The 164014-nt window shown below is 71.9% G+C and carries 139 protein-coding genes and 1 pseudogene; 92 read left to right on the forward strand and 48 right to left on the reverse strand.

The window, feature by feature from the left end:
• From PKE79_RS09195 to glgX, 3 genes and pseudogenes are all read left to right on the forward strand, one after another.
• A pseudogene (locus PKE79_RS09195) lies at window positions 1-1007 on the forward strand (fucose isomerase); the annotation flags it as partial.
• A gap of 34 nt (window positions 1008-1041) precedes the next feature.
• Window positions 1042-1938, forward strand: coding sequence for a ribokinase (locus PKE79_RS09200; protein ID WP_271173399.1), 897 nt, complete (start codon window positions 1042-1044; stop codon window positions 1936-1938).
• An 82-nt stretch (window positions 1939-2020) separates the two neighbouring features.
• On the forward strand, window positions 2021-4177 hold the full coding sequence (glgX, locus tag PKE79_RS09205) for a glycogen debranching protein GlgX (protein ID WP_271173400.1): 2157 nt from the start codon (window positions 2021-2023) through the stop codon (window positions 4175-4177).
• Window positions 4178-4198: 21 nt separating this feature from the next.
• On the opposite strand, the gene glgP is transcribed toward glgX, so the two are convergent.
• Window positions 4199-6769 (reverse strand): alpha-glucan family phosphorylase, encoded by a 2571-nt coding sequence (gene glgP, locus PKE79_RS09210; protein ID WP_271173401.1) that lies wholly within the window; start codon window positions 6767-6769, stop codon window positions 4199-4201.
• A gap of 226 nt (window positions 6770-6995) precedes the next feature.
• Between glgP and PKE79_RS09215 the strand changes: the two genes are divergently transcribed.
• From PKE79_RS09215 to glgB, 11 genes are all read left to right on the forward strand, one after another.
• Window positions 6996-8729, forward strand: coding sequence for a dihydroxyacetone kinase family protein (locus PKE79_RS09215; RefSeq protein ID WP_271173402.1), 1734 nt, complete (start codon window positions 6996-6998; stop codon window positions 8727-8729).
• Window positions 8730-8754: 25 nt separating this feature from the next.
• Entirely contained in the window at window positions 8755-9210 is a 456-nt protein-coding gene (locus tag PKE79_RS09220) for a ribose-5-phosphate isomerase (RefSeq protein ID WP_374727757.1), read from the forward strand.
• A gap of 3 nt (window positions 9211-9213) precedes the next feature.
• Window positions 9214-10008, forward strand: a complete 795-nt coding sequence (locus PKE79_RS09225) for a triose-phosphate isomerase family protein (protein WP_271173404.1) — start codon at window positions 9214-9216, stop codon at window positions 10006-10008.
• Window positions 10009-10027: 19 nt separating this feature from the next.
• Window positions 10028-10738, forward strand: a complete 711-nt coding sequence (locus PKE79_RS09230; protein WP_271173405.1) for a GntR family transcriptional regulator — start codon at window positions 10028-10030, stop codon at window positions 10736-10738.
• Between the two features lie 154 nt (window positions 10739-10892).
• Window positions 10893-11849 (forward strand): sugar phosphate isomerase/epimerase family protein, encoded by a 957-nt coding sequence (locus tag PKE79_RS09235; RefSeq protein WP_271173406.1) that lies wholly within the window; start codon window positions 10893-10895, stop codon window positions 11847-11849.
• A complete protein-coding gene (locus PKE79_RS09240) occupies window positions 11846-12823 on the forward strand; it encodes a 3-hydroxyacyl-CoA dehydrogenase family protein (protein ID WP_271173407.1) in 978 nt (325 codons plus the stop codon). Before PKE79_RS09235 ends, PKE79_RS09240 begins: the two co-directional genes overlap by 4 nt.
• Window positions 12820-13587 carry an SDR family NAD(P)-dependent oxidoreductase gene (locus PKE79_RS09245; protein ID WP_271173408.1) on the forward strand — a complete coding sequence of 256 codons (768 nt, stop codon included), beginning with the start codon at window positions 12820-12822 and terminating at the stop codon, window positions 13585-13587. The genes PKE79_RS09240 and PKE79_RS09245 overlap by 4 nt, the downstream gene beginning before the upstream one ends.
• Before the next feature lie 175 nt (window positions 13588-13762).
• Window positions 13763-15121 carry an MFS transporter gene (locus tag PKE79_RS09250; protein WP_271173409.1) on the forward strand — a complete coding sequence of 453 codons (1359 nt, stop codon included), beginning with the start codon at window positions 13763-13765 and terminating at the stop codon, window positions 15119-15121.
• Between the two features lie 10 nt (window positions 15122-15131).
• Entirely contained in the window at window positions 15132-16478 is a 1347-nt protein-coding gene (locus PKE79_RS09255; protein ID WP_271173410.1) for a four-carbon acid sugar kinase family protein, read from the forward strand.
• A 112-nt stretch (window positions 16479-16590) separates the two neighbouring features.
• A complete protein-coding gene (locus PKE79_RS09260) occupies window positions 16591-18603 on the forward strand; it encodes an alpha-1,4-glucan--maltose-1-phosphate maltosyltransferase (RefSeq protein ID WP_271173411.1) in 2013 nt (670 codons plus the stop codon).
• The gene (gene glgB, locus PKE79_RS09265; RefSeq protein WP_374727759.1) at window positions 18600-20822 is read left to right on the forward strand and encodes a 1,4-alpha-glucan branching protein GlgB; all 2223 of its coding nucleotides are present in this window, start codon (window positions 18600-18602) and stop codon (window positions 20820-20822) included. The genes PKE79_RS09260 and glgB overlap by 4 nt, the downstream gene beginning before the upstream one ends.
• Window positions 20823-21073: 251 nt before the next feature.
• Here glgB and PKE79_RS09270 read toward each other — a convergent pair whose 3' ends face one another.
• From PKE79_RS09270 to PKE79_RS09290, 5 genes are all read right to left on the reverse strand, one after another.
• Window positions 21074-22759 carry a glycoside hydrolase family 13 protein gene (locus PKE79_RS09270; protein WP_271173412.1) on the reverse strand — a complete coding sequence of 562 codons (1686 nt, stop codon included), beginning with the start codon at window positions 22757-22759 and terminating at the stop codon, window positions 21074-21076.
• A gap of 58 nt (window positions 22760-22817) precedes the next feature.
• Window positions 22818-24491 carry a glycoside hydrolase family 13 protein gene (locus tag PKE79_RS09275; protein ID WP_271173413.1) on the reverse strand — a complete coding sequence of 558 codons (1674 nt, stop codon included), beginning with the start codon at window positions 24489-24491 and terminating at the stop codon, window positions 22818-22820.
• Between the two features lie 77 nt (window positions 24492-24568).
• On the reverse strand, window positions 24569-25468 hold the full coding sequence (locus tag PKE79_RS09280; RefSeq protein WP_374727760.1) for a carbohydrate ABC transporter permease: 900 nt from the start codon (window positions 25466-25468) through the stop codon (window positions 24569-24571).
• Window positions 25468-26379 carry a carbohydrate ABC transporter permease gene (locus PKE79_RS09285; protein WP_271173414.1) on the reverse strand — a complete coding sequence of 304 codons (912 nt, stop codon included), beginning with the start codon at window positions 26377-26379 and terminating at the stop codon, window positions 25468-25470. The genes PKE79_RS09280 and PKE79_RS09285 overlap by 1 nt, the downstream gene beginning before the upstream one ends.
• The gene (locus PKE79_RS09290; protein ID WP_271173415.1) at window positions 26376-27674 is read right to left on the reverse strand and encodes an ABC transporter substrate-binding protein; all 1299 of its coding nucleotides are present in this window, start codon (window positions 27672-27674) and stop codon (window positions 26376-26378) included. The genes PKE79_RS09285 and PKE79_RS09290 overlap by 4 nt, the downstream gene beginning before the upstream one ends.
• A gap of 117 nt (window positions 27675-27791) precedes the next feature.
• Here PKE79_RS09290 and PKE79_RS09295 point away from each other — a divergent pair, with 117 nt between their 5' ends.
• Complete coding sequence (locus tag PKE79_RS09295; protein ID WP_271173416.1) at window positions 27792-29012, forward strand: ROK family protein; 1221 nt, start codon at window positions 27792-27794, stop codon at window positions 29010-29012.
• Window positions 29013-29099: 87 nt separating this feature from the next.
• On the opposite strand, the gene PKE79_RS09300 is transcribed toward PKE79_RS09295, so the two are convergent.
• The 3 genes from PKE79_RS09300 to PKE79_RS09310 all read right to left on the reverse strand — a co-directional run bounded on the left by PKE79_RS09300 (window position 29100) and on the right by PKE79_RS09310 (window position 30914).
• Window positions 29100-29366 carry a GlsB/YeaQ/YmgE family stress response membrane protein gene (locus PKE79_RS09300; protein WP_271173417.1) on the reverse strand — a complete coding sequence of 89 codons (267 nt, stop codon included), beginning with the start codon at window positions 29364-29366 and terminating at the stop codon, window positions 29100-29102.
• Between the two features lie 115 nt (window positions 29367-29481).
• Window positions 29482-30336, reverse strand: coding sequence for an endo alpha-1,4 polygalactosaminidase (locus PKE79_RS09305; RefSeq protein ID WP_271173418.1), 855 nt, complete (start codon window positions 30334-30336; stop codon window positions 29482-29484).
• A complete protein-coding gene (locus PKE79_RS09310; protein WP_271173419.1) occupies window positions 30336-30914 on the reverse strand; it encodes a hypothetical protein in 579 nt (192 codons plus the stop codon). The genes PKE79_RS09305 and PKE79_RS09310 overlap by 1 nt, the downstream gene beginning before the upstream one ends.
• Before the next feature lie 30 nt (window positions 30915-30944).
• On the opposite strand from PKE79_RS09310, the gene PKE79_RS09315 reads away from it, so the two are divergent.
• Complete coding sequence (locus PKE79_RS09315) at window positions 30945-32006, forward strand: VanZ family protein (RefSeq protein WP_271173420.1); 1062 nt, start codon at window positions 30945-30947, stop codon at window positions 32004-32006.
• 13 nt (window positions 32007-32019) lie between these two features.
• On the opposite strand, the gene PKE79_RS09320 is transcribed toward PKE79_RS09315, so the two are convergent.
• Complete coding sequence (locus PKE79_RS09320; protein ID WP_271173421.1) at window positions 32020-32154, reverse strand: LAVTG motif-containing sortase-dependent surface protein; 135 nt, start codon at window positions 32152-32154, stop codon at window positions 32020-32022.
• An 81-nt stretch (window positions 32155-32235) separates the two neighbouring features.
• Between PKE79_RS09320 and PKE79_RS09325 the strand changes: the two genes are divergently transcribed.
• Entirely contained in the window at window positions 32236-32763 is a 528-nt protein-coding gene (locus tag PKE79_RS09325; RefSeq protein ID WP_271173422.1) for an adenine phosphoribosyltransferase, read from the forward strand.
• A 78-nt stretch (window positions 32764-32841) separates the two neighbouring features.
• Window positions 32842-34350: a nucleobase:cation symporter-2 family protein gene (locus PKE79_RS09330; RefSeq protein WP_271173423.1), complete on the forward strand. Its 1509-nt coding sequence runs from the start codon at window positions 32842-32844 to the stop codon at window positions 34348-34350.
• Window positions 34351-34594: 244 nt separating this feature from the next.
• Here the strand turns inward: PKE79_RS09330 and pucL are convergent, their stop codons facing one another.
• The 4 genes from pucL to PKE79_RS09350 are packed head-to-tail and all read right to left on the reverse strand — an operon-like array spanning window position 34595 to window position 37048.
• Window positions 34595-35512, reverse strand: a complete 918-nt coding sequence (pucL, locus tag PKE79_RS09335) for a factor-independent urate hydroxylase (RefSeq protein ID WP_271173424.1) — start codon at window positions 35510-35512, stop codon at window positions 34595-34597.
• Between the two features lie 3 nt (window positions 35513-35515).
• Complete coding sequence (uraH, locus tag PKE79_RS09340) at window positions 35516-35827, reverse strand: hydroxyisourate hydrolase (RefSeq protein ID WP_271173425.1); 312 nt, start codon at window positions 35825-35827, stop codon at window positions 35516-35518.
• Entirely contained in the window at window positions 35824-36372 is a 549-nt protein-coding gene (uraD, locus tag PKE79_RS09345; protein ID WP_271173426.1) for a 2-oxo-4-hydroxy-4-carboxy-5-ureidoimidazoline decarboxylase, read from the reverse strand. Before uraD ends, uraH begins: the two co-directional genes overlap by 4 nt.
• A gap of 52 nt (window positions 36373-36424) precedes the next feature.
• Window positions 36425-37048 (reverse strand): helix-turn-helix domain-containing protein, encoded by a 624-nt coding sequence (locus PKE79_RS09350; protein ID WP_271173427.1) that lies wholly within the window; start codon window positions 37046-37048, stop codon window positions 36425-36427.
• Between the two features lie 176 nt (window positions 37049-37224).
• On the opposite strand from PKE79_RS09350, the gene PKE79_RS09355 reads away from it, so the two are divergent.
• The 12 genes from PKE79_RS09355 (at window position 37225) to add (ending at window position 51120) form a co-directional block, all read left to right on the forward strand.
• On the forward strand, window positions 37225-38898 hold the full coding sequence (locus PKE79_RS09355; RefSeq protein ID WP_271173428.1) for an NCS1 family nucleobase:cation symporter-1: 1674 nt from the start codon (window positions 37225-37227) through the stop codon (window positions 38896-38898).
• Window positions 38898-39650, forward strand: coding sequence for an aspartate/glutamate racemase family protein (locus tag PKE79_RS09360; protein ID WP_271173429.1), 753 nt, complete (start codon window positions 38898-38900; stop codon window positions 39648-39650). The genes PKE79_RS09355 and PKE79_RS09360 overlap by 1 nt, the downstream gene beginning before the upstream one ends.
• Window positions 39647-40999, forward strand: a complete 1353-nt coding sequence (gene allB, locus PKE79_RS09365; RefSeq protein WP_271173430.1) for an allantoinase AllB — start codon at window positions 39647-39649, stop codon at window positions 40997-40999. Before PKE79_RS09360 ends, allB begins: the two co-directional genes overlap by 4 nt.
• The gene (locus PKE79_RS09370) at window positions 40996-42153 is read left to right on the forward strand and encodes an acetamidase/formamidase family protein (RefSeq protein WP_271173431.1); all 1158 of its coding nucleotides are present in this window, start codon (window positions 40996-40998) and stop codon (window positions 42151-42153) included. Before allB ends, PKE79_RS09370 begins: the two co-directional genes overlap by 4 nt.
• Entirely contained in the window at window positions 42146-43723 is a 1578-nt protein-coding gene (locus tag PKE79_RS09375) for an AtzH-like domain-containing protein (protein ID WP_271173432.1), read from the forward strand. Before PKE79_RS09370 ends, PKE79_RS09375 begins: the two co-directional genes overlap by 8 nt.
• A gap of 46 nt (window positions 43724-43769) precedes the next feature.
• Complete coding sequence (locus tag PKE79_RS09380; RefSeq protein WP_271173433.1) at window positions 43770-45014, forward strand: pyridoxal-phosphate-dependent aminotransferase family protein; 1245 nt, start codon at window positions 43770-43772, stop codon at window positions 45012-45014.
• Window positions 45011-46303 carry an allantoate amidohydrolase gene (locus PKE79_RS09385; RefSeq protein WP_271173434.1) on the forward strand — a complete coding sequence of 431 codons (1293 nt, stop codon included), beginning with the start codon at window positions 45011-45013 and terminating at the stop codon, window positions 46301-46303. Before PKE79_RS09380 ends, PKE79_RS09385 begins: the two co-directional genes overlap by 4 nt.
• 116 nt (window positions 46304-46419) lie before the next feature.
• Window positions 46420-47478, forward strand: coding sequence for an ABC transporter substrate-binding protein (locus PKE79_RS09390; RefSeq protein WP_271173435.1), 1059 nt, complete (start codon window positions 46420-46422; stop codon window positions 47476-47478).
• Window positions 47479-47545: 67 nt separating this feature from the next.
• Window positions 47546-48358 (forward strand): ABC transporter ATP-binding protein, encoded by an 813-nt coding sequence (locus tag PKE79_RS09395; protein WP_271173436.1) that lies wholly within the window; start codon window positions 47546-47548, stop codon window positions 48356-48358.
• Window positions 48348-49232 carry an ABC transporter permease gene (locus PKE79_RS09400; RefSeq protein ID WP_271173437.1) on the forward strand — a complete coding sequence of 295 codons (885 nt, stop codon included), beginning with the start codon at window positions 48348-48350 and terminating at the stop codon, window positions 49230-49232. Before PKE79_RS09395 ends, PKE79_RS09400 begins: the two co-directional genes overlap by 11 nt.
• Complete coding sequence (locus PKE79_RS09405) at window positions 49229-50065, forward strand: ABC transporter permease (protein ID WP_271173438.1); 837 nt, start codon at window positions 49229-49231, stop codon at window positions 50063-50065. The genes PKE79_RS09400 and PKE79_RS09405 overlap by 4 nt, the downstream gene beginning before the upstream one ends.
• Before the next feature lie 20 nt (window positions 50066-50085).
• Entirely contained in the window at window positions 50086-51120 is a 1035-nt protein-coding gene (gene add / locus PKE79_RS09410; RefSeq protein ID WP_271173439.1) for an adenosine deaminase, read from the forward strand.
• A 3-nt stretch (window positions 51121-51123) separates the two neighbouring features.
• Here add and PKE79_RS09415 read toward each other — a convergent pair whose 3' ends face one another.
• Complete coding sequence (locus PKE79_RS09415) at window positions 51124-52557, reverse strand: NCS2 family permease (protein ID WP_374727779.1); 1434 nt, start codon at window positions 52555-52557, stop codon at window positions 51124-51126.
• Between the two features lie 172 nt (window positions 52558-52729).
• Between PKE79_RS09415 and PKE79_RS09420 the strand changes: the two genes are divergently transcribed.
• Complete coding sequence (locus tag PKE79_RS09420) at window positions 52730-53482, forward strand: SDR family NAD(P)-dependent oxidoreductase (protein WP_374727761.1); 753 nt, start codon at window positions 52730-52732, stop codon at window positions 53480-53482.
• Here PKE79_RS09420 and PKE79_RS09425 read toward each other — a convergent pair.
• The 4 genes from PKE79_RS09425 to PKE79_RS09440 form a co-directional block, all read right to left on the reverse strand.
• A complete protein-coding gene (locus PKE79_RS09425) occupies window positions 53467-56193 on the reverse strand; it encodes a molybdopterin-dependent oxidoreductase (protein ID WP_271173441.1) in 2727 nt (908 codons plus the stop codon). The genes PKE79_RS09420 and PKE79_RS09425 overlap by 16 nt on opposite strands.
• A complete protein-coding gene (locus PKE79_RS09430) occupies window positions 56190-57026 on the reverse strand; it encodes an FAD binding domain-containing protein (protein ID WP_271173442.1) in 837 nt (278 codons plus the stop codon). The genes PKE79_RS09425 and PKE79_RS09430 overlap by 4 nt, the downstream gene beginning before the upstream one ends.
• Window positions 57017-58399, reverse strand: coding sequence for an 8-oxoguanine deaminase (locus PKE79_RS09435; RefSeq protein ID WP_271173443.1), 1383 nt, complete (start codon window positions 58397-58399; stop codon window positions 57017-57019). The genes PKE79_RS09430 and PKE79_RS09435 overlap by 10 nt, the downstream gene beginning before the upstream one ends.
• Window positions 58400-58484: 85 nt before the next feature.
• Window positions 58485-59585 carry an XdhC family protein gene (locus PKE79_RS09440; RefSeq protein ID WP_271173444.1) on the reverse strand — a complete coding sequence of 367 codons (1101 nt, stop codon included), beginning with the start codon at window positions 59583-59585 and terminating at the stop codon, window positions 58485-58487.
• 74 nt (window positions 59586-59659) lie between these two features.
• On the opposite strand from PKE79_RS09440, the gene PKE79_RS09445 reads away from it, so the two are divergent.
• Window positions 59660-60214, forward strand: a complete 555-nt coding sequence (locus PKE79_RS09445) for a nucleotidyltransferase family protein (protein ID WP_271173445.1) — start codon at window positions 59660-59662, stop codon at window positions 60212-60214.
• A gap of 63 nt (window positions 60215-60277) precedes the next feature.
• On the opposite strand, the gene PKE79_RS09450 is transcribed toward PKE79_RS09445, so the two are convergent.
• The 5 genes from PKE79_RS09450 to PKE79_RS09470 all read right to left on the reverse strand — a co-directional run bounded on the left by PKE79_RS09450 (window position 60278) and on the right by PKE79_RS09470 (window position 69120).
• Complete coding sequence (locus tag PKE79_RS09450; protein WP_271173446.1) at window positions 60278-65086, reverse strand: lamin tail domain-containing metallophosphoesterase family protein; 4809 nt, start codon at window positions 65084-65086, stop codon at window positions 60278-60280.
• 154 nt (window positions 65087-65240) lie between these two features.
• On the reverse strand, window positions 65241-66170 hold the full coding sequence (locus tag PKE79_RS09455; RefSeq protein WP_271173447.1) for a 2-hydroxyacid dehydrogenase: 930 nt from the start codon (window positions 66168-66170) through the stop codon (window positions 65241-65243).
• Between the two features lie 66 nt (window positions 66171-66236).
• Complete coding sequence (purQ, locus tag PKE79_RS09460) at window positions 66237-66944, reverse strand: phosphoribosylformylglycinamidine synthase subunit PurQ (RefSeq protein WP_271173448.1); 708 nt, start codon at window positions 66942-66944, stop codon at window positions 66237-66239.
• Window positions 66941-67189 (reverse strand): phosphoribosylformylglycinamidine synthase subunit PurS, encoded by a 249-nt coding sequence (gene purS, locus PKE79_RS09465; protein ID WP_271173449.1) that lies wholly within the window; start codon window positions 67187-67189, stop codon window positions 66941-66943. The genes purQ and purS overlap by 4 nt, the downstream gene beginning before the upstream one ends.
• Before the next feature lie 104 nt (window positions 67190-67293).
• A complete protein-coding gene (locus PKE79_RS09470; protein WP_271173450.1) occupies window positions 67294-69120 on the reverse strand; it encodes a gamma-glutamyltransferase family protein in 1827 nt (608 codons plus the stop codon).
• A gap of 142 nt (window positions 69121-69262) precedes the next feature.
• Between PKE79_RS09470 and PKE79_RS09475 the strand changes: the two genes are divergently transcribed.
• From PKE79_RS09475 to PKE79_RS09505, 7 genes are all read left to right on the forward strand, one after another.
• Window positions 69263-70534, forward strand: a complete 1272-nt coding sequence (locus PKE79_RS09475; RefSeq protein ID WP_271173451.1) for an ABC transporter substrate-binding protein — start codon at window positions 69263-69265, stop codon at window positions 70532-70534.
• 109 nt (window positions 70535-70643) lie between these two features.
• On the forward strand, window positions 70644-71678 hold the full coding sequence (locus PKE79_RS09480) for a carbohydrate ABC transporter permease (protein WP_271173452.1): 1035 nt from the start codon (window positions 70644-70646) through the stop codon (window positions 71676-71678).
• Entirely contained in the window at window positions 71675-72562 is an 888-nt protein-coding gene (locus PKE79_RS09485) for a carbohydrate ABC transporter permease (RefSeq protein ID WP_271173453.1), read from the forward strand. The genes PKE79_RS09480 and PKE79_RS09485 overlap by 4 nt, the downstream gene beginning before the upstream one ends.
• Before the next feature lie 8 nt (window positions 72563-72570).
• Entirely contained in the window at window positions 72571-73986 is a 1416-nt protein-coding gene (locus tag PKE79_RS09490; protein ID WP_271173454.1) for a GH1 family beta-glucosidase, read from the forward strand.
• Window positions 73987-74106: 120 nt separating this feature from the next.
• Window positions 74107-75141 carry a LacI family DNA-binding transcriptional regulator gene (locus tag PKE79_RS09495; RefSeq protein WP_271173455.1) on the forward strand — a complete coding sequence of 345 codons (1035 nt, stop codon included), beginning with the start codon at window positions 74107-74109 and terminating at the stop codon, window positions 75139-75141.
• A gap of 38 nt (window positions 75142-75179) precedes the next feature.
• Window positions 75180-75785: a GNAT family N-acetyltransferase gene (locus tag PKE79_RS09500; protein WP_271173456.1), complete on the forward strand. Its 606-nt coding sequence runs from the start codon at window positions 75180-75182 to the stop codon at window positions 75783-75785.
• A gap of 15 nt (window positions 75786-75800) precedes the next feature.
• On the forward strand, window positions 75801-76154 hold the full coding sequence (locus tag PKE79_RS09505; protein WP_309299969.1) for a PLD nuclease N-terminal domain-containing protein: 354 nt from the start codon (window positions 75801-75803) through the stop codon (window positions 76152-76154).
• 3 nt (window positions 76155-76157) lie between these two features.
• Here the strand turns inward: PKE79_RS09505 and PKE79_RS09510 are convergent, their stop codons facing one another.
• On the reverse strand, window positions 76158-76547 hold the full coding sequence (locus PKE79_RS09510; RefSeq protein ID WP_271173458.1) for a VOC family protein: 390 nt from the start codon (window positions 76545-76547) through the stop codon (window positions 76158-76160).
• Entirely contained in the window at window positions 76544-76960 is a 417-nt protein-coding gene (locus PKE79_RS09515) for an MmcQ/YjbR family DNA-binding protein (RefSeq protein WP_271173459.1), read from the reverse strand. The genes PKE79_RS09510 and PKE79_RS09515 overlap by 4 nt, the downstream gene beginning before the upstream one ends.
• Window positions 76961-77041: 81 nt before the next feature.
• Here PKE79_RS09515 and PKE79_RS09520 point away from each other — a divergent pair, with 81 nt between their 5' ends.
• Window positions 77042-77467, forward strand: a complete 426-nt coding sequence (locus PKE79_RS09520) for a GNAT family N-acetyltransferase (protein WP_271173460.1) — start codon at window positions 77042-77044, stop codon at window positions 77465-77467.
• 181 nt (window positions 77468-77648) lie between these two features.
• Here PKE79_RS09520 and PKE79_RS09525 read toward each other — a convergent pair whose 3' ends face one another.
• Window positions 77649-79034 (reverse strand): uracil-xanthine permease family protein, encoded by a 1386-nt coding sequence (locus PKE79_RS09525; RefSeq protein WP_271173461.1) that lies wholly within the window; start codon window positions 79032-79034, stop codon window positions 77649-77651.
• A gap of 230 nt (window positions 79035-79264) precedes the next feature.
• On the opposite strand from PKE79_RS09525, the gene PKE79_RS09530 reads away from it, so the two are divergent.
• A complete protein-coding gene (locus tag PKE79_RS09530) occupies window positions 79265-81286 on the forward strand; it encodes a BCCT family transporter (RefSeq protein ID WP_271173462.1) in 2022 nt (673 codons plus the stop codon).
• Here PKE79_RS09530 and PKE79_RS09535 read toward each other — a convergent pair.
• Window positions 81253-82146, reverse strand: a complete 894-nt coding sequence (locus PKE79_RS09535; RefSeq protein WP_271173463.1) for a phosphoribosylaminoimidazolesuccinocarboxamide synthase — start codon at window positions 82144-82146, stop codon at window positions 81253-81255. The two genes, PKE79_RS09530 and PKE79_RS09535, sit on opposite strands and share 34 nt — an antisense overlap.
• A 51-nt stretch (window positions 82147-82197) precedes the next feature.
• Window positions 82198-82392, reverse strand: a complete 195-nt coding sequence (locus PKE79_RS09540; protein WP_271173464.1) for a hypothetical protein — start codon at window positions 82390-82392, stop codon at window positions 82198-82200.
• Here PKE79_RS09540 and PKE79_RS09545 point away from each other — a divergent pair, their 5' ends adjacent.
• From PKE79_RS09545 to PKE79_RS09555, 3 genes are all read left to right on the forward strand, one after another.
• Complete coding sequence (locus PKE79_RS09545; RefSeq protein WP_271173465.1) at window positions 82393-84252, forward strand: DEAD/DEAH box helicase; 1860 nt, start codon at window positions 82393-82395, stop codon at window positions 84250-84252.
• A gap of 385 nt (window positions 84253-84637) precedes the next feature.
• Window positions 84638-85696 (forward strand): DUF998 domain-containing protein, encoded by a 1059-nt coding sequence (locus tag PKE79_RS09550; protein ID WP_271173466.1) that lies wholly within the window; start codon window positions 84638-84640, stop codon window positions 85694-85696.
• A 44-nt stretch (window positions 85697-85740) separates the two neighbouring features.
• Window positions 85741-86157, forward strand: coding sequence for a DUF2695 domain-containing protein (locus PKE79_RS09555; RefSeq protein WP_271173467.1), 417 nt, complete (start codon window positions 85741-85743; stop codon window positions 86155-86157).
• 64 nt (window positions 86158-86221) lie between these two features.
• Here the strand turns inward: PKE79_RS09555 and purD are convergent, their stop codons facing one another.
• Window positions 86222-87493, reverse strand: a complete 1272-nt coding sequence (purD, locus tag PKE79_RS09560; RefSeq protein ID WP_271173468.1) for a phosphoribosylamine--glycine ligase — start codon at window positions 87491-87493, stop codon at window positions 86222-86224.
• A 48-nt stretch (window positions 87494-87541) separates the two neighbouring features.
• Window positions 87542-88294: a helix-turn-helix domain-containing protein gene (locus PKE79_RS09565; RefSeq protein ID WP_271173469.1), complete on the reverse strand. Its 753-nt coding sequence runs from the start codon at window positions 88292-88294 to the stop codon at window positions 87542-87544.
• A gap of 61 nt (window positions 88295-88355) precedes the next feature.
• Here PKE79_RS09565 and PKE79_RS09570 point away from each other — a divergent pair, with 61 nt between their 5' ends.
• The 7 genes from PKE79_RS09570 (at window position 88356) to PKE79_RS09600 (ending at window position 93697) form a co-directional block, all read left to right on the forward strand.
• Window positions 88356-88886 (forward strand): VOC family protein, encoded by a 531-nt coding sequence (locus tag PKE79_RS09570; RefSeq protein ID WP_271173470.1) that lies wholly within the window; start codon window positions 88356-88358, stop codon window positions 88884-88886.
• 4 nt (window positions 88887-88890) lie between these two features.
• Window positions 88891-89259: a sterol carrier family protein gene (locus tag PKE79_RS09575; RefSeq protein ID WP_271173471.1), complete on the forward strand. Its 369-nt coding sequence runs from the start codon at window positions 88891-88893 to the stop codon at window positions 89257-89259.
• A 62-nt stretch (window positions 89260-89321) separates the two neighbouring features.
• On the forward strand, window positions 89322-89645 hold the full coding sequence (locus tag PKE79_RS09580) for a potassium transporter Trk (protein ID WP_271173472.1): 324 nt from the start codon (window positions 89322-89324) through the stop codon (window positions 89643-89645).
• Window positions 89646-89680: 35 nt separating this feature from the next.
• Window positions 89681-90820 carry a phosphoribosylformylglycinamidine cyclo-ligase gene (gene purM / locus PKE79_RS09585; protein ID WP_271173473.1) on the forward strand — a complete coding sequence of 380 codons (1140 nt, stop codon included), beginning with the start codon at window positions 89681-89683 and terminating at the stop codon, window positions 90818-90820.
• Window positions 90821-90826: 6 nt separating this feature from the next.
• Window positions 90827-92299, forward strand: a complete 1473-nt coding sequence (gene purF, locus PKE79_RS09590; RefSeq protein WP_271173474.1) for an amidophosphoribosyltransferase — start codon at window positions 90827-90829, stop codon at window positions 92297-92299.
• Window positions 92300-92340: 41 nt separating this feature from the next.
• Window positions 92341-92703 carry a TIGR02611 family protein gene (locus PKE79_RS09595; protein ID WP_271173475.1) on the forward strand — a complete coding sequence of 121 codons (363 nt, stop codon included), beginning with the start codon at window positions 92341-92343 and terminating at the stop codon, window positions 92701-92703.
• A 79-nt stretch (window positions 92704-92782) separates the two neighbouring features.
• Window positions 92783-93697, forward strand: coding sequence for a CPBP family intramembrane glutamic endopeptidase (locus tag PKE79_RS09600; RefSeq protein WP_271173476.1), 915 nt, complete (start codon window positions 92783-92785; stop codon window positions 93695-93697).
• A 3-nt stretch (window positions 93698-93700) separates the two neighbouring features.
• On the opposite strand, the gene PKE79_RS09605 is transcribed toward PKE79_RS09600, so the two are convergent.
• Window positions 93701-94099 carry a pyridoxine 5'-phosphate oxidase C-terminal domain-containing protein gene (locus tag PKE79_RS09605; protein ID WP_438822810.1) on the reverse strand — a complete coding sequence of 133 codons (399 nt, stop codon included), beginning with the start codon at window positions 94097-94099 and terminating at the stop codon, window positions 93701-93703.
• Between PKE79_RS09605 and PKE79_RS09610 the strand changes: the two genes are divergently transcribed.
• Complete coding sequence (locus PKE79_RS09610) at window positions 94092-95132, forward strand: aldo/keto reductase (RefSeq protein ID WP_271173478.1); 1041 nt, start codon at window positions 94092-94094, stop codon at window positions 95130-95132. The genes PKE79_RS09605 and PKE79_RS09610 overlap by 8 nt on opposite strands.
• A 7-nt stretch (window positions 95133-95139) precedes the next feature.
• Here PKE79_RS09610 and PKE79_RS09615 read toward each other — a convergent pair whose 3' ends face one another.
• Window positions 95140-96135, reverse strand: coding sequence for a LacI family DNA-binding transcriptional regulator (locus tag PKE79_RS09615; protein WP_271173479.1), 996 nt, complete (start codon window positions 96133-96135; stop codon window positions 95140-95142).
• Between the two features lie 117 nt (window positions 96136-96252).
• Between PKE79_RS09615 and PKE79_RS09620 the strand changes: the two genes are divergently transcribed.
• The 9 genes from PKE79_RS09620 (at window position 96253) to PKE79_RS09660 (ending at window position 107497) form a co-directional block, all read left to right on the forward strand.
• Window positions 96253-97383 carry a Gfo/Idh/MocA family protein gene (locus PKE79_RS09620; protein ID WP_271173480.1) on the forward strand — a complete coding sequence of 377 codons (1131 nt, stop codon included), beginning with the start codon at window positions 96253-96255 and terminating at the stop codon, window positions 97381-97383.
• A complete protein-coding gene (locus PKE79_RS09625; protein WP_271173481.1) occupies window positions 97380-98108 on the forward strand; it encodes a cupin domain-containing protein in 729 nt (242 codons plus the stop codon). The genes PKE79_RS09620 and PKE79_RS09625 overlap by 4 nt, the downstream gene beginning before the upstream one ends.
• Entirely contained in the window at window positions 98105-99193 is a 1089-nt protein-coding gene (locus tag PKE79_RS09630; protein ID WP_271173482.1) for a Gfo/Idh/MocA family protein, read from the forward strand. The genes PKE79_RS09625 and PKE79_RS09630 overlap by 4 nt, the downstream gene beginning before the upstream one ends.
• Before the next feature lie 44 nt (window positions 99194-99237).
• Complete coding sequence (locus PKE79_RS09635; RefSeq protein WP_271173483.1) at window positions 99238-100266, forward strand: ABC transporter permease; 1029 nt, start codon at window positions 99238-99240, stop codon at window positions 100264-100266.
• Window positions 100260-101189, forward strand: a complete 930-nt coding sequence (locus PKE79_RS09640) for a carbohydrate ABC transporter permease (RefSeq protein ID WP_374727762.1) — start codon at window positions 100260-100262, stop codon at window positions 101187-101189. The genes PKE79_RS09635 and PKE79_RS09640 overlap by 7 nt, the downstream gene beginning before the upstream one ends.
• A 44-nt stretch (window positions 101190-101233) precedes the next feature.
• Window positions 101234-102901: an ABC transporter substrate-binding protein gene (locus PKE79_RS09645; protein ID WP_271173485.1), complete on the forward strand. Its 1668-nt coding sequence runs from the start codon at window positions 101234-101236 to the stop codon at window positions 102899-102901.
• Between the two features lie 62 nt (window positions 102902-102963).
• Window positions 102964-103668: a hypothetical protein gene (locus PKE79_RS09650; protein ID WP_271173486.1), complete on the forward strand. Its 705-nt coding sequence runs from the start codon at window positions 102964-102966 to the stop codon at window positions 103666-103668.
• A complete protein-coding gene (locus tag PKE79_RS09655; protein WP_271173487.1) occupies window positions 103661-105760 on the forward strand; it encodes a beta-galactosidase in 2100 nt (699 codons plus the stop codon). The genes PKE79_RS09650 and PKE79_RS09655 overlap by 8 nt, the downstream gene beginning before the upstream one ends.
• Window positions 105761-105802: 42 nt before the next feature.
• Complete coding sequence (locus PKE79_RS09660) at window positions 105803-107497, forward strand: CBM35 domain-containing protein (protein WP_271173488.1); 1695 nt, start codon at window positions 105803-105805, stop codon at window positions 107495-107497.
• Between the two features lie 58 nt (window positions 107498-107555).
• On the opposite strand, the gene PKE79_RS09665 is transcribed toward PKE79_RS09660, so the two are convergent.
• Both PKE79_RS09665 and PKE79_RS09670 read right to left on the reverse strand, forming a co-directional pair.
• Complete coding sequence (locus tag PKE79_RS09665) at window positions 107556-108131, reverse strand: HdeD family acid-resistance protein (RefSeq protein ID WP_271173489.1); 576 nt, start codon at window positions 108129-108131, stop codon at window positions 107556-107558.
• Between the two features lie 123 nt (window positions 108132-108254).
• Entirely contained in the window at window positions 108255-109013 is a 759-nt protein-coding gene (locus PKE79_RS09670) for a MerR family transcriptional regulator (protein WP_271173490.1), read from the reverse strand.
• Between the two features lie 177 nt (window positions 109014-109190).
• On the opposite strand from PKE79_RS09670, the gene PKE79_RS09675 reads away from it, so the two are divergent.
• On the forward strand, window positions 109191-110084 hold the full coding sequence (locus PKE79_RS09675; protein WP_271173491.1) for a DUF4097 family beta strand repeat-containing protein: 894 nt from the start codon (window positions 109191-109193) through the stop codon (window positions 110082-110084).
• Window positions 110084-110692: a PadR family transcriptional regulator gene (locus tag PKE79_RS09680; protein ID WP_271173492.1), complete on the forward strand. Its 609-nt coding sequence runs from the start codon at window positions 110084-110086 to the stop codon at window positions 110690-110692. Before PKE79_RS09675 ends, PKE79_RS09680 begins: the two co-directional genes overlap by 1 nt.
• Before the next feature lie 3 nt (window positions 110693-110695).
• Here PKE79_RS09680 and PKE79_RS09685 read toward each other — a convergent pair whose 3' ends face one another.
• Window positions 110696-111247 (reverse strand): universal stress protein, encoded by a 552-nt coding sequence (locus PKE79_RS09685; protein WP_271173493.1) that lies wholly within the window; start codon window positions 111245-111247, stop codon window positions 110696-110698.
• A gap of 154 nt (window positions 111248-111401) precedes the next feature.
• Here PKE79_RS09685 and PKE79_RS09690 point away from each other — a divergent pair, with 154 nt between their 5' ends.
• The 6 genes from PKE79_RS09690 to PKE79_RS09715 all read left to right on the forward strand — a co-directional run bounded on the left by PKE79_RS09690 (window position 111402) and on the right by PKE79_RS09715 (window position 118529).
• Complete coding sequence (locus PKE79_RS09690) at window positions 111402-111590, forward strand: DUF3073 family protein (RefSeq protein WP_271173535.1); 189 nt, start codon at window positions 111402-111404, stop codon at window positions 111588-111590.
• Window positions 111591-111701: 111 nt separating this feature from the next.
• Window positions 111702-112097 (forward strand): fluoride efflux transporter FluC, encoded by a 396-nt coding sequence (locus PKE79_RS09695; protein ID WP_271173494.1) that lies wholly within the window; start codon window positions 111702-111704, stop codon window positions 112095-112097.
• Window positions 112094-112459, forward strand: coding sequence for a fluoride efflux transporter FluC (locus tag PKE79_RS09700; RefSeq protein WP_271173495.1), 366 nt, complete (start codon window positions 112094-112096; stop codon window positions 112457-112459). Before PKE79_RS09695 ends, PKE79_RS09700 begins: the two co-directional genes overlap by 4 nt.
• Before the next feature lie 120 nt (window positions 112460-112579).
• Window positions 112580-115912 carry an efflux RND transporter permease subunit gene (locus tag PKE79_RS09705; RefSeq protein WP_271173496.1) on the forward strand — a complete coding sequence of 1111 codons (3333 nt, stop codon included), beginning with the start codon at window positions 112580-112582 and terminating at the stop codon, window positions 115910-115912.
• Window positions 115913-116367: 455 nt separating this feature from the next.
• Window positions 116368-118278: a DEAD/DEAH box helicase gene (locus PKE79_RS09710; protein ID WP_271173497.1), complete on the forward strand. Its 1911-nt coding sequence runs from the start codon at window positions 116368-116370 to the stop codon at window positions 118276-118278.
• A gap of 65 nt (window positions 118279-118343) precedes the next feature.
• Window positions 118344-118529 (forward strand): hypothetical protein, encoded by a 186-nt coding sequence (locus tag PKE79_RS09715; RefSeq protein ID WP_271173498.1) that lies wholly within the window; start codon window positions 118344-118346, stop codon window positions 118527-118529.
• Window positions 118530-118534: 5 nt separating this feature from the next.
• Here PKE79_RS09715 and PKE79_RS09720 read toward each other — a convergent pair whose 3' ends face one another.
• Complete coding sequence (locus PKE79_RS09720; protein WP_271173499.1) at window positions 118535-120745, reverse strand: MMPL family transporter; 2211 nt, start codon at window positions 120743-120745, stop codon at window positions 118535-118537.
• Window positions 120746-120913: 168 nt separating this feature from the next.
• On the opposite strand from PKE79_RS09720, the gene PKE79_RS09725 reads away from it, so the two are divergent.
• Entirely contained in the window at window positions 120914-121297 is a 384-nt protein-coding gene (locus PKE79_RS09725; protein WP_271173500.1) for a hypothetical protein, read from the forward strand.
• A 33-nt stretch (window positions 121298-121330) separates the two neighbouring features.
• Here PKE79_RS09725 and PKE79_RS09730 read toward each other — a convergent pair whose 3' ends face one another.
• A complete protein-coding gene (locus PKE79_RS09730; protein WP_271173501.1) occupies window positions 121331-121519 on the reverse strand; it encodes a hypothetical protein in 189 nt (62 codons plus the stop codon).
• 188 nt (window positions 121520-121707) lie between these two features.
• Here PKE79_RS09730 and PKE79_RS09735 point away from each other — a divergent pair, with 188 nt between their 5' ends.
• The gene (locus PKE79_RS09735) at window positions 121708-122226 is read left to right on the forward strand and encodes a hypothetical protein (RefSeq protein ID WP_271173502.1); all 519 of its coding nucleotides are present in this window, start codon (window positions 121708-121710) and stop codon (window positions 122224-122226) included.
• 28 nt (window positions 122227-122254) lie between these two features.
• Here the strand turns inward: PKE79_RS09735 and PKE79_RS09740 are convergent, their stop codons facing one another.
• Window positions 122255-122737 (reverse strand): hypothetical protein, encoded by a 483-nt coding sequence (locus tag PKE79_RS09740; RefSeq protein ID WP_271173503.1) that lies wholly within the window; start codon window positions 122735-122737, stop codon window positions 122255-122257.
• 551 nt (window positions 122738-123288) lie between these two features.
• On the opposite strand from PKE79_RS09740, the gene PKE79_RS09745 reads away from it, so the two are divergent.
• On the forward strand, window positions 123289-124206 hold the full coding sequence (locus tag PKE79_RS09745) for an aldose 1-epimerase family protein (protein ID WP_271173504.1): 918 nt from the start codon (window positions 123289-123291) through the stop codon (window positions 124204-124206).
• A gap of 4 nt (window positions 124207-124210) precedes the next feature.
• Here PKE79_RS09745 and PKE79_RS09750 read toward each other — a convergent pair whose 3' ends face one another.
• Window positions 124211-125266 (reverse strand): Rv2578c family radical SAM protein, encoded by a 1056-nt coding sequence (locus PKE79_RS09750; RefSeq protein WP_271173505.1) that lies wholly within the window; start codon window positions 125264-125266, stop codon window positions 124211-124213.
• Window positions 125267-125372: 106 nt separating this feature from the next.
• On the opposite strand from PKE79_RS09750, the gene PKE79_RS09755 reads away from it, so the two are divergent.
• Window positions 125373-126356, forward strand: coding sequence for a M15 family metallopeptidase (locus tag PKE79_RS09755; protein WP_271173506.1), 984 nt, complete (start codon window positions 125373-125375; stop codon window positions 126354-126356).
• Between the two features lie 10 nt (window positions 126357-126366).
• On the opposite strand, the gene PKE79_RS09760 is transcribed toward PKE79_RS09755, so the two are convergent.
• From PKE79_RS09760 to PKE79_RS09785, 6 genes are read right to left on the reverse strand one after another with little or no spacing between them, the layout of a single operon-like run.
• On the reverse strand, window positions 126367-127206 hold the full coding sequence (locus PKE79_RS09760) for a siderophore-interacting protein (RefSeq protein WP_271173507.1): 840 nt from the start codon (window positions 127204-127206) through the stop codon (window positions 126367-126369).
• A gap of 22 nt (window positions 127207-127228) precedes the next feature.
• Entirely contained in the window at window positions 127229-128041 is an 813-nt protein-coding gene (locus tag PKE79_RS09765; RefSeq protein WP_374727763.1) for an energy-coupling factor transporter transmembrane component T, read from the reverse strand.
• Window positions 128038-129741, reverse strand: a complete 1704-nt coding sequence (locus tag PKE79_RS09770) for an ABC transporter ATP-binding protein (protein WP_271173508.1) — start codon at window positions 129739-129741, stop codon at window positions 128038-128040. The genes PKE79_RS09765 and PKE79_RS09770 overlap by 4 nt, the downstream gene beginning before the upstream one ends.
• A 45-nt stretch (window positions 129742-129786) precedes the next feature.
• A complete protein-coding gene (locus PKE79_RS09775) occupies window positions 129787-130353 on the reverse strand; it encodes an ECF transporter S component (protein ID WP_271173509.1) in 567 nt (188 codons plus the stop codon).
• Window positions 130354-130373: 20 nt separating this feature from the next.
• Window positions 130374-131360: a pirin family protein gene (locus tag PKE79_RS09780; RefSeq protein ID WP_271173510.1), complete on the reverse strand. Its 987-nt coding sequence runs from the start codon at window positions 131358-131360 to the stop codon at window positions 130374-130376.
• The gene (locus tag PKE79_RS09785; protein WP_271173511.1) at window positions 131357-131695 is read right to left on the reverse strand and encodes a GNAT family N-acetyltransferase; all 339 of its coding nucleotides are present in this window, start codon (window positions 131693-131695) and stop codon (window positions 131357-131359) included. The genes PKE79_RS09780 and PKE79_RS09785 overlap by 4 nt, the downstream gene beginning before the upstream one ends.
• 86 nt (window positions 131696-131781) lie before the next feature.
• On the opposite strand from PKE79_RS09785, the gene recQ reads away from it, so the two are divergent.
• The 6 genes from recQ (at window position 131782) to PKE79_RS09815 (ending at window position 143200) form a co-directional block, all read left to right on the forward strand.
• Window positions 131782-133776, forward strand: coding sequence for a DNA helicase RecQ (recQ, locus tag PKE79_RS09790; RefSeq protein ID WP_271173512.1), 1995 nt, complete (start codon window positions 131782-131784; stop codon window positions 133774-133776).
• Window positions 133777-133917: 141 nt separating this feature from the next.
• Complete coding sequence (locus PKE79_RS09795) at window positions 133918-137385, forward strand: choice-of-anchor G family protein (protein WP_271173513.1); 3468 nt, start codon at window positions 133918-133920, stop codon at window positions 137383-137385.
• A 141-nt stretch (window positions 137386-137526) separates the two neighbouring features.
• The gene (locus PKE79_RS09800; RefSeq protein ID WP_271173514.1) at window positions 137527-138276 is read left to right on the forward strand and encodes a DUF5819 family protein; all 750 of its coding nucleotides are present in this window, start codon (window positions 137527-137529) and stop codon (window positions 138274-138276) included.
• Window positions 138273-139463, forward strand: coding sequence for an HTTM domain-containing protein (locus tag PKE79_RS09805; RefSeq protein ID WP_271173515.1), 1191 nt, complete (start codon window positions 138273-138275; stop codon window positions 139461-139463). Before PKE79_RS09800 ends, PKE79_RS09805 begins: the two co-directional genes overlap by 4 nt.
• Window positions 139464-139538: 75 nt before the next feature.
• A complete protein-coding gene (locus PKE79_RS09810; protein WP_271173516.1) occupies window positions 139539-140963 on the forward strand; it encodes an HNH endonuclease in 1425 nt (474 codons plus the stop codon).
• A gap of 170 nt (window positions 140964-141133) precedes the next feature.
• Window positions 141134-143200, forward strand: coding sequence for an acyl-CoA dehydrogenase family protein (locus PKE79_RS09815; protein WP_271173517.1), 2067 nt, complete (start codon window positions 141134-141136; stop codon window positions 143198-143200).
• 10 nt (window positions 143201-143210) lie between these two features.
• Here PKE79_RS09815 and PKE79_RS09820 read toward each other — a convergent pair whose 3' ends face one another.
• Both PKE79_RS09820 and PKE79_RS09825 read right to left on the reverse strand, forming a co-directional pair.
• Complete coding sequence (locus tag PKE79_RS09820) at window positions 143211-145262, reverse strand: SpoIIE family protein phosphatase (RefSeq protein ID WP_271173518.1); 2052 nt, start codon at window positions 145260-145262, stop codon at window positions 143211-143213.
• A gap of 10 nt (window positions 145263-145272) precedes the next feature.
• Window positions 145273-145830 carry a MarR family winged helix-turn-helix transcriptional regulator gene (locus PKE79_RS09825; protein WP_271173519.1) on the reverse strand — a complete coding sequence of 186 codons (558 nt, stop codon included), beginning with the start codon at window positions 145828-145830 and terminating at the stop codon, window positions 145273-145275.
• 84 nt (window positions 145831-145914) lie between these two features.
• Between PKE79_RS09825 and idi the strand changes: the two genes are divergently transcribed.
• The 13 genes from idi to PKE79_RS09890 all read left to right on the forward strand — a co-directional run.
• Window positions 145915-146460, forward strand: coding sequence for an isopentenyl-diphosphate Delta-isomerase (idi, locus tag PKE79_RS09830; RefSeq protein ID WP_271173537.1), 546 nt, complete (start codon window positions 145915-145917; stop codon window positions 146458-146460).
• Window positions 146460-147506 (forward strand): polyprenyl synthetase family protein, encoded by a 1047-nt coding sequence (locus tag PKE79_RS09835; RefSeq protein ID WP_271173520.1) that lies wholly within the window; start codon window positions 146460-146462, stop codon window positions 147504-147506. Before idi ends, PKE79_RS09835 begins: the two co-directional genes overlap by 1 nt.
• Complete coding sequence (locus PKE79_RS09840) at window positions 147503-148375, forward strand: phytoene/squalene synthase family protein (RefSeq protein ID WP_271173521.1); 873 nt, start codon at window positions 147503-147505, stop codon at window positions 148373-148375. The genes PKE79_RS09835 and PKE79_RS09840 overlap by 4 nt, the downstream gene beginning before the upstream one ends.
• Window positions 148372-149916 carry a phytoene desaturase family protein gene (crtI, locus tag PKE79_RS09845; RefSeq protein WP_271173522.1) on the forward strand — a complete coding sequence of 515 codons (1545 nt, stop codon included), beginning with the start codon at window positions 148372-148374 and terminating at the stop codon, window positions 149914-149916. The genes PKE79_RS09840 and crtI overlap by 4 nt, the downstream gene beginning before the upstream one ends.
• The gene (locus PKE79_RS09850) at window positions 149913-150242 is read left to right on the forward strand and encodes a lycopene cyclase domain-containing protein (protein WP_271173523.1); all 330 of its coding nucleotides are present in this window, start codon (window positions 149913-149915) and stop codon (window positions 150240-150242) included. The genes crtI and PKE79_RS09850 overlap by 4 nt, the downstream gene beginning before the upstream one ends.
• Complete coding sequence (locus PKE79_RS09855) at window positions 150239-150541, forward strand: lycopene cyclase domain-containing protein (RefSeq protein ID WP_271173524.1); 303 nt, start codon at window positions 150239-150241, stop codon at window positions 150539-150541. The genes PKE79_RS09850 and PKE79_RS09855 overlap by 4 nt, the downstream gene beginning before the upstream one ends.
• Complete coding sequence (locus PKE79_RS09860) at window positions 150531-151391, forward strand: prenyltransferase (protein WP_271173525.1); 861 nt, start codon at window positions 150531-150533, stop codon at window positions 151389-151391. Before PKE79_RS09855 ends, PKE79_RS09860 begins: the two co-directional genes overlap by 11 nt.
• Window positions 151392-151423: 32 nt before the next feature.
• Window positions 151424-152590 (forward strand): ferrochelatase, encoded by a 1167-nt coding sequence (locus PKE79_RS09865; protein WP_271173526.1) that lies wholly within the window; start codon window positions 151424-151426, stop codon window positions 152588-152590.
• A gap of 134 nt (window positions 152591-152724) precedes the next feature.
• Window positions 152725-158826 (forward strand): Ig-like domain-containing protein, encoded by a 6102-nt coding sequence (locus PKE79_RS09870; RefSeq protein ID WP_271173527.1) that lies wholly within the window; start codon window positions 152725-152727, stop codon window positions 158824-158826.
• Window positions 158827-158853: 27 nt separating this feature from the next.
• On the forward strand, window positions 158854-159816 hold the full coding sequence (locus tag PKE79_RS09875; protein WP_271173528.1) for an AAA family ATPase: 963 nt from the start codon (window positions 158854-158856) through the stop codon (window positions 159814-159816).
• Window positions 159813-161075, forward strand: coding sequence for a DUF58 domain-containing protein (locus PKE79_RS09880; protein ID WP_271173529.1), 1263 nt, complete (start codon window positions 159813-159815; stop codon window positions 161073-161075). The genes PKE79_RS09875 and PKE79_RS09880 overlap by 4 nt, the downstream gene beginning before the upstream one ends.
• On the forward strand, window positions 161072-163411 hold the full coding sequence (locus tag PKE79_RS09885) for a transglutaminase TgpA family protein (protein WP_271173530.1): 2340 nt from the start codon (window positions 161072-161074) through the stop codon (window positions 163409-163411). Before PKE79_RS09880 ends, PKE79_RS09885 begins: the two co-directional genes overlap by 4 nt.
• Window position 163412: 1 nt before the next feature.
• Window positions 163413-164014, forward strand: a 602-nt coding sequence (locus tag PKE79_RS09890; protein WP_271173531.1) for an RDD family protein, incomplete at its 3' end; no start/stop codon positions are given.

The raw sequence follows: 164014 nt of genomic DNA on the forward strand, positions 1-164014 counted from the left end.
TGTTCGACGAGGGCTGCATGGGCATGTACAACGCCATCTTCGACGACGAGCTGCTGAACCCGACCGGCATCTACAAGGAGCGTCTGTCGCAGTCCGCGCTGTACGCCGAGATGCTCGCCGTTCCCGACGACGAGGCGGACGCGGTCGGGGCCTGGCTCCGCGACCGCGGCATGTCCTTCCGGCTCGGGACGGATGAGCGGACCGAGCTCACCGAGGCGCAGCTGCGCTGGCAGTTCAAGATGTACATCGCGGCCCTGCGCATCGCCGACGACTTCGGGCTCGACGCCGTCGGCATCCAGTACCAGCAGGGCCTGAAGGACCTGGTCCCGGCCTCCGACCTCGCCGAGGGGCTTCTGAACTCGACCGAGCGTCCGCCCGTGCTCTCCCGCGACGGCGACCGCGAGCTGTTCGCCGGTCGTGCTCTCCCGCACTTCAACGAGGCCGACGAGGGCGTCGCCGTCGATGCGCTCGTGACCGACCGGGTGTGGACGGCGATGGGACTCGTGCCCGACAACACCCTGCACGACGTCCGCTGGGGCGAGGACTACGAGGGCGACTTCGTGTGGGTCTACGAGATCTCCGGCTCGGTCCCCGGATCGCACCTGGGCGGATGGCACAAGGCGGAGGGCTGGCGGCAGGACCCCGTGTTCTTCCCGGCCGGCGGGTCGACGATCAACGGCGTGTCCCGGCCGGGGGAGCTCGTCATCTCGCGAGTATTCATCGCGGACGGCGTGCTCCAGGCCGACATCTTCCGCGGAACCGCGATCGAGCTGCCCGAGGAGGAGACCGCGCGCCGGAAGCAGGCGACCAACCCCGAGTGGCCCATCGCGCATGTCGTGCTCCACGGCATCACGCGTGACCAGTTCATGGCCCGGCACAAGGCGAACCACGCTCAGGTGGTCTACGCGCCCGACGCCGCCACGGCCGACCGGGCGCTCGTCGCGAAGGCGGCCATGCTCGACCGCATGGGCATCCGCGTGAATCTCGTGGGGGACGTGCGCCTGTGACCGGCGAGACCGGGCGCGCACTAGCGTGGACGTCGTGAACCGCACGGGCCCCATCGTCGTCCTCGGCAGCGCCAACATGGACCTCGTCACGCGGCAACCGCGTCTCCCCGAGCCGGGCGAGACGATGACCGGCTCCGACTTCTCGACGGGCGCCGGCGGCAAGGGCCTCAACCAGGCCGTCGCCGCCCGCCGCGCCGGAGCCGAGGTCGCGTTCGCGGGCGCGGTCGGCGACGACGGGTTCGGGCGCGAGCTGCGCGCCTTCCTGGAGGGCGAGCGCATCGCGACCGACGCGCTGCGGACATCCGCCGCGCCGACGGGCATCGCCCAGGTCAGCGTGCTCGACGGCGGCGAGAACAGCATCGTCATCGTGGCGGGCGCGAACGGCGAGGAGGAGCTGACGGATGGCGACCGCGCGCTGATCGCGTCGGCTGCGGCCCTCGTCGTGCAGCTCGAGCGCCCGCTCGCCCTCGTCGAGCGCGCCCTCGCCGCAGGCCGGCAGGCCGAGGCGCTCACGGTGCTCACCCCCGCCCCGGTCGACGCCGAGGCGGCGCGACTGCTGCCGCTCGTGGACATCCTCGTGCCGAACGAGTCGGAGGCGCTCGCGCTGTCGGGCGCGTCCGACGTCGAGACCGCCGCGCGGCGCCTCAGCGCGGAGGCGGGCACGGTCATCGTCACGCGAGGGTCGAAGGGCGCGCTCATCGCACGCGGCGGCGACATCGTCGCCGCGGTCGCGGCGCGCGAGGTGGAGGCCGTCGACACGACGGGCGCCGGTGACACGTTCGTCGGCGTGCTCGTCGCGTGGCTCACCCGCGGCGAGCCGCTCGAGGCGGCGGTCGAGGCGGCGACGGCGGCTGCCGCGATCGCGGTGACCCGGCCCGGGGCCGCGCCCGCGATGCCGACGCGCGAGGAGATCGATGCCGCGCTCGAGTGACCGGCGCGCATTGTGTCCGTACTGTGGCCATCCGGTTACCGGAACGGCGGGTTCTGTCATCTGAGCCTGGGACAATCGCCCTGTGAGCCCGGAGATCTGGACCCGCATGGGTGAGACAGCCGCCATCTGGCCAGGACGCAACTGGCCGCTCGGAGCGACCTGGAGCGAGGAGTCGACGAACTTCGCGGTCTACGCGCCCAACGCGACGCGCGTGTGGCTGTGCCTCTTCGACGAGAACAACTCCGAGACGCGGCACGAGCTCACCGAGCACTCCCAGAGCATCTGGCACGGCGCCCTTCCCGGCATCCGCCCCGGGCAGCGCTACGGCTACCGAGTCGACGGCCCGTGGGATCCGGCGCAGGGCCTCCGGCACAACCCGCAGAAGCTCCTCCTCGACCCGTATGGCCTCGCCACGAGCGGCACGATCATCGCCGAGCAGCCGATCTTCGGCGTCCGCGAGGACGACCCCGCCGTGCGCGACGACACCGACTCGGCCGCGTACACGGCGCGGAGCGTCGTCGTGGACCCCTCGTTCGACTGGGGCGACGATGAGCCGATGAAGACGCGCTGGCGCGACACGGTCATCTACGAGCTGCACGTGAAGGGGTTCACGAAGCTGCACGACCGCATCCCCGAGCACCTGCGCGGCACCTATGCGGGCCTCGCCGAGCCGGCGGTCGTCGAGTACCTCCGCGACCTCGGCGTCACGGCCGTCGAGCTGCTGCCCGTGCAGCAGTTCTTCTCGGAGCCGGGCCTCCTCGAGCGCGGGCTCGTCAACTACTGGGGCTACAACACCCTGTCCTACTTCGCGCCCGACGCGGCGTACTCGTCGTCGGGCGATCGCGGCGAGCAGGTCGACGAGTTCAAGCGGATGGTGAAGGCGCTGCACGGAGCGGGGATCGAGGTCATCCTCGACGTCGTCTACAACCACACGGCGGAGGCCGGCCCCCACGGGCCGACCCTCTCGTTCCGCGGGCTCGACGACCGTGGCTTCTACAAGCGGCTGATCCCGGAGAACGGCGGGTTCGACGACACCTACTGGGATGTCACGGGCTGCGGCAACACCGTCAACACGGGCGACCCCTACGCGCTGCGCCTCATCCTCGACTCGCTGCGCTACTGGGTCACCGAGATGCACGTCGACGGGTTCCGGTTCGACCTCACCTCGGCGCTCACGCGCACGGGATACGACATCGACTTCGCGTGCGCGTTCCTCATCGCGGTCGACCAGGACCCGGTGCTGCGTCACGTCAAGCTCATCGCCGAGCCGTGGGACGCGTCGATGGACGGCTACCTCGTCGGCCGCCTGCCGCAGCCGTGGGTCGAGTGGAACGACAAGTACCGCGACACCATCCGCGACTTCTGGCGCGGGCACGCGCAGATCAAGGACGTCGCGACGCGGCTCGCGGGCTCGAGCGACCTCTACGCCGACGACGGGCGCTCCGCGTACAACTCGGTGAACTTCATCACGGCGCACGACGGCTTCACCGTGCGCGACCTCGTCAGCTACGACCACAAGCACAACGAGGCGAACGGCGAGGACAACCGCGACGGCACCGACAACAACCGGTCCTGGAACCACGGCGTCGAGGGCGAGACCGACGACGCCGAGATCGTCGCGCTGCGCCGCCGCCAGGCCGCGAACCTCATGATGACGCTCTGCCTGTCGAACGGCGTGCCGATGATCACCGCCGGCGACGAGCGCGGCCGCACGCAGCGCGGCAACAACAACGCCTACTGCCAGGACAACGAGATCTCGTGGATGGACTGGCGCCCCGACGACGCGTGGCTCGACGTGTACGAGCTCACCAAGGCGGCGCTCAGGCTCCGGCGCGAGCACCTGGCGCTGCGCCAGCGGCACTGGTTCGAGGGGTCGCCGACGATCAAGGGCGGCCCGGCCGACCTCGTCTGGCTGCATCCCGAGGGGCGCCGCATGCGCACGGCCGACTGGGCGGATGGCGGGCTCAGGACCATCGGGATGTTCCTGTCCGGCGGTCCGCTGCGCGAGCCGGGCCCGCACGGCGAGCAGCTCGTCGACCACTCGTTCCTGTTCTGGTTCAACGCGGGCGAGACCGAGGTGACGATCACGTTCCCCGAGAACGAGTGGATCAGCATGGGCGACGTCGTGCTCTCGACCGATGAGGCAGTGCCCCCGGGCACGCGCGTCACGGTGGAGGCGCCGCTCGTCATGGCGCCGCGCACCGTGGTCGTGATGCAGTCGCTGCAGGCTCCGCTCTGACGCGGGCCGGGCCGCTCGACCCTACGCGGTGGCGACCAGGCCCAGCTCGGCGACCGAGGCGAGGTGCTCCTCCTGGGGCACGACGCGCACGGTGTACCCGAACGCCCCCGAGCGGTCGAGGGTGATCCCGCCCGCGAAGCAGACCCGTCCGCCCTCGTAGCTCTCCACCGCCGAGAGCGCCGTGTACGTCGGGTCCGCGATCTCGTCCTCGCCGACCGCGCGCCCCGAGACGAGCTGCACCGCGACATCCGCCGGCCGCAGGTCGCCCAGCGCGACGAACGCGCGCACCGACAGCTCGGCGCCGACCTCGGCGGCGTCGCCAGGGCCACTCGACTCGACGTGCTCCACGCGCACCGCGTGCCATCCGGCCGCGACGCGCGCCTTCCAGGCCGCGAGGTCGATCGCCGCGGCGAAGCCGTCGTCGAGCGCCCGTCCCGACGTCGCGGCCGGCGCGTAGAGCTCGGTGACGTAGTCGCGCACCATGCGGGTCGCGAGCACCTTCGGGGCGAGCGACACGAGCGTGTGGCGCACCATCTCGAGCCAGCGGATGGGCAGCCCGTCGGCGTCGCGGTCGTAGAAGCGCGGCGCGATCTCGCGCTCGACGAGGTCGTAGAGCGCGGCGGCCTCGAGGTCGTCGCGCTTGTCGGGGTCGTCGAGGCCGTCGGCCGAGGGGATGGCCCAGCCGTTGTCCCCGTCGAACCACTCGTCCCACCATCCGTCGAGGATCGAGAGATTGAGCCCGCCGTTCAGTGCGGCCTTCATGCCGCTCGTGCCGCAGGCCTCGTAGGGGCGCAGCGGGTTGTTGAGCCAGACGTCGCAGCCCGGGTAGAGCGGCAGGGCCATCGCGATGTCGTAGTTGGGCAGGAACACGATGCGGTGGCGGACCTCGGGGTCGTCGGCGAAGCGCACGAGATCCTGGATGAGCTTCTTGCCGCCGTCGTCTGCGGGGTGCGCCTTGCCAGCGACGACGAGCTGGATGGGCCGCTCGGGGTCGAGAAGGAGGCGCTTGAGCCGCGCGGGGTCGCGGAGCATGAGGGTGAGGCGCTTGTACGACGGCACGCGCCGCGCGAAGCCGATCGTGAGCACATCCGGATCGAGCGCGTCGTCGATCCAGCCGAGCTCGGCCTCCGCTGCGCCGCGCTTGCGCCACGAGGCGCGCAGCCGATCGCGCGCATCGAGGACGAGCCGCTCGCGCATCGCGCGCTTGAGCTCCCACATGCGGCGCGACGGCGCGGTGTCGATCGCCTGCGCGAACTCCGCGGGGTCGCCGTCGGGGTCGGCGCCGAGCTCGGCCACGAGCTGCTGGAACTCGCGAGCCACCCACGTCGGGGCGTGCACGCCGTTCGTGATGGAGGTGATCGGCACCTCCGCCTCGTCGAACGCGGGCCACAGGCCGTGGAACATCTCGCGGCTCACGTGCCCGTGCAGCTGCGAGACCCCGTTCGCGCGCTGCGCGAGGCGGAAGCCCATCACGGCCATGTTGAACACGCCGGGGTCGCCGCCCGGGTAGCTCTCGGCGCCGAGCGCGAGGACCCGGTCGAGCGGCACGCCCGGCGTCGCGCCGTCGGATGCGAAGTACTGCTCGATGAGCGTGCGGGGGAAGCGGTCGATGCCCGCAGGCACGGGCGTGTGCGTCGTGAACACGGTCGAGGCACGGCACACCTCGAGCGCCGCGTCGATGTCGAGGCGCGGGCCCGCTGCGTCGACCGTGAGCTCGCGGATGCGCTCGAGCCCCTGGAACCCCGCGTGCCCCTCGTTGGTGTGGTACACCTCGGGCACGGGCGCGCCGGTCAGGCGGCTGTAGGCCCGCAGCGCGCGCACGCCGCCGACGCCGAGGAGCAGCTCCTGTCGGAGCCGGTGCTCGCTGTTGCCGCCGTACAGGCGGTCGGTGACGGCGACGTGGTGATCCGGGGCCCCCTCGACCGCCGTGTCGAGCATGAGCAGCGGCACGCGCCCGACCCTCGCGACCCAGATGCGCGCGACGAGATCGCGGTCGCCGGGCTGGGCGATCGAGATCGTCGCGGGCGTGCCGTCCGGCTCGCGCAGGGCCGTGATCGGCAGCTCGTCGGGGTCGAGCAGCGGGTAGCTCTCCTGCTGCCAGCCCTCGCGCGACAGGGCCTGCGAGAAGTAGCCGTGTCGGTAGAGCAGGCCCACGCCGACGATCGGGACGCCCAGGTCGCTCGCCGCCTTGAGGTGATCGCCCGCGAGGATGCCGAGGCCCCCGGAGTACTGCGGCAGCACCGCCGTGATCCCGAACTCGGGGGAGAAGTACGCGATCGCGCGCGGGCCATCCGCGACCTGGCGCTGGTACCAGCGGTCCTCGGCGAGGTAGCGCTCGAGGCTCGCCTCCGCCTGCCCGAGGCGCGCGAGGAAGCCGTCGTCGCCGGCGAGCTCCTCGAGCCGCTCGCGCGAGACCGATCCGAGCACGTGCACGGGATCGTGCGTCGCGGCCCACGCGTCCGGCGCGACCTCGGCGAAGACGTCCTGCGTGGCGGGATGCCAGGACCATCTGAGGTTCCCGGCGAGGCTGCCGAGCGCCGCGATCGGGGCGGGGAGGACGGGGCGGACGGTGAAGCGACGGATGGCGCGCATGCGCACACGGTAGTGCATGGACGTAGCCATGTCAGCACAAGGGGGTTGACACGAGGTGTCGGAGCGTGCGGGACCGGGAGCCCCTCCGCAGACATTGTGCGGGGCGAAGGGCGCCCCTGCGGGCGAGCCCATGTGCGGTGGTCGAGAGCAACGCTGGATGATGTGGAAAATATCCTATAGGATCGTGCTCGACCACGGATGACGACGTCCACGAGGAGGCGGCGCGATGACGCGACTGTTCAACGACCCTGCGGCGTTCGCCGACGAGATGACCGAGGGCTTCGCCGATGCGGCCGCGCGCTGGGTGCAGCGCGTGCCGGGCGGCGTGGTCCGCGCGACGGCGGCCGATGAGCCGACCGTCGCGCTCGTCGTCGGCGGCGGCAGCGGCCACTATCCGGCCTTCGGCGGCCTGGTCGGGCCCGGCCTGGCGCACGGAGCGGCCATGGGCAACCTGTTCGCCTCGCCCTCGGCGCAGCAGGTGTACTCGGTGGCAAAGGCCGCCGATCAGGGCCGCGGCGTCCTGCTGTCGTACGGCAACTACGCCGGCGACGTGCTGCACTTCACGCAGGCGCAGGACCGCCTGAACGCCGAGGGGCACGACGTGCGCACAGTGCTCGTGACGGACGACGTCTGGAGCGCCCCGGCCGATCAGCAGGAGAAGCGCCGCGGCATCGCCGGCGACCTCGTCGTGTTCAAGATCGCGGGTGCCGCGGCCGAGGCCGGCATGGACCTCGACGACGTCGAGCGCCTCGCCCGGCACGCCAACGCCCGCACGCGCTCGTTCGGCGTCGCGTTCGGCGGGTGCACGATGCCGGGGGCGGACGCCCCGCTCTTCGAGGTGCCGAAGGGGCGGATGGCCGTGGGCCTCGGCATCCACGGCGAGCCAGGGATCGACGAGGTGGACATCCCGACGGCCGAGGGCCTGGCCGAGATGTTCGTCGCGAAGCTGCTCGAGGAGCTGCCCGACGGCGTGACCGTCGCCGGGTCGCGCGTGGTGCCGCTGCTGAACGGCCTCGGAAGCGTGAAGAGCGAGGAGCTCTTCGTCGTCTACCGCACCGTGCACCGCCTGCTCGACGAGGCGGGCGCGACCGTGGTCGAACCCGAGGTCGGCGAGCTCTGCACGAGCTTCGACATGGCGGGCTGCTCGCTGACCCTGCTGTGGCTGGACGACGAGCTCGAGCGCCTGTGGGCGGCGCCCGCCGACAGCCACGGGTACCGAAAGGGAGCGGTCGCTCCGCAGCGTCGCGTCGAGGTCCACGTCGACGAGGAGGATGCGCAGCTGCCGATCGGCCCCGCGTCCGAGGCCTCGCGGGCTCTGGGCGACGTGATCGCGAGTGCCCTCGCCGATGTCGCGCAGGCCCTGGACGACGCCGCCGACGAGCTCGGCCGCATCGATCGGGTGGCCGGCGACGGCGACCACGGCATCGGCATGCAGCGCGGGTCGCATGCTGCTCGCGACGCCGGTCGCCGCGCGAGCGAGGCCGGCGCCGGCGCCCAGACGGTGCTCGCGCATGCCGCCGAGGCTTGGAGCGACAAGGCGGGCGGGACCTCGGGGGCGATCTGGGCCGAGATCCTGAAGACCGTCGGCACGGCCCTGACCGACGACGAGGCCGTCACCGCGCAGCGGGTCGCCGACGGCGTGCGCGCCGCGAGTGATGCCGTGCGGGCGTTCGGCAAGGCCGAGGTGGGTGACAAGACGATGGTCGACGCCATCGTGCCCTTCGCCGAGACGCTGAGCGCCGAGGTCGCCGCCGGCCGCCGCCTCGGCGACGCATGGGCCGCCGCGACCGACGCCGCCGAGGCGGCTGCCCGGTCGACCGCCGACCTCGTCGCGACGCTGGGCCGCGCTCGCTCGCACGGCGAGAAGTCGATCGGCACGCCCGACCCGGGCGCGGTGTCGTTCGCCCTCGTCTGCCGCACCGTCCACCGCGCCTTCGTCGACGCACCCGCGACGACGTGATCCCCACGAGACCGAAGGAGTGACCATGGCCCTGCGCCTCATCGTCGGCTGCGACGACGCCGGCTACCAGTACAAGGAGATCCTCAAGGGCGACCTCGAGGCGAGCGACCTCGTCGAGAGCGTCGCCGACGTCGGCGTCGACGCCGACGGGCACACGTCCTACCCCCGGATCGCGATCGAGGCGGCCGAGCGCATCGCGCGCGGCGAAGCCGACCGGGCCATCCTGATCTGCGGCACGGGGCTCGGTGTCGCGATCGCCGCCAACAAGGTCAAGGGCATCCGCGCCGTGACCGCGCACGACTCGTTCTCGGTCGAGCGCTCGATCCTGTCGAACAACGCGCAGGTGCTCTGCATGGGCCAGCGCGTGGTGGGCATCGAGCTGGCGCGCCGTCTCGCCGCGGAGTGGCTGACGTACACGTTCGACCCGTCCAGCGCGTCGAACGACAAGGTCAACGACATCTGCGCGTACGAGGGCGACTGAACCGTGGCGCGCTTCGTCGTCGGCGCGAGCCTGAAGGCCTACTTCGGTCGCGAGCGCACGATGACCTGGGCCCGCGCCGTGGATGAGCTGAGCCGAGCGCATCCCGCGGTGCGCTCGGGGGCGGTCGAGCCGTTCGCGATCCCGGGCTTCCTGTCGATCGCGGAGGTCGGGGCGGTCGCCGCCGACGGGCCGCTGCGCGTCGGCGCGCAGGACGCGCACTGGGACGACGGCGCGTTCACGGGGGAGGTGTCGCCGCGGCAGCTCGCCGAGTTCGGGGTGAGCCTCGTCGAGGTCGGCCATGCCGAGCGGCGTCGCCACTTCGGCGAGACCGACGAGACCGTCGCGCGGAAGACGGACGCCATCCTCGCCGCGGGGTTGACGCCGCTCGTGTGCGTCGGGGAGGAGAGCGAGGGGTCACCGCCGGATGCGGCGCGTGCGGCCGTGCGGCAGCTCCAGGCGTCGCTCGCCCCCGCGCTCGCCGCAGGACGCGACGGGCGGGTGCTCGTGGCATACGAGCCGGTCTGGGCGATCGGAGCGCCGGAGCCGGCGCCCGACGAGCACATCCGCGTCGTGTGCGCGGAGCTGCGCGCGGCGCTGCGGGCGATGGGGATGGCCGCCGATTCGGCCGTCCTCTACGGCGGCAGCGCCGGGCCGGGGCTGCTCTCGCGCATCGGCGCGGCCGTCGACGGGCTCTTCCTCGGTCGCTTCGCACATGATCCCGAGGCGTTCGGCCGTATTCTCGACGAAGCGGGATCCCTCGCCCAGAGCGACGGGGTCCGGCGGCCGGGAACGGAGTGAGCGCCGAGGAGGAGCACGCGTGAGCAGTCTGCCGCTGGGACGCGTCGTCGAGATCGAGCGGCGCGGTCTGCGAGACCGTGTCTACGATCTGATCCTCGAGATGCTGCTGACCGGCGAGGTCGAGCCGGGTGCCCGCCTGTCGATCGACTCGATGGCCCGCCTTCTCGACGTGTCGCCGACGCCCGTGCGGGAGGCGATGGTCCAGCTGGAGCGCACCGGCCTCGTGACCCGTGAGGCGCTGCGCGGCTACCGCGTGGCTCCTCCGCTCGCGCCCGAGGAGCTCGAGCAGCTGTTCGACGCGCGCCTGGTCATCGAGACGGCCGCCGCCGGCGGCGCCGTCAGGGGAGGCGCTGCCGCGGTGACCGCGCTGCGCGCAGCGCACGCGGGGCACGTCGACGCGGCCGAGGCGGTCATCGCCGCCCACGACGACGCGGGCGTGCCGCTCGAGGTGACGAAGGCCTATTTCGCCGCGGACGGCGAGTTCCATCGGCAGCTGTTCCTCGCGAACGGGAATCACTACCTGCTGGAGATGCACGACGGGCTCGGCGCCCTGACGCATCGGATGCGCCAGGCCGTCATGGGCGGGCCCGACGACGTCCGCGAGGCGGTCGCCGAGCACGAGACGATCCTCGACGCGGTCGAGCGCGGCGACGCCGAGGCGGCCGTCGCCTGCATGCGCGCGCACCTCGAGAAGGTGCGGGCGCGCTCCCTGCGCGACACCGACCGCTGATCCCGCGCGCACGGTCGCGCAGCCGCCGCGTCTGACGGCGGGGTCTCCGCTGATCCCTCGGATCCTCGGATCCGCCCTTGACGCGTCCTAGCAAAGATCCTATAGGATCGATGATGCGCCGCCGATGGCGCGAGAACGCAACGGAGCACACCACATGGCGACTGCATACGAGTACACCCGCGAGGGATGGCCGATCGCGACCTGCCTGCACGGGTTCCCCACGGTGGGGCGCGACGGCACGGCCCTGCACGACGCGGCCCCCGAGGTGTGGGACGACATGTTCGAGCAGATCGAGGAGGTCGGCTTCGACCTCGCCGAGCTCGCCGACAGTCACGTGCGCCCCGCCGATCTCGAGGCGAGCCGCCGCGACGAGCTCCTCGCGATCGCCCGATCGCACGGCGTGCGCATCCCCAGCGTGCACCTGCAGCGCCGGAGCGTGATCTGGCCGGGGCGCGAGGACGAGAACCTCGCGTACGCCCACCGCACGATCGACGCCGCGGCCGAGTGGGGCATGGACGTCTTCTCGACCGGCCTCCACCAGCCCTTCAGCGAGGCCCAGCGGGATGCGCTGTGGTTCTGGACCGCGCAGGGCCCGAAGGACCCGGATGACCCGGAGGTCTGGAAGGCGGCCGTGTCGCGTCTGCGGGAGCTGGGCCGGCACGCGGCCGAGGTCGGCCTGCAGATGTCGCTCGAGATGTACGAGGACACCTACGTCGGCACAGCCGACAGCGCCGTCCGGCTCATCGAGGACATCGGCCTCGACAACGTCGGCATCAATCCCGACATCGCGAACCTCATCCGCCTGCATCGCCCCATCGAGGACTGGCGCGAGATGTTCGCCAAGACGCTTCCGTACACGAACTACTGGCACGTCAAGAACTACACGCGCGACGAGGCGGGCGACGGATCGTGGGCCACGTCGGTCCCGACGAGCATGGAGCTCGGCCTCATCAACTACCGCCAGGTCGTGCGCGAGGCCATCAACGAGATCGGCTTCCGCGGCATCTTCCTCATGGAGCAGTACGGCGGCGACTCGCTCGGCGTCTGCGCCACGAACGCGCGATACCTCCGCACCCTCATCCCCCGCAACATCAAGGAGCGTCAGCAGTGACCACCATCGCCATCGTCGGATCGGGCTACATGGGCGGCGGCATCGCCCAGGTGCTCGCGCTCGCCGGCTACGACGTCCGCATCGCCGACGTCTCGGCGGAGATCGCCGCCGCCAACCTCGAGCGCCTCCTCACCGAGGCCGGGCAGTTCGTCGCAGACGGACTGTTCCCGGCGGACGCCGTCGAGCGGATCCAGGCGCGCCTCACGGCCGCCGCATCCATCGAGGAGGCCGTGGCGGGCGCCGACCTCATCGAGGAGGCCGTGCCCGAGAAGATCGAGATCAAGCACGCCACCCTGTCCCGCATCTCCGCCGCGGCCCGGCCCGACGCCGTCATCGGATCCAACACGTCGACGATCCTGATCGCGTCGCTCGCGACCGCCGTGGAGCATCCCGAGCGCTTCCTCGGGGTGCACTTCTCGAACCCCGCTCCGTTCATCCCGGGTGTCGAGATCATCCCCCACGAGGGCACCGACGAGGCCATCCTGCCGTTCGTCGAGGAGGTCGTGCGGGCCACGGGCAAGCAGACCGCGCGCGTGAAGGACTCGACGGGCTTCGTGCTCAACCGCCTCCAGTACGCGCTGTTCGCCGAGGCGTCGCAGCTCGTCGAGGAGGGCGTCGCGTCGGCCTCCGACGTCGACACGATCGTGCGCACGACGTTCGGCTTCCGCCTTCCGTTCTTCGGCCCGTTCGCGATCGCCGACATGGCCGGGCTCGACGTCTACGCCTTCTGCTACGAGTCGCTGCAGACCCGGTGGCCCGAGCGCTTCGCCACCCCGGCCGCCCTGCAGGAGCTCGTCGACGCCGGCAAGCTCGGCACGAAGTCGGGCGGGGGATTCCTCGACGTCCCCGCCGAGCGCACGCCCGAGCTGGTGGCCTACCGCAACAGGGCGTACGTCGCGATGCAGAAGCTGCTCGACGAGCTGGGCCCCGCCCCGATCGAACCCGCGGCGCCGGCCTCGGAGGTCGTCCGATGAGCGCGTTCCCGGCCGAGCGCACCGTGATCCTGACCGGCGCGGCGTCGCCGCGCGGCATCGGCCGCGCCACGGCGCACTACCTCGCCGAGCGGGGCTGGAGCATCGGCATCATCGACCTCGACGAGGCGGCCGCGCAGGGCGTCGCCGACGAGATCGCCGAGCAGCACGGCGTCACGGCCGCGGGAGCCGGGGCCGACGTCGCCGACGAGGCGCAAGTGCGCGCCGCCTTCGATGCGCTCGAGCCGCGGCTGCCGACGCTCGTCGCGCTCGTGAACCTCGCGGGCGTCTCGTCGCCGGATCCGTACCTCGAGGTCACGCCCGAGGAGTGGAACCGCGTCATCGCGATCAACCTCAACGGCGTGCACTACGCCACACGGCGGGCCGCGGAGACGATGACCGCGAACGGGCTCGGCCGCATCGTGAGCATGTCGTCGATCTCGGCACAACGCGGCGGCGGCACGTTCTCGAAGACCGCGTACTCCGCGGCCAAGGCCGGGGTCATCGGCTTCACCCGATCGGTCGCGCGCGAGCTCGGCCGTCTCGGCGTGACCGTGAACGCGATCGCCCCTGGCCCCATCGACACCGACATCATGGGCGGCACCCTCACCGAGGAGCGGAAGACGGCCATGGCCGCCGACGGCGTGCTGCCCCGCATCGGCTCCCCTCGCGACATCGCCGCGGGCGTCGCCTACCTGATCAGCGAAGACGCCGGCTATGTGACGGGCCAGACCCTGAACATCGACGGCGGCACCTACATGCACTGAGGAGTCCTCCATGACCACCGGCAGCTGGAGCAAGTCCCGCCTGGCGTTCCTCGCCCTCGGCATCGTCCTCGTCGGCATCGGGATCTGGCAGATCCTCGCGGTCTGACCCGCACCGACAACCTCGACCCGACACCCCTCAACCCGTCCGTAGCCATGCTCGAAGGAGAGTCCATCTATGGCTGACACCGCCACCCTGAGGACGGAGCCGCTCGCCAGCGCCGTCCGCAAGGCGACCCGGCACCTCATGCCGATGCTCGTCATCCTGTACTTCGTCGCGTTCCTCGACCGCACCAACGTCGGCTTCGCCGAGGCCGCGCTGCAGACCGACCGCGGCATCTCCGCGGGAGCGTTCGCGCTCGGCGCCGGCATCTTCTTCATCGGCTACGCGATCTTCGAGATCCCGTCGAACCTCGCGCTCAAGAGGTTCGGCGCCCGCTGGTGGCTCGCGCGGATCGCGATCACGTGGGGCCTCGTCGCGGCGGCGTTCGCGTTCACGACGAACGACACGATGTTCATCATCCTGCGGTTCCTGCTCGGCGTCACCGAGGCCGGGCTCTTCCCCGGCGTCATCATGTTCCTGGCCGAGTGGTTCCCGAACAAGGTGCGCGTGCGCATGTTCGCGATCTTCTACCTCGCTCAGCCGTTCTCGCAGATGCTCGGCGCTCCGCTCTCCGGCGGCCTGATCAGCTTCGGTGACCAGTACACGCCGTGGGCGGGCTGGCAGGTGATGTTCTTCAGCGAGGGCATGCTCGCGGTCATCGCCGGTGTGGCGGCGATCTTCCTGCTCATCGACACGCCGCAGAAGGCCAAGTGGCTGAACGACGACGAGAAGCGCGCCCTGATCGACGTGATGGCGCGTGAGGACGCCGTGCGCCAGGAGGACGGCCCGACCGGCATCTGGCGCGCGATGGCCAACTGGAAGGTCTGGTACTTCACGGTCATCTACTTCTGCCTGCAGATCGCGGTGTACGGCACCACCTTCTACCTGCCGCAGCAGGTGGCCGGGCTCCTGGGCCAGGACGTCGGATGGCAGGTCGGCCTCGTCACGGCGATCCCGTGGCTCGTGGGCCTGTTCGCCTGCTACTACTTCGGCAACAAGGCGGACACGGTGAGGCGCCGTCGCAACTGGGGCGCCACGTTCTACGTCCTCACGGGGGCGTTCATCGTCGGATCCGCGTGGGCGGGGGCGACGGACCAGCCGCTCCTCGGCATCCTCTTCATCACCGTCGCGGTCGCGAGCTTCCTCTCGGTGGGCCCGATCACGTGGTCCTTCCCGACGGCGTTCCTCACCGGCACCGCGGCCGCGGCCGGCATCGGCCTCATCAACTCCCTCGGCAACCTCGGCGGCTTCGTCGCCCCGCTCATGCGCACGGCCTTCAACGAGGCGATGCCGACCGAGAGCGGCGCCTGGGGCGTGGTCTCGCTCGGGGTGTTCGCGTTCCTCGCTGCCGCCATGATGCTCGGCACGCGCTTCTTCCGCGCGAAGGCCGACGACCTGCTCGACGACGCGCCCGCGCAGACCCCGGCCCACTGAGGAGGACCCCATGCCCCGCCCTGTCATCGTCCTCGACGACGACCCCACCGGCACGCAGACGATCCGCGGCGTCCCCGTCCTCACGCGGACGGACCCCGACGATCTGCGGTGGGCGTTCGATCAGGGCGGGGAGGGGTTCTTCATCCTCACCAACACCCGCAGCCTCGGACCCGCCGAGGCCGCGGAGCGCGTGGCCGGCGTGGCCGCCGCCGTTCGCGGAGTCGCGGCCGAGCTCGGCGTCGATCCCGTGTTCATGGCGCGCGGCGACTCGACCCTGCGCGGGCACTTCCCGCTCGAGACCGACGTGCTCGCGGCCTCCGAGCCGCGGCCCGTCGACGCCGTGCTGCTCGTCCCCGCCTACATCGACGCCGGGCGCATCACGGTCGACGGCGTGCACCTCGTCGTCGGCCCCGACGGCACGCGCACGCCCGTCGGCGAGACCGAGTTCGCGCGCGACGCGACGTTCGGCTTCCGCGAGTCGGCGCTGCCGCGCTGGGTCGAGGAGCAGACGGGCGGGCGCGTGCGCGCATCCGACGTCGCGCAGATCCGCCTGTCCGACATCCGCGAGGGCGGGCCGGATCGCGTGCGCGCCATCCTCGACGAGGCGCGGGACGGGCGGGTCGTGGCCGTCGACGCCGAGCACGACGCCGACCTGCGCGTCGTGGCGGAGGCGGTGCAGAGCGCGGAGGCGGACGGCCGGAGGCTCGTCTACCGGTCAGGGCCGTCCTTCGTGCGGGCGCGGCTCGGCCAGCGCGCGAGCAGCCCCGTGGCGGACCACGAGCTCGCGGCGCCGGAGGGCGGCGCACCAGGCGGGCTCGTGGTGGTCGGCTCGCACGTCGCGATGACGACCCGCCAGCTCGAGCGGCTGGTCGCGGACCGCGAGCTGCCGATCGTCGAGCTCGACGCGGCGCGCCCGTCGGACGCCGCGCACCGTCGCGCCCTCGCCGATGCGATCGTCGCGGCGCTCGAGCGCGGCACGGTCGTCTTCCGGACGAGCCGCGCCCTGCGGCGCGACGCCGACGCCGAGGGCAGCCTCGCGATCGCCCGCGAGGTGAGCGCCGCGGTCGTCGACGTCGTGCGCGAGGTGCTCGCGCGCCGGCAGCCCGCCTTCCTCGTCGCGAAGGGAGGCATCACGTCGTCCGATGTCGCGACCGAGGCGCTCGGGATGAGCCGCGCCGAGGTCGTGGGCACGGTGCTGCCCGGCATCGTCTCCGTGTGGCGCCCCGTCGACGGCCGTGCGCCGGGGCTGCCCTACGTGGTGTTCGCCGGCAACGTCGGCGGCGACGACGGCCTCGTGCGCGTCGTCGACCGCCTCGAGCAGGCGACCGCGCGGACCGGCCGCCGCTCCGCGGACTGAGCGGCGCACTCTACCGTGTCGACCGAACGCGATCGGGAACTCTCCGGACACCGTCGACACGCGCGGGAACGCGGGTAGTCGCCGGGTGCTCCGGATGGCTAGGTTGGGTGCCATGGTCGGACGCATTCCCGTGATCGACGTCCATCCGCTCATCGAGGGCGGCGAGCTGCCGGCGAAGGCGACTCGGGGCGAGCCCCTTCCCGTGCGCGCGACGGTCTTCCGCGAAGGCCATGACCGTCTCGGCGCCGAGGTGGTGCTGATCGATCCGGATGGCGCCCGGCGCCCGCCAGTCCGCATGCGCGAGATCGCGAAGGGCACCGACCGCTACGAGGCGTGGGTCACCCCCGACGTCGAGGGCGCGTGGACGTTCGAGGTGCACGGATGGTCCGACCCGCTCGCGACGTGGGAGCACGCGGCGAGCGTGAAGATCGCCGCCGGCGTCGACGTCGACCTCATGTTCCTCGAGGGGCGGCTGCTGCTCGAGCGCATCGACGCGGCGGCGCTGTCGGCCGCCGAGCGCGAGGTGCTGCAGGGCGCGCTCGAGGCCGCGACGGATGCGTCGCGGCCGGCGGAGGCGCGGATGGCCCAGCTCGCGAGCGAGGAGGTGCTCGCGCTGTTCCGCGCCCATCCGCTTCGCGACCTGCTGACGGTCGCGGGGCCCTACCCCCTTTACGCCGACCGCCCGCGCGCCCTCTTCGGCAGCTGGTACGAGTTCTTCCCCCGCTCCGAGGGCGCGAAGGTCGACAGGAAGACCGGGAAGGTCGTCAGCGGCACGTTCAAGACCGCGGCCAAGCGCCTTCCCGCGGTGGCCGCGATGGGCTTCGACGTGCTGTACCTGCCGCCCATCCATCCGATCGGCGAGATCAACCGCAAGGGGCCGAACAACACGCTCACGCCCGGGCCGGACGACGTCGGATCGCCGTGGGCGATCGGCTCGAAGGACGGCGGGCACGACGCCATCCACCCCGATCTCGGGACCTTCGCCGACTTCGACGCGTTCGTGAAGAAGGCGAACAAGCTCGGCCTCGAGGTCGCGCTCGACCTCGCGCTCCAGGCCGCCCCCGACCATCCGTGGGTGAAGGAGCATCCGGAGTTCTTCACGACGCGGGCCGACGGGTCGATCGCGTACGCGGAGAACCCGCCCAAGAAGTACCAGGACATCTACCCGATCAACTTCGACAACGACTTCGACGGCATCTACGCCGAGGTGCTGCGCGTCGTCCGGCTGTGGATGAGTCACGGCGTGCGGATCTTCCGCGTGGACAACCCGCACACGAAGACCGTGCAGTTCTGGGAGAAGCTCCTCGGCGAGATCCGCCGCACCGACCCCGACGTGCTCTTCCTCTCGGAGGCGTTCACGCGCCCCGCGATGATGCACACGCTCGGCGCGGTCGGCTTCCATCAGTCGTACACGTACTTCACGTGGCGCACCGCGAAGGGCGAGATCGAGGACTACCTGCGCGAGGTCGCGACCGAGAGCGACCACCTCATGCGGCCGAACTTCTTCGTGAACACCCCCGACATCCTCCACGGGTTCCTCCAGTACGGCGGCCCCGCGGCGTTCCGCCTGCGGGCGGCGCTCGCCGCGACGGGCTCGCCCTCGTGGGGCGTGTACGCGGGCTACGAGCTCTTCGAGCACGTCGCGGTCAAGCCCGGCAGCGAGGAGTACCTCGACAGCGAGAAGTACCAGATCCGCATCCGCGACTGGGAGGGCGCGGAGCGCGAGGGGCGCACGCTCGCGCCGTACCTCACGCGGCTCAACGAGATCCGTCGGGCGCACCCCGCCCTCCAGCAGCTGCGCAGCCTCGTCATCCACTGGACGGACGATGACCACGTGCTCTGCTTCTCGAAGTCCGATCGCCAGGGCGACACGGTCATCGTCGTCATCAACCTCGATCCGCACGGGACGCGCGAGACGATGGTCCACCTCGACCTCGCGGCGGCCGGCCTGCCCGAGGTGTTCGCCGTCCGCGACGAGATCACCGGCAGCGAGTGGACGTGGGGGCGCGACGCGTACGTGCGGCTCGATCCCGGCCACGAGGTGGCCCACATCCTCGCCGTGCGCGACCCGCACGCCGAGCCGGCGCCGAGCCCCGCCGCCGACATCCCGAGGGGAGCGTCATGACCGCGTCATCGCCATCCGTCCTGCCCATCGATCCGGCGATCCTCGCGCAGATCGCCCACGGCGAGCACGGCGATCCGCACGCCGTCCTCGGGCCGCACCCGCACGACGGCGGCGTCACGGTCCGGGTGCTGAAGCCGCTCGCGAAGTCGGTCACGGTGCGCTATCGCCTGCCCGCGCCGACGCGTAAGAACCCCGACGGATGGGCCGCGGTCGACCTCGCGCACGAGCACGAGGGCGTCTGGGCCGGGGTGCTGCCCGTGGCCGACGTCCCGGCGTATCGGCTCGAGGTCGCCTACGAGGGGTCGGAGCCGATGGAGCGCGACGACCCGTACCGGTTCCTGCCGACGCTCGGCGAGGTCGACCTCCACCTCATCGGCGAGGGGCGGCACGAGCAGTTGTGGACCGTGCTCGGCGCGCACGTGCACCGCTACGACGGCCTGGGCGTCGCGCCCGACGTCACCGGCACGGCGTTCGCGGTCTGGGCGCCGCGCGCCCGCGCCGTGCGCCTCAAGGCCGACTTCAACAGCTGGGATGGCCGCGAGCACCCGATGCGCCAGCTCGGCAGCTCGGGTATCTGGGAGCTGTTCGTGCCGGGCGTCGGCAGCGGCACGACCTACAAGTACGTCATCCTCGGCGCCGACGGCGTGTGGCGCGAGAAGGCCGACCCGATGGCCGCATGGGCCGAGGTGCCGCCGCAGACCGCGTCGCGCGTGTTCGACTCGGCGTACGAGTGGGGCGACGACGAGTGGATGGCGGCGCGCGCGTCGCGCGGCCAGGTCGACGCGCCGATGTCGATCTACGAGATGCACCTCGCCTCCTGGCGCCGCGACCGGTCGTACGCGCAGCTGGCCGACGAGCTCGTGCCGTACCTCTCCGACCTCGGTTTCACGCACGTCGAGCTCATGCCGGTCATGCAGCATCCGTTCGGCGGATCGTGGGGCTACCACGTGACGGGCTACTACGCGCCCGACAGCCGGTTCGGCGATCCCGACGGCCTGCGCCTGCTCATCGACCGCCTGCACCAGGCGGGCATCGGCGTCATCCTCGACTGGGTGCCCGGCCACTTCGCGACCGACCCCTGGGCGCTCGTCCAGTTCGACGGCGCACCGCTCTACGAGGACCCGAACCCCCAGCGCGGATGGCACAAGGAGTGGGGGTCGCACATCTTCGACTTCGGGCGCCGCGAGGTGCGGAACTTCCTCTACGGCAACGCGCTGTACTGGCTCGAGGAGTTCCACGCCGACGGGCTCCGGGTCGACGGCGTGGCATCGATGCTCTACCTCGACTACGCGCGCGAGCCGGGGGAGTGGACCCCGAACATCCACGGCGGCCACGAGAACCTCGAGGCCGTGCAGTTCCTGCAGGAGCTGAACGCGACCGCCTACAAGCGCGTGCCGGGCATCTCGATGATCGCCGAGGAGTCGACCGCGTGGCCCGGCGTCACGCAGCCGACGAGCGCGGGCGGCCTCGGATTCGGCTTCAAGTGGAACATGGGATGGATGCACGACACGCTGCAGTACCTGCAGCGCGACCCCATCCACCGTGCGTACCACCACGGCGAGATGACCTTCTCGCTGGTCTACGCGTGGAGCGAGAACTACGTCCTGCCGCTGTCGCACGACGAGGTCGTGCACGGCAAGGGCTCGCTGCTGCGCAAGATGCCCGGCGACCGCTGGCGTCAGCTCGCGACGCTGCGCGCGTACTACGCGTTCATGTGGGCCCACCCCGGCAAGCAGATGCTCTTCATGGGCTCGGAGTTCGGCCAGGAGGCGGAGTGGGCCGAGTCGCGCGAGCTCGACTGGTGGCTGCTCGACCACCCCGAGCACCGAGGCCTGCGTGACGCGCTCCGCGACATCAATGCGCGGTACCGCGAGTCGCCCGCGATCTGGCGATCCGACGCCGACCCCGGCTCGTTCGCGTGGGTCGAGGCCGACGATGCGGCGGGGAACGTGTTCGCGTTCGTGCGCCGCAGCGGGGACGACGAGATCCTCTCGGCGACGAACTTCGCGGCCATGCCGCACCACGGCTACCGCCTCGGCTTCCCGGGTGACGGGGAGTGGGAGGAGTGCCTCAACACCGACGCCGAGGCGTACGGCGGCTCTGGCGTGGGCAACCTCGGCGCGGTCACGGCGGTCGCCGGCGAGCACAAGGGATGGCCCGCGCACGCGGAGGTCGTGCTGCCGCCGCTGTCGACGGTGTGGTTCCGGCGCAAGCGCTGACGCGGGGTCGGCCGGGGTGTGCCCGGTGGGGTGGGCGTGTCTCGGTTGCCGTCGGTATGGACCGGGTATTTCGGCGTGGCGTGAGACATGGTGTGCCCGGTGGGGTGGGCGTGTCTCAACCGCCGTCGGTATGGGCGGGGTATTCCCGCGTGTCGTGAGACATGCACACCCGCGGCCACGCAAGCGTGTCTCACTCGTCGCGGGTATCCGGAGGCGGAACCCGCGACGAGTGAGACACGTGGGGGACGGCGTCAGCCGCGCTGGAGCCAGACGGTCGTCGCGCCGGGGAGCTCGTCGCCCTCGAGCGGCCAGCTCGAGAGGAGCACCTCGCCCTCAGGCAGCGGAACCGGGGTGTCGCCGAAGTTCGTGACGCTCGTCCAGCCGCCCGGGCGCGAGAACGCCAGCACGTCGCCCGTGGTGAGCTTCTCATCCCACGTCAGCGCCTCCGCCGCCTGGAGCTCGTGCCGCAGGCGGAGCGCCTCGCGGTAGAGGTTCAGCGTCGACGCGGGGTCGTCGTCCTGCGCCTCGACCGAGACCTCGGCGAACCAGGCCGGCTGGGGCAGGTGCGCGCCGTTCGGGCCGAAGCCGAACGACGAGCCGCTCGTCGTCCAGGGCAGCGGCACGCGGCATCCGTCGCGGCCCACCTCGACGCCCTTGTTGCGGAAGAACGACGGGTCCTGCCGCGCCTCGTCGGGGATGTCGCCGACCTCGTGCAGACCGAGCTCCTCGCCCTGATACAGGTACGCCGAGCCGGGAAGCGCGAACTCGAGCAGCGTCGCCGCGCGTGCACGGCGCACGCCGAGCTCGCGGTCGAGCTCCTCCTCGGGGGCGCCGCGGAGCAGCCAGTCCTTGCTGGGGATGGCCATGATCTCCGACGTCTCGACCTTCTCGGTCGGCGTCGGCAGGCCGTAGCGGGTCGCGTGCCGGACGACGTCGTGGTTCGAGAACACCCACGTCGTCGACGAGCCCGACGCCGCCGACAGGGCGAGGTTCTCGGCGATGATCGTCCGGAACTGCGCGGCGTCGAAGTCGGCCTGCAGCAGGTCGAAGTTGAACGCCTGGCCGAGTCCCTCGGCGCTCGCGTACCGCGGGCGGCGCGACGTCTCGACCCATGCCTCCGCGACGGCGATGCGCGGCGGGTCGTACTCGTCGAAGACCTTCCGCCAGTCGGCGTAGATGTCGTGCACCTCGTCGCGGTCCCACAGGGGGTGCTGACCGGGCTCGGTGATCGCCTTCATCTCCTCCTTGGAGGGCAGCTCATCGGGGAGGTGCTTGGCGAGGCCGTGCGCGACGTCGACGCGGAACCCGTCGACGCCCCGGTCGGCCCAGAAGCGCAGCGTCGTGCGGAAGTCGGCGCGGACCTCCTCGTTGTCCCAGTTGAGGTCGGGCTGCTCCTTCGCGAAGAGGTGCAGGTACCACTGCCCGTCCTCGACGCGCGTCCACGACGGGCCGCCGAAGATGCTCTCCCAGTCGGCGGGCGGCAGCTCGCCGTTCTCGCCGCGTCCGTCGCGGAAGATGTAGCGGTCGCGCGCGGGCGACCCCTTGGGCGAGCGCAGCGCCTCCTGGAACCACGCGTGGCGGTCGGAGGAGTGGTTCGGGACGAGGTCGACGATGAGGCGGATGCCCGCGGCATGGAGCTCGCGGACCATCTCGTCGAACTCCTCGAGGGTCCCGATCTTCGGGTCGACGTCGCGGTAGTCATCGACGTCGTAGCCGCCGTCGGCGAGGGCCGACGGATAGAACGGGCTGAGCCACACCGCATCGATCCCGAGGGCGCGCAGGTACGGGATGCGCGAGATGATGCCGCGCAGGTCGCCGATGCCGTCGCCGTTCGCGTCCGCGAAGGAGCGGGGGTAGATCTGGTACACGGCGGCCTGGCGCCACCAGTCGGCCTCGCCGAGGAGGGTGGGTTCGGATGTCGCGGTGAGCGTGGTCAAGGGATGTCTCTCCTCAATGCGGTGCGGATGGCGGGTCGTGCGGTGTGCGGATGGCGGGTCATGCGCGGGTCAGCCAGGCTGTCGCCGCGCCGGGGAGGAGGTCGCCGTCGAGCGGTGCGCTCGCGAGGACGACCTCCCCGTCGGGAAGGGCGACGGGAGCGTCGCCGAAGTTGGTCACGCTCACCCACCCGCCGGGGCGGGAGAAGGCGAGCACATCGTCTCGTCCGAGCTCATCGTGCCATGCGAGCGTCTCGTCCGACTGGAGCTCGCGGCGCAGTCTCAGGGCCGCGCGGTACAGGCTGAGGGTCGAGGCGGGATCGCCCTCCTGCGCCTCGACGGAGACGTCGCCGAACCAGGCCGGCTGCGGCAGATGCGCGCCGTCGGAGCCGAACCCGAACGATGAGCCCGAGCGTGCCCAGGGGAGCGGCACGCGGCATCCGTCGCGCCCGAGCCCGTCGTAGCTCCAGGCCGGCTGTCCGACGGACCGGTGGTACGCGGGATCCTGCCGCTGCTCGGCGGGGATGTCGCCGACCTCGTGCAGCCCGAGCTCCTCGCCCTGATAGAGGTACGCGCTGCCGGGGAGGGCGAGCAGGAAGAGCGTGGCGGCGCGCGCACGACGCAGCCCGAGCGCGAGGTCGACGCCGTCGGCTGGCGCGCCCGCGAGCATCCACTCGACGCCCTGCTTGACGCGGCGTCCGTTCAGCGGAGGCAGGCCGTAGCGCGTCGCGTGGCGCGTCACGTCGTGGTTCGAGAGGACCCACGTCGACGACGAGCCCGTGGCCGCGGACTGCGCGAGGTTGTCGGCCACGATGCGGCGGAAGGCGCCGGCGTCGAAGTCGGCCGTGAGCAGGTCGAAGTTGAACGCCTGGCCGAGGCCGGCGGGGGAGGCGTAGCGCGCGCGGCGCGCGGGCGAGTCGACCCACGCCTCGGCGACCGCCGTGCGCGGCGGGTCGTACTCGTCGAAGACCGCGCGCCACTGCGCATAGACCTCGTGCACCTCGTCGCGGTCGAGCAGCGGATGGCGCCCCGAATCGCGGTCGAGGGCGTCGAGCTCCGCCTGCGAGGGCAGCGGATCGGCGAGCTCCTTCACGAGCAGGTGCGCGACGTCGATGCGGAAGCCGTCGACGCCGCGATCCGACCAGAAGCGCAGCGTCGTGAGGAAGTCCTCGCGCACCTCCGCGTTGTCCCAGTTGAAGTCGGGCTGCTCCCTCGCGAACGTGTGGAGGTACCACTGGCCGTGGCCGACCGGCTCCCATGCGGATCCGCCGAACACCGACGGCCAGTCGGCGGGCGGGAGCTCGCCGTTCTCGCCGAGACCGTCGCGGAAGATGTAGCGGTCGCGCGCAGGCGAGCCCTTCGGCGCGGCCAGGGCCTCGCGGAACCACGCGTGCTGGTCGGACGAGTGGTTCGGCACGATGTCGACGACGACGCGGATGCCGGCCTCGTGCAGCGCAGCGACCATCTCGTCGAACTCGGCGAGCGTGCCGATGCGCGGGTCGACGTCGCGGTAGTCGGCCACGTCGTATCCGCCGTCCGCGAGCGCCGACGGATAGAACGGGCTCAGCCACACGGCGTCGACCCCGAGCGCGCGGAGATACGGCACGCGCGAGACGATGCCGCGGAGGTCGCCGATCCCGTCGCCGTTCGCGTCGGCGAACGACCGCGGGTAGATCTGGTAGACGGCGGCCTGGCGCCACCAGTCGGCGCCGGCGGGCGCGATCTGCTCTGACATGACGTGGGATCCCCCCTGGGAGCAAGGGGCGGATGAGCGGGCGCGGCCCGCTCATCCGCCCGTGGACGGTTCGGCGCTCAGCCCTTGACGGCGCCCTGCGTGACGCCCTCCATGACCCAGCGCTGCGCGAACAGGTAGGCGATGATCGCGGGCGCCATCGCCATGAGGTACGACGCGAACGCGACGTTGTAGTTGCTGCTGAACTGCGTCTGGAACAGGTTCTGGCGTACCGGCAGCGTCTGCAGGTTCGCGTCGGAGATGATGAGCGACGGCATCATGAAGTCGTTCCACGCGTAGAGGAACGCGAAGATGCCGACCGTGGCGCTCATCGGGGCGAGGAGCGGGACGATGAGCTTCCAGAACGTCTGCCACGTCGAGGCGCCGTCGATGCGCGCGCTCTCCTCGAGCTCGAGCGGGATCGACCGCAGGAACGCGGTGAACAGCAGCACGCTGAAGCTCAGCTGGAACATCGTCGCGAGCAGGATGACCCCGAGCGGGTTGTCGAGGCCGACCCGGCCCGTGAGCTGGATCTGCGGGAGGGCGACGACGGGGAACGGGATGAACATGGCCGCGAGCAGGTAGAAGAACGACCATCGGAACAGCTTCCGATCCCAGTTGCGGACGATCGCGTAGGACGCGAACGCCGCGAGGATGATCGTCGCGACGACGGTGCCCGCGGTCACGATGAGCGACATCGCGAAGCCGACCGGGAACTTCGTGAGCTGCCAGGCGTCGATGAACCCCTGGATGCTGAACGGCATCGGCAGCGAGAACGCGTTGCCGTCGACCGCCTGCGAGCTCGTCTTGAACGCCATCGAGACGGTGACGTAGAGGGGCAGGAGCACGGTGATCGCGCACAGGAACAGGATGACGGTGGCCGACCAGTTCACGCGCTCCATGCGGAAGCGCGGGGCCTTGCCGGCGGCGCTCGTGACGATGGCTCTCGTGCTGCCGGTGGGGGCGGTGTGCGTGGACATCAGAGTGCGCTCCTTCCGCGCGTCACCGACAGCTGCAGGACGGCGATGATGACGGTGATGATGAAGAACAGCGTCGCTGTCGCCATCTGGTAGGCGTAGTCGCCCGTCTGGAAGCCGCGGATGATCGTCATCGCGATCGTGCGGGTGGAGGTGCCGGGGCCGCCGTTCGTGAGGCCGACCACGATGTCGTACGAGTTCAGGAAGTTCTTGAAGCCGAGGATGACGTTGATGACGACGTAGCCCGCGACGAGGGGGAGCGTGATCCGCAGCAGCTGCTGCGGCTTGGACGCGCCGTCGATGTCGGCGGCCTCGTAGACCTCGCCGGGGATCGACAGAAGCCCCGCGATGTAGATGAGGAGCGTGCCGGGGATCGACTGCCACGCGGTCACGATGACGATGCCGAGCCAGGCGAGGTCGGGGTTCGCGAGGATGCTCTCCTCGAGGAACGGGATGCCGAGCGCGGCGCCGGCGCCGGGCAGCGAGTTCTGGAACAGGAACTGGAAGACGTACGCGATGATGATGCCCGACACGACCATCGGGATGACGAAGATCGCGCGGAGCCCCATCTTGAAGCGGATGCGCGCCGTGAGCCCCACCGCGAGGAGGAACGCGATCACGTTCACGACGACGACCGTCACGAGCGAGAACCCGAAGGTGAACAGGAAACTCGAGAGGATGGCCGGGTCGCTGAAGGCCGCGATGTAGTTGGTGAAGCCGATGAACTTCCAGTCGCCGAGGCCGATGGAGTCGGTGAAGCTGAAGACGATGCCGATGACGCCGGGAAGCGTGATCGCGAGCGTGAACAGCAGCAGCGACGGCAGCAGGAAGAGGTAGTAGATCGGCTCGACCCGCTTGCGGCTGCGGCGCACGCGGCGGTCGCCGCCGGTCACGATCGTCGTGGTGGTGCTCATTCTGCCGTCTCCTCGGTCGAGACCGCCGGCTGGCGGAAGGCGAGGCGGGCCCAGTCGGCGTCCATGGTCTGCAGGACCGAGGAGGCGTCCGCGCCGAGGACGAGCGACTGCGCGTAGTTCTCGGTCGGGATGGCCCGCGGGTTCAGGACGCCGGGGCCCTGGTAGACCGCGCCCTCGTTGTAGTAGCCGATCATCCCCTCGACGCGGGGGTCGCTCGGGTCGTCGCCGGTCGTCGTCGGCACGAAGCCGAGCTGCGACTCGTTGTACTCCTGGATGAGCTCGGGCTGGAAGAGGTGCTCGAGGAACGCGAGCGCGCCCTCCTTGTTCTCCGCCTCCTCGGGGATCATCGTGACGAGGTCCATGTTGACGCGCACCTTGAGGTCGGCCGGGTCCTCGGTCATCGGGAGCGGGAAGGTGCCCAGCTCGAGGTCGGGGTTCGTCTTCGCGATCTCGCTGAAGGCCCACGGTCCCTGCAGGTACATCGCGCCCTCGCCGTTCGCGAAGGCGACGTTGCCCGCGTCGTAGCCGCGGCTGCTCGCGTTCTGCTGCGTGTAGGCGCTCGCGAGGAGCTGCATCTTCTCGATCGGCTCGAGGAAGTCCTTCTGGAAGGACACCGGCGAATCCGGGCCGACGTCGGTGCCCTGCGCGGCGAGCTGGTCGTAGAAGTCGAGCACGTCGAGGGATCCGCCGATCGCGTAGTCGAACCATCCCTGGTTCGCCGTCCAGGCATCCGCGAAGGTCGCGTAGAACGGCGCGACGCCCGCGGCCTGCAGGGTGTCGCAGACCTCGATGAGCTCGCTCCACGTCTGCGGGACCTCAAGGTCGTGCTCCGCGAAGATCTCCTTGTTGTAGATGACCGATGCGGCCATCACCGAGTACGGGAGCGCGGTCGTGCGGCCCTCGCAGACGCCGTACTGGTCGAGGAGGGGCTGCATCTCGGGGCGGATGTCGGCGGCCGCCTCGGTCTCGGACAGGTCCGTGAGCGCGCAGCGCTGCACGAAGCGCGCGACCTCCTGGTTGTAGTTCGCGAGCATGAGGTCGGGCGGATTGCCGCGGACGAAGCTCGCCGCGATGACGTCGGGGCCCGACGTGTCCATGACCACCTCGTACTCGTCCTGTGACGCGTTGAACTCGTCGACCACCTCGGTCATGAACGAGATCGCCTCGCGCTTGCTGAACGTGAAGTGGACGGTCTCCCGTCCGCCGGCGGAGCAGCCGGCGAGCAGCGACGCGGTCACGGCGACGCCGATCCCGGCCGCGGCGACCCTCGTCGCTCTTCTCAGTCCCAAAGACATCGTCGTCCTCTCCTGCGTCTCGATTTATTCAGCGAGTAAATCTAGACTGCGAATATAACGGGGACACTCTCTCACCGCCAGTCGGGCGGCGTCAAGACCCCCAGTAAGGTCGAGGACATGGCTCACGGCACGGCGAACTCGCCCCAGGTGCTGCGCCGGATGAACTCCGGCGCGGTGGTGCGCTTCGCCCTGCGCGTCGCGGAGTTCACGGCGGCCGAGGTGATGGCGGAGACATCGCTCACCCGCGCGACGGTGCTCGGCGTGTGCGACGACCTCGTCGAGGCCGGATGGCTCGTCGAGCTCGAGGACAGCCGGGCCGCCGGCCTGACGAGCAAGGGGCGCCCGGCGCGGCGCTACCGTCTGCGCGACGAGGCGGGGGTCGTCGCCGGCATCGACGCGGGCGAGCACCGCTTCACCGCGATCGTCGCCGACCTCCGCGGGAAGGCGCTCGGCGAGGTCGGCGCCGACGCTCCCGCCGTCGACCGCCGCCCCGGTTCCGCGGCCGAGCGCAGTCGCGCCGAGGCGGCGGACGAGCGCCGCGCGCTCGCCGTGCGCCTGCTCGACGAGGCCCTCGCGGCGGCGGGGGCCCGGCGTGACGATCTGCTCGTCGGCGTTCCGGCGCCCGTCGACGCCGACGGGCGCTCGCCCGCGGGAGATCGGGACTACTGGAAGACGATGAACCCGGGCTTCGCGGACGCGCTCCCCGGCCCGTCCGTGGTCGTCGAGAACGACGCCAACCTCGCGGCGGTCGCCGAGCAGAGCCACGACGGTCAGGCCCACACGGCGAACGTCGCGACGCTGCTCTCGGGGGAGCGCCTCGGCGCGGGCGTCATCGTCGACGGCCGGCTGCTGCGCGGAGCGCGCGGCGGAGCGGGCGAGATGCGCTTCCTCGACATCGTGGAGGGAGCGGGGAGCCCCGACGGCGTCGGCGCGCTCGCCCGTATGTGGGCGCAGGACGCCCTCGCGCACGGTGAGCGGAGCGCCCTGGCCGAGCTGCCCGTCGACGAGATCACGGCGCGCGACGTCTTCCGCGCCGCCGCCGACGGCGACGCGCTCGCCGCGGGCATCCTCGATCGGCTCGGCGACCGCATCGCGCGGGTCGCGCTCGTCCTCGCGAGTCTCCTCGACATCGAGCGGGTCGTGATCGCCGGCGCGATCGCGGAGGCCGTCGAGCCGGTCCTCGCGCGTGCGCGGACGGTGCTCGCGGAGGAGTTCTACCCGCCCGTGCCCGAGCTCGTCGCGAGCACCCTGGGGCGCGACATCGTCGTCCGCGGCGCGGTCGAGTCGGCTCGCGTCCGCATCCGCGAGGAGCCGCTCGCCTTCGAGCCGCGCCGCTGACACGGCGATGGCCGGCGCATCCCCCGACGCGCCGGCCACCTGTGCCGCTCGATTCCCGGCACGCTCACATGCCGTGCACGCTCACACTCAGTTCGTCTTGCGTCGACCCGTGATGAGTCCCCAGATGAGGAGGACGATGATCGCTCCGCCGATCGCGAGCAGCCAGCTGCCGAGATCCCAGAACTGGTCGACACCCACTCCGAAGAGGGCCGTTCCGATCCATCCGCCGAGCAAGGCTCCGACCACGCCGAGGATGAGGGTGGCGATCCAGCCGCCGCCCTGGTTGCCCGGCAGGATGGCCTTCGCGATGGCTCCGGCGATGAGGCCGAGGATGAGGAATGCGATGAAGCCCATGACTGCTCCCTTCTCAAAGCGGTGCGCGGATGTGCGCCGCTGATGCAAACCTAGGGGCGACGGCGGCAGCGGCGCATGGGCTTGACAGCGATGACTCGGCGGCGGTAACCGGGCCTCAGCAGTGCGCGAACACGTGCGCGGGGTCGCCGCGCGGGGTCGCGTCGCGGTCGCGGAGGGTGATCGGATGGTCGCCCGCGCGACGGGCGCACGCCCATTCGAACGCGGTCCGCGTGATGCCGTCGCGCTCGACGACGCCCGTGTCGTCGTACTCGATCTCGAGGACGCGCCCCGGGTAGCGGTAGTCGGCGCACTCGTCGTGGAGCTCGCACTCCTCGGCGACGGCGAAGTCGAAGCCGAGCTCAGGGCCGGACGCCCCGAGCTCGGCGGTGTTCTTCTGCGCGACAGCCAGCCCGAGCCGGTGCGCGAGGGGGATGACCTCCGACATGTAGGCGAGCGCGTGGTCGAGGGTCTGCAGCCCGTGCGAGCGCTCGTGCTGATCGAGGTTGTCGGGCTCCACGGCGTCGTAGCCGTCGTCGGCGCACCCGCGCAGCCACGCCGACTGGATCTGGAGCAGCGCCTCGCGCGCGGCGGCGGTCCGGATGTCGAACAGGGCCTCGTTCCACTCCTCGTCGACCACGAGAGTGCCGTCCGCATCCCGCAGCAGCAGCTCGGGGTGGACCGCGTCCCACCACGCGGTCGTCCCCTCGAGGGCGGGGTCGGGCCCCGACGCGGGGTCCGGCTGGGTCTGGAAGAGGTTGACGTAGCAGACGCCGTAGGCCCCGTCCGCGGGCGCCTCGGTGCGGTCGCGCACGACGATCGTCACCTCCGGGGCGGGCGCGTACGCGCCGCCGAGCTGGTAGTCGAGCACGCCGTCCGGAGGGGGAAGGCGGATGCCGTCGTCGGCCGCCGCGCATCCCGCGACGAGCGCGGCGGCCGCGAGCAGCGCGGCGGCTCCGCCGGTCCGCCGCATCAGGCGGGCGGGAGCCGGAGGATGTTCGACTCGCCGACCTCGAGGTCGTCCGAGAGGCGGATGGTCCGGGCGAGGTCCTCGATCGCCGGCAGCAGCGTGCGGAAGCGCTCGCGGTCGGGCGAGGCCGCCTGCAGCGTCACAAGCTGCGTGCCGGTGTCCCACGTGTAGGTCGCCGAGAGGAGGGAGCGCTCGCCCTGCGGCATGTCGATGACGAGCTTCTCGCCCTGCCCGAGGAACGGCGACCGGAAGTCCTCGGTGTCGTCGTACTCGATCGGCATCATGGCGCGGGCGGTCCGCAGCTGCGCCGTGAGCTCCTGGACCTGGGCGATCGCGACGAGGAGCTCGGGGTCGTCCTTCCAGACCCACGCGAGGATCCGGCCATCCGATCGGCGCATCATCGCGCGCGCCGCGCGATTGGCGATCCACGCGAGGAATCCCGACCCGGGAGCTCCCTGCGGGAGGCCGGCGCTCCCGAGGAGCATGCGGATGGCCGCCTTCCGGTGGCGGCCGCCGCGGAGTCCGCGCCCGGTCACGGGCACCCAGCGGGTCGAGTCGGCGTCGGCGAGCAGGCGCGTCATGGGTCCAGGGTAGGGGCTCGGATAGCGTGGATGCCTGTGAACGGTCAGGTGCTCCCCGCTGTCGTCGCCGTCCTGCTCGGGGCGGTGTTCGCGGTGCTGCTGTTCGTGCCGTTCGTCGCCGTGCAGTATCGGCGGGAGGGCCGGCTCACCCTCCGGCAGCTGCTGCTGTGGGGCGCCTTCCTCGTCTACGGCCTCGCGCTGTGGACGTACACGCTGCTTCCGCTCCCCGACCCCGACGCGATCCGCTGCGCGGCGCCGCAGCTGCGGCCGTTCCAGTTCGTCGACGACATCCTCGACGACCCGGTCGGCTCGCTCTCCGCCCTGCGGCACAATCCCGCGGTCATGCAGGTCGCGCTCAACGTGCTCCTGTTCGTGCCGCTGGGGTTCTTCCTGCGCCTCATCTGGCGGCGCGGCGTGCTCGTCTCGACGCTCGTCGGGTTCGGGCTGTCGCTCGCGATCGAGACGACCCAGGTCACGGGCGTCTGGGGCATCTACCCCTGCGGGTACCGTCTGTTCGACGTCGACGACCTGCTCGCCAACACCGCGGGAGCCCTGCTCGGCGGCGCCCTGTCGCTCGCGGTGCGCCCGCTGCTCGCCCGCCGCGATGCACGGCCCGTGGCGGACGCCCCGCGCCCGGTGACGATCTGGCGGCGCCTGCTCGGCATGCTGTGCGACGCGCTCGCGGTCGCGCTGACCGGCGGTGCGGCGGGCATCGCCGTGAACGCGTGGCAGCTCTACGTCGCCGGCGTCCCGGCTGCGCAGCTGGATCCCGCCGCCCCGAACGTGGCGGCGACCGCCGTGCCCTTCGTCCTCCTGGCGGCGGTCGTCCTCGTGACGGGCGGCACGGTGGGCGACCACGCCGTCCTCGTCCGGTGGGAGGGCGGGGTGGGGCCCGCGCTGGCGGCCCGCGCGCTGCGCTACCTCGCGGGCATCGGCGGCTGGCAGCTCCTCGGCATGCTGACGTCGCCGCTCGACGCGCTGTTCGCCGTGGCGAGCATCGTCGCGCTCGTCATCGCGACCGAGCGCGGCGGACTGCCGGGCGTCGTCTCGAGGATGCGCCCGGTGGATGCGCGCGCAGGGGCTCGGGTCTAGGCGGCCCCGCGCGTCACTGCCGGCGGCGGAGGACCAGGAGCCCGGCGCCCGCGAGCACGAGCACCACGGCGCCGCCCACGATCCAGGGCACGAGGTCGTTGCCGGTGCTCGCCAGCGCGGTCGAAGCGGAGAGGAGGGTCGTCGTCACGCGCCCAGTCTGCCTCATGCCCGCCCCGAACCGGGAGCACCGCCCCCGCGGCCGTCCAGGCGGCGCCGGTAGCCTGGGCAGGTGAACGACGCCCTCGCCCGTGCCGAATCGCTCATCGACCTCACCCCGGACTACCCGGAGCCGGGCATCCTGTTCCGCGACATCTCGCCGCTGCTGGCCGACCCCGAGGCCCTCCGCGTCGCGTGCGCCGCGCTCGTCGAGCCGTTCGAGGGCCGGTTCGACATCGTGGGCGGCATCGAGGCGCGCGGGTTCCTCCTCGCGGGGTATGTCGCGGCCGTCGCCGGAGTCGGGGTGCTGCCGATCCGCAAGGCCGGGAAGCTGCCCAAGCCGGCGGCCGCCGTGTCGTACGACCTCGAGTACGGGTCGGCGGCGATCGAGGCGCCGGGCGTCCTCAAGCCGGGGGAGCGCGTCCTGCTCCTCGACGACGTGCTCGCGACCGGCGGGACACTCGCGGCCGCCCAGCAGCTCATCCGGGACCTCGGCGCCGAGGTGGTCGGGTCGGCCGTCGTGCTCGAGCTCGTCGATCTGGGCGGCCGGGCCGTCGCGGGCGACGTGCACACCCTCTTCACGGCGCACGAGTCCGCCTGACGCGGCGCGTGAGGCGCTCGTCATGAAGTGACTCCTTCACGAAACGCCGAGGCAACACCGCGTCATTAGCGTCGCGGCATGACGACCTCCTCCCGCGACGTGAACACCGTCGACTCGATCCCGCCGCTCGCGCGGCTGTTCCCTCTCGGCCTCCAGCACGTGCTCGCGATGTACGCGGGCGCCGTCGCCGTCCCGCTCATCGTCGGCGGCGCCATCGGCCTCGGCGGCGCCGACCTCGCGTACCTGATCAGCGCCGACCTGTTCGTCGCCGGCATCGCGACGATCGTCCAGTCGATCGGGTTCTGGCGGTTCGGCGTGCGCCTGCCGCTCATGCAGGGCGTCACCTTCGCCGCGGTCGGCCCCATGATCGCGATCGGAACGCAGCACGGCATCACGGCGATCTACGGTGCGACCATCGCCTGCGGCCTCTTCATGATCCTCGTCGCGCCGTTCTTCTCGCAGCTCCTGCGCTTCTTCCCGCCGCTCGTCACCGGCACCGTCATCCTCATCATCGGCCTGTCCCTCATGGACGTCGCGGCCGGGTGGGTGATCGACGGCGCGGAGGACGGCGCTGCCGACCCGCTGAACCTCGCCTTCGCGGCCGGGACCCTGCTCTTCATCGTCCTCGTCGAGCGATTCGCTCCGCGGGCGCTCGCCCGCATCTCCGTGCTCCTGGGGCTCGTCGTCGGCACCCTCGCCGCACTCGCCGTCCCCGGGATGGTCGACTGGTCGGGCGTGGCCGACACGGCGTGGTTCGGCATCGTCACGCCGTTCCACTTCGGACTGCCGACCTTCGAGATCGCCTCGGTCGTCTCGATGCTCGTCGTGGGCCTCGTCATCATGACCGAGACGACGGGCGACATGATCGCCGTCGGCGAGATCGTGGAGCGCCCCGTGGGCCGTCATCAGCTCGCCGACGGGCTGCGCGCCGACGGGCTCGGCACCGTCATCGGCGGTGTCTTCAACACCTTCCCCTATACGGCGTTCGCCCAGAACGTGGGGCTCGTCTCGCTCACGGGCGTGCGCTCGCGCTGGGTCGCGACGATGGCGGGCGGGATCCTCGTCGTCCTCGGCCTGCTGCCGCCGGTCTCGGCGATCGTCGAGGGCGTCCCGCGGGCCGTGCTCGGCGGCGCGGGGATCGCGCTGTTCGGGATGGTCGCGGCCAGCGGCATCCGGACGCTCGCGAAGGTCCGCTTCGACAACCGCAACGTGCTCGTCGTCGCGGTCTCGGTCGGCGTCGCCCTGCTGCCGACGGTCGCGCCGGAGATCTACGCGCGCTTCCCCGACGCGTTCACGCTCATCTTCGACTCGGGCATCTCTGCGGGCGCGATCGCGGCCATCCTGCTCAACCTCCTGCTGAACTCGCGCTCGGCGAAGGAGAGGTACGGCGCCGACCCGGTCGTGGGGTCGTATGACGGCGTGCGCTCGACCGCCGCGATCGCCCTCGTCTCCTCCGAGGCCGTAGGGGCGGGTCTCACCCCTGTGCGGTTCCGCGACGAGAGCGGTCACGAGCTGCCGGCCGTCGACAAGGACGGCAACCCCGTCGAGGCGCACGTCGCGGCGCCCGAGGGCGACCCCGGCCGCTGAACGGCCGCCCTCCCCGACCTGCGGGGGGGGCTCGCCGGGGTCGCAGTTCGCGTCCGTAAGGGGGCTTTTGGGGACGCGGAGTGCGACCTGGGCGAGGAGGGTCTTGTCCGGGTCGCACTTCGCGTCCGTAAGACGGCGTTTGGGGACGCGGAGTGCGACCTGGGCGGGAGAGGCGGGGGAGAAGAGAGGACGACGGACTGGAGGGAGGGGCAGACCGAGGGGCAGACCGAGGAGCGGCGTGACGTCAGATGAACGTCGGGACGTCGGCCCAGGCCGCAGGCGCGTCGTCTACGCCGTCGCGCACGACCGTCCCCTCGATGAGCCCGTAGGGGCGGTCGTCGGCGATGAACACCTCGCCCTCGTTCTCGAGGTCGAAGCGCGCGAGGTCGTAGAGGAAGTGGTGCCGGTTCGGCATCGCGAAGCGGATCTCCGCGAGCTCTGGCCGCGCCTCGATCGCCGCGCGCCCCATCGCGAAGAGGGTCTGCTGCAGGGCGAGCGAGTGCACGACGGCGAACCGCTCGAGGAGCACGGCCGTGACCTCCTCGTACACGCCGTTGTAGTCCACGCCCTCCGCGACCGCCTCGGGCAGGAAGCGCCAGCGCGCCGTGACCGACGTCGCCATGATGCGGTCGTCGGTCTCGGGGAGGGTCGTGAACGGCGTCCTCGGGAACCCCCGGAACTCCGATCCCGTCGATTTCAGGACGACGAGGTCCTTCACGCCGCCGAGGACGTGGGTGCCGCCATCCGCGACCTGGACGGCGGCGAGCCGCGTGCCCCGACCCGTGCGGACGAACGCGTGATCGTGGCCGGAGCCGTCGACGACGATGCGCTCCCACACGTGCTGCTCGGCCTGCCACAGCCCGCCCTCGACCCACTCGAACTCGGTCGTGAAGTGCTCGGCGAGGAGGGAGAGGAAGCGCTCGGGCGAGCCCACGCCGTGCGTCTTCGCGAACGCGAACACCGTGTTCTTCTGCGTGTCGGTGGCGATGACCTTCGCGTTGTCGCCGGTCAGGAACGAGTCGGCGAACGCCTCGCCGCGCAGCTGCGAGGTGACCGTGAGGTCCTCGATCTCGTGCCGGGCGGTGTCCCGCGTGATCCGCACGAGGCGGTTCTCGGCCTTGCCGTACTTGTGCGGTCCCAGGTGCACGGACACGTCGCTCATGGATCAGCTCCCTCGATAGGTGGAGTACGCGAACGGGCTCAGCAGGAGCGGCACGTGCGCGTGCGGCTCGCCGTCGACCCGGAAGGCGACGGCGACGGACGGATAGAACGCCTCGACGCCGCGCGCCGCGAACCACGCGCCGGTGTCGAAGACCAGCGTGTGCTCGCCCGCGCCGAGCGCTCCCAGCGCCGCGCGCCCGTCGGCGTCGGTCACGGCCGTCGCGACGACGGCGCCCGCCGTGCGCACGGCGACGGCCATGCCGGCCGCGGGGCGTCCGCTCGCGGCATCCAGCACATGCGTCGTCAGCGCGGTCATCGGGTCTCCTCGGATGGCGCGGTCTCCTCGGATGGCGCGGCGGCGGATGGTGCGGCGAAGGCCGCGCGGATGCGGGCGAGGGCGATCTCGAGGAGCTGCCCGCACGCCTCGCGGACCTCGGCGGCGTCGTCGTTCGCGAGCCGGCGGTCGAGCTCGCCGAGCATCTCGACGGGGGAGCGGCCCGCGGCGCGGATGAGGAACACCCGGCCGAAGCGCGCCTCGTAGGCCGCGTTGCCCTCGGCCATGCGCGCGGCGACCTCGGCGTCGGCGTCGGCCATCGCCGCCTGCTCGCGCCGGGAGGCGGCCGCCTCCGCACTGTCTCCCGTCGGACGATCGCCGATCCGCGGATGGCGCGCGAGCGCCGCGTCGAGCTCGCCCTCACCCCAGGTCGCGGCCTCCTCGGCCGCCCTCGCGAGCAGCGCGTCGAGCGACCCGTGCGGTCGGGACGCGACGAGCGCGTCGACCCAGCTCGGGACATCCGCCCACACCCGCGCGACCGCCGCGGCGTCGGGAGCGGGCGCGCGGTCGAAGTCCTCCAGGAGCATGCCGCCACGCTAGGGGCGGCGTATTTCGGCGCGGTAACGCGGGGCGGTTCGCTCAGTCGGCCGAGGGCGGATGGACGATGAGCCAGCGGGCGACGGCGGGTTCATCGCCCGTGTTGTGCAGGCGGTGCGGCTTGTCGCAGGGGTACCGGATGGTGTCGCCCGCGCGCAGCACGACGACCTCGTCCGAGAAGTCGATCGTGAGCTCGCCGGAGAGCACCTCGCCGACCTCGTACCCCTCGTGGCGGAAGAGCTGGTCCTTCGACGACGCCGTGCTGCCGGGCGGGTAGATCGACTCGAAGTAGTCGATGCCGGGGCTGTCGCCCGGAGCGAGGCGACGGAAGACGACGCCTCCGCCGAGCTCGAGGTACGCGGTGTCCGCGGCGCGCTCGAGAGCGTACGACCCGTCGTCGGGCCCCGTGGCGACCGACCCGGAGAGCACCGTGGCGAGCGGGACGCCGAGGGCGTCGGTGATCGCGATGAGGCGCGAGACGCTCGGCTGCATGACGCCGCGCTCGATCTGCGAGACCGCGCTCGTGGAGATCCCGAGGCGCCGGGCGAGGGCGGAGACCGAGAGCCCGGTGAGCGTCCGGGCCTCACGGAGCCGGCGCCCCACGAGGGTGCGCGGGTCAGGTGCGTCCCCGACGCCGGCAGCGGGTCCGGGGGCCGAGAGGGTCACGCCGACATGCTAGCCCGCGCCGCGAGCGAGCCGCGGTCGGGATTTACGCCGCCGAAACATGAGGGACACGGCGCGGGAAACGTGAAGGGATAACTTCACACCACGCCTCTCGTCCGGCAAGCCTCCATCGGCCGGAGCACCACCGACACCGCATCCTCCTCTCGAAAGGCACCATCGTGTCGCAGAGCAGCTCCCCCACCCGGCCGCAGGACGTCGTGGAGGCCGCGGGCCACCCCGTCGGCTCCGGCAACATGCGCCCCGGCTACGACCCCCGCCTCGCCAACGAGGACCTCGCCCCGCTGCGCCGCCAGCGCTGGACGAGCTACAACATCTTCGCGTTCTGGATGAGCGACGTGCACTCCGTCGGCGGCTACGTCACCGCCGGCTCCCTGTTCGCGCTCGGCATCGCGAGCTGGCAGGTCCTCGTCGCCCTCGTCGTCGGCATCCTCATCGTCCAGTTCTTCACGAACCTCGTCGCGAAGCCGAGCCAGCGCACGGGCGTGCCCTACCCCGTCGTCAACCGCTTCCTCTTCGGGGTCAAGGGCGCGAACATCCCGGCCATCGTCCGCGGCGTCATCGCGATCGCCTGGTACGGGGTGCAGACGTACCTCGCCGCCGAGTCCCTCACCATCGTCTTCCTCAAGTTCATCCCGGCGTCGGCCGCGCTCCTCGAGCCGAGCTTCCTCGGCCTCGACGCGCTCGGCTGGATCTCGTACGCGATCCTCTGGGTCGCGCAGGCCGCCGTCTTCTGGAACGGCATGGAGGCCATCCGCCGCTTCATCGACTTCGCGGGCCCCGCCGTGTACGTCGTGATGATCGTCCTCGCGGTGTATCTCGTGAGCCAGGCGGGCTGGGAGAACATCAGCCTCGACCTCTCGAGCGGCGAGCCCCTCGACCTGTGGGCCTCGATCCCCGTCATGCTCTCCGCCATCGCGATCGTCGTGTCGTACTTCTCGGGGCCGATGCTGAACTTCGGCGACTTCGCGCGCTACGGCCGCAGCTTCCGCGCCGTGAAGCGCGGCAACCTCTGGGGCCTGCCCGTCAACTTCCTCTTCTTCTCGATCCTCACGGTGGTGACGGCGTCGGCGACCGTGCCGGTCTTCGGCGAGCTCATCACCGACCCCATCCACACGGTCGAGCGCATCGACCACTGGTTCGCCATCCTGCTCGGCGGGCTGACCTTCGTCACCGCCACGGTCGGCATCAACATCGTCGCGAACTTCATCTCGCCGGCGTTCGACTTCTCGAACGTCGCGCCCCACCGCATCTCGTGGCGGATGGGCGGGATGATCGCGGCGGTCGGGTCGGTGCTCCTCACGCCCTGGAACTGGTACGCGAACGACCAGGCCATCCACTACACGCTCGGCATCCTGTCGGCCCTCATCGGCCCGCTGTTCGGCATCCTCATCGCGGGGTACTACGTGGTGGCGCGTCAGCGGATCCGCGTCGACGACATGTACACGATGTCCGAGCAGGGCGCCTACTGGTATCGCCGCGGCTACAACGCGAACGCGCTGTGGGCGGTCGCGGGCGCGGGCGTGCCGACCATCCTCCTCGCGATCGTGCCCAAGTCCCTCGTGTTCGCGGGAGCGATCGACCCCGCGTGGGGCGCGATCGGCGACTTCACGTGGTTCATCGGGTGCGGTCTCGGCTTCGCCATCTTCACGCTGCTCGAGCGCGCCCGACCGACCGTTCCCGTGTTCGACGGCGAGACCGCCGGCGTCTCCGACGGCACGGCAGAGGACGTGCTCGAGGAGTACCCCGACACCGCGACCGCCTCGCTGGCGGTCGCGCAGGCCGAGGCCGCGCTCGCGGCCTCCGACGAAGAAGAGGACGCCCAGGTCCGCTGATGCGCATCACCCTCATCAACCCCAACACCTCCCGGGCCATGACGGCCAAGATCGCCGCCGCGGCCCGGGAGGCGGCCGCCCCCGACGTCGAGGTCGTCGCCGTGTGCCCCGCGGAGGGCGACGGCCCGGCCGCGATCGAGAGTCACCTCGACGAGGTGCACGCGGCGGCCGCGGTCGTCGACGCCATCCGGCGCGACCAGGCGGCGGGCGGCAGCGACGGCTACATCGTCGCGTGCTTCGGGGACCCCGGCCTCGACGCCGCGCGCGAGCTCGTTGACGCACCCGTCGTCGGGATCGCGGAGGCCGCGATGCACGTCGCCGCCCTCACCGGGCGGACCTTCGGGATCGTCACGACGCTCTCGCGCACGCTCGGCCGCGCCCAGGACCTCGTGCTCCGCTACGGGTTCGAGCGCGCGTGCGTCGCCGCCTACGGCACGGGCATCCCCGTCCTCGACCTCGAGGAGGCCGACCCCGCGGCCGTCGAGCGCATCGCCGCGTGGTGCGAGCGCGTCGCGTGGGAGGACCGCGCCGACGCCGTCGTGCTCGGCTGCGCCGGCATGGCCGACCTCTGCGCGCACCTGTCCGAGCGCGTGGGCGTCCCGGTCGTCGACGGCGTCGCCGCGGCGGTCGGGCTCGTCTCGGCGATGGCGCGGATGGGCGTGGGCACGAGCAAGCGCGACGAGTACGCGACGCCGCCGCACCGCGAGCCCCTGGCGCGCGACGCGGCTGTCGCGGGGAGCGTGACCGCATGAGCGGCCCGGTCTCTGCCATCGCCGCGCGGCGCGTGTTCGTGGGCGGCGCCTTCGCGGCCGCCACCGTGCGCATCGCCGACGGCCTCGTGGCCGGCGTGGAGCCGTACGACCCCGACGCCGAGGTCGTGCTCGCCGACGCGGAGGTGCTGCTCCCTGGCCTCGTCGACAGCCATGTGCACCTCAACGAGCCGGGGCGCACCGCGTGGGAGGGCTTCGCCACCGGCACGGCGGCGGCCGCCGCGGGCGGCGTGACGACGCTCGTCGAGATGCCGCTCAACTCGGTGCCCGTCACGACGACGCCCGCCGCGCTCGCCGCGAAGCGGCGGGCCGCTGTCGGCAAGCTCGCGGTCGACGTCGCGTTCTGGGGCGGCGCCGTGCCCGAGAACCTCGGCGCCCTCGGCGCTCTGCTCGACGCGGGGGTCGTCGGGGTGAAGTGCTTCCTCGCCCCGAGCGGGATCGACGAGTTCGGGCACCTCGACGCCGCTCAGCTGGAGACGGCGCTCGCCGAGCTCGCCGCGCGCGACGGCCTGCTCATCGCGCACGCCGAGCTCGAGGAGCACCTGTCCGACGCCGCGGGCCCCGTGTTCACCGATTTCGTGGCATCCCGCCCTCCTCGCGCGGAGGTCGAGGCGATCCGCCTCGTGATCGAGGCGGCCCGGCGGACCGGGGCCCGCGTGCACATCGTGCACGTCTCGGCCGCGGAGGCGCTCGACCTCGTGCGCGCGGCCCGCGCCGACGGCGTCCGCATCACCGTGGAGACGTGCCCGCACTACCTGACCCTGCGCGCCGAGGAGCTGCCGGACGGCCAGGGCCGCTTCAAGTGCTGCCCGCCCATCCGAGACGGCGCGAACCAGGACGCCCTGTGGGCGGGCGTGCTCGACGGCACGATCGCGGTGATCGTAAGCGACCACTCGCCCGCGACCTTCGATCTCAAGGGCGTCGCCGACCTCGGGCTCGCGTGGGGCGGGATCGCGGGTGTGCAGACCGGGCTGTCGGCCGTGTGGACCGAGGCGCGCCGCCGCGGCCTGCCGCTCGAGGCCATCCTGCCGGCGTTCACGACCGGGCCAGCGGACCTCGTGCGCCTGGGCGACCGAGGCCGCATCGCCCCGGGAGCGCCGGCCCACCTCGTCGTGTTCGACCCCGAGGCCGAGTACGTGCTCGATGCCGCATCGCTCGCCTACCGGAACCCCATGTCGCCGTGGGAGGGCGCGCGTCTGCGCGGGATCGTCCGGGAGACCTACCTGCACGGCGAGCTCATCCACGCGCACGGCACCGGACTGCGCGCACGACGCGGGCACGAGGTGCTCGCCCCCACGACGACCGCGACCCTGACGGAGGCCAGCGCATGACCATCGACACCGCCGAGAGGAACCGGTTCGGAGCGGCCGCAGCGCCGGCGCGCTTCGCCGACATCCCGATCCTGCAGCCCGGTCGCGGCCTGCCCGACGGCGCGACGTACCTGCCGTCGTCGCCCGAGACCGTGCGGTGGGGGCGGCTCCCGAGCGGCGAGGACGAGCCCGTCCTCACGATCACGTCGGGCGAGACGATCATCGTCGACACGGTCAGCCACGAGGGGCTGCTGCCCGACCAGGGCCAGGACCCGGTCGCGTTCTTCGCGCAGCACGGCGTCCCCGCGGGCGCCGTCCTCGACGATGCGGTCGCGATCGCCGCATCGGTGCCGCGCGACCCCGTCGCCGACGGCCCGCACGTCGTCACCGGTCCCATCCGCGTGGAGGGCGCGCAGCCGGGCGACCTCCTCCGGATCACCGTCGTCGCGCTCGAGCCGCGGGTTCCGTACGGCGTCATCTCGAATCGACACGGCAAGGGGGCGCTGCCCGGCGTGCTGCCGCGCAGCGGCCGGACGGTCAGCGTCTTCGCCCCGGTCGAGGAGCGCGCAGCCCGCCTCGTCGGAGCGCTCCCCGCGACCGAGGGCGGAGCGCGCGACGTCGTCTTCCCGCTCGCGCCGTTCCTCGGCACGATGGGCGTCGCGCCGGCCGGGTCGGAGCGCGCGCATTCGGTCCCGCCCGGTGCGCACGGCGGCAACATCGACATCAACCTCCTGACGGCGGGCTCGTCGCTCTACCTCCCCGTGCAGGTTGAGGGCGCGCTCGCGTACGTGGGCGACCCCCACTTCGCGCAGGGCGACGGCGAGGTCGCGCTCACGGCGCTCGAGGCCTCGCTGCGGGCGACCCTCCGCTTCGACGTCGTGCCCGCCGCCGCGGCCGAGCGCGCCTTCGGACGCATCGCCGGCCCGCTCGTGCGCACGGCCGACCACCTCGTCCCGACGGGCCTCGACCCGGATCTCGACGAGGCGATGCGGGCGTGCACGACGGAGGCGATCGCGCTCCTGCAGGCGCGATGGGGAATGGACGAGCATCTCGCCTACGCCTACCTGTCGGCGGCGGTCGACTTCGACATCTCGCAGGTCGTCGACGTCGTGTGCGGCGTGCACGCGCGCATCCGCGAGGCCGACTTCGCCGCGATCGAGGCCGCCGATGCGTGACGCGACGGCCGTGCAGGCGCCACCGCGGATCCCGGGCGACGAGACGGTTCCGGCCGAGCTGCTCGACGCGTTCCACGCGTACGAGCGGGCCGTGGTCGCGAACGACCTCGATGCGCTCGATGCGTGGTTCGACGACGCCCCCGACACGCTGCGCGGAGACGAAGGCGGCCTCCTTGTGGGGCACGACGCGATCAGCGCGTTCCGCGCGCAGCGGGGCGGAGTCGCGCCGCGCGCCATCGAGCGGATCGAGCACCGTCCCCTCGCCGACGGGACGGCCCTGCTCGTCTCTGTCTCGCGCTTCGACGCGGGCGGGCGAGGGCTGCAGACTCAGATCTGGCGCCGCAGGGCGGCAGGATGGCGCATCGTCGCGGCGCACGTCTCCGCGCGGCCGCGGGCGTTCGACCGCGCGATCTGGCGTGAGGTCGGCGAGCCCCTCGCGCCGGCGGCGGCCGACGGCCCCCTCTCGGGCCTCTCGTTCGCGGTCAAGGACCTCTTCGCGATCGCCGGGAGCAGGGTCGGCGCGGGCAATCCCGCCTACCTCGACGAGGCACGGCCCGCCACGACGACCGCGCCCGCCGTGTCGACCCTGCTCGGCGGGGGCGCTGCGCTGCGCGGGATCGCGCGCACCGACGAGTTCGCCTACTCGATCGCGGGGGACAACGCGCACTACGGCACCCCGCCGAACGGGGCCCTCCCCGGGGCTCTCCCCGGCGGGTCGTCGAGCGGGCCCGCGTCGGCCGTCGCGCTGGGCCAGGCCGACATCGGCCTCGCGACCGACACCGCGGGCTCCATCCGCGTGCCGGCGTCCTATCAGGGGCTGTGGGGCCTGCGGACCACGCACGGCCGGGTCCCGCGACGCGGCGTGCTGCCGCTCGCCCCCGCGTTCGACACGGTCGGATGGCTCACGCGCGACGGCGAGACGCTCGAGCGGGTGGCCTCGTGGTGCCTCGACGGCGACGCCGAGGCGCCCCTGCCGTGGCGCTTCCGCGTCCCCGTCGAGGCGCTCGAGCTCGCCGAGCCCGCCGTGCGCGAGGCGTTCGAGGAGCTGCTCGCGGCGCTCGGCCGCACCGCGCCGATCGAGCGCGTCTCGATCGGCGACCTCGCGGCCTGCCACGAGCGGTTCCGCACGGTCCAGGCCGCCGAGGCCTGGCGAGTGCACGGGGCGTGGCTGGACGCGCATCCCGGGGCGCTCGGCGGAGCCGTCGCCGCCCGCTTCGCCGCCGCGGCGGAGGTGACCCCGTTCGCCGAGCAGGCGGCGCGCGAGCAGCTGCGCCCGTTCGCCGCGCGCGTGCGCGCGCTCGTCGGAGACGCGGTGCTGATCCTCCCCGTCGTCCCCGGCCCCGCGCCGTCCCGCACCGCCGAGCCCGACGAGATCGACGCCATCCGCACCGCCACCCTCCGGCTCACGGCTCCCGCCGCGGTGGCGGGAGCGCCCTCGATCTCGGCTCCGCTCCTGACCGTCCCGTCCGCCCTCGGTCGTGCTCCCGTCGGGGTGGGGCTCATCGGGCGGGCCGGCTCCGACCTCTCCCTCGTCCGCCTGGCGCGGGCGCTCGCCGACGCCGTGTCGTGAGCCCGCGCCGTCCCCTCCCGACCGCCCCACTCGGAAGCAGCACATCATGACGATCACCGCCCCGCTCGACCCGCCCGCCCGCCTCCTCATGGGCCCCGGCCCCATCTCGGCGTATCCGCGCGTCCTGCGCGCGATGTCGGCGCAGCTCGTCGGGCAGTACGACCCGTTCATGACCGCGACGATGCGCGAGACGCAGGAGCTCTACCGTCGCGTGTGGGCGACGCGGAACGACGCGACGCTTCTCGTCGACGGCACCGCGCGCGCCGGCATCGAGGCGGCGCTCATGTCGCTCATCCGCCCGGGCGACCGGGTGCTCGTGCCGGTCTTCGGGCGGTTCGGGCATCTGCTCGCGGAGATCGCGGAGCGCGCGCTCGCCGAGGTGCACGTCGTCGAGGTCCCGTGGGGCCACGTGGTGCCGACCTCGCTCATCGAGGAGGCCGTCGCGCGCGTGAAGCCGGCGGTGCTCGCGCTCGTCCAGGGCGACACCTCCACGACGATGAACCAGCCGCTCGACGAGATCGGCGCGATCTGCGAGCGGCACGGCGCGCTCTTCTACACCGACGCGACGGCCTCGCTCGGCGGGAACGCGTTCCTCGCCGACGCCTGGGGGGTCGACGCCGCCACCGCGGGGCTCCAGAAGTGCCTCGGCGGGCCCAGCGGCTCGGCGCCGCTCACGCTCTCGGAGCGCGCTGTGTCGGTCATCCGCTCGCGCTCGCGCGTCGAGGCGGGCATCCGCGAGGACGCCGACGCGAGCGCCGCCGACTTCGTCCGCACGAACTACTTCGACCTCGGCATGATCCTCGACTACTGGGGGCCGCGACGCCTCAACCACCACACCGAGGCGACCTCGATGCTCTACGCGGCGCGGGAGTGCGCGGCCGTGCTCCTCGAGGAGGGGCGCGAGGCGGTGATCGAGCGGCACCGGCTGGCGGGTGCCGCGATGCTCGCAGGGGTCCGCGGTCTCGGGCTGGGCGTCTTCGGCGATGTCGCGCACCGGATGAACAACGTCGTCGCGGTCGAGGTCCCGGATGGCGTGCCGGCGGACGCCGTGCGCGAGGCGCTGCTCGACGACTTCGGCGTCGAGATCGGCACGTCGTTCGGGCCGCTGCACGGCCGGGTCTGGCGGATCGGCACGATGGGCTACAACGCGCGCAAGGACGCGGTGCTCGTCACGCTCGCGGCGCTCGAGGCGGTCCTGCGCCGCTTCGGCGTCGCCGTCGCTGCGGGCGGCGGGGTCGAGGCGGCCGGCGACGTCTTCCGCGCCGCGGTGCGCGAGGAGGTGCTCGCATGATCGCCTCGCGACTCGCGCTCTCGACCGAGCAGATCGACGCGGCTGCCCGCCGCGTCATGGCGCGCTGCGAGGAGCTCGCGCGGATCAGCGCCGACAGCGGAGCCATCACGCGCGTGTACCTCTCGCCCGAGCACGCGCGGGTGAACGCGCTCGCCGACGCGTGGATGCGCGAGGTCGGGATGACCACCCGGCAGGACGCCGCGGGCAATCAGCTCGGGCTCCTCCCCGCGGCCGATCCCGACGCGCCCGTGCTCATGCTCGGCTCGCATCTCGACACCGTGATCGACGCGGGGCGCTTCGACGGCATCGTCGGCGTGCTCATGGCGATCGAGGTCGTGCGCATCCTCCGGGTCGCGTCGGCGGACGGCGGGTGGCGGTCGCCGTTCCCGTTCGGGATCGAGGTGGCGGCGTTCGCCGACGAGGAGGGCACGCGCTTCGGACGCGCGCTGCTCGGGTCGTCGGCCGTCGCGGGCACCTGGGACGACGCCTGGTGGGATCTGGAGGACGCCGACGGGATCACGCTCCGCGACGCGCACCGCGCCTTCGGACTGGACGCGGCCGCCATCCGCGACGCCGCACGCGCCCCCGGGCAGCTCGTCGGCTACCTCGAGGCGCACATCGAGCAGGGGCCCGAGCTCGATCGGCGCGACGAGCCGCTCGCCGTGGTGTCGTCGATCGCCTCGGCGCGGCGGTTCCAGGTGGTCGTCGAGGGCGAGGCCCGTCACGCGGGCGGCACGCCCTACGACATGCGGCGCGACGCCCTCCTCGGAGCCAGCGAGGCGGCTCTCGCTGTCGAGCGCATCTGCTCATCGGAGCACCACATCATCGGCACCGTCGGGCAGCTCGAGGCGTTCCCGGGGGCGGTGAACGTCATCCCCGGCGAGACGCGGATGAGCATCGACCTGCGCGGCGAGTTCGACGGCGCGCGCGACCGCGTGTGGGAGCGGATCTCCCGCGAGCTCGACGAGATCATGGGCAGGCGACGGCTCAGCTGGCACGCGCGCGAGGTGCACAGCGCCCCCGCGCTCTTCTGCGCACCGCTTCTGCAGGACGTCGTGCGCGAGGGCATCCGCGCGAGCGTCGCGAGCGCCGAGCCGGCGTCGCTGTTCAGCCCGGCCGGGCACGACGGGATGACGCTGGGCGCGCTGACGGATGTCGGGATGCTCTTCCTGCGCAATGCGGACGGCATCAGCCACCATCCGGCCGAGTCCGTCCTCGGCGGCGACGTCGCGCTCGGCATCCGCGCGCTCGCGGAGGCCGTCGCGCACCGCGGCGCCGAGCCGAGCTGACCGGCGTCCTGCCGCGTAACACCGGCGCAACAGGCGCGCACGTCGGCGAAATCTGAGGCCCGTACTGTCGCCGAGTACTCACCCGAGAGCACCACCACCTGCAGATGGAGACCCGCATGCCCGCTTCATCCCTTCGTGCCCGGCTCGGCGCATCCGCCGCGGTCGTCGCCCTGTCATCGCTCGTGCTCGCCGGATGCGCGGGCGAGCCCGCCGACGGCGCCGCCGGCGACGGCGAGAGCTTCGGCGAGATCTCGCTGCAGCTCAGCTGGATCCTCAACGAGGAGTTCGCGGGCGAGTACATCGCCGACAGCGAGGGCTACTACGAGGACGCCGGCTTCGACGCCGTGAACCTCGTGCCCGGCCCCTCGACCGGCACCGCCGAGCTGCTGAGCGGAAGCGTCGACATCGCGCTGAGCGACTCCGCCGCGGTCGGCACGGTCATCGCGAACGAGGGCGCCCCGCTCAAGATCATCGGCGCGACCTTCCAGGCCAACCCGTTCACGGTGCTCTCCCTCGCCGACGGCGGGAACATCGCCACGCCGGCCGACCTCGTCGGGAAGCGGATCGGCGTGCAGGACTCGAACACGTCGCTCTTCCAGGCGCTCCTCGCGGCCAACGGCATCGACCCCGCCGACGTCGAGGTCGTGCCGGTCCAGTACGATCCCGCGCCCCTCGTGAACGGGGAGGTCGACGGGTTCATCGCCTACCTCACGAACGAGGCCATCACGCTCGACCTCGCGGGGCTCGACACGGTCAACCTCGCCTTCGCCGACAACGGCCTGCCGTTCGTGGCGGAGACGGTCACCGTCACGGACGAGACGATCGAGACCGAGCGCGAGATGCTCAAGGCGTTCCTGGTCGCCGAGATCCGCGGCTGGACCGACGCGCTCGCCGACCCGCAGCGCGGCGCCGACCTCGCGATGGAGGAGTACGGCACCGATCTCGACCTCGACCCGGAGAAGACGCTCGCGGGCTCCGAGGCGCAGAACGCGCTGGTCGTCTCGGCGGACACCGAGGAGAGCGGCCTGTTCACGATCAGCGAGGAGCTCCAGGAGCGCACGATCGCGAGCCTTGCGGGGGCGGGCATCGACGTCACCGCCGAGGAGCTGTTCGACATGAGCCTCCTCGCCGAGGTCTACGAGGAGAACCCCGACCTCGTGGCGTACGCCGGCTGAGCGCAGCCCCCGGGCCGGCCGACCCGGCCGGCCCGTTCCCGGTATCCCGACAACCCAAGGAGCACACGTGACCGACACGGCCATCCCCGCGATCCCCGCGTCGACGGCGGGGACCGGGCTGCAGATCACGGGGCTGAACAAGGTGTTCCGCTCGGGGCGCCGCAGCGTCGTGGCTCTGCAGGACACCGACCTGCACACCGATCGGGGAGCGTTCCTCTCGCTCCTCGGACCGTCCGGGTGCGGCAAGTCGACCATCCTGCGGATCCTCGCGGGCCTCGAGGAGCCCACGAGCGGCACGATCCTCGTCGACGGACGCAGCCCAGAGGACCTGCGCCGCGAGAACCGACTGGGCATCGCGTTCCAGGACGCGGCGCTGCTGCCGTGGCGCAGCGTGCAGGCCAACATCCAGCTGCCGTTCGAGGTGGCCGGCCGGGCTGTCGACAGGGACTACGTGCGCGAGCTCATCGATCTCGTCGGCCTCACCGGCTTCGAGAAGGCGCGCCCCGCGCAGCTCTCCGGCGGGATGCGCCAGCGCGTCTCGATCGCGCGCTCGCTCGTCCTGAAGCCCGACGTGCTGCTGTTCGACGAGCCCTTCGGCGCGCTCGACGACATGACGCGGCAGCGGCTCAACCTCGAGCTGCTGCGCATCTGGACCGAGAAGCCCGCGACGACCCTGCTCGTGACGCACGGCATCTCGGAGGCGATCTTCCTCAGCGACAAGGTCGCGGTGATGAGCCCTCGGCCCGGCCGCGTCAAGGCGGTCATGGACATCGACCTGCCGCGGCCGCGCACCCCCGAGCTCATGCGCACGCCCGAGTTCCACGCGTACGTCGACCAGGCATCGGAGCTCCTGTTCGGAGGGGGCGACGATGAGCGCTGACGGGGTGGGCGGCGGCTCGGGCGACGCGCTCGCGGCGGTTGCGGCCCAGGCCCCGGACGGACGCGGCGCGCGCATCGCGTGGGAGGACGTGCGCCTCCCGTCCTGGCTCGTCGGCGCGATCGGGCTGGTGGGCGTGGTCATCGCATGGTGGGTGCTCGCCGAGACCGCGCTCGCCGGCGTGGGCGCCGGCGTCCGCGCCGTCCCCACGCCGCCGGAGGTCGTGGTCGGCATCGTCTCGGCGGGATGGGACTTCTACGCGCGCAACTTCGCGGTCACCCTCGCCGAGGCCGGCATCGGGTACCTGTGGGGCAACGCCATCGCCCTCGTGCTCTCGGCCGCGGTGCTCGTCGTGCCGCGCCTCGAGGGCCTCGTGATGCAGCTCGCGATCCTGACCTACTGCATCCCGATCGTCGCGATCGGCATCGTGCTCGTCGTCATCATCCCGGTGCCCCCTGCGGGGCAGCCGGCGGGCAACGCCGTGTTCCTCGCGGCGCTGTCGGTGTTCTTCACGACCGTCGTGAGCACGCTGCTCGGCCTCAAGGCCGCCGACCGCTCCGCTCTCGACGTCGTGACCGTCTACGGCGGCTCGCGTCTGATGCAGCTGCGCAAGGTCCGCATCGTCGCGGCGCTGCCATCCGTCCTGAACGCCCTCCAGGTCGCCGTGCCGGCCGCCTTTCTCGGCGCGGTGCTCGGAGAGTTCTTCGGCAAGGTGCAGTCCGGCGTCGGCCCGGCGATGATCGCCGCCCAGCAGGGCCTCGACGCGCCGCGCGTGTGGGGCCTCGCGCTCGTGTCGGGTCTCGTCGCGCTCGCCGGATTCGCGCTCCTCGGCGCCGTGGCGCGTCTCGTCGCGCCCTGGGCGAAGGGCGCGGCATGAGCGCGGGAGGCGCCGCGGCGGACATCCGGCGCGAGGCGCGCAGGGCCACCCTCCGCGCGCTCGGATCGAGTCTCGCGACCTTCGGCCTCACGCTCGCGGCGGTGCTCGTCCTCTGGCAGGGCCTGCTGTGGGCGACGGGCGTCTCGCCCTACGTGGGGAAGGGGCCGCTCGACGTCTGGACCTTCCTCGTCGCGGCACCCGAGGCGGCGGAGAACCGTGCGCTGCTGATGGGCCAGCTCGTCACCACGCTCCAGGACGCCGCGATCGGGTTCGTCGCGGGGCTCGTCGTCGCGCTGCTCGTCGCGATCGGGTTCCAGCTGAGCCGGGGGCTCGAGCACGCGCTCATGCCGCTCGCGATGCTGCTGCGCTCGGTGCCGCTCGTGGCGATGGCGCCCGTCATCATCCTCCTGTTCGGGCGCAGCGCGGCCACCGTCGCGGTGATCGGCGGCATCGTCGTGCTGTTCCCGGCGCTCGTCAACATCGTGTTCGGGCTGCGGCAGGTCTCTCCGCAGATGAGCGACGTCATCCACGTCTACGGCGGATCGGCGTGGACGGCCCTGCGGAAGGTCGCGCTGCCGAGCGCGCTGCCCTCGCTCCTCGCCGCCGTGCGGATCTCGGTGCCGGGGGCCATCACGGGCGCGCTGCTGGCCGAATGGCTCGCGGTAGGCGGCGGGATCGGCGGAGCCGTGGGCGCGTACAGCTCGCAGGCGCAGTTCTCCGCCCTGTGGTCGGCGGTCGTGCTCGTCACGGCCGCGGCCCTCGTGATCTACAATCTCGTGGCCGTCGTCGAGTCCGTCGTCCTCGCCCGGATGGGCATGGCGGATCGCGCCTGAGCTCGCATCGAAGGGAACCCATGACCACCGACCTCCGCGCGTTCGCGCGCGCCATGCCGAAGGCCGAGCTGCACCTCCACCTCGAAGGGACCCTCGAGCCGGAGCTGAAGTTCGCGCTCGCCGCCCGCAACGGCATCGCGCTCGCCGAGAAGACCGTCGAGGACGTCGTCGCCAGCTACGACTTCACCGATCTGACGAGCTTCCTCGCCGTGTACTACCCCGCGATGACCGTGCTGCAGACCGCCGACGACTTCCACGATCTCGCGTGGGCGTACCTCCAGAAGGCGAGGGAGCAGGGCGTCGTCCACGTCGAGATGTTCTTCGACCCGCAGGCGCACACGAGCCGAGGGGTGCCGTTCGCGGACGTCATCGCCGGCTACCGCCGTGCGGTCGTGCGCGCGCAGGATGAGCTCGGCGTCTCGGCCGAGCTCATCCTCTGCTTCCTCCGCGACTTCACGGCGGAGCACGCGATGTCGACCCTCATGGAGGCGCTGCCCTACCGTGCCTGGATCATCGGGGTCGGACTCGATTCGGACGAGCGCGGCAACCCGCCGGCGAAGTTCGCCGAGGTGTTCGCCCGTGCGAAGGCGGAGGGCTTCTTCACGACGATGCACTGCGACATCGACCAGCCCGGCTCGATCGAGCACATCCGCCAGGTGATCGAGGAGATCGGCGTCGACCGCATCGACCACGGCACGAACATCGTCGAGGACCCGGCGCTCGTCGCCGTCGCCCGCGAGCGCGGGCTCGGCTTCACGACCTGCCCCGTGTCGAACTCGTTCGTGACCGAGGAGATGAAGGCGGACGAGATCGTCCAGCTCCTGCGCGAGGGCGTGCGGGTGACGGTCAACTCCGACGATCCGGCCTATTTCGGCGGCTACGTCGCGGACAACTACATCGCCCTCGCGGAGCACGCGGATCTCTCCGCCGCCGACCTCGCCCGGCTCGCGATCAACTCCTTCGAGGCCGCGTGGCTCACGCCCGCGCGCCGCGCGGCCTACATCGCATCGGTCGTCGACTGCGCGCAGGCGCACGGCGTGCCGCTGCCGGAGTGAGCGCTACGCCCCGAGCAGCGCCCGGATCGGCTCGATCGTGAAGTACACGACGAAGAGCGCGCCGACGAGCCACATGAGCCAGTGCACGTCGCCGACCTTGCCGCGGGCGAGCTTCACGATGATGTAGGCGATGAAGCCCGCGCCGATGCCGTCGGCGATCGAGTACGTGAACGGCATGATGACGATCGTGAGGAAGGCCGGCAGGGCGACCTCGATGTTCTTCCAGTCGATGCCGGCGACCTGCGTGAGCATGAGGAAGCCGACGAGCACGAGCGCGGGGGCTGCGGCCTCGTAGGGCACGAGCGCGACGAGCGGCGCGAAGAGGGTCGAGAGCAGGAACGCGATGCCGGTGACGACCGACGCGAGGCCGGTTCGCGCGCCGTCGCCGACCCCCGCGGTCGACTCGACGAAGGCGGTGTTCGAGGACACCGAGCCCACGCCGCCCGCGACGGCGCCGAGCGAGTCGACGATGAGGATCTGCTTCGTGCGCGGCGGGTTGCCGTTCGCGTCGAGCAGCTTCGCCTCGGCGCCGATCGCGACCATCGTGCCCATGGTGTCGAAGAAGTCGGCGAGCAGCAGCGTGAAGACGAGCAGCACGAGGGTGACGATGCCGATGCTCTGCACCGAGCCGAGCAGGTTGAACTGCCCGATGAGGGAGAAGTCGGGCACGGCGATGACGCCCGAGAACGTCGGGGGCGAGTTGAAGCCGCCGGGGTTCTCGTCGCCGCGCGCGCCGATGTGGAGGGTGTTCTCGAGGAGGATCGCGAGCGCGGTCGCGACGAGGATCGAGATGAGGATGGCGCCCTTCACCCGGCGCGCGTGCAGGACGATCGCGAGGACGAGCCCCACGACGAAGACGAGGATCGGCCACGTGCCGAGGTTGCCGAGGGCGAGGATGGTCGCGCCGTCGCCGGTCACGAAGCCCGCGTTCGCGAGGCCGATGAGCGTGATGAACAGGCCGATGCCCGCCCCGATCGCGGTCTTCAGCGGCGTCGGGACGGCTCGGAAGACGGCCTCGCGGAACCCGGTGAGCACGAGGAGCAGGATGAGCAGGCCCTCGATCACGATGACGCCCATCGCGTCGGCCCAGGTCACGCCAGGGATCGCGGCGATCGAGTAGGTCACGACCGCGTTGAGGCCGAGGCCCGCCGCCATCGCGAGCGGGAAGTTCGCCACGACGCCCATGAGGATCGACATGATGCCCGCGATGAGAGCGGTCGCCGACGCGATCATGCTGAGGTTCGGAGCGTCGCCGCCGCCGAGGAACTCTCCCGTGCCATCCGCCGACGTGCCGATGATGAGCGGGTTCAGCACGACGATGTACGACATCGCGAAGAAGGTGACGAGGCCGCCGCGGATCTCGGTGCCGACGGTCGAGCCGCGCTCGGTGATGCGGAAGAAGCGGTCGAGGGCGCCGCGGGGCGCAGGGGTGCTCATCATAGGGTCATCGTTCCATCGGGGTGAGGGGTGGAGCCGCACGGGTCACGGGTTCAGGATGGCAGTTGCGGGCTGCGCGCGCATCGACCCGCCTGTCTTCGACAGGCGTAGTCTAGATGTCAGGGTTCATGCAAAGGCATGGATCTTCGCGCAGGAGATCGAAGGGAACATTATGTCATTCGACGGAAGGGTCGCCCTCGTCACGGGCGGCGGATCGGGCATCGGCGAGGCCATCGCGAAGGACCTGGCGGCCCACGGCGCGAAGGTCGTCGTGACCGACATCGACCTGGATGCCGCGCAGCGCGTGGCCGACGACATCGCCGCTGCCGGGGGCGAGGCCGCGGCGTTCCGCGCCGACACCTCGGTCGCCGAGGACAGCGAGAAGGCGGTCGCGTTCGCCAAGGAGACGTTCGGCCGCCTCAACTACGCGGTCAACAACGCCGGGATCGGCGGCCGCCAGGCGCCGACCGGCGAGATCGACGTGGACGACTGGAACCGCGTCATCGGCATCAACCTCGACGGCGTGCTCTACGGCATGCGGCACCAGATCCCCGCGATGCTCGAGGCCGGAGCCGGCGAGAGCGCGATCGTGAACATGGCGTCGATCCACGGGATGGTCGCCGCACTCGGCAACTCCGCGTACACGGCCTCGAAGCACGCGGTCGTCGGCCTCACGAAGAACGCCGCCGCCGAGTACGGCGCGCAGGGGCTGCGCATCAACGCGGTCGGGCCCGGCTACATCGACACCCCGCTCCTGCAGAAGCTGCCCGCCGAGGCGCTCGAGGCGCTCAAGGCCAAGCACCCGCTCGGGCGGCTGGGCCGGGCAGAGGAGGTCGCGAAGGTCGTCCGCTTTCTCCTCTCCGACGACGCGTCGTTCGTGACCGGCGGCTACTACCTCATCGACGGCGGCTACACCGCCGTCTGACCCTCCTGCAGCAGCCGCCACACGCGCTCGCGGGTGAACGGCTGATGGAAGGGGCGCCGGCCCATGGCGCGCGCGATCGCGTTGCCGATGGCCGGCGCCACGGGGTTGTAGGGGGACTCGCTCATCGACTTGGCCCCGAACGGGCCGAGCGCGTCGGCGGTGTCGGCGAAGAGCACCTCGGTGTCGGGGATGTCGGCCGACTGCGGAACCCGATACGTGCGGAACATCGGATTCCGCACGACCCCGTCCTCGACGAGCACCTCCTCGTAGAGTGCCCCGCCGATGCCCTGGGCGACGCCTCCCTCGACCTGGCCGCGGCACTGCGCGGGGTTCATGACGAAGCCCGCGTCGGCCGCGTGGACCGACTTCAGGATGCGGACGACGCCGGTCTCCGGGTCGACGGCGACGCGGACGGCGTGCACGTCGAACGCGAGGGAGCGGCGGTCGCCGTGCTCCTCGCCGGCCGCGGTGATCCCGTCGGGCCCCGCGAGCTCCGCGAAGGGGATGACGCCCGCCGGGGTCGCGACGCCCTCGGCCGTGGGCGCGCACTCCGCCGGGGAGACGCCCGTGCGCGCGCTAGCGAGCCCGACCATCCGCTCGCGCAGCGCGAGGCAGGCGGCGTGGAGCGCCTTGCCGGCGACGGTCGTGCCGGCCGACGCGAACGCGCCGGTGTCGTGCGGAACGAGCGCCGTGTCGGCGTGGGCGAGCCGGATCATGGAGAGCGGCACGCCGAGCGCGCTCGCCGCGATCTGCCGGTGGACGGTGGTCGTGCCGTTGCCGAACTCGGCCGTGCCCGTGCGCAGCTCGAAGACCGCGTCGGGCCGCAGCGATGCCGACGCGTGCGCCACGTGGCCGAAGGGCGCCATCGTCGCGATCATGGCGGCGGCCATCCCCTCGCCGACGAGCCAGCCGTCGGGCGCGGTCTCGCCGTCACCGCGCTGCATCGCCTCCTGCGCGAGGTCGAGGCACTGATCGAGCCCGTAACTGCCCCACACGAGGTCGTCCTCGACGTGGCCGTCGGCCGCGAGGATCGGGTCGCCCTCGCGCACGGCGTTGCGGCGCCGGACCTCGAACGGATCGAGACCGAGCCGCTCGGCGAGCATGTCCATGGCCGACTCGATGCCGAGCATGACCTGCCCGAGGCCGTATCCGCGGAAGGCCCCCGACGGCGGGTTGTTCGTGTAGACGACCTCGGCGTCGAGCCGGAGCACGGGCGTGCGGTAGATCGTGACCGACTCGGCGACGCCGTGGAAGAGCACGCCGAGCGCGTGGTTGCCGTACGCGCCGGTGTCGCTCAGCACGTCGAGGCGCATCGCCGTGAGCCGGCCGTCGGCATCCGCGCCCAGCTCGACGCTCACGCGCATCGGATGCCGCACAGGCGCGCGGAGGAACTCGTCCGCGCGGGAGAACTCGTATGCGACGGGGCGCCCCGTGCGCAGCACGGCGAGCGCGACGAGGTCCTCCGCGAGGAGCTCCTGCTTGCCGCCGAAGCCGCCGCCGACGCGGGGCGCGAAGACGCGGACGCGCTCGCGCGGCAGCTCGAGGATGCGCGCGAGCTCGTCGCGGGTGAGGAACGGGACCTGCGTCGACGAGCGGATGGTCAGGACGTCGCCCTCGAGCCATCCGACCGCGCCGTGCGTCTCGAGCTGCGCGTGCGACGTGCGCGACGTCTGCCAGGTGCCCGCGACGGTGACGGCGCTCGCCGCGAGCGCGGCGTCGATGTCGCCGCCCCGCCCCGTGTGGACGGCGCCGACGACGTTGCGCGCGGCATCCGCGACGCGGTCGTCGGGCGTGCGGTCGGGATGGATGGCCGGAGCACCCGGTGTGCGCGCGGCCTCGGGGTCGAAGACGGCGGGGAGCGGCTCGTAGGCGACCGCGATGAGGCCGCAGGCGCGCTCGGCCGCCGCCGCGGTCTCGGCGACGACGGCCGCGACGCGCTGGCCGATGTGCCGCACGACGTCGTCGAGCATGCGCGTGTCGTCGGGGTCGTCGGTGCGGTGCTCGTGGCGCCCCGTCGAGTAGCGGATGCCGGGCACGTCGCGGTGCGTGAAGACCGCCACGACGCCCGGCACCGCCTCGGCCGCGGTCGTGTCGATGGACGTGATGCGGGCGTGCGCGTGGGGCGACGACAGGACGCGCAGGATGAGCGCACCGTCCGGCACCTCGTCGAACGTGTACGGCTCGCGCCCCTGCACGATCCGGCGGGCGGCCTCCGGCACGACGGACCGGCCGACGCCGCCGGCCTCCTCCTGGGACGAGCCGGGCCCGGTCTCGCGCACGGCGGTGAGCGTCGACGCGATCGCCTCGCGGATCGGGCGGTATCCCGTGCAGCGGCAGAGGTTGCCCTTGAGGCGCCGGTCGAGGTCGCGCTCGTCGCCCGGGTGCAGGCACGACGCGGTCACGCTCATCCCCGGCGTGCAGAACCCGCACTGGAACCCGAACCCGGTCGCGAGCGCCTCCTGCACGGGGTGGAGCTCGTCGCCCGGAGCGAGCCCGGCCGCCGTCGTGACCGCGACGCCCTCCGCGCGCACGGCGGGGATGAGGCACGAGTGGACAGGGACGCCGTCGACGAGCACGCCGCACGCGCCGCAGTCGCCGGCATCGCAGCCCTTCTTCACCTCGGTGTGCCCGTGCTCGCGCAGGAGCGTGCGCAGGCACTGACCGGGGCGCGGATCGGCGTCGACGGGGGAGCCGTTGACCGTGAACCTCATTCCGCGTCTCCTTCCGCGAGGGCCGCGCGGCAGCGCTCCGCGAGGACGACCGAGACGCCGCGGCGCCAGTCGGCGGCGCCCAGGGGGTCGGTGTACCAGCCCTGGGCCCCGGCCACCGCGGCCCTCAGGTCGGCCGCGCTCGGGAGGGATGGCCAGCGCAGCACGACGGGGCGCTCGACGCTCGCCGTGATGCCGAACACCGCGGCTCCGCCCTCGTCCACCCGGCCGGTCACGACGGCGCCCGAGCGTCCGAGCTCGGCGAGCGCGATCCGACGCAGCGCGGCCCGCGACCGCAGGGCCCGCGCGGGGATGTCGATGGCGCGGATGATCTCTCCCGCACCGAGCGAGCTGAGGCCGTTCCCTGCCGGGATCTCGGCCACGGGCATCCGGCGCTCGCCTCCGTCGGGGGTCCAGATGAGCGCCTCGGCGTCGAGGGCCGCGCCGAGCGCGACCATGGCCGCCGCGGCGTAGGACTGGGCGATGTTGCCGCCGACCGTCGCGGTGTTCCAGATCTTGAAGGAGGCGAGGAGAGCGTGCGCGGCGTCGGCGAAGAGCGGCACGGCCGTCCAGGTCGGATCGGGGCGCAGCGCGTCGCGGCCCTCGGCGAACGCGACGAGGCGCGCGATGGGGCAGGTCGCCCCGATGCGCAGGCCGTCGGCCGACGGCTCGAGGTCGGGCCAGCCGAGCGTCGTGAGGTCGACGAGCCCCGTGATGAGCGGGCTCGGCGCGCTGAAGAGCAGCGTGCCGCCCGCGAGCGGCACCTCGCCTGGCGCGAGGGCGAGGTCGGCGCGCGAGCGTGCGCGCCGGTAGGTCTCGACGGCGTTCAGATCCATGACGCCCGCTCCGCCAGCGCGCGCGATGCGGCGGTCACCCGCTCGGCGATCCGCCCCTCGTCGGAGGAGACGAGCACGTCGTCCGCCACGACCGTGCGCCCGCCGACGAGAAGCCGCCGCAGCGGCGGCAGGGCGCCCAGGCCGAGCGCCGCGACCGGGTCGAGGATGCCGGCGTGCTCGACGCCCCCGATCCACCACACGGCGACGTCCGCGAGCAGTCCGGGCTCGAGCGCCCCGATCGCGTCCTCGCGCCCGAGGACGCGCGCGCCGCCGGCCGTCGCCATCCGAAGGGCGTCCCGCACGCTCATCCCGTCAGCGCCCGAGCGGAGCCGGCCCATGAGCACGGCCTCGCGGATCTCGACCCCGAGCTGCCCCGACTCGTTGGACGCCGCCCCGTCGACGCCGAGCCCGACGGGCACGCCCGCGTCGAGCATCGTGCGCACGGGCGCGATCCCGGCCGCCAGCCGCCCGTTCGACGACGGGCAGTGGGCGACCCCCGTGCCGGTGGCCGCGTACCGCGCGACGGCGGCGTCGTCGAGGTGCACGGCGTGCGCCATCCAGACGTCGTCACCCAGCCAGCCGAGGCCCTCGAGATACGCCGTCGGCGACATCCCGAAGCGCTCCGCGCAGAACGCGTCCTCCTCGGCGGTCTCGGAGGCGTGCGTGTGGAGGCGGACGCCCAGGGTGCGAGCCAGGGCCGCCGATTCGCGCAGCAGGTCGCCGGTGACCGAGAACGGCGAGCACGGCGCGATCGCGATGTGCACGCGCGAGTCCGGGCTCGGGTCGTGCCAGCGCTCGACCGCCTCCTGCGATGCGCGGAGGGCGGCGTCCGTCTCCTCGACGGCGGCGTCCGGCGGCAGCCCGCCCTGCGAGGCGCCGAGGTCCATCGACCCGCGGGTCGCGTGCAGCCGCACGCCGATCTCGTCGGCGGTCGCGACGAGCGCGCCGACGATGTCGCCGGAGCCCTGCGGGAAGACGTAGTGGTGGTCGGCGACGGTCGTGCAGCCCGAGCGGGCGAGCACGGCCATCGCGCCGGCGGCGCCCTCGCCCGTGAGGTCGGCGTCGATGTGCGACCACAGGGGGTAGAGCGCCGTCAGCCAGTCGAAGAGGATGGCGTCCTGAGCGCGCCCTCGGGTGAGCCACTGGAAGAGGTGGTTGTGGGTGTTCACGAGGCCCGGGGTGACCAGGCAGTTCGTCGCGTCGACGACCTCGGCGCCCGCGCGCAGCTCGGCCGGAGCGGCCCCCGCTCCCACCGCGGCGATGCGCCCGCCCTCGATGACCACGTGACCCGTGCGGTGCTCGGTCCCGTGCTGGTCGACCGTGACGACGTAGCCGCCCTCGATGATCGTGCGGGCGGGTGCGATGGTGCTCATGACGCTCCTGGGGTCTGTGACGGACGTCGCAGTCCCCGCCCTGACGTGCGCGGAGTCATGGTGATAGGACACGCTCACGCCGATCCTAGGAACCCCGTGTCACGGCGGTGTTACGCGGAGGAGCCGCGCACGCGGCCTCGGCCGCCGGGCGGTCGCGGTGCAGCGGCCCGGTCCGCTCGCGCAGCGGCGCGCCGGTTCCCCCATGCCGGGCGGCGAGGATCTCCGCGAGGATCGCGACCGCCGTCTCCTCGGGCGCCGAGCCGCCCAGGTCGAGCCCGAGCGGGGCGTGCAGCCGCGCGAGGTCGGCGTCGGAGACGCCCTCCGCCCGCAGGAGCTCGGCGCGCCGCGCGACGGTCGCGCGGGCGCCGAGCGCGCCGACGAACCCGATCGGCAGGGCGAGGGCCTGGCGGATGGCCGGAACGTCGAGCCGCGCGTCGTGGGTGAGCACGCACACGGCCGTGCGCGCGTCGACTGCGCTCTCCGGAAGGCGCGCGAGGTGCTCGTGCGGGAGGGCGACGACGAGGTCGTCGGCATCGGGGAACCGCTCGCGCGTGACGAGCAGCTCCCATGGATCGACGACGGTCACCGCGAAGCCCGCCGCCGCGCCGACACGGCAGAGCGCCGCGGCGTGCTCGGTCGCGCCGGCGAGGATGAGGCGCGGTCGCGGGGCGCTCGAGACCGCCAGCACCGCCGGACGGCCGACGACCCGCGTCTCGGCGAGGAGCGCCGCGGCGTCGAACGCGGCCGACGACGCGGGGCCGAGGTCGCGCGAGGCCACGATCCGACCGCGGTCCGCGCCCTCCAGGACGATCCCGGCGGTCGCCGCGCGGGCATCCGCCGCCCGCTCGAGCGCCCGCATCGCGACGGGGTCGGAGGCGCGGACCTCGTAGGCGATGACGTCGACCCGGCCGCCGCACGCGAGGCCCGCCGCGTGCGCCGTCCGGTCGTCGAAGCCGAAGGTCGCGGTGCGGGCGACGCCGTCGGCCAGCACGGCGTGCGCGAGGACGACCGCGTCGCCCTCGACGCATCCGCCCGAGATCGAGCCCACGACCTCGCCCTTATCCGTCACGGCCATCGACGCGCCGAGGCCCCGGGGCGCGCTGCGCGCGACGCGGGTCACGGTGATCACGGCGGCGCGTCGGCCGCGCGCGAGCCGATCGAGGAGAGCCGACGCGAGTTCGAGCATGCTCCACGCTATCCCTCCGCATGTTTCACGGAGAAGACAGGAGCGCTGTGAGATCGGCGCGCTACGGTCGGAGGATGGCGGGGATCTGCGGGATCGTGCTCGCGGGCGGCGCCGGCACGCGCTTCGGCGGGCCCAAGGCGCTCGCGCGCACGGCGGATGGCACGCCCTGGCTCGCCCGCGTCGTCGCGGCGCTCGAGGAGGGCGGCTGCGATCGCGTGGTCGTCGCCCTCGGAGCGCGGGCCGCAGCGGCGCGCTCCCTCGTGCCGGATCGCGCCGACATCGTCGTGGCATCCGACTGGCAGGACGGCATGTCCGCCACCCTGCGCTCCGCGCTCGCCGCGTCTGCGGGCGCGGACGCGGTCGTCGTCGCGACCGTCGACGTCCCCGAGCTGCCGAGCACGGCCGTCCGGCGCGTGCTCGCGGCCGCGGGCGATCCGCCGACCGCCCTCGCGCAGGCCGTCTACCGGGGCCGGCCCGGCCATCCGGCCGTCATCGGCTCCGCGCACGTCGACGCGCTGACGGCCTCGCTGTCGGGCGACCGGGGAGCGCGCCCCTACCTCGTCGCGAACCGCGTGCGCGAGGTCGAGTGCGGCGGCCTGTGGTCGGGCGAGGACATCGACACGCGCTGAGGGAGGCGAGAGACGCCGAAGTGGCCGGATCCATCGGGATCCGGCCGCTTCGGGTGCGCGGTGTCAGCTGCGGCGCGTGCGGGCGCGGGCGACGAGCGCCGTTCCGAGCGCGATGAGCGCGAGCGCGGCGGCCACGAGCGTCGCGGCCATCGTGATGCCGGTCGGCTCGAGCTCCCGCTGCTCGTCCGCGGTCGGCTCCTCGGGTGCGTCCTCGGGTGCCGTGTCCTCGGGGGCAGCCTCGGGCGTCGACTCGGCCGGCGGAACCGGCTGCTCCGACTCCGGGGCCTCCGATTCGGGCGACTGCTCCGGGGCAGGGGCCTGCGGCGCCGGCGTCTCGTCGGGGCGCGGAGCCTCGGGCGCGGGCGACCCCTCGGGCTTCGGCGTCTCCTCGGGCTCGGGGGTGCCCGCGGGCGCCTCCGGCTCGGGCGTCTCCTCGGAGTCCGGTCCGCCCGGGCCCTCGCCGAAGTCCGGCGTCTCCTCCGGCCGGGGCGTCTCGCCCGGCTGCTCGGACCCGGGCGTCTCACCCGGACCGGGCGTCTCACCCGGACCAGGCGTCTCGCCCGGCTCCTCGGTGCCGGGCGTCTCGCCCGGCTCCTCGGTCGCCTCGATGAGGGTGAAGGTGCGCACGGCCGAGACCTCGACGGCGCCGTGCGGGTCGCGCGTCTCCACGAACCAGCCGTGGTCGCCGAGCACCTCGAGCGGCCACTTGACCGCAGCCACGGCGCCGCTCTCGACGCCGGCGAGGGCGTCGATCTCGTTCGCGGTGAGGATCTCCGCCGTGAACCCGGAGGTCGCGAGCGTCTTGTCGCTCGGCGCGATCCCGAGATCCGCGTAGGGCACCTCGAAGTCCTGGTGCAGGTAGGGGTCCTCGGCGGGGCCCAGCAGGCTCGGCTCGTCGGAGTTGTAGCGCTGGAGCGACGGCGAGAACGTGCGCACGGCCATCCGCTGCCCGACGTTGTCGAACTGCAGCAGGCGCAGGAAGCCCTGACCGCCCTCGGGCAGGCCCTGGTAGTCGAACAGCATCGCGTGGACCTTGCGGTCGGCGACGCCGTCGCCGTCGTCGTCGAACTCGTCCACGCGCGTGAACGCGTCGTGGTAGTGCCCCGAGAAGACGAGCCGCACGTTGGGGTTGGTCGCGACGACCTCGTCCATGATCTGCTGCGGCACGGGTCCGAGTCCGCCCGTCGTGAGCATGAACTCGTGCAGGTTGATGATCGCGATGCGCTCGGGGTGCTGCGCGAGCACCTCGTTCATCCAGTCGATCGCGCTCTGCTGGGGGTCCCATCCCATGTAGAGCATGATGAAGTCGATCCCGCCCGCGGTGATGAGGTCGTAGTGACCGCGGTTGTCCTCGAAGCTCTCGCCGTACCAGGGCCGGTCGGCATAGCGCGCCTCGCCGAAGTACCGCGAGAAGTTCGCGTAGTCGCTCACGCCGTGCCCGACGTCGTGGTTGCCCGCGAGCACGCCGTAGGGCAGACCGGCGTCATCGAGCCGCGCGTACTGCGGGGAGGCGTTCAGCCACTGGTACTCCTGGTCGTAGTCGTCCACGACGTCGCCCGTGTGGATGAGGTACTGGATGTTCTGCGCCTCGCGCTGCCCCAGCACGTAGTCGTGGATCGCCGCCTGGTGCTGGGTGAACTCCTCGTTGTAGTACTGCGTGTCCGACTCCCACGCGATCGTGAAGTCGTACTCCGAGCGGGGCGTGTCGTCGGGGTGCGCGGGGGCGACCTGCGACTCGCGCGTCGAGAGGTTCGCGCCGGCGAAGCCCTCGGAGTGCTGCACGAGCGCCGTGATCACGCCGTCGTGCGCGGCGTCGGCCACGGGGATCGAGCCGGTGAGCGTGAACTCCTCGCCCTCCGCGGCCGTGAGGTGACGCGAGATCTCGATCCACGAGGCGCCGTCGGCCGCGAGCGCGTACAGGATGACCTGCGCGTGCGCGTCGGCCGAGCCCGACCAGGTGAGGCGCGCGGTCGCGCCCTCGCCCGCGTCGTCGGGGACGGCGACGTCGAACGTGTAGTACGGCAGCGCGTCGGTCGACGTCACGGGGGCGAGCCCCGTGGTCGTCGGCAGGTCCGCTGCGGCCGCTGCGGCACCGGCGGATGGCTCGGGCTCGGCCGACGGCGCGAGGTCGCGCTCGAGGGCCGACGCGTCGTGCGTCGTGCCGCTCGCCGCGGTCACCTCCTCATCGCCCAGCTCGAAGCGGTGCCCCTCGCGGAACGAGACGTCGAGCGGGTCGCCCGTGGGGTCGGTGACCGTCGCCTGCAGGATGACGTCGCCGGCCTCGACCTCGGCGCCCTCATCGGGGGCGAAGCCGTCGGCGCCCGGCTGCTCCTCGGGCACCGTGAAGGTCGTCGTGGACTCGCCCGCGTTGCCGACAAGGTCGGTCGCCGTGACGGCGAGCACGTGCTCCCCGGCTGCGAGCTCGACGGAGGAGGTCCGCGTGCCGAGCTCGACCGGCTCGCCGTCGAGGGTCGCGACGACCTCCGCAACGCCCGAGCCCGCGCCATCCGACACCTCGGCGTCCAGGACGATCTCGCCCTGGTACACGCGCCCGTCCTCGATCGCGGGTGCGATCTCGGGGGCCGTGTTGTCGACCGTGACCTGCGCGGTCGCGGCGTGCGTGCCGTCGGTCGCGCTCACCTCATGGGCGCCGTCGGCGGTCGCCGTCGTGTCCCAGTCGTGTGCGACCGCCGTGAACGCGTCGTCGGGGATCGCGAAGACCGACGCGAACATGTCGTTCTTGCCCGCGCTGTCGCCCATCTGGATGATCCGCGTCGGGTCGTCGTAGCCCTCGGGGCGCAGCGTGCGCCCATCCGGCAGGACGAGCCGCATGCCCGAGATGACGAAGTCGTCGTTGTTCTCGAACTCGTCGATCCACGGGCCCGCCTTCGTGCCCGCCCAGATGTCGACCGAGAGCGGCGCACCCTGCGCGATGTGCTCGAGCGGCACGGGGACGGCGATCGTCTCGGTGCGCTCGTACGTGCCCTCGTCGAAGATGTGCAGGATCTCCTCGCCGATCCGCACGCCGTTGCGGAAGTAGAAGTCGGTCTGCGACGTCTCGAACACGAACTGCGGCTCGTGCTCGAGCGACGCGCGCGTCGGCACCGACGTGCCGTCGATCGCGAGGTCGAGCGCGGGCGGGAAGTCCTCTCCCGCCGCCGACACGGTCGTCGTGCCGCCCACGAACTGCCCGTCCGACACATTGAGGCGGACGGGATCGGTCGACGCGCCCGCGACCGGAACGCGTCGCGTCTCCGTGCGGATCTCGTTGACGCCGTCGGTCGCGACGACGGTGTACTCGTACCAGCTCTTGCCCATGAGGTCGGCGGCGCCGACGGTGTGCCGGTAGGTCGCCTCGTCGTCTGCGGCGTGGACGAGGTTGACGACGCGCGACTCCGGGTCGACGTCGTTGCGGATCTCGAGCGAGACCGTGCGCACGCGCACGTCGTCGGTCACGGAGAGATCGACCAGGAAGCCGGCGGCCGGGTCGATCTCGGCGACGGTGCGGTCGGCGAGAGACGGCGCGACCGCGTCGTCGGCCACGACCGCGAGGCCGGACGGCACCTGATCGACCTGGACGCGACCCGGCGACGCCGCGCGCGCATCGACGATCGACTGCAGGGCGAGGTCGTCCGAGGCCGTGTAGCGGATGCCGCGATCGGCGTCGACGTCGTCGGCTCCCGCCATGTTGTAGTAGGCGCGGTTGACGCTGAAGCCCGTGTTCGTGCGGATGTCGAGACCGCGCGCCGAGCCGTTGGCCATGCCCGCCGAGGCGATCTCGACGAGGCTCTCGCCGGCGACGAGGTCGGTGCCGAACTTCGCGTTGAAGTCGGCGGCGCCGAGACCCGCGTTGCCGGCGTTCTTGATCCAGAGGACGAGCGTCTCGCCGCCCGGGATCAGGACGTCGCGCGGCGACGACGGCCACAGCGCCTCGTTGGTGTTCGTCTCGTAGTCCTGCGGGTACAGGTAGGTGATCGCGTAGTCCGCGAAGTCGATCGGAGCGCTCGTGGCGTTGTAGACCTCGATGAACTCGTAGCCGTCGGCGCCGCCGACGTTCTCAGAGTCGGGGAGCACCTCCGTGATCTGCAGCGGCGCGGTGACGACCGACGGGTCCGGCTCGAGCACGCCGATGTCGGCCGGATCGCCCGGCGTCGGCTCAGGCGTCGCGGTCGGCTCGGGGGTCTCGGTGGGCTCGGGCTCGGGCGTCGTCGGCGTGAGCTGCGCGGGCGAGACCGCGCCGGGGGTCATCGCCGTGCGGGTCGCCACGACCGGGGCGGGCTCGCCCACGGCGGATGGCACCGAGAAGTCGACGCCGAGATCGGTCGCCATCGAATCGGTCGGGTAGAACGACCAGGTGAGGATGCCGTGGGCGTCGCTCACGCGGATGCCGCGCCCGCCGCCGTTGGCCATCCCCGGCTGTCCGGTCACGCGGAGCACCTGCGTGCCCTCGGGCGTGCCGGTGGCCGCGCGGAACTCGTCCGCCGTGCGCGCGAAGGAGTCGAGCGTGCCGTCGCTGTTCGCGTAGCTCACCCACAGCACGACCGACCCGCCGGGGGCGATCGTCGCGTCGCCGTCCACCGTGAGCGCGACGTCGCGCGCCGTGTCGGCCGAGTCGACGTAGGTGTACGCGAAGGAGAGGCTCGAGAGCGGCACGGGCGCATCGGTCGGGTTGGTGACCTCGATGTACTCGAACTCGTCGGCTCCCGCGGGATTCGCGAGGATCTCCGACACGAACACGGGCGGCGTGGCACCTCCTTCCGCCGCGGTCGCCGAGACGGGGACGAGGGCAGCGCAGCCCGCGAGGATCACGGCGGTCGTCGCGAAGGCGAGCGACCGCGTGAGCCCCGGGCGCGCCGAACGATGTTCGGGCATGAGGGTGCTTCCGGGAGAGATGCGGGAGAGGGGCCGTCGAGACGGCGATGACCCGCACGCTAGCGATCCCGGTCAACCGCGCGGTGACGCCCGCTGTCCGAACGGTGAACGACAGGTGTCGAAAGAGGGGCCGCACCGAGGGGCGCGTCCGCGATCAGGTCCGGATGACGACGTTCTCGGGCTCCTCGCCCCGCGCCATCCGCTCGGCCTGCCGCGCGATCAGGCGCGCGATCCGCGGGCGCATCGCGCCGCTGTTGCCGCCGACATGCGGGGAGATGAAGACGCCGTCGAGCGACCAGAGCGGATGGCCCTCCGGCAGGGGCTCGGGATCGAACACGTCGCTCGCCACGCGGATACGCCCGCGGCGAACGTGCTCGACGAGCGCGTCGGTGTCGACGGTCGGCCCGCGGCCGACGTTCACGAGGAGCGCGTGCTCGGGGAGTCGCCCGAGGACAGCGGCGTCGATGAGGTGGCGCGTCTCCTCTCCGCCCGGGAGCGCGTTGACGAGGATCTCCGCGCCGGGAAGCAGCTCGTCGAGCTCGTCGAGCGCGTGGACGTGCAGCCCGTCCTCGTCGCGCGCGCGGGAGGCGACCGGCACGAGGTCGACCTCGAAGGCCGCGAGGCGACGCGCGATCGCCTTGCCGACGCCGCCGAAGCCGAGCAGCACGACCCGCCGGTCGGCGAGCCCGGGCATCCGGAAGCTGTGCCATTCGCCGCGCTCCTGGCTGTGCACCATCCGGTCGAGACCGCGCTGCGCGAGGATCATGAGCCCGACCGCGAGCTCGGCGGTCGCGGTCTCGTGGACGCTCGCCGCGTTCGCGTAGACGATCCCCGGAGGCAGGCGCTCCTCGACGCCGTCGAAGCCGATGGCCTGCGCCTGCACGAGACGGCACTCGAGCTCGGGCAGTCGCGCGAGCATTCGACCCTGGCGCATGTACGGCGGCACGACGATGTCGATGCGGTCGCGCGGCGGCGCATCCTGCCCGTCCCACAGGACGACGTCGATGTCGAGCGCGGGGTCGAGCAGCGCCGTCACGTCGGCGACGAGCTCGTCGGTGGGAACGGAGAGCGTCAGTGCAGTCACGCTTCGAGGCTACCGGCGCGGGCACGCCGAAGCCCCGGGGAGTGCCCCGGGGCTTCGGACGGCGCGCTACGCGGTCTGCGCGACGACGGCCGCGATGGCCGACTCGAAGAACCGCAGCCCGTCGATGCCCGAGCGCATGGCGGCGGGGGTGCCGGGGCCGAAGCCGGGCTCCACGGCGTGCTCGGGGTGGGGCATGAGGCCCACGACGTTGCCGCGCTCGTTCGTGAGGCCGGCGATGTCGTCGAGCGAGCCGTTGGGGTTCACACCGAGGTAGCGGAACGCGACCTGGCCCTCGCCCTCGATGCGCTTGAGCGTCTCGTCGTCGGCGATGTAGCCGCCGTCGGCGTTCTTGAGCGGGATGACGATCTCCTCGCCCTGCTCGAACGCGTTCGTCCAGGCGGTCGACGCGTTCTCGACGCGGAGGCGCTGGTCGCGGCGGATGAACTGCTGGTGCGCGTTGCGGATGAGGCCGCCGGGAAGGAGGTGCGCCTCGACGAGCATCTGGAAGCCGTTGCAGATGCCGAGCACCGGCATGCCCTTCGCCGCGGCGTCCGCGACCTCGGCCATGATCGGCGCATGCGCGGCGATGGCGCCCGCGCGCAGGTAGTCGCCGTACGAGAACCCGCCGGGGAGGATGACGGCGTCGACGCCCTCGAGATCGTGCGAGCCGTGCCAGAGCGCGACCGGCTCGGCGCCCGCGATCCGCACCGCGCGCTGGGCGTCGCGGTCGTCGAGGGATCCGGGGAAGGTGATGACCCCGATGCGGGCGGTCACTCGACCACCTCGATGTTCACGACGTCCTCGATGACGGCGTTCGAGAGGATCTCGTCGGCGACCGTCCTGGCCTCGGCGAGCACCTCGTCGGTGACCTCGCCCTCGACCGTGAGCTCGATGCGCTTGCCGATGCGGACGTTCTGGAAGGCGCCGTGGCCCAGGCGGGCGAGCGACCCGGTGACGGCCTTGCCCTGCGGGTCCAGCAGCTCGGCCTTGGGCATGACGTCGACGACGATGGTGGGCATGAGATGAGCTCCGGATGTCGCGGGCGGGGAATCGGGACCATTCTAGTCGCCGCGACCCGCGCCATCCGCCGCGCTGCCGTGGGCCGCTGGTCGCGGTGCTCCGCTCAGCGACCGACGGCGTAGCCCTGGGCGCCGCGCGGGTTCGCCGCGGCGCCGAGCAGCCCGGTCCGCGGGTCGCGCGTGACCGCGGAGAGGCGCCCGAGGGCCCATGCGCCGGCGCGGGTCACGGCGTGGCCGCGGCGCTCAAGGCCCGCGATGACGTCGTCGCCGAGTCGGTCCTCGACGACTGCGCCGCCGGGCGTGCCCGTCCGCGGCCAGAACGAGCCGGGGAAGGCCGTCGTGTGGAAGGCCGGCGCGTCGATCGCCTGCTGCGGCGACCATCCGCCCACGAGCACCCGGAGCAGGAAGAGCAGCTGCCACTGATCCTGCTGATCGCCCCCGGGGGAGCCGAGCGCCATGACCGGCTCGTCTCCCTCGAGCACGAGGGTCGGTGTGAGCGTCGTGCGCGGTCGCGCGCCGGGGCGGAGCGCCGACGGCGACGTCTCATCGAGCCAGGTCATCTGCAGGCGCGTGCCGAGGCAGAAACCGAGGCCGGGAAGGGCCGGCGACGACTGCAGCCAGCCGCCCGACGGCGTCGCCGAGATGATGTTGCCCCACCGGTCGACGACGTCGACGTGGCACGTGTCGCCGCGGGCGACCCCGCGGGCGTCGGTCTCGAGTCCGCTCTCGGAGGGACGGGCTCCCGGGACGGTCGGCTCGCCGACCCCCGCTGCGAGCTCGGCCGCGTCGCGGTGAAGCGGGCGGATGGTCGGCGCCGGGCGGCCGGGCAGGCGTCCGGGGCGCGGGGCGAGCGCCGCCCGATCGCCGATCAGGGCCCGCCGTTCCGCGGCATATGCGTCGGAGAGCATGTACGCGAGGTCGTCCGAGGAGAGCTGCTCGCCGTACCAGGCCTCGCGGTCGGCGAAGGCGAGCCCCAGCGCCTCGAGGATCGTGTGCGCTCCGAGCTCGGTCGACGGGTCGAGTCGGTCGTCGTCGAACCCCTCGAGGATCTTCAGGGCCTGCAGCAGGACGGGGCCCTGCCCCCATGGCCCGGTCTTCGCGATGGTCCGCCCGCGGAACGTCGCGGTCGTCGGATGCTCCCAGCTCGCCGAGAACGCCTCGACATCCGCGCGAGAGAGCACGCCGGCGTGATCGCGGCCGTCGGAGTGGCGGTGCGGTGTGCGAGCGAGCTCCTCCGCGGCGCGGCCGAGGATCTCGCGCCACCGCACCCGCGCGGCGTCGATCCGCGCGACGCGGGTCCCCGCGACGGCCGCGGCGTGGGTCGCGACCTCCTCGAGCACCGCCGCGTACTCGGGGTTCGTCACGATCTCGCCCGGGCGCGGGATGCGGCCGCCGGGCATCCACCGCTCCGCCGAGGTCGGCCAGTGGTCCCGGAAGAGCGCCGACACGCCCTCGATCGTCGTCACCACGTTGCGGAGGACGGGATGGCCCTCCCTGGCGTACCCGATCGCGTAGGCGAGAGCATCCGCCGGCTCCCATGTGCCGTGGTCGCGCAGGAGGAGGAGCCACGCGTCGACGGCACCCGGGACCGCCGCCGCGAGCGCGCCCGCGCCCGGGACGAGGTCGAGGCCCTCCGACCGGAAGTGCGCGACCGAGGCGGCCGCGGGCGCCGGGCCCTGGCCGACGAGCACGCGGGGAGGGGCGCCGGCAGGTCGGATGATCGCAGTCAGGTCGCCGCCGGGCCCGTTGAGGTGCGGCTCGACGACGTGGAGCGTGAAGGCCGCGGCGACCGCGGCGTCGAAGGCGTTGCCGCCGCGCTCGAGCACCGACTGGGCGACGCCGGTGGCAGTCCAGTGCGTCGAGGCGGCCATCCCGAACGTGCCGGTCAGGTCCGGTCGCGTCGTGAACGCAGCAGGTGTCGAGAACGCCATGTCCTCCACCCTCGCATCGAAATTTCGACCAGCGCCGTCGAAATATCGACTTGACGGATGTGAGAGCGCTCCCATATAGTCCGTGAGCATGTCGTGGGAGCGCTCTCATGACAGGTCCCACACCCACCACAAAGGAGTGACAGTGAACACTCGTGCCTTCCGCCGCGGAGCCGCCGCGGTCAGCGCCCTCGCCATCGGCGGTCTCGCCCTCGCGGGCTGCTCCGGCTCGTCGCAGGGCGCCGACGCCGCCGATCCCGACGCTCCCGTCGAGATCTCGATCTCGACCTTCAACGACTTCGGCTACACCGACGAGCTCCTCCAGGAGTACATGGACGAGCACCCGAACGTCACGATCGTCCACAACAAGGCGGCGACGTCGAACGACGCCCGCGCCAACTTCTTCCAGAAGCTCGGGAACACGGGCCTCGCCGACATCGAGGCGGTCGAGGTCGACTGGTTCGCCGAGATGATGGAGTACGCCGACCTCCTCGCGCCGGTGCCCGAGGACCTCAAGGGTCGCTGGCTCGACTGGAAGGAGGCCGCGGCGACCGACGCCGACGGCAACCTCGTCGCGTACGGCACCGACATCGGCCCGCAGGCGGTCTGCTACCGGTCCGACCTCTTCGAGGCAGCGGGCCTGCCGACCGATCGGGCCGAGGTAGCGGGCCTGTTCACGACCTGGGACGACTTCTTCGCCGTGGGCCAGGAATACGTCGACAAGACGGGCAAGCCGTTCATCGACTCCGCGAACTCGGTGCTGCAGGGCCTCATGAACCAGATCGAGGTCACCTACGAGGAGGCCGACGGCACCGTCGTCGCCACCGAGAACCCCGACGTCCAGGAGGCGTACGAGACGGTCGTCGAGAAGGCCGTGCCGATCTCGGCCTACGCGGGCCAGTGGAGCGAGGACTGGTACGCGTCGATGGCCAACGGCGAGTTCGCCGCGATGCTCTGCCCGGGCTGGATGCACGGCATCATCTCGGGTGAGGCGCCCGACATCGAGGGCTGGGACATCGCCGACGTCTTCCCGGGCGGCGGCGGCAACTGGGGCGGTTCGTACCTCGTGATCCCGGCGAACGGCGAGAACGTCGCGGCCGCGCAGGAGCTGGCCGACTGGCTGACGTCGCCCGAGACGCAGGTCAAGGCGTTCGTGAACGCCGGCACGTTCCCGAGCCAGCCCGAGGCCTACGAGGACGCCGAACTCACCGGCTTCTCGAACCCGTACTTCAACGACGCGCCGACCGGCGAGATCGGCATCGCTCGCGCCGAGGCCGTCGAGGTCTCGCCCGTGAAGGGGCCGAAGTACTTCCAGTTCCACGACGCGCTGCAGAACGCGGTCACCCGTGTGTTCGACGGCATCGAGGACGCCGACACGAGCTGGGACACGTGGGTCGAGGAGGTCTCGGCGTTCTGACGCCCCTCCGTCTCCCCGACGCGGGCGGCCGGCCCCGGCCATCCGCCCGCGTCGGGGGCAGGCGACCGCCAGCCCCGACCATCCGCCCGCTCCTTCCGAGGGAACCTCCGTGACCGTCACCGCCACTCGCCCGACGCGCGCCGACGCGCCGCCGCCGGATCGGCCCATCCGCGTGCTGTCCTTCTCCCAGCGCCTCAGCCGCTGGGACCTCAAGCTCTCGCCGTACCTCTACATCTCGCCGTTCTTCGTGCTGTTCGCGATCGTCGGCCTCTTCCCGATCATCTACACGGGCGTCATCTCGTTCATGGACTGGGACCAGGTGCGCCGATCGGGCGAGTTCATCGGCTTCGACCAGTACGCGTGGATCCTCACGCAGCCGAAGTTCTGGACGGCGCTCGGCAACACCTTCAGCATCTTCCTGCTCTCGAGCGTGCCGCAGCTCATCCTCGCGATGTTCATCGCGGCGATGCTCGACCGACACATCCGCGCGCGGACGTTCTGGCGGATGAGCGCCCTCCTGCCCTATGTCGTCGCACCCGTCGCGGTGGGCCTCATCTTCAACGCGCTCTTCGCGGACAGGTCCGGAGCGATCAACGGCTTCCTGTCGCTCGTGGGGATCGGTGCGATCCCGTGGCACGTCGAGCCGTTCTGGAGCCACGTCGCGATCGCCACGATGGTGAACTACCGCTGGACGGGGTACAACGCGCTCATCCTGCTCGCGGCGATGCAGGCCATCCCGCGCGACTACTACGAGGCGGCGACGGTTGACGGGGCGAACGCGTTCCGACAGTTCTGGAGCATCACGCTCCCGTCGCTCAAGCCGACGCTCATCTTCGTGATCATCACCTCGACGATCGGCGGCCTGCAGATCTTCGACGAGCCGCGGATGTTCGACCAGTTCGGGCGCGGAGGCTCGGCCCAGCAGTGGCTCACGATCACGCTGTACCTGTACGACATCGGGTGGGGCGAGTGGAACTTCGGGCGCGCAGCCGCGATGGCCTGGATCCTCTTCCTCATCATCCTGGCCATCGGCCTCATCAACCTGCTCATCACCCGGTCGCTCGTGCGCGACGAGGGGACTCGCGGGCGGCAGCTGTCGCGACGCGAGCGTCGAGCCCTGAAGCGAGCGGAGGCCCGCCGATGACCGCCACGTCCGCACTCGTCCTCAAGGAGGCACCGCGCCGGTCCCGTACGGTGCGCATCCGCGGCGCCCGGCCGGGCTTCTGGGTCTACGCCGGACTCGCCGTGGTCCTCGTCGCGAGCCTCTTCCCGCTGTACTTCTCGTTCCTCATCGGATCGGGCGACTCCACGACGCTCCGCGACCCCGCGCGGTCGTGGATTCCCGGAGGCAACTTCATCGCCAACGCGCTGAGCGTGATGAACGATCCCGCCGTGAACTTCTGGCTCGCGCTGTGGAACTCGCTCTGGAGCTCGACGGTCATCGCCGTGAGCGTCGTCGTGTTCTCGACGCTCGCCGGATGGGCGTTCGCGAAGCTGCGCTTCCGCGGCGGCAAGGTGCTCCTGTCGTTCGTCGTCGCGACGATGGCGGTGCCGCAGCAGCTGGGCGTCGTGCCGCTCTACATCCTCTTCAGCGAGATCGGATGGACGGGGCAGATCGGCGCGATCGTCGTGCCCGCTCTGACGAGCGCGTTCGGCGTGTTCTGGATGACGCAGTACCTCCAGCAGGCGGTGCCCGACGAGCTCATCGAGGCTGCTCGGATGGACGGCGCGTCGATGATCCGCACCTTCTGGACGGTCGGGGTGACGGCCGCGCGGCCCGCCGCCGCGATGCTGTTCCTCTTCACGTTCGTCACGGCGTGGAACAACTTCTTCTGGCCGTTCATCGTGCTCGACCGGCAGAACCCGACGCTGCCCGTGGCGCTCTCCCTGCTGCAGTCGAACTACTTCGTCGACTACTCGATCGTGCTCGCGGGGGTCGTGCTGGCGACGCTTCCGCTGCTGCTGCTGTTCGCGGTGGCCGGCAAGCAGCTCGTCAGCGGCATCATGGCCGGCGCGGTGAAGGGATGATGTCCTTCATGACCCGAACCTTTCCGGACCACTTCCTCTTCGGCGCGGCCACGGCGGCCTATCAGATCGAGGGCGCGGCGTTCGAGGACGGACGCACCGCATCGATCTGGGACGCGTTCGCACGCGTGCCGGGAGCCGTGATCGACGCCGACAACGGCGACGTCGCGTGCGACCACTACCACCGCTACCGCGATGACGTCGCGCTCATGAAGGACCTGGGCCTGCAGGCCTACCGGTTCTCGACGTCGTGGTCGCGCGTGCGCCCCGACGGCGGGGCGCCCAACGCCCGCGGCATCGACTTCTACAGCCGCCTCGTCGACGAGCTGCTCGAGGCCGGCATCCTGCCGTGGCTCACGCTCTACCACTGGGACATGCCGCAGGCGCTCGAGGAGAAGGGCGGATGGACCGCCCGCGACACCGTCGACCGCTTCGTCGAGTACGCGATCACGATGCACGAGGCGCTCGGCGACCGGGTCACGCACTGGACGACCTTCAACGAGCCGTGGTGCTCGTCGTTCCTGTCGTACACGGCCGGCGCTCACGCCCCCGGCCGGCAGAGCGTCCGCGACGGCCTGCTCGCGTCGCACCACCTCCTGCTCTCGCACGGGCGCGCCGTGCAGCAGCTGCGGGATCGCGGTGCGCAGGAGCTCGGCATCACGCTCAACCTCACGAACGCCGAGCCGGTGGACCCCTCGGATCCGGCCGACCTCGACGCCGCGCGGCGCATCGACGGCCAGTTCAACCGGTGGTTCCTCGAGCCCGTCTTCCACGCGACGTATCCCGGCGACATCGTCGAGGACATCCGCGCGGTCGACGCGGCCGCGGTCGACGAGTTCCAGGCGGCCGTGCGCGACGGCGACCTGGCGACGATCTCGACGCCCCTCGAGTTCCTCGGGGTGAACTACTACCACGGGGAGTACGTGTCGGGGCGGCCGTCGTCGACGCCCGTTCCGGGCGGCGACGCACCCACCGATCGGCACATCGAGCCCGCCTTCCCGTCGCACGAGGGGATCCACTGGCACGAGCGCGGGTACGAGCGGACGAACATGGGCTGGGAGATCGACCCGGCCGGGCTCACGCGGCTCCTGCAGCGCGTCTCGGACGAGTACGCGAGCGCGGCCGGCGTGCCCCTCTACGTCACCGAGAACGGCGCGGCGGGCGACGACGCCATCGCGGATGGCCGCATCGACGACGCGCAGCGCGTCGCGTTCGTGCGCGACCACGTCGAGGCGGGGGGCGCGGCGCTCGACGAGGGCGTGGATGTGCGCGGCTACTTCTACTGGTCGCTCATGGACAACTACGAGTGGGCGTGGGGCTACGCGAAGCGCTTCGGCATCGTGCACGTCGACTACGAGACGCAGCAGCGCACGGTGAAGGCATCCGGCCGCGCCTACGCGCGCATCATCGCCGATCGCGCGGTCTGACCCGCGCAGGGAGGCGCCGTGCTGCGGAGCGCGGCGCCTCCCGCGGGGTGCCCGGATGGCGGGGGTGCGCGGCGGGGCCCGGTCGCGAGAAGATGTCCTGAAGACAGAAGGAGCCTCCCGATGAGCGCGGATGCCGACGCGGGGCGCGTCCCGGCGACGCTGGAGCAGGTCGCCGCGCGCGCGGGGGTGTCGCGCTCGACCGTCTCGCGCGTCGTCAACGGCGGGGAGCGGGTGAGCCCCGAGGCGCTGGAGGCCGTGCGCCGCGCGATCGCCGAGCTCAACTACGTGCCGAATCGCGCAGCGCGCTCGCTCGCGAGCCGGCTGACGCATGTCATCGCGCTCGTCGTGCCCGAGGACACGACCCGCTTCTTCGGCGACCCGTTCTTCGCGGCGATCGTCACCGGGATCAGCAACCGCCTGTCGCGGTCGGATCACATGCTGAACCTCATCATCGCCTCGGACGACCCGGGCGACAAGGCGACGACGTTCCTCGCGGGCGGCAACGTCGACGGCGCGCTCGTGGTCTCGCACCACACGAGCGACACGTACATCGACCGGATCTCGGCCTCGGTTCCCGTCGTGTTCGGCGGGCGCCCCGCGCGCGAGCGCGTCGACGACTACTTCGTCGACGTCGACAACGTCGCGGGCGGCCGCGTGGCGACCGAGTACCTGCTGAGCCGAGGGCACCGCCGCATCGGCACGATCACCGGCCCGCCCGACATGCCGGCCGGCGTGGACCGGCTCACGGGCTTCCGCGACGCGCTCGCGGAGGCCGGGATCGAGGCGGGGCCGGTCGTCGACGGCGACTTCACCTCGGTCGGCGGCGCGGCCGCGATGCGCCGCATCATCGAGAGCGTCGACCGGGGCGAGGCCGAGTGGCCCGACGCCCTCTTCGTCGCGAGCGACCTCATGGCGCGCGGCGCGCTCGAGGTGCTCGCCACGGCGGGCAGGCGCGTCCCCGACGACATCGCGATCATCGGGTTCGACGACTCGCCCGTCGCGACGAGCGTCGCCCCCGCGCTCACGACCATCCGCCAGCCGTCGCTCGAGCAGGGCGAGGCGATGGCCGACATCCTCCTGGCGCGGCTCGCCGGGCAATCGCCGCCGCGCGTGACCATCCTGCCCGCCGACCTCGTCGTGCGCGACAGCGCGTAGGGCTGTCGGATGTCGGCGGTGCGCGGGATGCTGTCGACATGGACATCGAGGTGCGCCCCGCGACCGTCTTCGACGACGTCAAGGTGCTGCTGGGCCCGAAGCGCCCCGATGCGAGCGTGTGCTGGTGCCTGAGCCACCGCCTGCCCTCGAAGGTCAACAGCGCGCTGCACGGCCCCGAGCGCGGTGCCTTCGTGGCCGAGATGTGCGCATCCGACCTGCCGCCAGGCGTCGTCGCGTATGACGACGGCGAACCGGTCGGATGGGCGGGGGTCGCTCCCCGTGCGCACACGCAGTTCGCGCGGAGCACGAGGATCCCGCACGTCGAGGGCCCCGAGCCGTGGTCCATCTGGTGCCTGAGGGTGCGCCCTGGGCACCGCGGCCGCGGCATCCTGCCGCCGCTGCTCGACGGCGCCGTGGCGTTCGCGATCGAACGCGGCGCCGCGGCGATCGAGGGGTATCCCGTCGACAACGGCGACCGGAAGGTCGATCTGACGATGGCCTTCGTCGGCTTCCGGTCGCTGTTCGAGCGGGCCGGCTTCCGCAAGGTCGCCGACACCGACTCCGTGTCGGGCGGCATCCCGCGCGTGCTCATGCGGCTCGAGGTCGCCGGCTCGCGCTCGACGGCGGCGGAGGGCGGTCGCTAGCGTGAGAGCGTGCCGATGCTCTTCTCGCTCCTCGTCCTGGCCTTCTCGGTCGTCACGCTGATCGACATCATCACGCGCGAAGAGGGGCAGGTGAAGCACCTCCCGAAGTTCGGATGGGTGATCATCGCGATCCTCATCCCCCTGCTCGGCGGCGCCCTGTGGTGGGCGATCGGCCGCGAGTACCCCGAGCGCGTCGCGCGCCCCGCGCTCTTCACGCGACCCGCGGCCGAGCAGCCTCAGGCCGCGCCCGCGCGCCCCGTGGACACGCGCACGACGGAGCAGCAGCTCGCCGACCTCGAGCGCGAGGCCGAGGAGGAGCGGTTGCGCGCCGAGATCCTCCGCCGCAAGCGCGAGCGCGGCGAGGCCTGAGCCTCACGCGGTCGCGACGATCTCGGCCTTAAAGCCGCCCGGCCCCTCGATCCAGCCGGCGTAGTGGTCGGGGCCGCCCGCGTGCGGATACCGCTCCGAGTACAGGGGCGCCCACCGGTGCGCGGGCGCGGCCGCGATCACGGCGTCGACCTCCTCCTTCGTGCCGCCCTCGAAGGCGAGATGGTTGAGCCCGGGGCGACGTCGGTCGTGGAGGTGCCCCACGAGGTTGGGCGACTCGGTGAAGGTCAGGTAGGCGCCGTCGGACACGAAGGTGAAGCCGCCGTCCCACGCGGCGTCCAGCAGCCATCCGAGCCGCTCGAGCAGCCAGGTCCACTCCTCGCGCGCGTCGGCGGCGTCGGCGACCCAGATCTCGACGTGGTGCAGCCCGCTCATCGCTCCATCATGCCGTTCTCCTCGAGCCAGTCCCGCGCGATCCGCTTCGGCACGCGGAGCAGCCACGACTCGACGACGAGCTCGCGCAGCAGGTCGACGGGCGTCTCCGGGAGGCGCAGGAGCACCGCGGGATAGCCGTCGAAGTGCGGGATCGTGAAGGCGGCCCGCGGGTTCGCGGCGAGCACCTCGCGCTTGCCCTCCTCGCCGTCGACGCGGACCCCGAGCACCGCGTCGCCCGGCTCGTCGCCCTGCGCGCGCATCCACTCGAGGTCGCGCCCCCACACCGGTCGCGACCACGCGAACATCGTGCCGCCGATGATCCGCCAGCTCGGGCCCATGTGCCATCCGCCCTCGCGCTCCTCCGTGCGGGGGAGGGCGAGGGCGATCGTCCGCACATCGTCGAACGTGGACATGACACCAGTGTGGCCCCGATCGGGCCACCGGTGTGCGATCGGACCGGGAACCCGCTGCGGACGCCTTGCCAGACTGGGACGATGGACGACGCGCTGTACGAGTTCTCCGCCGACGCTGCCCGGATCGACGCGGCCTGGGCGCACGAGATGCTGAGCACCCACGCGTACTGGGCCGTCGGCCGCACGCGCGCACAGCAGGACGCGGCGAACGCGGGCTCACGCTGCTTCGGGGTCTACCGACGGGCCCGAGGCCGCCAGGTGGCGTTCGCGCGCCTCGTCACGGACGGGGTGACCTTCGGATGGCTCGCCGATGTGATCGTCGACCCGGCCGTGCGGGGCGAGGGCATCGGGAAGGGCCTCGTCGAGGGCATCGCGGCGGAGGCCGACGCCCTCGGCCTCAGACGGACGCTGCTCTTCACGAAGGACGCGCACGCGCTCTACGCCCGCAGCGGCTGGGAGCCCGTCGCACCGCCCGAGAGCTGGATGGTGCGCTGGCGGCACGAGTGAGCGTCACGCCGTGCCCGCGCGCCGTCGACCCCCCCACGCACCAACTGCCTGTGAGACTAGCGCCCGTCGCCGAGCCCGGTGCCGGGAGCACTAGTCTCGACCACCGCCGCTAGTCTCACCGAGCGGGTGATCACCGCCGCTAGTCTCACCGGGGGCGCCACTGGGGGCGTCACCGGGGGCGTCACCGGGGCGCGTCACCACCGGCGGCGTCGCCGTCGAGGGGGTCGCCGCCGAGCGGGCCGACGGCGGGGATCGGGCCGCCGTCGTCGGCGCCCGTGCGGCGCGCGCGGGCGATGAGGTTGCCCAGGTGGTAGATCGCGAGCGCGGCGACCGTGCCGAGCACGATGCCGCCGAACGAGAACGCCCCCGCATCCAGGCTGAAGCCCGCGATCGCGATGACGAGCGCGACGGCCGCCGTGTACTGGTTGACGGGGCGCGAGAAGTCCACGCGGTTGTCGACCCAGATCTTGATGCCGATGATGCCGATGAGCCCGTACAGCGCGGTCGTGGCGCCGCCCAGCACCCCGGCGGGGATGGAGTTGAAGACCTCGCCGATCTTCGGCGAGAAGGCGAGCAGGATCGCGAAGCCGCCGGCGATCCAGTACACGGCCGTCGAGTACACGCGCGTCGCGGCCATGACGCCGATGTTCTCCCCGTACGTCGTCGTGCCCGAGCCGCCGAAGCCGCCCGCGAGCATGGTCGCGGCGCCGTCGGCGATGAGCGCGCGCCCGGTGTGCCGGTTGACGGACGCGTCCGTCATCGTCGCGACGCCGCGCACGTGCCCGACGTTCTCGGCGACGAGCACGAGCACGACGGGCAGGAACATGGCGATCGTCGTCCAGGTGCCGGGCGAGACGAAGTCGGGCAGGTGGAACTCGGGCAGCCCGATCCACGGCGCATCCGCGATGAGCTCGGCCGGAGTCCGGTCCCCGCGCAGCGGATTCGGGATGTCGAACGAGCCCGTGAACGCCGCGTAGACGTATCCGACGACGACACCGAGGAAGATCGAGATGCGGCCGAGGAAGCCGCGGAACAGCACCGAGAAGAGGATGACCGCGACGAGCGTGATCGTCGCCGTCGCGCCGTCGGCCTGGAAGTTCGTCCACGCGGTCGGCGCGAGGTTGAACCCGATGAGCGCGACGATCGCGCCGGCGACGACGGGCGGCATGAGCGCGTCCACCCACCCGAGTCCGGCGACCTGGACGACGACGCCGACGAGGGCGAGCAGCAGGCCGACCGCGACGACGCCCGCGAGCGCCGAGCCGGTGCCGCCGGCCGCGACGGCCGCCGTGATGGGGGCGATGAACGCGAAGGACGAGCCGAGGTAGCTCGGCAGCTGGTTCTTCGTGACGACGAGGAACAGCAGCGTCCCGAGACCGCTGAAGAGCAGCGTGGTCGACACGGGGAAGCCGGTGAGCGAGGGCACGAGGAACGTCGCGCCGAACATCGCGACGACGTGCTGCACGCCCATCGCGAGCGTGGCGGGCCACGACAGCCGCTCGGTCGGCGCGACGACGGCGCCGGGGGCGACGGTGCGTCCGTCGCCGTGCACGGTCCACAGGGGCATGGTTCTCCTTCGGGAAGCGGGAGCGCGCGCCGATGCGGATGGCCGGCGCGGGAAGAGCGGATGGCCGGATGCGGCCTCTGAAACGCTAGCGCCTCGCGCGGGCGGGCGGTGCGGGCGCCGCGCGTGCCCCTGTGCGATCGGGCCGTCGTCGCTATCGTGAAGCGCAGCATACGGACGGACGCATACGGAACGCAGGACGCCCCGCGGGGCGACGACGGCTTGGGGGAGACATGACCCAGAACACCGGCGCAGCAGGTGCCGCGCGCAAGCGCGAGCCCGGCAAGGAGAGCACGAAGCGGATCCTCCGGGAGGTGGCGCATCCCGCGCTGATCCCCGGCATCGGGGTCGAGGACACCGGGAGATCGTTCAGCACGAACTGGACCGTGTTCGGCATCGCGGGCGTGCTCGTGTTCGCGGTGGTGCTGTGGGGCTTCCTCGCCCCCGACAGCATCAGCGAGGTCGGCGCGGCGTCGCTGGGCTGGGTGACCACGAACTTCGGATGGCTGTTCTCGCTGCTCGCGGTCGTCACGATCGTGTTCATGCTCGTGCTCGGCTACGGCCGCACGGGCGGGGTGCGTCTCGGCTCGGATGAGGAGGAGCCGGAGTTCTCGACGGTCTCCTGGATCGCGATGCTCTTCTCCGCCGGCATGGGCATCGGGCTGCTCTTCTGGGGACCGGCCGAGCCCCTGGGCTACTTCAACGACGTGCCGTACGGCTTCGACTCGGAGCCCGGCAGCCGCGACGCCATGCACGACGCGCTCGCGCAGTCGCTCCTCCACTGGGGGCCGATGGCGTGGGCCTTCTACGCGCTCGTCGGCGGCGCCATCGCGTACGCCGCGTACCGGCGCGGGCGCCCGCCGCTCATCTCCGCGATCTTCCATCCGATCTTCGGCCAGCGCACCGAAGGATGGGCCGGCGCGATCATCGACGTCTTCGCGATCATCGTCACGCTCTTCGGCACCGGCGTCACGCTCGGGATGGGCGCGCTGCAGATCGCGAGCGGCGTCGAGTACGTCACGGGCGCCGGGCCCTTCGGCAATGCGGGCCTCATCATCATCGTGACGGTGCTGACGGCCGCGTTCGTCGCGTCGGCGGTGTCCGGCATCAAGCGCGGGATCCGGGCGCTGTCGAACATCAACATGGTGCTCGCGTTCGTCATCGCGGTGATCATCTTCGTCGTCGGACCCACGCTCTTCCTGCTGAACATCATCCCGGCGAGCCTGTCGGCGTTCCTCGAGGACCTCTGGACGATGCTCATGCGCAGCGCCGCCCAGGGTGAGGCCGCCGGAGAGTTCGTCTCGACGTGGACCAACTACTACTGGGCCTGGTGGATCTCGTGGACCCCCTTCGTGGGCATGTTCATCGCGAAGATCTCGCGCGGCCGCACCCTGCGGGAGTTCGTCACGGTCGTCATCGTCGTGCCGTCGGCCGTGTGCGCCATCTGGTTCGGCATCCTCGGCGGCACGACGATGTGGCTCGAGGAGGCCGGCCGCGGGATCAGCGAGGCCGGCGCGCCCGAGGCCATCCTCTTCGCGGTGCTCGACGAGATGCCGTTCGGCGTCGTCCTGTCGGTGGTCGCGATGGTGTCCATCGTGCTCTTCTTCGTCACGTCGGCCGATTCGGCCGCGATCGTCATGGGCTCGATGAGCCAGCGCGGAAAGCCCGAGCCGTCGACGTGGGTCACGCTCACCTGGGGGCTCCTCCTCGGCGCGGCGGCGCTCGCGCTGCTCCTCGCGGGCGGCGAGACCGCGCTGTCGGGCCTGCAGTCGATCATGGTCGTCTCGGCTCTGCCGTTCGCCTTCATCGTCATCGGCGTCATGATCGCGTGGGCGAAGGAGCTCGGCACCGACCCCTATATGCTCCGGCGGCGCTTCGCGAAGGCCGCGATCGCGCAGGGCGTGCGGCTCGGCATCGCCGAGCACGGTGACGACTTCGTCTTCGGCGCGACCGAGGTGGCGGCCGACGAGGGCGCGGGAGCCGGTATCGACACGGAGGACCCTGCGCTCACCGAGTGGTACGAGACGGCCACCGAGCAGCATCCGATCGTGCCGCGGAGGATGTGCGCCGCACGCTCGACCCCGGGCACATCCAGCCGCGCGGTCCGGAGAACCCCCGGCACACCGCCTCGGGCGATGCGTCGCTCACGGTGGGTGAGGAACGGCGTGCGCAGCGTCGGCCCCGCCGGGAGGACGAGGAGGCCTGAGCCCGGCGGTCGCCGTCAGGCGGTCATGCGCTCCAGCAGCTCGCGGTAGCGCGCGACCGTCCGCTCGACGATCTCGGCGGGGAGCGACGGCGGCTCGCCCTGCTTGTCCCAGTTCGCGGCGAGCCAGTCGCGCACGATCTGCTTGTCGAAGCTCGCCATGCGCTCGGCGGGCGTCGTCCCGGTCTTCCACGACGCGGCGTCCCAGTAGCGCGACGAGTCGCTCGTGAGCACCTCGTCGGCGAGCCGCAGAACGCCGTCGTCGTCGAGGCCGAACTCGAACTTCGTGTCGGCGAGGATGAGGCCCTTCGCCTCGGCGGCTGCGGCCGCTCGGCGGTAGATCTCGAGCGAGCGGTCGCGCAGCGCGGCCGCGCGTTCCTCGCCGACGAGGTCGACGGTCTGCGCGTAGGAGATGTTCTCGTCGTGCTCGCCCATCGGCGCCTTGTACGCCGGGGTGTAGATCGGCTCGGGCAGGCGGTCGCCGTTCTGGAGTCCCTCGGGAAGGGGGATGCCGCACACGGTGCCGCTCTCGACGTACTCGGCCCAGCCCGATCCGGTCAGGTAGCCGCGCACGACGCACTCGACCGGGAGCATGTCGAGCGAGCGGACGATCATCGCGCGGCCGGCGACCTCGGCGGGGATCTCCTCGGATGCGAGGTGGTTGGGGACGCGCTCGCCGCCATCCGCTCCCGCGAGCTGGTCGAACCACCACAGGCTGAGCGTCGTGAGGAGCTCGCCCTTGCCGGGGATGCCCGGAGAGAGCACGACGTCGAACGCGCTGACGCGGTCGCTCGCGACCACGAGCATCCGCTCGGCGCTCTCGCCGTCCGGTGTGTCGGCCGGCACGTACAGGTCGCGGACCTTGCCGGAGTAGACGTGCTTCCAGCCGGGGATCTCGAGGGCGTCGCTCACGGGACCATTATCGCGGGTGCGGAGGAGGCCTCCGCACCCGCGTGATCGGCGTCACTGCACGGCGACGAACGCCGTGTCGGCGAAGAGCCCGGGGGTGACCGCGCTCTCATGTGCATCGCCGTCGAGCGCGCGGGGTTCGGCCCGGGGATGGTCTGACCCCGACGAGCGCGCCGCAGATCGGCCGATCCGCGGCGGGATCACGGCGAGGACGACGCGGAATCGGCCGGGGCCGCATACCGTGGACACATGGCTTCAACCGATCCGACCGACACGCCCATCGACGGCGAGGGCGAGAGCACGCCGACCTTCTCCGACCTCGGACTCGGCGACGCCGTCCTGAAGGCGCTCAAGGACGTCGGGTACGAGACCCCGTCCGCCATCCAGGCCCAGACCATCCCGCTTCTCCTCGGCGGGCGCGACGTCCTCGGCGTCGCGCAGACGGGGACGGGGAAGACGGCCGCGTTCGCGCTGCCCATCCTCGACCAGCTCGACACGACGCAGAAGACGCCGCAGGCGCTCGTGCTCGCGCCCACGCGCGAGCTCGCGCTGCAGGTCTGCGAGGCGTTCGAGAAGTACGCCGCGCGCATGAAGGGCGTGCACGTCCTGCCGGTGTACGGCGGACAGGGCTACGGCACGCAGCTGTCGGCGCTGCGCCGCGGCGTGAACATCGTCGTCGGCACCCCGGGCCGCGTCATGGACCACCTCGACAAGGGCACGCTCGATCTGTCGGAGCTGCGGTTCCTCGTGCTCGACGAGGCCGACGAGATGCTCAAGATGGGCTTCGCGGAGGATGTCGAGACCATCCTCGCCGACACCCCCGACGACAAGCAGACCGCGCTGTTCTCGGCGACGATGCCCGCGCAGATCCGTCGGATCTCGCAGCAGCATCTGAACGACCCCGAGGAGATCACGGTCAAGAGCAAGACGACCACCTCGGCGAACATCACCCAGCGGTACCTCATGGTGTCGTACCCCCAGAAGGTCGATGCGCTCACGCGCATCCTCGAGGTCGAGAACTTCGACGGGATGATCGTCTTCGTCCGCACGAAGAGCGAGACCGAGACGCTCGCCGAGAAGCTGCGCGCCCGCGGCTACACGGCCGCGGCGATCAGCGGCGACATCGCACAGGCCCAGCGCGAGCGGACGGTCGAGCAGCTCAAGTCGGGCAAGCTCGACATCCTCGTGGCCACGGATGTCGCCGCGCGCGGCCTCGACGTCGACCGCATCACGCACGTCGTGAACTACGACATCCCCATCGACACGGAGTCGTACGTGCACCGCATCGGCCGGACGGGCCGCGCGGGCCGCACGGGTGACGCGATCAGCTTCGTGACGCCGCGGGAGCGCCGCCTGCTCGGCGCGATCGAGAAGGCGACGCGGCAGCCGCTGACCGAGATGCAGATCCCGACCGCCGAGGACGTCAACGTCACGCGCCTCAGCCGCTTCGACGACGCGATCACGGCCGCGCTCGCCGACCAGGAGCGGATCGCGGAGTTCCGCGACATCATCGCGCACTACGTCAACCACCACGATGTCGTCGAGTCCGACGTGGCGGCCGCGCTCGCGGTCGTGGCGCAGGGCGACACGCCGCTCCTGCTGCCGCCCGACCCGCCCCGGCGCGAGCGGGCGCAGCGCGAGGATCGCGAACGCCGCTTCGACGACGACCGCGGCGGACGCGAGGAGCGCCGTCCCCGCGGCGGCGGTCAGTACTCCCCGTACCGCATCGAGGTCGGGAAGCGTCAGCGGGTCGAGCCGCGCCAGATCGTGGGCGCCCTCGCGAACGAGGGCGGGCTGCGTCGCGACGACTTCGGTCGCATCGACATCCGCCCCGACTTCTCGATCGTCGAGCTGCCGGCCGACCTGCCGCAGGAGACGCTCGACCGCCTCGCCGACACGCGCATCAGCGGCCAGCTCATCGAGCTCAAGCCCGACCCGCGTCCGTTCCGCAGCACGGGCGGACCGCGTGGCGGCGGGCGCTTCCGCGACGACCGCGACGGTGGCGGGCGCGGCGGCTACCGCGGGGATCGGGATGGCCGCGGCCGCGGATCGCGCGACGGCGGCTTCCGCGACCGCGACGACCGGCCCCCGCGCAAGCCGCGGCACTGACGCTCGCGCCGCGGCGCCGACGGCCGCGGCGCCGACGGCCGCGGCGGTGGCGGCGCGGTGGCCGTTCAGGTCGCGGTTGGCGGCGTTAATCGGCCGGGTTGGGCCGGTTACTGCGACCTGGGTCGGGTGCTGGCCGTTCGGGTCGCAGTTGGCGGCCTTGATCGGCCGGTTTGGGCCGGTTACTGCGACCTGGGTGGGGCGGCGCCGTTCGGGTCGCGGTTCGCGGCCTTGATCGGCGAGTTGTCGCCGGTTACTGCGACCTGGGTTGGGCGGCGCCGTTCGGGTCGCCGTTGGCGGCCTTGATCGGCCGGTCGGGGCCGCATTCTGCGACCTGGGTGGGGCGGTGGCTCCGCCTGACGTCCGACGCGCGTGCTTCGATGGACGCGTGAACGACGTCGACGCCCTCCGCTCAGAGTCCTCGGTAACGGCGGCGTCGTGGGTGTGCTTCATCGTCGGCGCGCTTGCGGGGTCGGCGCTGCTGTGGGGCGTCGCGCGGCCGCTTGCCGGAGAGGGGTCGATCGGCTTCCCCGCGGCGGCCGTGACGGCGCTCGTCGCCGCGGGTGCGTTCGCGATGAGCACCGTGCGCTTCCGCGGTGCGGAGACCGCGGGCATGCCGCCGTGGCAGACCGCCGTGTCGCGTGTCTCGGATGCCGCGGTCGCCCTCGCTGTGGCAGGCGTGAGCGCGCTGGCGGTGCTCTGCGCGGGGGAGGTGCTCGCGATCGGCCTGCACGGGCTCGAGGTGCCGCCGCTCGGCGGAGGGCTCCTCACGGGCATCGCCTCGGCGGCGAGCGGAGGCTTCGCGTATGGCCTCGGCATGCGCCTGCGCACCCGCGAGCTCGTCACCCTGCTCTTCGCGTTCCTCATCACGGGGACGCTGTTCTCGATGCTCACCGCGGCCGACCCGTGGTGGTGGGAGCGCAACTTCTCCCAGCTGGGCGCGGGCGGGCAGACGTCATGGGCCTTCAACGGCACGCTCGTCGTCGGCGGGCTCCTGCTCGCGACGGTCGGCTCGTACGTGGGCCGCGACCTCCACCGGATCCTCGGCGACGACGCGCTCGGCCGCATCGGATGGATCGTCGTGCTGTTCGCGCTCGCCGGCGCCGCGCTCGCGGGCGTCGGGCTGCTCCCGGTCCACCGCGCGCAGCTCGCCCACAACGTCGCGGCCTTCGCCCTTCTCGCCCTCCTCGGCGCGCTGGCGGTGGCGACCATCCGGATCATCCCCGGCCGCCCTCGCGCCCTCGCCGTGACGTCGGCCGGCGTGGCCGTGGGCCTCGTCGTCGCGGTCCTGCTGTGGCGGCCGCTTGCGATCTACTCCGCGACCGGTCTCGAGGCCGTCGCGGTGGGGCTCGCGTTCGTGTGGCTCACGACGCTCCTGCGCACGCTCGCTGCACTCGCCCCCGAGGGCTCGAGGCCCTCCGCACGCGTGCGTCTCGCCGTGCGCTGAGCTGCCGATCCGCCGATGTCGGCGGTCGGCCGTACGTTCTGCGCATGGAGACGAAGGATGTCGGCGATGAGGCCGAGCAGATCGTCCGGGCGCTGTCCGACGGTCTGACGACACCGCACGAGGTCGAGTGCCTCGTTTGCTACCTGAACCGGATGATGACCGAGTTCGGATGCGACGGGACGCTGCGGTTCGCGCGGCGGTTCAGAGACGAGCGCGCGCCGCGGGCGACGGGGCTCGAGGCGCGCCTGGAGGGGATGGGCGGCTTCTGCGACTGCGAGGTGCTCTTCAACGCCTACGCGCCCGCGCGCCACCTCTGGACACCCGAGCACTGGAGCGTCGACGACGACGGCGAGCCCGTGCTGGTCGAGGAGGCGGAGCCGGAGACGATCCCCGCGTGCGCGGGTGTGACGCGAGGCTCCTCCCAGCCCTGCCGCAACTGGGAGCGCGCCCGGCGATGGTGACGCGCACCCGCCGAGGGCAGCGCGCGCCTCCCGCCGTGCGCCTCCCGCCTGCCGCCTGTCGCGTCTACTGGGCGACGCGGGCCGCGATGTCGGTGCGGTGGTGGGAGCCTTCGAGACGGATCTCCGCGATGCCTCGGTAGGCGCGCTCGCGCGCCTCGCGGAAGTCGGCGCCGCGGGCGACGACGTTGAGCACGCGCCCGCCGGTCGCGATGAGTCCGCCGTCGTCGGCCTGCGCGGTCGCGGCGTGCGCGACATGCACGCCGGCGATGGCCTCGGCCTCGACGATGCCGGTGATCGGCCGACCCGTCACGGGCGACTCGGGGTAGCCCTCACTCGCGACGACGACCGTCACGGCGACGTCGTCGGAGAATGCGGGCGCCGGCTCGTCCTCGAGGGTGCCGGTCGCCGCCGCCAGGAGCAGGCGCGAGAGCGGCGTGACGAGGCGCGGCAGGACCACCTGCGTCTCGGGGTCGCCGAAGCGCGCGTTGAACTCGATGACGCGCACGCCCGCCTCGGTCACGATGAGTCCTGCGTAGAGGAGGCCGATGAAGGGGGTGCCCTCCTCGTCGAGGCGGCGGATGACCGGCAGCGCGACCTCGTCGGTCACGTGCTGGACGAAGGCGTCCTCGCCACCGAAGCGCTCGGCGAGCCACGGGAGCGGCGAGTAGGCGCCCATGCCGCCGGTGTTGGGGCCCTCGTCGCCGTCGAGCGCGCGCTTGAAGTCCTGCGCGGGGCTCAGGGCGCGCACGGTGTCGCCGTCGCTGAGGAAGAAGAGCGAGACCTCGGGCCCCGAGAGGAACTCCTCGACGAGCACGGGCCCGGTCGGCAGGTACTCGGCGGCGTGGTCGAGAGCCGCCTGTCGGTCGGAGGTGACGATCACGCCCTTCCCGGCGGCGAGCCCGTCGGCCTTCACGACGTGGGGCGCTCCGAACGCGTCGAGCGCGGCGGCGACCTCGTCGAGCGAGCGTGCGTGCGTGGCGCGGCCCGTGGGGACCCCGGCCTCCTCCATGATCCGCTTCGCGAAGGCCTTCGAGCCCTCGAGCGCGGCGGCGGCCTTGCCCGGGCCGAAGACGGGGATGCCGTGCTCGCGCAGCACATCCGCGACGCCGGCGACGAGCGGAGCCTCGGGGCCGACGATGACGAGGTTCACTCCGTGCTCGTTCGCGAACTCGGTGACCGCCGCGCCGTCGAGCATGTCGACGTCGACGATCTCGGCGTCGCGGGCGATGCCGGCGTTGCCGGGGGCGGCGAGCAGCTCGTGGCCCGCGTCCTCCGACTTCAGGGCGAGGATGATGGCGTGCTCGCGCGCACCGGAGCCGAGAACGAGGATCTTCACGCGCAGAAGCCTACCGAGGCGCTTCCGAGCGCGGAAACGCGATGACGCTCACGGCCCCGCGCGGTACTCCGACGGTGTGAACCCGAGGACCGACGAGAACTCGCGCGTGAGGTGGGCGTGGTCGGCGAAGCCGAACTCTGCGGCGATGTCACGCAGCGGGCGATCCGGCGCGAGCCGGACGGCCTCGGCCGCGTCCTGCAGACGGCGGCGGCGGATGATCGCGGCGGGCGGCAGGCCGAAGCTGCGGCGAGCGAGGCGGTCGAGCGAGCGGACCGAGCGGTGCATGCGCTCGGCGAGGTCGGCGACGCGCAGCAGCGTCGGATCCCCTTCGACCGTCTCGAGGAGCGCGTTCGCCGCGAGATCGTCGTCATCGAGCCGCTCGAGCACGCGGCGGAGCGCCTCGGTCAGGGCTTCGCGCGCGGTGTCCGGACGGTCGACCGCTCCCTCGACGGCGACCGGCTCCCACGCGTCGACCAGTGCGGCGAAGGGGCGGGTCGCGAGGTGACGCCCGGCCGCCGGCGTGAGCAGCGCGCCCAGCGCCCAGCCCGTGCCGCGCAGCTCGCGGACCCCGTGCGTCGTGGTCGGACCGTACAGCAGCGCGGCGCCGTCCTCCGCGACGAGATTCGCGACGGGGTAGCCGAGCACGTGCTGCGCGCGCACCTCCCCGTCGGGCAGATCCCACGAGGGCTGCCACCACTGGCGCATGACCGGCGCGAGCTCCGCCGAAGCCGCGACCCGCACCATCCGCACGTCTGGGCGCGGCGTGAGATCGCCCTTCCGGAACAGGGGGTCGTCGGCCACGCGTCCGAGTATGGCGCGAATCTTCAAGCGCGGCCTCGAGCCCCCGACCTAGCGTCGGGGCATGGCAGAGAACACGATCGCCGCGAACGGCGAGCACACCGACAACGGAACCCCTCGCACCGTCACCGCGCTCACGCCCTTCCTCGCACTGCGGGATGCGCGCAGTGCCGTGCGCTTCTACACCGAGGCGCTCGGCGCCCGGCAGCTGTACGCGGTCGAGATGCCCGGCGAGAGCGGCGAGTCCGTCGTCTCGCACGCGACGCTCGACTTCGGCGGGCGCGGGCGGCTCGAGGTGGGGGAGGCGATGGCGGCCTTCGGCACCGTCCCGCAGCCGGACGGCGACGCGGCGCACTTCTCGATCGCCCTCTACGTCCCCGACGTCGATGCCGTCGTCGCGCGCGCCGTGGCCGCGGGTGCGACGGTGCGCGAGGCGCCGCAGGACTTCGTCTCGGGCGACCGATTCGCCTCCATCCGCGACCCGTACGGCGTGCGGTGGTCGATCATGACGCGCATCGAGGACCTCTCCGACGAGGAGAGCGCCGACCGTGTGCTGACCTGGGCCGCCTCCTACGCGGAGGCGACCGTAAGCTGACGGGATGGCACGGAGGATCCCGACGGGCGACGGCCGCGACGCGATCGCGGCCGTGCGCGCCGCCGTCGCGCAGGGGAGCAGGCCGCAGCGGACCGACCTCGCCACGGCCGTCCGCTACCTCCTGCAGCTGCTCGAGGAGCGCGCGCCCGGCGGCAGCGTCGAGGTGCGCGTGCCGCCGTTCGGCGCCGTGCAGGTGATCGAGGGTCCGCGCCACACGCGCGGCACCCCGCCCAACGTCGTCGAGCTCGACCCGGTCACGTGGATCGCGGTCGCGACCGGCGAGCGCAGCTGGGAGGACGAGGCCGCAGCGGGCCGCATCTCGGCCTCCGGCACGCGCGCCGACATCTCGATGCTCCTGCCGGTCCTCTTCTGACGGTTCCCGGCTCGTCCCCCGATGGGAGACGGTTCCCAGGATGCCGGGGGAGAATACCGACCATGGCCGAGACCTCCGCAGCGCACACCGACGCCGATGTGGCGAAGGTGCGCCGCGCCCCGAAGTACAGCGTGTTCGCCGCGCTCGGGGCCGCCGTCGGCATCATCGCCGCGCTCATCCTGTCGACCGTGTTCGACGGCACGGGGGAGGCGAGCCCCTTCACGAAGGTCGTCTACTCGCCGTCGCAGGCGTTCGGCTTCATCATGCTGTGGTGCGTGCCCGCGGGTGTGCTCCTCGGGATGCTCGTCGCGCTCGTGCTCGACTGGACGATCGGCCGGCGCACGCGCGAGGTGCACGTCGCGCACGAGCAGGTCGACGAAGCCTGAATCCGGGCACAGCGAGCGGCCGCTATTCTTGTCCGGTGGTCTTCGATCCCACCGCAGCTGCGGCTGAAACCCCCTCATCCACCTACGCCCAGGCCGGCGTCGACACGGCTGCCGGCGACCTCGCCGTCGAGCTCATGAAGTCGTCGGTGCGCGCCACGCACGGCCCCGAGGTCCTCGGCGGTGTCGGCGGGTTCGCCGGGCTCTTCGATGCGAGCGCGCTGCGCGACTTCCGCCGCCCGCTGCTCGCGACGAGCACCGACGGCGTCGGCACCAAGGTCGCGATCGCGCAGGCCATCGACAAGCACGACACGATCGGCCAGGACCTCGTCGGCATGGTCGTCGACGACATCGTCGTGGTCGGCGCCCGTCCGCTCTTCATGACCGACTACATCGCGTGCGGCAAGGTCGTGCCGCAGCGCATCGCCGACATCGTGCGCGGCATCGCCGAGGCGTGCGCGGCGACGGGGACGGCCCTCGTCGGCGGCGAGACCGCCGAGCACCCTGGCCTCCTCGGCGTCGACGACTACGACGTCGCGGGTGCCGCGACGGGCGTGGTCGAGGCTGACCGCGTGCTCGGCGCCGAGCGCGTGCGCCACGGCGACGCCGTGCTCGCGCTCTCCTCGAGCGGCCTGCACTCCAACGGCTACTCGCTCGTGCGTCACATCCTCTCCGGCGCGGGCATCGGCTACGCCGACCGCTCCGACGACCTCGGCGCGACCTGGGGCGAGGCGCTGCTCGAGCCCACGCGGCTCTACACCTCGCCGCTGCTGCGCCTCATCGAGTCCCTCGGCGACGACGTGCACGCGCTCAGCCACGTCACCGGCGGCGGCATCGCAGCCAACCTGGCCCGGGTGCTCCCGGTCGGCACGTGGGCCGAGGTCGACCGCTCGACGTGGTCGCCCTCGCCCGTCTTCCGCGTGCTGAGCGACATCGCCGGCACCTCGCTCGAGTCGAGCGAGGGAACGTGGAACCTCGGCATCGGCTTCCTCGCGGTCCTGGCCCCCGAGCGGGTGGACGCGGCCGTCTCGGCGCTCGCCGCCGACGGGATCGGCGCGTGGCAGGTCGGAACGGTCAAGACCGGAGAGCGCCCCGAGGGCGCCTTCGAACAGGGCGCCAAGGGCGTCGACGGCGGTGCCGTCCGCCTGGTCGGCGCATACGCGGACGGAGCGAAGTAACCCCACATGTGCGGCATCGTCGGAGCGGTCGGGCGCGGCCCGGTCAACCAGGACATCTACGACGCCCTTCTCCTGCTGCAGCACCGCGGCCAGGACGCCACGGGCATCGCCACGGCCGAGCCGAGCGGCGTCATGCACATGAGCAAGTCGCGCGGGATGGTCCGCGAGGGCTTCCGCACGCGCGACATGCGCTCGCTCCTCGGGAACGTCGGCCTCGGCCACGTCCGCTACGCGACCAAGGGCACCGCCTCGAGTGAGGAGGAGGCCCAGCCGTTCTACGTGAACGCGCCGTACGGCATCATCCTCATCCACAACGGCAACCTCACGAACACCCGCGAGCTCACGCTCGACATGGCGCAGCGCGACCGCCGCCACCTCAACTCGTCGAGCGACACCGAGCTCCTGCTCAACGTGCTCGCGAACGAGCTGCAGGCGACGACGTCGCCCGTCGACCTCGACCCCGAGCGCATCTTCGAGGCCGTGGCGCGCACGCACAAGCGCATCGAGGGCGCGTACGCCGTCATCTCCGTCATCGCCGGGTACGGGCTCCTCGCGTTCCGCGACCCGTTCGGCATCCGGCCGCTCATCCTCGGGCGTCGCACGGCGGAGGACGGCGGCGACGAGTGGGTCGTCGCGAGCGAGTCGCTCGTCCTCGAGAACGCCGACTACGAGGTCGTCCGCGACGTCGAGCCCGGCGAGGCGATCTTCATCACGAACGACGGGCAGCTGTTCTCGAAGCAGTGCGCCGAGTCGCCGCAGTTGTCGCCGTGCTCGTTCGAGTACGTCTACCTCGCGCGCCCCGACTCGATCATGAACGGCATCTCGGTGTACGAGGCGCGCCTGCGGATGGGCGCGAAGCTCGCCGCGACGATCGAGAAGCACGTGCCCGAGGGGGCGATCGACGTCGTCATGCCGATCCCGGACTCGTCGCGTCCGGCGGCGATGCAGGTCGCGCGCGTGCTCGGCATCGAGTACCGCGAGGGCTTCTACAAGAACCACTACGTCGGCCGGACGTTCATCATGCCGGGCCAGGCCGTGCGCAAGAAGAGCGTGCGCCAGAAGCTCAACGCGATGTCGAGCGAGTTCAAGGGCAAGAACGTGCTGCTCATCGACGACTCGATCGTCCGCGGCACGACGAGCAAGCAGATCATCCAGATGGCTCGCGATGCGGGCGCCCGGTCGGTCACCTTCGCCTCGGCAGCGCCGCCCGTCCGCTACCCGCACGTGTACGGCATCAACATGCCGTCGAGCAAGGAGCTCATCGCGCACGGCCGGTCGATCCCCGAGATCGCCGCGGAGCTGGGCTGCGACCACCTCGTGTACCAGGAGGTCGAGGACCTCAAGGCCGCGATCCTCGAGGGAAGCACCGCGGGGCAGGGTCTCGACGACCTCGACATGAGCTGCTTCGACGGGCGCTACGTCACGGGCACCGTGTCCGAGGAGTACCTCGAATGGGTGGAGCAGACGCAGGGTTCCTGAGCACCCAGCACCCTTCGAGATATATCGTGTGGAATCCCGTCATGGAACGGGATGCGATTCAGGCGACCTCGACGGCGGGCGCCCACCTCGACGGGCCGGCTCCGCGGCCATCCGCCCTGGTGCGCGCCGGGCGCGCGACGCGCCGCGCGATCGGGCGCAGCCGCACCATCGAGCGCGCCTACCGGATCGCGGTCGGCACGGTGGGCGGCGTCCTCGCCGTCGGCGGCCTGCTGCTCGTACCGCTGCCCGGGCCCGGGTGGCTCATCGTCTTCGCGGGCCTCGCGGTGCTCGGCACCGAGTTCGGCTGGGCGAAGCGCGCGGCCGGATGGCTGAGGCGGCAGCTCGAGCGGTTCTGGGCATGGTGGAAGGCGCGCCGGGAGCGGAAGGCCGCCGCCGCGCGCTGACCTCCGCCGTGCGGGGGATCCCCGGAACTCCGCCCCGAGGGGGAGGCGCGCCGGGCGCGCGGCCGGGCACGCTGGGGGCATGACGAGCGCAGAGAGCATGCCGGAGACAACCCGCGTCCCGTGGGGCGCGATCGCGACCTTCCTCGTGACCGCCTTCGCCCTCGCCTGGGTGGTGACGCTGCCCCTGTGGCTCGGCGGAGAGGGGCTCCGCTCGCCGCTCGCGCTGCCGCTCATGGCCGCCATGATGTGGACGCCCACGGTCGCGGCGCTCGTCGCGACGTTCTTCGTGCGGCGACCGCGGCGGCGCGCGCACTACCTCGGGCTCGTGCCCTTCCGGCCGGTGGGTCGCAAGATCGCGCTGTTCCTCCTGTTCCCCGTCGCCTGGACCGCGATCGGCGTGGCGTCGCTGCTGCTCGCGACCGCACTCGGATGGGCGCACCCCGACTGGAGCCTGTCGCAGATCGCGCCGTTCCTCCCGGAGGGCATGACGACCGACGTCTACATGGCCGTCACGCTCGCCGCCATCCCCGTCAACACGGTCGTCGCGACCGTGTCGGCGTTCGGGGAGGAGCTCGGATGGCGCGGGTTCCTCACGACCGCGCTCGCGCCGCTCGGATTCTGGCCCTCGGCCATCCTCATCGGCATCGTGTGGGGGCTGTGGCACGCGCCGGTCATCCTGCTCGGCTACAACTTCGCGCGCCCGGATGCCGCCGGCCTCGCGCTCATGGTCGTGTTCACGCTGTTCGTCGGCGTCATCCTGCAGTGGTCGCGGTACTGGACCGGCAACGTGTGGCCCGCCGCGGTCGGCCACGGAGCGCTCAACACGGCTGCATCGGTCGTCGTGCTGTGGAACGGGCCGGGCGACGACGCGGCGATCGCGACCGTGCTCGGCGCGCCCGGCTGGATCGTGATGGGCGTCGTCATCGCGCTGCTCGTCGTCACGGGCCTGCTCGGCCGGCGCACGCGCACCGCGCTCGAGGCCGTCCCGGCCTGACGCTCACGCGCGTTCGCGCCGCCATCCGCCGGTGTCGCGCAGGTACACGACGCGCACGTGGTCGCGATCGTGCGCGGCCTGGAAGAACTCGACGCGATCCGGGCGGATGGCCCACGCCTGCCAGTCGGGATCGACTGCAGCCCCCGCGGTCGGGCGCGCGAGCCAGTCAGCCGCCGATTCGTCTGCGGAGAGCGCGACGGCCTCACCCGACACCTCGACCTGACGGCCGAGCGCCCGCCAGAACACGTGCGCTCCGACGACCGGGCGCTGCGCGAGATGGCGGCCCTTCCGCGCGCTGCGTCGGCCCGCGAAGTGCACGCCGCGCCCGCGGTAGCATCGCCCTGCCGGCGTCCTCGTCTGACGCGCCATCCCATCCGCCTCGCAGAGGAGCGCCATGCCCATCGCCGCCGACGACCCCCGCCTGCACGCGCCGCACGTCGCCTCGGCGTCGCGCTACGACGACGTGCCGTTCCTCCGCGCCGGCGCGAGCGGGGTGAAGCTGCCGCGCATCTCGCTCGGCCTCTGGCAGAACTTCGGGCGTGACCGCTCGATCGAGAGCCAGCGCGAGATCCTCCTGCACGCCTTCGATCGGGGCGTCGTGCACATCGACCTCGCGAACAACTACGGGCCGCCCTACGGCGCCGCCGAGTCGACCTTCGGCACGGTGCTCGACTCCGACCTGCGGCGCTACCGCGACGAGCTCTTCGTCACGAGCAAGGCCGGCTATGACATGTGGCCGGGGCCCTACGGCGACGGCGGCTCGCGCAAGTACCTCATGCGCTCGCTCGAGCAGAGCCTGACGCGCATGCGCACCGACTACGTCGACGTCTTCTACTCGCATCGCGTCGACCCCGAGACGCCCATCGAGGAGACGATGCAGGCGCTCGTCGACATCGTGCGCAGCGGCAAGGCGCTCTACGTGGGCATCTCGAACTACCCCGCGCCCCTCGCGCGGCGCGCCCACGAGCTGCTCGCCGGAGAGGGCGTGCGCCTGCTCCTGCACCAGCCGCGGTACTCGCTCTTCGACCGCACGCCGGAAGCCGAGCTCTTCCCGCTCCTGCGCGAGCTGCAGGTCGGCAGCGCCGTGTTCTCGCCGCTCACGCAGGGTCTGCTGACCGGCAAGTACATCGACGGCGTCGTCCCCGCCGACTCTCGCGCGGCGGGGAGCTTCTTCCTGAACGAGTCGGCGATCACCGACGACTACCTGCGGCGTATCCGGGGGATCGACGCGATCGCGCGGGAAGCCGGTGTGTCGATCCCGCAGCTCGCGATCGCCTGGGTGCTGCGCGATCCCGTCGTGACGACGGCGATCATCGGAGCCTCGCGTCCCGCTCAGATCGACGATGCGATCGGGGCGAGCCGCCTCGAGCTCTCGACCGAGGCGATCGAGGCCCTCGAGGAGTTCGCGGCGCCGAGGGGCGCCGCCACCGCCTGAGGCGCGCTCAGCGCGCGCCGGGCGGCGCGACCGACTCCCGCCAGACGACGCGCTGCAGCACGGCCTCCTGCTCGGGCGGCGTCTCACCGCGGATCGCCGCGATCAGGCGGCGCATGGAGTCGGTGCCGAGCCGCTGACGGTCCTGGAACACCGTCGTGAGCGACGGGATGAAGTGCGCGCTCATCGTGAGGTCGTCCCAGCCGGTGACGCTCACATCGCCCGGCACCGACCATCCGCGCGACACGGCCGCCCGGATCGCGCCGGCTGCGAGGACGTCGTTCGCGGCGAGGATCGCCAGCGGCGGGGCGTCGTCGGGCAGCTCGCTCACGCATCGGTTCGCGGTCATCCCGCTCCAGTCGCCGCCGACGACGCCGAGCGACTCCACGCCGAGCCGGTCGATCGTCGCGAGATAGGCGTCGCGTCGGGCGACGGCGGCGGGGAAGTCGGAGGGGCCGGCGACGTGGAGGAAGCGCCGATGCCCGAGCTCGACCAGCCGCTCCATCATCTCGACGACCGGGCGGGCGTCGCTGAAGGCCCCCGTCGCGTGCATCTCCTCGTCGAACTCGGAGAGCGAGAGGAAGACCGGCGCTGCGGCATCGGACGCGACGCGCGGGGTCCGCATGGGGTTGAAGGAGAGGACGCCCTCGTACTCGGTCGAGTCGATGAGCGACGCGAGCTCGCCCTCTCGCTCCTCGGGTGAGCGGGAGAGGCTGAGGACCTCCACGACGTAGCCGGCATCGCGGGCCGTCGAGACGGCGCCCTCGAGGACGGGGAAGAGGTTCAGGCCTGTCACCGGGATGACGACCGCGATGCGGCCGGTGCGCTGAGTGCGCATCGATCGCGCCGCCAGATTGGGGCGGTAGTTCAGGTCGGCAGCCGCCTTCAGGACCCGCTCGCGGGTCGCCTCCGAGATGCCGCTGCGCCCCGTGAACACGAACGACACCGTCGACTGCGACACCCCCGCTCGTCGCGCGACGTCGTGGCTGGTCGGGCGCTTCGCCATCCCTCGATCCCCCATCTTCGACATCCTGCCCCGAAAAACCTCTTGACCGAGCGGACGCGATGTGTCCATACTACCTACTACGTCTTAGTAATACGTAGTAGAACTTGCGAGGAAGCAATGCTCAGAATCGGGATCATCGGCACGGGCAGCATCGCGAGTGCCCACATCAGCGGGTATCTCGCGTTCCCGGAGGAGTGCGAGATCGTCGCGCTCGCCGACGTGATGCCCGGGAAGGCCGCGCAGAAGGCGGCGGAGTTCGGGCTGACCGACGCCGTGGGGTACGACGATCCTCTTCGCATGATCGCCGAGGCGGGGCTCGACCTCGTGAGCATCGCGACGCCGCCGTCGACGCACGCCGCGCTGTCGATCGCGGCCCTCGACGGGGGCGTGAACGTGCTCGTGGAGAAGCCGATGGCGCCGTCGCTCGAGGAGTGCGACGCGATGCTCGCGGCGCAGGAGCGCTCGGGCAGGGTGCTGTCGGTCGTGGCTCAGAACCGGTTCCGCGACGACCTCGCGACCCTGAAGGAGGTCGTGGAGTCGGGCCTGCTCGGCACGATCTCGCATGTGCGTGTGGATTCGGCGTGGTGGCGCGGTCTTCCGTACTACGACCTCTGGTGGCGGGGCACGTGGGAGAAGGAGGGCGGCGGCTGCACCCTCAACCACGCGATCCACCACATCGATCTGCTGCTGTGGCTCCTCGGTCGTCCGACCGAGATCACCGCGATGCTCGCAAACGCGCAGCACGACAACAGCGAGGTCGAGGATCTCTCGGTCGCCGTGTTCCGCTACGAACGGGGCCTGGCGCAGCTGACGAGCTCGGTCGTGCACCACGGCGAGGAGCAGGAGATCGTCATCCAGGGCGAGAAGGCGCGGGTCTCGCAGCCGTGGAAGGTCATCGCGGAGCGCGCGGATGGCGGCGGCTTCCCCGCGAAGGGCGGCGACGCCGATCTGGTCGCCGAGATCGAGGCGGTCGCGGCGGCGAAGGAGCCCCTGGGGCACTACGGGCACGAGGGGCAGATCGGGGATCTGCTCGGCGCGATCCGCGACGGGCGCGCGCCGATCGCGGATGGGCGGGATGGTCGCAACGCGATCGAGGTCGTCACGGCGATCTACAAGGCGGGCATCGAGCGCGCGTTCGTCGAGCTGCCCCTCAAGGCCGACGACCCCTATTACCGTGCCGGTCAGCTCGTCGAGCACGCTCCGCACTTCTACGAGAAGCAGGCGTCCCTCGTCGAGGCGGCATCATGAGCGCCTCATCGTTCCCGGGCGGCACCTCGCTGTCGCACCTCGACATCTACGACGGCGCGGCGCCCGACGGCATCTGCGGCGGCAGCCCGCACATGCATCTCGTGTCGACCGAGGCGTACCTCGTGGTCGAGGGGCGCGGCGCGCTGCAGACGATCGACGGCGACGGTTTCCGCGAGACGGACCTCGAGCCCGGGTCCGTCGTGTGGTTCACCCCCGGCACCATCCACCGCGCGGTGAACCGCGGAGGGCTGAAGGTGCTCGTGCTGATGAGCAACGCGGGTCTTCCCGAGGCGGGCGACGCCGTGATGACGTTTCCCGCCGAGATCGTCGGGAACGCCGACGCGTACGCCGAGGCGGCTTCGCTGGGCGAGGCGGAGGGTCGCGCCGAGCGCGCCGCCCGTCGCCGCGATCTCGCGGTGACCGGGTTCGAGGCGCTGCGCGATGCGGTCGTCGCGGGCGACCGCGGGCCCCTTGAAGACTTCCATGCGGCGGCCGGTGCACTCGTCCTGCATCGCGCCGCCGCATGGGGGCAGCTCGTGCGCGAGCGGCCGCTGGCCCAGGCGGAGCGCTCCCTCGCGCTCACCGAGGCGGTCGCGCGGGGCGATGTCGCCCACCTGCGCGAGGCCCGCGTGCACGAGGCGCCCTCGCCCGCGGGCGAGCGCGCCTTCGGAATGTGCGGACGGATCCGCGCCTACGACGTGACAGACCAGGAGAACCCCCGATGAGCCATCCGTACACCTTCGACCCGCTCCCGCAGCCCGCCGTCGCGCCGGGGGAGTTCGCCTTCGCGGCCGTCGGCCTCGACCACGGTCACATCTTCGGGATGACCGACGGGCTCATCGGCGCCGGCGCGACGGTGACCTGGGTATTCGACGAGAACCCCGAGCGCGCCGCCGCGTTCGCCGAGAAGTACCCGACGGCCCGCATCGCCTCCAGTGAGCAGCAGGTTCTCGACGACCCCGACGTGCGGCTCGTCGCGACCGCGGCGATCGCCTCCGAGCGCGCTCCCATCGGGTTGCGCGCGATCGAGGCGGGCAAGCACGCGTTCGTCGACAAGGCGCCGCTGACGACCTTCGCGCAGCTCGAGGCGGTGCGCGAGGCCACCGCGCGGACGGGCCTCAAGTACGCCGTCTACTACGGCGAGCGCGTGCACTCGGAGGCCGCGATCCTCGCCGATCAGCTCATCCAGCGCGGGGCGATCGGGCGGGTCCTGCAGGTGGTGTGCTTCGGCCCGCACCGCATCGGAGGGGGCCGGCCCGACTGGTTCTACGACCCGGCCCAGTACGGCGGCATCCTCTGCGACATCGGCAGTCACAACTTCGACCAGATCCTCCACTACACCGGCGCGGCGGACGGCCGCGTGTCGACCTCGACGATCGCGAACTACGCGCACCCCGAGACGCCGGGCCTCCAGGACTTCGGCGACGCGCACGTCATCCTCGACAACGGCGCCACGGGGTACGTCCGCGTGGACTGGTTCACACCGGATGGCCTGGGCGTGTTCGGCGACGGACGCACCCTCCTGCTCGGCACCGACGGGTACATCGAGCTGCGCAAGTACATCGACATCACGACCGACAACGGCGGCGGCCAGGTGCTCCTCGTCAACCAGGAGGGGCAGTACCGCTTCAACGCGAACGGCATGACCGGGTTCCCGTACTTCGGCCAGCTCATCCGCGACTGCATCGACGGCACCGAGACCGCCATGAGCCAGGCGCACGCGCTGAAGGCGGCCGAGCTCAGCCTGCAGGCGCAGGCCGACGCGACCGTCCTCACCTCGCCGTCCGAGGCCATCCTGCTCACTCCCTAGAGGCGACCCGTTCGCCTGAGAACCACGAGGATGTGGAGTTCCAAATGACGCAATCCGTTGACGCGCCCCTGCGGCTCGGGGATGCCCCGCCCGCAGGGGGCGCGACGCGCCTCATCACGACAGCGCGCGCGAAGCGGCGGCTGTTCCGGCGCGATCGCACGCCGCGCGCGAAGCAGACGTGGCGGCGCGCTCTCGCCCGCGACTGGCGCCTCTACACGTTCCTGATCGCACCGGTGATCTTCCTGCTCATCTTCCGGTACGTGCCGATGCTCGGCAACGTCATCGCGTTCCGACGATTCCGCCCCGGCGGCTCGATCTTCGGCGACGAGTGGGTCGGCTTCTACTACTTCGAGGCGTTCATCTCGAACCAGCAGTTCTGGACCGTGTTCTGGAACACGGTGATCCTCGGAGCCCTCACGCTGCTGATCACCTTCCCGCTGCCGATCGTCCTCGCGCTCATGCTCAACGAGCTGCGCTCGCGGCGGTTCAAGCGGATCGTCCAGACCATCTCGTACCTCCCGCACTTCATGTCGATCGTCATCGTCGCGGGTCTCGTGCTCCAGCTCACCGCGCTCAACGGCACGATCAACCAGGTCGTCGAGGCGATGGGCGGCGACCCCGTGCCGTTCATGCAGCGGCCCGAGTGGTTCCGCTCGATCTACGTCTCGTCGGAGGTGTGGCAGACCGTCGGATGGGGGACCATCCTCTACCTCGCGGCCCTCACGACGATCGACGATCAGCTGTACGAGGCCGCCCGCATCGACGGCGCGAACCGCTGGCAGCAGACCTGGCACATCACGCTGCCCGGCATCCAGCCGACCATGATGGTGCTCCTCATCCTCAACATCGGCTCGTTCATGGCGGTCGGATTCGAGAAGGTGCTGCTCCTGCAGAACCCCCTCATCTACTCGACGGCCGACGTGATCTCGACCTACCTCTACCGCGTCGGCATCCAGTCGGCCCAGTTCTCGTACGGAACCGCGATCGGCCTCTTCGAGGCGGTCATCGGCCTCGTGCTCGTGCTCGGCGCGAACGCCCTCTCTCGACGAATGGTGGGTACCTCGCTGTGGTGACCGAAGCCCTTCCCCAGAAGCCCGACATCGCGCACGTCCGCCGGGAGACCGGCATCATCCGCGAGTCGCTCGGGTACCGCGTGTTCCGCGTGGTCAACGCGATCGCCCTCGTGCTCGTGTGCGCCGTCACGCTCTACCCGTTCATCAACCTCGTCGCGAAGGCGTTCTCGTCCGAGGGGTACATCGCGGCCGGCGAGGTGAACCTCATCCCGCGCGGCTTCAACATCGACACGTTCCGCGTGGTCATGAGCGATGAGATGTTCTGGACGAACTACGGGAACACGTTCCTGTACACGATCGTCGGCACGATCATCGCGATGGCGATCACCACGACGTACGCGTACGCCCTCAGCAAGCCGTACCTCAAGGGGCGCACGTTCTTCGTGGGCATCGCGGTCTTCACGATGTTCTTCGGCGGCGGGCTCATCCCGAACTACATCCTGATCGCCAACTACCTCGGCTGGCGCAACAGCATCTGGGCGGTCGTCGTCCCAGGAGCGCTGAGCGTCTTCAACCTGCTCGTCATGAAGTCGTTCTTCGAGAACTTCCCCGAGGAGCTCGAGGAGGCCGCCGCGATCGACGGGCTCACGACATACGGCATCTTCTTCCGGATCGTGCTGCCGCTGTCGAAGGCCGTGCTCGCGACGATGACGCTGTTCTACGCCGTGAGCATCTGGAACTCGTGGTTCAGCGCCTTCCTCTTCATGGATGACAAGTCGCTCTTCCCCGTGACCATCTACCTGCGCAACCTCATCGCCGCGGCGACGGGCGCGCAGGAGGCCGTGGGCGACGAGGCCGCGCAGATCGCCTCGAACATCCAGGCCGTGACGATGCTGCTCACCGTCCTGCCCATCATCTGCTTCTACCCCTTCATCCAGCGCTACTTCGTCTCGGGCGTGATGCTCGGGTCGGTCAAGGGCTGATTCCCCCACGTCGAACGACGACGTTCACCTAGAGGAGAAACACAATGAGAATCACTCGCCACACCCTCGTCGGTGCTGCGGGCCTCGCCGCCGCCGCGGTCGCGCTGTCCGCCTGCTCCGCCACGCCGAGCGAGGAGGCCGTCGGAGACGACGGCGTCACGATCGACGAGGCGCACTCCGTGGGCGCCATGGAGGACTTCGAGGCCGGCGTCACCTTCAAGGCGACCGAGCCCGTGAACTTCTCCCTCATGTACCGGGATCACCCGAACTACCCGGTGAAGGACGACTGGTCGGTCTTCCAGCACCTCGAGGAGGACCACAACGTCACGTTCTCCCGCACCGACATCCCGATGGCCGACTACGACCAGAAGAAGTCCCTGCTCATCGGCAGCGGCGAGGCGACCGACATCATCTCGTCGACGTACGCCGGCTCGGAGACGCAGTTCGTCTCGGGCGGAGCGATCCTCCCTGTCTCGGACTACTTCGACTACATGCCGAACTTCCAGCAGAAGATCGAGGACTGGGGTCTGGAGGAGGACCTGCAGAACCGTCGTCAGGAGGACGGGAAGATCTATCACCTCCCTGGCCTCCGCGAGGTGCCGGACGTCCAGTACTCGGTCGTCATCCGCGAGGACCTCTGGGAGAAGGCGGGGATCACGGAGGACCCGGCGACCTGGGACGAGTACCTCGAGCAGCTCGAGCAGGTCAAGGAGGCCAACCCCGAACTCGACTACGCGATGTCGGACCGGTGGACAGACGCCACGCCCATCGGCTCGCTCCTGAACGTCATGGCTCCCAACTACGACACCGCAGCCGGATGGGGATACGCGAACACCTCGTACGACGAGGAGGCCGGGGAGTACGTGTTCACCGGCACGTCCGATGAGTACAGGGAGCTCGTGGCGGACGCCGCCGCGCTCGTCGAGGCGGGCGTCCTCGACCCCGAGATCACCCAGAGCGACGACCAGGCCGTGCAGAAGTTCATCTCGGGCACCTCCGCCGCGATCTCGGGCAACACCCAGGTGATCGCGGAGTACCGCCAGAAGTTCGCCGACTCGGGGCAGGGCGACGTCCCGATCCGCCTCATCTCCATCCCGGGCGGCCCCGCCGGCGACAACCTCCCGAGCGGTCGATTCACGTCGGGCATCCTCATCTCGAGCGAGGCCGCCGAGAAGCCGTACTTCAAGGCGCTCCTGCAGTTCGTCGACTGGCTGTACTACTCCGACGAGGGCCTCGAGTTCGCGCAGTGGGGCGTCGAGGGCGAGACGTTCACGCGCGAGGCGGATGGCACGCGCAAGCTCATGGACGACATCGCCTGGAGCTCCATCAACGCGGGCGCCCCCAAGCTGCTGAACGCCGACTACGGCTACAGCAACGGCGTCTTCCTGCTCGCCAACGGCTCATCCGAGGAGCTCGTGCTCTCGATGATGACCGACGAGATCGCCGAGTGGACCGCGCAGCAGCTCGAGAAGAAGGAGCAGCTGCCGACGGCTCCCGCGCCGCTGCTCAACGAGATCGAGCTCGAGCAGACCTCCCTCCTGCAGACGCAGCTCACGGACGCCGTCCACGCCGCGACCGCCTCGTTCATCACGGGGCAGCGCTCCGTCGAGGACGACTGGGACGCGTATGTGACCGAGCTCGAGGGACTGGGGTCGACGCAGCTCGTCGACACGATCAACGCGGCGCTCGAGCGCACGCAGAGCGAGGGCTGATCGGAGGCGGCCGGCCGTCCGCACCGGCCGGCCGCCTTCCCTCACGCAAGGGAGCTGAGGACATGGACACACAGAACCGCACGTCGTCGCGCGGCGACAGCGCCGACGAGATCGGCCGCGGGCCCCTCTCGCGGGGCGCGGCGGCCATCTACCGGATGATCGTGCTCGAGGCGCAGCTGCTGCTCGCCGCGCTGCCCTCGATCGTCGCGGTGATGCTGCTCGACCGCGACCCGTCGAATCTTCCCCTGTTCGTGATCGCGCTGCTCCCCGTCGCTCCCGCTCTCGTCGCCGGGGTCGCCGCGGTGAGGGTCCCTGGCACCGACCTCTCCCCGGGGCGGCACTTCTTCCGTGCGTATCGGCGCGATGCCGTCCAGACCCTTCGCTGGGCGACCCCTGCGACCGCGGCACTCGCGCTGCTCGTCTTCAACCTCATCCATCTCGACAGCGTCGACGGCGGCGGGGCGCTCCGGCCCGCGCTCGTCGTGCTCGGCACGCTCATCCTCGTGTGGGGCGGCCACATGGTCGTCCTCACCGCAGGCTTCCGCTTCCGCACGCGCGACGCCGCGCGCATCGCCGTCGTCCAGATCGCGTCGCAGTGGAGGTTCTCGCTGGGCGTCCTGTCCCTGCTGGTCGTGGCGGGGTTCCTCGTCCTCGCGGCGTCGGAGCTCCTCGTCCTGCTTCTCCTCTGGGCCTTCGCGGCCCTCCTCGCCCTCATGGCGCGCCCCGTGCTCGCCGACGTCACGAGAAGGTTCACACGCGATGCCTGAGCGGCGCCCCCGCCCCGTCCCGAAACGCTCTGTCCTCGGCCATCCCGTCGCCCCTCCGTCGCCTGCGCGCCTGCCGCGCCTCGACCGCATCGCGTACGGAGGCGACTACTCGCCCGAGCAGTGGGACGGCGATGTCTGGGACCGCGATCACCGGGCCTTCGACGCCGCGCACATCTCGACCCTCACGGTCGGGGTCTTCACGTGGTCTCTCACCGAGCCAGAGGAGGGGCGATTCGACTTCTCGACGCTCGACGCGATCATCCGGCGCGCGGCCGACGAGGGCCGCACCGTGTGCCTCGGGACCGGCACGGGCGCCATCCCGCCGTGGATGGCGCGTGCCTACCCCGACACGACGCGCGTCGACTTCGACGGCCGTCGGCACCGCTATGGACAGCGGCACAACGCGTGCTGGAGCTCCCCGGACTTCCGGCGGCTCGCCGCGCGGATGGCCGAGCGCCTCGCGGAGCGGTACGGAGACCATCCCGCCGTCGTCGCCTGGCACGTCGGCAACGAGTACGGCGGCCGCTGCTACTGCGACCTGTGCGCGGCCGAGTTCCGCCAGTGGCTGCGCCGCCGCTACGGCACGCTCGACGAGCTCAACGCGGCGTGGAACACGACGTTCTGGTCGCATCGGTTCACTGACTGGGACGAGATCGAGGCGCCGAGCGCGCTGACCGAGCACTGGGGCGGAGAGGGGAAGACCGCGTTCCAGGGCATCACGCTCGACTATCGGCGGTTCTCGACCGACAACGCGATCCGACAGTTCGCCGACGAGAAGGCGGCGATCCGGGCGCACTCCGACCGCCCCGTGACGACGAACTTCATGGGGTTCTATGAGCCGCTCGACTACCACCGCTGGGCGCCGCATCTCGACTTCGCCTCCTGGGACAACTACCCGCGTCGGATGGACGAGCCGTGGGGCACCGCGCTCGCGCACGATCTCATGCGCGGGCTCAAAGACGGGGCTCCGTTCTGGCTCATGGAGCAGACGCCGTCGGTCACGGCCTCGCGCGACGTGAACCCGCAGCGGAGACCCGGCATCATGCGGCTCTGGTCCTGGCAGGCTGTCGCGCATGGCGCCGACTCCGTGCTCTTCTTCCAGATGAGGGCCTCACACGGAGCCTGCGAGATGACGCACGGGGCGGTCCTCGACCACTCCGGGCGACTCGATACGCGCACGTTCCGCGAGGTCGCCGCACTGGGCGGCGAGCTCGCCTCGGTCGGCGACGCCCTGCTCGGCGCGCGGACCAGCGCGCGCTGCGCGATCGTCGTCGACTGGGAGTCCTGGTGGGCGGTCGAGATGGCGGACGGTCCCAATCGCCTGCTGAGGTACCTTCCGACGGTCACGGAGTGGGCGCGCCCCTTCTGGGAGGCCGGCGCGCAGCTCGACGTGGTGCCGCCGACCGCCGACCTCGGCGCCTACGACGTCGTCGCGGCGCCCCTGCTCCATCTCGTCGCGGGCGACACGGCTGAGCGGCTGCACGCCGTCGCCGAGCGAGGCGGAACGGTGATCATCGGCTGTCTGTCGGGGCGAGCCGACGAGGACGATCTGCGCTTCCTGGGCGACGTCCCCGGACCGCTTGCGCGGATGGCCGGAGTGCGGGTCGCCGAGACCGATGCCGCCGAGCCGGCCGTGGCGAATCCCGTGCGGTTCTCGGACGGGGCGACCGCGAGGGGCCGGATGGTGTTCGAGGTCCTCGTGCCGGAGGGCGCGGAGGTGATGGCGCGATACGGCGCCGACTACTACGCCGGAGAGCCCGCGGTGACGCGGAACGTCATCCGGGGCCCCGAAGGCGAGGGCCACGTCTGGTACGTGGGGAGCGTCCTCGACGAGGAGGGGATGACCCAGGTCGCACGGTCGGCGATCGAGCGCCACGGGCTCGCCGGCCCCTACGCCGGTGTCCCTGGTCTCGAGTTCGCGACGCGCGAGGCTCCGTCGGGCGCGGTCATCGACTTCCTGCTGCATCACGGTGCGGAGGCCGTGACGGTGCGCCTCCACGCCGACGGCACCGACCTGCTGACCGGTCGCGTGCTCCGCGAGGGGGAGGCCGTCGTGCTGAACCCGACGGACGTGATCGTCCTCCGCCGCTGACGCGGTGCTGTCCGCACCACTCGAGAGAAAGAGAGAATGCCCATGGCAACGACGCCATCCTCCGACGGCATCAGCCGACGCACTGTCCTGGCGGGCGGTGTCGCCGCCGTGCCCATCGTGCTCGGCCTCGCGGCCGGGCCCGCGCACGGCGCGGCCCCCGCCGTCCGGCCCCGTTCCCTCGTGGTCCAGCCGACGCAGCGCCGACAGGTGATCCGCGGCTTCGGCGGCATGACCCACGCGGGGTGGATCGGCGAGCTGACGCCGAGCCAGTGCGCGACCGCCTTCGGCAACGGCGTCGACGATCTCGGGTTCACGATCCTCCGGATCCCCGTCCCCGAGGACTCGGCCAATTGGGCGCGCGATCTCGCCTCGGCGCAGGCAGCGGTCGCGCAGGGCGCGCTCGTGTTCGCGTCGCCGTGGAACCCTCCGGCCGACCTCGTGGAGTTCTTCGAGCGCGCGGACGACGTGCCGCGCGGCAGCCAGTACGAGGCCGAGGCCGCGGCGCTCGTGAACGCGCACGTCGCGACGGACCTGTCCGGCTACCAGGGCGAGGGCTACGTGCAGTTCGACGGCGCGATGGGCGCGAGCGTCGAGTTCAGCGGCGTCATCATCGGGTCGTCGGGCACGAAGAATCTCGCCTTCCGCTACGCGGCGCCGACGGGCGACGTGCACGTCGACATCCACGTCGCCGGTGCGCTCGTGGCAGAGAACGTGCTCTTCCCCGCGACCGCAGCAGGACAGTGGTCGTGGAAGTCGATCCAGGCGGTCATGACGCCCGGGCAGTGGATGGTCAAGGTGGAGACACGGGGCGAGGGCGGCCCTGCGCTCGACTACCTCATGGCGGCCCCCTACACGCCGCCCGCGCAGGCGCGGCGCCTCCGGCACGACGCCTATGGCGCGTACGCGGACCACCTGAACGCGTTCGTGCACTACATGCGCGACAACGGGGTGGAGCTGTACGGCATCTCGGTCCAGAACGAGCCCGACTACGCGCACGAGTGGACGTGGTGGACGACGGAGGAGATGAACCGATTCCTGCGCGACTTCGCGGGGCGCATCGACTGCCGGGTGATCGCGCCCGAGTCGTTCCAGTACGTCAAGGAGGTGTCCGACCCGATCCTGCAGGACCCGGCCGCGCTCGCGAACGTCGACATCATCGGCGCGCACCTCTACGGCACCGCGTACGAGGACTTCCCGTACCCGCTGTTCGCGGAGAAGGGCGCGGGCAAGGAGCTGTGGATGACCGAGGTCTACCACCCGAACAGCTCCAGCTCCGCGGACCTCTGGCCCGAGGCGCTCAAGGTCGCCGAGCACGTCCATCACGCGATGACCGACGCCGAATTCCAGGCGTACGTCTGGTGGTACATCCGCCGCTTCTACGGCCCGATGCGCGAGGACGGCACGATCAGCAAGCGCGGTCGGATGCTGTCGCACTACGCGAAGTTCGTTCGCCCCGGGTTCACGCGCGTCGAGGCGCCGCGCGAGCCGCAGCCCGGCGTCCTCACCTCCGCGTACATCGGCCCGGACGGCCTTCTCGTGCTCGTCGCGGTCAACATGTCGGAGTCGACGGCGAACCCGTCACTCGCGGTGCAGGGGCGGCGCGTGCGCAGTGCGCGATCGTGGCTGACCGACGCCATGCGCGACCTCGAGGAGCAGCCGGTGATCACAGGGAAGGCGGGCGGCTTCGTCGCGACCCTTCCGCCGCAGAGCGTGACGACCTTCGTCATCCACTCCTGACACGACGAAGCGCCGGCCGCTCGAGAGCGCGGCCGGCGCTTCGTGTGTCGCGACGCGCTCAGCGCTCGAGCGTCGCGGCGCGGACGATCTGGATCACGCCGAAGACGAGCAGCGAGGCGCCGATGAAGAGCCAGAGCCACACGGCGGCGAGCATCGGCGAGACGAGCAGCACGATGCCCGCGAGGATGCTGACGATCGCGTACGCGATCGTCCAGCCCTTCGAGCGGACGACCGGGCTGAACGGGTCCTTGGGGCCGCCGAGCGCGAACAGGGTGACGACACCCTCGAAGATCCACGCGATGCCGAGGAACGTCGAGACGAAGACGCCGAGGAGGGCCGTCGTCGACGCGAGGTTCGAGAAGGCGACGATCGAGGCGACCACGAAGAGGACGCCGAGGAGCGCCAGGCCGACTCTCAGCCATCCGCTCAGCCCCTTCGAGACGACCGCGAGCGCGATGTCGATGATGCCCGCGACGAGGGTGTAGATCGCGATGAGAACCGTGACGGCGACGGCCGACTTGAACGGCCAGATGACGATCACGAGGCCCGCGATGAGCGAGATGACGCCCGTGACGATGGCGATCGTGCGCAGGGTGCGGGCGAGTCCGATGGGCTGGTGCTGGGTGTCCGTCACGGTTCCTCCTGGTGTGCGCCGATTCTCCGACTGCCTCGACGCTATCGCGCTGGCCGCGCGAAGTGCAGGAGCGCCCCGTGTCTCAGGGACACGGGGCGCTCTCTGCCATGCGCTGGCGCGCGATCACAGACGCGCGTCGGCGTAGACCGTCAGCGCGTCGCGCACGAACGTCGCGCCGGCCGTGCCGCCGTAGTTCGCGGCGAACCGGTCGTCGGCCACGTACATCTCGGCGAGACCGAGCACGTAGGCCTTGACGTCGCCGCCGGGCGCGGCCGCGGGGGTGCCGGGGATGCCGGTCAGCCACTCCACGTGGCGCTGCGCCAGAGCCTGTGCGTCGTCGGACGCGGGATCGACGCCGGCCTCGGCGGCCGCCGTCCAGTCGCGCGCGAGCTGCGACGAGCGCTCGCCCCAGGCGCTGCGCTCCGCGTCGCTCATCCCGCGCCACCAGGCGTCGCCCCGCGCGTACGCGTCGCGACCCCAGCGCTGCTCGACCTCGTCCTTGTACTGCGTGTGGTCGAAGCCGTCGAACATGTTCTCTGCCATGAGCTCCTTCCCCTCCTTCAGGGATCCGATGGTCGACGTCACCGCGCGGATCTGCCGCTCGAGTCGACCCTTCTCTTCCTCCAGCCACGCCAGATGCGTCTCGAGCGCGCGGGCCGGGCTCGTCTCGCGAGCCAGCACGTCGCCGATCTGCGGCAGGCCGAGCCCGAGCTCGCGCAGCAGCAGGATGCGCTGCAGGCGGACAAGGGCCGACTCGTCGTAGTAGCGGTAGCCGTTGTGGCCGACGCGCGACGGCGGCAGCAGCCCGATGTCGTCGTAGTGACGCAGCGTGCGGCTCGTCGTGCCCGTCAGGCGGGCGATCTGCTGGATCGACCATTCCATGGCGGCTCCTCTCCTCTGTCGTGGTGGTGAGAATCACGCTAGAGGTTGACGTCGCGTCAATGTCAACCGCCGATTTCCCGAAGACGCTTGCAGATCGAGATATATCGTGTTTGACTGCTTACAAGTCGAGATATATCTCGAGTCGGATGCCCGTGCCGGGGCAGACAGGAGCAGATCATGACAGACGAGAAGTGGGTCATCCATCCTGGGGAGACCCGCATCATCGACGTCGAGGGCGTCCGCCGCCTCAAGGTGGGTCTCATCGGCGGCCAGGTCGACATCATCGGGCACGACGAGCCGCATGCGCGGGTCGAGGTGCACGGCGTGACGGTCAAGGACCTCCGCATCGAGCTCACGGGAGACGAGCTCGAGATCGACCACCCGCAGCTGCGCTGGGACAACTTCCTCGAGGTCTTCCGCAACTTCGGCGCGGCCGGTCCGCGTGCGGAGATCAGCGTCGCCGTCCCACGCGCGGTCGCCCTCACGCTCGGCGTCGTGAGCGCGGGCGCGCTCGTGGCGGGGCTCGAGCAGCCCGCGCGTCTGAACACCGTGTCGGGCGACGTGCTCGTCGACGGCCTGCGCGGCGATCTCGGGGCGAATGCCGTCTCGGGCGACGTGCAGGTGCGCGACCTCGATGGCGCCTTCTCGGCCAACACCGTCTCCGGCGATGTCGCGGTCTCGGGCGCCGTGTCGCGGGTCGACGTCGACACGGTGTCGGGCACCACCTTCGTCGACGCGGTCGGACAGGTCGAGCGCGTGTCGGTCAACGGCGTGAGCGGCGCCGTGACGCTGCGCCTGGACAAGGGGTACGCCGCGAACTACGTGGCGCGCTCGGCGAGCGGCCGCGTGCGCATCGACGGCGTCGCGTATGCGTCGTCCGGGCCGGTGAGCTACACGGATTCGGTGGGCGAGCTGTCGAGCCGCTTCGTCGACGTGCGGATCAACACGGTCGCGGGCGACATCACGGTCGTGCGCCGCGAGGACGGCTCGGAGCCCGATGCGGCGGCCGAGACGGATGGCGAGGTGCAGTGGCCGGGGCAGGCGGCGGCCGGCGAGGGAGAGGCTCGCTGATGCCTCCGGTCTTCTCGCACGGCGACCTGCGCCTCTACCTCCTGAGCCTCCTCGACGAGACGCCGCGTCACGGCTACGACATCATGCAGGCGTTCGCGGAGCGCACGGGCGGCACCTACACGCCGAGCGCGGGCACGATCTACCCCCGCCTGGCGAAGCTCGAGGAGGAGGGACTCGTCACGAAGAGCGTCGACGGCCGCAAGACGATCTACGCGATCACGGATGCCGGGCGCGCCGAGGTGCGTGCGCGTGCGGCCGAACTCGACGGCATCCAGGAGGGGCTCGCCGACTCCGTCCGGATCATCGCCGACGGCGTGCGCTCGAGCGTGAGCGAGGCGATGAAGAGCCTGCGCGCCGATCTCGCGGCGGCCGCGAGCGCGACCGCGGAGACGCCGCGACCGCACCGTGGGGATGACCCGCGCGTCCGCGCGCGCGAGCAGCTGCAGCGCGCCGAGGTGCTCGTGGGCGAGTTCCGCGGCCGCATCCGGGCTGACCTGCGCACGCATGTGGCGCGCGGGGGCGAGCTCGCGTCATCCGTCGTCGACGACCTCGGCCGTGCTCTCGAGGACGCAGCTGCTGCGCTCGAGCGCGCGCTCGGCGGCCGCTGAGGCCTACTCCTCGAGCGGCCAGTCCTCGTCGTCCGCGAGCGGCTCGCCCACGGGCACCACGAGGATGTTGCGGTGCTGCCGGTGCGACAGGCGCGCGGCGACCGATCCGGTGAAGAACTCCCGGATCGAGTCGCCGATGCCGCGCTTGCGCGTGCCGACGACGATCAGGCGCGCGTCGATCTTCTCGGCGAAGTGCTTGAGGGCGAGCGCCGGGTCGCCGACGAGCTGGCGAACCGTCCAGCGGACGTCCTTGCCGGCGAGGTTCTCCTCGGCTGCTCGGCGGACGGCCTCGAGCTCCTCGGCGCCGGCGTCGATGTGGATGTCGACGGGCGCGGTCTGCACGAATCCGTCCGGATCCTCGTAGGTCACGAAGCGCGTCACGTCGACGTGGGCCACGACGAGCGGCGCGTGCAGAAGGGCCGCATAGCGGGCCGCCTCCTTCATCACGCGGGGTGCCTGGCCCGGGATCGCGCCTACGATGACGGCCCCGTGCAGGGACTCGTCGGCTGCCGCGTCGGGTGCCTCGTCGGCGGGGAAGACCTCGTTATCGCTCATGGCCCGTCCTCTCTGTGCCGCAGCCCGGCCGGTGCCCGAGGGCCGCGTGGTATCCTGGATCCTACTCTTTCCCGGCATCAGCCGGCTGTCGGAAGTTATGCATACGGGCCGGCGCATGAAGCCCGATGCTGCTCAACATAAGGGGGTCTCGCGCATGGGGCGTGGCCGTCAGAAGGCGAAGCACACAAAGCTCGCCCGCGAACTCAAGTCGTTCAGCCCGAGCGTCGATTATCGGGCCCTGGAACGCCAACTCGCGCATCCGGATGACGACCCGTACGTCGACCGCTGGGCTGACCAGTACGCCGACGAGGACGAGGACGAAGACGAGCTCGAGAAGGCCTAGCCCTTCTCAGATCATCACGGAAAGTCGCCGCGGAGCACCCTCCGCGGCGACTTTCGTGTGCCTGCGCGACGGGCACCCGCACACGTGCGTCGAGCCGGTAGTGTCTCGCTCGTGACGCGTGCACCCATCCGCTGGGAGCTGCTGCCCCTCGTCTGCGCGGGCGGCGCGATCGGCGTCGCCGCGCGTCACGTGCTGACGGCGCTCGTCCCGGACAGCTCCGTCGTCTGGATGACGGCCGTCATCAACGTGGTCGGATCGCTCCTGCTCGGGTTCGTCGCGGGCGTATGCGGTGCGCGGCATGCGCGATGGCGCGGTTTCCTCGGGACGGGCGTGCTGGGCGGCTTCACGACCTACAGCGCGTTCGCCGTTCAGGTCGCGGGCGCGACCGGCGGCCCGCAGATCGCGCTCGTGCTCGCCGGCTCTGCCCTGCTCGTGATCCTCGCGGTCGGGGCGGCGGTCGCGGGCCTCGTCGTCGGCGCACGCGTCGCGCGCGAGGCCGCAGCGTGACCCCCGGGCTCGTCGCGCTCGTCGCCCTGGCCGGCGGGATCGGCGCCGGCCTGCGCTGGCTCGTCGACGTGCTACTCTCGCGCGTCGTCCCGCGCGGCTTCCCCTGGGCCATCCTCGCGGTGAACGTGTCGGGTTCGCTCGCGCTCGGGGTGCTCACGGGTGCCGCGCTCGGATGGCCGTGGCTCGCGATCGCGGGGACGGGGCTGCTCGGCGGCTACACGACCTTCAGCACGGTGTCGCTCGACGCGGCGGCGTTCCTCCGCGAGGGCCAGGTGCGGAAGGCGCTTCTCGACGCGCTGGGGACCCTCGCGCTCTGCGTGGCGGCCGCCGCGGCCGGTGTCGCGATCGGTGCCCTGGTCTGATCAGGATCATCCCGTAGGTGGAGGCGCCGGTGCGCGCCGCGCTGAGAGAATGACGACGCGGATACAGGACCGTATCGGTCCGTCCGCTCCCGCGCCAGGCTCCACCAACGAGAGAGATCCGTGTCGAAGCTCGCCGTCCTCAGCCTCAAGAACCGCGCCCTCATCGCGCTCCTCACGATCTGCGCAGCCGTCTTCGGCGGGCTCTCGCTCACGAGCCTCAAGCAGGAGCTGATCCCGTCGATCGAGCTCCCGACGCTCGTCGTGATGACGACCTACCCCGGGGCATCGCCCGAGGTCGTGGAGTCCGATGTGTCGACGCCGATCGAGACGGCGGTGCAGGGCGTCGCGGGTCTCGAGTCGACCACGGCGACATCGACGACCGACGCGTCGATCGTGCAGGCGACGTTCGCCTACGGCTCGAACCTCGCGACGGCCGAGCAGAAGATGCAGCAGGCGATCAACCGCATCTCGAGCCAGCTGCCGGAGAACGTCGAGCCCCAGGTGCTGTCGGTCAGCATCGACGACCTGCCCGTCATCCAGGTCGCGGTCTCCGGTCTCGGCGAGGACGCGCAGGCGCAGCTCGAGAGCATCGCCATCCCCGACATCGAGGACGTCGACGGCGTCGGCTCGGCCGAGATCGTCGGAGGAACGGGCCAGCGCATCACGATCACCCCCGACGCCGAGGCGCTCGCGGCGAACGGCCTCACGCAGCAGGCGATCTCGGATGCGCTGCAGCAGAACGGCAACCTCTTCCCCGGCGGCGAGATCACGGAGGGCGACCGCACCCTCACAGTCCAGACCGGGGCGAAGATCGAGGATCTCGACACGCTGCGCGAGCTTCCCCTCGCCGCGGCCGCCGCCCCGACGGTCGACCCGACGACGGGGCAGCCGATCGTGCCGCCCGCGCTGACGATCGACGATGTGGCCGGCGTCGAGCAGACCGACGATCCGACCACCTCGCTGTCGCGCGTGAACGGCGAGGACGCGATCTCGATCTCGATCACGAAGCTGCCGGCGGCGAACACGGTCGAGGTGTCGGAAGGCGTGCAGGCGGTCATCGACGACCTGCGCGAGACCTTCCCCGACGCCGAGTTCACGATCGTGTTCGACCAGGCGCCGTACATCGTCGAGTCGATCGAGACGCTCGCGACGGAGGGACTGCTCGGCCTCGTCTTCGCCGTGCTCGTCATCCTCGTGTTCCTGCTGTCGATCCGCTCCACGATCGTCACGGCCATCTCCATCCCGACGAGCGTGCTCGTCACGTTCATCGGCATGCAGGCCTTCGGGTACTCGCTCAACATGCTCACGCTCGGCGCGCTCACGATCTCCATCGGGCGCGTGGTCGACGACTCGATCGTGGTGATCGAGAACATCAAGCGGCACTACGTGCGCGGCGCCGAGAAGGGCGCGGCCATCCGCCTCGCCGTCCGAGAGGTCGCGGGAGCCGTCACGGCGTCGACGATCACCACGGTTGCGGTGTTCCTGCCGATCGTGTTCGTGGGCGACATGGTCGGCGAGCTCTTCCGGCCGTTCGCGCTCACGGTCACGATCGCGATGAGCGCGTCGCTCCTCGTCGCGCTCACGATCGTGCCGGTGCTCGCGTACTGGTTCATGCGCCCGGGCAAGCCGCTGCTCGACGCGGAGGGGCGCCCGATCGACCCCGAGCATCCCGACGCTCCGCCGTCGCGACTGCAGCGTGCGTACCTTCCGGTGCTCGGATGGACCCTCCGGCACTCGGGCATCACCCTCGTGCTCGCCGTGCTGGTGCTCGTCGGCACGGTCGCGGCCGCGCCGCTCATGAAGGTGAACTTCCTCGGCGACTCGGGTCAGAACACGATGACCATCTCGCAGGACCTCGGCGACACGGCGAGCCTCGAGGCGAAGGATGCCGCGGCTCGCCAGGTCGAGGACGCGCTCGACGGGATCGACGGCATCGAGGCCGTGCAGGCCTCGATCGGCTCGAGTGGATCCGCGCTGTCCGACGCGTTCCGCGGGGGCGGCGGCGTCACCTACTCCGTCATGACCGAGGACGGCGTCGACCAGGAGGCTCTGCGCGCCGAGGTCGAGGAGGCCCTCGACGGGCTCGAGGGAGCCGGCGAGATCACTGTCGCCGGCTCGTCCGGATTCGGCTCGTCCGACATCGAGATCAGCGTCGAGGCGCCGACCTCCGACGCGCTCGCCGATGCCACCGCGGCGATCGTCGCCGAGCTCGAGGGGCGCGAAGGCGTCGGCACCGTGACGGACGACCTCGCATCGTCGCTGCCGTACATCGCCGTCGAGGTCGACCGCGCGGCCGCTGCCGAGGCCGGCCTCTCCGAGGCCGCCATCGGCTCGATCGTCTCGTCCGCGATGCAGCCGCAGCAGGCGGGCACGGTCGAGTTCGGCGACACCGCGCTGACGGTGTACATCGCCGCCGAGGACCCGCCCGCGACCGTCGAGGAGCTGCGCGATCTGGCCATCCCGACGGCCCGCGGCGTCGTGCCCCTCGAGGAGCTCGCCGTGATCGAGGAGAGCGAGGGCCCCGCCTCGATCACGACGGTCGGCGGACGCCGCACGGCCACGATCACGGTGCCGCCCTCCGTCGACGACCTTGCGGTCGCGACCGGCTCGGCCTCCGCCGCGATCGCCGCGGCCGACCTGCCCGACGGCGCAACCGCCTCGGTGGGGGGTGTGGCGGAGCAGCAGGCGGAGTCGTTCGCGCAGCTCGGCCTCGCCATGCTCGCGGCCATCCTCATCGTCTACGTCGTCATGGTCGCGACGTTCAAGTCGCTGCGGCAGCCCATCCTCCTCCTCGTCTCCGTCCCGTTCGCGGCGACCGGCGCCATCCTGCTGCAGGTCGTGACGGGCGTGCCCCTGGGCGTCGCCTCGCTCATCGGCGTGCTCATGCTCATCGGCATCGTCGTGACGAACGCGATCGTGCTCGTCGACCTCGTGAACCAGTACCGCGAGCGCGGGCTGTCTGCGCACGACGCGACGCTCGCGGGGGCGTCGATGCGTCTCCGGCCCATCCTCATGACCGCGCTCGCGACGATCTTCGCGCTCACGCCGATGGGCCTCGGGATCACCGGCCACGGCGGATTCATCTCGCAGCCGCTCGCGATCGTCGTGATCGGCGGCCTCGTCTCGTCGACCCTGCTCACGCTCATCGTGCTGCCCACGCTCTACAACCTCGTCGAGGGGGCGAAGGAGCGCCGTGCCGCCAAGCGCGCCGGCCGCGGCGGCTCGGACGGCGAAGGCACGGCCTCGGACGAGCCGACCGACGACGGGCCGGCTGACGGCGCCACGGCGGATGGCGGTGCGCAGGGCGGTCGCGGCGCGGCGGCTCCCGAGGTGCGCGCGGGGGAGCGGGTCGGTGCCCCGGTGTACGTCGCGCCGACGGCGACTCCGACCCAGACGGCGACGATCGCGGGCGGTCTGCCGGCGGCCTCGCCGGTGCAGCACCGACCGCAGTAGGTGGGGCGCGGGCGCGGCGGGGGCGGCGGGTTTCCGGTGTCGGGAATCGGATCGCTGGGGCTGGTGTGCGCGTGTCGTGCTCATGAGTCGACAGGGGCACCAGGGGTCCGATTCGAGTGACGGCGGGCTTGTGTCGGGAATCGGATCGCTGGGGCTGGTGTGCGCGTGTCGTGCTCATGAGTCGACAGGGGCACCAGGGGTCCGATTCGAGTGACGGCGGATGGCGTTGCCGGGCGGTTTCCCAGACCGGTCCGGTAGTGTCGTCCGGTCGGCTTCGGACACCGCGCGCTCAGCGCGGACGTTTTGGCAAGGTGTGAGTCCAGGGGCCGATGGTGAGCGTCGATCGACGCGCATGAACCATCACATGAATGGCCCCCGGCCGACGACTGTCCGGGTCTGCTCGCGCCTGCGTGCGTCGAGCGCTGTTCTCGTGCGAGAACCCGAAGGACACACCCATGCCCAAGAACAAGAAGCCCGCCGGCGGTCGTCCGGCTCAGAACTTCGACCCCCGCTACGCCAAGAAGAAGCCCGGCGGCCCCTTCCGCGGCAACGACGGTGCGTCTCGCGGCCCGCGTCGCGACGACGCGCGCCGTGCGCGTGACGGCGACCGCTTCGACCGCTCGTCGAGCGACCGCTTCGAGCGCCGCGACGACCGCGGTTTCGGTGGTCAGCGCCGTGAAGGCGGATACGCCGGTCAGCGTCGCGAGGGAGGTTACGAGCGTCGCGACGACCGCGGTTTCGGTGGTCAGCGCCGTGAAGGCGGATACGCCGGCCAGCGCCGCGAGGGAGGCTACGAGCGCCGCGAGGGTGGCATCAGTGGTCAGCGCCGTGAGGGCGGTTTCGCCGGTCGTGACAACGGTCAGCGTCGTGAGGGTGGCTTCGAGCGTCGCGAGGGCGGCTACGCCGGCCAGCGTCGCGACGGTGGCTTCGAGCGTCGCGACGGTGGCTTCGAGCGTCGCGAGGGTGGCTACGAGCGCCCCCGATTCAACCGCGACGACCGTACCGAGCGCCCGCGCTTCACCCGCGACGACCGCGCGCCCCGGACGGACCGCCCGTCGTTCCGCGACGACCGTCCGCGTCGGGACGAGCGCCCCGCGCGCTCGGACGCGCAGGAGCAGCAGATCGACGTCGTCCACGAGCGTCTCGAGGCCCAGGCGGTCCAGACGAGCGAGGCCGTCGACGTGTCGTTCGGCGAGCTCGGCCTCGGCGACAACATCGAGCGCGCTCTCGCCGAGCTCGGCGCGGCGAAGCCGTTCCCGATCCAGGCTGCGACCATCCCCCCGATCATCGAGGGCCGCGACGTCCTCGCTCGCGGACGCACGGGCTCGGGCAAGACCATCGCGTTCGGTGCACCGCTCGTCGAGCGCGTGCTCCGCTCGAAGGCCGGCCAGAAGCGCGAGTTCGGCCGCGCGCCGGTCGCGCTCATCCTCGCCCCGACGCGCGAGCTCGCCCTGCAGATCGACCGGACCATCCAGCCGATCGCGCGCAGCGTCGGCCTCTTCACGACGCAGATCTACGGCGGCGTGCCGCAGGCCCGCCAGGTGGGCGCGCTGAAGAAGGGCGTCGACATCATCATCGGCACTCCCGGGCGCATGGAGGATCTGCACGCGCAGGGCAAGCTCGACCTCTCGCAGATCAGCATCGCCGTCCTCGACGAGGCCGACCACATGTGCGAGCTCGGCTTCCTCGAGCCCGTTCAGCGTCTCCTCCGTCTCACGGCCGACGGATCGCAGAAGCTGCTGTTCTCGGCCACGCTCGACCGCGAGGTCGCCGCGCTCGTCGACGAGTTCCTCGTCGAGCCGTCGGTCTACGAGGTCGCCGGCGAGACGCAGGACTCGGGCACGATCGACCACCGCGTGCTCGTGATCGACCAGCGCAGCAAGGGCGAGATCCTCGAGACGCTCGTCGACCGCGAGGGCAAGACGCTCGTCTTCTCGCGCACCCGCGCCTACGCCGAGCAGCTCGTCGAGCAGTTCGAAGACGCGGGCCTCACGGCCGTCGCCCTCCACGGCGACCTGAACCAGGCCAAGCGCACGCGCAACATCGAGAAGTTCTCGAAGGGTCGCGCGCAGGTGCTCGTCGCGACGGATGTCGCCGCGCGCGGAATCCACGTCGACGACGTCGATCTCGTGGTCCAGGCCGACGCGCCGACGGAGTACAAGACGTACCTGCACCGCGCGGGCCGCACAGGTCGTGCCGGCCGCGAGGGCCGTGTCGTCACGCTCATCACGCGGATGCGCCAGCGCCGCATGAGCGAGCTGCTCGAGCGGGCCGAGATCGACGCGCCCTTCGACCAGGTGCGCCCCGGCGACGACCTCCTCGAGGAGCTCGCGGGCGCCCCGACCGCGGAGCAGCTGACCGCTTAGTCCCGTATGCGCGGAACGGCCCCGTCGCTCGACGGGGCCGTTTCGCGTGCGCCTATGTTGGGAGCATGGACGTCAACGGATGGCTCGCCGGCGGCGGGGGCTGGTTCACGCTCGCGCTCGTCAACGCCGGCCTCGCCGAGCAGAAGAACCGCACCCGACTGGGATGGTTCCTCGGCTCGCTCCTCATCGGCCCGATCGCGACGTTCCTCATCGTCGTCATGGCTCCCGCGGAGCGCGTCCAGCCCGGCTAACGACCTCACCGCTCGCCGCGGCTGAGCTTCGACGGCCACCAGACGGCACGGCCGATGTCGTATGCGAGCGCCGGCACGAGCAGCGACCGGACGACGAACGTGTCGAGCAGGACGCCGAACGCGACGATGAACGCGAGCTGCACGAGGAACAGCACCGGGATCACCGACAGCGCCGTGAACGTCGCCGCGAGCACGAGGCCCGCCGACGTGATGACGCCGCCCGTGATCGCGAGACCGCGCAGGACGCCGTCGCGGGTCCCGTGCGCGAGCGACTCCTCGCGCACGCGCGTCATGAGGAAGATGTTGTAGTCGATGCCGAGCGCGACGAGGAAGACGAACCCGTAGAGCGGCACCGCGGGGTCGGCGCCCGGGAAGCCGAGGAGCTCGTTGAAGACGAGCGCCGAGACGCCCATCGCCGTTCCGAACGACAGCACGGTCGTGAGGATGAGCAGCACGGGCGCGAGGATGGCGCGCAGCAGCAGCATGAGGATCACGAGGATGACCGCGAGGATCACCGGGATGATGAGGTTGCGGTCGTGGATCGAGGCGTCGTTCGTGTCGACGTCGGTCGCCGTGACGCCTCCGACGAGCGCACCCGGAACGGCGTCCGCGAGGGCCGCGCGCAGGTCGCGCACCGTCTGCTCCGCATCGGCCGAGTCGGCGGCATCCGCGAGCGTCCCCTGGAGCAGCACATCGCCATCCGCCACCGTCGGCGCGGGCGCGGGTGTTCCGGGAGGGCCGAATGCCGAGACGCCGTCCTCCGTGACGGGCGCCGTGCCGCTGTCGGTGTCGGCCGACACGGCCACGCCGTCGATCCCGTCTTCGGCGAGGAGCACGTCGGCCGCGGCCTGCAGGTCGTCCTCCGCGACGACGACGTACACGGGGCTGCCCGAGCCCGCCGCGAAGTGCTCGCCCAGCACCGCCTGCCCGTCGCGCGCCTCGGACGAGCCGAGCACGAGCTCGGACTGCGGCACGCCCGACGCCTGGAACTGGGTGAAGCCGAGCGATCCCGCCGCGAGGACGAGCGCCGTGACGATCCAGATGAGCCGCGGGCGGCGTTCGACGAGACGCGAGATACGCGCCCACACGCCCCGGGATGGCGTCCCGGCAGACGGCGCGTTCGGCGCGTAGACCGGTCGGCGCGGCCAGAACGATGCGCGCCCGAAGACGTAGAGCAGCGCCGGCAGGAGCGTGAGCGCCGACAGCATCGCGAAGACGATGCCGATCGCGGCCACCGGGCCCAGGGTGCTGTTCGATTTGAGGTCGCTCAGGAGGAGGCAGAGCAGCCCGGCGATCACGGTGCCGCCCGAGGCGAGGATGGGCTCGAACGAGCCGCGCAGCGCGCGCATCGACGCGGTCCAGCGGCGCTCCTCGCGGATGAGCTCGTCGCGGTAGCGCGCGACGTAGAGCAGCGAGTAGTCGGTCGCGGCGCCGATCACCAGGATGAAGAGGATGCCCTGCGTCTGGCCGCTCAGCAGCAGGACGCCCGCCTTCGCGAGCCACCACACCGTGAGCAGCGCGACGCAGAGGGCGAAGAGGCTCGTCGACAGCACCGCGAGGGGGAGCAGGAGCGATCGGTAGACGATCACGAGGATGACGAGCACGGCGAGCAGGGCGACGAGCAGCAGGATGCCGTCGATGCCTGCGAACGCCGTCACGAGGTCGTTCGAGAAGCCCGCCGGGCCCGTGATGTGGACCTCGACCCCGTCCGGGAGTCCGTCGCGGAGCGTGCTCCCGAGCTCGGAGATCGCCTCCCCGAGATCGGCCTCCGACGACACGGGCACGAACGCCTGCGCCGCGAGCTCGTCTTCCGAGGGGATGGCCGGCGACACCTCGTCGACGGCGGGCAGGTCGGCCGCGGCGGCGAGCCGGTCGTCGATCGCGGCGAGGGCATCGCCGTCGAGGGGCTCATCCGACGAGAACACGACGACGGCGGGGATCGCGTCGCCGTCCGTGAAGTCGGACAGGCGCTGCTGCACGGCGGTCGCGTCGGCGCTCTCCGGCAGGTACGTCGTCTGGTCGTTCGATGAGACCTCGTCGACCTTGCCGAAGTACGGCCCGCCGATGGATGCGGCGGCGAACCAGACGAGGATGAGCACTGAGGGGAGGAGGATGCGCAGCCAGCGCGGTGCACGGGGGCGGCTGCCGTCCTGCGGCCTCACCGTCTGGACCCGGGGTGCGGAGGGAAGGGCTGCGGGCGTGCGGCGGTCGCGCATGGAGCTCCTGTTCGGCGAAAGTCTTTAGCCAGGCTAGCAAACTCCGTCGGCCGGCGAGCGCGGTCATTTGGCCCTATGCCACGATGGTGCTGGTCCGTTTGGGGGGACCGTCGTAATCCGCATCGATGGGATGGATCATTGTGAAGAGGACGATCCCGGCGCGCGCCGTTGTCACGACCGCTGCCTGAACAGGAGGCGCTTGCGGTTCCCGACGGCGTGTACTACGCCGTCTTCGACGACCAAGGCGAACCAGGCACCCCGCTGTCGCAGCGCGGGATCTTCACGACGTGGACGTTCGAGGGAGCCGCCGTCGACTTCGGGGAATTCGAATGCACCGAGGAGCGTCCGCTGTTCGAGCGATCGGGGGAGATCGTCGGGCAGAGCGTCCGTTGGAACAGCTATGACGGCGAGACGCCGATTCTCACGCCTCACGAAGACGGGAGCGTGGGCGTCGAGGACATGTACGACACCTTCGTCCTCTTCCCCGACGGCTCACCCGAGGCAGACGATGTGAAGGCACGCGTCGCGGCGAATCCCGCCTGCGCCGGGTGACGACCGCCGCACCGAACGAGGCCTATCGGAGTTCTACTCGGCGCCGTTCGGCTCCGGGGAGCCGGCTTTCTGCTCGGCCTGTTCGCGTTCCCACTTCTCACGCTGGGCGGCGGCGAGTTTGGTCTCCCAGTCGGGGTCCTCTCCGTCGATGCCGAATTCGTCGAGAGTCTTCTCCCAGGCCATGAACTCGTCGAGCCACTCGTTGTCCTGCGCGTCACTCATCTCGGCTATCCCTGTCCGTCTAAAAGGCGCTGCCGTCGGGAGGCTACACGGTATCGCAGAGGGGTGGCCAGGCCCTCGGATTCGGCGAAGGTACCCGGTGAGCGCGTTCATGGCATCGATCGCCTATGCCAGGATGGTGCTGGTCCGTTTGGGGGGACCGTCGTAATCCGCATTGACGGGATGGATCCATGCTGAAGAGGACGATCGCGGCGCGCGCCGCTGTCACAACCGCTGCCGTGCTCGGCCTGACTTTCGCCGTCGCCGCGTGCGCGCCGTCGGCGCCGTCTGTTGAGCCGTCCGCCGAGGCCGAGCCTACCCATGCCCCGGAGACTCCCCGGGCCACGGAGCCTGAGACGGTGCGGGTGCCGGACGGCCTCTACTATGCGCTCTACGACAACCACGATGACCCCGACAGCCCGCTGTCTCGTCTCGGACGCTACGAGACTTGGACGTTCGATGGCCCCACGATCGTTGTCGATGAGTTCGAGTGCGCCGCAAAGTCAGGGAGCGAAATCGGCGAGGTCGTCAATGACCAGGTCCAGTGGGAGGACGACTACGTCGACTCGCCGCGGATCATGCTGAACGAAGACGGGACAGCGCACGTCGAGTCGGAAGGGTACTACGCCCTCACACTCTTCCCGGACGGGGCGCCCGAAGCAGAGGATCTCAAGGCCCGGGTCGAGACCCATTCAGAGTGCGCGGGCTGACGCGAGCATCGACGAACTGCGCGGCGCGTCAGAGGTTCTTCAACCGCTCGGCGTCGTACTCGGCGATCGTCTCGGGTGGGCGCCCTCTGCGGGGCGCGTGGCGGTCGATGTAGTCGAGCACCGCCCATTCAGCCGCCTGCGTCAGGCGCGAGCGGCTCATAATGATGATCACGATGAGCGCGGCAACGGTATTCGCGATCGCGTAGGCCGCGATGGCGATCACAACGAGGACGTGAGGTGAACCCGTTCCGAGCCACCACGCCGCGGCGGCGCACGCGCCGAGATTGACGAGGACGGCGGCGAGGTAGGCGTCGAGCAGGTCGTCCAACGGAGCCAGTTGAGTCGGAATGCACCGTGCCCGCAGCGCGGTGCGTATGCGACGCGGCATCAGTGCGCTGGCTATGACGATGAGCGTGCGAGTGCCCATGTCGACGAAGCCGGCTCGCCACCTCGCCGCCGAGCGCCACCATCCCGCTGGGAAGTCGTCACGGACGTCCTGACGGAAGCCCACGTCACGTCATCTCCGGCGATCTCGCGCGGCGCGGCGCGTGAGCGGAGCCGGCGCTGGTGTGGCGGTCGGGCTCGGCGCCGCAGTGGGAGGCTGCGCCGGTGTGCTCGCTGGCGGCATCGCGTGTGCCGGCGGTACCGGTGCCGGCGGGCGCGCCGGAACGGCCGCCCTGGTTGGAACGGGGCGTGCCGCAGCTGGCGGGGGTGTCGGAACGGGGTTGGACACCCGTGACGCGCTCGGTCTGCTGAGGGACATGCGCGGCGGAGCGGGTACGGCCGTCGCCGGTTGCGGCGCGGCCGCTGACGGCTCGCGCTGAAGCGAAAGCCGAGTGCGAGCGCATGACTCGCTTCCCCTGACTTGTCGCGCGCTCAATCTACCCCATTCGAGAGAGACGCGAATGGCTATCGAATTGACCACCGGTCGATTCGCATAGGGCAGTCCGACGCGATCTGCTTCGATCGAGTGCCGCCAGCGAGCCGCGCCGCCGGGCACGGATGGCCGCGGAGCGCGATACTGGGGGAGGCGGCGGACGGCCGCGGAAGCAGGGAGCGACGATGAAGCGAATCGATCCGACCGGCGAGCAGGTCGTTCTCCGGGCCCAGGGCGATCTGGGCGAGGTCACGGCGCAGATCGCGCAGGTGGGAGCGTCGCTGCGCGCGCTCACCGTCGGTGGCGTCGACCTGATGGCGCGGTACCCGGAAGGCGAGCGCACGCCGTCGGCGTCGGGCATCGTGCTCGTGCCATGGCCGAACCGCATCCGCGACGGACGCTGGTCGCAGCGCGGCGCCACGGAGCAGCTCGGCATCTCCGAGCCGAAGTACGGCAACGCGAGCCACGGGCTGCTCCGCTTCGCGCCGTACGAGATCGTCGCGGGCGACGCCGAGGCGACGCTGTCGGCCGTCGTCTATCCCCAGACCGGCTACCTGTTCACCCTCGCCACGAGCGTGACCTACACCCTGGTCGACGACGGGCTCGCGGTGACGCACCGCATCCGGAATGCGGGAGATGGCGAGGCGCCCGTCGCGCTCGGCACTCACCCGTTCTTCGAGATCGGCGGCGTCGACACGGCGGATCTCGTCATCGCTGCGCCGGGGACGACCTGGTTCGAGGTGGACGACCGGATGCTGCCCGTCGCCGAGCACGACGTCGACGACGCGACAGACCTCCGCGGCGGTGTCCGCCTCGGCGACGTCGCGCTCGATCGCGCGTACGGCGACGTCGTGCGAGGGGAGGACGGGCTCGCCCGCACCACTCTGACCGCACCCGACGGGCGCACGCTCACCGTGTGGCAGGACGAGAGCTTCGGCTTCGTGCAGGTCTTCACGACGGAGAACTACCCCGGGCGCGATCTGGCCGTCGCGATCGAGCCGATGACCGCCCCCGCCGACGCCTTCAACTCCGGTCGAGCGCTCACGTGGCTCGCACCCGGCGAGGAGTGGGTTCTGCGATGGGGCGTGTCGTACTCGGGGTGAGCCCTCAGAACAGCGTGGGCGCCGCCGCCGGAGCCGAGCGCGTCTCGATGAACCGCGGTGCCGCGCGCGGCGTGACGCGTGTGCGCGGGGGCTCGTCCTCCTCGGCATAGCCGTTCAGTCCGTGCGCGCGGATGAGCGGGCGGATGCGCTGTGCGAGCCACGTGCGGTACCCCTTCGGTGCCTCGACGGACGCCCCGGGATAGAACCCGCGATACGCGGGGACGAGGTCGGGATGCTCGCGCTGCAGCCACTGGAAGAACCACGGCTTGACGCCGGGCCGCAGATGAAGCGCGCCGTACACGACCCGGTGCGCTCCCGACGCCTTCACGCGCGCGAGCGCATCGTCGAGCGCTTCGACCGAGTCGCTGAGGTGCGGCACGATCGGCATGAGGAAGACCTGCACCCGGAATCCGAGGTCGGCCGCCGCGCGGACCGTGTCGAGCCGCGCCTGCGCCGAGGGCGTCCCCGGCTCGATCGCGTGCTGGAGCGCATCGTCGTAGACGGCGATCGACATCGCGAGCGAGATGTCGACATCCGCTCTGCGCCTCGCGAGCTGCGGGAGATCCCGCCGCAGCAGCGTGCCCTTGGTGAGGATCGAGAACGGCGTCCCCGAGTCCGCGAGCGCATCGATGATGTCGGGCATGAGCCGGTAGCGCCCCTCCGCTCGCTGGTACGGGTCGGTGTTCGTGCCGAGCGCGACGTGCTCGCGCTGCCACGACGGGCGGGAGAGCTCGCGGCGCAGCACCTCTGCGACATTCACCTTCACGACGATCTGGGAGTCGAAGTCGCGCCCGGCGTCGAGCTCGAGGTACTCGTGGGTTCCGCGAGCGAAGCAGTACACGCAGGCATGGCTGCAGCCCCGGTACGGGTTGATCGTCCAGTCGAACGGCATCGAGCTCGGCCCGGGAACGTGGTTCAGCGCCGACTTGGCCATCACCTCGTGGAACGTCATCCCCGCGAACTCGGGTGTGGTGACGGTCCGCACTCCGGCGTCGACGCGGTCGAGACCGGGGAGTGCCGATGCTTCCATGGCACCCAGACGCTGCCCCTGCCACCTCATCCCTCCATAGAACAGATATCCGAAAATGCTGTCAAGTCCATACTGGACAGAAGTTCGATCCGGGGAGTCGGAGGATCGTCAGGGTCGGGTCCGCGACAATGGGGGCATGACGAACGGGCGCTATGCACGGCGCCGCGGGCTCGTCGCGCGACATGCGGCGCGGCCGCCGCGGCTGCTCTCGGGGCGCGGCCTCGTCGTGCTCGCGACCGCAGCGGGCGTCGTCGCCGCGTGCGTCCTGGGTGCCGTCTGGTCGGTCGCCCACGACGAGCGCCCCGCGCACGCGTCGTCCGTGCATACGGCGTCGCCCGCGCCCGTCGAGACGCCTCCCGGCTCGATCGAGTCGCTGCCGGTGCCGCAGTTCGAGGTGGTCGTCGCGGAGGATCCGTGCCAGTCGCCCGCGGCAGCGGCGGCCGGAGACGCCGCCGCGGTCATCGCCGCGTTCGGCGGAGCGGAGGAGTTCCGCGCGGCGGCGGCGGAGGGCGCCTCGTGCATCCGCCTCGACGACCCGACGCAGCCCTGGGTCGTCGTGAACAAGCAGCGGCCCGTGAACCCGATCGACTACGCCCCCGAGGTGATGGTGCCCGCGGGCACGCGGAGCCTCGTCGGCGGCGGCCTGCGGCCGGATGCGGCCGCCGCTCTCGACGCGCTCGTGGCGGATGCCGCCGCATCGGGCGCGGGGGACGTGGCGCTCCAGAGCGGGTACCGCTCGTATCAGACCCAGGTCAGCACGTTCCAGGGGCAGATCGGCGCGCTCGGAGAGGAGGGCGCCGAGGCGATCTCCGCGCGCCCGGGCTTCAGCGAGCACCAGCTCGGTCTCGCCGCCGACGTCGTGGCCTGCACGTCGGGCGGCTGCGGCACGATCTACGACATCGCCGGCACGCCGCAGGGCGACTGGATCGTCGAGAACGCGTGGCGGCACGGCTGGATCGTCCGCTACGAGAGCGGGCACACCGACACGACCGGCTACAACCCGGAGCCGTGGCACCTGCGCTACATCGGAGTCGAGCTCGCGCAGGCCTACCACGAGGGCGGCTACCACACGCTCGAGGAGTTCTTCGGGCTCCCCGCTGCGCCCGACTACGCCGACTGAGCGGCCTCGGTCACCCGCCCGCGCCGGCCCCGACCCGCCAGTATCCGCAGAAGCCGATATCGGCCTTGTCGACGCCGCGCTCGTGGACGAGGAGCCGTCGCGCGCCGGTGGCGAGCTGCTGCTCCCCGACGAGGAAGGCGTGGAAGCGCTCGGCCGGGAGCGCGGCATCGCGCAGCGCCGCAAGGGCGGCGGCGCCCGGACGGGCGTGCGGATCCTCGCGGATGACCCAGTGCACGGCGACTCCCTCGGGGTGCGCGAACGGGAGCGCGTCGTCGTGCGATGGCACCTCGATGATCGCGAGGCCGGTCGCGTCGGCGGGGAGCGATGCGCAGATGCCCGCGATCGCCGGCGCCCCCGTCTCATCCGAGACGAGCACCACGCGATCGGTGCCGCGCTCGGGATGGAAGACGAGGCCCTCGTCGATGATCGCGACGTCCTCGCCCGGCTGCGCGGCGACCGCCCAGCTCGGCGCAGGGCCCATCGAGCCGTCCGGAGCCTCGTGCACGACGAAGTCGACGTCCAGCTCGGCGCCCGCCGCGCCATCCGCCGGGCGGAACGCGCGCACGGTGTAGCTGCGCATCGCGGGCCGCATCCCCTCGGGGATCCGCAGGAACTTCAGGTACCCGAAGAGGCGGTTCGCCTTCGCGGGCACCCGCTCGAGCCCCGCCTCCCCGTGCACGGGGAGGAAGATCCGGAACCACTGGTCGTAGCCCATCGGGCGGAAGCGCGCGATGTCGCCGCCGCCGAGGGTGACGCGCATCCAGTGCGGGGAGAGTCGCTGCGTGCGCAGCACGGTCAGGCGCAGCAGCTCCTGCGTCTCGGGCTTCACGAGTCGGCTGGCGACGGCCATGGCGTTCCTTCGGGTCGGGGCGTCAGCCGAACGGGCGGATGAGCGCGATGAGCAGGGCGGTGCACGCCCAGAAGGCGAGGACGAAGACGGTGTCGCGGGTGCGCCAGAGCACGACGTGCCGCTCGGTGCGCGTGGGATGGGCGCCGAACGCGCGCGCATCCATGGCCAGAGCGACGCGCTCGGCATGCCGGATGGCTCCCGCGAGCAGCGGCACGATGGTGCCGAGTCCGCGTCGCACGGCCGCGAGCGGGCCCCGGCCGCCGTGGTGCCCGCGCACGCGGTGGGCCGCGCGGATGAGCTCGAGCTCGTGCCGGAACCGGGGCACGAACCGGTACGCGGCGAGCGCTGCGTAGCCGATGCGGTACGGCAGCCGGAGCGTCCGGATCGCGGCGCGCACGAGATCGGGCCCCTCGGTCGTCGCGCCGCCGATGAGCGCGAGGGCGAGGAGCGCCGCGAGACGCAGCGACGTCGCGAAGCCGACGGCCAGCGCTCCCGCGTGCAGCCGCCATCCGCCGATCTCCGCGACGACGGGCGTCCCCGCGACACTCGCGGCGTCGGTCCAGATCGAGAACCCCGCGCCGACCGCGAGCACCACCGTGGGCAGGGCGACGCCGAGCAGGAGCGCGACGCGCCGCGTGAGGCGGGCGCCCGCGAGGATGAGCGCGCACGCGAGCGCGAGGAAGGCGGCGGGAGTCGCGAGGTCGCGGCTCAGCAGTACGATCGCCATCGCCGGCAGCGGGGCGGCGATCTTCGCGAGCGGATTCAGGGCGAGGAGGGGAGGGCGGCGGCGGACGGATGGCGCGGTGCGCGCAACCGAGGACGAGGCGATCGTCACGCGGGCACCTCCGCCTCGAGCGCGGCCGCTGCCGCGGGGTGCGCTGCGAGCACGCGCCGCAGGGGCGGCGGGCGCAGACCGGCGCGCGCGAGCAGCCCCGCGTCGTCGAGCGCATCCGCTGCCGCGCCGAACCCGACGACCGTGCCGTCGGCGACGACGGCGACGTGCGTCGCGTGCTGCTCGACGACGGAGAGGTCGTGCGTCACGATGACGACGGTCGTGCCCGCCTCGTGCAGGCGCGTGAGGATGGCGAGCAGCTCCTCGGCGCGTGCGCGGTCCTGGCCGAAGGTCGGCTCGTCGAGCACGAGCACGCTGGGCGCCGTGATGAGGGCGGTCCCGACGGACAGGCGCCGCTTCTGGCCGCCGGAGAGGCGGAACGGGTGCGCGTCGGCATGCGCGGTCAGGCCGAAGCGCTCGAGCATGTCGCCGACGCGCTCTCGGATCTCGGGCTCGGGAACCCGCCGGATGCGCAGCCCGTGCGCGAGCTCGTCGAAGACCGTGTGCGCGATGAACTGGTGCTCGGGGTTCTGGAAGACGAAGCCCACCCGCGCAGAGATCTCGCGTGCCGACGCGCGCCCGACATCGAGGCCCTGCACGCTCACACTCCGCTTCGGCGGGGCGACGACGCCCGCGATCGCCTGCACGAGCGTGGTCTTGCCTGCGCCGTTCGGGCCGACGACGGCCGTGAACGACCCCGCGGGAAGATCGAGATCGACGTCGCGGATGGCGACGGCGCGGCCCAGGCGGACGGTGAGACCGCGCACGCTCACGGCGGTGCCGCGAGCCTCGACACCTCGGGTGGTCGCGGCGGGGGACGGTGCGATGCCCGACGGCGGCTCCTGCCCGTTGAGCGCCGATGCGAGCTCATCGGGAGTGAGCGGCAGGGCGTCGAACCGCCATCCCTGCCGCTCGAGGCGGCGTGCCGCGATGAGAGCGGACGGGAGCCAGACGCCCATCCGCTCGAGTGCGTCGACCCGCGTGCGCAGGACCTCGACCACCGGTCCGTCGAACGCGAGCCGGCCGGAGGCATCGAGCACGATCGCGCGCGTCGCGAAGGCGACCGCGGCGTCGAGATCGTGCTCGATGAGCACGATCGCCCGGTCTCCGGCGGACACGAGATCGTGCAGCGCCTCGTAGACGTCGGCGACGCCCTGCGGATCGAGGTTCGCGGTCGGCTCGTCCAGGACGACGACGTCGGCGCGCGCCGCGAGTGCGCACGCGATCGCGAGGCGCTGGCGACCGCCGCCCGAGAGGGCATCGGGGTCGAGGTCGCGCTGCTCCCACAGCCCGACGCGGCGCAGGGCCGCCTCGGAGCGGGAGAGCACCTCGTCGACGGGGAGCAGGAGGTTCTCGAGGGTGAACGCGACCTCGTCGAGCACGGTCGCGGTGACGATCTGGGCGTCGGGATCCTGGAACACGATGCCCACGCGCGTGCTGAGCCGGGCCGGCGAGCTGTCGCGGGTGTCGATGCCGTCGACCTCGACCGTGCCGGCGAGCTCGGCGTCGATCGCGTGCGGGATGAGCCCGTCGAGCGTGAGCGCGAGCGTCGACTTGCCCGAGCCGCTCGGTCCGAGGACGAGCAAGACCTCGCCGCGCCGGACCTCGAACGTCACGCCGTCGGGTGCGCGTCGCTCGCTTTCCGGATAGGCGACCGAGACCTCGCGCACGCGCAGGAGCGTCTCGTCGTCGGCGGGGGTCACCCCACCAATTTAGCCTTACCTAACCTGAGTGAGCGGTCTGTCGGCTCACGGGGTCCGCGCGGGCTGCCTCCGTGGCGTCGCGACGCCGGCGCGTCGGAGGCCGGCGCCGACGGCGAGCCCCACGAGCGTCCAGGCGAGCGGCCCGAGCACCGAGAGCACGAGGTAGGCGACCTGCGCCCAGGTGGGAAGGGCGGCGATGTCGGCGGCCAGTGCGACGACGACCGCCACGAAGACGCCGATCGCCGCACCGGAGAGGAGGAAGCGCCACCACGACCACGCGCGATAGCGGAACAGGGCGGCGACGCCCTCCTGCAGACCGCCGAAGAGCAGCGCCGTCATGAGGAACTGGAGCGTGAACGGCGGCGCGACCGCGGCGCTCACGAGCGCGGCGAGCACGTGAGCGAGAAGGGCGACCCAGGGCATCCGGAGCAGCTCCTGCGCGACGATGCCCGGGAGCACGTGCACGCCGAGGAGGAACCCGTAGATGATCGGCGCCCCCGCCAGCACCGGCGTGACGAGCCATCCCTCGATGCCGCCGAGAGCGCCGGTCGCGACCCCGATCGCGGCGCAGACGAGCAGGACGCGCGTGGATAGGGCGGAGTTGCGGGGCACGAAGCCCAGCCTAAGTCCGCTCAGATGCGACGGCGCCGAGTGGTCAGGCGGACGTTCGGCAGGGGAGGGGCCGGGATGCGCTGCTCGGGCGGATGGCCCTCGACCGCGCCGAAGCGGGCCCCCGCCGCCTCCCACTCCTCGCGCGCGACGGCGATCTCGTCGTGCGATCGCCCCACGAAGTTCCACCACATGACGATGTCGTCGGGGAAGGGCTCGCCGCCGATGAGGAACAGCAGGGCGCCCTCCTCCGTCGCGAGCTCGATCTCGTCGCGGTGCACGCCGAGGTAGAGGAGATCCTGCGCCCGCACGGGCGTCTCATCGAGGTCGGAACCGGTCACGACTCGGAGGTCGCCCTCGATGCCGACGACGGCGTGCTCCCACTCGTGCTGCAGCGGAACGCGCACGCGAGAGCGGGGCGGGAGCGAGATCTCGGCGCCGACGATGGGCGTGTGCATGGTCGCCGGGGAGGCGACGCCGGCGAGCTCGCCGACCACGACGGTCGCCTGCGCCGCGTCGCCGTCGCGGGTCGGGAGCGACAGGGTCGGCAGGCGGTCGTGCCGCTCGAACGCGGGGCCGCCGTGGCGGCGCTCCTCGGGGAGCGCGACCCACAGCTGCAGGGCGTCCAGAGGCACAGCGCCCTCGCCGAGCGAGTACTCCGAGTGCGAGATGCCGGCCCCCGCGGTCATGATGTTGAGCGAGCCGCGGCGGACGACGACGTCGCTGCCGATGCTGTCGCGGTGGTGCACCTCGCCGACGAGCGGCCAGGTCACCGTCTGGAGCCCGATGTGCGGATGCGGGTCGACGCGCATGACGGCCTCCTGCGGACCGAAGCGGTCGAGGAAGCACCAGGCGCCCACGGTCGGGAGCTCGCGCTGCGGCAGCGAGCGGTGCACCTCCATCGCACGCACCCCGCCCAGCGGGACCTCCCGCGCGGCGAGGAGCACGGCCCGCGGGCCGTCGCACCGGGTCGAGCCGCTCTCCTCGACGCCGGCGTCGAGCCGGGTCATCCCGGCTGCTCTCCCGGGGTCGCGGCGTCGTGCGGCGTGCCGTCGGGCCACTGCACGACCGCGCCGGAGACCTCGTTCTCCTTGAGGTACTTCGCGATGAAGGGGCACAGCGGGATGATCGTGTCGCCGCGGCGGGCCACATCGGCGAGGGCGTCGGACGCGAGCATCTCGCCGTACCCGCGGCCCCGGAACTCGCGCTCCACGACCGTGTGCGTGAACCGGATCCGGCCCGTTCCCTGCTCGAACTCCGCGTAGCCCGCGACGACGCCCGCTTCGCCGTCGTGAAGCTCGTACCTGCTCAGCTCGTCGTTCCGGGTGACCGTGAGATCGCTCATGGACGCTCCTTTCCTGGGGCTTCCACGCTAGGGCAGATCCCGGGCGCCGGGGCCGGATGTCGCGGGTCGTCTTTAGACTCGAGGGCATGCCCGCGCATCTGCAGAGCGACCCCCAGGGCGATCCGTGGATCGTCGCGCGCATCCCCGACGACGACAGCTGGGTTCCGCCGGAGGAGCCGTACGACGACGGCCCGCCCGAGGGATGGATCCCGCCGGATGACGCGCCCCGGGCGCCCCGCGAGCCGTCCCGCGCGCCGCAGGCCGCGCCATCCCGCTTCCCCCGTGCGATCGACGCGCTGCGCACCGTCTACGGCTACGAGTCGTTCCGCGGCGATCAGGAGGCGATCGTCGAGCAGGTCATCGCGGGCGGCGATGCCGTCGTGCTCATGCCGACCGGTGGCGGCAAGAGCGTCTGCTACCAGGTGCCGGCGCTCGTGCGCGAGGGCACGGGGCTCGTCGTGTCGCCGCTCATCGCACTCATGCACGACCAGGTCGACGCGCTGCGCGCGAACGGCGTGCGGGCCGCGTACCTCAACTCCACGCAGGCGCCCGACGAGCGCGCCGCGGTCGAGCGCGCGTACCTCGCGGGTGAGCTCGACCTGCTCTACGTGGCACCAGAGCGGCTGAACGGCGAGCAGACTCTCGCGCTGCTCGCGCGCGGAGCGCTCAGCGTGATCGCGATCGACGAAGCGCACTGCGTGAGCCAGTGGGGCCATGACTTCCGGCCCGACTACCTCGCGCTGGGCGGGCTCGCCGAGCGCTTCCCCGGCGTTCCGCGGATGGCGCTGACGGCCACCGCCACGCGCGAGACGCACCGCGAGATCACAGAGCGGCTGCGCCTCCCCGAGGCCAAGCACTTCGTCGCGAGCTTCGATCGCCCGAACATCCGCTACCGCATCGAGCCGAAGACCGACGTCCGTCGGCAGCTGCTGCAGTTCATCTGCTCGCAGCCCGAGGGATCGGCCGGCATCGTCTACGCGCTGAGCCGCAAGTCCGTCGAGCAGGTCGCGGCGTTCCTCGCCCAGCAGGGGATCGACGCCATCCCGTATCACGCCGGTCTCGACGCGCGGATGCGCGCGGCGCATCAGGCGCGGTTCCTCCGCGAGGACGGTGTGGTGGTCGTCGCGACGATCGCGTTCGGCATGGGCATCGACAAGCCCGATGTCCGCTTCGTGGCGCACGTCGACCTGCCGAAGTCGGTCGAGGGCTACTACCAGGAGACCGGGCGCGCGGGTCGCGACGGCGAGCCGTCGGTCGCGTGGATGGCATACGGCCTGGGTGACGTCGTGCAGCAGCGGCGGATGATCCAGCAGAGCGACGGCGACCGCGCCATCCAGCAGCGCCAGGGGCAGCATCTCGACGCGATGCTCGCGCTGTGCGAGACGGTCTCGTGCCGTCGGCAGAATCTGCTCGGCTACTTCGGGCAGGAGTCGGGCCCGTGCGGCAACTGCGACACGTGCCTCGAGCCGCCCGAGACGTGGGATGGCCTCATCGCGGCGCAGAAGCTCCTCTCGACGGTCGTGCGGCTGAAGCGCGAGCGCGGCCAGTCGTATGGCGCGGGCCACATCATCGACATCCTGCGCGGGGCGTCGACGGACCGCATCCGGAAGTTCGGGCACGAGTCGCTCTCGACGTACGGGATCGGGCAGGACCTCTCCGAGCAGGACTGGCGCAGCGTCATCCGACAGCTCCTCGCGCGAGGCCTGCTCGCGGCCGAAGGGGAGTACGGCACCCTGGCGCTGAGCCCGGCGTCCGCGGGCGTGCTCCGAGGCGAGACGGCGGTGCCGCTGCGGAAGGACGTCATCGGGCGCGCGTCGCGGGGTCCCCAGCGCAAGGCGAGTGCCGCCGATGCGCTCGCGCCCGAGAATCGTGACCTGTTCGAGACGCTGCGAGCCTGGAGGGCGGAGACGGCCCGCGAGCAGGGCGTTCCCGCGTACATCGTCTTCGGCGACGCGACCCTGCGTGCACTCGCGGAGATCCGCCCCACGACGCTGTCGCAGCTCGACGGCGTCACCGGCATCGGCGCCAAGAAGCGCGATGCCTACGGCGAGGCCGTGCTCGCCGTCATTGCGCGGCATTAGGCGACTCGCCGCGTCACAACCGGTATCCCACACTGGACATGCGTACTGATATAACGCCATACTCAAATTCGACGTGTGTGCACAGTGTGCCCGGGGGGTGCCCGTGCATGGCGTTCTCCCTAAACCAGAACCAGGAGACCCATGGATAACTCGACTGCGGGCGCGAGAGCGCCCCGCAAGCGAAGGCTCGCGCCTATCGCGACGCTGGCCGCGGCCAGCCTCGTCGCGGGCGGCGTCGCCTACGCGGCGAATGTGAACACGACAGGCGCGGCGAACGCCGCCGCGAGCGACTACTCGGAGGCTCTCGGACAGGTCATCGCCTCCGACCTTCTTGGTGCGGAACTGATCGACGCGGCCTACGCGAAGAGCGGGAACCCGAGCGGTCCGCTTGAGGAGAGCACGCCGTTCAACGCGAGCCTGCTCGGAGCACTGCAGGTCGACCTCGGCGACGGCCTCGTCCTCCCGCTCATCAGCGGTCCCGGTGGCAGCGGCCTGCTCGACCTCGGCCAGGTCGGCGCGCTCAACTCGTTCGCAACATCGCCGACCGGCACGACGTCGACGGCCAGCGCCGGCGCGGTTGGCGCCGACGGTGCGATCGCCATCGACCCGGAGAACCCCGGTGCGTACGGACCGGCGACCGTCAACCTGACCGACCTGTTCGCACAGCTCGGCCTTGACCCCGTAACGGACGGTGTCGTCGACTTCGCTGGGCTCGAAATCGGCGCCCTTGCTTCGACGGCCACGTCGACGAACGATGTCGTCACTTCCGAGTACGTGATCGCTGGGGCTGATCTGCGTGTCAGCAGCCCTCTCGTCGAGACGCTGGCCGCGACCCTCGGTACGGCACTGAACGGCGTCGCCGATCAGGTCGGCGGCGCTCTCGCTGCCGATGGCCTCGTCGACCAGATCGTCGGTCTGGTCGACCTCGATCTCGGCATCGCGTCGCTGAGCCTCGCGGGCGGAACGGTCAACGTCACGGGTGTCGAAGAGGGAATCAACTCCCTCGTGACGGACGTCTTCGACACGCCGATCACGAGCGGCAACGGCCTCGTGACCGTTGACTTCTCGACCGGCGACATCGTCGTGCACCTCGAGAACCTCGTCGAGGGCGGCAGCCTCAACGGCCTCGATCCCAACACGCTCCTGCTGAGCAGCGAGACCGGGACCGCGATCACCGGCGCCGTGACCGAGGTGCTTCAGACGGTGACTGACCAGTTGGTCTCCGGCGTGACGGGGCTCATCAACGGCATCACCCTGACGATCGACCTGCCTGTCTCGCTGAGCCTCCTGGGCGCGGACATCGCAGAGGGCAATGCTCTCATCACAACGACTGTCGGCGACCTGCTCGCAGGCAACGCGCCCGTCATTGATGTGCAGCTCGACCTTCTCGGCGGGCTCATCCCGATCGGCACGCTGATCACGGCCGTGGCAAACGCGCTCGCGACGCCCGTTTCGACCGTTCTCGGCGGTCTCGCCGGCCCCGTCCAAACCGTCCTCGGCACGCTGGGCAGCACGGTCGATGGCATCGTCGACCCGCTTCTGGCCGGCCTCGAGCCCGTATTTGGGGCGGTCAACCAGCTGGTTGAGATCACGATCAACGAGCAGCCTGCGCCGGGCTACCTCGGCACGGAGTCGTTCACGGTCAACGCGCTCAGCCTCGAGCTTCTCCCGGGGCTCAGCGCCGTCAACCTCGACCTCGCTTCCTCCACGGTGCGCTCCGCCGCTGTGGTCTACGTGACGTCGATCGACGCGAACCCGAGTGAGGTACCGGCCGGCGGGACCACGACGATCACCGGCGAGGGCTTCGCACCCGAGGAGACCGTGACGATCACCGTCGGCGATGACGAGCCCTTCACGGTCACGACGACGCCCGAGGGCACCTTCTCGACGTCGTACGAGGTTCCGGCCGATGCGACGCCGGACACCGTGACGGTTACGGCGGAGGGCGACGTCTCGCAGACACCGGCAACGACGGAGCTCACGATCACCGAGGGCAATGCAGAGGTCGACGCCACGGCTGACACCTCGGCGGCGGCTGACGCTGATGTGAACGCGTCGGCTTCGGCGTCGGCTTCGGCGAACGCGGATGACAACAGCAACGCGTCGGCTCAGGTTGCGGCGCAGGCTGCGGCTCTCGCGGACGCGACGACGGACGCCTCGGCTGCGGCTGACGCGACGGCTGCTGCGGCTGCTCAGGCGGCGGCGACGGCTGACGCTTCGTCGGACGCTTCGACGACGGCTGACTCCGACGTGACCGCTGCGGCTCAGGCTGCTGCGCAGTCGTCGGCTGAGGCTGACTCGCAGGCGGACTCGACCGCTGCTGCCAACGCGGACGCTTCGTCGGCCGCTGCGGTCGCTTCGAACGCTGACTCGTCGTCGGACGCCTCGGTCAACGCCGCGGCGAACGCGGACGCGGACGCGGATGTGAACGCGTCGGCTTCGGCGTCGGCTTCGGCGAACGCGGATGACAACAGCAACGCGTCGGCTCAGGTTGCGGCGCAGGCTGCTGCTCTTGCGGACGCGACGACGGACGCCTCGGCTGCGGCTGACGCGACGGCTGCTGCGGCTGCTCAGGCGGCGGCGACGGCTGACGCTTCGTCGGACGCTTCGACGACGGCTGACTCCGACGTGACCGCTGCGGCTCAGGCTGCTGCGCAGTCGTCGGCTGAGGCTGACTCGCAGGCGGACGCGACCGCTGCTGCCAACGCGAACGCTTCCGCAGCTGCTTCGGCCGCATCCAACGCCGACTCGTCGACGAACGCCTCGGCTGAGGCGGCTGCCAACGCCGACGCGACGGCTGACGCCACCGCTGCTGCCACGGCTGACGCGACCGCTGAGGCTTCGGCCGACGCGACTGTTGAGGCTTCGGCCGACGCGACCGCTGAGGCCGCTGCTGACGCCACGGCTGAGGCTTCGGCTGACGCGACCGCTGAGGCCGCTGCTGACGCCACGGCTGAGGCTTCGGCTGACGCGACCGCTGAGGCCGCTGCTGACGCGACCGCTGCTGCCACGGCTGACGCGACCGCTGAGGCTTCGGCCGACGCGACCGCTGAGGCTTCGGCTTCGGCCGATGCCAACGCCGCCGCAGAGGCCTCGGCCGCCGCCGACAGCTCGGCTGCTGCCGACAGCTCGTCCGCTTCGGACAGCGACTCGGCTTCGGACAGCGACTCGTCGGCGACGGCCTCGGCCGACGCCAACGCGTCGAGCGACTCCGACGGCAGCGCGATCTCGATGGAGCTCGAGCACGACCGCCGCATGGTCGGGCAGGTGCAGATCGCCTACGGTCACGGCTTCGAGCCGGGTGAGACCGTCGAGGCGACGATGTACTCGACGCCGCACGAGCTGGGCACCCAGGTGGCTGACGAGAACGGCGACGTGACCTTCACGTGGACGATCAAGTCGGGCACGCCCACGGGCGACCACCGTGTCGAGCTCGTCGGCGCGACGTCCGGCTCGGTCGACGCGACCTTCGAGGTCTACGCGAAGTCCGGTCAGCTCTCGCCCACGGGCGGCGACCTGGCCCTCCCGCTCGGCGGTCTCGCCGCAGCGATGCTTCTCGGAAGCGCCGCCATCTGGATGATGGTGCGCCGCCGCGGGGCGGACGTCTGATCCAGACGTGAGAGCCGGGTGCTTCGGGCTGGCAAGGCCCGAAGCACCCGGTAACCTTTTGGGATATCGGCAGTGCCCCGGTGAACGCTCACCGGGGCACAGTCGGTTGGCAAGGAACTCCGGCCAGGGGAGGCGGCACCAGTGCCCGAAAAGACCGTCCCACGACGACGTGTGTACACGCGCGTCGTGATGATCCTCGCGGTGGCCTTCACGGCCTGGCACGTCTTCGCGTCGTTCCTCTGGATCGCGCCGTGGTCGCCGCTGCGCGAGGTCGTCTCGCAGAAGGCGCTCTCGGCGTACATGCTCCCGTTCTTCGGCCAGTCCTGGAGCGTCTTCGCTCCCGAGCCCATCAACGGCGACTACCGGTTCGAGGTCCGCGCGATCGTCGACGGGCAGGAGACGGAGTGGGTCAGCGCGAGCGACGTCGAGCTCTCGATGATCCGCTACAACCTCTTCACGCCGCGCGCCGGCATCCAGGCGATGGATGTCTCGAGCCAGCTCAAGGGCGCCTGGGCCGATCTCAACGACGATCAGAAGGCCGTCGCCGAGCTCAACTACTTCAAGGACGACTGGGAGGCGCGGATGTCCGAGGCCATGACGGCGTACGGCGACGCTGAGGTCGTCGACGCGTACGTCGCTCAGGAGCACCGCGCGACGGCCTATGCGACGCAGGTCGCCCTCGCGGTGTGGGGCGACGATGTCGAGCGGGTCCAGTACCAGGCCACGCGGCAGAACGTCATCCCGTTCGCCGATCGCCACGATCCCGAGGCCGAGCGCCCGGCCATCCAGTACTCGCCGACCGGATGGCGCGGGCTCGTGGTGAACGACGGGCAGTCCCAGCAGGCCTTCGAGGACGTCTTCCTCCCCGCCTACGAGCGGATGGCCGAATGAGCGCGCGCGAGAAGGCCGGGATCGCGGATCGCCTCGGCGAGGCGCGCGCGATCGCCGCCCGCACGCCGCGCGCGCTCGGTCGTCTCGTCTCCGAGCTGCTGCGCATCGTGTGGGATGTCGCCCGGCGCGCGTGGCTCTTCACGGAGGCGTGGCTCCTCGACTCGAAGAAGTCGCTCTACGGCATCGCCGTCACGCGCATCCTGCTCGGCCTCACCGGCGTCGGCCTGCTCCTCACGAACTTCTCGACCCGCCTCTACACCTTCGGCTCGGGATCGGCATGGAACGGCGAGGCTGCCGAGCCGGTCAGCGACTTCCCGAAGATCTGGCTGTTCGGGCTGTTCGACAGCGTGCGCCTCGACGACGGCCTCTTCACGGTCCTGTACCTCGTGCTGCTCGCGCTGGCCGTGCTGTTCACGCTCGGATGGCGCTTCAAGATCGTGCTGCCGGTCTACTTCGTGCTGTGGGTCAGCTTCATCGAGATGAACGACGCCGTGGGCGACCAGGGCGACAACATGTACCGGATCGTCCTGATCCTGCTCTTCTTCGCCGACCCCGCCGCCCGCTGGTCGCTCGACGCCCGCCGTCGCGCGCGAGGCGGCGACCGGACCATCCTGCCGCGCGAGATCAGCAACCTCCTCCACAACCTCGCCCTCGTCGCGATGACGGCGCAGGTCTGCTTCGTGTACGTCTCGGGCGGCCTGTACAAGGCCGGCGGCGACCCCTGGTCGGGCGGCTACGCGGTCTACAACCCGCTCATGACCGAGCGCTTCGGCACGTGGCCCGTGCTGAGCGAGCTCATCACCGCATGGGGCCCGGCGGTGACGATCGCGAGCTGGGGGTCGATCATCCTGCAGATCGCCTTCCCGTTCATGCTCCTGTCGCGCCCCACCCGCATCCTCGCGCTCTTCGGCATCATGAGCTTCCACATCGGCATCGGCGTGCTGATGGGCCTGCCGTGGTTCTCGCTCGCGATGATCGGCATCGACTTCATCTTCATCCGCGACCGCACATGGCAGCGCGCGCTCGAGATCGTGAAGGGCAGCTTCCGCAGCGACGGCGACGCGAAGCGGGAAGCGGCAGCGGAGACCGAGCCCGCATCGGAGGCGGACCCCGTCGTGAACGACGATCGCGCGGAGCGCGGGCGGCCGGTCGGCGCGGGAGGCGGAGTGCGCGCCCGACGTCGCTAGCGCCGTTATCGATTCGTTACCTGCTCATGATGCGAATCTCTGTTTGAATGTCGGGATCCAGAGTAGCATAGAGGCATGGAACGGATGTTCCCCGCGATCGATGAGGATCTGCGGGAGGCCTGCGAGGCACTCGAGCGGGTGTGCGACCGGCTCGAGCCCGGCGGTGCGGCTCCCGGCGAGCTGTCGTCGCTCCTCGCTCGCTTCGGCGAGGTGAAGCGGAGAGCGGATGCGGGGTTCGCGGCGGTCGCTGCGGAGGTCTCGCGGCAGTCCCGGCGCGAGCTCGGCAAGGACGGGTTCGCGCGCCGGCAGGGGTTCTCCTCACCAGCGGCCCTCATCTCGGCGGAGACCGGGGCCGCGACCGCGGAGGCGGCCCGGCTCATCCAGGTCGGCGAGGCGATCGCGCCGCGCGCCAACCTGGTCGGGGAGACCCTTCCCGCGAAGCATCCGCACGTCGCGGCCGCGATGCGGGCGGGCCTGCTCGGGATGGCGTCGGCCGGCGCGATCATCTCGCTGCTCGACCGAGTGGTCGTGCGCGCCGGAACGGCGGCGTGCGAGCGGATGGAGGAGATGCTCGTCGAGCACGCGCAGGGCCTCACGAGCGACGCGCTGCGGAAGCTCCTCCTCGAGGCCGAGGCCCGTCTCGATCCCGACGGCGCGGCGCCCCGCGAGGGCGCGGCGCACGCGGCCCGTCGTCTCACGTTCCGCCGCGACCGCGACGGCGGCGTCTCGTTCTCCGGCTGGCTGGATGCGGAGTCCGCCGCACCGGTGCTGACGGCGATCGACTCGTCGGTCACGGGCATCCTGCGTCGCAGAGAGCAGTGCGCCGATGAGGCCATGCGCGACGACCGCTCGGTCGTGCAGATGCAGGCCGACGTGCTGGTCGACCTGGCCCGCCACGGGCTCGGCTGCGAGCAGGTGCCGACGCGGCCCACATCGACCGTCGTGGTGCGGATGGCGCTGGATGACCTCCTGGCCGCGACGGGCGTCCGCCCCCTCGGCGAGGGCGCCGCGGAGGTGCGCGTGCCGGGCGAGCCGGACGGGGTCGCGGGGTGCGCGGTCGGGTTCGCGACGATCGACGGCGTCGAGCAGCCGGTGACCGCCGGGATGGTGCGGAGGATGGCCGCCGATGCCGACATCATCCCCATGGTGCTCGGCACGGGAAGCGAATGCCTCGACGTGGGCTACCGCTACCGGTCCTTCACTCCCGCGCAGCGCGTCGCCCTCGCGGAGCGCGACGGCGGGTGCGCGTTCTGCGGAGCGCCCCCGGGTCACACGGTCGCGCACCACATCCGATGGTGGTCGCAGGGCGGTCGCACGGATCTCGGCAACGGCATCCTCCTGTGCACGCGATGTCACCATCGGATCCACGACGACGGGTGGGAGATCCGGATCGAGGGGGTCGGCCGCGACGGCATCCCGTGGTTCATCCCACCCGCGTGGCTCGATCCGCTGCGCGCACCGCGCATGGGCGGCCGGGCGCGCTACGCCCTCACCGCCTGAGCGCGGAGGGGGACGGCGGATCACCGTCGTCCGCATCTGTCGCCGACGGACAACGCCGCGGCCCTGCGCCGCCGGGCCGTGCTGTGCGCCCTGGACAAACTCCCGGACGCGTCGTTGTCGAGCGCCTAGCGTGAAAGACATCCTTCCCACCCCGCAGAAGAGGTGTGCCCATGGTCGACACAGTCGTTCGTCCCGCTCAGCCTGGCTCGCGTCCGGTCGCCGCAGAAGCCGACGACGCCCGCATCGACATCCCGGCCGTGACCCGGATGCTCCTCGGCACCTGGGCGGACATCCGGCTCGAGGCGCGCGAGATGATCAAGGACTCGGCGTTCTGGCGCATCGACGGCCTCAGCCACCACGCGCACCGCGAGCGCGTCCTCGAGCAGACGCAGCTGCTGGCGGACGCCGGCGCCGGAGCCCGTGCCTACCCGACCGAGTACGGCGGTCGGAACACGAACGGCGGCAACCTCGCCGGCTTCGAGGAGCTCGTCCTCGCCGACCCGAGCCTGCAGATCAAGTCGGGCGTGCAGTGGGGGCTCTTCGGGAGTGCGGTCCTGCAGCTCGGGACGAAGAAGCACCACGACCGCTGGCTGCGCGACATCATGAGCCTCAAGATCCCCGGCGCGTTCGCGATGACCGAGAGCGGGCACGGCTCCGACGTGCAGTCGATCGGGACCACCGCCACCTACGACCCCGAGACGGAGGAGTTCGTCATCCACACGCCGTTCCGCGGCGCCTGGAAGGACTACCTCGGCAACGCGGCCGTGCACGGCAAGGCGGCGACGGTCTTCGCGCAGCTCATCTCGAAGGGCGTCAACTACGGCGTGCACTGCTTCTTCGTGCCGATCCGCGACGACAACGGGGTCTTCCTCCCGGGCGTCGGCGGCGAGGACGACGGCGTCAAGGGCGGCCTCAACGGCGTCGACAACGGGCGCCTGCACTTCGACCACGTCCGCGTGCCGCGCGAGAACCTCCTGAACCGCTACGGCGACGTCGCCCCCGACGGCACGTACTCGAGCCCGATCGCGAGCCCCGGCCGCCGCTTCTTCACGATGCTCGGCGCGCTCGTGCAGGGCCGCGTCTCGCTCGATGGGTCCGCCACCTGGGCGTCGGGCCTCGCGCTCAAGATCGCCGTCACGTACGGCAATCAGCGCCGGCAGTTCGACAGCGGAACGGGCACCGGCGAGACCGTCCTCCTGGACTACGCCAAGCACCGCCGCCGCCTGCTCCCGCTCCTCGCGACGACCTACGCCCAGGCGTTCGCGCACGACGAGCTGCTCGTGAAGTTCGACGGCGTGTTCGGCGGCACCGCCGACACCGACGAATCCCGTGAGGACCTCGAGACGCTGGCGGCGGCACTCAAGCCGCTCTCGACCTGGCACGCGCTCGCGACCATCCAGGAGTGCCGCGAGGCCTGCGGCGGAGCGGGCTACATGGCCGAGAACCGCCTCGTGACCCTCCACCAGGACCTCGACGTCTACGTCACGTTCGAAGGCGACAACAACGTGCTCCTCCAGCTCGTCGGCAAGCGCCTGCTCTCGGACTACGGAAAGCAGTTCACGGGCAAGGACGCACGGGCGCTCGCGGCCTACGCCGTGGGCGAGACAGCCGACAAGATCTTCCACGGCGCGGGCCTGCGCCGGCTGGGGCAGGCGTTCGCCGACCTCGGCTCGACCGCGCGCTCGGTCGAGCTGGGGCTGCGCGCCCACGACCAGCAGGAGCTCCTCACCGATCGCGTCCAGCGGATGACGGCGGATGTCGCGGGCCGCCTGCGTCTCGCGTCTCGCCTCTCGCCCGCACAGGCGGCAGAGCTGTTCAACGAGAACCAGGTCGCCCTCCTCGAGGCCGCCCGCGCCCACGGCGAGCTGCTGCAGTGGGAGGCCTTCACCGATGCCGTGGAGCGCGTGGAAGACGAGGGCACCCGTCAGGTGCTCACGTGGCTCCGCGATCTCTTCGGCCTCGGGCTCATCGAGAAGCACCTCGCGTGGTACCTCCTGAACGGGCGCCTGTCGACGCAGCGCGCGGCGGCCGTGTCGAGCTACATCGACCGTCTCTGCGCGCGGCTCCGCCCGCACGCTCAGGACCTCGTCGACGCGTTCGGCTTCGAGCCCGAGCACGTCCGGGCGCCCATCGCGTCCGGGCAGGAGCAGGCGCGCCAGGAGGAGGCGGCGGCGTACTATGCGGCCCTCCGTGCCAGCGGCGAGGCCCCGGTCAAGGAGAAGAAGCCCGCGCGCTGACCGCCGCCGGTCAGCGCCTGCGGAGCGCGATCACGGTGAGGTCGTCGTCCGGCGTCCCGTGCGACGCGAGCTCGACGACCGCCTCGACGGCCTCGGGCGCCGAACGCGCCGACGACACCCGGCGCCACACGGGCGCGAGGTCGTCGAGCCCGCCGCCGACCGCATCGAGCACGCCGTCGCTCACGACGAGCAGGGTCTCGCCGGGTGCCAGGCGCTCGGCGCCCGCCTCGCGCTGCTCCTCCGGCGCGATGCCGAGGGGAAGGCCGCCCGCGGGGAGGCGCCGGACGTCGCCCTCCGGCGGGACGATCGCCGCGAGCCCGTGGCCCGCGTCGGCGTAGGCGATCTCTCCGGTCGATGCGCGCACGAACGCGCGGAAGGCCGTCACGAAGGCACCCGCATTCGCGAGGTCGGCGTCCATGCGGCGCTCGGTCTCGACGAGCGGCCGCACGACCTCGCCGTCGGCGCTGTGGGCGCGCAGGAGCGAGCGGGTGGTCGCCGCGAGGATCGCCGCGCCCATGCCCTTGCCCATGACGTCCGCGAGGGTGATGACGGCGCCGTCGTCCACCTCGTGCCAGTCGTAGAAATCGCCGCCCACCGAGCCGGCCGGCACGAAGCGCGCGGCGAGGCTGTAGCCGGGCAGCCGCGGCTGAGCGACCGGCAGGAGGGCCGCCTGCACCTGCGCGGCGCGCTCGAGCTCGGCGCGCTCGAGCGTGACGTCGCGGAGGACGGTGACGACGCCGCCTCCCGCGCGAGCGGGCAGCCGGGCCGTCGTGAACGCGACGGTGCGCTCGTCGGCGACCGGCGGCCGCACGAGAAGCGGCAGGTCCTTGACGTCCTCGCCGGCGAGCGAGCGGCGGAAGGGGAGCTCGTGGTCGGGGAGCGGGCTGCCGTCCAGATGACGGAGCCCCGCGAGGTCATCCGCGGCGGCCGTGCCTTCCGCGGGCTCTGCGTCGTCGCCGGTCAGGAGGCGCCGTGCCGCGGGATTGCGGACGACGATGCGGCCGTCGCGGTCGACCACCCGCACGCCCTCAGTCATCGTGTCAACGATCGTGCGCAGCAGCTCGGCCTGAGCCTGCGCTCCGTCGCGTGCCTCGCGCAGCGCGGTGGCGAGCGCGTGCCGGTCGTCCCTGTCGAGCGCGAGCGCGAGTCCGATCGTGCACACGAGCACGGTGTAGAGCTGGGCGACCGCGATCTGCGTCGTCGCATCGTCGAGCCCGAGGAAGGGGCCGATGCCGCTCGCGGTCAGGGCGATCGCGACGACCGCGACGAGGGCCCCGTGTCCGATGACGAACCGCGCCGGGAGGCGCACGCCCGCCCAACAGGCCAGCGTGAGCAGAGGGAAGACGACGGTCGGCTCGGCGAATCCCGCGAACCAGGCGGCGTGCACGGCGGGGGAGAGCACGAGCACCGCGAACCACTCGAGCGGGCGCGACGCGAGGCCGGCGCCGAGGTCGGACAGGCGGAGAATCGGGAGCCCCGCGCGCCGACGACGCACGCTGTCGCCCACCATGAAGCCGAGGGGCACGAGCACGACGATGCTGCCGAGATTGCGCGCGCACCACAGGAGGACGACGTTCCACTGCCATCCGGTGCCCGAGAGAAGTCCGTCGACCTGGATGAGCGGCGACGAGATGAGCGGGCCGGCCACTGCCGCGAGCAGGAACCACCACAGCTCGCGGCGGTCGAGAAGGCGACCGGCGCGGCTGAACCAGACGCGCGGGCAGCGCCGCGCCAGCACCGCGCGGCACACGACGGCCTGCACGACGGCCGCGAGCCCGCCGAACACGCTCTGCAGCGGGGCGCCGCCGGTCGCCGAGACGACCGCCCACGTGAGGACCCCCATGAGCGCGAGGTCCAAGGCGATCCAGGGGCGCCGCGCTCGCGCGACCATCCACAGCACCGAGACGCCCGCGGCCGGCCACACCATGCTGATCCCGCTGTCGGGCAGCACCGTCAGGCGCCCCGCGATCGCGGCGAGGGCGTACGCGAGGGAGAACCCCGCGAGCAGCGATGCCTCCGAGGCGACCGTCACAGCCATCCGCGCGGGGCGGTTCGCGGTCATGGCGCTGTCCTCACTCCGGGGCGTCGGGGGCGGGCGCGGTGGCTGCGAGGGCCTCGAGGAAGCGGATGACGACCTCGCGCTCGTCGGGTGCGAGGGCCGCGGCGACGTCGAACCTCCGTGCATGCGTGCGCCCGACGCTCGCCCGTGCGGATGCCCGTGTCTCCTCGGTGACCTCGATCGCCAGGCTCCTGCGATCGTGGGGGTGGGGGAGGCGCCGGATGTGGTCGCCCGCCGCGAGACGATCGAGGAGCTTGGTGGTCGACGCGGTCGAGATGCCCAGGTGGGCCGCGATCGAGCTCGGCGTCACGACCGCGCCGTGGCGCTGCGACGCGATGATGTAGCGCAGGGCGCGCATGTCGGTCTCGCCGAGCTTCATATAGCGGCGCGAGGCCTCGCTCATGGCGCGCTCGGCGTTCCGCCAGGTCTGCAGCGCCTCGAGCACGCGCACGACCTGAGCGAGCTCGTCGTCCGTGAGGTGCGCCCGCTGGACGAGCTCCTCGTCGGGATCGATCACCCGGGGATCGAGCATCGAGAACCGCTCGTCGCGGGGTGCGTGGTCTTCTGGCACAGCGTGAGCTTACCCTCCGTCGGAAAATCAGCTATGTTGATTGCTAGCTTAGCTAATAACAGGGTGGGAGAGGCGATGCGCACGATGACGGGTCACGACGAGCGGGTGGTGCTCCTCAACGAGGACGGCCGTCCCACGGGCGTCGCCGACAAGGCGAGCGTGCACGGGGCGAGCACGCCCCTCCATCTCGCGTTCTCCTGCCACGTGAGCGATGACGCGGGGCGCATCCTGCTGACCCGCCGCGCCCTGTCCAAGCGCACGTGGCCGGGGGTCTGGACCAATGCCTTCTGCGGTCATCCGGCCCCCTTCGAGCCGATCCCGGACGCGGTCGAGCGACGCGCCCGCGAGGAGCTCGGTCTCGCGCTGCGCGCGCTCCGGCTTGCCCTGCCCGACTTCCGATACCGCGCGGTCGACGCCTCGGGGATGGTGGAGAACGAGCTCTGCCCCGTCTACCTCGCGGTCGCCGACAGCGAGCTCTCTGCGCGCCCGGACGAGGTGCTCGAGGCCCGATGGGTCGACCCCGCCGACCTCGACGTCGCGCTCGCCGCGGCGCCGTGGGCGTTCAGCCCGTGGCTCGTCCGGCAGCGGCAGGAGCTCGTGCAGGCGGGCGCCGCGGCGAGGACGCCGTGATGTCCGCTGTGCGCAGCGCGCCTGAGCGGGTGGAGGACGTGCTCGGCGCCTTCCTCGCCGAGCGGGTCGAGCGCGCGGCGAGCCTGGGGGCGCCCTACGCCCGCCTCTGGCAGCGGCTCGCCGACGCGTCGCGCGGCGGGAAGCGCCTGCGCCCCCGGCTCGTGCTCGCCGCGCACGACCGTCTCGGCGGCAAGGACGACTCCTCGGCGCGGACGGCCGCCGCCGCGCTCGAGCTCCTGCACACAGCCCTGCTTCTCCATGACGACGTCCTGGACGGCGATCTCGTCCGCCGCGGCCGTCCGAATCTCGCGGGGGCGTTCGCGACCGAGGCCATCGAGAGCGGCCTCGGATCCGACGCGGCGACGTCCTGGGGCGCCGCGTCCGGCGTGCTGGCGGGCGACCTGCTCCTCAGCGCGGTGCACGCGCTCGTGTCCCGCATCGAGTCGCCGGCGCGCGCCGCCGTGCACGAGATCGTCGACGAGAGCCTCTTCCTCACGGCGGCGGGCGAGCACGCCGACGTCGGCTTCAGTCTCGGCGCCGTGCCCGCGGACACCGCCGGGATCGTGCGCATGATGGAGCAGAAGACCGCGAGCTACTCCTTCGCCGCTCCGCTGCGCGTCGGTGCGGTCCTCGCCGGCGCCGGGCCGCTCGTCGACGCGGCGCTGCAGCGGATCGGCACGCAGCTCGGCTTCGTCTACCAGCTGCGAGACGACGTCCTCGGCGTCTTCGGCACGGAGGAGCGCACGGGCAAGACCGCTCTCGGCGACCTGCGCGAGGGCAAGCGCACCCTGCTCGTGGCCTTCGCCGAGCCGCATGCGGCGTGGCGCGAGGTCGCGCATCTCTTCGGCCGGCGCTCTCTCGAGGAGGACGACGCCGCTCTGCTGCGCGACGCGATCCGCGCGAGCGGAGCGGCGGACGAGATCGAGCGGCTCATCGCGGAGCAGAGCGCGGCGACGCGCCGCGAGATCGCGGCCGCGCCGATCCCCGACGGGCTGCGGGCGGAGCTGGATGCGCTCGTCGGGCGCTGTGCGGAGCGGGACGCATGACGGCCTTGGACCTCTACACCCGAACGGCGCGCGCGGCGTCGTCCCGCGTGCTTCCCGCCTATTCGTCCTCGTTCGGGCTCGCGAGCCGCCTGCTGCCCCCGCGCGTCCGCGGCCACATCGCCGACGTCTACGCGCTCGTGCGCGTCGCCGACGAGATCGTCGACGGCCCCGCGAGCGAGGCGGGGCTCGGCGATGCTGCGCGGCGAGCCGCCCTGGACGAGCTCGAGGGCGAGACGCTGCGGGCGCTCTCGTGCGGGTTCAGCGCGAACCTCGTCGTGCATGCCTTCGCCGACACCGCGCGGCGCACGGGCATCCCCGAGACCCTCATACGCCCGTTCTTCGCGTCGATGCGGATGGACGCCGACGGCGTCGAGATCGGCGACGAGGCGACGTACCGCGCCTACATCCACGGCTCCGCGGAGGTCGTCGGGTCGATGTGCCTGCGCGCGTTCGCCCAGGAGGACCGCGCGCTCCTCATCGACGACGAGCTCGAGGAGGGAGCGCGGCGCCTCGGCGCAGCCTTCCAGAAGGTGAACTTCCTGCGCGATCTGGCGGACGACTGCGAGCGGCTCGGCCGCTCGTACTTCCCGGGGGTCGACCCGCGCGCCCTGTCGGAGGACGACAAGCTCCGCATCGTCTCCGATGTCGACTCCGACCTCGCCGTCGCGTCGTCGGCTCTGACGCGGCTGCCGGGGCGGTCCCGTCGGGCGACCGCCGCGGCGGCTGGCCTCTTCTCCCGTCTCAACGACGTCCTCCGTGCGACGCCCGCGCGCGAGCTCCTCGAGCGGCGGGTCTCCGTGCCGCGCCGCGTGAAGGCCGCCGTGCTCGTGCGGGCCGCGCTCGACCGCCCGACGGCGGTGCGCGCATGAGCGCGCGCGCGGTCGTCGTCATCGGCGGCGGCATCTCGGGCCTCGCGACCGCCGCCCTGCTCGCGGCGGAGGGCGACGACGTCACTCTCATCGAGGCCCGCGACGAGCTCGGCGGTCGCGCGGGCCGGCGCCGCGTCGACGGATTCACGTTCGACACGGGCCCCTCGTGGTACCTCATGCCCGAGGTGTTCGACCACTTCTTCCGTCTCCTCGGCACCACGGCGGCGGAGCAGCTCGACCTCGTGCCGCTCGACCCCGCCTACCGCGTGTGGTTCGAGGGCGACGAGGTGCCGTTCGACCTGCCGGCGCACGGCGCGCGGGAGGCGCTGCGGACGCTCGATCCCGGCGCTGCGTCGCGGATCGACGCCTACCTCGCCTCGGCCGCCGAGACCTACGACCTCGCCACGGAGCGGTTCCTGTACAGCACGTTCGCGTCGCTCCGCCCCCTGTTCGACACCCGCACGCTCCGGCGGCTGCCGCGTCTCGCTCGCCTTCTGGCCGAGCCGCTCGACCGCCTCATCGCGCGGCACGCCGACGACCGCAGGGCGCGCCAGGTGCTCGGCTACCCCGCCGTCTTCCTCGGGACCTCGCCGTCGCGCGCACCGGGCATGTACCACCTCATGAGCCATCTCGACGTGGGCCAGGGCGTGCTCTATCCGCGCGGGGGATTCGGGACGGTGATCGACGCGATCGCGGCGCTCGCCCGCGACCGCGGCGCGCGCCTGCACACCGGATGGCGCGCCACCGGCATCGAGGTCGCGGCCGGCGCGGTGCGCGCGGTCGAGGCGGAGCGCGCGGACGGCGCTCGCACGCGCCTCGTCGCCGACGTGGTCGTCTCGAGCGCCGACCTGCGGGTGACCGAGAGCCTGCTGCCCTCGCCGCATCGCTCGCGCGCCGAGGCCTGGTGGGACCGCCGCGACCCGGGCCCCGGGGCGGTGCTGGCCCTGCTCGGCGTGCGCGGCGAGCTGCCGCAGCTCGCGCACCACTCCCTCTTCTTCACGCGCGACTGGGACGCCGGATTCGACGCGATCTACGGCCCCGCGCGTCGCATCCCCGATCCCGCGTCCCTGTACGTGTGCCGCCCGAGCGCGACCGACGACACGGTGGCGCCGGCCGGCCACGAGAACCTCTTCGTGCTCGTGCCGGTGCCGGCCGACCCCGGGATCGGGTCGGGCGGGGCGGATGGCGCGGGCGACGCCGACGTCGAGCGCACGGTCGATGCGGCGATCGACCAGATCGCCTCATGGGCGCGGGTGCCCGACCTGCGCGAGCGGATCGTCGTGCGGCAGACGATCGGGCCAGCGGACTTCGAGCGCGACTTCGGCGCCTGGCGCGGGGGAGCGCTCGGCCCCGCGCACACGCTCCGCCAGAGCGCGCTCCTGCGCGGCTCGAACGCATCCGCCCGCGTCGGCGGCCTCCTCTACGCGGGGGCGACGACGATCCCCGGCATCGGGCTGCCGATGTGCCTCATCAGCGCGGAGCTCGTCGTGAAGCGCCTGCGCGGCGATGTCTCCGCGGGCCCGCTGCCGGAGCCGCTGTGAGCCTCGTCTACCTCGGATGCCTCCTGCTCGCGCTCTCGTGCGTGCTGGCGGTCGACCGGCGCTTCCGGCTGTTCGTGTGGCGCGCTCCCGCGCACGCGGCGCTCGTCCTCGCAACCGGGCTCGTCTTCCTCCTCGCGTGGGATGCCGCCGGCATCGCCCTCGGCATCTTCTTCCGCGCCGAGACCGCGGTCATGACCGGCCTCGTGATCGCGCCCGAGCTGCCCGTCGAGGAGCCCGTGTTCCTCCTCTTCCTCTGCGAGCTCACGATGGTGCTCTTCTGCGGCGCCGACCGACTTCTGGCCGCTCGCGACAGGGGGCGGCCATGACCTACGTCGTCCTGTGCGCGGCGTTCCTCGCCGTCGCCGTGGCCTCCGCCCTGGCACTGTCCGCCCGGCGCCGCCCGCGGCTGAGCGCGGTCGCGCTCGCCGCCGCCGCGCTCGTCGTGCTCACGGCGGTCTTCGACAGCGTCATGATCGCGGTCGGCCTGTTCGCGTACGACGACGAGCGGATCTCCGGCGTGCGGATCGGCCTCGCGCCCCTCGAGGACTTCGCCTACCCGCTGGCGGCGGCCATCCTGCTGCCCGCGCTGTGGGTCGCCCTGAGGAGGCGCCGAGATGATCCGTGACCTGCTGGTCGCATCGCGGCCCCTCAGCTGGATCAACACGGCCTTCCCCTTCGCCGCCGCGTATCTCCTGACCGCGCGCGAGGTCGACCTCGCTCTCATCGTGGGCACCGTGTTCTTCCTCATCCCCTACAACCTCGCCATGTACGGCGTGAACGACGTGTTCGACTACGCGTCCGATCTCGCCAATCCCCGCAAGGGCGGCGTGGAGGGCGCCCTGCTCGCCCCGGCCGCGCACCGCGTCGTGCTCGTCGCCGCCGCGGTGTCGTGCCTGCCGTTCGCGGTCGCGCTCGGCCTCCTCGGCGGGCCGGTGTCGTGGGCCGTCCTGGCCGTGAGCCTCTTCGCGGTCGTCGCCTACTCCGCGCCGCCCTTCCGGTTCAAGGAGGTGCCGTTCCTCGACTCGCTCACCTCGAGCGTGCACTTCGCGAGCCCCGCCGTCTACGGGATCGTGCTCGCGGGGGACGCACCCGATCGCGGAGCGCTCCTTGTGCTCGCGGCATTCCTGCTGTGGGGCGTGGCCAGTCACGCGTTCGGCGCCGTGCAGGACGTCGTGCCCGACCGAGAGGGCGGGATCGCGTCGATCGCGACGGTCCTCGGCGCGGCCCGCACGGTGCGCTTCGCGCTCGCCGCGTGGATCGCCGCGGCCCTGCTCGTGCTCGCCGCCGGCGGTACGGCGGCCTGGGCCGCTCCGCTCGCGCTCCCCTATCTCGCGACCGCCGCTCCGTACGCGCGCGTGTCCGACGCCGACTCCGCGTGCGCGAATCGCGGCTGGCGGCGCTTCCTCTGGATCAACTACGCCGTCGGCTTCGCGGTGACGATGCTCCTCATCGTCTTCGCCCTGCAGACGGCCTGAGCCCGACCACCCTCGAACGACAGGAGCACGCCATGACCACGGCATCCGTCCCCTTCGCCTCGCCCGCCGCGCGCGACGGCGCCCCGTACGCGACCGTCCCGCAGCGCTACGACGCCATCCTCCTCGCGGGGTTCGGCGGCCCCGAGGGGCAGGACGACGTCATCCCCTTCCTGCGCAACGTCACGCGGGGCCGCGGGATCCCCGACGAGCGTCTCGAGGAGGTCGCGCACCACTACCGCCACTTCGGCGGCGTGAGCCCGATCAACGCCCAGAACCGCGCGCTCAAGGCCGCGCTGGAGGCCGAGATCGCCCGGCGGGGCCTCGACCTGCCGGTGTACTGGGGCAACCGCAACTGGGCGCCGTACCTCTCCGAGGCCGTGCAGGAGGCCGCCGACGACGGGCGCACGCGCCTCCTCGCGGTCGCGACGAGCGCCTACAGCTCGTACTCGAGCTGTCGTCAGTATCGCGAGGACTTCGCGCGCGCCCTCGACGAGACCGCGCTGGGGAGCGTCGTCGAGATCGACAAGGTGCGGCAGTTCTTCGACCACCCCGGGTTCGTCGAGGCCTTCGTCGACGGGCTCGTCGACGCGATCCGAGGCTTCCTCGCCGACCGGCTCCGAGTGCGCGTCCTCTTCGCGACTCACAGCATCCCGGTCGACGACGCGCGGCGATCCGGCCCTCGTGACCTCGATCTCGGGCCGGGTGGCGCCTACGAGGCGCAGCATCGCGCGGTCGCCGCGGCGGTCATGGAGCGGGCCGCCGCGATCGTCCCCGAGGCGGCCGATGTCCCGTGGGAGCTCGTCTACCAGTCGCGGTCGGGCCCGGCCTCGCAGCCCTGGCTCGAGCCCGACATCTGCGACCGGATCGCCGAGCTGCCCGCGGAGGGGGTCGAGGCCGTCGCGATCGTCCCGGTCGGGTTCCTCAGCGACCACATGGAGGTCATGTGGGATCTCGACGAGGAGGCGCTGCAGGCGGCGGCCGACGCCGGCCTCCGAGCGGTGCGCACGCCGACGCCGGGCGCCGACCCGCGGTTCGTCGCGGGCGTCGTCGACCTCGTGGAGGAGCGGATGGCCGCCACGCCGCGCGAGGAGCGGCCGGCCGCGACGCCGCTCGGCCCGTGGTTCGACGTCTGCCGCCCCGGGTGCTGCGAGAACGTGCGCGCGGGGTTCCGCCCGGCCGCCGCGGGCATCGCGCCCTGAGGCGTGGGCACCTGTGCCCATGCGCTCGCATGGGCGGATCAGGGGGCACAGGTACCCTGGAAGTCCGTGACCGCGCGCCGCCACGCTCCCTGCGGCCCGCGGCGAGGCGAGCATCAGGGGGAGGCCGACCGCGGATGAAGGCATGGACCCGTCTGCGCGCACGCCGCAAGACCCTCATCGGCACGGCGGTCGTCACGGCCGCGACGCTCGCGATCGGCACGATGGCGTTCGCCTACGACGGCAACCCGACGACCGAGGTCGACCTGCACGACGGGAGCGTGTGGATCACGCGCTCATCCAGCCTCCTCGTCGGCCACTTCAACCACGAGTCGCGTCTCCTCGACGGGAGCCTGCGGACGACGAGCGAGCGCTACGACATCCGGCAGGACGGCGGCAACGTCCTCGTCGTCGACGAGGCGGATGCGGCGGTCGCCGTCGTGAACCCCTCGACCGTCTCGCTCGGCGATCGCGTCGAGCTCCCCGGCAACGCGCGGGTCGAGCTCGGCGGCGACACGGTCGCGATCCTCGACCCGGAGTCGGGCGACCTCTTCGTCGCGCCGGTCGCGGCCCTCGGCGGGTTCGACCCGGCGGAGGCCGAGCCGGTGGCCGAGCTCGGCGAGGGAGCCGCTGTCACGGTCGGGCTCGACGGCACGGTGCACGCCGTCTCGCCGAAGAAGGGCATCGTGACGGTCCCCGTCACGCCGGAGGGCGAGCCCGGCGAGCCCGAGGCGCGGGAGCTGGACCTCGAGAAGGGCGCCGAGCTCTCGATCACGTCGGTCGGCGACCGGGCGGTCGTGCTCGACCGGTCGACGGGCGTCGTGCACCTCGACGACGGCACCGAGATCGAGGTCCCGGGAGGGAAGGACGCGGCGCTCGCCCTCGACGCCGCCGCGGCGTCGAGCGTCACGGCCGCGACCGCCTCCGAGCTCGTCACGATCCCCCTCGACGGCTCCGAGATCGTCTCGGTCCCGAGCGGCGCGGGCCCCGGCGACCCGGTCGAGCCCGTCGTCCTCGGCGGATGCGCGTACGCGGCCTGGGCGGGCGCCGGCCACTTCCTGCGGGACTGCGCGGGCGACGCGCACGACCTCGCCACCGCGGTGCAGGACTACGACTCCGATGGCGAGCTCGTCTTCCGCGTGAACCGCGACGTCGTCATGCTCAACGACTCCGTGAGCGGCGCCGCATGGCTCGCGAGCGACTCGATGCTCCGCGTCGACAACTGGGACGAGCTCACTCCGCCCGACGACGGCGACGAGGAGCAGGAGGAGGAGACGACCGAGGAGACGCTCGAGACGACGCTGCCCGAGCGGAGCGAGGAGAACACCGTCCCGATCGCGGCAGACGACCGGTTCGGCGTCCGCGCGGGGCGCACGACGATCATCCCCGTGCTCGACAACGACTCCGATCCCGACGGCGACGTCCTCACCGTCTCCCTGCCCGACGGGAGCCCCGACTTCGCGGACGTCCAGCTCATCCACAACGGGACGTCGCTGCAGGTCGCGGTGCCCGAGGGACGCACGGGCTCGGGCAGCTTCACATACCAGGTCGACGACGGCCGCGAAGGGCGGGACCGCGCGACCGTGCGCATCGACGTGCATCCGGAATCGCAGAACGCGGGGCCGGAGCAGACGCGCACGCCGACCGTCGCGGTCGAGACCGGCGGCACCGTCACCTACGACGTCATGCCCGACTGGCGCGACGACGACGGCGACGACACCTACCTCGTCGACGTCTTCCCCGCCGAGGGCGACGAGGCGGACTTCACCTCGGATGGGCGCATCACCTACCGTGCGATCTCCGGCGCGCAGGGGCCGCTCGAGGTCGAGGTGGTCGTCTCGGACGGGAGGCTCGCGCAATCGGGCACGCTCAAGCTCGACGTGCGGCCGGCCGGCTCCGCCCCGCCCGTGACGAACGCCGACCACGTCGTCGTGCGGCTGGGACAGCAGGCGACCGTCTCCCCGCTCGCGAACGACATCTCCGCGAGCATCGACCCGCTGCGGCTGACGCGCGTCGACGAGGAGGAGGGGCTCATCATCACCCCCGACTTCTCCGACAAGACCTTCACCGTGGAGGGGACGCGCGTGGGCACGAGATACGTGCAGTACCTCGCGGCGTCGGGAGCCGACGGCGTGCCGGGTCTCGTCCGAGTCGACGTCGTCGCCGACGAGGGCAGCGACCTGCCGCCCGTCGCGGTGCGCGATCTCGCCCTCCTCCCGGCGGGCGGCGAGGTGCTCGCCGGCGTGCTCGACAACGACTCCGACCCCGCCGGCGGCGTCCTCGTCGTGCAGTCCGTGTCGGTGCCCGACGACGCGGGCATCTCCGTCTCGGTCCTCGGGCACGAGACGCTCCGCATCGCGGACCGCGCCCAGCTCGCGGAGCAGACCACGGTGACGTACCGGCTGTCGAACGGGAAGGAGAGCGTCGAGGGCGAGGTCGTGATCATCCCCGTCCCCGCCGATGAGAAGCTGCGGCCTCCCGTCGCGAACGACGACGAGGTGGTCGTCCGCGCGAACGATCTCGTCACCATCCCGGTCCTCGACAACGACTACCACCCGAACGACGACGAGATCCACGTCGCCCCCGAGCTCGTGGAGGCGCCGTCGGCCGAGGCCGGGCAGATGTTCGTGTCGGAGGACACCGTGCGCTTCCGCGCGAGCGATGTCGCTCAGACGGTGTACGCGACCTACGACGTCGTCGACTCGACCGGGCAGAAGGACGCCGGCCTCATCACGATCCAGGTGGTTCCCGTCGACGCCGAGACGAACGCGCCGCCGAACCCGCCCGACGTGACCGTGCGCGCCCTCGCCGGCGAGACCGCGAACATCCCGATCCCGCTGAACGGCATCGATCCCGACGGCGACTCGGTCGAGCTCGTCGAGCCCGCGTCCGCCGCGAAGCGGGGGACGATCGACGAGGTCGCCGTCGACCATCTCGTCTACCGCGCCTACGACGACGCCGCGGGGCTCGACACCTTCACGTACCGCGTGCGCGACGCGCTCGGCGCCGAGGCGATCGGGACCATCCGCGTGGGAGTGGCGCCCGCCGAGTCCGCGAACCAGGCGCCCTACGCCGTGACCGACTCGCTCCACGTGCGTCCGGGGCGCATCGTCGCCGTCCCCGTCCTCGCCAACGACTCCGACCCCGAGGGCAAGCAGCTGCTCGTCGTCCCCGACGGGCTCGTGGTCCCCGACGTCGACGGGCTCGAGGCGGAGACCCTGCCCGGCCACGTCGAGATCACGGCGCCCGGCCGCGAGATGGAGACCTCGGTCCAGTACACGATCGAGGACGAGCACGGCGCACGCGCGCAGGGCGTGATCCAGGTCACCGTCGACGACGAGGTGCCGCTGCAGGCTCCCGTCGCGAAGGACGCCCATGTGCTCCCGGCCGACATCCAGGACGACTTCACCGCCGACGTCGATCTGCGCGAGCGGCTCTCGGATCCCGATGGCACGCCGAGCACCCTCGAGCTGACGGCGGACGGCGGCGAGCTCGTCGACCCCGAGGCCGGCGTTCTCCGGGTGTCGATCGGGGAGGAGCGGCAGCTCATCCCCTTCACCGCGACCGACGAGGACGGCCTGACCGCGACGGCGTACGTGCACGTCCCCGCGAGAGCCGACCTCCGCCCCGTCCGCACGAGCACGGAGCCCGTCGTCGTCCAGAGCGGCGAGACGGTCGAGATCGCCCTCGCGGACCACGTGCGCTCGGCGACCGGCGACCCGGTGGTCATCACCGAGGCGGCGAAGGTGCAGGCGGGCAACAGCGACGGCTCGCCGCTCGTGCGCGACCAGCAGACCCTCGTCTACACCTCGGCGTACCGCTGGTCGGGCGATGACGCCATCACGTTCGAGGTCACCGACGGGACGTCTCCGGACGACCCCAGCGGCACCAAGGCGACGCTGTCCATCCCGATCCACGTGCTCCCACCCGAGAACGAGCCGCCCGAGTTCGTCGACAGCGAGCTGACGGTGGGGGCGGGCGACGGCCCCGCCACGCTCGACCTCGCGCCGCTCGCGAGCGACATCGACGAGGACGACCTGACCTTCGCGGTCGCCGCCACCGCGGACGCCGGCGATGTCGCCGTCTCGATCGACGGCACCGTCCTCACCGTGGAGGCCCAGCCCGACAGCGCGGGCACGGAGCGCACCGTCAGCGTGACCGTCTCGGACGGCGTCAACGACCCCGTCCGCGGCGAGGTGCGCGTGGCCGTGACCGCATCGAGCAAGCCGCTGCCGGTCGCGAACGACGACGTCTTCGATGCATGGAACCAGGGCGAGACGCTCACCGTGCCCGTCCTCGACAACGACGTGAACCCGTTCCCCGAGACCCCGCTCGAGCTGCTCTCGGCGACCCTCGAGACCGGCGAGGCCGAGGTCGCGGCCGAGGGCGACCAGGTCGTCGTGACGCCCGCGGCAGACTTCCACGGGACCGTGGTCGTCCGCTACCGCATCGCCGACGCGACGGGGGATCAGTCGCGGATGGTCGAGGGCCGCGTGCGCGTCACCGTGCGCGGCGTGCCGGATGCGCCCGGCAAGCCCACGGTCTCGAGCGTGCAGGACCGCAAGGTCGCGCTCAGCTGGACGCCGCCGTCGGACAACGGCGCGACGATCGCCGAGTACGTCGTCACGAGCGTCGCGGGCGACTACGAGAAGCGCTGCGCCGCGACGACGTGCACGCTCGACGGGCTCACGAACAACGTCGAGTACCGGTTCACGGTCGTCGCCGTGAACGAGGTCGGCGCATCCGAGCCCTCGCTGCCCAGCCAGCCCGCGCGCCCCGATGCGCGCCCCGACCAGCCGCAGGCTCCCAAGCTGCCGTCCTTCGGCGATCGCGCCCTCGGGGTCACCTGGGAGACGCCGGAGACGCCCGGCTCGCCGGTCTCGAGCTTCACACTCGAGATCTCGCCCGCGCCGCCCAACGGGATCTCGCAGAAGACGGGCGTCACGGGCAACAAGATCACGTGGGAGGGCCTCGAGAACGGCACCGCCTACCGGGTGCGCGTGCGCGCGCACAACCAGGCGCCCGACCCGTCGAGCTGGAGCGCCTGGTCGGCGGCCAACATCCCGGCGGCCCCTCCGGCCGTCCCCGCGCAGCCGTCCGCGCAGATGGCGGCGCCGGTCGGCGAGCAGGCGCAAATGACCGTCTCCTGGACGAAGCCGGCGACGAACGGCGACGAGATCGACGCCTACCAGCTGCAGGTGCTCCGGGGCGGCGAGCTCGTGCGCACGGTGGACGTCCCCGGTGGCCAGACGACGCAGAACGTGACGCTCGACACGTCCGAGACGGACTACAGCTTCCGCGTGCAGGCGAAGAACAAGGCCGGCTGGAGCGGCTGGAGCACGGAGTCCGAGCCACGACGGGCGTACACCGCGCCCGATGCGCCCACGAACGTGAAGGCCGCGCCCCACGACAACAGCATCTCCGTGAGCTGGACCCCGGCCGCGCGCAACGGCATCAAGGAGAGCGAGATCAGCTGGCAGTACTCGCTCAACGGCGGCGCGTGGAGCAGCCAGTGGTCGGGGGCCGCGGACCCCGCCGGATCGACGATCGCCCAGGGCATCTCGAACGGCGCGTCGTACACCGTCAGCATCCGCGCGGTCTACGCGGCCACCCTGGGCACCGGCAACGGCACCGTGGCGAGCCAGGGCTCGGCGCCGTCGAACGCCGTCGTCCCGTTCGGGCCCGTCCGGAACCCCACGGTCGACGCCCAGCGCACGGGCGACGGTCGGGAGATCACCTACTCGTGGGCCGCACCGCAGCCGAACGGGCGCGACGTCGCGATGCAGATCCGCATCGACGGCGGCGCGTGGCAGGATGTCGCCCTCACCGGCTCGACGAGCGCCCGGTACGGCTACTCGACGACGCACACGATCGAAGCCCGCGCGACGGACACCGAGCGGCAGCAGAGCGCGATCGTCTCGGCGAAGGCGACCACCGTGCCCGAGGCGAAGGCGTGGACGACGCAGGGGCCCGACCGCAGCGCCAAGGACGAGAAGAACTGCGACACGGACAACTGCGAGTACCTCGTCCTCAACACGGAGAACTTCCCCGAGGGCGACTACCGCGCGACCTGCAACGACGCCGACGGCGCGTTCCGCGACGTGGGCGTCATCCACATCCCCGCCAACGGCTCCATCTACGTCGGGAAGAACCCGCACTGCTACTTCGGTACGCCCGGCGACACGGTCTACGTCCACATCGAGGGCTGGGGCAACGCGCAGTCCGTCGTCTGGCGCTGACCGCCCACCTGAGAAGAGAGAACACGCATGACGATGACGCCCGAGCAGGCATCCTGGTTCGAGGGGACCTTCGCGCGCCTCGTCGACAACGTCGACCGCGCCCTCATGGGCAAGCGCGACGTCGTCGGGCTCGTGCTCTCGGCGATGCTCGCCGAGGGCCACGTGCTGCTCGAGGACGCACCCGGAACCGGCAAGACGAGCCTCGCGAAGGCGCTCGCGGCGACCGTGCAGGGCACCTCGAACCGCATCCAGTTCACCCCCGACCTCCTGCCGAGCGACGTCACCGGTGTGACGATCTACGACCAGCAGAGCCACCGCTTCGAGTTCCACCGCGGGCCCGTGTTCGCGTCGATCGTGCTCGCGGACGAGATCAACCGCGCCTCTCCCAAGACGCAGTCCGCGCTCCTCGAGGTCATGGAGGAGTCGCGCGTCACGGTCGACGGCGTCGCGCACGACGTGGGCCGCCCCTTCCTCGTGATCGCGACGCAGAACCCCATCGAGCAGGCGGGCACGTACAAGCTGCCCGAGGCGCAGCTCGACCGCTTCCTCATCAAGACCTCGATCGGGTACCCGACGGTCGAGGTGACCGAGCGCATCCTCGCGGGCTCCGCCGACCGCAACCCCTCCGCGGGGCTCACCCCGATCATCACGACGGGCGCCGTGGCCGACATGGCCGACCTCGCGGCGACCGCGCACGTCGAGCCCAGCGTGCTGCGCTACGCCGCCGAGCTCGCGGAGGCGACCAGGGACGACTCCGACACGATGCTCGGCGTCTCGGTGCGCGGCGCCATCGCGATGGTGCGCCTCGCCAAGGTGCGTGCGGCGTCGCTCGGGCGCCACTACGTCCTTCCCGACGACATCAAGGCGCTCACCGGCCCGGTCTGGACCCACCGCCTCGTGCTCGACCCGGAGGCGGAGTTCTCGGGCGCGTCCGCGGAGCGCGTGATCGCACGCGTCGTGTCGCAGGTGCCGGCGCCGCAGGTGCGATGAGCGCGGAGGCGCCCGAGGCGGTCGAGGCCGAGCAGGCGGAGGAGCGGGCAGGCTGGGCCGCGGTCCTCCGCTACGTCCTCGCGCGCGGATGGCGCGGCATCCGCGTCGTCGCGGCCGTCGTCCGTCCGCTCGGCTGGGTCCTCCTCGTCGCCGCCGTCGCGCTGTGGGTCCTCGGCATCGCGTTCGGGTGGGTCGAGGTGCGCGCGATCGCGGCCATCCTCACCGCGACCCTCGTGCTCTGCGCGGGCTTCCTCTTCGGGCGCACGTCGTACGACGTCGAGCTCGACCTCACGCGCACGCGCGTCGTCGTCGGCGAGCGCGCGGTCGGCGCGCTCCGGCTCGCGAACACCGGCAGCCGCGCCATCCTCCCCTCCCGGATCGTCCTGCCGGTCGGATCGGGGCGCGGCGTCTTCGGCATCCCGCAGCTCGCGCCGGAGGAGTCGATCGAGGAGCTGTTCGCGATCCCGACCCAGCGCCGCGCCGTGCTGCCGGTCGGGCCCGTGAGCATCGTGCGGGGAGACCCGCTCGGGCTGTACGAGCGGATCGACCGCCGCGACGAGCCCGTCGACCTGTACGTCCACCCCCGCACGGTGAGACTGGATGGGCAGTCGATCGGCTTCGTGCGGGATCTCGAGGGCATGGAGACGCGCGACCTCGCGCGCGACGACATCGCCTTCCACGCGCTCTCGGAGTACCAGCCCGGCGACGACCTCCGTCACGTGCACTGGCGCTCGACCGCCCGCACGGGCACGCTCATGATGCGCACGTACGAGCAGACCCGCCGCTCGCACTTCGTCATCGGCCTGTCGACCGCGACCGCCGACTACGCGTCGCCCGAGGAGTTCGAGACCGCGATCTCGGCGGGCGGGTCGCTGGGCCTGCGCGCCATCCGCGACGCCTTCCACGTGGATGTGCGGACGCCGGCCGGTCCGCTTCGCGCCGGCACCGGTCGCCAGCTGCTCGACTCGCTCTCGGGCGTCGAGCACAGCCGGGCGCGGGCGGGGAGGGTGGCCGACCTCGCCGGCGCGGTCGCCGCCGCGGCTCCGCTCGCGAGCGTCGTCGTGCTCCTGTGCGGCAGCACGGCTGACCCCGCCGACCTCCGCGACGCCGCGTCGCGCCTGCCGCTCGGCGCACGGACGCTCATCGTCGTGGCCGCCGCCGACGCGGATACCGGGCGCCGGCGCATCGGCGAGACCGACGTGCTCACCCTCGCGACGGTCGACGACCTGCCGCGCGCGCTGCGGAAGGTGCTCGGATGAGCGCGCGCGACGGCGGGCGCCTCGGCGGATGGCGCGGCGACGCGATCGACCTGGGCGCGGTCGCGCTGCTCCTGCTCGTCCCCGTGATCGGCTTCGCGCCGACCTTCGACGGACCGCAGTACCTGATCCCCGCGCTCGCCGGCCTCGTGCTCGGGCTCGGGATCGCCTGGACGGGTGCCGTCCGGCGGTGGAGCGTCCTCCTGCTCGCGGCGGCCGCCGTGGCCGTGTACTTCGTGCTCGGCGGGGCGCTCGCGCTGCCGCACACGGCGATCGGCGGGATGATCCCGACCATCGACACGCTCCGCCAGCTGGCGGCGGGCGTCGTGACGTCGTGGAAGTCGCTGCTCACCTCGATCGCGCCGGTCGCGGCCGCCGACGGGCACCTCATCGTGCCGCTCCTCCTCTCGCTCGCCTTCGCGACGCTCGCGGGGAGCCTCGCTCTGCGCGTCGTCCCCGCGGCCTGGACGCTCGTGCCCGCCGCGGCGCTGCTCGTGCTCCAGATCGCCCTCGGGACGGCGCAGCCCGCCGCGCCGTTCGTGCAGGCGGCCGTGTTCGCCGTCGTCGCGGTCGCCTGGCTCGCGCTGCGGACGGCGCTCGCGCCGCAGCGGAGCGCGGTCGCGACGACCGAGTCGCCACAGGCCGACGGGGGTCGCTCGAGCGTCGTCCGCCGGGTCGTGTCGGGCGCCGTCGTCCTCGCGATCGCGGCGGGTGCGGGCGCGGTCTCACTCGCCCTCGCGCCCGCGAACGAGACCCGCTACGTGCTGCGCGAGGTGATCATCCCGCCGTTCGACATCCGCGAGTACCCGAGCCCCCTGCAGTCGTTCCGGCTCTACGTGCGCGACTTCGACGAGGACGCCCTCTTCACGGTCCGGGGCCTGCCGAGCGGGGCCCGCCTGCGACTCGCGACGATGGACGCCTACTCAGGAGTGGTCTACGACGTCGCCGACTCGTCGAGCGACTTCACCCCCATCCGCTCGAACATGGCGCAGGGGGCTGCGGGGGAGGCCGCGCGCCTCACGGTCGAGGTCGGCGGCTACGAGGGGGTCTGGGTTCCGGCCGCCGGTGCGGTGCGCAGCCTCGCGTTCGATGGCGACCGCGGAGAGAGCCTGCGCCGCAGCGCGTACTACAACGCCGACACGGGCACCGCGGTCGTCCGCGACGGGCTCCGCGAGGGCGATCGGTACACCGCCGATGTCGTCATCCCGCCGACGTCGGCCGACGAGGCGCTCGCGGACGACGACTTCGCGGACGTCGACCTGCCGCGGCCCGTCGACGTTCCCGGCGATGTCGCCGAGCTCGCCGCCGACGCGGTCGCGGAGGCGCGCACGCCGATCGAGAAGGCGCGCGCCCTCACGTCGTTCCTCTCGGAGGGCGGCTTCTTCAGCCACGGTCTCGAGGGCGAGGTCCCCTCCCGCGCGGGGCACGGGTCGCAGCGCATCGCGAGCCTGCTCGGCGCCGAGCAGATGGTCGGCGACGACGAGCAGTACGCGGTCGCGATGGCGCTCATGGCGCGGGAGCTCGGCATCCCGGCGCGCGTCGTGCTGGGCTTCCACCCCGGCGAGGACGAGACGGCGGAGAACCCGTACGTCGTCACGGGCGACGACGTGCACGCGTGGGTCGAGATCGCCTTCGAGGACGCCGGGTGGGTCGCCTTCGACCCCACGCCGCCCGAGGACCAGCAGCCGAACGACCAGACGACCCGGCCGAAGAGCGCACCCAAGCCGCAGGTGCTGCAGCCGCCTCCGCCTCCGCAGGAGCCGGTCGAGCTTCCGCCGCTCGTGCCCGACGATCGGAAGGCGGATGAGGACGCCGAGCCCGAGGACGGCGCTCTCGGCCTGATCCTCCTCGTGGGCGGGGCCGGCGTCTCCGTCCTCCTCCTGCTGCTCGCGCCCTTCGTCGTGATCGGCGCCGTGAAGGCCGCCCGCCGTCGCCGACGGCGCGCGGCAGAGCGCGCGGCCGACCGCATCAGCGGCGGCTGGGATGAGCTGCGCGATCGCGCCGTCGACTACCGCGCGTACCCGCTCGACGGCGCGTCGGCCGGCGGAACGCGCTCGGAGGAGGCCGCCGTGCTCGTCGCGACCCTCGAGGACGCGCGCGTGACCGACCTCGCCGCGCGCGCGGACGCCGGCGTCTTCGGGCCGGGCGAGCCCGACCCCGAGTTCGTCGCGGCGTTCTGGAGCGAGGTCGACGCCCTGGTGGACGGGATGGGCGAGAAGGCGACATTCTGGAGTCGCCTGCGCGCCCGACTGAGCCTGCGCTCGCTGCGGCGCAGGACCGGATCGTCGTGGATCCGGAGGCTGCGCGCCGCCGCGGCCGATCGACGGAAGGATGGCTGACATGACCGCGTCGAATCCCCACCGCGCACCGCTGCCGCCCGGGTACGGGCTGCCGGCCGCTGCGCACGCGCCGCGCCCTGCTCCGCTCGGCCGGCGCGCCGGCGCCTACATCGTCGACATGCTCATCGTCGGCGCGGTGATGTCCGTGCTCTCGGGCGTCACGGTGTGGGTCGCGATGAACGGCCCGCTGTGGCTCACGCTGACGCTCTCCGCGGTCGTCGGCCTGCTCGCGATCGGCTGGGTCCTCCTCTACAGCTGGTGGCAGGGCACCCGTCGCGGGACGCCGGGCATGCGCGCCCTGCGCGTGCGGCTCGTCCGCGACGACGACGGGGCGCCCCTCGGGTTCGGCCGCGCCTTCCTGCGCAACGTGATCTGGGGCCTTGGCGCCGCCATCGTCGTCGGGTACTTCTCGCCCCTGTTCGACGGCTCCCCGTGGCACCGCGGATGGCACGATCGGGTCGCCGGATCGCGGATGGTCGACGCCGACTCCGCGCGCGACGCCGCTCCGCTGGACCAGGCGAGCGCGCCTGCGGCCCCCGTCGCGCCCGCGGCCCCCGTCGCGCCCGCGGCGGCGGTGCCGCCGCTGCCCGTCGCCGTGCCGCC

This window comes from Microbacterium barkeri (assembly GCF_027921765.1).
In the GTDB taxonomy this organism is placed as follows: domain Bacteria; phylum Actinomycetota; class Actinomycetes; order Actinomycetales; family Microbacteriaceae; genus Microbacterium; species Microbacterium barkeri.

Coding starts and splice junctions, on each gene's coding strand:
- PKE79_RS09275 (WP_271173413.1), bottom strand. CDS start 24,491: ATGTCAGAGCAGATCGCGCCCGCCGGCGCCGACTGGTGGCGCCAGGCC.
- PKE79_RS09820 (WP_271173518.1), bottom strand. CDS start 145,262: ATGACCGCGAACCGCCCCGCGCGGATGGCTGTGACGGTCGCCTCGGAG.
- PKE79_RS09650 (WP_271173486.1), top strand. CDS start 102,964: ATGGACACACAGAACCGCACGTCGTCGCGCGGCGACAGCGCCGACGAG.
- glgP (WP_271173401.1), bottom strand. CDS start 6,769: ATGCGCGCCATCCGTCGCTTCACCGTCCGCCCCGTCCTCCCCGCCCCG.
- PKE79_RS09255 (WP_271173410.1), top strand. CDS start 15,132: ATGCCCCGCCCTGTCATCGTCCTCGACGACGACCCCACCGGCACGCAG.
- add (WP_271173439.1), top strand. CDS start 50,086: ATGACCACCGACCTCCGCGCGTTCGCGCGCGCCATGCCGAAGGCCGAG.
- PKE79_RS09580 (WP_271173472.1), top strand. CDS start 89,322: ATGGCCGAGACCTCCGCAGCGCACACCGACGCCGATGTGGCGAAGGTG.
- PKE79_RS09680 (WP_271173492.1), top strand. CDS start 110,084: ATGCCTCCGGTCTTCTCGCACGGCGACCTGCGCCTCTACCTCCTGAGC.
- PKE79_RS09515 (WP_271173459.1), bottom strand. CDS start 76,960: ATGTCCACGTTCGACGATGTGCGGACGATCGCCCTCGCCCTCCCCCGC.
- PKE79_RS09865 (WP_271173526.1), top strand. CDS start 151,424: ATGACCACGGCATCCGTCCCCTTCGCCTCGCCCGCCGCGCGCGACGGC.
- PKE79_RS09385 (WP_271173434.1), top strand. CDS start 45,011: ATGATCGCCTCGCGACTCGCGCTCTCGACCGAGCAGATCGACGCGGCT.
- glgB (WP_374727759.1), top strand. CDS start 18,600: ATGACCGCGTCATCGCCATCCGTCCTGCCCATCGATCCGGCGATCCTC.
- PKE79_RS09405 (WP_271173438.1), top strand. CDS start 49,229: ATGAGCGCGGGAGGCGCCGCGGCGGACATCCGGCGCGAGGCGCGCAGG.
- PKE79_RS09450 (WP_271173446.1), bottom strand. CDS start 65,086: ATGCCCGAACATCGTTCGGCGCGCCCGGGGCTCACGCGGTCGCTCGCC.
- PKE79_RS09780 (WP_271173510.1), bottom strand. CDS start 131,360: ATGACCCGGCTCGACGCCGGCGTCGAGGAGAGCGGCTCGACCCGGTGC.
- PKE79_RS09715 (WP_271173498.1), top strand. CDS start 118,344: ATGGACGTCAACGGATGGCTCGCCGGCGGCGGGGGCTGGTTCACGCTC.
- PKE79_RS09605 (WP_438822810.1), bottom strand. CDS start 94,099: ATGGGCATGGCGCTCCTCTGCGAGGCGGATGGGATGGCGCGTCAGACG.
- PKE79_RS09840 (WP_271173521.1), top strand. CDS start 147,503: ATGACGGCCTTGGACCTCTACACCCGAACGGCGCGCGCGGCGTCGTCC.
- PKE79_RS09295 (WP_271173416.1), top strand. CDS start 27,792: ATGGCTCACGGCACGGCGAACTCGCCCCAGGTGCTGCGCCGGATGAAC.
- PKE79_RS09435 (WP_271173443.1), bottom strand. CDS start 58,399: ATGAGCACCATCGCACCCGCCCGCACGATCATCGAGGGCGGCTACGTC.
- PKE79_RS09545 (WP_271173465.1), top strand. CDS start 82,393: ATGGCTTCAACCGATCCGACCGACACGCCCATCGACGGCGAGGGCGAG.
- PKE79_RS09720 (WP_271173499.1), bottom strand. CDS start 120,745: ATGCGCGACCGCCGCACGCCCGCAGCCCTTCCCTCCGCACCCCGGGTC.
- uraH (WP_271173425.1), bottom strand. CDS start 35,827: ATGACCGCGCTGACGACGCATGTGCTGGATGCCGCGAGCGGACGCCCC.
- PKE79_RS09220 (WP_374727757.1), top strand. CDS start 8,755: ATGGCCCTGCGCCTCATCGTCGGCTGCGACGACGCCGGCTACCAGTAC.
- PKE79_RS09305 (WP_271173418.1), bottom strand. CDS start 30,336: ATGCGGCGGACCGGCGGAGCCGCCGCGCTGCTCGCGGCCGCCGCGCTC.
- PKE79_RS09750 (WP_271173505.1), bottom strand. CDS start 125,266: ATGAGGTGGCAGGGGCAGCGTCTGGGTGCCATGGAAGCATCGGCACTC.
- PKE79_RS09630 (WP_271173482.1), top strand. CDS start 98,105: ATGAGCCATCCGTACACCTTCGACCCGCTCCCGCAGCCCGCCGTCGCG.
- PKE79_RS09380 (WP_271173433.1), top strand. CDS start 43,770: ATGACGATCACCGCCCCGCTCGACCCGCCCGCCCGCCTCCTCATGGGC.
- PKE79_RS09815 (WP_271173517.1), top strand. CDS start 141,134: ATGGTCGACACAGTCGTTCGTCCCGCTCAGCCTGGCTCGCGTCCGGTC.
- PKE79_RS09635 (WP_271173483.1), top strand. CDS start 99,238: ATGACGCAATCCGTTGACGCGCCCCTGCGGCTCGGGGATGCCCCGCCC.
- PKE79_RS09555 (WP_271173467.1), top strand. CDS start 85,741: ATGGAGACGAAGGATGTCGGCGATGAGGCCGAGCAGATCGTCCGGGCG.
- PKE79_RS09235 (WP_271173406.1), top strand. CDS start 10,893: ATGGCGACTGCATACGAGTACACCCGCGAGGGATGGCCGATCGCGACC.
- PKE79_RS09835 (WP_271173520.1), top strand. CDS start 146,460: ATGTCCGCTGTGCGCAGCGCGCCTGAGCGGGTGGAGGACGTGCTCGGC.
- PKE79_RS09415 (WP_374727779.1), bottom strand. CDS start 52,557: ATGAGCACCCCTGCGCCCCGCGGCGCCCTCGACCGCTTCTTCCGCATC.
- PKE79_RS09300 (WP_271173417.1), bottom strand. CDS start 29,366: ATGGGCTTCATCGCATTCCTCATCCTCGGCCTCATCGCCGGAGCCATC.
- PKE79_RS09260 (WP_271173411.1), top strand. CDS start 16,591: ATGGTCGGACGCATTCCCGTGATCGACGTCCATCCGCTCATCGAGGGC.
- purF (WP_271173474.1), top strand. CDS start 90,827: ATGTGCGGCATCGTCGGAGCGGTCGGGCGCGGCCCGGTCAACCAGGAC.
- PKE79_RS09490 (WP_271173454.1), top strand. CDS start 72,571: ATGACCCGAACCTTTCCGGACCACTTCCTCTTCGGCGCGGCCACGGCG.
- PKE79_RS09735 (WP_271173502.1), top strand. CDS start 121,708: ATGCTGAAGAGGACGATCGCGGCGCGCGCCGCTGTCACAACCGCTGCC.
- PKE79_RS09310 (WP_271173419.1), bottom strand. CDS start 30,914: ATGACGCGCCTGCTCGCCGACGCCGACTCGACCCGCTGGGTGCCCGTG.
- PKE79_RS09745 (WP_271173504.1), top strand. CDS start 123,289: ATGAAGCGAATCGATCCGACCGGCGAGCAGGTCGTTCTCCGGGCCCAG.
- PKE79_RS09420 (WP_374727761.1), top strand. CDS start 52,730: ATGTCATTCGACGGAAGGGTCGCCCTCGTCACGGGCGGCGGATCGGGC.
- PKE79_RS09600 (WP_271173476.1), top strand. CDS start 92,783: ATGACGAGCGCAGAGAGCATGCCGGAGACAACCCGCGTCCCGTGGGGC.
- PKE79_RS09315 (WP_271173420.1), top strand. CDS start 30,945: ATGCCTGTGAACGGTCAGGTGCTCCCCGCTGTCGTCGCCGTCCTGCTC.
- PKE79_RS09400 (WP_271173437.1), top strand. CDS start 48,348: ATGAGCGCTGACGGGGTGGGCGGCGGCTCGGGCGACGCGCTCGCGGCG.
- PKE79_RS09430 (WP_271173442.1), bottom strand. CDS start 57,026: ATGGATCTGAACGCCGTCGAGACCTACCGGCGCGCACGCTCGCGCGCC.
- crtI (WP_271173522.1), top strand. CDS start 148,372: ATGAGCGCGCGCGCGGTCGTCGTCATCGGCGGCGGCATCTCGGGCCTC.
- purS (WP_271173449.1), bottom strand. CDS start 67,189: ATGCCCACCATCGTCGTCGACGTCATGCCCAAGGCCGAGCTGCTGGAC.
- PKE79_RS09495 (WP_271173455.1), top strand. CDS start 74,107: ATGAGCGCGGATGCCGACGCGGGGCGCGTCCCGGCGACGCTGGAGCAG.
- PKE79_RS09655 (WP_271173487.1), top strand. CDS start 103,661: ATGCCTGAGCGGCGCCCCCGCCCCGTCCCGAAACGCTCTGTCCTCGGC.
- PKE79_RS09675 (WP_271173491.1), top strand. CDS start 109,191: ATGACAGACGAGAAGTGGGTCATCCATCCTGGGGAGACCCGCATCATC.
- PKE79_RS09330 (WP_271173423.1), top strand. CDS start 32,842: ATGACGACCTCCTCCCGCGACGTGAACACCGTCGACTCGATCCCGCCG.
- PKE79_RS09685 (WP_271173493.1), bottom strand. CDS start 111,247: ATGAGCGATAACGAGGTCTTCCCCGCCGACGAGGCACCCGACGCGGCA.
- PKE79_RS09510 (WP_271173458.1), bottom strand. CDS start 76,547: ATGAGCGGGCTGCACCACGTCGAGATCTGGGTCGCCGACGCCGCCGAC.
- PKE79_RS09860 (WP_271173525.1), top strand. CDS start 150,531: ATGATCCGTGACCTGCTGGTCGCATCGCGGCCCCTCAGCTGGATCAAC.
- PKE79_RS09440 (WP_271173444.1), bottom strand. CDS start 59,585: ATGCTCGAACTCGCGTCGGCTCTCCTCGATCGGCTCGCGCGCGGCCGA.
- PKE79_RS09875 (WP_271173528.1), top strand. CDS start 158,854: ATGACGATGACGCCCGAGCAGGCATCCTGGTTCGAGGGGACCTTCGCG.
- PKE79_RS09570 (WP_271173470.1), top strand. CDS start 88,356: ATGGCAGAGAACACGATCGCCGCGAACGGCGAGCACACCGACAACGGA.
- PKE79_RS09805 (WP_271173515.1), top strand. CDS start 138,273: ATGAGCGCGCGCGAGAAGGCCGGGATCGCGGATCGCCTCGGCGAGGCG.
- PKE79_RS09370 (WP_271173431.1), top strand. CDS start 40,996: ATGACCATCGACACCGCCGAGAGGAACCGGTTCGGAGCGGCCGCAGCG.
- PKE79_RS09530 (WP_271173462.1), top strand. CDS start 79,265: ATGACCCAGAACACCGGCGCAGCAGGTGCCGCGCGCAAGCGCGAGCCC.
- PKE79_RS09760 (WP_271173507.1), bottom strand. CDS start 127,206: ATGGCCGTCGCCAGCCGACTCGTGAAGCCCGAGACGCAGGAGCTGCTG.
- PKE79_RS09505 (WP_309299969.1), top strand. CDS start 75,801: ATGCTCTTCTCGCTCCTCGTCCTGGCCTTCTCGGTCGTCACGCTGATC.
- PKE79_RS09610 (WP_271173478.1), top strand. CDS start 94,092: ATGCCCATCGCCGCCGACGACCCCCGCCTGCACGCGCCGCACGTCGCC.
- PKE79_RS09250 (WP_271173409.1), top strand. CDS start 13,763: ATGGCTGACACCGCCACCCTGAGGACGGAGCCGCTCGCCAGCGCCGTC.
- PKE79_RS09575 (WP_271173471.1), top strand. CDS start 88,891: ATGGCACGGAGGATCCCGACGGGCGACGGCCGCGACGCGATCGCGGCC.
- uraD (WP_271173426.1), bottom strand. CDS start 36,372: ATGCTCCTGGAGGACTTCGACCGCGCGCCCGCTCCCGACGCCGCGGCG.
- PKE79_RS09360 (WP_271173429.1), top strand. CDS start 38,898: ATGCGCATCACCCTCATCAACCCCAACACCTCCCGGGCCATGACGGCC.
- PKE79_RS09525 (WP_271173461.1), bottom strand. CDS start 79,034: ATGCCCCTGTGGACCGTGCACGGCGACGGACGCACCGTCGCCCCCGGC.
- PKE79_RS09280 (WP_374727760.1), bottom strand. CDS start 25,468: ATGTCCACGCACACCGCCCCCACCGGCAGCACGAGAGCCATCGTCACG.
- PKE79_RS09810 (WP_271173516.1), top strand. CDS start 139,539: ATGGAACGGATGTTCCCCGCGATCGATGAGGATCTGCGGGAGGCCTGC.
- PKE79_RS09285 (WP_271173414.1), bottom strand. CDS start 26,379: ATGAGCACCACCACGACGATCGTGACCGGCGGCGACCGCCGCGTGCGC.
- allB (WP_271173430.1), top strand. CDS start 39,647: ATGAGCGGCCCGGTCTCTGCCATCGCCGCGCGGCGCGTGTTCGTGGGC.
- PKE79_RS09620 (WP_271173480.1), top strand. CDS start 96,253: ATGCTCAGAATCGGGATCATCGGCACGGGCAGCATCGCGAGTGCCCAC.
- PKE79_RS09595 (WP_271173475.1), top strand. CDS start 92,341: ATGGAACGGGATGCGATTCAGGCGACCTCGACGGCGGGCGCCCACCTC.
- PKE79_RS09795 (WP_271173513.1), top strand. CDS start 133,918: ATGGATAACTCGACTGCGGGCGCGAGAGCGCCCCGCAAGCGAAGGCTC.
- PKE79_RS09500 (WP_271173456.1), top strand. CDS start 75,180: ATGGACATCGAGGTGCGCCCCGCGACCGTCTTCGACGACGTCAAGGTG.
- PKE79_RS09390 (WP_271173435.1), top strand. CDS start 46,420: ATGCCCGCTTCATCCCTTCGTGCCCGGCTCGGCGCATCCGCCGCGGTC.
- PKE79_RS09885 (WP_271173530.1), top strand. CDS start 161,072: ATGAGCGCGCGCGACGGCGGGCGCCTCGGCGGATGGCGCGGCGACGCG.
- PKE79_RS09425 (WP_271173441.1), bottom strand. CDS start 56,193: ATGAGGTTCACGGTCAACGGCTCCCCCGTCGACGCCGATCCGCGCCCC.
- PKE79_RS09870 (WP_271173527.1), top strand. CDS start 152,725: ATGAAGGCATGGACCCGTCTGCGCGCACGCCGCAAGACCCTCATCGGC.
- PKE79_RS09520 (WP_271173460.1), top strand. CDS start 77,042: ATGGACGACGCGCTGTACGAGTTCTCCGCCGACGCTGCCCGGATCGAC.
- recQ (WP_271173512.1), top strand. CDS start 131,782: ATGCCCGCGCATCTGCAGAGCGACCCCCAGGGCGATCCGTGGATCGTC.
- PKE79_RS09855 (WP_271173524.1), top strand. CDS start 150,239: ATGACCTACGTCGTCCTGTGCGCGGCGTTCCTCGCCGTCGCCGTGGCC.
- PKE79_RS09660 (WP_271173488.1), top strand. CDS start 105,803: ATGGCAACGACGCCATCCTCCGACGGCATCAGCCGACGCACTGTCCTG.
- PKE79_RS09290 (WP_271173415.1), bottom strand. CDS start 27,674: ATGTCTTTGGGACTGAGAAGAGCGACGAGGGTCGCCGCGGCCGGGATC.
- PKE79_RS09245 (WP_271173408.1), top strand. CDS start 12,820: ATGAGCGCGTTCCCGGCCGAGCGCACCGTGATCCTGACCGGCGCGGCG.
- PKE79_RS09670 (WP_271173490.1), bottom strand. CDS start 109,013: ATGGAATGGTCGATCCAGCAGATCGCCCGCCTGACGGGCACGACGAGC.
- PKE79_RS09755 (WP_271173506.1), top strand. CDS start 125,373: ATGACGAACGGGCGCTATGCACGGCGCCGCGGGCTCGTCGCGCGACAT.
- PKE79_RS09615 (WP_271173479.1), bottom strand. CDS start 96,135: ATGGCGAAGCGCCCGACCAGCCACGACGTCGCGCGACGAGCGGGGGTG.
- PKE79_RS09880 (WP_271173529.1), top strand. CDS start 159,813: ATGAGCGCGGAGGCGCCCGAGGCGGTCGAGGCCGAGCAGGCGGAGGAG.
- PKE79_RS09785 (WP_271173511.1), bottom strand. CDS start 131,695: ATGAGCGATCTCACGGTCACCCGGAACGACGAGCTGAGCAGGTACGAG.
- PKE79_RS09690 (WP_271173535.1), top strand. CDS start 111,402: ATGGGGCGTGGCCGTCAGAAGGCGAAGCACACAAAGCTCGCCCGCGAA.
- pucL (WP_271173424.1), bottom strand. CDS start 35,512: ATGAGCGACGTGTCCGTGCACCTGGGACCGCACAAGTACGGCAAGGCC.
- PKE79_RS09730 (WP_271173501.1), bottom strand. CDS start 121,519: ATGAGTGACGCGCAGGACAACGAGTGGCTCGACGAGTTCATGGCCTGG.
- PKE79_RS09645 (WP_271173485.1), top strand. CDS start 101,234: ATGAGAATCACTCGCCACACCCTCGTCGGTGCTGCGGGCCTCGCCGCC.
- PKE79_RS09485 (WP_271173453.1), top strand. CDS start 71,675: ATGACCGCCACGTCCGCACTCGTCCTCAAGGAGGCACCGCGCCGGTCC.
- PKE79_RS09470 (WP_271173450.1), bottom strand. CDS start 69,120: ATGGCGTTCTCGACACCTGCTGCGTTCACGACGCGACCGGACCTGACC.
- PKE79_RS09625 (WP_271173481.1), top strand. CDS start 97,380: ATGAGCGCCTCATCGTTCCCGGGCGGCACCTCGCTGTCGCACCTCGAC.
- PKE79_RS09710 (WP_271173497.1), top strand. CDS start 116,368: ATGCCCAAGAACAAGAAGCCCGCCGGCGGTCGTCCGGCTCAGAACTTC.
- PKE79_RS09215 (WP_271173402.1), top strand. CDS start 6,996: ATGACGCGACTGTTCAACGACCCTGCGGCGTTCGCCGACGAGATGACC.
- PKE79_RS09445 (WP_271173445.1), top strand. CDS start 59,660: ATGGCGGGGATCTGCGGGATCGTGCTCGCGGGCGGCGCCGGCACGCGC.
- PKE79_RS09375 (WP_271173432.1), top strand. CDS start 42,146: ATGCGTGACGCGACGGCCGTGCAGGCGCCACCGCGGATCCCGGGCGAC.
- idi (WP_271173537.1), top strand. CDS start 145,915: ATGACGGGTCACGACGAGCGGGTGGTGCTCCTCAACGAGGACGGCCGT.